Source organism: Sulfurovum sp. AR (assembly GCF_000296775.1).
GTDB lineage: Bacteria > Campylobacterota > Campylobacteria > Campylobacterales > Sulfurovaceae > Sulfurovum > Sulfurovum xiamenensis.
Genome location: NZ_AJLE01000010.1, coordinates 1 through 230686 on the forward strand (window position 1 = coordinate 1; position 230686 = coordinate 230686).

The window sequence follows — 230686 nt, forward strand, 5'->3', positions numbered from 1 at the left end:
GGAATTATAGACAAAAATGAATCCCTTGTCAAGGGTTTTTTGCGTTTTATTTGAAATTTGTTAAAAAAAATTTTTTTATCCATTTTTACTTACATTATATATGCAAAAATAGCTTAAAAATTGTTTTATTTATTTAAAAAAATATAGACCCCTAGCCATATTATTTTGTTAATTTTGTTGTGCTTATATTTGTAGTATATATAGTGACTGAAAGAGGGTAGATCTCTAATATGAAACAATAAGATATGTTAGAAAATTAAGTGTTTGGTAGTAAATAAAATGTAGAAATTGGCACAACTGTAAAGTTGTGCCTGGTATGCTAAAAAGAAATTAGATCTTTTCTGCCATTGGTACATCATAAAGGATGTCATCCATTGGGTGTCTATACATAGGCATAGCAAGTCTCTTCTCATCAAGAATGTGACCGATGAATCCAATAGATCTACCTACGATGAAGAATGCATTGAGCGTACCTGAAGCGATAAACTCATTGATCTCTTCTTCAGAGTAACCAAGTGCTCTCCACATATCAACCATAAGGATACCGATAGTACCATCAACGTTAAGGATAAGGTTCTCTTTTTTAGATGTTGTCAATGCTTCAACTGTTCTTGCATAGTCAAGAAGTGGTGTTGCAGGGAAATGTGCCGCTGCATAATCCATCAAACCTTTTACTCTTAGGTCAGGGTTTTTAAGAGATTTGATTCTGTGACCGATTCCTGGAATTGGCACACCCTCACCTTTCATGTAGTTCAAGAACTCTTTTGGAGACATGTTGTTGTCATCTGCATGTTTGAAGTACTGTGCTGCACCATCAATCGCACCACCGAATCTTGGTCCGATAGTAAGAAGACCAGTTACCAGTGATTCAACCACTGATTTACCTGCTCTTGCAGTTACTTTAGCATTGTGTGCACCAGATACTGCCGGACCATGATCCGCAACAGTTTTCATTACAGTCTCGATAAAGTCAGTTGCCCATTTCGGATACTGTTTTTTGAACCATAGAAGTGATACAACATCACCGATTCCTTTACCTGTATCAGGTGTTGCCACTGAAGAGATAGGGAATCCAGCGTAAGTAGCTTCGTCACCTCTGTCATCAGAGATAGTACAAATGAACTGCTTGCTTCTTCTTACTTTAGGTACGATATTGATCTCTGGCTCAGGGATCGCTGGGATGTTAAGAGATTCAAATACTTCTCTGATCTTTGCAGGAAGGTCATTGAATGTTGCCGGTACATGAATACCTGCTTCAGCCATCGCTTTGTTTTTCGCTTCAGCTGTTTCACGTTCAGCATTTGCAGATGCACCTGCGTGACCGAATTGAACACCTGAATCATAGTATTTAGCGATCGTACCGATACACCATGCGATGATCGGTTTTGTGATCTTACCTGCTTTAACCGCATCGATCACTTTGTACTCTTCTGTACCACCTACTTCACCAAGAAGGATCATATATTTTACATCCGGGTTCTCTTCCATTCTAAGAAGGTTGTCGATAAATACAGAACCAACGAATCTGTCTCCACCGATCGCAACACCTTCTGCGATACCATCAGCATTGATAGCGATGATGTTAGAAAGTTCGTTGAAAAGACCACCTGATCTTGTTACAAGACCACATGAACCTGCTCTGTGAAGTTTAGAGTTCACGATGTTCTCGATCGTACCACCAACGTTAGCGATCTTGAATGCACCAGGAGCGATACCACCAACTGTAGCAGGCCCGATAACAACAACACCTGCATCACGTGCAGCTTGGTTCATACCACGCGCAAGTCTCTCAGGGATACCTTCTGCTGTGATCATGATCGTTTTAAATCCACCGATCTCCAATGCTTCCATTGTTACATCATAAGCAGTTCTGAATGATGCAAAGTTCAAAAGAACGTCAGCTTGAGGCTGAGCAGCTTTTGCTTCTGCAGTCGTTTTAAATGTAGGGATCATCACCTCGTCAGCACCATAGAAGAATTTCTCAAATTTTCCAGATGCAGTTGGAGCAACGATCGCTGCTACTGAAGGTTTTTCTCTTTTAATTGTGTAATCATAGTCTAACATTCTTTGGATCGCTGTTTTGTTGTTGTTCCAAAAAATAGCCTGTGTATCTCTAGTAAATAATTGTGCCATCTTCTCTCCTTATGCCTCTACTGCCATTCTAACGATATCAGTTACGTGTGTCTCTGGTCCGTATACATCGATCCATAGACCAAGTCTATCTGCTGCTTCTTTAATATCTTTAAGACCTTTTTCGTAGTTTGGTCCACCACGTCTCACATAGATCTTTATACCAATTTCTTTCATCTTGTCTGCATACTCTTCAAATGCCTGGATGATACCTGTAAATGTTTTAGCAACATCTGTAAAGTTAGCGATCGCACCACCAATGATAAGGATCTTGTCTCTACCCTGTGCATCTTTTTCTCTTGTCATAAGATCAAGAAGTGTCTCTGCATAGAATTTAGTCTCACCTGTTGTTGGTCCACCTGAGTACTCACCATAGTTAGCAAGGTCATCGATACCAGCAAGATCGGCAATAGTATCAGCATAAACAACTGAAGCACCACCACCGGCAACCATTGTCCAGATTCTAGCTTCTGGCTTTAAGAGTGTCAATTTAAGTGATGCACCTGTTTTAGCATCTGCTTCTTCAACAGCCAATACTTCTGGGGATTTCTCTTCCATACCGAATGCAGTTGGGTACTCAACATCACCCCACTGATCTACCATCATGAATCCAGCAGTGTCATCTAGTTTTGCAACCATGTCAAGAAGCTCGATCTTATTACCTTGCATTACAAACGGGTTGATCTCAAGGTATGCGAAGTTTAACTCTCTGTATGCTTTGAAGAAACCGATAGCAAATTCTGCGAATGCTGCTTTATCTTTGTCAGCAACATCTGCAGGTACATTTGCTCTGATTCTCTCAGCGATCTGCTCTTCAGTGTCAGTGATCTTGAATGCAACTTCAGTTACTTTCTCTTCCCAACCCTCTTCAACTTCCATTCCACCTTCAGCAGACATATAAAGCATATCATCATCACCTACACATGTCGCAGAGATATAATACTCTTCTTCTTGTGAGTGTGGAGTAAACGGTTCAACAATAAAGTGTGTCAATTTATCAACTGATGGTTCACCTGTTGGTGTGTCACCGTCAAATGAGAAATATACTGATTGCTCACCGCTTGACTTTTCATCGATCCAGCTGATAGCTTTTGCTAATGAAACATCACCTGGTTTAGCATCTTTGAAAAGTACTAAATCGTTTTTACCTCTTTTACCGAAAAGCATATCCGGTTTTGCAACCAATGCTTTTTCATTTAACCATGTGTTCTCTTTTGCAGCTTCTGCTAGTTCCGATCCATTTTGAACCATTACTGTTTGGTATGCATAAGTAAAATCTGGGAAATACTTATCCCAATGTTTTGCTAGAATTGACTTTGCGTCATACTCTCTAATCGCCTTTTGAGCCATCGAGTTCTCCTTTAATTTAGTTCTTGATAGTCTAGCATTAGATAAATTTAAATTTCGTAAAAGTAATATAAACTATAAGTATAAAAAAAATATTGTGTAGTATAGAAACAGTTCTTAGGGGTCTTGAGCAGTTATTGGTGAACAGGGTAGTATGCCATAATATCTTAACTGATAACGTTCTCTTCCATGTGCCCCATCGTAACACTTGATACCCTGAGACTTTAAATTCTCTGCCAAAAGATACGGTCTGTAGATACGATCTGCAAAATGATGTTTGGGATCCTTCAAGACCAAATAGAGCATTTTATGCCCTACAATGAAAATGACACTTAAGAGAAGAAATGACACTACCACGATAAAACCTTGTTTATATCGTTTCTGAAACTGGGGTAAACGTACACCTATCGCATGGTTAAAAACATCCAACATAAGTACAATGGCGATCATTACATAGGGAGCGAAATCAGTGATATATACACGCTGTCTGATAGAAAGAAGTAAAGAGAAAACCAAGGCAGTAAAAGAGATGTACCAAATAAGAGTTTTTTCCCCTCTTAGCAAAATTCTGTACATGGCAAAGAAAAAATAGAGAAACAGTAAAGGTGAAAAAACGGTAGCATATAACCCGAAGATCTCCACAAAGTGCCCAGAGGGTCTTCCGCTTACCTCTATACCTTTAGCCAAATAAATAAAAGCCAAAAGAAAACTCAGGGAAAAAATAGCCAAGTGTTTCTCTTTATGCATCACGGCATAAAATAAAACGGCAACAAAGAAAATGATAGAGGCTTCATGAATAAAAAAGAGGGCCAGCATGATCGGTGGAAGTAAAAGATAATAGCCCTTTTCATAAAGTAATACAAAAAGTAACACTAGCGACAATACAATAATTGCGACGTTAGCCAAGGTGGTTGCAGTGAGGATACCAGGCAGTAGCATAAAGATCAATGTCGAGAGATAGACATCTTTACTTTTTTGAAAATGCTGTCGGCTGAGTGCAAAAAAAAGCCCAATGGTCAAAAATCCAAAAAAAAGGAAAAAAGCCCTTAAGCCTAAAAAGCCTGCATCAAGACTTTCACCCCACCTCATCAAATGACCGACAATATCATTTGAAGTATAGAGTATCTTTGCCTCATGCGGGCTAATAGGTGTGGTTGAAGCAAGATAAAAAACAGCGATAGCATAAAAGAAGAATGCTAAAAAGAAATGCTGTCTTTTCATTCTGGGATCTTAGAGTTTCAAAAAGTTATCTAACATTTCATGCCCATATTCACTCATTATAGACTCAGGATGGAACTGTACACCATAAATAGGTTTGTCTTTGATCTGCAGTGACATGATCTCTCCATCATCTTTGCTGTGGGATGTTGCGATAACGTTCTCTGGAAGCGTCTCTTTTTTCACGGTTAAAGAGTGATAACGTGTAGCCCTGAATTCAGATGGAAGATCTTTAAAAATAGGTGTTTGGGCATCCACAACAATTTGGGACGTTTTACCATGCATCATATTTTTGGCTCTGATCACATCTCCGCCAAATGCCTGAGCAATACTCTGATGGCCTAGACAGATACCAAAAATAGGCGTAGTGTCTGCAAATTCTTTGATCACATCCAGTGTCACTCCTGCATCATCAGGGGTGGAAGGACCTGGTGAAAGAATGATCTTGTCTGGATGTAATGCTTTGATCTCATCAATCGTCATTTCATCATTACGTATGACCTTCAAGTCTGCACCCAGTTCTCTACAGTACTGCACGACATTGTAAGTAAAGCTGTCGTAATTGTCTATCATTAATACCATTTATTTCTTCCTAGTTAAATCTACAGACCAAAAGAATTCAATCCATCTGTCTGCTTCTTGTACAGACCAATCTGGAGCTATTTTAGCACTTTTCTTATAAAAAAGCGAAGCTGTTTTAAAGTTCACGGCAGGATACGCTTTGTGCAAGACCTTCAACACTTCTATCATCGTATCACCGCTATCTACAATATCATCCACAACGAGTACATTTTTGGCCTCCGTCAATTCCGGGATATTAAACACCTTCACACTATCCAGTTTTAGCGTATCTTCGTACCCAATGGTATTGATACTGTAGACTTCCCGGATATCATAAAATTCACCAAGCAGGTGGCCTAAAGAGAGACCTCCTCTGGCAATAGGAATAATCGTGTCAAATTCCCAGTCGATCATTTGAGCCAAAGATCTTGTATCAGCTAAAAAATCTTCATAAGGATAATAGCGCTTTTCCATACTAATAGGCTTTTAATTCATGATAAAGACTGTCACGTTCTATGGGTTGGAAGCCGGAGTTCTTGATCAAGGCTACAAAATCATTCAGGTCCATTCCATGACTGCTCTGTGCACCTGCTGCAGATTGAATGGACTCTTTTTCTATCGTGCCATCCAGGTCGTCACAGCCAAACTCCTGAGCGATCAGTGCGAGATTGACCGATGCCGTGACCCAATAGGCTTTGATATGAGGAATGTTATCCAGCATAATGCGGCTGATGGCATAGGTTTTGAGTATCTCCTGCCCTGTAGGGAAATCTTTCACTTTGAGAAAGTTGTTGTCTCTTTGGTAGACCAAGGGGATAAAGGCATTAAATCCGCCTGTCTTGTCTTGAAGATCACGTAGTCTTATCATATGGTCTATACGGTGTGCACGTGTCTCTACATGTCCAAAAAGCATGGTAGCATTGCTTTCTTTACCTCTTTCATGCCATTTTTGGTGTATCTCTATCCACTGGTCTGAAGTGACTTTCCCTTTACACAGATATTCACGTACCTCTTCATCAAAGATCTCAGCCCCACCGCCGGGCATGGAATCTACACCATTTTCGATCATCATATCCAACACTTCATCGTAGCTGTATCCATACTCTCTTGTCAGAAAATCTACTTCCGCTGCTGTCATCGCCTTCACATGTAACTCGGGAAATGCTTCTTTGATCTTTCTGAATGCACCCATATACCACTCGACACCATCATTAGGGTTATGTGCTGAGACGATATGCATCTCTTTTGCACCATTTTGAACGGATTTTTTTACAATATCCAGGATCTCTTCGTGGGTCATAGTATATTGGTTGGGATTTTTTCTACTTGCAGAATATGCACAGAATTTACAGATATCTGCACAGACATTGGTAGGGTTGATGTGCCGGTTGATATTAAAGTAGCTTTTGTTGCCGTATTTCTCTCTACGAATTTCATCGGCGAGTTCACCGAGCGTATAGAGATCTAAGTCATAGAGTGCTTCACCCTCTTCTTGAGTGAGTCTCTCTTTGTTGCGTACCTTTTGTATCAAATCCATTCTGAGAACATCCATAGTTATTTTTGGGTATTATACCAATATAACATTATGGAGAGAATAATTGAATACGCTTGAAACCCAAATAGAGGAATTACTTTATACTAAAGCAGCAGATTTCGAGATCGCCAAAGTGCTTAAAAAGGATATAAAAAGCTACTTTGATACACTTGAAGAGACTTTTGTAAATTCAGGGGGTAAAGACTTTCTTGTGAAGCATACAAAAAAAATAGACAGTATCCTAAAGATTGTCTACAAGGTTGCTACCAGGGATATGTTCGGTGATTATCTTCCTATGAAAAACTCCATCCCTCTGGGTCTCGTCGCATTGGGAAGTTACGGCAGAGAGCAACTCTGCGTACATTCCGATATAGATCTCATGCTTGTCTATAAGGATATTCCTGCGTACAACGTAAAAGGGATCATTGAAAAAATACTCTATATACTTTGGGATACAGGTTTAAAACTGGGACACAGGGTACACACTATTGATGAACTCTATGACGTATCTAAAACCGATATCACGATCAAAACAGCATTGATCGAATCACGTATGATCGAAGGCTCTATTTTCATTTGGACAGAGACACAAAATGCGATCTCCCAAATTCGTCATGACCATATAAAAGAGTTCATACAGCTTAAACTGGAAGAACGAGAACTACAACACCGTAGGTTCCCCCTTACCATGGAACCGAATCTTAAAGACGGATCAGGTGGTTTTCGTGATGCCAACCTCGTTTTTTGGATAGGAAAGATACTCTATAACGTGGATAATATTAAAAATCTGCCTGACAGTGTAGTAGATGAGAAAGAGTATCGTGCCTTCCGTATCGCCCTGGAATTCCTCTTCCGTGTACGTTCCGCTTTACACTTAACTGCAGGGAAAAAAGAAGATAAGTTACGTCTTGAACTTATCCCGGACATTGCCCATTTTCTTGGTTACAAAGAGGGTAAGAAAGGTCAAATGAAATGTGCTAAAAAAGTGACTGAAAGTTTAAAGATCATCAGACTTTACAGTACGATCTGGCTCAATATTCTGACCCAGGACTACATCACTGACAACCCTGAAAAAAACTATCTTTATCCAAAAAAAGGTAAGCAAAACTTTAATGGGCTCCTTCAACAGCTCACTGCACATGCAAAAAAACCTTTTTATGCCCACCCTACTTTTATACAAAAGTTAATTAGCTCAGAAAAACCTGAACGTCCTGATGGAGCACTCTATCAGACGATCAAGAGTATATTCCACCAGCCGGAAAGTCACTCCATTCTCAAGGTGCTATCCTATGCAAGACTCCTGGGCTATACGATTCCACCCATTAAAAAAGTGATCGATCTTCCTCAATTTGACGGATACCATCAATTTGCAGTCGATATGCATTCGATACGTTGTATGTACCACTTGGAACATATAGAGGATCCTTTTATTAAAAAACTTTTTGACGCACTGAATGATGAAGAGAAGGTCATGCTAAAAATTGTCACTTTTTTACATGATGCAGGAAAAGGACGGGAAAGGGACCATCACGCTGTAGGTACATCGCTCTTTAAAGTTTTTGCAGAGAAGCTACATTTGGATCCGGCACATATAGCCATAGGTGAGACACTCATTTTATATCATACATTGATGAGTAAAGTAGCCCAACGTGAAGATATTTATAATGAAAAAACAATTATACATTTTGCCTCACATTTTCAAACCAAGAAACTTTTGGATCTCATCTATATCCTGACATATGCTGATATGAATGGTGTGGGTAAAGACATCTACAACTCATTTAATGCAAAATTGATCCGAACACTTTATGAGCAATCAATCGAAATTTTGGATAACAAAAGCATGCTCGACGAAGCGGCCAAACGGCTTAAAAAAGAACAGACACTCAAACGGAATGCAGCATTCAAACTATTTACCCCAATACAGCAGAAAAAAGTATTACAGATTCCTTCAGATCTACTTTTTTTACGTTATAGTCCACAAAAAATCGTTTCCATTACACAAAAAGCGTTTCACACCGAGGATTATACATTTAAAATAAGCAACATAAACTACTTGACGATTGAAGTAACGCGTAGAAAACCATTTAATATCTCTTATCTTTTAGGGAAACTCTCCACATTGGGTGTGGTGCATATGGATATATGTAAACTGTTTGATGATCTTAAATATTTTAAAATCGACTTTTCTACCAAAGTGAATGCTGAAGAGATACCACGTATTAAAGAAATTCTTCATGATTCATTTGATGAGACAAAAAAGAGCACCCTTACGTTACCTGATATAGAAGAAGATGAACTTCAGATCGATTGTGAACACTCTAAAACCTATGCAGTAATGTACCTAAACTGTAAAGATCAAAAAGGTTTACTTGCCTATATCATCCATATCTTTGATGAGATGGGTATTGACATTGCCACTGCAAAAATTCATACACTGAAAAGCCGTGTAAGAGACATGTTCCTCATCGAAAAGAATGGAAAGTTTTGTCATAATGTCGATACGATAATAGATAAACTTACAGGAAATAGATAAGATGTGTGGAATTGTTGGATATATAGGACCCAAAGAGAAAAAAGAGATCTTGCTTGAAGGCCTACAGGAGCTTGAATACAGAGGATATGACTCTGCAGGTATCGCTGTCATTGAAGGAGATAAACTTTCTGAGTATAAAGCTATAGGTAAATTGGACAATTTGCGTGAAAAGACCAAAAAGTATGAAAGTGAAGGTTTTGGTATCTCTATAGGCCATACCAGATGGGCTACCCATGGTAAACCAACGGAACTCAATGCACATCCACACTTAGGTGCCTACTCGTATGTGGTACATAATGGGATCATCGAAAATTATCAAGAGTTGAAAAATGAACTGCAAAATGAAGGTGTAAAATTTCTTAGTCAAACCGATACTGAAACGATCGTACATCTTTTTGAAAAATATTATAATGCAAGCAATGAAGCTTTTAGCGCTTTTGAAAAAATGATCAAAAGACTGGAAGGTGCCTATGCAACACTGCTTATCACCAAGGCAGCCCCTGATACTATTTTCTTTGCAAAGAATGGTTCTCCTATGCTGATAGGATTTGATGATAAGGAGATCTATTTTGCTTCTTCTGATACCCCTGTGATAGGTAAAGCCAAAGAGGTCTATTATCTTGAAGATGGTGAGTATGGGTATGTCCAGGATGGTAAGGTACATCTATTTGACAAGGATGGAAGTACGAGTTTCACTACACAAGCACTGAGTGCGGATAAGATACTTGCCCAAAAAGACGGGTACCGTTTCTTCATGGAAAAAGAGATCTATGAACAGAGTCGTGTGATGAGCGAAACGATGATGGGACGTGTACTGGATGAAGCCATTGCTTTTGATGAACTGGATGAAAACTTCTTCGAAGGGATATCTTCTATCAAGATCTGTGCTTGCGGTACCAGCTACCACTCTGCCCTGGCTTCAGCCTATCTTTTTGAACGTATCGCCAAAGTAAGATGTGATGTAGAGATCGCTTCTGAATTCAGATATAAAGAGCCCTTACTGACAAAAGATACACTCTTCATTACGATTTCACAAAGCGGTGAGACTGCAGATACACTCGAAGCCCTCAAAATGGCAAAACGTGCAGGATTGAAGAGTCTGAGTATCTGTAACGTGGATAACTCTTCTATCGTTCGTGAAAGTGACACTGCCATCCTCACAAGGGCCGGTATAGAAAAAGGGGTGGCAAGTACTAAAGCATTTGCAACACAGACCATGGTACTGTGGATGCTGGCACTATATGCAGGTCAAGAAAAAAGCACCATTTCAAAAGAGACACTTAAGAATGAGATCACTGCGATGCTGCAGACCCCAAAAGCATTGATCGTCACTGATACCTTGCATGCCAAACTCAATAGACTCTCCAAACGTTATTTGCATGGACACGGTTTCTTCTTCATAGGTCGAGATATATTCTACCCTCTTGCACTAGAAGGTGCATTGAAACTCAAAGAGATAAGTTATAGACATGCTGAAGGATATCCTGCAGGTGAGATGAAGCATGGGCCTATCGCACTGGCGGACAGTGAACTTTTCACCATTGCACTGATGCCAAAAACGATGCACTATGATAAGATCAAATCAAATGTTGAAGAGCTCAGTGCCAGAGATGCAACGATCTGTGCCATCTCTCCAATACCTTTTGATCTCGCAGATGACTTCATACAAACAACCTACGATGCTCATCCGATGTTAGAATTTTTTGAAATGATGGTGGTGACACAACTGCTTGCATTGGAAATTTCTGTAAGACTTGGAAATGATGTAGATATGCCTAGAAACCTGGCTAAATCTGTGACAGTGGAATAGAAAACCTATGCTTATAGAGTATGATGAGATACCACAGGTAGCAATGGACTTTATGAATGAGGTCCATAAAGAAGATGTTGATCTCATCAACGCTATTTTTGAACATATACTTGCCTATGACGGAAGTGAAAAGAGTGCTGCCACTATAGATAATCTCTATACTCAATGGATAGATCACACGGTTATTCATTTTCAAAATGAAGAGATTAAAATGCAGGAGATGCATTTCCCTCCTTACCTTGCACATAAAGGGGAACATGACAGGGCACTTCAAGAGATGCGCGATCTGTTTACCCACTGGCAGCAGTATAGAGATATCAAGGTACTTAAGATCTATTTTATAGAGACATTACCAGCCTGGCTTCACAATCATATCTCAACGATGGATACCGTAACTGCCCGATTTTTTGCGACAGGTCAGTCAGCATGCGGAGGATGAGACTGCTAAACTGGTCTTTGACGTTCTAAATTCTCAAACCATTGTGTACATAAGGCTTTGTAGATGATCTTATACGCCTTGAGCTTTTGCACATTGATTTCATTTTCTTCGGTGAAATAACGTCTTAAAAAATAGGCTTCGTTTTCTTGATCCAGGTTGAATTCAACACATACCGATGCCAGATCAAAATACCTGTCGTTTATCGCTGCATCTTCCCAGTCTATCAAGTGGATCGTTTCTGAAAAAAGTACATTACGAGGATTGAGGTCATTGTGACACAATACCCATTCAGAGGGAGAATCTTTTAGAGTTTCAAATGCATCCTGTACTGCTTTTGATTTTGTCTGAAGCAGTGGTTCTAACAGTAGAGGTTTCCTTTCTATTGTTAAAGTATGGACTTTTTTCAACACTTCTGCAAACTGAAACAGATCATTTTTTTCTAGACTCTCTTTATGTCTGCCCTCTACATATGCTGAGAGTGCCAATGCATTCTCTTCATCCAGAAGTAAAGGCTCTGATGCCACACCTTTTTCAAATGCCAATTTTTGTACTTCAAATTCAAATTTTCTGTCTACATCTGTTCGAATGAACTTTCGTAAAATATATTTTTTTTCTTCGCTATGGATCAGATAGTTTTCATTGTTGTAGCCCTGCTTTTCCAAAAGCTGATAGGAGTCGATTTCTTTGTTTTCAAAAAGTGTGTATTGTTTCAGTCGATCTATCATTGTTCCACAAGCTTTTGATTCTCTACTTTATACACCCTGTTAGCAATACGTTCACTATCTTCTATCTCATGTGTGATCATAATGGTATGCAGGTTATTTTCAACTGTGATCTGTTTGACCAGATCAAGCATCTGCATTCTTGTATCGGCATCCAATCCTGTAAAGGGTTCATCCAGAAGCAATATAGGCTCACGTCGTAATAATACCCGTGCAAGTGCAACACGCTGCTGTTGTCCACCTGAAAGAGATGAAACGATAGTATGTTCATATTTTTCAAGACCTACTTCTTTGAGTATGGTTTTTACTTTTTTCAACTCTTCATGTGTGCTTTTCAGTGTTTTACTTATACCTAAAAGTATATTCTTTTGTACGGATAAGTGTTCAAAGAGGTTATGATGTTGAAATAAAATGCTGATAGGGCGTGCTTCAACCGTCTCATCTATCAACTCATCTTCATCTAACTTGATACTACCGCTTGTTGCAGGCAGGAAACCTGCCAGAAGATCAAGAAGTGTGGATTTCCCACTTCCGCTTTGACCAACTATCGCTACGATCTCTTTAGGTTTTACCACCATCGTATATGTATACATATCTTCTGCATTTTTATGCTGGTACTTTACATCAGTTATCTTTAGCAACGCTACTCCTAAACAGTCGTGGTAATAAAATAAATACACATAATGTGATGGCCAAGAGTATCAAAGCAACTCCAGCAGCATCACTTGTTCGGTACGATCCCATGAGCTGATACAAATACCAGGGCAAGGTTAAAAAGTCGTCCGATCCAAACAATGCAATAATACCCAAATCTCCCAGTGAAAAACAAAAAGACAAGGCAAAAACATAACCGATAGATGACTTTAAGTACGGGTATTCACAATAAACCCATCTTTGCAATGAACTCAAGTTCAACGAAAAGACAAGTTTGTCATATCTTTGACCGGTCTTTTGCATCACAGGAGCTAAAATGGCCAAGGCAAACGGTAATGACATCAGTACGTTTGCGGTGAGAAGTGCGATGGTTGACCATACTGCTATCGGGGCTTCATAGGTTTGGGACAGAAGAAAAAATCCTAGACCCATGATCAATGAAGGCACAGCAAGATAGAGGTTTCCGGAAAAGGAAACGATAGTATTTAGTATTTTTGAGAGAGTGCTATCCTCTAAACGATATTTCAGTGTAAAATTTCTTTTTGTATCACTTAAGAAGAGTGCGAAGAGTACCGTCACTACACTTGACACTGTAGCAAGGCCCATACTGGTAAAAAAAGATTTTATAAACAGAGGTTCTGTAACTATCCGCGTAAATTCTGCACCCGATCCGTCAACAATGATCGCACCCAGAGGTAAGATAAAAAACAGGGAAAACAGACTGATTATGGCTACCTGCAATCGCTTGATATATTTTGACTCAGCCCAGGGAATATAGAGTGCACTTGTTCTTACATTGCCAACACTGGTTCTGAAGTTCGATGAAAAGAGTACCAGAAACGTCGTCATTACAATTTGTATCAATGCAAGTTTTAAAGCCATAGCAATATCAAATTCAAGTTTCACTGCCTCATAGATAGCCACTTCCAAGGTATTATAGGCAGGTGAACCACCCAATACAAGTACGATGGCAAAGGAAGTAAAACATAAAAGAAATATGGTTGATGCGATGCTTAAAAGTGTCGTTCTTAAAGCCGGCCACTCGACATAGATAAACCGTTGAAACGCAGTAAAGTTCAAACTTTTTGCAAGTTTGTATTTCTCTTTGGGAATAGATTCAAACACATGCAGCAAAGACCGTGAAGCAAAAGAAGCATTCAGATAGACATGTGCTACCAAGATACCTGTCAGTCCATATAGGTAAGAACTAAAAGAGTGATCAAAAAGGTAGAGGCTCAGTTGGTTTACCCATCCGTTACGTCCAAGGACAGATATGAGTCCAAAGACAACGATCAGCGTCGGAAGGACCAAAGAGGAGGAGAAGAGTGCCACCAGTAGAGAACGCCCTTTAAAGTTTGACTGGTGAGACAGGCTCCAGGCTAAAGCCAAACCTACCAATAGAGATAAAAGTGTCGATAAAAAAGCTTGGTAGAGCGTAAACTTCAGAAGTGAAAAGACTCTACTGTCAAGTTGTGCTACAGAGGCATCGTCTTGTGAGAGGAATAGTGTAAAAAACAGCACAAAAGCAAACCCTAACAATAACAGAGAGACTAACCCTCCTGGCAGTAATGAATGTTTCAGTCTTTTTACATCTTGTAGCATCTTTATCTTTCCAATGCTCTCAGCCATTCATTGATAATTTCTTTTCTATGGCCTTCAACTATTTTACCATCCAGTAAGATCATTTTGGATGGCTGAGTCAGTGTCTCAAATACCTCAGGTAAACCCTGTTTTGTTTTTACAACAGGATAGGCCCAGTTTGCTGTAGGTATGATCTCTGCAAATGTTTCACTATGCATAAATTGTAAAAACTTTTTCGCCAGATCTTTATGTTTGGAAGAGTTGAGCATCGCTGCAACTTCTATCTGTCCGTAATGTCCCTCATTAAAACGTGCACTTTTAAAGTTTGTTCTGTTCTCTTCTATGATGTGATAGGCAGGTGAAGTCGTATAGGACAATACCATATCTGCCTCCCCTTTTAGAAACAGACCATAAGACTCGGACCAGCCTTTCGTAATGGTCAATATATGAGGTGCAAGTCTTTTCCAATACTCTCCTGCTTTCTCTTTATAGACTTCTTTAACCCATAAAAGCAAACTAAGCCCAGGTGTGGATGAACGGGGATCCTGAATAACGATCTTAAAATCTTCGGGCATAGCAACAAGTGCTTCAAAAGAAGTAGGTGGATTTTTCACCTTATTTTCATCATAGACAAAAGCCACGTAACTGTAATCATACGGTACAAAATACTCATCTGTATAGGGAACAGGCAAGTCTAAACTGGAAGTATCCAGATCATGTTTTGCAAACAGTCCCGTTTTGGTTGCAGCTTGTGCTATGTTAGTATCAAGACCTAGTACAATATCTGCTTTGGTGTTTTTACCTTCAAGCTGTATCTTTCTTAACGCACCTATGGAACTGGACATGCCTACAAACTTTACATTACAGTCATATTCTTTCTCAAATGCTTCTTTTATTTTAGGTCCAGGACCCCAGGAGACAGCGAATGCATCATAGGTATAGATAGTGAGTGTGGGTTTTTCATTACTGAGTATAATGACTGTAAGGAGCAAAAATGTGTATAGTATTTTAATCATAAAGGATTATACCCCATATATCCCCTGTCTATTATTACCCACAAACTTTATGACAAAAATAGAATCCGGAATCTCTGTAAAAACCGAGAACATCTCTTTTTCCAGAAGTGCCATGATCACCTTATAGTCACCATGCACCTGAGTGCTGAGTTCATTACGAACGACTTCAACACTCTGCTCTTTTTCAAGTTCAGCTATAAAGGCTAAAATAGGCGCTTCAAATTCTTTTTGAAGCGGGTACATACTGATGTCTACAGAGATTTCCATCTATCAGTCCTCATTAGAAATCATATGATACTGTTAAACCAAATGTTCTTGGTGAACCATATTGAACATATACTTGAGGATCATCCCAACCATCTGCACTGGTATTATCCCAATAAAATGCCTTGATTGGATAATCTTCATCTGTGATATTCTTTACCCATATGTTTGCTGACCAATTTCCTCTAGTATATAGAAGAGAAGCATTTACTATATCATAACCATTAATTTTTTGATTCGTACTATTTGTAAAGTAGTAGCTGTCTTTTCCTTCTATATTTGTATTAAATGCCCAGTTTTCTGCAAAATTATAGTTTAATCCTATATTGTATTGATAATTAGGAGCCTGAGGTTGTCCTCTCCCTTCTAAAGAAGGATCGGTAGGAAATTCATCATATTCAGTTTGTAATAGTCCTATACGTGAGTATAAATGTAGTGAATCCTTAGGATAGTAATCTATTTCTGACTCTAAACCATAATTATAACTTTTACCAGCGTTGACAAGATATTCAACATAATCTGCACCAATTTGATCACTTGTATCAACTTGTTGATCTCTTCTTTTTGCATAAAAAACATTTAATCTACTGTATAATTTATTATCAAAATGACTAGAATTAATTCCTGCCTCAAGATTCCATAGCTCTTCTGTTTCATATGTTTTTAAATCATCAGTTACTGATGGATCAACATTTACCCCACCAGGCTTATAACCTTTTGAAAGTGCTGTATAAATAAGTGTGTTTTTATCAACTTGATAATTAAGACCTATTTTACCTCCATAGAGTGTATCGTCGTAATCTCTACTTACTTCAGTAATTGTATCTGGTGAATAGTCAGCTACATATAATTTATGATCAGAATATTGTGCATCCCATTTTTCAACTCTTAATCCAGTAATAAGTGTCAGTTTATCTGTTAATACTGTGTCAAGTTGACCATAGAGTGCAGTTGCTTTTGTATCATATTTAGTCGATAATTCTTTGTATTCTGCATATCCAGGTTCACTATAGTAATAAAAATTATCTAAAGTATGTTTTCTATCTTGATAATATGCTCCGATTGTCCAGTCTGTTGTATTATTAAATATTTTTCCTTTTTCATCTGAAACAAATCTAACATCAATACTTAGATTTTTTCTGTTTCTATCAAATGAATCATAACCATCATATTGCTCACCACCATTGATATTGTACCCAGGATATGCCCAATCGTAATCCGTAACATATAGTGTATCATTATCACTCCAATTAATTGAACTGATTAATTTTGATTTTCCGAAGTCATAAGTAGATTTCAACAATAATGCATTTGTTTTTTGTTCATCATTTCCTGGTACATCAGCAATTGATTTTCTTGAGTTATCAAGAGTAAATGCATTGTATCCATTGTCAATATCTAGATGCATGAATTTAAAATCAATTGTATGGTTATCTGCAGCGAACCAACGTAACTGCATCTTTGCCGCTAATTCATCAATATTATTTGTATCATCTCGTCCTAAATAAATATTTTCCATAAATCCATCACTTGTGTTTTTATGGATAGAGAATCTACCAAGAAGATTTTCACTTATTTCCCCACCAACTGCCAAACCAAAAGCTTTAGTATTGTAATTACCCACAGTTGCTTCAACATGCCCCTCTGTTTCTCTTGTTGGTTCATTACTTTGTACATTAATAACCCCAGCCATACCATTTGAACCAAATGTTGTACCTTGTGGACCTTTTAAAACTTCAATTTGGTTAACATCAAATAGTGTAACTGCAAGTGTTGTATCACTAAAATCCATTCCGTCAATAGTAATACCCACTGAAGGATTCAATGGATATTTGAATTGTGATCTTTCTCCAATACCACGGATTTGAATATGGTGTGCTCTTGAACCTACACCTGTGAAGTTAACATTTGGAGCTTTTCCAATTACTTCCTCAAATGGAGCTGATGCCTTATCGTATATTTCTTCCTCACCAATAACCGTTACACTATTAGTCGTTTCTGAAAGTTTTTCTTCCCTAAAATCAGCACTTACAACAATCGGATCAAGTGTTACTTCTTCTGCAAATGCAGGTGTATTCAATAATGCATATACTGTGATCATCGAACCAGTTAAAATTTTTGTTTTCATTGTATTCCCCTTAAAATATGTATATGAAAAAAAGGGAGAAAAAGTAGATAAAAAGTGATACATGAGGTATCGAAGGAGTTTATATACGATTCTCTTCCCTACGCTGGTATTACCCAGTTCAAGTTCAACGGGTCAAGCTTTTGAGCTATCTCAGCTTAGATCTTACAAGACCTAGCACCCCGAGAGATTGATGACTACTTATACTGGAAATAAGCTATCATAATGCTTAAATCAGCGTAGAGAAATCGTATATTAATTAAACTGATGCCAAAAAGGTGTACCAACAGTAGGTGTGGAAGGTGAAGCAAATTCACGCTCTTTCATTACCCCTGCTTCGTACCCAAAACGCCCAGCCTCAACAGCCAATCTAAAGGCATCTGCCATTTTTACAGGATCCTGTGCCAAGGCAATGGCTGAATTCAGCAGTACTCCATCATACCCTAGTTCCATCGCCTGTGCTGCATGAGAAGGCTTTCCTATACCTGCATCAACGACCAACTGTAGGTCTGGGAACTGCTTACGAATGGCTATAAGGTTATCCGGATTCATCAGTCCTTTGCCTGAACCTATCATAGATCCCCACGGCATAATGATCTTACAGCCTACATCTGCCAAACGCTTTGCAACAACCAGATCATCTGTAGTATAAGGAAATACTTCAAATCCTTCTTTGATGAGGACTTCGGCTGCCTTTACCGTCTCAAACGGGTCTGGCTGTAAATTGTACTGATCTCCTATAACTTCGAGTTTTACCCAGTTTGTACCAAAAACTTCTCTAGCCATCTGTGCCGTGGTAATGGCCTCTTTGGCAGAGTGTGAACCTGCTGTATTGGGCAGAACTTCTATACCTAAAGATTTGATGATATCCCAAAACGGGTTACCATTTCCCTCACCGGCTGCCTGACGTCTCAACGAAACTGTGACGATCTGGGCACCTGAAATTTTAATGGCATCTTCCATATTTGCCGGACTCGGATAGAGTGCAGAACCTATGAGCAGTCTACTGTTTAATGTTTTCCCGCCTATCTGCCATGTATTGTTGGTTTCCAACTGTTTAGTCATTTCATCCACCTTGTACGGGAGCCAAAATATCTATGGTATCTCCCTCTTTTATCATTGTTTCATCATATTTGGCAATGGGAACAAACGTCGTATTGACAGCGACAGCAAAACCTTTGACTTTATATTCAAGTGCTTCTATCATCTGACTTACATTTAAATTGTTTTCAAGCTCTTTTACTTCACCGTTCACTGATACTTTTATCATTGATATACCCCTCCATTTAATGCTTCTTCCACAACTGCAGGTGCCAATAGATAGCCATGTCTGTACAAACCGTTAATGCGTGTCATCTTTGAAGCATGCTCGATCTTTGGCAAATTATCTCTGAGTGCCGGACGACAATTTGTCAGCATATTGACGATACGTGCTTCCGCAAACCCTGAGTGCATACTGTAGACTGCTGAGAGCAGTTCCAGACTTGAACGTACAGACATTGGGCTTTTATCTTCACTCTCTATCTCTGTTGCACCGATAACATACCTATGATTAGGTCGTGGAACGATATAGATCTTATAGCGTGGGTGTAACATACGTGTAGGTCTGCTTATATTTACCTCAGGTGCATCCAGCCAAAACACCTCTCCGCGTACACCACGTAGATCACTGATGTCATCCTGGGCACCCAGTCCTCGTGAATCAAATACCCAATCAAATGTTTTACTCTCATCCCCAACTGTAATCGTACCCTCTGAGATGTGAGTCACTTTCGTCTCTTGGTGCCATGTCACATCTGGGTGTGCAAGCAAATAATCACTTGATGCTTTCATAAAGCGCTGTGCATCCACCTGCCCTTCATGTGGTATAAAGAACGCTTTAGCATGTTGTTCCAGATCTGGTTCAAGCTGTGTCAATGCCTGTCTGTCCAGAAGCTTGATTTCCGATGCTTTCTCTACTTTTGACTTTAATGTATCGATAAAATGATCCAGCTCATTATAATCTTGAGGATGTGCAGTGATGATACTGCCTTCCCGCTGATACGCATCTGAAATACCGATCTGTTCCAACAGAGCAGGCCAAAGTGCAATAGAGCGATTTCCATGATCAAAAATCACAGACTCTGCACTCTCCAATTCTGCAAAGACAGCGAGCATACCCGCAGCAGTGATACCTGCTGCCTTATCGCCATAGGCTGTGTCTTCATCAAAAAGTGTTACTGTGTGGCCACGTTGTAGTAGGTTAAGTGCCAGCACTCTACCTACTAAACCAGCACCTGCAATACCTATATTCATGTTTTTACTTTTCTTCTATCTTAGCTGCTTCAACATAGACTTCTGAACCCATCTCTTTAAATTTCATGGACATTTCATTCATTCCCTGTTGTTTTGCACTCTCTACATCTGTTCCCAGTGAATCTGCATATTCACGTACATCTGCAGAAATTTTCATAGAACAGAACTTTGGTCCACACATAGAACAGAAGTGAGCCACTTTAGCTGCTTCCATTGGAAGTGTTTCATCATGGTAGTCTCTTGCACGCTCAGGATCAAGACCGATATTGAACTGATCTACCCATCTAAACTCAAATCTTGCTTTACTCATCGCATCGTCTCTTGCACGTGCTCCAGGGTGTCCTTTAGCTACATCTGCCGCATGCGCAGCGATCTTATAAGTGATAAGTCCCTCTTTTACATCTTCTCTGTCTGGAAGTCCCAAGTGCTCTTTAGGTGTTACATAACAAAGCATCGCACATCCGTACCAACCGATCATTGCTGCACCGATCCCTGATGTGAAGTGGTCATACCCTGGTGCGATATCTGTTGTTAACGGCCCAAGTGTATAGAATGGCGCTTCATGACACCACTCAAGCTGCTTATCCATGTTCTCTTTGATCATGTGCATTGGCACGTGCCCTGGACCTTCGATGATCGTTTGTACATCATGTTTCCATGCAATTTGTGTCAAACGCCCTAACTCTTTAAGTTCAGCGAACTGTGCTTCATCATTTGCATCGGCTGTACTTCCCGGACGCAGACCATCACCAAGTGAGAATGTGACATCATACGTTTTCATAATTTCACAGATCTCTTCAAAGTGCGTGTTCAAAAAGTTCTCTTGGTGGTGATGTATCATCCATTTTGCCATGATCGCTCCACCACGAGAAACAATACCCGTCACACGTTTTGTTGTCATTGGTACATGGTGCAGTAAAAGTCCAGCATGAATTGTAAAGTAGTCTACCCCTTGTTCTGCCTGCTCGATAAGCGTATCACGGAATACTTCCCACGTAAGATCCTCAGCGATACCATTTACTTTTTCAAGTGCCTGATAGATAGGTACTGTCCCGATAGGCACTGGAGAGTTACGGAGGATCCAGTCACGTGTCGTGTGAATGTTTTTACCTGTTGAGAGATCCATCACTGTATCTCCACCCCAGCGTGTTGACCATACCATCTTCTCTACCTCTTCAGCGATACTTGATGTCGTTGCTGAGTTACCGATGTTTGCATTTACTTTTACAAGGAAATTACGCCCGATGATCATCGGCTCAACTTCCGGGTGGTTAATGTTACATGGGATAACTGCACGACCCGCAGCAACTTCCTGACGTACAAATTCTGGTGTGATCACCTCTGGCAGGTTCGCACCGAAATTTTCACCCTTCAGTCTTGCTTCTCTCTCTTCGTCTTGAAGATACGCTTCGTTCATCGCTCTATCTTGGTTTTCACGAATTGCAATGAACTCCATCTCAGGCGTAATGATCCCCTGTCTTGCATACCAAAGCTGAGAAACATTTTTCCCTTTTTTAGCACGAAGTGGTGTACGTACAAGTCCTTTTGCACCTGCTGTGACGAACTCAAGTTGTTCATCTGTGTTGTAACCATTGTCTTCAGGCGCCATAATGCGTCCCTCATACTCTTCTACATCACCACGCGCTAAGATCCACTCTTTACGGATCGCAGGAATACCCTGACCTACATCAATATCTACAGTTGGGTCTGTATAGGGACCAGATGTATCGTAAACTCTGAGTTTTGATTCATCACCCAAAGTGATCTCACGTACTGGTACTCTTATATCTTTATGTATTTCACCCTTGAGATACACTTTTTTAGACGCAGGAAATGGGTCTCTGGTTAAAAGTTCATTGGATGTTGTTAATGTGTCTTTGTATGCTTTTGTCATAATATTCCCTTAAAATGTTATATTTAGGGAAGAGGTGTAGAAATTAATGAAGTTATAAATAAAAAAGCTCTTTATGCATAATATTTATAGTTAATAATTAGATACAAGTCTCTTCCTTACGCTGGTATTGTCCAGTTCAAGTTCGACGGGTCAAGCAATTGCTATCTCAGCTATGCATCAGATATGTTCCCATAAATGATCAAAGCTCCCCGAGAGGTTGAAGCCGTACTATAGTGTAAAAATGATAAAAATAAGCTTAATTAAATAGGTAATATAGTAAGAAGGAAAAGATATATAAAAGAATTAAAAATAGTTTTAGAATGTACCCTTTAGTGTGTCAGAAAAGATCTGACCCACCGACGGATATCTAGTTACTTAGAAAGTATACGTTACACCTACGTTGATAGTATCAACAGTAACATCTTCTCTCACGGCAACATTATCAAATCCTGTATCATCATACAGGTTTGTATAGTCTGCAAAGACACCGATATTTTCAGTCACTGCATAGTTTGCACCTAGGCCCCATTGGAAACCACTTTCTGAAAATGAAGGACCCTTGTCAAATGTAGTTTCTCCGTATCCAAGTAATGCGTATACTTTAGCATCACCGATCGGGTACATTGGCTTCACATAGATCGCAGTATTTTCAAGACAGTCCGTTAAACCGGCATATCTAGCCTCTACACCGATATATGGGTTGAAGTTGTAACCTGCCAGTAAAAGTGTTGCATCACCGTCGTGCTCACCGAAGTTCCCTGAAGCATCTAAATTTATATATGTATACCCTGCACCTACATAAAAAGATCCCGTTGATTCATCAACTTCTGGTATAGTGACTTGCGGTTCTACCGGAGTAGTGAAATCCCCACCTGCAAATGCGAATGTATTCATTGCCAACAGGGCAACGATTGATAGTGAAACTTTTTTCATTTTTTCTTCCTTATATTTTAAATTCTTAGAAAAGTGGTGATATTATATCAATTAATATTAAAATGTCAATAGAGAAATGCGATTTTTATCATTTTCTGGCTACAAGCCGATCTCCGTTCCTTTTGAAAAAGGTAATGACTGCCTATTCTTCCGTCTTCATATCGACCAGTTCAGCCAGGAGCTCTTCTATCTCTTCTTCTTCAAGTTCATTACGACCAAGCTCTTCTATGATAGCAAAACATTCTGTTCGCATCTCTCTCATCTCTTCGAGATCTTCTTTTTGTTCCTTAGAAGCAGATTTTGCTTTGTCTATGGCTGCAAAAAGTTCGTCAATAGCGACTTCCAGATCCGGAATGATCTCAAGTTCTAATAGGTTTTTGAGTTTTTCTGCTGGTGTCATTGTCTGTTCCCTATGTTTATTTTTATGTATTGTAGCGAAATAAATGTCTAATCGCTCAAAAAAATGATCAGATTGATCATTTTTTCTTTTCACTCCTGGATGCCATCATGACGATGGCCACAGTAAGAAGCGCACCCATAAAAACAATGCTGTAACCTGTAGGTAAGTCATAGAAATAAGAGATAACAATGGCTCCGATACTAAAAAACCATCCAAAGAGGAAACTGACAAGCAATGGTCTTTTTGCATTGAGAGACATCGAAACAAAAGGTGGTGCGATCAAAAGTACAAAGACGACGAAAACACCTGCAAGTGAAACGGAAGAAGTAACCGTGATCGCAAGAAGCGAAAAGAAAAAGAGTTCTCTGAAAAAACCGTTTAATTTCGGATAGACAAAGTAAAGTGCCATGGCGATGAAAGCATAGATAATTGTACTTTGCAACACATCATGAAGGGGCGTGAAAAGTATATCGCTTGCAAGAAGCGATTTGAAATGCTCCATACCTTCGGAGGAGTGTGAAAGCACCATCATGATCCCACTCGCACCCAAGATATAAAGGATCCCTATAAAGGCTTCCAGATGAAGTTTCCTCGTCGAAGCGAAAGCGATCAAAAAAGCACACAGCAATGCAAAGCTCAGGGTCAGAGGGTAAAAATACTCCTCATGAAAATACCCAAGGCTGATCGATGATCCTAGCGCTGCGAACTGAGCGATAGCAAGGTCAGTAAAGATGATCCCCCGTTTTAGGATCTCTATACCAAAGTAAGCGTGAAGCATCACAAGCACCACAACCAGAGCAATCGGAATAAGTAAAATATCTATCATTTGATCGCACTCGTAAGATAGTCAAAAAGGGCGCTCAAGTTATCAATATCTTCAAGTGCCTCTATATCATGCGGCATAAGTATGATCTTGATACCCGTTTTTTGGCTGATAAAATCAGCGGTTTTTGTTGAGTGATAGACATCATGCAAAATACAGCACGGCTGCTCTTTTTTAATCAGTTCAATGATCTCGATCGTATGTTTTGAAGAGGGCGGTATCCCCGGAAGCGGTTCGATCGTTCCGATATTCACAAGACCGTACTCTTTATTAAAATACGCAAGGTTATCATGAAACTGAATGACCTTCAACCCTTTTTTATCTTTCATTTTCTTCTTCCAAACAGCCATTTTCTGCTGCCAAGATTTAGAAAATTCATAATAGTTTTTTTGATACGTATCTTTGTTTTCTGTATCTATGCTACTAAGAAACTCCTCTATGACCTTTGCCAAGCTCAGGATATTTTTCGGACTGATATGAAAATGTGGATTCCCGTCAGGATGGATATCGCCATGTTTTCTGTCGACACTTTTTGGCTTGTTGATAAGCTTGATGTGGTGCGAAAGATTTAAAAATGTTTTCGTATTGGGCATGGTTTTTGGATTACCGGCACGATTGATGATCGGCGGGAGCCAACCTATCTCAAGCTGTCCGCCATTCATGATCATCGCGTCTGCATTTCTCATTTTACTGATAAGCGAAGGACGGGGAATAATAAAGTGAGGGTCCCACTTTCCTTTTGCCAAAACCGTTACCTTGACATCGTCTCCACCGATCGTTTTGGTCAATGCACCAATAAAAGGATAACTCACCGCAATATTAAGCTGTGCTAGCAAAGTTAACGGTAAAAGTGTCAATAAAACAAATATCTTTTTCATATTAGAAAGCATGTGCCGCGTGCGCACCGATAGCAATATTTGCCTGTAACATGATCGTATCGAGGTTCTGTCTTAAACCAGCTTCGTCATACATGGCTTCATTACGGTTATACTGAAGTCTAAAACGTGCAAATTCACTCGTGTGGTATTCGACCATGGCTGAGTACTTGTTGAAATCATCAACTTCATTCATATCGACACCATCCTTTGTAATATCATTTTGATATATTGTATCATACCGCACACCCATTCTCCAATTTTTATCATGGGTATAGATGAGCTGAGAATAGAGACCGCTCTGTTCTTTATTGATATCTGCAGAGGCAGTTGGAGTATATTGTACCCCATCAAGCTCTCTGTTTAGCCACTCCGTTTGCCATTTAAAAGAGCGGTAAGAGTCAAACGCATGCAACACTACCAGATCAGCCCCGTAAAGCTTTCCATCACCTTTAAATACATGAGCTTCATCACCCTCATCCTCACTATGGTCTATGAGAGAATCACCCTGTGCATAAGAGAGTCCACCAAAGATCGTCGTATCACCGATATCAAAAGAGGATTTCACGTAACCTACATAAAGAGATGGCGCATCCGTACCCTCAATGTGATCTTCTCCCACACTTGTCCATACATTTTCTAATTCTACTGAACCATTGCCAAACATTTGTTCATTTTCACCTTGAAGTACTTCAAGTCCTGCCATAAGATAAAACGGCGTTGGGGCTGTCCATTGGACCTGAACACCCAACTCATTGATACCGTGTGTTCCCAAAAATGATTCATAGACGAGTGGCATATCTCCAAAATCCCAATAGTGATGGTGTTGTGCATTGATATATCCGAAATTTGAGAGAAGTTTACCACCTCTTAATCTTAGTCCATTTCCCAGCGCAGTCGAGGTAAAATAAGCCTCTTCAACTTCTACACCTTCTTGACTGAAGTGAAATGTAGCATCCATACTGAAAAACGGATCCACACTGCTTGAAAGGATCAGCTCCGCATAGTTAAAATTAAATCCCTGGTTTGCATTATAGGTAGCCTCATTACTGCCACCGTGTGCATGTTCTGCGTAGAGACCATGTGCAATACCAGGAAGTCCAAGATGAGAGAGCTCATCGTCGTTTATACTACGATTTACATAAGAGACGTCAGTAATGAGAGAGATATCCGGAATATATTTTGAACTGTCAAACGTTCTTTTTTCTTCATCTAAAAGTTGTGCTATATCACCGTAAGCCAAGCCGGCACAAAGCATACTTGTTAATACTATTTTTTTCATAGTGTATATCCTTAATTATTAATATTTTTGTTTTTTAAATGGTTTTGGTTGAATTATTTTTTGATTATGCAAAATATATCGGAGGTGCAGTCGCATTAAACCCTAGTGCTAAAAATCTGTCGGTATATTGAGAATGTTTGACAATATCAATCTGCTTGAATTGTGGTACCTCTGTATAGTCAAAGCTTGCATTAACAACAACCTTTTCCACTTCTCTTCTTATTGTTATTGAAGGATTCTCATTGATCACAACCACATCTTTAGTATGTTGATAAAGCTTGATCTTGTGAGATGTATCACAGACGTTACATTCTGAGATCTCATCCTGATCATAATGCTGAAAGTGAATGATTGTACTCTGGGATGTCCAAACAAAAAGAGCAATAAGTAGTAACTTCACAGAGTGTTGTAGTTTCATAAAAATTGCCCCCTTTTGTATGATTAAATTAAATAAATTGTTTCACTATTTATAGATTACACTGACGCCAAACATGATGGACATGTACCATTGATAATCACATTATTAATTTCATAATTTGGCAATGTGATATCAATATTTTTAATACACTCTACACTATTGCACTTTACACAAACAAAATGTGCATGTGGATTTAGTCGGACCTCAAAATATCTTTTTTTATCATTGGATTCAAAGGCATTCAAGATACCCTCTTCCTCAAATTTAGAAATATTTCTATAAAAAGTCGCTTTATCCATAGAAATATCATTTTTGATCTCTTCATAACATAGAGGCCTGTCTGCTTCTTTTAATATCTCTAAAAGTTTTACTCTTGCAGTGGTAAGCTTGATATTTTTATCTTTGATCAGTTCTTCTATTTTCATGGTGGAATTATAACTGAAAACTTATTAAATGCGACTAAGTTGCAAATGGGTTATATTAAATAGTGTTTATTATAGATTTAATTGAATTGTATGGATAATTGAGAGAGTATAATTGAAGACATATGACCGAATGCAACAAAGCGATTCGGTCAAAGATGTGATAATATGCAAGGATTTAGTGGCAGCCGCAGCCTGTTCCGCAACTTTCACCTTCAGTTTTTGCAGGTGCCGAAGCTGCTCCTGCACCTGTACTACACGCACTTACACCTGGAGGTGTCGTTGGTTGTACAGCTGAGTTGTCTGCTCCACCCTCAGCATTTACTTTATCGATAAATGCAAGAAGATTCGATGCAGCTTCCTGGTAACGCTTAGCCGTTTCAGAATCTGGCTTATGGTATGTTACCGGCATACCAGTATCTCCACCGACTCTGATCGCTGGTTCTATTGGGATACGAGCGATCACATTTGTATCGTACTCTTTAGCGACCGGTTCTGTTGTACCCATACCAAAGATATCAGACTCAGTATCACATGAAGGACAGATGAATCCACTCATATTCTCAATGATACCCGCAGTTGGGATATGGAGTTTTTGGAACATGTCTAATGAACGTCTACTGTCATCAAGAGAAACCTCTTGTGGTGTCGTTACTGTGATACCCGCAGTGATAGGTACAGCTTGTGCAAGTGAAAGCTGTGCATCACCAGTTCCTGGAGGCATATCGATCACAAGTACATCCAGTTCAGACCAGAGAATATCTCTCAAGAATTGCTCGATCGCTTTCATGATCATAGAACCTCTCCAGATAAGAGACGTTCCTGGTTCCATTAATGAACCCATAGACATAATTTCAACACCATAGGCTTTTAATGGTACTGCTTTGTTCCCTTGGATCTCTGGTTTTTGATCTTCAACACCCATCATACGAGGAATGTTCGGTCCATAAATATCTGCATCAAGAAGACCTACTTTTTTACCTTGCATTGCCATAGCAACTGCAATGTTTACAGAAGTGGTAGATTTACCAACACCACCTTTACCTGAACTTACCATTACAAAGTTCTTAATATGTGGTGCGATATTCTTACCGCTTACTGAGTTAGACATTTGTTTTGGTGCTTCCGGCGCAGTGATATTAATATTCACGTCTTTGAACCCAAGTTTATTGAGTTCATTGGTTGCTTCAAGTCTAAGTTGTGCTTTTACCTCATCAGCCGATGAAGTAATATCTATTGTCAAACCTATAGTATCACCATTGATAACTATATCTTTGACAAAACCGAATGTGACGATATCTTTCGTAAAGCCCGGATATGTAACGTTCTTCAACGCTTCTAATACATTTTCTTGTGTCATGTTCTTTATTCCTAACTTAATTTTATTTCGTTAAATGATATACGAGTTATACCACTTGAATCTTAAATTAGATTGAAAAAATAGACCAATATCGTAAATAAGAGTAAATTTGTCCGATAAAGTATGACTAAAGGGTTCTGTGAGTATAATTCGTTACAATTTGATACACACTATACTTGGTATAGATTTTTTAGGAATAAACTTGTCAAACACTACTTTGATACTTTTAGGAGCAGGAAGCTCCTCAAGATTTAAAATGAAGATGAAAAAACAGTGGCTCTATACTGGAGAGATCCCTTTATGGTTACACGTTGCTGAACACTTTGAAAAAAATGCCAATTTTGATCAGATCATCATCGTATCCACAAAAGACGAAATAAGTCTGATGAAAAATTTTGCTTCCTATACCTATATTGAAGGGGGCGAAAGTAGACAAGCATCACTCACCAATGCGCTTCAGAAAGTAACTTCAGAGTATGTACTTGTCAGTGATATCGCTAGGTGCTGTGTCCCTTCAGATATGATACAACGTATCATGGAGTCTAAAGAAAAAGGGGCCTGCATCGTACCTGTACTCCCTGTCGCAGATACGCTCTATCTTGATGACAGACCTATAGATAGAGACAAAGTAAAGATCATTCAAACCCCTCAACTCTCTGTTACTAAAATGCTCAAGAAAGCACTTGAAACTGAAACGATATTCACAGATGACAGTTCTGCGATCGCTTCTCTTGGGGAAAAGGTACATTTTGTGGAAGGCTCAGTGGATGCGCATAAACTCACCACCATTGAAGATCTGAAAAAACTCTCGTGCATTCAGGCACCTTCAACAAAAACACTCACGGGCTTTGGAATAGATATACATCCTTTTGAAAACAACAAAGAGATGTTCTTATGCGGTGTCAAGATAGATGTCGACTACGGCTTTAAAGCACACAGTGATGGGGATGTTGCCATCCATGCTCTGATAGATGCACTTTTAGGTGCTGCAGGCATGGGGGATATTGGTGAACTTTACCCAGATACGGATGAGTCCTATGCCGGAGCAGACTCTAAAGTATTACTTCAGGACACCGTAAAAAAGATAACCTCTTTTGGGTATACCATAGGCAATGTAGACCTTACTATCATGGCTGAGGCACCAAAACTACTACCTTATAAGGAAGAAATGAGAACCACACTTGCTTCCATACTCGGTATTAGGAAAAACTTTGTCAATATCAAAGCTACAACAGCTGAAAAACTTGGCTTTGTAGGACGAAAAGAAGGTGTGACAGTACATGCCGTAGCAAACTTAACTTATTTGAATTGGAAAAACATATGAAAATAATCATTGTAGAAAATGAACTCTATTTGGCACAAAGTATCGCCTCTAAACTAAATGAAAATGGCTATGTGACTGAGATATTCAGTTCCATTAAAGAGGCCATGAACAGTCAGGGTGATGTCTATCTGCTTTCGACAAATTTACCAGGACAGAACACTTCACCGCTTATCAAACAGTTTAAAGACAAGATCATCATTTTGATGGTGAACTATATCAATAATGATACGGTGGGAGAACCACTGAAACTGGGTGCAAAAGACTATATCGTTAAACCATTTATGTTAGAAGACCTCATGCGTAAGATAGAGCATTATAAAGAGTACCAGTCACTGAAACGACAAACCTCTTTATACCAAGAGTATATGGAAAATCTTCTTCAGGATATTGAGACAAGTTTTGATATAGAGCAGATCACTACACCGCTTGTCATAGAGACAAACTATCAAAGACTTGTAGATAAGATCGTGTTTGAACATGCAAGACAAACAAACACCCTGCTTAGATTTATCCCTTTAAGTGATAAGAACTGGAAGGAGAAGATACAAAGCAGCAGTCATTCTTCTCTCCTTTATATTACTGAGATCCATCAACTCAAGAAGACAGACAAAGAAGCGCTGCTGGAGATGTTGAAGGATTATGATTTCATTTTATGCAGTACCACAGAATTGGAGTCTGATTTCGAGACCATTACGCTTAACACAGACTCTAAACTCTATGACCAAAATGAGATCTTGACCATTGATGACTATGTCAAATTCATTGTAAACAGTTTTCAATACAAATTTCCGGATACAGAACTCTCTAAAAAATTGGGGATCTCAAGAAAAAGTTTATGGGAGAAAAGGAAGAAATATGGTCTATTCAAAAAGAAATAAATCACTCTATATAGATACTGAGGCCCTTTCTACTCTGGCCTTGGTGAAGGCAGGACTTATCTCTCCGGTAGAAAGGCTGATGAACAAAGCAGAAGCGCAGAATGTCGATGAGACCAAAATGTACAAAGGGGTACCTTTCCCATTTTCTTTTATCCTTGCACCACAAGGTAAAAAAAACCATCAAACCCTGCAGACTCTGAAAAAAGATGAGATCGTTTCACTCATCAATGATGGGAATATAGTAGGTGAACTGATAGTGGAAGAGACATTTGAAGTCGATCCTGTACAGCGTCTACAAAATATCTATGGTACTGCAGATACGACACACCCAGGTGTAAGAAATACCATATCCAGACTAGGTAAAATAGCTGTATCCGGGGAGTATACTGTCACCTACCCACTGATAGAAGACAATATGAAGCGTATCAGAAACATGATCACAAAGACAGGTGCTAAGCATATCTCATCTATGATGCTTGCAGCGAACCCTTTAAACCGTGCGCACGAAAGAATGATCCGTGAGGCTATCACTAATTCCGATCTCCTTGTGATCTTCTTACGTAAACCTTTTACCTCTGAAGGTCTTCGTTATGACATACGCCATAATGCCCTCACTACGTTTGTGGATAACTTTTTACCACGCAATAAAGTTATCATCATTCCATTTGAAAACACTTATATCTTTGCAGGGTATAATGAGCTCATTTTAGATGCACTTTTAGCGAAGAATTATGGATGTAACCAGCTGGTCATGGGTAAAAACCATGGTGGACTGGGTCTGTATTATGATAAAAACCGTCTCAGCTCTGTCTTTGACCGTTGCCAGGATATCAATATAGAGATCAAAACCATCGATGAGCTTGTTTATTGTGACACATGTAAAACACTCGTCAGTACACGAACCTGTCCTCATGGGCAACATCACCATGTACATTATGACTCTGCATCCATCATGAAGCTCATACAGGCAGGACTCATTCCTCCTTCTATCCTGGTCAGAAAAGAGGTCTCTGCAAATATCCTTGCAGCGCTTTTACCTGACAGATTTGAGAACCTGCAAGAGATGCATTACTCTTTGATGCCTGGTTCAGGTCTCTTGGAACAGCAGAGTGAGGAACAGTTTTATCTGAAACTCATCGAACTCTATCAGACATCATCATTGACATAAAACAGGGGATCTCATGACAATACAAAAGCTTTTTCTCACATTCTTTGGTGCAGGACTTAGCCCCAAAGCACCTGGTACAGTAGGTTCATTGGCTTCGCTTCCTGTAGGCCTAGCACTGCTTTACTACTTTGGGTTGGAAACACTTTTTATGTTGACACTCGCCATTACCATTATAGGTATCTTTGAAGTGAATAAATATGAACAAAAAACAGGTATCCATGACCACCAACAGATCGTTATAGATGAAACAGCAGGTATGTGGCTTAGCCTTATGATCGCCTATTCAACGGCTGTGACAATGCACTATCCTTATGCAGTACTCTTAGCCATTGTATTCAGTTTTGCGGCATTTCGTCTTTTTGACATCTGGAAACCCTCAACGATAGGCTGGATAGACAGAGAGCTTAAAGGTGGTCTGGGAGTGATGCTTGATGATGTATTGGCGGGGATCGCCGGTGGATTTTTAAGTGCTGCAATACTGATGGCGATTGAGAAACTGATTTAAACGTCTCTTTTCCCTCTGCGCCATCCCCTCTTTACGCGTTTCTTCTGCGTATTTGGAAATGCTTCAAAGAACATCCCTATTACCGCTGAGATCATGATCAAGTAGGCTATAAACCTTGTCAAACTCGCGATCAAAGACTCATAGGCCAAAAGTCCCATAGTACTGAGCATATAATGAAAATCATGAATCGCATCTACACCTAAAAAAGATTTATATGCCGGAAGTATACGGCCTTCATGTGCTGTAGAGAGATACAAGGCTGTATATTGAAGAGAGAAACCCACAAAGAAGAGTGCTATCAGTGCGGCAAAGAGGTTACCTCTTCTATAGTAATAATAGGCGATCAATCCAGGGAAAAGCAACTGGAATATCGTTCCATTGGCCATAGTAAGAAACTCTGGACAAGGCAAGATGTAGCAGACACCATGTCCCGCTTCATGCACAATACCCAAAGTCTGATTGGCTACAAAAAAGTAAAGGGTAAATATCCTCTGTGCCCAAGAGTCACTCTGTGCATAACCAGGTTCCCATGGTGCATAATGGGGGAAGAGCAGAAGAAATGCAACAAAAATCCCTAATGTGACCCTCTTTGCCACTGTTTTGGAGTGCAAAGAAGATGCTGACTGCTCTCGCTCATCATGATCGTAATGTAAATGTTTAAAAGGATTTTTGTCAGGCATCGATCAAACGCTTTAATATCTGCTTGATGAGCGTTTCATACGCTTTGAGTTCTTCTGCTTCCAAAGCACTTCCTGAACGGAATTTTTTATGGTATTTCTCTAAAGCGTTCCTTGATGTGTCATCCAACCATCTCTCTTTAAATGTCTGATCCATTTCCATATCGAACACTTCTCTTTTGGCATGGGAAGTCTGTGCAACCTTCATGGTGTGGTAGATCGCACGTCCCAGTAAGATATAAGGGAAATTCCTATTTTCCATAGGCCCCATCTCTAAGTAGTGTTTACCCATTGTTTGACCCAGAACTTTTACTTCGGAAAGTTCATTAAAACCCAAATACGCACCTGCACCACCTATCAATGCCCCTATGGCTCCACCCAAAAGAAGTGTATGCCCCGCAAAAAGCAGGTCGATACCTGCACCCGTGATGGCACCTGAGGTCATACCTGTAATGAGAAGCTCTTTACGTGTCAAACCAAACACAGAAGCTGTCTCTTCAGAAAAAAGGTCCAACCCTTCAAATGTTAACACTTTCTCTTTTTTTTGAAGGTGACCATGGTTCCAGATATCTTCGATATCCTTTTGTGCTGCAACTTCTAGCTCCCGTAACCGGTCTTTATAGTTACTTTCTATCTTATATCTCTCTTGTTCACTGGCCTCAGGGGCATAAAAAGGGAGTTTCTCTACAGCAGTGACAGATTCATACACCAATCTCGCAATGAGTGTTGCACTACGTTCAAGCATTTGTTCCTGGTACTGTTTAAAAAGTTTGATCGATGTTTTGAGTGGAGCTATCCACTCTTCTTTAAGCTGAGCCATACTCTCAAGTATACTCATATGCTGTTCAAAGTTGGTCTGCATAGGATTAAAGGTACGTACCATCTTGAAATAGTGTTCCAGTGCCTTCTTCCACTCTTCACTATAATCCATCTCATCAATATGGTTGATCAGTGCCATAGATGGTTGTCCTGTCCAGCGAAGAATTTCCATTTCGGTTTCGTACTCTTCACCATAGGGTTGTGAACCATCCACCACATAAATGATACCTGCACCGTCCATAATAGGTTCAAGAAGTTCTATTTCATCATGGAAATGTTCATTTTCTCTATGTGTATCGATAAATGCCTGTACCACTTCATGTTTCTTATTTGCAGGCACATCATGTTGCTTTAACCATGCCAGTACTCTTCGTGCTCTTTGAAAACCTGGTGTATCAAAAAGTTCATAGAGAACCTTTCCATCTACCGTTAAAGGGAAGGAGCGTTTTTTTGTGGTGGTCCCAGGTGTATCAGATATCTGTACTGTGTCATCCAGTGCCAAAGCTGAAACGATGGAGCTCTTACCCTTGTTCGGGTGTCCAACGACCGCAAATTTAGGGTGAGAAAAATCGATCTCTCTACGACCCGGCATGAAGCACCTCCACACCCTGTACTTGAGTATCAGATCTTTTTAACCACACTTTCGTCTCTCCGAGCATAGAGAGTTTATTTTCCCATATATCTATCTCTTTCGTAGATGCATCATAATGATGCTCTGCAGTACCTATAGGTACCACTACGACTTTATCAACTTTTCGGGTCAATTCACTAAGATAGTCTACAAAATCCAGTGTTGGGGGCTCCCAAGCTTTCACAAACAAAAGTATTTCACCATGACTTTTAAAAACGATCTCCATATCTTCTTCAAGACTATTTGTTCCTCCAACTTCATCATGTGCAGGTGCGATGATCTTCAATCTTTCACCCAACACCAAAAGTGTATTATGCGGTATAGCCCATCCTTGGATCCCATCATAAGAGGCATCTAATCTATTGACGATCTGACTATAGTGTCCCTCCTCTGTAATGAATACTTTTTCACTTTGATCTGCATGTGTAGAGATGATAGGTTCATTGATCTCTCTGAGTAGTTTTGACGTTCCATGTAATGTTAAAAGCGATTGTTTGATTGCAGCGTTCAATCCAAAAGAAGCAAGGATTAAAATCCCAAAACGTAGAAAAACAGCATAAAAGAGGGTAGAAAAAGCCAAAAACTTCCACCACTCTCCAAGCTGTGATGCATGTGAGATCATCTCTTCATTCAGCGTAGCACCCAGTCTGAAATATTGACTCTGCTCTAGGAGTTCAAGTGACGGCACGGCTGATGGTACCAACTCTCTCCATGGAAATGCTATAGTATGTAAAAAATCATGAAATTCCTCTGAAGAGATATGTAAAGTTGTACTCCACGCAAAGGCGATATCCTTGGTCACGATCACACCCAACAGTGCCAAGAGTAACCCAAGTGAAAAAAACAGAATGATGATCTGTGAACGTTTAATGATAATCCAGTTTGCAAGCAAAGGATTGATCTTTAAATTTTTGATCTGCCCTTGTACCCTGCCAGGTAAAAAGCCCAAAATCTTTTCCATCCAAAAAGCAGGTGAAAGATGTATCAGAACATTCTCAGCTTTCCTGGCCCTAAGCATTGCAAAAATTGTTAGCGACATACTAAAGAGAGGAAGGAAAACAGCTACAGCCATAAAATAGATGACATTGACCGGTGCATCACCATTGTAGGAGAGCAGAGCCACACCCGTTAATAAACCCAAAACAAATACGATCACTACAAGCGTAAAGGTAATCCTGTACAAATAAGAAGAAAAAATGTCAGACAAAAGCGGTTTTTTCAACCTCTCTTGATGCTTCTCACTCCATGTTAAAAGTTGTTCAATAGGTTTATGTTTCAACATCACATGGGTTAACCCAAAAGCACGGTTCTCTTCTTGTGTAGCAGGTTCTAAAACCAATAGTTCATAAAGATTTACATACGATTTTATATTCATCTATTGCTAATTCTCAGGACAACCATAAATAAGGCATCTCAATTGCTCTTTGTATTGCTCATGGTCATAATGCTCTACCCTCGCAACACCCTCTTCAAAGGCAGCTTTTGCTACGGCTGAAGCCACCCATACCAAAGCTTCCTTATTAAAAGGCAAAGGGATAATATGCTCTTTCCCGTAAGTGATACTGTCATTATGATAGGCAGTCTTAACATAGTCAGGCACAGGCTCTTTTGCTAAAGTAGCCAGTGCTTTAGCTGCTGCCATTTTCATCCCTTCCGTGATCTTCTTCGCATGTACATCCAATGCACCTCTGAAGATAAAAGGGAACCCCAATACATTGTTGATCTGATTTGGATAATCAGAACGTCCTGTTCCCATGATCACATCATCACGTGCCTCCATCACCTCGGACGGCAAAATTTCAGGTACGGGATTTGCCAAAGCGAAGATAATAGGTTCAGGTGCCATTTTGGCTACCATCTCCTTGCTCAATGCCCCTGCGACACTCAAACCTAAAAACATATCAGCGTTCTCTATCGCATCATCAAGTGTCTTAGCTTCTGTATCTATGGCAAAAGGTGCTTTATAGTCATTCAAGTCCGTTCTTTCCTTGCTAAGAACCCCTCTACTGTCACACATAACAATATTTTTGACACCTAGACGTTTATACATTTTTGCACATGAGATACCTGCAGCACCTGCACCGTTGACTACGATTTTGATCTCTTCGACTTTTTTACCTGTCAACTCAAGTACATTCATTAAACCTGCAGTTGTGATGATAGCAGTCCCGTGTTGGTCATCATGGAACACTGGAATATCAAGTACTTCTTGTAACTTTTTTTCTATCTCAAAACATTGAGGGGCTTTAATGTCTTCAAGGTTGATCCCTCCAAAAGTAGGAGAGATCGCTTTACAGGTTGTGACGATCTCATCTACGGTATGTACATCCAGTTCTATATCAAACGCATCTACATTCGCAAATTTTTTAAAAAGTACTGATTTCCCTTCCATGACAGGTTTGGATGCGAGAGGTCCAATATTCCCTAATCCAAGTACTGCTGTACCATCAGAGATCACTGCCACTAGATTGGAGCGATTGGTATATTCAAAAGAGAGATTTTCATCTTTTGCGATTTCAAGACAGGGTATCGCTACACCAGGGGTGTAGGCAAGTGAGAGTTCATGTTGGGTATCACAAGGTTTCGTAAGGTCTATACTTATCTTCCCTTTCTTATGATATGCTAATACTTCTTCTTTTTTGAGTTCAGACATAGTGTACCTTACAATTTCAAGATAATCTATTATACTCAAAGTATGATAAGGGCAACTCTAATTATTCCGGGAAATACTCTTCTATGATTTGAGGGAAAAGTTTCATTGTTTTTCTGGCCTTGTCTATCTTAGGCTGAAATACTTCTGCAGAGTTTGGAAATTTTGTCATACATTCTGTATAGATAGCAATTTTATCTTCCATATGTGCTTCAAGTGCATCAAGTACAGCTTGCATATTCTCTCTGCTTGTTGCAAACTTCATGAGTAACTCAAACATACGCTTACGTGGATGGATCGCCATAGAATCGCCCGCAGCAAGTGCGATATCTTTAATATCCCATCTTGAGATATAAATACCACTTACATGCGGAGCGATAAGCTTTGCATAAAGGGCTTCTGTATAGGAAGGATAGTCTTTAAGGTCTACTTCTTCATCCGCAGCGCATTGTCCATCAGGACCAAATGCCGGGTTCCCGTTAAAATTTTTCTCATTAAAGTTTTCAAATTCTTTTCTTAAATCGTCTATATCTCTCATTCTTTCTCTCCTATTAATAGCGGAATATCATCCACATTTATTTCTGCATCAAACCATCTATGGGCAATCAGCATCATCTTTGTCACAAAAATGATCTGGTCATCCAAAAACTCCGGTCTGTCATAAAGTGCTTTTGCCTCATCGTCCAGACAAAAGCCTTGGACCTTGCCATCTTTCACTTCAATAAAGTCTACACGCCCTTCTCTCTGGGCACATTCATTCAGACTTTCACAATAGTGTACAGCCTTAGCACCAAACTCTTTCTCTATCATCATTTGTGTGACTTTAGACTCTCCTACATTCGTCATGGTAAAATCAAAATGTTCATCTTTAATATTCAGGGCAATGGCTGTTGCATTGATCCCATTACGTTTCATGATCTTGTTAAAGTACTTTCTCATATACCCTGTTTGGGCATTATAACCAAGGATGGTACAGAGTCCTGTGTCAGGTTTGATCTCATGGGGTTCCATGACTATTCCTCCCCTCTCATACGCTTAGCATTTGCATGTAGGAACATCGCTTCTTCTTCCTCCACTGCACAACGCGGACACATCTGTTCTCCGCCTGTATAGGTGAAGTTGTTACCGCACTCGTTACACCGCTTGATATTGAACGTTGCCAGGGTTCTTTGAGTAGGTTCAAAGAACTCTTTGATCTCAAATCCGCTTTGGAGCTGTATCGCATCAGGCTCACATACATTATGGCACAAGCGACACTTTACACAAAGCATGGCATCAAAATGTATCAGTGAGAACTTATTGTCAGATGAAAGTGCCCCGGTAGGACAGATACGATAACAGATCTGACAGTTAGTACAACTTTCATCTACGAACTTTTGAGACGTAAAGCTCACCTCTTCTTCCGGAAGTATTTCAAACACATCCGGTACTTCTGCACGTTTCAATGTGGTAAAGAGTATCTTGCGTTTATTTGGCAGATTTTTATCTTTTATTTTGGCAATAACAGAAGCATCTATTTCAAAATGCTGCAGTTCATCTTCATCTACTGCATCATCAAATGCTTTTTTATGTTTTACCACACCTTCAAGTGAAGCATTTCCTAAAAAAGAACGTCTTGAAGTGACTTCATCTTCATTCTCTGTCTTATTTTCTGTTTGAGGTTCTTTAGCTGCAACATGGTTCGTAATGAGCTGTTTATCAGAAAAACTTGATAAGACAAAATTTGCCTCATCAATACGCTCTTCGATATGTTCAAAAAGTAATGAATCCTCATCATAGGAGCTCATATCTATGGTGATCGTCTCTTCGCTTGCCAAAGCCAGAGAGATCAAGTGTTCCACGCTCAACACTGAGATACAAGGGACATTGAACTTTGGTGAAATGAGCCTTACTTTCGATTCTAAAAAAGTAAAGAAAAACTCAGTGGTAGAAAAGTCTGAAAGTGCAAAAGCCTCTGTAGGACAGATACCCACACACGCTGCGGCTTCCACACCAGTAGCTGCACTGAAACTAGGAAGATTGTCTACCAAACTTATAGAATCCGGACAAATATCTACACACTTGGTACATTGAGAAAATTTACTTGTTGCTCTTACACACGCACCCACATCAAAATGTAAACTCATAAACTACGCTTCATCCCCACAATATGTTGTTAATTTATCTGTCACATATTCAAAATCACTCAACAGGAACTCTAGAGCCAATTCAGCACCATCATGATAGAGAGGTGTGCGTGATTCACGTTTTGCATTGATCAGGAAAAGCGGTGCCCATTCCAAAAGGTGCTCTTTTAAAAATGCACGTTGTACTTGCAGCAATTCACAAATACCATCTTTGTCCTCTGCTGCTAAAGCTTTTTGCAGTGCAACACATAACATATACATGAATTCCAATTCCACACCTATATGGTCTGCACTGACAACCCTTGCAGTATCCAGTTCAACACGGAAATCCAGATCATTATAAAGTTGAACGATAGGATTGTCTCCACCACTTTCTATCATTTGGTCATCCCTAGTATAAAAACTTTCATACGGTACCAGGTGCATTAAAAAGAGGTTAGTAAAGTCCACATTATAATATTGATCTATAAGCTCTTTACGTGAAAGTTCCTTGCGCTTAGACCAGTCTCTATAGTTAGGGAAAAATGATAAAAGTCTCTCATCTTTTTCAATATTCTCCAAAAATGTTTCGTCTACCTCTACAAGCATCAATCGTGAGATCAAGGCATAAATTGCGATACGGTTTTCTATCTCTTGTTTCATTAATTCCATCTTCTATACATCTGCTTTCATGTTAAATATTTTGGCACTATACCACTTTCAAGATAAATAAGTAATAAGAAAATTAATTATCTGGGAAATTGTATAATGTAGATACTCCCAAGCAGGTGCCTGGAAGTATGTCAGTAAGTATTAACTTACTTGATTTTTACTGCGTATGCTTTGTCAGACAAAGGTACACAAGGACGTTTGATATGTTGAGGACGTCTAAGTGTATCTGTACTGTCAAGAGGACGTGTCAATTTGTCTCTCCATGCTTGATACACTTTCATGTTGTTCTCATAGTTCACATAGATATCACCGATCTGGTCATCTTTACCTGCAAGTTCCATCACAACTTTTTGGTGCCATGCATGGTTACCAGCAATTGGATCCGGATGTGAAGGTGCCACGGCATTTTGCCATGAACCAGAAAGACCATCCCACCAAATGTTGTCGATATCTCTGTTGTACTCTTTAAACTGCCAAGAGTTTTTGTTTTCATTCATACCATCTACGATACCTTGAGTTGGTTTGAGTGTACCCTCTTTACCATCCATTGTCATCTCATACAATGGTGCACCCAGACCCATCACACCTAACTTGTGCTCAAATCCTGGGATCTCAACAGCATTTTTAAGTTTCCATCTACCTGCATGGTGTGAACATGCTAGTACACCAGGCATTGTAGCTTCAGTCGGTACAGCCATCGCGATGAAGTAACCTGATTCAAGACCAGATACAGTATCTTGGATCGTTACCTTCACTGCATCACCTCTTTTAATACCAAGTCTCTTCGCATCTTCAGTATAGATCCATACTGGGTTATGGTTTTGTGAAATCTCCATAAGGTGCTTAGAGTTTACTGAACGTGTATGAATATTGTATGGTAATCTGAATACTGTATTCAATGCAAATTCATTCTCTTTTTGCATGAAGTCATGGTGTACTTGTGTTACAACATGCGTCATTTTCTTTCTCTCTTCAGCATTTTTTGGATAGATAGGTATAGCGTACTCAGGCCATTTCCATTCTTTGAACCACTCACAATAGAAGTCAAGTTTTTTAGTCAATGTATGGAAACCTTGTACCAACTCACCGTCTACTTCTACACCGATTGCAGTCTCTTTACCATCATGTCCTGTTGCAAGAAGTACACCAAACTCATCTTTAGTCACTTCACTTTCATGATACTCGTGACCATGCGCGATATATGTATCACCTACTTTTTTCAGTGGTCTCTCTTGTGGTTTATAGATATTAGCCTCTTCTAACCATGTACCTCTGTCTCTCATCATCTCATAGTTCGGATACTTTGAGTCAGGATATGCTGCTTTTGCTGCTTTTCTAAGGTTTGGCAGGTTATCAAATGCTGCTTGATACCACTCAGCAATTGTCACACATCTGCTTGGATCTTCTTTTGAAGCCCAGTGCTTTCTGATACCCAATGAACCATCTGGATCTACATAATGTGTCATGATGTTTGCCCAGAACTCTACCTCTTCCCATACTTCACCAAGACCGGCTTTAATATGTGCTTCAAGCGTAGCTCTAGTTGGATCTTTTGGCTTCCAACCCATTTTTTCTAGTGCAACTCTAAGTGCCGGGTTACGGAAACTTAACCATCTTTTTGGTTCAGTTGCTTCAGAGTGTTGGTCATGTCTTTCACCAGCAAGCCCTACAGGCAAGATATAGTCACAGTACCAGTTTGTCTCAGACCAGGTCGGAGAAAGGTTGAATGACATTTCGATCTTATCTTCTCTTTTAAGCGCTTCGATCCATCTGAATCCATCCGGGTTGATCCAAACCGGGTTATACATACGAGGGATCCAAACAGCCAATTTTTCAGGGACATTCAATCCTTTGGCATTCCACTTGTTTCTCCACTCATCGTCCATAAGAAGGTGAGGCATGATATGACTCATTTCATAAGAACTTAACGGATACTCAGGCGGCCATGCGATCTCATTCCATACGTCAACTTTTGCAGGTGCTGAACCATCCACAGTTGCAGCATTTCCTTTACCGTTAACAGAGATAACATGCCAGTGGTGAAGTCCAACACCACCTTTGTCACCTGCCATTGCACCACGAAGAACAAATGGTAAAAATGCCGATCTAGCGATCATCCATCCACCTTTGTGACCAATCGGTCCTGCTCTCCAGATATATGTTGCAACTCTTGCACCTGCATCAATGAACATATCGTAAAGTTTTTCTACGATACGCTTTTCGATACGACACTCTTCAGCTACAAAGTCAAGTGTATAAGGGCTATACATCTCAGCGATCATCTCAATGAACTCTTCATAAGAGTTACCCGCAGGTACAGACTTGATGTATCCTTTTTCAACAAGTACATTCAAGTAGTCTCTGTCTTTCATTAGGTGATCCCAGTTTACCCAGTTTTTCACAAAATTGTGGTTGACTAGGTCTTCGCCATTGATACCTTTTTCATTCAAAATTCTATTTGCAAGGTAGAGATAAAGTGCTGTCTCTGTTCCTGGCCAACATGGAACCCAAAGATCCGCCATACCAGCAGAGTTTGACAAACGAGGATCCATAACAACAAGTTTTGCACCTTTTTTACGTGCTTCAGCGATACGTCCTGCTGCCTGTTGGAAGTAGTGTCCCGCATCTGCAGCGTGAGATGACTGAAGGAAGATCAACTTTGCATTCGACCAATCCGGAGAGTTTCTGTCATCATTCGTCCATTGGATCGTACCTTGTCTTGCACCTGCAGAACAGATGTTTGTATGAGAATCATATCCATCGATTCCCATAGAGTGTGGTACACGGTGACCAAAACCATTTTCATTTGGACGACCAACGTGGTACATGATCGATTTTTTAGAGATCTCATCACCTGTTTTGAGTGTATCGTGCATTTTTTGCCCGATCTCTTTCATCGCTTCATCCCAAGTTGTTCTTACCCATTTACCTTCACCTCTTTTAGAACCTGGAGCTCTTTTAAGTGGGAAAGGAATTCTATCTGGATCATACATTTGTGACTGAGTCGCATACCCTTTTGCACAGTTTCTACCACGAGATCCTGAGTGAAGCGGGTTACCCATATATTTACGTACTGCCAGTTGTCCACCAGCTTTGTAAGTAGAAAGGTCAACCCATGCAGTTAGACCACATGATGCTTCACAGTTTGAACATGCTGTAGGAACAAGCATGTACTCAGTTGCTTTGATCCCATCTGGGTTATCTTCGCTCTGAACACCATTTCTACTTGTACCACCTCTTTTCCAATCATCACCATCTAACTCGGTAAAACTATCCCACTCTTCTAACGGTGGATAGAATGAAAGTGTCTTTGGTGTAGGTGTGAACTTCGTTTCTGCCATTGCAGGCGTGTCTGCTACAGTTTTAAATACACCTGCAGCAAGTGTTGCACCTGCTACAGAGTAAGCTGTACCTTTAAGGAAACTTCTTCTACCTTCGATAAAATTTTTATCTTCTGTATTCATTGATTTTGTCATAGATATCTTCTCCTTAACTTAATGGTAACATTTGTGGGATCTTAAGCCATACATCTTTTACCAAGAATAACCCTACCAATGCTAAAATAGCTGCAAATCTAAGCAGCGTCATGTTTTCTGATTTCATGTAACTCATTCCTAAGAAGAATGGGATAATAAATCCAAGTGTCATACCAAACCAGAATTCAACACTATATGCTCCGCCTGAATGTACATAGGCTAAAACGGCTTCTGCCTCTGAAGATTTGAATGAGAAGAAATACTCACCCATATACATCATGAAACTAAAGAATACAGCGAATGTAAGTACAAGTGCTAAATCTTTTCTTGCTTCTTTACTCCATGAACCAGAAATAAAGATAAGTGCTGCAGAACCGGCCATAAGTGCTGCCCACATCATTTGCATCACTTCAGTTGGTGCTTGCCATAACTCTCTTGCACTAGATTGTGCCATAATGATCGCTGTATATGTTGTTACAGGAATCGCCAGGAATACCATGAATGGCATGATCTTTTCATAAAATCCAGAGTTGTTTCTAGCTATTGCAGTAAGTTTACACTTCTTACCACCAAGACCTGGAAATGCATCTGCTACACCGATAACCATAAGGATCGTAATAATAGCTAGGAAAAGTGATGCCATCCATGCACCCACAGTAATTGATGAAGTCCAATGAGGATGCGTGAATATATGTATCATTCTGTATGGCTGATGTAGATCTATCAATGTAAACAATAAAAATACGTTCAGTGATACGAATGCAAGTACAGGCATAAGCCATCTTAAGTTAGGCATTTCATCTTTTTTATGTCTAAACCATAGGAATGCCGCTAAAAAGACAACACCTGTACCGATACTTTTCGCCCACATGTTTACAGTAATAATACTACCCCAAACAAGTCCCTGAATTGGTACATCGAGTGTAACTACTGCTTGAGTTGCGTTAATTGTACTTTCTACCATCTTAGTGACCTCCCTCTTGTTCATGTGATTCAGTATCTGTCGCTGATTCAATAAAACTTGCGTTATCTGTTGGACCATGGTGCCCAGTAAACGGTGCTAAGAATCTATCAAGGATACCGTGATTTTTATCACCTACATGCTCTAGGTGAGTAATGTCATTAAAGAGACTGAATCCTTCAATTCTCTGATGTGCAAGTGGGTTCAATGTTGCATTACCACCACCTACATAAAAGTGCGTTGGGCTTGTATGCTTTTCTGGTTTACGTACTTGAACAGCACCTTTGTGTTCCATAATATAAAGTGAAATATGACTGTGGTCATCTTCAATATCACCAAAGATATTTGCTTCAACCGGACATGCAACCACACATGCTGGCATCATACCACTCTCAATACGGTGTGCACAGTAAGTACATTTATCTGCTGTATTTGTTTCAGGATCCATATAGATCGCTCCATAAGGACATGCCATCATACAACCAGCACAACCGATACATCTATCACTGTCAATGTTTACAATACCATTCTCTAGATAATGTAATGCCGATACTGGACAGATACGCTCACATGGTGCACTCTCACAGTGATTACAACGTAATGGTGTAAATGATCTTCTAGTGTCAGGGAATGTTCCCAAATCTATATATTTAACACGTAAACGCCAAGTACTCAATGGAACTTCATTTTCCACTTTACAAGCAATCTCACAACCTTTACAACCCATACATAGGTTAAGGTCAACTAAGAAACCTAATTTCATGCTTCCTCCTTAAATTTAGCTAATCTTATAATAATTATAAGTACCCATTAATCCGATGAGACCATAGGGAAATGCTTAGATTAATACTATTAAAGTTTGCTTTAAAAATTGGTTATTTGCTCAAAGAAACTTTACCTTTTTAATCCAGTGTAGCAAATAGAACATTTTTGTTAAAAAAAAATGATAGGTACCATCTGCTATTTATATTTCATTAAATTTGTCTGTATCACTGTCAAATATAGATACTATTCAGTAAGTCCACTTAATATTTTTCTCATACCCGCCTGTGCAGCTTCCAAGACTTCGATATCTTCTTTGCCCTCTATAGCCATGGAGCTCATCCAATTATAGACAGAAGGGAATCCAAGCAGCATCTCCTCTTCATCTTTCTTTTTACTTAGATAGAGTGAACATGGTGCATAGGCGCCTGCTTCCGGTCTTGTTTTCGCGATAGTGTAGATCACCGGTAGTTTACAGATGGAGTAGACTTCATAAAAATCAAATGCTTCGTAGTTTGACTCTTCAAATTCATCACCCAAATTGTTGTGCCCTGCGATAACAAAACCATTCGGTGCAAGCTCGCCTTCAAAGCCCATTTTGAACTCTTCTAATTGATCTTCCCACTCATCTGGGTCCATCTCCATACTGTAATTCGTAACGAGTTCACCTTTTGGCTCTGTTTGCACATATGGTAATGTTTCAAATGAACCATTTGGCATGGCTTTTTTTAATGTCTGCTTGACCAGTGCTCTTAGGTCATGAAGCGTTTTGTCATCTGCCGGAGTTTTCATGATCTTTGCCATCGCTTCGACTGTTAGAGAAGAGACAGAGATCTTTTTTTCACCTTTTTTCGTATAGATCGACATACTCATAGGTGCGAAAAGACCTACATTTGGGTATTTCTTTACCAGTTCCAGAACGGCATCCGGTTTATACAACGTGAAAAGATTATAGATATCAAAACCTGATTCTTTAAACTGCTTCACAAAAGGGCCATTCATATCCCTATTCGCAGAGATAACAAAACCTGCATCTTTAAATGCCTGTTCTATACTTGCTGGAGTGATCTTACCATCTGCGTTCTCTGAAGTGAAGACTTCTATATCCGGAGCGGTACTTTTCATAGCAGCAGGTGCTTGAGCTGCACCCTTTACAGTTTCTTGAGCTATTACACCCGAGACGATCAATGATGCACAAAGCATCCCTTTAACTAACAATTTCATATTTTATTTCCTTTTGATTTTTATACCGTAATATAACAATCTTCTGTAAATAATATGTAAATGTTTCAAGCTAGATCATGGTTGGGCATAGGTATAGCCCCGAAGTTGCCTTTCTATGATCTCAACGATCCCTGCGGTTGCAAACCCAATGTCATCAAGCAGGTCTTTTTTCTCGATATGCAGTGTCCTCATGGTGTTTCCGCACGCAATGAACTCTACATCATAGGTCATAAGTGCTTCTATACGTTTCCGTACATCGGCATCTCCCTTTTTCAGTAAAGACTTTAATCCCTGTCCATAGGCCACGATAACCACTTCGGTGTTTTCCGGTCTATAGAATTTCATCACATTGTTCACCGTACTTAAAATACGGTTTATCTCTTTTACATCACCGCTAGGTATACCAAATACAAGCTGTCTAGGATTATCAATGGCAGGCTTTGGTTCTGCAAACTCTGTCTCTGCTACAGTAAAACTCAATACGCATACGAGTAATATCAATATTTTTTTCATTTTGTCTCCTTTTCCATCTGTTTCGTTTTAGCTTCTCTTAAAATATCCAGAAAATCCATTTTATTCCATGCACCAGGAAGATTCATTAATACTTTAGAATTTTCATCTATAAAAATAAAACTTGGAGTAAATTCAGCTTTTAATCCTAAAGGAAGCTCAGTTTTAGAAATATCGATCGCAACAGAGATAAAATCCTTTTCCAGCATATCGACCACTTCTTTTTCCACCATTACATCTCTATCCATTTTTCTACAGTAGTAGCAATCTTTCGTCATTACTTTAAGCATAATGATTTTATGCTCCCTCTTTGCCTTTTGCAATGCTTTTTCAAATCCTTCATATTGTACACTATTTTTTTCTACGACCTTCTCGTCAAAATCATAAATATAGGTACTGACTGCTTCAAGTTCCTCTTCACTCACCTTTCCTTTAAGACTAGGCATGGTTTCAAAAGACTGCATCACTTCGTCTAAACAAAGACTTTTTTGTCTATCTGGATCCAGCACATACTCACTGATAAATGCAGCCACTTCCATACGATGTATCTCATTATCTCCTTTAGGGTCCCCAATGCTCTTTTTTAATCTATAAGAGAGCTGGTTTAACGTGGGTGCAGTAAGCTTTAGCAGAGTATTGTTATAGTCTTGGAAGTTCTCTTTGAGTTTAGACATAGGGATATAGCCTTGATGACAAGAAGCACATTTTTTTTCATACACTTCCTTGCCTTCCATCGCAAAAAGAGTACTTATATATAACAATATAGCCAACGCTATTCTCATTCTTCATCCTCATCATACATTTCAAGTTCTCGATACGCTTCAAATACATTACGGCTGTGCAATACATCATAAAGTTTCATATCTTTATATTTTGGCATAGTGACTTTTTTAGTGACCTGTTCTATAGAAACATCATTATCCAACGCATCAAGTACCGCTTCTTTCATTTCAAGAAGGTAGGATTTGAGTGCCTGTGTAGAATTCGCATCTGTTTTATATCCATGACCTCCGATGATCACTTTAGGATGTCGTACCTCTATTTTTGCCAGTGCCTTAATAGAACCTATGATCGAACCGTCACGTATGGAAGTGACTCTGCCGTTAAACACTAGATCTCCCGCGAACAGTACTTTTTCATCCGGTTCAGAGACCTTTACAGGCGTTAAATCATATTCGTACGCCTGTGCCGTCCATAAAAACAGACACAGTGCTATGATGCTTTTCACTCTTAATCCTAGAACAGGTAGTTAAACTCTAAACGATATTCGTTATAAGATACATCAGTTTTAAATCCACCAAGATTTGTTCTAGCAATATCATCATCCGCAGTGACAATGCCGATACGTGTTCTCATCTGAAGTCTTTTTGTGATGTTCGTCCAAGTATCCAAATGCCACACTGTGCTGTCTGCTTGTACATTCTCTTTTGCATCATCAAAATCTTGTACCGCGTATCTTAAACTCGCAGTCCATGTTGAGTTGAACTTATAGTGCACTCTTGCCATGAGTGTTTCAGTATTTGCAGCCCAGTTATACTGTGCCATTGCTCTTGTAAATCCACCTGTAGGGAATCCTCTCCATGGAGCCAAAATATCTGCCTCATCTGCCACTTTTGAGTAACCAAGTCTAAAGTAACCTTTTTTGTTTGGCATTTCAAGGTCAACTCTTCCACAGAAAAGACTACTGTCAAGTGAAGTAGCTACACCTGCATCATAACCATATGCATACTTACCACTAAGGTCTGTATATCCCGCAACATCACCACCACCATCATCCATTTGATGGAAATATCTCACACCAGGTCTTACTGCCCAACCGTTATCCAGGTTGAATCTGTAGTGTCCTTCAGCCACAACATCTGTCACAACACCAGGCACTGTTAAAGCACTTAAAGTAAAATCTAGATTGTCTATAGCTTTTGTCTTGATATCCCCTAAGAACATATCATGCTGTGGGTCGTCACCTTGAAGTGCAAAATTAGCGTAAGTAAGTCCTTTGTGAACAGCTGCATCATCATTATTTGCCCATTTGTCTTCGTTAGCTGTACTACCATTAGCTGTACCAAATGTAACAACATCATGCGCATCTTCATGATCTCTTAATTTTTGTTTTCCGAACCAAGCTACTCTCGCTGTTGTCTTTGGTGCTACTTTTGCACTCACAGATACACCATCAAAGGTATTTGGTATCATTTTTGTGTCATTTGAAGCCGTAAAGACTGATTCAAAGAGTTGGCGTCCAGCTTTCACATCAACTGTACCGTTATTGTACTCTAAATACGCTTGTCCAAGTACTCCCATACCGTAAGCACCTGTTGTAAGAACTTTTCTTCTACTGAATGTATCTTTACCCGCTTTTACGATTCCTACATCCGCATCATCCTCTCTGAAGAATTCTGGGTTTAAAGAACCATAATAGCCCATTGTAAAGCTGAACCCATCTAATACAGCTGATTTATAGATAAGGCTTCCACCTAGACCCCACGCTTTATTGTCTTGATTCTTTGCAGTTTCTGTATCCCAATCCCAATAGAATGTATTTGATCTGAGTCTTCCATAAAAGACACCTTCACCAAACATATCACGTATATTGTCTACGCTACCTGGTAACACATTATATTCAACTACCATATTACCTTTGAGTTTGCGTTTAGGTGTATCTGCCTTTGCAGCTTTAACTACTGGCTCTACCGGTGCAATATCACCACCTGCCATTGCAGATGTACCCATACATAACAACGCTGACGCTGCTAAACTGATTTTTATTTTCCCTTGTTCATTTTTTACCCCTTTTAGTATTTTTAGTCGTAATGACTTAATTAACGATGTGTTATAATATGGCTGTGATTATATCACAACCTCCAATGCCTCGTCTTTCAAAAGGAGACTACAACATTTCTAATAGAAAGACGAGGCACGGTGTTATCTTATGAACACTTCGCACCTTCGACCGGACATCCACAATCCATATCCAATATTTTCACATTAGACTCCATTGGAATATCGATCACTTTTTGTCTACGAATATAATCACTGACCACTTCATAGACTGGACGTATCGCTTTTTTATCAAGGTTTTCACCTACATTCTGCAAGTTTCCTCCCCATGATGAGACCCTATATGTTTTTTCCATATCGATTGGCTTACCACCGATCATAAAGTCTGAGATACGCTTACCAGATGGAGCAGAGATAGTGATACTGTAACTTGCACCCGTGATTCTACTCATGTCACCACCCTGTTGTAAAAGCGGGTTAGCATTAAATACATTATCTGCTATATCTTCCATCAATTTTGCTATCACTTTACCTTTGAGGTCAAATGTATAAACCTCAGGGTATGTGATCGCTGTCATCTCATAGACATTGTCTTTTAAGATGTCATCACCTGGAAGTACTGTTGTCCCCCATCTATATCCTGGGTTAAAGTTGATATCACATTTCATCTCATCTTGAATTGCCATACCTATAAGCGAATCAAACGTTGAGTAGAACGTATCTCTTTTATAAAGAAGTCCTTTGGTTGTACCTAGCACTTCATTGAGCTCTTTGTTGTAAGGTTTATACCATTTTTCAATCAGCTCTTCACCCGCTTTATCTGCAGGGATAAGATTTGAAGCTACAGGTATCAGTTTATAACTGTAACCCGCTACTTTTTTATCTTTGATATCCAGATCAAGTCTAGAAATATATTTACCATGGCTTCCTGAGATGATAATGACCGTGTCATTGACAATAATTGGCTCCGGACTAGGATCATGTGTATGTCCACTTAAGATAAAGTCAACACCTGTCACTTTTTTAGCCAGTTCCTGGTCTACAGAGAATCCATCATGACTCAGTACAACGACTGCATCTACTTTTTTCTCATTACGAAGTTCATTCACGTACTCTTGAAGTGTTTCATGACGTAGTGCAAAACTCCATCCTTCTGTAAACTTTTTAGGGTTTGCCGTAGAAGTGAACGGGAATGACTGACCGATAATACCGATCTTTGCTCCGCCTATCTCCTGGATAGAGTATGGTGGGAATATCAGCTCTTCAAACTCATCCGAGAATGGATCATTATCGATCACGTTTTGAGAGATAAAATCTCCCTTTAGCATACCGATAAGTTCTTGCACACGTTCCTTACCATAGGTAAATTCCCAGTGTCCAACCATCACATCTACACCCAAGTAGTTTTGTGCATCGACGATCGCTTCACCGTCAGTTTTAAGTGCAACTGCTGTACCTTGCCATGTATCACCACTGTCTACAAGAATGACGTTTTCTTCACCTCTTTCTTTTTTGACATGATCAATGATTGGCTTCATATGTGCAATACCACCCATCTTACCGAACTTCTTAGCAAGTTCGGTAAAATCATTATGCGTATCAAAATATGCATCTAATGAACCTGGCTGGATACCATAATATTTTTGAAAACTCTCACCACAGATGAATCCTGGTGTACCCACCAGGTTCTTAGCTGAGATCAGTGTAGATGGTTCTCTCCAGTAAAGCGGTTTAAGGTGCGCATGCAAATCACAAATATGTAAAATCGTTGCTTTACCTTTTGCCTTGAAATCTACGATATCTGAAAAACTCAATTTTTTAATACGCTCTTTACCAGCTTCACCGGCAAAAAGATTTGTTCCTCCAGTTGCACCCAGCAAACCTAATGTTGCTGCGATCTGGAGGAAGTCTCGTCTATCTATTTCCATTTTATCCCCTTATCTCTTCAATCCAGGGATGGCCATAGTTTTTTGCTTATCCGCTGCAAGTTTATTTACGTATACTTCCAAAGCATTCATCTCTTTAGATCCTAAAGGAATCACTGCAAGCAATGCATTGTTCATACATCCTTGAAATCTTCTTTGTGTGGTTCTAAGACTTGACTTTGTCATACGGTATGCCGGCCATGTACCAGCAACATTATTCTCACCAAGATCCGGAAGTGGTTGTGTTCGAAGTACTTGTCCAATGATATCTGCACTGTGACAAGAGTTACAAGCAAGTCCTCTTCCTCCTCTTGGTGTCATATATACTTCTTCACCTAATGCATAAGCTGCTTTAATGTGTTCATCTGCATTGACATCGATATTGATCACTTCATCATTTGCCAATGATTTCACATAAGCAAGCATAGAGAACATTTTCCCTGATTTGAGTGGTGTTTTCTCTTTACCCTGCTCTACCTGCATTACTTGCATGACTTGGTCAAGTCCTACAACATTACCAAGCTTTTTGATATATCTTGGGAAACCAGCAACGTATTTTGGCAACTCTTTTTCAGAAATACCTAAAAATTTTGCTAAAGCTGCTTCTCCACCTATCTCTTCTTCAAAAATCTCTCCACCTTCTTCTACAAAGATATCAGCGGGATTATTTTCTAACATTTCTGAATACATAGCTCTATCAGCATCACTCATAGCGAACTGCTCACTAGCACTTACCGTTACAGTCCCCATAGCCGTCAAAAGAGCTAATGGTAATATGACTCTTTTCATTGCTTATCCTTTTGGTTTAAGTTTTTTACTCTTAGAGTTTTTCTCACCCGTATTGTCTGTATAATCAACTGTGATCGTACCTTTACCAGGTACTTTTAGGTTCACTGAAAAATAAGGGTTTGTTGAAACAGTTTCCCACACTTTCATAGTCGTAAATGGCTTACCATCTAATGAGAAAGTAATATTATCTATAAAGTGTGCTGGGATGATCTCTCCAGTTTTTTTATCTTTTTGTAATCCTGTATCCATCGGGTGAATTACAATAAAATCAACCTTTACTGTATCTCCCACCTTAAACTTTTTAGGTTTAATTTTTATCATTGACTTTCTTTCTGCCATCTGTTTTCCTTTGTAATAATTATCATACTTTCAAAGAAAGGTCATGCCCTTCTTTCATGCCTCAAGCTAAAAATTTCTATGTTCAAAATATCTCTTTATGAGATCAACCACATCCACCGATTGTTACTTTAACACTTTTCGCTGACTTTATAAATGTACCATTGCTAAGCTCTACCAAGGCAACTACATCTTGTGTTCCACCCAATTTGATTCTTGTTGCAAAATATCCTTTTCCATTTAACGGTGTAAGCATGACATCTGCACATCTTGCATTACCATTTTTGGTACTCAATACATGGATCGCTTTTACATAATTGTTTTCTTCCATAGGATGATCTACATCAACTTTTACAGGTACAACCGCACCATTTTCTGCAATTTCAGGTACTGTCAAATTCACTTTATCGCTGTCTGCTACAGCTTTTCCACCTGTGATAGCTGCTACAGCTGCATCATAACTCAAAACATTTCCACCTTTTGGTGCTTCTTTTGCAAATAATGCCGAAGGTGTCACTGTTGCTGCTACAGCTGATGCTGCACAGATACTTTTTATAAAATTTCTTCTTTCCATTCTTTAGTTCCTTTTATTTTTTCTTTTTTTCTGATACGACGTACGCAGTATAATCACAAATCTCTTGCTCAGTAAAGAGTCCTGTAGTAAGATTCACTGTCATATGTGTATTTGGATTATCCACTCTAGGATCAGCAATTTTCTGATAGACAAATTGTGCATCTCTTACTTTTGTATCTAGGAACATTTCCTTATACCCTGTAAGACTAGGACCAATGTTTCCTGCACCCTTCGCCCCTTCAATGTCATGACATGCTACACAGTTACCATACTGTTTAGGCTCTTTTTTCACTTTGCCATCTTTACCTTTTTTCTCAACAGTCTTAGCCAAACCTTCTGGTAGTTTTCCCTTTGCTTTTGCACCATTGAGATTATGGAACATAAATTCCCCTCTTGCGATTGCCTTAGCATCTGTAAGATCGCAGCTTTTTGGCATTGTGTACGTTTTAGCCGCTGGGAATAGATCTTTCTCTATTATCTTTGTTGCATCTGGCATATCATATGCTTTTGTCAAATCCACAGCACATAGTGATGCTGAAGCTGATAAAAACAATGTTGCATAAGCAAAACATTTGATCTTTGTATGCATTCATACTCCTTTTTATTTGTTTTCAAGAAGCATCATAACAAAGGAATGTAAAGAAAGTGTAAAAATGTAAATGACCCTGCATAAAATTTAATTATTGATAGATATGTGTGTATATTTTATGGAGTATTAGAAGATATATTTAAAGGTAGTACCCTCTCCAAATTTTGAATCGACCTCTAAAAGAATATCTTCTTCATCGATAATTTTCTTTACGATATTCAACCCTATACCAAAGCCACCTTTGGCTTCATTCTCTCTGTAATATCGTGAAAATATTTTACTCGTATCCTTTATACCGACACCATGATCTTGTACTTCAAATACTATATGGTCATCCACCCTATATACACTGATCTCAACATTACTATTGTCATTGCTGTATTTGATAGCATTCGAGATCGTGTTATCAACGATACGCTGCAGTTTCGTTTTTGAAAAAATATGTCTAAGTCCCGAAAGGATATTCGTATGGAGTTGTATCTGCTTAAGATTTGCTATTTCTTGAAAATAATCTACTCTATTTTGGATAAATTCACCAAAGTCCAAGTCGCTTTTTTTATACTTGACCCTTCCTTCTTTGACAAGATAATCCATATCATTGTAAATCGTCGCAAGTGTTTTAGCAGCAGACTTCATTCGCAACAAATATTTATTTTCACCATATTTACTCGCAAAAAGGTCAGAATTGAGGTTAATGATACTTAAAGGCGTATTGATCTCATGCATAGAATCTTTGATGAAGTTATCAAGCTGCGTATTGAGTTTTTCAAAAGGCCTTGAAAAATTTCTAAGCAATAAAAATGAAAATATAAATAGCGCGATCACAATAGCGATCATGACCATTGCAGCAAAAAAATAAATATTATTGGCCGTATGCACAGTAGAAACCAATAAATAGTTCGCACCAAAATAATAACCGTTCGGAAGGGAATAAACATAATAATAACGGTTTCTATTTTGATGAAATCCTTCCGTAAAAGAGAGAGGTTCAAACTCTAAATTTGAAAATATCACTTCATACTGATCCGTATAGAGTGCTGCTTTATACTCTTTATAGCGTGGGAAATAGTAGACTTGATCTTCGTTTTGATAGTGCTGCATCGAGGTGATGATCTTCTTTGCCTGTGCTTCAAGGGAGAGTTTCACTTTTGCCTCATCTATCTGTAAAAGTAGCTGAACATAGACCACCAGCGGTGCTATCAACAGAACAGCCAATATCCCCGTGTAGATAAACGCATATTTACGGGCAAAATCATCGGTATTAAAAATCAATACTATATCCTACGCCACGCACATTTTTAATAAAATCTTTTTCAAGTTTTTTACGTAAACTACCTACTTGTACACGAATATTGGCAGGATCCACCCACTCTCCCCATACCTCTTCCCAAAACATTTCACAACTTACCACAGACCCTCTCTTTTTAATCAGAAGTTCCAATATCTTTGCCTCTGTTTTGGCTAGTTGCACCGTTTCACCATTAAACGTAAGTTTCATCTTTTTGAGGTCATAACTATACCCTGATGGCAGTTCTATGCTCTCATCGGATGAAGCAAAACATTGTACTTTCATCACCTGTTCTACCCGTAATTTCAGTTCTGCCAGGTCAAAAGGTTTCCGTATATAATCACATGCACCGCATTCATACCCTCGACTCAGATCATCTATATCTGTCAAAGAAGTAATGAAGATAGCCGGTGTCATATTGCCATCTTCCCGTAACTCCTCTAGCATTTCAAAACCATTCTTCTCACCAGGTACTTTCACATCCAAAAGCAGTAGATCATAAACGTTCTCATAAATCGCATCATACGCTGCATCAGCATCGGTGAAACATTCAACTTCATACCCGCTCTCTTCTAAAAATTCCCTCATACTGAGTGCAAGTATACTTTCATCTTCTAAAATTAGTATTTTCATTTTATCGTCCCTAACTTTTTCTCATTATGCTTATTTTCAACAATGATATCAATAAGCTCATCCTTGCTATAACCATACAGGATACGTTTCGCTTCTACTTCAAGTTCTTTTTTATCTTCTTCATTTAATTTTGGTAAGACTCCTATGAGCTCTTTGTCATAGGCGTTACGGAAACTGTCATGTGGCGTCTGCCAGGCTTCAACGACATTTTTGATATCTTCATCTGAAAACTGAGTGAAGACCGACACACGTTGATCTGCTTTTTCATGTTGTTTCAGTGCATCCTTCGAGATACATAACAGATAGATACCGATCTGTTTCCCGACCCCATTGACCATAGGCTCATAGAGATAAAGCATACCATCTTCATACTCATAATTATTCAGCAACAAAGCGTCCCAGTCCAACATTTCTATTTTATCCATGTATTGTTGGTTATAGTTTTGATTGGAGATCACATATCCGTTCAAGAGAGGGAAATTCCGCATCAGTTCGGCTTGTTCCAGATATTTCTCATCCATCAGTGCAAAAAGTTCGATACCTTTTTTACGTAGTTTGAGTGTAAAATCATCGATAAATTTGATCACTTCGAGATAACCAAGTACCCTATCTCCACTGCGCACAGGGATCGTAGCTTTCAACGTCAGTAATCTACCCGTTTCCATCCCTACTTTTGGATGGCTGTTCTTATCCAGTGAGGCAAGATCCTCCCTGAACCACCAAATGGGCATTCCTTGATACCCTTCATCCCAACTACGTGCAAAAATGAAAAAATCCGGAGTCAATACCTGGATACGCAGGGTTTTTACATGTGTATATTTTTTAAACCTTTCTGTTATCCTACTGAGTATTCGATACCCTTGAGACTCATTATCTGCTGTCAATGCATTTTTTAGTTCACCATCTTCAGAGAGTGCCAAAGACAATGAGAGAAGATCGGCCATCTCATAGTCAAGTCCTGCTCTAAAATCACTGACTATCTGATCCCCTAGACTTATAAGTCTGTCTTCTTTACTTTGTTGTACAAAGAAAAAAACCGAGATAAAAAGGATCATCAATACACCAAAAGTAATATAGGCTGCTATTTTACTGATGTACTTTGAAGGTGTACATGATTTCATTTTTACACGCATAAAATGGGATCCTATTCCTAACTATTTATATTTTTTTTATATTATAACGCTATCCTATCTTAAACTTACTAAAAGGAACATACATGAAAAAAATTCTCTTGAGCCTACTCTTCACTTTAGGCATATTATACGCACAAGAAGCGCCTGCCAAAGTTGTGTACGATCTGACCACCAAAGATCTGAAGAATTTTGAACTGCGTATTTTAAGTGCCGTGGTATCCAATAAAGCACATTATGAAAGTACCTTGCGAGAGCTTGATGTTTCGGTGGTCATTCATGGCGGTGCCTACAAGTTCTTTCTAAAAGACCCTGCAGCAAGTAAATTTAAAGATGACAAAGCCTTACTTTCTAGCTATCAAACGCTTGGAAAACGTATACAAACACTGGCCGACACCTATGAGGTTGAATTTTTGGTATGCGGGGTCGGTTTACGGAAACACGGTCTAGAAAAAAATGATGTCTATGACTTTGTAAAGGTCATCCCGAATGCATCCATAGGTTTGATAGACAAACAGAATGCAGGGTATGCCTTTATACCTATCGGAGATTAATGGATGAAAAGTGGTATGGATGAACGAGAAAGTTTAAAGTGTAAAAGAAAAAGTGGAACCCTTTTCTTCTTCACTCTGAATCTCTAATTCTGTACCATGTAACTCAAGGATACGCTTGACGATAGAAAGCCCCAGCCCCATAGAGTTATCCCAGCTATGTGTACCCGAACGATAAAACTTTTTGGTGACTTTGTTAATATCCGAGGAGGAGATACCTAAACCTTTATCTATCACAGATATATGCCCTTTATCCATCGTGACCACGACTTCATCTTTGGAATATTTCAGTGCATTTTCTATCAGGTTTTTGAGTACGATCTCCAGAAGTGTACGATCCGCTTCGACCATATGACTACTTCCTTGTAGTACGATCTCTCTTTGAGGGTACTTCTCTTCTAAAGATGTTTTAACTTCCTGTGCCAGAGTATAGAGGTCAAACTGACTTGGATGCAGTGTTGCTTCACCACTCTCAAACTTATTCCATAGAACAAGTCTGCTGAGGAGTGCTTCAATTTTGACACCATTGTTATAGATCTTATTTAAAAATTTTTCCTGCAGTGCCTGAGGGATCTCTTTATCTTCTTCCAAAGTCTGTGCGTATCCCATGATAGAAGCGATAGGGTTACGAAACTCATGTGCAATCGCTGAGATCATATCTGCACGCTGACGATTTTTAAGTTTAAGCTTTGCATTATAACGTTGCTTGATCTCTTCACGTTTTTTGGCACTGTCAAGTACTTTAATAAGGTTCTGGTTGATATCTTCAAACTCTTGGGTAAAAAAATGTGCTTTGTAGTCTATCTTCTCTGTTTTTTCAAGATTTTCCAAATATTTATTGATAAGCCTGAGTTCATTTTGCATACGTCTAGCCCCACGATTTATGGCATAGATAAATATGGTGAAGCCTGCTATCAAAAGCGCTATAGCTGAAAAAGCAATATCAGTTTCAGGGATAAAAATATACAAAAGCGTACTAAAAACAAAACCTGTAAAAACGCCCAAGGTGACAAGTCTTGCCATAATATATTCTGTAAAGTGAGGACGTCTGAAGATCATAGATCAAATACCTCATTCTCTTCTTCGAGCACCTTGAGAAAATCTAAAAAATCTTCTGTAGCAAAATAGCCCACAACAGACTCAAACACTTCTTGGTCTGGCTGCATAAAATAAAAACTCGGGATGGCTCCAGTGAAATCCTCAATACGGTTAGCATTTTTCTTATCTGATCTTTGCACTTTTAACAAAATATAAGACTGAAGTTTATCCTGTACCTTTGGATCAGACAAGGCACCTTTTTTTATGTTTTTACACCATTTGCACCGTGTGTCTTCTACCATGATCATGACATTTTTATGCTCTTTTTTGGCACGTTCAAACGCATGATCCATATCGGTTTCCCAACTCAGTTTCTCATAGGCAGGAGGTGTGCCCACTTGTTGATGCACGACCTGGATCGTTTCTTCACCATATACGTAAGAAAAGAGCAGCCCGATCCATATAATAGCTGTGATGATTCCTTGACTCTTTAACACTGATCTCTACTTTTTTTCTATATCATTGATATAATAGATCATATCCTCTACATCCACATAACCCAGAATTTCATCTGAAATCACCTTGTCTTCATTCATAAAAAAAATCGTAGGGACACCTTTTACTTCCGGCAATTCAGACATCGAAAACGCATCTTCTCTCATCACCTTGACAGTCACGAACTTTTCTAGCCTCTTCTCTACTGCTTCATCAGCAAGTGTTCGGTGTTTCAGTTTTTTGCACCATCTGCAGTTTTCACCTTCAACCAAGACCATGATGTTTTTATGTTCTTTTTTTGCTGTGGCAAATGCTGTCTCCAGATCTTTGCTCCATTCTACAGAAAAGAGCAGACTTGAGAAAAGTAAAACGCCTAATACTATTTTGTTCATTTTGATCCTTCATTAAAATGTTTCACTGTATCTTTAAACACAGCACAAAGTGCTTCAACTTCTTTGATGGATGTTCTTTCATTTGGTGCATGAATGGTGTCATTGATCACACCGAACTCTACAACATCTATGCCATAGGCCCCCATGAATCTAGCATCACTGGTACCACCGGCCGTAGAAAACTTGGTTTCCACTCCCGTAATATTCTTGATACTGGAAGTGAGCTTCTGTACGATCTTTGAATCTCTTTTCGTTACAAATGGGTACGAACCCTGCGTTAATTCCAAACTGTAATCCAAGCCGCCAAAACATTTGTCTATGTGCAGTTTAACCTCTTGTTGTGTAGTTTTAGTGGAGTTACGCACATTGAACATCATTTTTAATGATCCTGGTGTAACATTCGTAACTTCCATACCTGCACGGATGTCCGTGATCACCATTTTACTTGGTGCGAAATCATCATCCCCTTGGTCCAGGTCTACCCCTGCGATCTTATCTAAAATAGGTGCTATCTGATGGACCGGGTTGATCGCTTTCTCCGGATAGGCAGCATGTCCCTGTTTACCATTCAACGTTAAATATCCATTGATCGAACCTCGTCTTCCTATCTTGATAGCATCACCAAAGACACGTTCACACGTCGGTTCTGCAACGATACAGTAATCGGGTAAAAAATCTATCTCTTTGAGGTATTCAAGCATCACAGCCGTACCATATTTGCCTTCACCCTCCTCATCAGAGGTAAGCAGTACGGAGAGTGTACCCTCAAAGTGTTCACTCTCTTTACAAGCTTGTACAAAAGCGGCTACACCACTTTTCATATCTTGTGCACCACGGGCATAGATATTGTCCTCTTTGATCACAGGAACAAAAGGATTTGTGTCCCAATTATCTCCCGCAGGCACTACATCTACGTGTCCGGCAAAACAAAGATGTGGTCCCTCTGAGAACTTTTTACTTAACATCAGGTTTTTGACACCCTCTTTGTTCACATAGATCGCCTCATACTCATCAAGGTACTCTTCTATGAATTTTAACGATCCTGCATCATCAGGTGTCAAAGATTCAAAACTCAACAATTTAAGCAATAGGTCAACTACATTCATTCAGACTCATTTATTTATAAATTTTTCTACCATTGAGAGATACTCATCCAAATTTTCAAAACGGTGATTTCCACCATACTCAACGATAACTTTGTGTGTATTATAGAGTGATTGTGCTTTAGCATAATCCAACACTTCATCCCCGCTTTGCAAAAGCAGAAGATATCTCCCTTTATCCGGGGCTGTTTGCAACATTTTGAGTTGTTCGAGATAGACAGGCTTGAACTCAAATACCTCTTCATCGCAAAAACGCTTTTGCCACCCCGTATAGGCAGCCAAGGTTTCCCATGGCCGGGTCGACGGATTAAGCAGTATGGCTTTCATTCGGTATTTTTCAGCCAAAATAGTTGCATAGTACCCGCCTAAGGATGAACCTACCAAACAATCAATTTTTGTAGACGATAAGATCTCTTCGAGCAATGCCAGAGCATCAATAGGGGAAGGTGGAAGATCCGGTGCTATGACATTGTCTGCACCAAAATAGGATTTAAGGAGTAACGATTTATTCCCTTCTCCGCAAGATGCGAAACCGTGAAGATAGAGGATCTTAGACATTTATTGTTCTATTTCTCCATGATAGGTCACAATACCGCCAAAATGGTTCAATACACCTGTATGCCCATGTTGCTGAAATACATGTTGTACCTGCCCGCTTCTACTACCTGTGCGGCAGGTAAAGATAACTTTCTTCTCTTTGGTCTCATCAAAGAGCTCTTGTGCCCATTGTTGAAAAGCAGTCGTAGGTTTAAGCATGTCCACACCTTTAATATGGCCCATGTTATACTCCATCTCTTCCCGTACATCGACCAAAAGGAAATCTACTTTCCCTTCATCACGTGCTTCCAATAAAAGCTCTAATTCTTCTGAATTAATATCATCTTTTTCAAGTAACTCTTGCATACTATGCTCTCCTGACTAAAATAATCAAGTATTATAGTCAATCAAAATTATAACTTGCTGTTAAGTTAAAAATATTATTTTCTTAACTATTTGCTTCGCGGTACTCAGGTGTACAAAAGATTTGACAATGGCATATACCATCTTCAGGGAGCTCTTTCTCTATCGCAGGTTTACATGGGCAGATCCTGTCATCGACACTTTTGAATTTACCCGGCTTTGACTCATCTGGTTCAACCATAAAACATGGACAGAATCTTTTTCCATACAGTAATTTATGACGTGAAAGCCCCATAATGATCGCTTCATTGACCTCTTCATTACTGTTATAGACCCAGCCTTTACTTTCACAGACTTTATCTGTAAACACTTTTGTCTTTTCCATTTCTGCTTTAAATTCTTCTGAATTCATATCCAGTTTCTGCATCGTTTATACCCTTTATCTGTTATTTTACCTGTAGTTATATCTTAAACTAAATTAATATATAATAAGAGCCATTATAAAAATTGACCAGAAATAAGGGATATCATGCAAATAGATCACACTGTTTTAGAGAAACTTGAAAAACTTTCACACCTAAGGATCGACGATTCTAAAAAAGAAGCGGTGATCGAACAACTCTCAGGTATCCTCACTTATGTAGATAATCTCAATGAACTGGATACGGAAGCCTTGGATGCTTCTTTCTCAACGCTTGAAGGGGGAACTCCTTTAAGAGCTGATAGTCCTAGAGAAGCCGATGATATTGCAAAAGATATCCTCTCTCATGCACCTCAAGCGAATGATGACTTTTTCATCGTGCCAGCGATCATCGAATAAGTGTAGCACATGTTAAAGATCTATGGTATAAAAAATTGTGACAGTGTCAGAAAAGCGATAAAATATCTTAAATCCCATGAGATAGCCTATGAGTTTATAGATTTCCGTGAAACACCTGTGGGCGAGGAGACTATCGCTTCATGGCTAAAGCATACCGATATCAAAACCCTCTTCAATACTAGAGGCACAACCTACCGCACCTTAAAACTGAAAGAACTTGATCTTTCTGACGAAGAAAAACAACAGTGGCTCGCAAAAGAGAATATGCTCATCAAACGGCCCGTTATTGAGCTTGATAACAAGGTGATAGTTGGGTATAATGAGTCTCAATATCTAAAAACCATACATTAAAAAAGGATAATCATGGCTGCTTTTGATATCAAAAAACTGCTTCAAAGTGTTGTTACACACGGTGCATCGGACCTACACCTCGTAAGTCGTACCGAACCACAGATCAGACTCGACGGTGTACTTAAACCCGTTAATCTACCTGTACTGACAGGGGATGATATCGAGGAGATGTGTTACTCTCTTATCACAGAGAAACAAAAACAACAATTTGAAGAGCATGATGAACTTGACTTCGCACTCTTGCTTCCTGGCATCGGACGGTTCAGGGCAAACTACTATCGTACATTGGGGGATACCGCTGCTGCATTCAGGATCATTCCTATTGATGTGCCTTCTTTGGATGACCTGGGTGCGCCTGAAGTCTATAAAAGTCTTATCAAAAGAGAAAAAGGGCTTATTCTGGTCACTGGACCGACAGGTTCTGGTAAATCAACCACACTGGCAGCGATGCTTAATGAGATCAACCTTCATGAACAAAAACACATCGTTACCGTGGAAGATCCTGTGGAATTTATTCACCAGAATAAAAAATCCGTCTTCTCTCACAGAGGTGTAGGTGAAGATACTTCCTCTTTTGCCACAGCACTCAAATATGCCATGCGTCAAGACCCGGACATCATACTGATCGGGGAGATGAGGGATAAAGAGACCATAGAAGCCGGACTGACTGCCGCTGAAACAGGTCACCTTGTATTTGGTACCCTGCATACTTCTTCAGCACCGGGAACCATTAACCGTATTATCGATGTATTTACAGGGGATGAACAACCACAGATAAGAGCGATGATCGCCTCTTCACTGGTAGCAGTTATCGCACAGGCGCTTCTCCCTAAGTTGGGAGGAGGCCGTGTCGCTGCTTCAGAGATCCTGGTCACCAATCATGCGATCTCGAACCTCATTCGTGAAGATAAAGTACACCAGATCTATTCACAAATGCAATTAGGACAAGGCGATACGGGTATGCAAACGCAAACACAGGCACTGCTTAAATTCCTCAAAGACGGGAAGATAAGCCGCGACGTTGCTATGCAGTATGCTAACAGACCAGCTGAACTTTCTGGAAAAGTATGATCATCACCAAAACCTCTCTCAAAACATTTTTAGAGAGATATAGATACAATACGCAAAAACTATAAGTAGAAACAGGGGATAAAATGGATTTTTCAATGGAAGGCTTTTCAATGATGGACTTTAACTACTTTGATGTCACGATCTCAGCCATAGTACTGATATTGGGGATCAAAGGTTTTATGCAGGGATTTATCAAAGAAATATTTGGTCTTTTAGGTCTGGTAGGCGGAGTCTACTTTGCTTCTAGACTTTCTGATAAAGCTGCAACATTTATTGATACGAACTTTTTGCCTTTAGAGAATGCATCCCTACTTAAACTGATTGGTTTCCTCGCTATTTTGATCATTATTTGGGTCAGTGCTACCATCCTTGGTACGATATTTTCTAAACTTACCAGCGAAAGTGGTTTAGGTTTTCTCAATCGTCTTTTTGGTTTCATCGCAGGAGGGGGGAAGTACTTCCTCATTTTTGCCTTGATCGTAACTGCGTTATCTAATGTCACACTGATCAAAGATAATTTAGAAAAGTATATCAATGATTCTATACTTTATCCATATCTCAGAGCGACAGGTTCATACCTTATCAACCTTGACACCTCTGATTTGGGGCTGACTGTTTCAGATACAAAAGAAGTCACTGCTCCGGCTGAAACAAATGTTTCAGTGGAGACAAATACTTCAATTGAAACCAATAACACGATAGAAAAACAAGGTTCAGTATGATTGAATACCCTCTCCTTCTAGAAAAGTTCCAGACACTTCTAAAAGAAAACGCACTGAAGTTCACAAAACAACGAGAGCTTGTTTTAAAGTTTCTTTATGAAAACAATGGACACTTTACGCCTGAGGATATCTATACCTTACTGAAAGAGCAACACCCGGATGTCAATATCGGTATTGCAACTGTCTATCGTACGCTTGCTCTACTTGAAACATCAGAGATCGCCAGCTCCATCTCTTTTGGTGTACAAGGTAAAAAATATGAACTTGGACTTAAGAAACATCATGATCACCTGATCTGTACAAAGTGTGGTAATATTATAGAATTCTACGACGAGATCATTGAAGAGAGACAAGAAGAGATAGCAAAAAAGTTCAACTTTCAAATGACAGACCATACGATGAAGATCACCGGTCTTTGTGAGAAGTGCCAATAAACAGACGTAACCCGCTCATACAATAATAAATCGTTGGGATTGCTTGAGAAGCAGCTTCCCATCAAAATAGTCCATAGGGCCTGACCCTATAGAGATGTAATAACTAGATCAACAACAGGAGAGAGCTTGATATTTGACAATCAATATATCCAAGAACGAATCAAAAAAACAGAAAAACTCAGAGAAGAAGGGATCAATCCTTACCCGAACCAGATACAAAAAGGAACCCCTTCAACACAGTTTTTAGAAGAGTGTGCTTATATCAAAGAGCAAGAGAGTGATGAGAAAAAAGATGAGAACAAAACCTATTCACTAACAGGACGAATCAAGTTTATTCGTATCATGGGAAAAGCGGCTTTTGCAAAGATAGCAGATGCAGAAGGTTTGGTTCAGATCTATTATAATAGAGATGAACTTCCGGAAGGTTTTTATAACAATGTGGCAAAGAAACTCTTTGAGGTCGGTGATATCATCGAAGCAACTGGATACCCTTTTGTGACACAAACAGGTGAACTCACACTGCATTGTAAAGATATGAAAATCGTTTCTAAAGCGATCTCTCCACTTCCTGAAAAGTTCCATGGACTGCAAGACCAGGAACTGAGATACAGACAACGTTACCTTGACATGATTATGAATCCTGATGTCAAAAAGAACTTTGTCATGAGATCCAAAATTGTTTCCATGGTAAGAAGATTTTTTGAAAATAAAGAGTTCCTGGAAGTAGAAACACCTATGATGCATCCTATTCCTGGCGGTGCAAATGCAAAACCATTTATCACACACCACAATGCGCTGGATGTAGAGCGTTATCTGCGTATTGCACCTGAACTTTACCTCAAACGTCTTATTGTGGGTGGTATGGAAGCGGTTTTTGAGATCAATAGAAACTTTAGAAATGAAGGAATGGACCATACCCATAACCCTGAATTTACGATGATAGAGTTTTATTGGGCCTATAAAACCTATATCGAACTGATGGAGATCACCGAAGAGTTATTTGATTATCTTTTTGATAATCTTGATCTTGAAAGAAAGTTGCCATATGGTGAGGTTGAGATAGACTTTGCGACACCGTTTGCAAAAATACCGTATATCGAGTCGCTTACAAGCATAGGTGGCGTGCCTGTAGAGGTTGCCACAGATAAGGAAAAAGCATTGGCATATCTCCAGGAGCATAATGTCAAAGTGGATCCTAACCTTACATTGGGTTATCTACAGGCTGAACTCTTTGATGAATTTGTTGAGGGAAAACTCATTAACCCTACGTTTATTACAGACTTCCCTGTCGATATCTCGCCACTGGCTAGAAGAAGTGATGAGAACCCAGACATTGCAGAGCGTTTTGAACTATTCATGGCAGGGAAAGAGATCGCCAATGGTTTCTCTGAGCTGAATGATCCTATCGACCAGTATGAGAGATTTAAGGGACAAGTGGATGCCAAAGAGGCAACGGGTGATGACGAAGCCATGCATATGGATACAGACTATGTAAAGGCACTCAGCTACGGTATGACACCAACTGCCGGTGAGGGTATAGGTATCGACAGACTGGTGATGATGTTGACCAACCAGCACAGCATCCGTGATGTACTTCTATTCCCAGCGATGAAACCAGAAGTCCCAAGAGAAGAACTTGCACCGATCTGTGCTGTTGAGAACAAATGTAAAAAATGCGGTAATGAAAATATAGATGAACTGAAACCTGCCAAAAAAGGCAAGGGTATGTTCTGTATAGATGTAGCGGCCTGTAAACAAAGAATGCAAGAGAAGCAAAAGTAAAATTTGGATATAAATCCACTAATAAACCTAACAAAGGACACCTTATGAGTTATGCCATAGAAACATTTGACCCAGAGATTTTTGAAGCGATTGAGAATGAGAGAGAAAGACAAACGGATCACTTAGAGATGATTGCCAGTGAGAACTTTACTATTCCTGCTGTAATGGAAGCGATGGGTTCTGTGTTTACGAACAAGTATGCTGAAGGATACCCGTATAAAAGATATTATGGTGGATGTGAATTTGCTGATACAGTAGAACAACTTGCCATTGACAGAGCATGTGAACTATTTAACTGTAACTATGCCAATGTTCAACCGCATTCAGGTTCACAGGCGAACGGCGCTGTCTATGCAGCACTGCTTAAGGCTGGAGAGAAGATACTCGGAATGGATTTGAGCCACGGTGGTCACTTGACACATGGTTCCAAGCCAAGTTTTTCTGGTAAAAACTACTCTTCTTTCACTTACGGTGTAGAGCTTGACGGTCGTATCAACTATGACAGAGTCCTAGAGATTGCCAAGATCGTACAGCCTAAGATCATCGTATGTGGTGCATCTGCGTATGCAAGAGAGATAGACTTTAAAAAGTTCAGAGAGATCGCTGATGAAGTTGGTGCTATCCTTTTTGCAGATATCGCTCACATTGCAGGTTTGGTCTGTGCAGGTGAACACCCTAGTCCATTCCCGTATGCGGATGTGGTTACTACGACCACACACAAAACACTTGCAGGACCTCGTGGTGGTATGATCATGACAAATGATGAGGATATCGCTAAAAAGATCAATTCAGCGATCTTCCCTGGACTACAGGGTGGTCCACTTGTACATGTAGTAGCTGCAAAAGCGGTTGGATTCAAGCACAACCTCAGTGATGCATGGAAGGTCTATGCAAAACAAGTAAAAGCAAATGCAGCTGTACTTGCCGATGTACTTATGAAAAGAGGGTATGATGTCGTATCAGGCGGTACAGACAACCACCTTGTACTGGTTTCTTTCCTAAACAAGGATTTCTCTGGTAAAGATGCGGATGCGGCACTGGGTGCAGCAGGTATTACCGTGAACAAAAACACTGTCCCTGGTGAGACAAGAAGTCCATTTGTGACTTCAGGCGTACGTATTGGGTCTCCTGCACTTACAAGCAGAGGGATGAAAGAGAAAGAGTTTGAACTTATCGCAAACAAGATTGCTGATGTACTTGACAATATCAATGACACTGCATTGCATGCAACGATCAAAGAAGAGATGAGAGTACTGGCACAAGATTTTGTGATCTATGACAAGCCTATCTACTAAGGTACAACCATAAAAGTTTTTGATTTAGATCTTTTTGATGACCATTATTACATTAAAAGGAATACGATCGTTGAACAGATACAGTTCAGCAATCGTACCTTTTATGCCAAATTTGAACGTATTAATGAACCGCTGACACCACTGCTGTTAGAACAACACCAAAATAGGCAATTTACAATTGCAGCCCCCCTGCTGAAAGAGAACCATACCAACTATCTTGTGATCGAATACAAAGGTGATGAGCACAAAAGGTTTCAGCATCTTATCAAGCACCTCTTTAAGACACTCAATATCACCGACTATCATATCTATCAGGGTAAAGATATTGAACGACTGCAGGTCTTTATAAGAGTAGACCACTTACCATTGGAAGAGGCAGATGCACAACTTCAAAAACTTTCAAATACGCTTAAAGAAAAAATAACGAAAAAATGGAAATGTCTGCCTTCATTGGCACTGCCAGAAGCATACAATATCGTCACACTTCCCTATAATAGACTCTAACATTTAAATAATATATATAAATATGATATAATCAATACAAATTTATATCTGGAGACACTCCCCCTATGCATGATCACAATCTTGATGACTTGATTATCGATAATATCGAACCTAAAAACAGTAAAACCAAAAGCTTTTTAACCATTATCGCATTACTGATCGTTGTATTGATAGTGGCTATTATCCTCACTAAGATCTTACTGAAAACGCCCGATGAGAATAGGCTTGCGTTTGAAGAAGATACCACAGAATTGATAGCGCCAGAGCTCCAGTTAAAAGAGACCCCTGAGCCAAAAAAGGTAAAAGAAGAGCCATCACTTTCAAACATTGTAGAAAGTAAACCTCAAACACCTTTGGTTGAAACAAAAAAAGAGAGCATTGAACCATCGACCGTAGTGGTCCAAAAAGAACCTGTGCTTTCAAATATAGAGGATCAAGAGATTCAAGCACCTGTTTCTCAAATAGGCAAGGAAAATATGGTTCAAGAGTCTTCAGAAAAAGCAGAAAAAGATGCTGCTGACATAGCCTATTGGAAAAAAATGCAAGAGAAGAGGAAGGCTGAACAATTAGCTTACGCATCCATGAAACAGAGTAAGCCAATCGTAACGATCAAAGAAGAAAAAACAGTCAAGCCTAAAACAATAAAAACACCTACACCGGTAGTTACTTCTGTGAAAAAACCGGTAAAGAGACCTGTAGCTTCCAAGCCTGTCCCTAAAACCGTCTCTACAGGAAGATATTATGTACAAGTGGGGGCCTATAGACAAGAACCAAGTCAACGTTTTATATCGGTCATTCAAAACAATGGGTACAAATATATCATGACAAAACCTAATAGAAGCGGTATCAAAAGATTACTCATAGGTCCTTATAGTGATAAAGAGTCCGTAAAACGTGTTCTCCTTGATGTGAGAGACCGTATACATAAACAAGCTTTTGTAACAACAAGGTAGACAACTATGCACAAAACAATACTTTTTGATCAACTTACTCCTGTTGCACTCTATGGGAAAATAAAAGAGATTTTTCCCAATGAAGTCACCATGCTTTTTGAGAGTGTCGTCAATACCAGTGACGGTAACTTCTCTTTTATCACAGTAGGTGCACAAGAGCGTCTCAGCTATAAAGATAAAACAACTGTCTATACGGATAAAAGCGGTCATAAAAAAACCTTAAAAGAAGACCCCTTTAGTTTTTTAAAAACATATTATAAGAGTATTGATCAGGCTGCCTATAAAGAAAAAGCATCAGAACTTGGTTTCTCTTTTGTAGATGGCTTTATAGGTTTTATCGCCTATGATATGGTCAAAGTATTTGAACCTGTGCTCGAAGAGAGTATGGATGCACTGCTCGACCCGCTTGATACACCTGATCTTGATCTGGTACGTCCAAAGATCATCATTGCCTACTCACACAAAAATGCAACACTCACCATACTCCTGAATGATGACTCTATGAAAGAGGGAGTGAGTGCTATCGAAGCTATCTTGACAAACGCATGCACACCAATGCCTCTTAAGCCGGTAGAACTTGAGGGTGAAGGCAGTTTCAGTATCGATGAAGAACGTTTTAAAGCACTGGTTGTAGAGTCTAAAGAGAATATACGTTCCGGCGATATTTTCCAAATACTTTTGGCCAACCGATATACACAAAAAGGAAAAATAGACCCGCTTAGTTTTTACAGAATTCTTCGTTCTAAAAACCCTTCCCCTTATCTTTTCTTGCTGGACTATGAAGATTTCTCTATCTGTGGTTCTTCACCGGAAGTCATGGTACGTCTGACAGACGGTGAGATACTTCTACGTCCGATCGCAGGTACGCGTAAACGGGGTAAAAATAAAGCACGTGACAAAGAGTTGGAGCTTGAGATGCTCAATGATCCTAAAGAGTGTGCAGAGCACCTTATGCTCATAGACCTGGGACGTAATGATGTAGGACGTGTAGCACAGACTGGTACGGTAAAAGTCACAGATATGATGCGTGTAGAGAAGTACTCTCACGTGATGCATATGGTATCGGATGTCGAAGCGATGTTACAAGAGGATAAAGATATGTTTGACCTCTTCGCTGCCACTTTTACAGCGGGAACCATGACAGGTGCCCCTAAAATAGAAGCCATGAAGCTCATCGCACAATATGAAGGGTTAAAACGTGGATTCTACTCTGGTTCTGTAGGATACTTCTCTTTTGATGGGAACATGGATTCAGCCATCGCCATACGTACTTCACTTATCAAACCAGACTCTATCACCCTACAGGCTGGTGCCGGAGTGGTTGCCGATTCAAAACCGGAACTGGAATATCTGGAAGTGAAAAATAAACTAGGTGCACTGCTCTCCACACTCAAAGAGATGGAGACACTCTAAAGATGGGTAAAAACTCCCTATGAAACAGCTCTTTGCCATCTTTGGAAATCCAGTTTCCCACTCCAAATCCCCACTGATGCACAACCTCTCGTTTCAAGGGCTGAAGTTTGACGGATGTTATACCCGCTATCTACTTGAAGAGGGGAGCAGGCTCAAAGAAACCTTCTTTTCACTTGGCCTCAAAGGTATCAACATCACTGTACCTCATAAAGAGCATGCCTATGCTGCGTGTGATGTACTGGATCCTTTTGCCCAAAAAGTGGGTGCGGTCAATACCATCGTTGAAAAAGAGGGAAAACTCTATGGATACAATACAGATGCTCCAGGTTTTTTAAAAGCCATATCTGAATTCGAAAATGTCAAAACCGTCCTTTTTTTAGGTGCGGGAGGTACAGCCAAGTCTACTTCTATCATCCTCAAAGAAGCTGGCTATGAGGTAACCATTCTTAATCGCAGTGGAGATAGGCTCACCTATTTCAAAGAAAATGGATTTGAAACCTATACCTTTGAGGATTTCCGGCCAAAGCCCTATGACCTAGTGATCAATATGACTTCTGCCGGGCTTGAAGATGATGCACTACCGGCTCCATCTGACATACTTGAAAAAGTGGTACCTACCGCAAAAGCCTGTGTAGATGTGATCTATGGGAAAGAGACACCCTTTTTAAAACTTGCAAAAAACCAGAATAAACCGACAAAAGACGGTTCTGATATGCTGCTCTATCAGGGAATCATAGCTTTTGAGTATTTTACAGACCATACTTTTAGCTTTGAAGAGATCAAACCATATATGCAAAAAGCATTTATACTCTAACAAGCCATTTGACTTTAATTAACCTTTAGTCATTAAAATAAGAATATATAGAGACACTATGAGGTAACCATGATAAATATTTTAATGATTGAAGATGATACAGAGTTTGCAGAACTACTCACGGAGTATCTTGCACAATATGATATCAAGGTCACGAACTATGAAGATCCTTATCTTGGTCTGAGTGCCGGTGTGAAGAAATACGACCTACTCATCTTGGACCTTACACTTCCAGGGATGGATGGCCTTGAAGTCTGTAAAGAGGTGGTGGAAAAATATGATATTCCTATTATTATCTCATCCGCACGTTCGGACATCAATGACAAAGTGGAGGGTTTTGCACTGGGTGCCGATGACTACCTGCCTAAACCCTATGACCCCAAAGAGATGTATGCACGTATCACTTCACTGCTTAGACGTTACTCGAAATCAGAACATAACAAAATTGCCACACCTAAAAGTGATTTTGAACTGAAAGGGGATACCATCTATTTTAAAGGAGAAGCACTCTCTTTGACACCTGCTGAATTTGAAGTCCTCTCCCTACTGGTAAAACATCAAGGCATTACACAATCCCGTGAACAGATCATCAATACTTCCAGGGCTATGAGTATGGATTCACAAGGGAAAAGTCTGGATGTCATTATCTCAAAGATACGTACAAAACTGGGTGATAACAAACGTATACAGGCCGTGCGTGGTGTAGGATATAAACTCGTATGATCATCACATCATTACGCAGTAAAATAAGACTAGTATTTTCTGTTACTTTACTTCTGTTGGGTGCACTGTTTATCTTTTCTATCAAATATGACCATGCGATGATAGAAGAGAGGAATATTGCACAAGAACAGGCCATTTCCCATTATCTTTATACCTATTATCTAAAATACGGGAAGATCGATGAAGCCTATCTTGAGGCACAGAATGTGTCACTCATTACAGATAAAGGCATGGTCGTTCAGATAGAACGTTTTTTCAAAGAGAAAGGTGAACTTAAACGTTATGCCGTAGACACCTTCCATTTAAAGCGTATCATCATCATCAACAATGATCGATTTAAACTGATACTTGAAAACAAGAATAAACCACAGTTCCCGATTAAACGTGTCCTCATTTTCTCCACTGTCTTTCTTCTCATTATCTTTTTATATCTGTGGATCATGAAAAGTTTACAACCGCTTTCCGCACTCAAAAGCCAGATCAAGACCTTCTCTAAAGGTAACCTGGATATAGAGTGTAAAAGTGATAAGAAAGATGAGATAGCCGAGGTAGCGAATGAATTTGATCATGCCGTTACCATGATACGTGAACTTCTGCATTCCCGCCAACTCTTTTTACGTGCCATCATGCATGAGCTTAAAACACCTATCGCCAAAGGGCGTCTTGTCAGTGAAATGCTTGAGGATGAGAAAAATAAAGCCCGTATGCACAGTATCTTTGAAAGACTGAACCTTCTTATCGATGAATTTGCAAAGATCGAGCAGATCACTTCCAAGAACTTTGAACTGACGATCAAACCTTACAAGATGAGCGACCTGCTTGAAGCCAGTGAAGATATGCTGATGATAGAGAACCCAAAACGTCTTATCACAACGAACATTGAAAAAGATTATAGTCTATCGGTTGATTTTGAACTTTTTACACTTGTGATCAAGAACCTTCTTGATAACGGTATAAAATACAGTACGGACAAATATATTACCGTGACCATAAATGACAACAAACTGACAATCAGGAATAAAGGTGAAGCGTTGCCAGAGCCGTTAGAAAATTATTTCAAACCTTTCCATGCCTCTAAAAAAGGATTAGGGTTAGGACTCTATATTGTAAAGAGTATTTTGGATATTCATCAAATGGAGTTACACTATCAGCATGAAGATGGAGAAAACATCTTCACACTGGTATAGCCTATTCAGAGTCGTCATCTTTATGTGAAAGCATAAATGCAAGCTCCAAGGCTTGAGATGCATTCAGTCTAGGGTCACACTGGGTATGGTAACGGCTTGCAAGTCCTTCATCCGTAATGGCACACGATGTACTACCTGTACACTCAGTCACATCATTTCCCGTCATCTCCAAGTGTATACCTGCAGCGACAGTACCCATCTCTTTATGAATAGCCACGAACTGTTCTACTTCGGAAAGAATGTTATCAAAATCCCTGGTTTTGAACCCAGTTGAACTCTTTTCAACATTTCCATGCATAGGATCGCAAGACCATACAACATTTTTCCCTTCATCTCTTACACGCTTAAGTAATTTAGGGAAATACTCTCTGATCTTACTGGCACCCATACGTACGATAAGGTTCAATCTTCCCTCTTCGTTATCCGGGTTCAATGCATCAATAAGCTCAATAAGTTCATCTTCTCCCATCGTTGGACCAACTTTACAGCCGATAGGGTTTTTGATCCCTCTAAAGTATTCGATATGTGCTTCATTGAGATCTCTTGTTCTATCACCTATCCATAGCATATGGGCTGAACAGTCATACCATTCACCGGTCTCAGAGTCTTGTCTGGTCAATGCCTCTTCATAGTTAAGAAGCAATGCTTCATGTGATGTATAGAGTGTGGTTTGGTGTAGTTGTGGCATTGTATCACTATTCAGTCCACAGGCTGCCATAAACTTCATTGCATGGTCGATTTTAGTACTGAGCGCATCATAACGCTTTCCAAGCGGATTGTCTCTAATAAACTCAAGGTTCCATTGGTGTACTTTAGTAAGATCTGCCAAACCGCCTCTTGCAAACGCACGCACAAGATTCAGTGTCGCAGCAGACTGATTATAGGCTTTGAGCATATTTTTAGGATTCGGTACCCTTGCTGCTTCAGTAAACTCGATACTATTAATGATATCCCCACGGTAGCTTGGTAACTTAACACCATCAATCTCTTCAAAATCAGAGGATCTCGGTTTTGCAAATTGTCCGGCAATACGTCCTACTTTGACCACTGGCTTACCTGTACCATACATCAAAACCATGTTCATCTGAAGCATCAGCCTAAAAAGATTTTTAATATTTTTTGCATTAAAGTCAGAAAAGCTCTCTGCACAATCTCCGCCTTGGAGCAAAAATGCTTCCCCGCGTCCAGCTTTTGCCAGTTTCTCTTTCAAGTCTCTTGCCTCACCTGCAAAAATAAGTGGTGGATAAGAACTTAATTCAGCTTCTACTTTTTTAAGAAGTTCTTGGTCTTGATATGTTGGTTGTTGCTTTATGGGAAAATTTCTCCAACTGCCTGGTGTCCAACTCATAGTATATCCTTAAAAATAAATTGGACGATTATAGCTAAAAAAAATGAAAAAAAGGAATCAAGTTATTCACAGGGGTGAAAGAAGAGTGAATAACTTTACTTTATGATCAGAATAAGATTTACTTTTTTGCAACAAAGGTCACAAAATTTGCCCATTGAAAGATCGTTTCAATACGCTTAAATCCTGCATCCCTGCACATCTGGATATTCTCTTTGATGGTGAAAGGGATCAGTACATTCTCCAGCGCTTCGCGCTTTTGTGCGATCTCATAGTCACTGTATCCCTGCCCTTTTTTATACTCATAATAGATATCGATGAGCTCCTTGTCAAGCTTTTTATCTTCAAAAACCACTTTCTCAGAAAAAATGAACATCCCATCTTCGTTTAATCCTTGATACAACTTCTTTATAAGTTCAACACGCTGCATAGGCCGGATGAACTGTAACGTATAGTTTGCCACTATGATATCTTCTTCTTGGTAGTCATAGGTCAGCATATCAGCCAATTCCAACTCTATGTTTGCACCGAAAGCCTGACATTTTTGCTCTGCCCTATCCAACATCGCCTGTGAATTATCCAAACCTTTGAGTTGCATCTTGACATCCATTTTACTGTGAAGATCAAGTAGGAACTTCGCGGTAGAAGAACCAAGATCAAGCACTTTTTTACCCTCTTTTTGTTCTGCAAGTATCAAAGAGATGATCAACTTGCGTACTTCATCATAAAAAGGCACGGAACGGCTCAACATATCATCGAACACAGACGCGACTGCTTCATCAAATTCAAATTTTTTTTCTATAGGCTTATTAAACACTTTATCTTGCATTACTTTTTCTTTACAATTTATTTTTATCATTATATTCAAAGAGTAGTCTAAATCAGTTGAAGCATAAAATTTACTTTCTCATGTTTTTTTATCAAAATCAAAGCTTTTTCTATTAGAATTAGAAACAAGGGATTAGAATTAAAAATATGGAAAAATTAACTATACTTATTGTAGATGATGACAAAACTACTACCTCTATACTTAACCACATGTTATATGGGTATACAGATCATATACTCACGGCATCCAATGGACTAGAGGGACTTGAACTCTATCAGACACATCAACCGGATATTATTCTCTCTGATATCAACATGCCGCATATGAATGGCCTGGAGATGGTTGAAGAGATAAGAAAAGAAGATGAACATGTGAAGATAGCCATCTTTACAGACTTTGAAAAACGTGATATTCTCCTTAAAGCGATCGAGCTTGGAGTGAATCAGTTCCTTTCCAAGCCGTTTGCCTCTAAAAGCTTTTCCAAGACCATACAAAGCCTTTATGATGATGTCATAGAGAAAAGACGTAGTAACCGAGAGATTCAGAGACAACAAAATATACTTCATGCCATCAATGAGATGTCACATAACTTTTTACAACAATCAGATTGGATGCAAGCACTCAAAAAAGAGATGCAGAATCTTAAAGAAGCTTCTGACATGTCATCCATATTTATCTACCAAAATGAGGAGGATGAAAATAACCTTTCAGCACAAAAACTTCTCTATATCAATGATAACCCTGAAGCAAAAAGTAAAAAACGTATCCACTACCGTAAACACTATTTCATGCGTTGGAAGAACCAATTAGAGAAAAATCTCTCTATCAATGGAAGCAGAGAGGATTATGACAAGTCAAAAAAGAAACTCTTGGACCTCTTTAAGATCAATTCTCTGCTCATATTGCCTATCTTTGTACAAGATAAATGGTGGGGTTTTCTTGGTATTGGAGATGAGCACAAGGAAACACTCGAATCCACCAATGTTGAAATGCTCAGTACTGCTGCATCCATCATCGGCGCGGCTATCAATAACAGAAACAACCTTAAATCACTTGAAATGTCTTCCGCAGTCTATGAACACACCATGGATGGTGTCTTGATCACAGACAGCAATAACCGTATTCTACATGTGAATGATGCATTTGTCGATATAACAGGTTATTCACTGGAGAATGTGCTGGGTAAAGATCCCAAGATCCTCAAATCCGGGAAACACGATAATCACTTTTACCAGAAAATATGGAACCAATTGTCTGAGAATGGATACTGGCAAGGAGAGATCACCAATCGTAAAAAAAACGGTGAGATCTATATTGAGTGGCTCAGTATCAATACGATCAAAAATGCTCAGGGTAAGATCGAAAATTTTATCGGTATCTTTTCCGATGTCACACACCAGCGAAAAGATGCACATGACCATGCCTACTTAGCCACACATGATCCCCTTACCGGTCTATCCAACCGACTCTTATTCAATGATAGATTGGAACATGCGATCAACCACGCAGACCGGTTCAAGAAATGTATCAGTCTTATATTTTGTGACTTGGATAATTTTAAACCGATCAATGATACTTTTGGTCATACTATAGGTGATGAGATACTCAAAAGAGTAGGAAGTGCGCTCCAAGGGATCTTAAGAAAAGAGGATACCATATGTCGTTTCGGCGGGGATGAATTTGTCATCCTTGTTGAAGAGTTACATAGTTTTGAATATCTGAACGAAATTTTAAGTAGGATCAATGCACTGACACATACACCTTGTGTCATCGAAGGAAATACGATCTCCATAGGGATGAGTATCGGTGCATCCATCTATCCCGATGACGGTGTCACACCAGAAGACTTGATAAAATCTGCTGATTCAGCAATGTACAAAGCAAAGAACAGTGGTAAAAATCGTATAGAGTATTCTCAGCCAGATCCGGATCTTTATTGTCTTAAAAAATATAACAACATGGATGAGGCAGACATACACTACACTACGTAGGCAATTTTAAAAAAGATTATCGGTCAAACCTCTCTAGATCTCATTTGATGATAATCTCTTTTTTGCTGCCGTGATATCATCAAGAATTTGTTCCCTCAGGGCATCTAAACTATCAAACTTTTGATTCATACGGATAAAGTCTACAAATTCCAGTGCAACTTCTCCACTTACTTCACCGATCTCTTGTTCTAAGATATGTGTCTCTACGGCATAGGAGTCATCTGTTGTCACACGATGCCCCAAAAAGCTTACAGAGTCCAACCATTGACCATCAATACAGGTACGTGTGGCATAGACACCTTCCATTGGGAGTTGATACTCTTGTACATGCAAATTGATCGTGGGAACCAACTCTTTTTTACCCAGTCCCTGTCCTGGCACCACCCTGCCTTCTATATAATAGGTTCTACCCAGTAATTGATTTGCCAGTTCGATCTTTCCTTCACGCAGATACGTTTTGATGATACGGGAGTGTACCGGTGTCTCCCCAAGAGTGACCTGTTTAACGATGGAGATATCTTTATTCGTCAGTGTTTTCATCATCTGCGCATTCCCTGCTTTATCTTTGCCAAAATGAAAATCATACCCCACTACGATCGTTTCGAGTGCAGGAAAATCAGCTTCCAGTTTATGGACAAATGCTTCAGGTGTCAATGATTTTATCTTGTCAAAATGGTAAAAGCAGCATGCTTTAGAAGTAAAAAGTGAACGTTTGTATCCCGGTGTCAAGTAACCGGTATTTCTCTCTATGATCACCAGTGCATCTACCTTATCTATAAGCGCCTGATGTCCAAGATGTATACCGTCAAATGAGCCTATGGCGATATGCTTGATCTGATTTCGCAAAGACAACGCTACTTCTCCTTCTTTCTAAAATGATACAGATACTCTTGATTACCCTCTTTACCCTGGACCTGCGAACGTGCCTGGTAGCAAAGCTCCCATCCCAGCTTTTCAGCCTGGGCTTCAAATGCCTCTTTGCGTCTGGCTATCGCATCAATATCCTGTACTACACCTCTGCTGTCACGCTTTACATCCTTCCCCACTTCGAACTGTGGTTTATAGAGTATAATGATATCTGTACCGTTGTGAGCAAGTCTGTCTATGTCCTCAATGATCTGCAGTATGGAGATGAACGAAACATCACAAGTGATCAGTTCAAAACCAACATCACTTTGAAATTCTCGGATATCAGTCTCTTCATACAATGAAAGTTTTGCATTGTTGCGAAGTGAGACATGCAGTTGGTCTTTACCTACATCCACGCAGGAGAGGCTTGTCACACCATTCTCAAGCATGATCTGAGCAAAGCCACCCGTACTGGAACCTATATCCAATGCTCTTTTCCCTTTCAAGTCCATGGGATACTCAGCCAAAAAGTTCTCCAGCTTGCGCGCTGCACGGCTCACATAAAATTTCGTATCTTCCACTTCGACGATGCTGTTCTCATCTACTTTGGCTGAAGCTTTGGCCTTCTTGCCGTCTACCAGGACCTGTCCGGCTTTGATCGCATCATTTGCACGGTTACGACTCTCAAAATAACCCTCTTCTACCAAATATTTATCCAGTCTCACAGCATTTGCCTCATCTCATCTTCCGTCAGTGTTTTCACTCCCAGACTCTCAGCCTTGGTCAACTTGGATCCTGCATCCTCACCATAGACCACATAGTCTGTTTTTTTACTGACAGAGCCACTGACCTTAGCCCCCAGTTTTTCAAGCATCTCTTTGATGATACCGCGGCTTACAGACATAGACCCTGTCAGTACCACTGTTTTACTTTTGAAAGGGTTCTCTTCTGCTTCCACTTTCTCTTCTACGGTAGGTTCTATCGTTTCAAAAAGCTGCAAAACAAAATCATGGTTTACCCGCATAAATTCAAGCAGTGAGTTTGCCATCTCTTCACCGATACCATCCAGGGCTACCACAGTATCAAATGTTGCATCCACGATACCCAGACCAAACTCCAATGCCAGTGCCTTGCTGGCTACCTCTCCGATATGCTCTATACCCATCGCATTCAGAAGACGATACAACGGTACACCCTTGGTCGCCTGGATCGCACCTATGAGATTGTTGATACGTTTCTCTTTAAAGCCTTCAAGGTGTTCAAGATCTTCATACTTGATGAAATAAAGATCAAGGATATCTTTGATGATCCCTTCTTTGACCAGCAGTTCAACGATCTTGCTTCCCAACCCGTCGATATTCATACACCCTTTTCTCGCGAAGTGGATGATCGAGTTAATCACACGATCAGGGCAGTGAAGGTTCTGGCATTTGATCAAGGTGCCTTCATCAAGCAGTTCACTGTTACAGGTAGGGCACACTGTAGGACGTTTAACGATCATTTCACTTCCGTCTCTACGTTCTTCTAAAACTTTGATGATCTTTGGTATCACATCCCCGCTTCGTATGATGATGACAGAGTCACCGATATGGATATCCTTACGCTCGATCTCATCGAAGTTGTGTAGTGTGGCACGGCTGACCATCGCACCTTCAATGTTCACAGGTTCGATCTCGGCTACCGGTGTTACCACACCCGTTCTTCCTACCTGTAGTGTAATCGCATTGATTTGAGTGACTTTTTCGACTGCAGGGAACTTATAGGCACACATCCACTTGGGAAACTTCACCGTGTATCCTAGCTCCTCCTGTTTCGCCACCTCATCGACCTTAAGTACCATCCCGTCCATCATCATAGGTATCTCATCACGCTTCTCAATAAGCATACGGTAAAAAGCTTCTATCTCATCGATACCCTTACAATCCTGTGCAAACGGCGGTTCCAAAAAGCCTAAAGTATAGACATAGTCCATCTTCTCGGAAAGTTTTCGATGTTCAAGCGTGTTTTCTCCAAGTCCCCAAGGATAAAAAACCAGCCTTCTTTTAGCCGTAATGGAACTGTCAAGCTGTCTAAGACTCCCAGCTGCTGCATTACGAGGATTCGCGAAGAGGCTCTCTCCTGCTTCGAGTCTCTCTTCATTGATCTGCTCAAAGTCATCCTTTCGGATAACCACTTCACCGCGTATCTCAATCAGCCCCTTATAATCGATACTGAGTGGTACAGAACGTATCGTCCGTACATTATCCGTCACCTCTTCACCTACGACACCATCCCCACGTGTTATGGCACGTACCAGCTTCCCATCCTCATAGAGTAAGTTCATACTCGCACCGTCAAATTTTGGCTCACAGAAATACTCACACTCCCCTATATTCTTCTCTACACGCTCCAACCACTCTACGACCTCATTTCGGTCAAACACATCTTCCATACTCCACATACGTTTGATGTGCTTCGCCTTGGAAAACTCATCACGCACGATACCTCCGACACGCTTTGTAGGAGAATCTTCTGCCACCTCTGCAGGGTTCTCTGTTTCATAGTCCAACACTTCATGGTAAAGCCTGTCATACTCTTCATCACTGGCAATGGGATTATCTTCCACATAATAAGCATGTGCCCATTTTTTAAGGAGTTTGATCTTCTCTTGGTATTGTTCGTTTGTCATTGTTTATAGTTTACTTTCTCTTTTTTTCCATCATATTTCGGCATAGTATGCAAGATATACACATCCAAAAAAGCTTTTGCCCTCGCAAAATACTCTCTGGCTTTCATCCTGTACGCAGCTGCTGTACCCGGTATATCTTTTGCTATAAAACCTATGGCTTTATGTCCTTTGGATTTGGCGATGAACAGTGCTCTTTCAAGGTGAAATTTCTGGGAGACGATTATATAGTCTTTTAGGTCAAAAATCGCTTCAGCTCTTACCACAGAATCAAGGGTTCTTAACCCGAAAGGATCAATGGTAATATAGCGGTTTGGAACCCCCGCTTTTATCAGATCTTTTTGCATCTTGCTTGTCTCATTATAATACTTGGTACTATTATCCCCGGAAACCACTATAGCTTTCACTTTACCTGCCTTAAAAAGATCGACTGCAGCACGAATACGATAGGTATAAAAGTAGTTCTGCCCGCCACCTACCCTATATTTGGCTGTACCCAATACCAAAGCAGCTTTTTTCGCCGGGACTTTGTCAATAATGTGATACAGATCCGCTTCTGCCTGTTTTGAGATAGAGATATAGATCACAACCAGTGCCATCACTGTGAGCAAAACAGAACCGAGGATCCACTTTAGTATACGTACCACGATTTACAGCATCGCTCTCAAAACTGCTAAAGCTTGTTGATGTTCGGCAACATCATGACAACGCACGATAGAAGCCCCGTTCTCAACCGCTTTCAAATGGATCGCTAAGGTACCTGGCAAACGCTCTTCAGTAGTAGAAGTACTTATTTTGTTGATCATTGATTTTCTGCTTGCACCTACAAGCACTTCACAGCCGAATACTTTAAAATGCGCCATGTTCTTGATCAGGGTCAGATTATGTTCCAAGGCCTTACCAAAGCCTATCCCTACATCCAGGATGATATTTTCTCTGACAAGCCCTAAACCTTCACATTTCGCGATACGCGCCTCAAAAAAATCACTGACCTCCACCATGACATCATCATAATATGGGTCTTTTTGCATGGTCTTTGGTGTGCCTTTCATGTGCATGATGCATAGTCTGGCATCATACTTCACTGCAAGATCGATGATAGCATCATCACTTGCTCCTGTAATATCGTTGATAATCGTAAATCCACTATCCAGTGCATACGCTACAACATCAGGTGTATAACTGTCCACAGAAAACGTTGCTTTTTTATACAGCTTTTCAGCTTTGATGATATCACAAACAGGTTTGATACGTGCCAACTCTTCTTCTGCACTTACCTCATCTGCCCCCGGGCGGGAAGATACAGCACCTATATCAATGATATCTGCACCACTCTCTATCATCTCTTTGATCTGCTTTATGGCATCTTCAGCCTTGAACCTGCTTCCAGAAAAGAAACTGTCATCATTGGCATTGATCACACCCATGATCTGTGTGGGATAGGTTTTTACAGCAAGAAATTTCTTCAGTTCCATAGCGATCGTTTTAAGTCCAAAAGGCTGTGCCAACTCTTTTTTAGAGAGGAGTTCCATATGTTTTCTCGTTCCCATAAGAATACAGTCATAGGTAGGTTTTTCACAGAGTATGACCCCACCAGGTACAGCAAGCTCTGCACCTATGCTAAGGGCATCCTGTTTGAGTATATTTGCAGCGGGTGTTTTAAGGTCTTTGATAAAGAAATGGAGCAGTTCCATCTTCTTTGCCATGATACTGATACCACCGCTCTCTACATTCAATGCTTTAAGGGCTGCTTTTTTATCTGTGATATGTCCAAGTTGATATATTTTCATAGAAGCCCCTTTAGAGTCTTAGTATATTTTACCGTTTTTTTCGAGCCAGAAGTTTCAAAAGCAGGGTATTAAGTACAAATGGTGGCGGTGATCCTACATCCAAAGCAATAAAGGCATTCGAAAAAAGATTTAACGTTTTTTCATCCAGGTTATATGCCTGTGAATAGATAGCATCTTTGCTGATACGTTCCACAAGCGATTTCATTGCCTTGGCATCTGTACGTTTATGGGTTTGTACAAAATCATATACCGTAGCCAAAGAGAGGTGAGATAGATCCAACTCCAGCGCTTCCTCTTCTGTATACGAAGAATGCATCGTAATAGGTAAACGTGAACGAATGGTATCCAGGATCGTAGCTTTGTTCGGTGTAATAAGAATAAACTCTTTTTTGGGTGGGGGTTCTTCTATCACTTTTAAAAGTTTGTTCTGTACCACAGGGGAAAATGTTTTGGCACCAAGGATAATGACGGTGGTCTCATCACTGGCCATATACGCCTTTTCTATCGCAAGTTTTGCATCTTCGACTAAAAAATTATCCTCTTTGATGATCTTCACAAAACGTTCATTTTGTTGTAGCCCTTCGAGCTGGATCACCGTGTCATTGATATTACTGCTGATGATCACTTGGCTCACTAGTCTCATGACTCTAAATCTAAATCCCCGAAAAGTGCTGCTGAGAGTGTGTTATCAAAAAGCTTAAAAAGCTGTAACAGTTTAATATCCAATAAAGCATCCGAACTACGGAAGGCAAAACTATCTTGGACCTCTTCATCCATGACCCATAAAAAGCTGTTTTCATTTCTATAGGCGAGTTTTGTGTAAGGATGATCTCCTTTACCAATATACCAAATATAATAACCGTTAGGATAAGAGATATCCAACATATCTTCAAGAAGTTGCAAGTCCTGTGTCGATTTCATCTCTTGAAAATGAGGGAAACAGCTCGATAGACAGAAGAAAGGAAGCAGTGGTCTGTTTTTTTTCATATCATTGATATTCTTTAAAATATATTGAGAAAACCACTCATATGATTCATCCGTAATGATAAGCGCTGTTTTTCCCTCAATACTTTGAGAAACAGCACTTTTGGCTAAAGGTGCCCATTCATAACGGTACTCTTCCATCCATGAAAAAGAAGACTCTTCTTCACGAATGGTCTCCAGTGTCCACTTTAAAAGCTGCTGCATTTACCCTACTTGTCTAATTCGTAAGCTTCATGAAGTGTACGGATGGCAAGTTCACCATACTTCTCATCTATCACCATAGAGACCTTTATCTCAGATGTAGAGATCATTTGTATGTTGATGTTACTTTGCGCCAGTACAGTAAATGCTGTCGCAGCCACACCTGAGTGGGATTTCATACCTACACCCACAACAGAGACTTTGCATACATGCTCATCAAAATCCATCCCTTGGATATCATGGTCAAAGCTTTCCATCAATCTTTTGGCATTTTCATGTTCACTTTGCGGTACAGTAAATCCAAGATTGGTTGAACCGTCCGTCCCCATATTTTGAATGATCATGTCCACATTGATGTTCGCCTTTGCCAGCATTGTGAAGATCTCTGCTGCGATCCCCGGTCTGTCTGAAACACCTCTAAGTGTCACTCTTGCTTGGTTTTTGTCAAGGACAACACCACTTACTAATACTTCTTCCATACTATTGCTCTCCTTTGTGATAAGCGTACCTTCATTGTCGCTAAAACTACTTTTAGCGTATAGTTTTACATTAAGTTTTTTTGCCAATTCTACTGAACGGTTCTGTAACACCTTCGCACCCAGTGACGAAAGCTCTAACATCTCATCATAAGAGATCGTGTCAAGCTTCTTTGCATTAGGTTCGATACGTGGATCTGTGGTGTAAATACCATCTACATCTGAATAGATCTCACACTGGTCCGCCTTCAATGCTCCGGCCAATGCAACAGCAGATAGATCTGAACCGCCACGTCCCAGTGTGGTCACTGAACCATCTTTATTGATCCCTTGGAAACCTGCTACAATAACGATCTTCCCCTCACCTATAGCCGCTTGCATTGCAGTCGGGTCTATGGACTCTATGCGTGCATAGGTATGTGTATTATCTGTCACGATGCCCGCTTGACGTCCGGTCATTGCTACTGCATCATACCCTTTTGACTGCAAAGCGATAGATAGCAGTGCAGCTGTCACGCGTTCTCCTGAACTGAGCAGCATATCCATCTCTTTTTTTGCCGGACTCTTCGTAAAGTGTTCTGCATACCCTATGAGTTTATTGGTTTCACCGCTCATCGCAGAGACAACAACTACAATGTCATTACCAGCTTCTTTTGCTTTTGCTACACGGTTGGCCACATTTTCGATACGATCTAAATCTCCAACGCTTGTACCGCCATATTTATGTACAACTAACATCTATATCAAACCCTCTTCTATAAAATAATCGATCACTCTACGATACACTTTGCGTTTAAAGTAGGTCACCTTTTTAAATAACTGTTCATACTCTACAAACTCATACTCTTCAAATTCAGGAATATCATATGCCTGTAAATTGATGGTTGCACTCTCTTTCAGGCGTACCAAAAAATATTTTTGTGTCTGCCCGTCAAAAGGGTATGTTTTACCTCGTGACCTTTTAGGAAAGTCATAGGTGATCCATTCAGGAAACTCCCCTAGTACTTCTACATTATCACAGCCTATCTCTTCCAACAATTCCCGTTTCAATGCTTCTCGAGGTGTTTCACCTTCATCGATACCTCCCTGAGGAAATTGCCACGCGTTCTTGATATCACTTCGATGTGCTACAAAGAACTCACACTTGTCCGGATATTTGGAAGAGAGTATGACAGCTGCAACATTAGGCCTATAGCTCTTTTTCTTTTGCATGCTTTTACTCATTTCACATTCTAATTCAATAGGACACAACAAAACTCAAAGTCTTTTATCGCGTTAGTACTGTGCTTCTTTCAAAGAAAGCAAAAGAGACAGGTCTCTTTTGGTAATCAGTACCAAATGGTATTTTTACTTTAGATCTACTAAAATTTATCGATACATTCCTAATTTTCTGATATTATTCTATCTAAACTGCGGTTACAAACATTTGAAAAGTGAGAAAACTATTTGCTAATTTATCTTCATATTCCTTACTGTGATTCAAAGTGTCACTACTGTAGCTTCAATACCTATGTCGACAAATTTGAAACCCAGTCCAACTATATGAAGGCCCTCTATCAGCAACTTTCGTTTGAACTGCAACGTTTTGATGCTAAACCGCAAAGTGTTGAAACACTTTTTATAGGGGGAGGTACACCTTCAACGGTAGACCCAGCACTCTATGCTCCCATTTTCGAACTGCTTCACCCCTACCTGAAAAAAAATGCAGAGATCACTACAGAAGCAAACCCGAACTCTGCAAGCAAAGTATGGCTTGAGGGTATGAAAAAACTTGGTGTGAACCGTATCAGTTTCGGGGTACAAAGTTTTCATGCACAAAAACTCAAAGCACTCAACCGGGCACATAACCCACAACAGGCAAAAGAAGCCATACACACTGCTAAAACACTGGGATATGAACATCTCTCTTTAGATTTGATCTACAACTACCAGGGTGACACAAAAGAGCTGCTTTTGAATGATATAAAGGAAGCCTTTTCTCTTCCTATTGATCATATATCCGCCTATGAACTGACCATCGAGGACGGTACAAAGTTTTCAATGACACCTGAGGTAAGACAGGAGAATGAGGATCTTGCTTTTTTTGTCACGAATGAGATAGAAAAACGGGGCTTTAAAGCCTATGAGATCTCAAACTTCGGTACCTACCAGAGCAGACATAACAGAGGGTATTGGGAACTCAAGAATTATATAGGTGCAGGAGCTGGTGCCGTAGGATTTTTTAAAAACAAACGTTTTTATCCCCAAACCGATATTGAAGCCTATGTTGCAGACCCGCTTAGTATCATAGAAGAAGTACTCACTCCGGATGAGCTACTGACAGAAAAGATCTTTTTAGGCCTGCGCAGCAATGTAGGTGTAGAGAAAGCCCTACTTACAGAAGCGATGATACAAAAAGCAGATACCCTTTGTGAAAAAGAGAAACTTCGTTGCGATGAGACACATTACTATAATGATAATTTCTTCTTGAGTGATGAACTCGCACTCTACATTTTAGGATAATTCGATAAAATACAGCAATTAAATTACAAGGTATATTATGTTTGGTATCGGCTTTACTGAGTTACTTCTCATTTCCATTGTTGCGATACTCTTTTTGGGGCCAGATAAGCTACCTCAAGCGATGATAGAGGTTGCCAAATTTATCAAAGGTGTCAAAAAGACTGTAAGTGAAGCAAAAAGTTCTCTTGAAGAGGAGATGAAAATTGCAGATCTTAAAGAAGAAGCACTGAATTATAAAAAACAACTGGATGAGGCAACGAACGAACTTAGAAATTTTAAAAACATAGATTTTGATGAGTTTGAGGAGGAGATCTCAACAGAGTCTTCTAAAGCAGTTTCAAAAGAGACAACTTCTGACAGTAAAGAGACAGCCCAAGAGGAGACCATTGCCACACAGGTTGAGGCAAAAAATGACACGATAACCTTTACAAAGCCAAAAAAGCAAAAGAAAAAAGAAGCGACGGATGAAACAACAGACAAACCTGAAGGTGATGCGTAATGTTTAGTGAACTCAGACCCCACCTCGTTGAGCTACGAAAAAGACTCGGACTCTCTGTACTCTCGGTATTTATTGCATTTATCATTGCATTTTTCTTTCATGAGGCGATATTGGCATGGATCACAGCACCTTTGAATGAGGCTTTGGACCAAGTGGCACACCTTTCGAAAAAGGCTGCTGATGGGATGGTAACCACCCACCAGGTCGGTGGTGCATTTTTTGTCGCACTGAAAGTTTCGTTTTTTGCAGGTCTGCTCGGTGCACTGCCGTTCATACTCTATCAGATCTGGCTTTTTGTGGCACCCGGCCTGTACAGTAATGAAAAAAAGATGATCCTTCCATTTGTCATAGGCGGTTCGATCATGTTCTTTGTAGGTGTGCTTTTTGCCTACTATGTCGTGACGCCATTTGGGTTTCAGTTCCTTATTACTTTTGGTTCTTTTCTCTATACACCGCTGATCAATATCGAAGACTATGTCGGCTTTTTTACCAAGATTATGATGGGATTTGGTATCGCATTTGAACTACCGGTATTTGCCTATTTCTTGGCACTTCTTGGCCTTGTTACAGATAAAACTCTCAAAGACTTTTTCAAATATGCCGTACTGATCATCTTTGTGGTGGCTGCACTACTTACCCCGCCTGATGTACTGACACAGCTTCTTATGGCTGCACCGCTTGTCCTCCTTTATGGTCTCTCTATTCTCATCGTACGTGTGGTCAACCCACACGTTGAAGATGAAGGTGAAGAGGCAGATGAAGATGAAAAAACTGCCCAAAGCACACACTAATCCTTTATATGAATGAAGAGCTTCTGACAAAAAATTATGACTATGAACTCCCCGAAGGGTTCATAGCTACGGCACCTGTGCAACCCAGAGACCATGCAAAACTGCTGGTGTATGACAGAAAAACCGACACAGTGACCCATACTACGTTTAAACACTTACTCGAGTATCTTCCAAAAGAGTGTGATGTATTTCTCAATGATACCCGTGTGATAAAAGCACGTATTTTCGGTCATAAAAGATCTCTCAACAATCAAGGTGGAGGTCAGGTAGAGCTCCTCTTTAACAAACCTATTGATGCACACCATTATCTTGTACTCATCCGGGGTAAAGTGAAGATAGGTACGGAACTCCTATTTGACGATGAACTTGTCGCTATGGTAACAGAGTTAAATGATGACGGTTCACGCATCGTTACATTTACACATCATGGTAAAGAGATACGTTTTGAGGAGTTGGTACTGGTGCTTGATGCCATAGGGCATATCCCTTTGCCACCTTATATGCAAAGAGAAGACAAGAAAGAAGATGAAACAGATTATCAAACACTCTTTGCCAAAAATGCCGGTGCTGTAGCTGCCCCTACTGCCTCCCTTCATTTTACCCCTGAACTTTTCGCGGAATTAGAAAAAAGACATAAAACACATACCGTGACACTCCATGTAGGTGCGGGGACCTTTAAACCTGTCGAGGCCGAAGAGATACTCGACCACCCTATGCACTCTGAGTATTTTGAAATCCCGGAAAGCTCTGCAAAAGTGCTTGACAGTGATACCCCTGTGTTGGCCATAGGGACCACTGTGACCAGAACGATCGAGTATTATGCACGAACGAAAAAAACACACGGGGAGTGTGACCTCTTCTTAAATCCTTCCAATCCACCCCAAAGAGTCACCTATCTACTCACCAATTTTCATTTACCTAAAAGCACACTTATCATGCTTGTCTCTTCTTTTATCGGAAGAAAAAAAACGTTAGACTTATATAAAGAAGCCATAGAGAAAAAGTACAGATTTTTCTCCTATGGGGATGCGATGTTAATACTTTAGAAAGGATACCTATGAAAGTGAGAGGGGAATATATTTTATTGTTCATTTCAACCCTGTTTCTTTTGAACGGGTGTGCACAGAAGAAACCCTACAACTACCCAAACTATGACATCATCAAACCTGAAAAAATCTGTAATCCCAACAGAAACAACATCCAAGAGCTACTCTACTCTTATCTTGGTAAACCTTACGTCTGGGCCGAAGAGGGGCCCTATGCCTTTGATTGTTCAGGGCTGACCTATAATATTTACGGATCTATGGGGATAGAGATCCCCCGTGTAGCAAGGGAACAGGCAAAAATGGGCAAAGAGGTGAAGTTTAAGAACCTCTATTACGGTGATCTCATCTTCTTTGGTTCTCCGAACAAAAGAAGTAAAAAGATCAATCATGTGGGTATCTATCTTGGTGACGGGTGGTTCGCACATGCAAGCAGTAAAGATAGGAAGGTCATAGTTAGTCACTTTGAGAAGGAACCCATCTATGTTAAACGTATGAAAGTGTGTAAACGTTATTTGAGTGAAGATGAACGCGCCAAATACATGAATTGTGATGTCCCCTTACAAAAGATGGAAATTACTACTTCACGCTATACAACACCCTGGCAGCCAGGCATGAAACTACCTAAAAAAGCTGTACCGAGCTAACACGTTGATCAAATGAACGCATCTATCCTTCATATCAAAGCAGCCATCATGCTGCAGTAATATACTTCTGGATAGAACGATTTAAGGTTTGTATCTCAAATTTATACTTCTCATTATAATTGGCAAGTAATTCATATTTCTTGTAGAGGATCTTATGCAGTATATCATTGATCAACGCATGCATATCCTCTGCACCGATAGCTCCTGTCAACCCTCTCATATCTATACATAACATCTTCACCTGTTCATATCGGTGTTCTTTGATCAATTTGGTGAAGATCTCATCACTGGTACCATATGCAGTAGCAAACTCTTTTAATATTTCGCGATAGAGGGCTTCACTGTTATTGGCATGGGTGATACCCTCATTAATATTGATCCCTTGATAGCTAATGGCCTTTTGTGATTCAACTTCTTTTTTCTTGGCTGCCACTTTGGATGTATCATCAAGGTATGTAGAAAATGCCGTATAGAGTTTACCTATATTGAGCGGTTTTGCCAAAAATGCATTGATGCCACAGTTGAACATCTTTTGTATTTCACTGTCCAGAACCAATGCTGTGAATGCAACGATAGGCATTCCATCATACTGACTCTCGAGACGTATCATTTGTGTAGCCGTAAACCCATCCATGATAGGCATATTGATATCCATAAGCACGAGGTCAAATGGAAACTGACTCTTCTTAACCATATCAACCGCTTCTTGTCCATTATTTGCAACGCTGATATTTATTCCAGAAAGATGCAGCAAGTTAAGCAGTACTTTCTGGTTAATGAGGTTGTCTTCTACTATAAGAATATTTTTACCGGAAAAATCTTGAAAAGAGTGTTGCGTCACACCTTTGGTTTCAGTGAAATCTCTTCTGTATGTTTGTATCTGTTTCGCTTCATCTTTCTGTTCTTCTTCAACTGCAGGTACTTTAATATTATACATATTCACGATCATTTCAAAAACACGTTCTTGATTGAGTGGTTTAAAGAGTTGTGCATCGATCACTTCATCATTAACATTATTTTGATTGGAATGGAGCAGTGAATTCAGGGCAATCACTTTCAGTTCTTTACCCATCTTGATTTGATTGAGATACTGGATCAATCTGATATCGAAGAGACTTTCATCTAAAATAACGATATCAAAAGAGTTTAAGTTAGGCATGGTTTTCATGAATTCTTTTTTAGAAAGCACCGTCACCTCATGTCTGAAATAGGTGAACATTCTTTTGACAGCCAGCGCTGAATTATAATTACTGTCAACAATAAACACCTTTTTCTCTATCAGTGCCTTTTCAGGCAAGCGGTATCTTCGCTGATCAGACTTGTTCACTATGTCAAAAGGCAGGGTCAGTGTAAAGGTACTTCCTTTCTCTTCTCGACTCTCAACAGTAAGTTTTCCCTTCATCATATCCACCAATGCATTGGCGACAAAAAGGCCTAAACCTACGTATTTACCTGTATCGACATCATAATAAGGTACAAATAGATTTTCGAGTGTTTTAGGATCGATCCCTCTTCCTTTATCAGAGAATTGGAACTGTAACTCCACATTTTCTTCAAATGTATCAAACATAGAAACTTCCAACTTCACTTCATCCAGTTCCTCTTGTACCATCAGGTATTCAAGTATACTTTTGAGTGCTTGTCCTAAATGCAGCGAGTCACCTATTAAGTGTCGTGGAACATTTTTATGTATATCAAAAATAAGTTCGGCTTTACTACCCAAAAATTGTGAGCATATGGATCCTGACACTTCATTCAATACGTTATTAATATTAAATGCTTCATTGACGATCTCAACCTGTTTTGATTTTAACCTGAGAAAATCCAAAAGATCATGTGTCACATCTAAAAGTCTGCTTTCAGTGTTTCCTAAAACTGTATCTTTATTTGTAGATGTTTTGGAGAGTTGTTGCGTTTCTTCAAGTGTCTGCTTCGCAATATTATGAACATTTTCACTCATATTGGCAAGTAGGAGATTTTGATTTCTTTCCATCTCCAACTGTTTCTCGAACATGGACTTATAAAACTGTTTCAACTTCTGTGTTTGATAAGATGTAACAAATAATATAGCTATACCCACTATTCCCAAAGCGAAGAGAGCGATCCATAGCCAGAAAGTTTCCGATCCTGCACCTTGGTCTGCTTGTGCATACCCTATACTGCTTAAGCCTATAATGGCCATACTTATTTTGTTCAAATACATACGATATTACCTTATTCTGATAATTTCATACTCTCCATACTGACATTTCCCTACTACAATTCTATCGAAGGATTTTATTTTTTTACTTATTTAGAAGTATAATATTTTATATTCTGACAAACCCGAACAAGATAGTACACTTATGATACATTAAAGATGAAACCACCTATTATTGAAGATGAGTAAAGTTTGGGTACAATTTCACTATGAAATTAGCTAGTATAGATGTAGGACTTAAACGTATAGGTGTGGCGATCTGCCTCGATGGAAAGATCGTCATGCCTCAAAATGCCATTTTACGAAAAAACCGTAATCAGGCGGCAAAGGATCTCAAGACATTTTTAGAAGAGTGGGAAATAGAAAAACTCATCGTAGGCCTGCCAAAAGATGCTGAAAGCTCTGAAGAGATGGAAAGACGTATCAAACATTTTGTGTCGCTGCTTGATCTAGATATAGAAGTCGCCTATCAGGATGAACAGAGTTCCAGTATTGAAGCCAAAGAACTTACCATGGGCCAGTTCAAACACAAAAAAGATGGGAAGCTCGATTCCATCGCTGCAAAGATCATCTTGGAACGATGGCTTGGAAAGTAATACACTAAAGTTTCTTCTTTAATCCTTGAATTCTCTTGTATGCTCTGTTGATATGCTCCTCTTTCACCTCTCCATTTTGAACCAATGTGACTATAGTATCGACCAGTTTTTTTGTACTGACGGTTTTTTTAGGATCCAGCTGGTTTCCTATCAGTAAGATATCATCTCCTGCATTGATCGCCAATTTAAGTGTATTTTTCAACCCATATTTTTGACTGATCGCACCCATTTGAAGGTCATCTGTGATCACCACACCATGATAGCCCAGTTTCCAGCGTAACAACTTTGTAATCGTATTATACGAGAGACTTGCAGGGTATTTGGCATCTATATTTTGGTTAAAGACATGGGCAACCATGACTGTATCTGCTTTGTCTTTTAAAAGTCTATAAGGTTCCAATTCAATATCATCCCAAAGGTTCGTAATATCGACAAACCCTTTATGTGTGTCACCCACCGAAGAGCCATGTCCGGGAAAATGCTTGATGGAGGTAAGTACACCATTGCTATGCATAGCATCGATAAAGGTAGATGCATAGGTAGCAACCACTTTTGGGTCTTTACCAAAGGAACGTCCCAAACCATGAATCACATGGTTTTTCCTATTGATATCAAGGTCCACCACCGGTGCAAGATCGTAATTGATACCTACACTGCTGAGTTCTTCACTCATTTTTGTATAGGTTTCTTTGATCTTACCTTGATCCATTTTGATCACATCTGATGCTTTGGGAAACTTACCGTAAAAGCCGTATTTGCTTTTAAGTCTTTGTACCTTTCCTCCCTCTTGATCTACCGCAATCAGTAATTTCCCATCACTGCTGCATGCCTGAAGTTCTTTGGTCAGAGTGGCCAATTGTTCTTTTGTGGCAATATTCTTTGGCTTATTTTTATTCACCGGGTTATAATCAAATAAGATCACTGCCCCGAGGTTATAGTTTTCTATATCTTTACATATCTGACTCTCTTTAGATGCATGTGTACCATGAAAACCGACCATAAGTATTTGGCCGATTCTTTTTTCCAGTGACAACTCTTGTGCCCATGCATACGTACAAACAAACAATCCCAGACATAAAACTTTTTTTATCATTAAAAATATCCTTTATTTCATCTCACTATTATAGTGTAACTACTCTTTATTTGCATACGGTTAACCTTCCTGTATTACACTACACTTACAAGAGCATCGAGGGACACCTAAAATATTACCCCTCCCTTTTATAAAGTATTTTAGGACTCCTTTTAAAAACATTTTCTCCTTGTCCCAAAGATGCTCTTAGAAAATACTTGATCCATTATTACCCTCCCTGATTTATAATGTGTTCTTCTATTAGTATTCAGTTAACCTTATATGACTATAATACTTTTACAAGAGCATCATCAAGAGATAGACCTCTCTCCCTAATATTTTTAGGTCTATTTCTCATATCATTTTTTCCCCTCCCCCTTTTACATACGATGATGCTCTTTGAAAAAATCTTTTACAGAATTCGAACCAATTACACGATTTTTACATCTTCATAGTGTATAATCTGTTAAATCATCTATAAAGGCCCATTTTATGAAAAAACTATTCACCATATCCCTTCTACTTTTATCACTCTTCAGCTATACGCACGCAGCAGAAGATAAAAGATATTTAGCAGAAATGACCATGACCGACATCACAGGAAAAACCTATGACGTAAGAGGTACAGAACAAGGTCTTAACATTCAAGGTCTTGAGGGGAAAGTCATATTTTTAGAATTTTTCGGACATAAATGTCCTCCTTGCCTCGCTTCAATTCCACATTTAATTAAGCTTCAGGAAAAATATAAAGACACTTTAGCCATTGTCTCTATAGAAGTACAAGGTTATACCCATGAAGAGGTCAAGAAGTTTGCGGAAGAAAAAGGTATGAACTACATTGTAGTCTCCGAAGAGAGAGCAACTGAATTGGTAAATTATATTCAGCAAAGAGCACAATGGAGGGGAAGTATTCCTTTCTTGGTAGCCATGGACACAAAAGGTGATGTACAATTTGTACAAGCAGGTATGCTTCCAGAAGCATCATTGGAAGAACTTCTCTCACAACTTTCCAAAACAGCCAAATAATCTATCTCCCTCTATACAGGGAGATAGATTTTACTAAGAGAGCCTTACAATACCATTTTGTATCGTAATGATCCCCTCAAGCTCTGCTTCATACACCCTGTCACCAAACTTTTTAATACTCTCATCAAATGTAGGTGAGTTTTGGCAAAAATAAAAAAAATCATCTTTTGCTACTCCATCCTCTGCGATCTGCCCAAAAGTAGAAGCAAATGACTCTATGTCATGTATGGCTGTGGCGTTCATCGTGTGCAACAGCTGGTTCGTACCCAAACTTTCGTCAAGTCTTTGAGGAAGCACAAAGATCTTTTTACCCATTTTGAACGCATACTCTACAGAACACATGGAACCACTATTGAGATCCGCCTCAGTAACAATAAGCATATCCCCGAGTGCAACGACCAGTTCATTTCGTACCACGAAACTCCATCCTGTGGCCCTGAAACCATCATTGAACTGGCTCAATACAAGTCCCTTAGTCTCTATACTTTCTATGAGATCTTGATTCACTGCCGGGTATCGTATATCCAATCCGTTGGCTACCACTGCTATGGTATTCTCTTCCCCCGCTCCTGCATGTGCGATCGTATCGACTCCCATCGCTGCTCCGCTGACCACACACACTCCTCTTTTGGCTAAAGCTTTGGCAAGTATATAGGTAGAGTGTCGTGTATAATTTGAGGGTCTTCTTGTTCCCACTATAGAAACTTTGGGTCGTTGCAGAAGATCCAGGTTACCCTTATAAAAAAGAGAGGAAGGATATTTCTTCATTGCATTCAAAGCGGGTATATGTTGAGTAACTGTTTGACTCATGGGGTGCCTTTTTACACCCATGATATCATAGAGGCATATCCAGTATTAAAAATATTACATATTGTCATACTTTTAAAAAGAGTATGGTAATTCAAATTGTGCCCTGACTAAAAGGAGGAAATACCCTTGAGGTGCAGATTATTGATAAAGTTCATCTATATAGATCAGTTTTACATCGTTGAAAATCACAGCTGCACTTGAGAGCGCTTTCATTGTTGTTTGATGAGGATGTCCTATAGCGATGGCATACCCTTTTTTCTTTGCCATTTTGACTGCTTTTTGAAGCTGCAGATGAATATACGGGACCGTATGTATATTATCGATAAAGACATCTCTTGCCACATACGCATCACCAAAATCTTCTACTATCATAGGCACCTTGGTCGAAGCGATCGTTCGACTATCCACAAAGAGAAAACCTTCCTTACGAAGTGTTTTATAGAGTGTTCGCATCGCCGCATAGTTATCAGTAAACACAGAACCTGTATGGTTGTTGATATAGCGTGCCGTAGGGAAAAGTGTTCTAAGCTCTTTTACTCTGGCTTCTATCTCTTCTTTGCTGAAATTTGTCATCAGTGTTTTCGTCTGTTGGTTAAATTGTGCAGTCCCAGACTCCATAGGTAAGTGGATCATATAATGTTCCAAACCTTCAGCTAATTTATGTGAAGTCATCGAACGCTGTGATGGGGGAAATATGGATGGGGTGAGTTTGATACCCGTAGCCTGTATACTCTTGAGCTGACTTCTTGTTGTGACATCATCTATAATGATCACGAGTTTTGGCTGTTCGATCGTATCTGAAGTGATTGTTTTTTGAATGTTCTTGCTCTTTGGTCTCTCTTCTTTTGTAACGACCTTCTCTTCATTTATTTCTTTTTGAGTTAATGGTTTCACAAACGTATTCTTTTCCGTCTTTAGAGCTTTCCTAACAGCAATCTCCTGTTTTTCACGAGGTTTTTCTGTTTTGATCTTTGAAAGTTCCTCTAAAAGTTTCTTTGGACTCTCTGTGCTATCTGACTTATGGCTCTGTGTGAATGTTCTGTGACCATTCATCCTATCCTGCTGAGCCAGAAAATATCCAAAAATCACCATAGAGATCATCAACAAAACACCTAGAACGATCAAAAAACTTTTTTTGAAAGTAGAAGAACCTTTTGCAGGTTTTCTAGCTCTTCGTTTTTGTACTGGCTTTTTTCTGGAAGAAGATCTCGTATTAGTTTTTTTGGGTTGGTTTGCCATGAAGTCCACTGGTTGTTAAATTTCAGCTATTGTAACAAAGTAGCATTAAGAATGAGATATAAAATTTGACAGGATTAAAAAAAGTCCATAGACAATAAAACTAACTAAAGATTTTTAGTGATTTGTATTTAGATTTGAATGTTTGGGAAAGAGAAGCTACAAGTTGTAGCTGACCGCACCCATCATTCAAAGATGGATGCAAAGAACTAAAAAAAATTAGTTAGTTTCTTGGTCTACGATTTTGTTCGCTGAAATCCATGGCATCATTGCACGAAGCTTGTTACCTGTTTGCGTAATGAGTTTATCTTTGTCATTGTTACGCTCAGCATTCATTCTTGGGTATCCTGCTTGACCTTCAAGGATAAAGTCCTTGGCAAATCTACCATCTTGGATCTCTTTTAAGATATCTTTCATCGCTTGTTTTGACTCAGCGTTGATCACTCTTTTACCAGAAACATAATCACCATACTCAGCTGTGTTAGAGATAGAGTATCTCATGTCAGCGATCCCACCTTCGAACATAAGGTCAACAATAAGCTTAAGCTCGTGAAGACATTCAAAGTATGCAAGTTCTGGAGCATAACCCGCTTCAGTCAATGTTTCAAAACCAGCTTGTACCAATGCTGCTGTTCCACCACAAAGTACTGCCTGCTCACCGAAAAGGTCCGTTTCAGTTTCATCTTTAAACGTTGTTTCGATGATCGCTGTTCTACCGCCACCGATAGCTGATGCATATGAAAGTGCCAACTCTCTAGTCGTACCGCTTGGGTTTTGACCCACAGCGATAAGATCCGGGATACCACCACCTCTTACAAATTCAGAACGTACAGTGTGACCTGGTGCTTTTGGTGCGATCATAGTAACGTTAATATCTGCTCTTGGGATGATTCTTCCGTAGTGAATGTTAAACCCGTGTCCAAATGCGATAGTCGCACCCTCTTTAAGGTTTGGCTCGATCTCGTTTTTATAGATCTCAGCTTGGTTTTCATCCGGAAGAAGGATCATAACTACATCTGCTTTTGCTGTAGCATCTGCAACAGAAAGTACTTCAAAGTTTTTAGCTGCAGCTTTTTTCCAAGAAGAACCACCTTCTCTTACACCAATCACAACATTTACACCTGAATCTCTAAGGTTTTCTGCATGCGCATGCCCTTGTGAACCGAAACCGATCATTGCTACTGTTTTTGACTTGATGATGTTGATATCACAATCTTTGTCATAATATACATTTAAAGTTGACATTTATTATCCTTGATGTACGAAGTACGAAAATTTTGGGGATTATATCCAAATAATACTTATTATCGTAAATTTTATCCACAATTGTCTTTTATGATATAATAAATCTTCATATTGGAAAGGAGTGAATTTGATCGAATTTCTCAACGAAACTGTTTTATGGTGGCACTGGATCGTTTTTGGTATAGCATTGCTTATTTTGGATATGAGTATGGGGACCTTTTTTATCCTTGGACTGGGTATCGCTGCGATTATCGTAGGTATACTAGACATATTTTTAGATACCTCTTTTACCCTCGAACTCACCATCTGGATGATACTCTCCATTCTTGTCATTGCTGTATGGTTCAAGTGGTTCAGAGAAGAGCCTGTGACAGAGAGCGGACAGTCAAACTACAGACTCGATACCTTAGGTGTGGTGATGGAAGATATACAACCCCATAGCAGAGGAAAGGTCACATTTGATACACCTGTGCTTGGGAATACCTCCTGGCATGCGATATCAAAAGTAGATATAGCCAAAGGGACACGTGTGAAGATCGTACAGATCAGTGGACAGCTCATAGAAGTTGCACCTATCACTCAAAACTAACTCAAGGAAAAAAAATGGAAATGTTAAATATCGTTATTATACTCGTCATTGCGGTGATCGTTACGCTCTACAAAGGGATCAATATCGTTCCTCAGGGAGAAGAATGGGTAGTAGAAAGACTAGGTAAATTTACGCGAACACTTACTCCGGGTCTCAACATTATCATCCCTTATCTTGAATCCATAAGAGAGCGTGTCTCTACGAGAGACCTTATTTTGGACATTCCTGAACAAGAGGTCATCACTAAAGACAATGCGGTCATCCACACCAATGCCGTTACTTTTGCACGTGTGACCAATCCTAGAGATGCCATCTATGGTATAGAGGATTTTAGAGTTGCCATACAGCAGCTTGTCATGACCACGTTACGTTCTATACTTGGAGAGATGAGCCTTGATGATGCACTTTCAAACCGTGAACACATTAAAGCTAAACTCAAAGACTCCATTATTGATGACGTTGCCGACTGGGGTGTCACAGTCAAATCTGTTGAGATACAAGACATCAATCCCAGTGCTTCTATGCAAGCCTCCATGGAGAGACAGGCAGCCGCAGAGAGAGAAAGACGTGCCATAGAGACCACCGCTGAAGGTAACAAAAATGCTGCCATCTTAGAAGCAGACGGTAAACTAGAAGCAGCTAAAAGAGAAGCACAAGCGCAGGTTGCACTGGCAAATGCTTCAGCAGAAGCTATCCGTATGATAAGCGAAAACATAAAAGATCAGGAACTTCCTGCCATGTTCTTACTGGGTGACAGATATATCAGTTCTTTAGAACAGATCAGTAAAAGTGAAAATTCAAAATTTGTGATTTACCCTGCCGATTTACAAGGTGCGATCAAAGGTATGTTGGGGAATGTCTTTAAAAAGTAACTGACTTGTGCCAGATAACATAAAAAGCTTATGTCAATGATATATTTATGGGGCTTAACATAGTATCTTTTGCTAGCTCTTGTACATTATTCTAAAATTTGTTACTCTAACACTGATACTGAGACTAATGCAAGTCTTCGTGTTAGAGAGTGAGCGTGCTACTTCATCTACTCACACGGCATCACGATCCCTATCAAACCAATACATTATATTTTAAATTTCATTTTCTTTCTTTATTTTGTCTCTATGCATAAATAAATATAACTCTACAGAAGTCTAGGTTTTTATAGGTTACTGGCTTTTCATATCATTGTATAACCTTATAAAGTAATATATTTGATACGTTTGTCTCTGCCTGTCAGCTGCTTCTTCGCTTTAAATGATTATTTTTTATACAATACAATGAATATTATTAAGACAATATTACCTTATACTTTGCATAAGGAAAATACATAACTGTCATAAACGTTATATCCTGCTGGACAACGGAGTGATGATTATCCATATCATCAAAAGGCGATCAAGTTATAGGGTGATCATTTTGCCTGTAACACTATTATGAATTAAAAAAAGGAATGAAAATGTCAAAACTACTTATCAAAACATGGAGTGCATCATGTCTTATTTAGCACCTACAGAATTTGTAAAAAAAATGGTGGATTCGGGAGAATCTAAAGTATATATGTCTACAAAAGATACACTGATACGTGCTTACATGGCAGGAGCAATTTTAGCATTGGCTGCTGTTTTTGCAATTACTGTTGCGATGAAAACAGGTTCAGGTCTTGTGGGTGCAGCGTTCTTCCCGGTTGGATTTATTATGCTCTATTTAATGAGCTTTGATCTCTTGACAGGTGTATTTGTACTGGTGCCATTGGCATGGATCGATAAACGACCGGGAGTTACTGTAGGTCAGATACTTAGAAACTGGGGTCTAGTGGGACTTGGTAACCTTGGAGGTGCGTTAACTGTCGCGGTTATGATGGCGTTCATCTTTACCTATGGTTTTGATACGGATGGTGGTGCTATTGCCCAAAAAGTTGCAGGTATTGGTGAAGCCAGAACACTGGGGTATCAGGAACACGGTATTTCTGGTTGGTTTACTGTATTCATCCGTGGAATGCTTTGTAACTGGATGGTAGCAATGGGTGTTGTGGGTGCGATGATCTCTACAACAGTGAGTGGTAAAGCGATCGCTATGTGGATGCCGATCATGCTGTTCTTCTTCATGGGCTTTGAACACTCGATCGTTAACATGTTCCTTTTTCCATTCTCTTTGATCATGGGTGGTGACTTTACAGTTGTAGACTATCTTCTTTGGAATGAGGTTCCGGTTGCACTGGGTAACTTAACAGGTGGTCTTCTCTTTACAGGTCTGACACTCTATGCAACACACGTAAAAACCGGAGCAAAACGTGAATTGAGAATCAAATCAAAAGACGCTTCAGCTGCATAAGCTGGAGTCTATCAAACATTAGCAAAAAGGATATATTAAATGAAAAAAATTGAGATGACGGAAGCCATCGTTCTGGCAAAAAAAAGTGCCAAGATGAGCTGGGAAGCGTTGGCCGAGAAGGTTGGTCTGTCGGCTACTTTCCTCACTTCGGCTTGTTTGGGAATGAACAGCCTGAAACAGGAACCTGCAGAAAAACTGTGTGAAGTACTTGGTTTAGACGAAGAAGTAGCGATCACTTTACAAGAGTATCCCAACAAAACCTGGGACTTTACGATACCTCAGGATCCATTGGTCTATCGTCTGTACGAAGTCGTCGGTGTGTATGGTGAAACGATCAAAGAGATCGTGGGTGAAAAGTTCGGAGATGGTATCATGAGTGCCATTGATTTCTCTTTGGATATCGACAAAGAAGAGAACCCACTGGGTGACAGGGTGGTGATCACTATGAACGGTAAATTCCTGCCTTACAAATCATGGTAGTGTAGTGCTCAAAGATTAATGCCGGCAGGTCTTAATCTTTCACTACAATCAAAAATGAAATAGAAAAGTTTTGAATTAAGGGCATTTTCTCACACAAAAGCTTTTAATTAAACACTTTTAAAACCTAAGCTCTCAAGAGTATAGATCCAGATACTATAAGGTGACAAAACACAATGGAAAAACAATTAAAGATCTCTATTGGCGAATACTCCACTAAAGGCCGAAAAGAGGTCAATCAGGATTTTCATGATATTTGTGTACCTCAAGAACCCCAATTAACCAACAAAGGGATCGCCATTGCTCTGGCTGATGGGATCAGCAGCAGTGAAGTCAGTCAAACAGCAAGTAAAACAGCAGTCACCTCATTTTTAATGGATTACTTCAGTACACCTGAATCCTGGTCCGTGCGAAAGTCTGCACAACGTGTGATCACGGCAACGAACTCTTGGCTCTATGCACAGACTAGACAAAGCCAATACTGCTATGATGCCAATAAAGGCTATGTCTGTACCTTCAGTACAATGGTGATCAGGTCAACAACAGCCCATATTTTCCATGTGGGTGATGCCCGTATCTATCGATTGAGAGATGACAAGATGGTACAGTTGACCGAAGACCACCGTATGTGGGTGACACAGGAAAAAAGTTATCTTGGTCGTGCCTTGGGTGTGGATTCAGATCTGAAGATCGATTACGATACACTGCCCGTAGAGGTCAATGATATTTTTTTATTTATGACAGACGGTGTGTATGAGTATGTCAGTTCTGCTCTTATCATCAGTATCATAGAGTCATGCAGTGGTGACCTGAATGCTGCAGCAAAACGCATTATCGAAACAGCCTATGAAAATGAGAGCGATGACAATTTGACCATTCAGCTTGTCAAAGTGGAGACACTGCCCGATAAAGATGCCAATGAGATCCAAAAACAACTGAGTGAAAAGCCCCTGCCTCCCCTACTTGAAGCACGAATGCTCTTTGATGGCTACAAGATCATCCGTGAGCTGAGTGCCAGCCATAGAAGCCATGTCTATTTGGCTGTGGATACCGAAACGGATACCTCTGTGGTTCTCAAAACACCTTCCATTGACCTCAGTGGAGACAAGGCGTATCTCGAACGGTTCTTACTTGAAGAGTGGATTGCGATACGTATGAACAATGCCCATCTGGTCAAGTCATATCTGCAGACGCGTCAACGTAACTATATTTATAATGTGACAGAATTTATTGATGGTCAAACCCTGACACAGTGGATGATCGACCATCCCAATCCGACCATAGAAACCGTCCGTGAAATTGCAGAACAGATAGCCAAAGGCTTGCTTTCTCTTCATCGCCAGGAGATGATACATCAAGATCTGAGACCTGATAATATTATGATCGACAGTACAGGAACAGTGAAGATCATTGATTTTGGTTCAACCAGAATTCAAGGAATTGTGGAGAGCAATGCCTATATGGAACAAGAAAATATACTAGGAACGGCACCATACACCGCACCGGAATATTTTCTGGGCGAGGTAGGCACAACAAGATCAGATCTTTTTTCACTGGCAGTGATCATCTATCAGATGATCTCAGGTGAACTTCCTTATGGTACGCAGGTAGCTAAATCTACAACTAAAAAGGCCCAAAAAAAACTGAAATACAAACATTTACATACTGAGACCCATGAGGTTCCCATGTGGATCGATGACGCACTTAAAAAAGCATTGGAACCGAATCCATACAAACGTTATGGAGAATTGTCTGAATTTTTATATGACCTGCGTCATCCCAATAAAGTCTTTTTAAATAAATCAAGACCACCACTCTTGGAACGCAATCCGGTACTTTTCTGGAAGATGGTCTCTTTGGTGTTATCGATCATCATTGTGATATTGTTAAATCAATGATATTCAAATCATTTGCAAACAAAATAGATGAGATTAAAAATGATTATTTTTTATACAGGTTTTTGAATAAAGCTGTGTAAATTAAGATTATACTAATGATATGAAAACTATGAAGGAACCTTGTCCTCCTTTTTTATACTTCTGGTTTTCTAGTAACTTTTATTTTAGATTGTATCATTCATACTTGTCTGCATACTTCCTTTAATCTTGTCCAAAGTGTTAAAAGTTACTCTCCTTTACATAAATATCTACTAAAAACCTAATAAAGTTATATATTTTATAAGGTTTTGAAAAGAAGACAATTTAGGGGTCAATCTTATCATTATCACCTGAGAGGTATAATTTATGCTATTACTGTCATACCTTTAACCAATCACCAAGTAACACATTAACCACTGTTTCTGTTCTTAATATCCTTTGTCCTAAACTAACTGATGTACAACCTTGTTGGCAAAGTAAATCAACTTCATAGTCTATCCAACCGCCTTCAGCCCCGATACATAGTACCTTTGGCATATAATCTTTATTGCTAGTCTTACGCTTTGTAACATCAAGATATGATTTCCAAGATTGTGAAGCATAAGGATGAGCGATCACTGCATTACCTTGCTCTTTATACCCCTTTTTATCTAGTAATAAAGCAGAAAATTCATCTTCAACAAATGGCTTAAAACGTTTTTTAAACTCAATAACTGGTGGCACTGTATCTATGGCTTGTTGTAACCCTTCAAAAACAAACTCATCTATACGGTTTAGTAATGGGCTTTGCCAATAACTTTTTTGAGTACGGTAACTATTTACAATAATAAGTTTATTAACACCAAGAGATGTCATATCCATAATCAATCTACGTAGCACTTTTGGACGTGGCAAAGCAAGAATAACTGTTAAATCAAGTTTAGCTGGTGGTTTTTTATCCAGTGTAACATCAGTAAGAAGTACTTCATTGTTATTGATTTGAGCAATCGTAGCCTTACCTATGTTACCACCAATCTCAGCAATAGTTAAACTATCCCCTACCCTAGACTTTAGTACCTCTTTAATATGAGTAACTTGCTTTGGATCACTAATGCTTTTGGCATTTTTGGGTAATAAAATACAGTTCAAATTATGAAAATAGGGGTCAGTTGATAACGATAACTCATTGCCTATTCCTCTTAATAACCCCATAAGTAGTAGGTTGTTATATTTTTGATACTTTAGCAATCATATACTGAGAATAGCCTTCTTTATCTGATTTAAGTATCTATTTATTACGTATTTTCCTCGTTCCACATCTCCTGATGTGGAATGCAGACTACACTATTAAACTACAATTAGAATATGGGTTACATATCAGGAGAGATAGAACCAGTAAAACCTATTAATTTCAAATGGCAAAAATAAAATTTGTAAGCCTTATAAAGTTATATATTTTATAAGGTTTCTATTTTCAAAGAATTAATATGAATACTCATAAAAAGTATAAAGACATATAACCTTAGTTATACTTTGTTGCTATGAAGTTTAAAAAAGGCTGCCCTATGGATATTGTATTTTATATAGCAATTATGATTCTTTTCACCAGTATCACATTTCTTATGAGAAGGCATGGTTGGGTAGTCTTATGGAATGGTTTTTTCATTTTTATCCTTCTTTTTGTATTAGTATTGGCTCAAAAACATATTGGTAATATTGAAGGATTATTAATAGCAGTAGGACCCTTTGTTGCAGGACAAATGCTTATCAGAAAAAATCGGAAAGTAAATGTCTTCTATTTTGCAAAGCAGACTAAATTTATTAACTGGTGCAACAACAATATTTATCATATTGTTTATACAGAAAATTATCCACAAGAAAAGAGTGCAAGAGCTAAAAGAAGAAAAAATGAAAATAGATAAGAATTATGTTATGGTTTTTGTTTCATATATTGTAATGGCAGTTAGCATACATATATATACAATGAATCACGTCTTTAATTATCTTTCAGATCCAAATTGGTTTGCATTATCGCTTATTACACTGAGCGGTATAACTGCAAGAAAATATAATTTATTAATTCGAGCGAAAGAGGGAAAGAATATTTTATTTTCAATTTTTACTTTTTTTATAATTGTATTACTATATTTTATGCTATTTCGAATTTATAATTATAACTTTATAAATGCGAAAAAAGGGCAGTGGTATTATGTATTATTTTTTTCATTTTTTTTCATTTTTGAAAGTAGGTATTATTTTATGTCATATGAAAATTTAAAAAAAGAACATATGAATATCCAAAATGACTAAAGAAAAAAAATCAATCAAAACCCTATAAAGTTATATATTTTATAAGGTTTTACAATCAACACATTTCTGATATACTTTTTATACTAAAATATTTTTGATAGGGATTCTTCTATGTTGGGTGTTTTATTGGTTTCCACGTTAAACATGGGACGAGAATATAGCTATAAAAGGAGTATGGGTCTATGAAAGTTTCGTTATACGGCGCGCTGTTGAGCGCGGTACTGTTGTTATCGGGGTGCAATAGCTCAGGCTCGTCTGAGCAAATAGATGCCCTCGTACCCATCAAGCCATGGCAATCTTGGGCTGAGTCACTCGGTACACGTGACTACAATGTCACACAGGGAAGCCTCTATATGGTAGATAATGCCGAATGCGTGAAACTGATCGAGGTTTTCGGTACCTGTTTTGCCAACAATCCGGCCGCCCCATACCTGATTCCGCAACTTCCTGTTGAGCAGACGTATCTGGACCCGTATTACGCGTATGAGTTTAATGCCACAGGACCAAACGGCGACAAAACCAATATGTTCTTTCGACTTGGCAAAAACGATGCACTGATGACCATTGTCAATCTTCCTCCCAAAGCGGCCTACATGGGGTATCAAACTTATATGTTCAGCCGTGATACTTCCCATTATGACACATATATGAAAGCCACGCCCAATCCTGAGCGGGCAGAAGTATTTGGCAGTCTAGGCAACGATATCAACAACGTTGTCGTAGAAGAAGGTGCAAATATCGAATGGAGCGGCAATGCAGTGGTTTATATCACGACGGCGAACCAGTCGCTTGCCGATGCACTTGTTGCAGATGCTACTTCCGTAGGATTACAAAGCCAGGTCATTTTCACAGAACCTGTCGGTGACAACACCATACTTGGGAAACAGAGCGCTGCTGATGACTTCGTCACCCTGATACGTTACGCAATGCCTGAAGACGATGCAGCTGCAGATCAATGGAAAGCATCCAGAGACGATAATATCCTCGTATACAGAGTTTCAAAAAACACTCTACCCTTCACTGCATTTCCAACACCGGAGTATACACAAAAAATAACCGTCGACGAATCAGACTACAACGCTTCACTGGTAGAACTGACGACACTGCTGGAAACGCATCTGCAGACGACAACGGGACTTCCTGTGGAAAGCAAGAAGATGCTTACCAGCGAAACCGATATGGAGACCGGAGAATTGGCAGGTCTTGTTGGGCAAGAGTGTATTGAAGAAGGTTCCATATGCCTGGCAGATAACCAGGATACGGATGCGTACCGATTCGGGTTTGTCGGCCTGCTTAGGAATAACCAACCCGTTATCGTGACTGGCGTTAACCATACACTCAATGATGCGGCTACCTATATCAGTCTGGGCGTTTACAGCATGATAGGTTTCTACGGTATAGACAGCATTTCACAAAGCAATGTCGATGTTACCGGATTTGACAAGGGAAATTTGACAGGCTCTGCCGAAGCTGTTCTACGGTCATACAATTTGTATGAGAAAGTCTCACAACGTCTCAAGGATCAGCTACCGATGCTTTATACTGCGGTTGTATCTAGAACTTGCGAAGCATCTTTAGCCAACTATTGTGTAGAGGTCAATACGACCGAGTTACCGCTGCTACATCCTCTGGGCATCACACAGCGTGCCTACGTAAAACCCGGATCAACATCTGGCGCCAACCCGAATGCACTTCTTTCACCATATGTCATCAAAGTCAACGAATAAATAAGGGAAGCCTCATACCTCTTTTCGCTCCAACTTTAAAGGTTGGAGTGTATACTCACCATATCATTGTTAATGAATTTATTCTTTTAAATAAAATATCAACTATGAATAAACCTCTAAATATACAAGAAGTGTTTGAACTAATCCAAAACATTATAATCTAACATATTTTATAAGATTATTCGCTATAACGACGTTTACGAGCCATGAATTTATACCCTTCGATAGAAAACCTTATAAAAAGTGCTATATAGAAGATTTTATAATGAAAGCATCTTATTTCGAAAAGTGCTGATAGTCTTTCACACCTGACCAGTCACCACCCCACAGCCAATCATATTTTTTAAATATTTGAACGGCTTTATCATCTTTCAGTAATACCGCTTTATCAGCATAAGTAGAGTTTTGATGTACTCTTTTTCTATAGGGTGCCGATGCTTTATGGGAGATATATCCTTTTCTGGAAATATAGGGATTTTCTATCGGATTGATATCTATGGCTTTTCCGTAAGAGTGTTTGGACCACTTTTTACTGCCTGTAGCTTTACGGCAGTTAAATGCAGACGTATTGTCCGACTCTATGGATTGCCAGTCACTGCCTTTATAGTCACTCACCAGTCTCATTTTTTTGATAGGATACCCTATTTTATACAGTGTTTCGAAGACCTTTGTCACCTCAGCAGAAACCTCTTTATGCACGATCATCTCACCTATCTGCTCTTCACCGTTGAAATTGATATATTTGATACGTAAATAATGCAGATCTTTTAAGGATACAGGGCAGCCTTTTCTCCATGAGTTTCCTTTAACCATTCTTTGTTTGATCTGAGGTGTGATCTCCGTAATATGAGATTCAAATCCGGCGAAAATCACTACTGTTACTGTGATGAATATATAAACTATTTTTACCATACTTTTATTATAACGTATCGTATGATTTACCTTCCGTTTGTATCTATATGGTATATTTATAATAAAAATAACTATTTTAAGGATAGCACAAATGGAACAATTGAAAACCTATGCTCTAATGACGGGACTTACCCTGTTATTTATCTGGTTTGGGGGTATGATAGCAGGGAAGACGGGAATGATCATCGCTTTTCTTGCCGCAGCAGGTATGAACTTTTATGCCTACTATTACAGTGATACACAGGTATTGAAACATTACCATGCCATACCTGTAGACCACAACTCTGCCACAGGGCTCTATACCATCGTAGAAAGACTCACACATCGTGCCAATCTGCCGATGCCTGCACTCTACATCATTCCCGAAGCACAGCCTAATGCATTTGCTACAGGTAGGGATTATGAACATGCTGCCGTAGCAGTTACTGAGGGTCTTTTAGACCTGATGACAGAAGAAGAAGTGGAAGCCGTTATCGCCCATGAACTGAGCCACATCAAACACTACGATATGCTCATAGGAACCGTAACAGCGACTATCGCAGGAGCTATAGCGATGTTGGCACAGTTTGGTATGTTCTTTGGCGGAGACCGTGATAGACCGACAAACCCGCTTGTCATGATAGCATTGATGATCATCATGCCGCTTGCTGCAACAGTGATACAGATGACTGTAAGCCGTAACCGTGAATTTATGGCGGATGAAGGTGCGGCAAGAATGACAGGCCATCCTGAATGGCTGCAGAGTGCCTTGGCTAAACTTGATAACTATGCCCGAGGCATGATGATGCACGATGCGGACCCGCAAACCGCACATATGTTCATCATCAATCCATTTACGGGTAAAGATATGTCACTCAAACAACTCTTTAGTACACATCCAAGTACAGAACAAAGAATAGAGAGACTTGAAGCGTTAAAGTAATATAATAACTCTTCATGAAAGTGACACTACCGTTTACTTTACAGACCATTGAAGAGAGTTTTTGACCATGTCCCCATTTGCCATACAACTTATCAACGGGTGTCTCATTTCAGACATCGAACAAGAAGACCAGAACAGTTTTCAGGCACTACAGCAATTGGGTGCCATTGAAGAAGTAGACGGGCTTTGGAAACTTAAATCCATCTATCGTGTCGGTAGACTCTACATAGGTAAAGATGGCAAAGGGTATGTGGAAGCAGAGTTCAAAGAGCAAAGAGACCTGCTGATTGAACCCGATGATCTTCGGGGCGCAAAGCATGGAGATGTGGTCGTTGCCAAACGGGTCATAGCCAGACGTGGACGTGCCAGTGGCAAAGTACAGCTTGTCATAGAAAAAGCCCATCTCTTTACGATCGCTTATACACACAGGGATGAATCAAATAATTTTCTTATTCTAGACATCCGTACAGGATTACCAACCCATGCTGTCATGAAAGGCATGGACCTTAAGGCATTCAAACTAGGTACGGTACTCAAAGTAGATATTGATACAGATAAAGTACTTGAAGTGATGGGAACCCTGGATGACCCTATGGTCGATGAGAAGATCTCACTGGCCCTTTATGAGCGTGAAGATGAATTCCCGCCAGCATGTGTCACTGATGCACTGGAGGTTGAAGTGGAAGTCACCAAAGCAGAACATTCTGACCGTGTGGATCTCACACATTTGGATTTCTGTACGATTGACCCGGTGACTGCAAAAGATTTTGATGATGCTATCTATTTTGATATGGAAGAGTATACCCTTTATGTAGCGATCGCTGATGTCAGTCACTATGTGCCTTTCTTTACCCATATAGACAAAGAGGCCAAAAAAAGAGGTTTCACCACCTACCTGCCGCACAAATCTTTTCCTATGCTCCCCCGTGAGCTCAGTGAGAACATCTGTTCACTCAAACCTAAAGTAGACAGGCTTGCCTTCGTATCGAAGATAGCTTTGGACAGGACTACCCTAAAACCGATCAAAGAAGAGTTCTTTGAAGCGATCATCCACTCAAAGCACCGTTTTAACTATGACAATATCGATGCTATATTGGAAAATGGAACAGAAGGAGTTACCGATACCGTAGCCCAGATCCTCACATGGCTGCTTCCTTTACAGAAAATCACCGTCAAATTGCGTAATGAAAGGCTCAAGCACGGCTTTGATTTTAGGTCTGAAGAGACCAAGCTCACGATCGATGCTTCACATTTGCTGGTCAGTACAGAGATAGAAACAGGCACACCGTCACATTCGCTCATAGAAGAATGTATGCTTTTAGCCAACCAGGCTGCAGCGAAACGTTTTACAGGTGAAGGTGACAGTATCTTCCGTATCCATGAACCACCGCAGCTTGCCAAGATGGAAGCGTTACTGACTGAACTTGCGGCCATTGGTCTTTATGTGGAAGAGTATGAAGATGCACCTTCTCTTATACGTGCCATACAAAAAGAAGCAGCAAAAATGAATCTTTCCTCCGAAGTAGATGCTATGGTCATTAAAGCGTTACGGCGTGCAAGCTACTCGGCACAAAATGTGGGGCACTTTGGACTGGGATTCAGTCACTACAGCCACTTTACCTCACCCATACGTAGATATGCCGACCTGATACTGCATCGTCTTATCAAGACACAACTGCGTGATGAACCCGAAGAGGCAAGTTATCTGCTAAGAAATATCGAACCGCTCTGTGCAAGGGTCAGTGAACTTGAGAGAGATGCAACCAAAGCAGAATGGGACTTTAGAGACCGTAAATTCGCACGTTGGGCAGCCACACACTTGGGTGAAACTTTCGAAGCGGAGATCGTTGAAGTAGAAGAGAGTGCTAAAGCCGTACTCTTAGGCGAGATCAAAGGTGTTACGGTGCATCTTAAAGGGGACAATGTGATGCTTTTTGACAGAGTCAGGGTCAGGATCAATGAAGTCAATATCCCTCAAGCCATCATCATGGTTGAATTCGTTGAAAAATTGAGTAAAGATGCCATGGAGTTAGCCTAATGTACCAAAGAGAATTTGACCAGAAACTCAAACAGGCTTTCCCCAAAGCTGTATTGTTTTATGGTGAAAATGACTATCTTGTGGACCATTACATCGATACCTATATCAAAAAAACCGATGCAAAAGAGAGTATGCTCACTCTCTACCACGACGAATGGGATTTTGAACAGGCTAAGAATTTTCTTTCCCAAACCTCTCTGTTTGGTGGTACAAATCTTGTAGTGGTCAAACACGATAAGAAAATACCCAAAAAAGAGCTCGATATACTCATAGAACTTGCCAACAAAAGTGAAGACAACTACTTTCTTTACGGTTATGCAGGTGCTACCAAAGATGCAAAGAGTATGCAAGCGGCTTTCAGTGAGAAAAAAGGCGGAGTATGGGTACGGTTTTTCGAACCGAACATACGTGACGGTATAGCGATGCTACAACAAAAAGCACAGCAGATACAGCTTGACATCGATCACTATGCCCTCCAGCATCTGATGCTCATACTCAATAACAACCTGGCACTCTGTGCCAACGAACTGGATAAACTTGCCATACTGGGTATGAAAGTGACCAGTAAAGATATCGATAGACTTGTCTACTCGACCGCACCTCTGGCAACAGAACAACTGCTCATAGACCTTTTTAACAAAAAGCCTATCACGGCAACCATTACCAAACTGCTTGAACTGGGAGAAGATGAAGCGTCACTGCTTCGCTCCACACAATATTTTGTCAATCAGATTTTCCTCTTTCATGCCTATATCAAACTCCATGGACATGTCGATTCAGCGGCTATTCTTGGATATAAGCTGCCTAAACAGATAGAAGAACAAAAAGCACAGTTGGCTTTACGTGTAAAATCCGCGGCATTGCTGAAAATATTTGAACATTTACTGGAGAGTGAGATACTCATCAAAAAGGCGCCGGGTACGCAAAAAGAGGTATTGGTCTACAGTATGCTGATCAAGCTGCAGGGCTATCTGTAAAACATAATTTTTATTTTATTTTTGGAAAATTTAATAGGTTAAGGTTTTTAATAAGTTGTATTTTGATTTGAGGGTTTGAGTAAAGGAGGCTACTCTAGTAGCTGATTACACTCATCCCTCAAAGATGAGTGCAAATCATTAAAAAGATGACCTATTAAGAGAAGAGTTCTCTCATTACTCCACCAAACCACTCTCTAGTCGCTTTTGCAGTACCTTTGGATCTGAACTTACCGCCACCGTCTTTTGGTTTAGGCACATTGCCTTTACCTACTAGCTTACCGCTTGGATCTGCTGTAAAGGTATGTGTCACCATGATCGCCTCTTCTGGTTTTCCACTTACCATAGAATAACATACATTTGCCGCTTTAGCCGGAAGACCTGCTTTAGGATCATTTGCTTTGGCGTTTAATTGATCAGTGATCTGTCCTGCTGCTCTGTGTGCTGCCCATATCGCTGTCTGTCCACTTGGTGGTATGGCATGTGTCACCGCATCCCCGATCACATAAATATTTGAATCTGTCTTGGATCTGAAGCTATACCCGTCCATCATTGCATACCCTGCACCATCGACTTCAATACCGGCCATAGCCACAACAGGCGAACACTTGTTGATAGGTATAAGGTTACACACTTCATACTTCTCTGTCTTCAATACACCTTCATCATCCGCTTCATCTTCAAACACTTTATAGGTAACGACTTTTTTCTCCGTATCGATATCCACGACCTCGGTCAAACCGTGATACTCAATGATATCCGGGAAGATATCTTTCCAAGATTCTTGAAACGCTGCCCCTTTAGCAAATTTACCGTTTCTTGTATCCAGTGCGATCACTTTTCCTTCGATACCTTCCTTCTTGAGATAATTCGCTACCATAGCTATTCTCTCATACGGTGCAGGAGGACATCTATACTTTCCTGTTGCTGGTGGTATGATGATCACGTTACCGTCATCCATATTCTCAAGTTGCCGTTTCAGCGCAATGTGTTCATTTCCTGGCATCAATGCAGCGGGACAAGCTTGTGAAACTTCTGCGATCTTTTCGGAAGACCAAGTAGGGAATTGTTTTTCATAATCATAAGCGATACCAGGAGAAAGGACAAGAATATCATAAGCGATATCTCCCGCAGTGGTTGTCACCGTCTTAGCTTTTCTATCGATAGACGTCACTGTCGCATGTACAAAATCATAACCATACTTTCCAGCAGGCTGGAAATAGTCACCTACAAACGTGTCTAAACTGACACCATCAAGACCGCCAAGCAGTGTGTTGGAAAAAGGACAAGCCATGAAGATATTGTTTTTCTCGATCACGGTTACTTCAATGTTTTTATCTTTTTTTCTAAGTGCCTTAGCTATGGTCAACCCACCAAAACCACCACCTACAATTACAACTGATTTGCCACTTGTCTTCTTTGCGGTTGATTTTTTCTCGCTAGCTGTCGCAATACTCGGCATTGCTGCAGCTGCTGCAGCAACACCGACAAGTTTAAATGTGTCTCTCCTATTCATTGCCATAATGTCTCCTCCTAAAATGGTATATTGTTGATCACTTTACATCATATAAAGTAACTCTATTATGACAAAAGTTTTCTTTGAATCAACTATTCTGAAGAGTGTAATGAATAATTTTGAAGATATAACAAAAAGCTACATGCAGATGTGGATACCACACCTAATAAGATGTTGATGTGCTACATCATCATCTTATAGCTTACTTTTATAGTCGAATGATATCAGCAGAAAAATTTTTAAGTGTCTGCACTTTTGTCTCTTCTTTCGTAAGTTTTTTAGCCTTTCTTCTGTTCCCATAGAACTTTTTAAACTCATCTTTAAAGGCATCAAAGTAATCCTGGAACTTCACCGGACCCAATACGGCAACTGCCCAGATGTTATCTTCTGCATCCACTTCCAAAATAATAGAAGCCAAACCTTGAGTAGCCGGTCCGCCTACTACTTTCCCGCCTTGTTTAGGTTCAAATCTTGACAGATGGGACATACATACAAATGCGCCACCACTGTAAGCTTTCGTTGTACCTTTTTCATCTATATAATGGAACATACTCATCTCAGGCTGAGGGTGTGTGAGCTGATGTGGACAGATAGCAGAATAGGCAACGATCGTATCCTTTACACCTACGCCTCCCCTATAGATATATTTTGTACCATCTTCAGCTGTAAGTTCAATATCTTTTTCTGCCGGTGAAGTAAGATTGACCATGATAGCCGGTGTACCCACATACGGGTAATTGAATACATAATTTTCCTCAACGGCTAACGCAGAAGCTTTGATAGGATTTCCTTCAGCGTCTTTCAGTTGTACCTTCTCAAAAGGTTGAAACAAACTTCCATCTTCGGCATAAAGTCTTTGAGTGATCAATGACGGAGCAATAGCTACTGCCATGGCTGACGTAGCGGATAACCGTAAAAAATTTCTTCTTTCCATACTGTAATACCTTCTGTAATAAATTAACTTTATTAAATCATACAAAAATATTTATTAATTTTAAGTTTAGGACCGAAAAAAGATGTAGATCCCTCTCTAATGTGCAGCTAAGAAATAATATAGTAAACTATCGCTTCCAAAATTCTTGCTCATTTTTGGACAGCTAATGACAGCTGTATACATGGGCTATTAAACCAAAAGGAAACAATATGACTTGTTATGAAACACTGTTTGTAGTTAAACCTACACTTACAGAAGAAGAGATTGCAGCACAAATTGCGAAAGTAAAAGATGTTCTTGCTAAAGAAGGTGCCGAGCTAGTTGGTACAAATGACATGGGTATGAGAAAACTTGCATACCAAGTAGAAAAACATAACAGAGGTTACTATACTGTTCTTTTCTATAAAGCAGAAGGTGCAACGATCCAAGAACTTGAGAGAAATCTTAAGATCAACGAAGATATCATTAAGTTTTTAACTGTGAAATATACTAAAAACAAAGAGATCGCACAGTTTGATAAACTTGTTGCAGAAGCAAACAAAGGTACGACAGAGACAAAAGCACCTGAAGCAGAAGCGACAGAAGCATAATCAACCATAGATTAGGAGCCACCTTATGTACAACAAGATCATTTTAGCCGGAAACCTCACTAGAGATATTGAGATTAAATATACACAAAGTGGAAGTGCCATTGGTAATACTGCCATTGCAACTTCACGTAAATTCAAATCTGCAACTGGTGAACAAAAAGAAGAAGTTCTCTTTATCGATCTTACTTTTTTTGGAAGAACGGCTGAAATTGCAAATCAGTACTTACGTAAAGGTAGCAAAGTTTTAGTAGACGGAAGATTGAAGCTAGATCAGTGGACAGCACAAGACGGAAGCAAAAGAAGTAGACACTCAGTTACAGTAGAAAACCTTCAAATGCTAGGAGGAAAAGACGAAGCAGCACCTATGGGTGATAACGGATATAGCCAAGGTGGACCATCAGGGTATGATGCTCCATCGCATGACAGCTATAGCCAACCTGCACCGTCTGCTCCAAAAGCTGCACCGCAACCTACGTCAAACATTCCAGAAATTGACATCAATGAAGATGAAATACCGTTTTAGGAGAACACCATGGCAGAAAGAAGAAAATTTAAAAAAAGATTTTGTAAATATTGTGAATCAAAAGTAGACTATATAGACTACAAAGACTTGGGATTACTTAAATTCTCACTTAGCGAGAGATTTAAGATCATGCCAAGAAGACTCACTGGTAACTGTAAAAGACACCAAGAGCTTGTAACAGGGGCAATCAAAAGAGCTAGACAAACAGCACTTATTCCGTATATCGTAGATAGAAAGAATGTTGTTGAAAATCCATTTGAAAACCTTAAATAGACTATAACCATATTCTATATCTAAGCGTTGTCCTCAACATGTTGAGGACAACCACCACTTAATATCTTATTTAACATTCCCCCTCTAACTCAAATAATACATATACTATCGTTTTACCAAAAGTTGTACTAAGCATCACTTATACTTTCTATCATAACTGCATTATGATTATAGTCAGGCTGCAGGGATTCTCTGTCAAGAAGATCATTCGTCAGATAGTTAATCTCACGGTTACTTATCGGTATGAAGATAGATTTTTCATGCACATCCTTTGTGATCAGCGCTTTTGTAATGAGCTCTCCTCTTTTAGAGATCACTTTGATCGTATCTTCATTCTGAATACCTAATTTTTGGGCATCATGAGGATGGATCTCACAAAAGTTCAGCGGTTTATGTGTAAGCAATGTCTGAGGAAGATTTGTTTTGGTACCACTATGCCATTGATCTCTTGTTCTCCCTGTCAAAAGTAAAAAAGGAAACTCCAAACTTGTCTTTTCGCTCTTTAACTTGTTTTCTACAAAGAACAGGTTTCCCTTTTTGTCCGGCGTTAGAAAATGTTTGATCTTTTCACCCCACACAAACGGTTTGTAGGTAAGTGCATCATAGTCTGCTTCAGAGATATCCATATAGTCATTAAGTTTGGTCATCTTTTGATACTCTTCAAAGATCTCTTTTGGAGTCTCAAAATCAAATGCCTTACCAAAACCTAACGATTGTGCCAATAACTGAAATATTTCCCAATCAGGTTTACAGTCAATAGATGTACGGGTCAGACGTTCTTGTTTGGTTATGGTACGATCGAGATTGGTCTGTGTCCCCTCCTTTTCTCCCCAAGGGGCTGCAGGGAGCCTGATATGTGCATATTTGGCTGTTTCTGAATTATCATAGGCATTGATCTCAACGACCAAGGGGATCTTGGATAGTTGTTGTTCCACCCTTTTTCTATGAGGCAGATGATAGACAGGGTCCGTATGACAGATGATCAGGACATCCAGGTCTGCATCCAGCATCTGCGTTGCAGTCAGTCCAGGTTTGTTGTCTATCTTATCGGTTTTCCAAAACGTAGATACCTTTTGAATACTCTCTTCATCAAAACCAAGATGTACCGCTAACATGGTAGAGAGCCCTCCTACTTCCCTTCCACCCATAGCGTTAGGCTGCCCGGTAAGGCTAAGGGGTCCATTCCCTTCTTTAAATATCTTTCCTGTAAGAAGATGGGTATTGAGCAGTGCCAGATTCTTGTCTACACCTTGTACAGACTGATTGAGTCCCATGGTCCATGCTGTAATGATGTTGTCACTCTCACTATAGAGTTCCCAGAATGCATCAAACGCTTCTTGTGTCAATCCTGTACGTTTGAGCATCTTGGTCACCGGTGCACGTTTGAACTTGTTCTTAAGCAGTTCAAAATTGTTAATATGATCTGACACAAACGCTTTATCGTATTTTTCTTCATCGATCAGGCGTTTGGATAGGAGATTGAAAAAGTCAATATCACTTCCCGGTCTGATCGGGAGATAGAGGTCCGCTATTTTCGCCGTATCTGTCCTTCTTGGGTCTATGACCACGACTTTCAAACCATTTTTCTTCGCTTTTTTTATACTATTATGAAAAACCACATGCGCTTCGGCCGTGTTTGCACCGGTTAATATAAGCAGATCAGACTTGAAAATATCATTCATTCTTACGGGTACAAAGTCTGCTCCTATCGCCTTTTTGTATGCAACCACCGCACTTGCCATACAGGTACGGCTATTGGTATCTACATTATTGGTACCGAGAAAACCTTTTGCAAGTTTATTGGCAATATAATAATCCTCTGTTAAAAGTTGTCCGGACAGATAAAAACCTATCTTATCTTTAGAAGTTCTTTTGATACGATCCGTGATCAATGAGATCGTTTCTTTCCAGTCAGAAAGCACAAATGGCTCATCCAGTGCCTCTCTCATATGTGGTCTTAATAACCTTGTAGGTGTCTGCATACTTACCAGTTCCGAGATGCCCTTGGAACAGAGGTTTCCCTGATTGGTAGGATAGGCTAGATTCCCTATGAGATGTTTCTCATCATATTCCAAACCACAACCTACACCACAATATCCGCATACTGATTTGATCATTTTACTTACCTCAAATTACTTTTTCTTTTCCCTATTCTAACCATACTTTAATGTAAAGTTAAGTTTAAATTGATTAAAAATTAACCATTTAATTGATTAAATAATATATATTTATATGATACTATTTTCATACAAAAACATTTTAATGAAAATTTAAGGAGTACAAAATGTTAAAAAAAGCTTTGAAGCTCGGATTAAGTCTCTCGTTGGTCACTACTGCTCTACTCGCAGATATAGAAAAGAAAAAATTGAAGATAGGATTTATTGCACTGACTGACTGTGCACCTATCGTTATCGCAAAAGAAAAAGGATTCTTTGAAAAATATGGTTTGGATGTGCATGTAGCCAAAGAGGGTGGAGGATGGCCCGGGATCCAACAAAAAGTGATCAGCGGAGAGTATGACTTTTCTCACGCACTTGCAGGTATGCCGATCGCTGCGACACTTGGCATCAATGGAAATGCGCACTTGCAAGCCCTGCTCTCTTTAGATTTTAATGGCAATGGTATCACCTATGGAAATAATATCATTAAAGAGATGGAAAAGTATGGTATGGATCAGACAAAAAGACCCTTAGGTTCAGAGTCACTGAAAAAATATATCGATGCCAAACATCAAGCGGAAGGTGCCAACTATCAACCACTGAACTTTGGAATGGTACACCCGGTTTCCACACACAACTATGAACTGAGATACTGGATGGCGAGTTCGGGGATCAAACCTGATGAGGATACAACGATCAAACCTTTCCCTCCTCCTACCATGCCTTCCAATCTGATCGCAGGCAATATCGAGGGGTATTGTGTTGGAGAACCTTGGAACGAACGTATCGTACTCAAGAAAAAAGGTTCCACACTGGTAACCAACTATGATATCTGGAACAATAACCCTGAAAAAGTACTTCAAGCCAGAGCAGATTTTGTTGAGAAATACCCCGAGACGACGAAAGCAGTGATGAAAGCGGTCATTGAAGCACAAATGTGGCTGGATGAGAGCTGGGAACACAGAAAAGAAGCAGCGAAAATACTTAGTAAACCAAACTACGTAAAAGCACCGGTCAAAGTCCTAGAGAAATCTATGACCGGTACCTTCCAGTATCTCAAAGGACAAGATTCCGAGCCAAACCCTATGTTTAACGTTTTTGCCAATTACTATGCGGCCTACCCTTTTTACAGCCATGGCATGTGGTTCATCACACAGATGTATCGCTGGGGACAGCTGGATAAAGCGGTCGATATGAAAGAAGTGATCGAAAAAGTCTACAGACCTGATCTTTTTGCCGAGGCTGCAAAAGAAGTCAACTACTCTCTACCGCCTAGTCCATGGAAAATAGATGGTGTGGATGAATATAACAAATTCATGGATGGCAAGGTCTATGATCCCAATAAAGCTGTGGAGTATATCTATAGTTTCGATGTAACCAATCCAACAGTAAGCAAAGAGGAGCTTATGAAGGCAAATACATGGACGGTGACGACCAAACAACCTGATTATGTTTGCCCCTACGGTCCTGCAGGATGTGCGGATCCTAAGTATGTGCAATAGATACGTCAAAAATTCACGAAGAATACAAAGCTGAATGCTTTGTATTTATACGTGCCTGAAGTGAAAGTACGTCCAGTTATTTCCTTGAATAATATTCATGCTTCAGGTACCTATAAATATAAAATAGAACGAAGTGTCCGGAACAAACAGGACATACAATAAAAGGAAAAAAATGAAAAACGAACTTGCTAAAAAGATCATCTTGCCCATGATGGTGTTTTTTGCCATCATCATGGTCTGGTCATTGATTGCAAACAACGTTGAGGACTTCCCTACACCGAGTGATACCTATATATCTGCTTTTGGCGGGGTGAATGCTGACGGGGATGAGATTGTAGGAGTACTTTCCGATCCGCTCTATATCGCAAACGAGGATGACAAAGGGATCCTCTGGCAGATATTTGCTTCCTTACAGAGGGTATTTGCAGGGTTTTCGCTTGCTATCATCGTTGGTGTACCTTTGGGATTATTTATCGGTATGAGTAAAAATGCACAGTATGCCTTTGATCCGTTCATTCAGATCTTTAAACCTGTTTCACCTCTGGCCTGGCTACCGCTGTTGCTTTTTATCTTCCAAGATATCAATTTGACAGCGATCTCGACGATCTTTGTCACCTCTATCTGGCCGATCATTATCAACACTGCTTTGGGGGTACGCAATGTAAGCGAGGATTATATGAATGTGGCAAAAGTCTTACAGTTCAGTCCGATAAAAAAGATAACAAAGATTATTTTACCCGTAGCCGTACCCTTTATCTTTACAGGTATGAGACTTTCTTTGGGAATTGCATGGCTGGTGATCGTAGCAGCAGAGATGCTTACAGGTGGTATAGGTATCGGTTTCTGGATCTGGGATGAATATAATAATCTGAATTATCATAATATCATCATCGGTATCATCATCGTAGGTATTGTCGGTTTTATACTGGATCTTGTGATGGGGATCATCGCAGATTTTTTTGACTATAGAAAAAAAGGAAGAGCATAATGGGTGAACAAAAGTTTTTACAGTTAGAAAATATTGAAAAAAGATTTCCAATCCCGGGAAAAGAGGATTATATTGCTGTGACCGATGTCGATATGGTGATCAAGAAAAATGAGATCATCTCTATCATAGGACACAGCGGGTGCGGTAAATCTACATTGCTCAATATGATCTCTGGTCTCGATGGCCAGACAGAAGGCCATATATTTTTACAGGGTAAAGAGGTCAAAGGTCCAGGACCTGATCGTGCAGTAGTGTTTCAAAACCATTCATTACTTCCATGGCTCAGTGTCTATAAAAACATAGAAATGGCAGTCAAACAGGTCATGCCCGATCTCAATAAGCAAGAGCTCCAACATAGGGTAGAAAAATTTATCACCATGGTCAACCTTGATCATGCCAAAGATAAACTTCCTGATGAGATCAGTGGAGGTATGAAACAACGTGTCGGTATAGCAAGAGCACTTGCAATTAAACCTAAAGTACTTTTGATGGATGAACCTTTCGGTGCATTGGATTCATTGACCCGTGCCAACTTGCAGGAGCATCTCATGAGGATACAACAGAATGTACAGAACACGGTCATCATCATTACACATGATGTGGATGAAGCCGTACTGCTAAGTGACAGGGTCATTATGATGACCAATGGTCCTGCAGCCACGATCGGAGAAATCCTCGAAGTCGATCTTCCTCGTCCCAGAAACAGGGTAGAACTTCAACATGATCCTGAATATATCAGATGTAGGGAAGCCATCCTCAGCTTTCTTTATGAAAAATTTGCCAAGGAGGATGAGTAACATAGAAAAAATTATTTGCCTAGGGCATCGTATGACCATCATGCAGTTTTAAACATCATGTTTATTCAATCCATCATATATAAAAGGGAAAAAAATGAAAAAAACCGTACTACTCTCACTCGTAACATCTACACTTATCATGGCAGGCGGATCTATCGCACCGGTTGAACCGACCGTTGAGACAACAACAGAAACAGAAATAGGGATCTTCAACGACGTAAAATTCAGCGGTGAACTTCGACCGCGTTATGAATTTGCCGATGACAGTGTGAAGGATGAAGCCAATGCGTTTACCACACGTTTTGCACTTGGTGTAAAGACCGGACTTGCAGGTATTGAGGGGCTGAGTGCTTTTGGACAGATCATGGCAGTGACGAATTTCGGATATGACGAATATGCTCCGGAGCAGCCGGGATATGCATTGATCGCTGATCCACAAAATTCACGTGTGACACAGGCGTATCTTGATTATAAAATGGGTGATACCACCCTACGTGCAGGACGCCAGATGGTGAACCTGGATGACCAGAGATTCATAGGTGCCGTAGGATGGAGACAAATGCCTCAAACCTATATGGGCTATACCTTAACCAATAGCTCCATAGAAAACCTGGATCTTATGGCAATGTATGTGACAGATCGTTATGGGGTGACGGATGCACTCACGACAGGAACAGAATCTGTATTTCTTCATGCCGACTACAAGGCAATGCCTGAACTGAAACTTTCTGCGTATGGGTACCTCTTAGGTCACCAAGCATTTGGAAGTGATACCTATGGGTTAATGGCTTCAGGAAAAGTAGGGATGTTCAACTATATTGCAGAGGCTGCTACACAGCAAGATGCAAGCATGGAATATGAAAGTATGGGGAAGCCTGATGTAGATGCAATGTATTTCAGAGGGGATATCAGTACGAACTACAACGGATTCATTATTGGAGCAGCCTATGAATCACTCGGAGATGCAGACGGAAATACACATGGATTCACCACACCGCTTGCAACACTGCACAAATGGCAAGGGTTTGCTGATGTCTTTCTTGGATATTCTGCTGTAAGTAATACATATGGATTGGATGATATTTATGGAAAGGTAGGATATGTGAGTCCTAAATTTGGTAAACTACTTGCGATCTACCATACTTTCACTACACAGGAGACAGACGGTATACTAAGTGATGATGCAGGAAGTGAACTGGATCTACTTTATACTTATAACTTCTCTAATGGTCTGAACTTTCTGGCAAAAGCAGCTTTCTTCTCTGGAGAAACAGACTCTGTCATCGGTGCAGCACAAAATGATGTGACCAAGTATTGGGTACAGTTAGACTATAAATTTTAATCTCTCTCAGACAAAGTCCGTCTTATAGAACGGACTTTGTGATAAAAACACTCTCCCTTACACTTTTCTCAATACAAGAAACGCTTTATCCGCTTCATTAAGATCATACAGCGTCACACTGTCACTCTGAAGCAGCTTCAAACCACTTAACCTCACTATCTCATCTATCGTATGATAGTATTGCCTAATGGTCTCCTGAGATTTTTTAAAATAGGTTCCCTCTTTTTCAAAAAGCGTGAACTCGGCATGGTACTCACCCTCTTCAAAGTCACTGTCCACCGTTAAAAATCTCTCTTCATCATCCACGATATAAGAGCCTACGGCGACATTCTCAAAACCATGCAGCGTGTTGATATCACACAAAAAATACCCACCATCGTTTAGATGCGCTTTGACACACCCCAGAAATCGTTCCAACTCTGCTTTATCCAGATAGTTCACCATATCAAACACCGCTGTCACTACATCATATTGGCCATCTAGATCGCATAGGTCCACACACTGGGCATCATACCCTTGTTCAAGTGTTCTTGAAACCATAAGGGGACTGAGGTCTATCCCTTTGACCTCTGGTATCTCTAAGGCACCCTGTATCTGACGCAAGAAATCTCCAGAGCCACATCCCACATCCAAAAGGGTCTCAAAATCTATCGTGTTTAAAAAAAGAAGGTAATGGGCATAGAGACTCGGAGCAGCCTCTTTGACACCAAGAAGATCCTCTACTTTTGCATAGAGGTCAAGAGAGTCTGAAGTAGAATTAGCCACGGCTCTCTACAACAGCTTTGATCTTTTCATATAAAGAGAGAATCTCTTCTTTCTTTCCATAAAAACTGTTCTTGTTTGAGATCAAATGTGCAGAAGAGTCCATGATATCTTCAGCCACTTTCAATCCGTTCTCTCTCATCGTTGAACCTGTTTCAACAATGTCCACGATAGCATCAGCCAAACCGACAAGCGGTGCCAATTCTATAGATCCGTAAAGCTTCACCACTTCCACACCTACGGCTTTTTGTGCAAAGTAGTTTTTAGTGATATTGACCATCTTTGTTGCCACTTTGATGTTAGGCCGGGACCAGTCCAGTTCATCTTCATTTTTGATACCGATCGCCACTTTACATTTCCCTAACTGCATATCCAGAAGCTGAATAATATCCAACTCTTTTTCGGTAATGACATCAAGTCCGACCACACCGATATCTGCTGCACCGTGTTCTACATACGTCGGTACATCCTGGTTACGTACATTTAAAAAACGGAACTCTCCCCTATCCAAGATGAGTTCTCTCCCTTCGAACTTAAATTCTCCACCGAAAATTTCAGCAAATATCTCAAGTGTCTGTTCTGCGATTCTTCCCTTTGGAAGTGCTACTGTTAACATATCTCTGATTCCTTCATCACTTTCCGCATCCCGTTAAATACCAACATTTCATCATACGTGGCTTCTTCAAAAAAACTTGATAAAAATTTTCCGTCTCCACCGGTAAAATAAAGCGTTTTACCATCACTATGCTTATCTATGAGTGCTTTTATAGACGCGATTATACCATAGCTTATCCCATCTTTAGTTGTAGAGGGTAATTGCTCTAAGGATATCGTTTCATTCAGCTCTGTCTCTAAGACCGGAGAGATAGAAGCATATGCCTGCAACATAGCTTTTAACCCGGGGAATATAAATCCGCCCCTATACTTTCCCTCTTGCATTACATCAACTGTGATTGCGGAACCTGCATCCACAAAAATACCGTTTTCATGACTCAAACAGAGTGCTCTTCGATCAACACCCATCGTCTCATAAGCACCATCCAAGTGGATCTGTGGTGAGATATTTTTCCATATGGAAATATTTTCTATAGTACTGTTCAAGTGTTGTTTGACCGAAATATAACAGAGTCTCTCTTGGCTATATTTGGCAATTGCCTCATCATAAGACAAATGCTCTACTTTAGAGCCATTATAGATATGAAAATGGGTATTCCCAATATCTGCAAGTAATACCTTACCCTTCATGCCATACCTTCCAGCCGTTCTCTTCAAGTATCGCTTTAGCATGTGAACATAAGGGTGCTTTGATCACTATGTATTTTTTAGTGATCTTGCTGCCGATATATTTTTCAGATTTTTCATGCAGTTCTATGAGGTCAACTGCTTCTTTCCGAAGTACCCTGCTCTTCTTTTCAAGTTCTATCACCAATGCATAATACCCCTTCAGATCAACACCTAAATGAAGTGTAACCTTTTTACGGGAACCTAGCTCTTTTGGCAGGATCTCTTTGAGTGATTTAAAAATAATATCTTTCTGGTTCAGATATTCAACCAATGCTTTCATGATACTCCTTTTAAGGGATGATAACTCTTCATGGTCTCGGACAGATTCTGTTTTTGGATATGTGTATAGATCTGTGTCGTCTCTAGAGAACTGTGACCTAACAACTCCTGCACCACACGCAAGTCTGCCCCACCGATGATCAGCGATGAAGCAAAAGAGTGCCGTAATACGTGAGGTGAGACACCCAAATACTTTTTGACAATTTTATATGCAGAGATACGGCTGAGGGTATCTCCTTTGTAATTCAGCCAAATATAACTGCTTCCCATGTCTTGTTCTTTCATATACTTCTCCAATGCCTGCACAGCGATAGGTGCAAGAGGCACGATACGTTCTTTTTCCCCTTTGGCAAAACGTATCTTCAGCCACCCGTCCACGATATCACTTCGCTGCACATTCAATGCTTCGGAAATACGACAGCCGCTGGCATACAAAAAGAGTATCAGTGCATAATCACGCAGTCCCATGAGCTTACTTCTGTCAATGTGCTTTAAACCTTCTAATATCTCTTCACTGCTCATATACTTGGGTAGATTTTGGGGTACTTTTGCCATAGGGATCTTGATCTTTTCATGTTTGAAATCCTGTTTATGGCAAAAATCGAAAAAAGCATTGATAGAGGAGAGTTTTCTGTTGAGTGTTCTTTTGTTCTCAAAGGTAGATAAAAATTTCAGTATATCCGTAGTATCGAGGTTCGTTAGTGTTGTTTGAGTGACCTCTTCAAGTTGGGAAAGGTCGCCTAAATAAGAAGAGATCGTAAGGGTATCCAGCGCCTTTGTGACACTGAGATACTCTTCGAAAGCTGTCAGAAGATCACTCATAACCTAGTTTAGAGAGTTCAATAATATCACCGTCTTTATAGAGCTTTGTTCCACTGATGAATGCCGGTTCACCCACTTCTCCAAGATCATAGATCTTGTGCTTTGTCAAAGCACTGTCCATTACTATCAAGGATCCTCCCTGGTCTAAACCATACACCCTGCCATCAAACGCTGTTGCTACAGAGTAGTGTGCGAATTTGTACTTTGCTTCTCCCACTTTCTCAAGATCATGATTCAGAGCAAGTATCTCTCCCTCTTTGGTAAAGAGATAGATGGTATCGTTATCATATGCCACTTCAGAGATATTTGCACTATACTCCATTTGCCCGCCACTTCCTAAGGTAAGCAGCCTTTTTGGCGTTGCAGCGATCATTGTATTGCCTTTACGAGACAGATAGATAATATTGTTAAATGCTTTTTCCGTACTGAGATAGACCACTTTGGCATTCTCACTGTCTTCAATGTTGACAATAATGAGTTTCCCGTCAAGCATAGGCATGACGACCAAACCATCGATAAAGATCGGACTTGCAGCTCTTGTATCAATGGCAAATGTGGCCTCAGATCGACTCTCAACCACTTTTCTATTGTCTGCCATGTTATAAATACCAAAGGTATTGCTGTTGAGAATATATGCGATCACACCATTGTGGATCGTTGCAGAAACCACAGGAACTTTGAGAGATACAGCACGTACCGTCTCTTTTGTTTTTTTATCAATGATCTTTAAAATACCCTCAGTATTTGTAGCCAGTATATAGCTATCATTTTCATTTAAAAATCTATACCCTTCACCAAGGTTGATAGTGCTTAACCCTTCTTTACTGATATATTGGCCGCTTTTAAGTGTCCCTCCCTCACGACTGAGATCACTCATACTTCCACCGTACGAAGTGGATGCATTGGATGCGGAGAATGTCTCTTCAGGTTCAAAATATTTTTTGCTACTGCATCCTGAAAAGAGTAATGCTGCTACTGCAAATGTAAGTAGTGACAACCCCTTCATTAGTTTGCCTTTATGGTAGAGTGCATAAGGAACTCTCTGATCACTGAAAGAGAGGAACGATCATCTATAAGCTCCAATTTATTTTGAGCTTTTTTTACATCACCTGCAAGGATTGACAAATAGGCTTCTTCAAACAGTGCCATCTCTTTATAGAGCTTTGACTCCACAGGCTTTTTATTCAGTACTCCTGCTGTATAACCACTTGCGTCAGCGATCACACTGTTTGTACTTGTACTCAAAGACTCTAACCCTTTGATATCTTCTTTTTTCACTGCTTGCGCATAAGTGTAAAGCTCTAAAAGTGCCGGATTGTTCTCTTGAAGCACCTTAAGAGCATTGGCATCCTCACTGTTATTCTGCAGTGTCAAGAAAGCTTCGTTTGCTTTTTCAAGCTTTGCTTCATGCAGCGCACCCATCACAGCTTGTCCACCAAAAAAGAGAATAAGTACGACAATCACACCCCACAAATGAAACTTGTATCTTTTATACAGTGATTCCAGCTTAAAAGCACTCTCAAGGACCTTTTCATCACCACTTAACTCTCTCTTTACATAATTCACATCATCTTTAATGCCCACGTAGCTCTCCTGCAACATTTTTATGCATATATTATACCTTCTGGAGTTAAAAGAGGGGTTATAGTTCTACAGTTCGACGACTGTAATGCCTAAGTTTCCGGGAAGTCTATAGAATTTCTGTATCTTGGGATGTTTTTTAAGATACTCTGTTACCAATTTGGCTAACACACCCCCGCCCGTACCGTGAATGATCTGTACTTCATGCAGTCCGTTCACCAGGGCATCAGAGAGAAATTTATCCACGGTGTCTATAGCTTCATCTGCATACATACCGAGCAGTTTGACTGAAACAGATGCCCCTGACTTTTCAACATTGACATTGACCTCTTTGGCTTTAGGTTTAACTTTTATCTGAGGGGTATCTCCTCTTCTTTTGAGTTGCCCCAAAGGTACTCTCATCTTCAATCCGTCTACGATGATCGTCGCATCTTTACCACGGATAGCCACGATCTCTCCTTTGTGAGAACGGTACTTCACCTTATCACCCTCTTTGAGCGGTACTTCATCTTTGAGTTTCACCTCTTTTTGCTTGAATTCTTTGCGCTGATGTGCCACGTTCAAAAGTCGTCTTCCTTCTGCTGACTCTTGTGCCCTCAACGCTTCTCTTGCTTTTTTTGTCGCTGCATTATAACGGTTTTCAAGGGTTGCAAGGGCTTTTCTATGACTCTCCTGAAGCTTCAGCTCTTCATCCTGGAGTCTCTGTTTTTGTCTCTCTACAGATTTTAACTCATCATCTATTGTTGCGATCTTCATACGCATTTCACGCTCAAGTGAGGTAGATTTTTCTATGAGTTCATTAAGGTTTTCTTTATCCTCTCCATAGACTTTTTTTGCTTTGTTCACAATAGCTGCAGGTACACCGTAACGTTGCGCTGTCTCAAAAGCATAACTCTTTCCTATACTTCCCTGTAAAAAAGTATAGGTAGGTACCCTTTTCTCTTCATCATACAGTGCTGCGATGAGTTCCACCTCATCATCACCTGCCATCAGTGAAGCCAAACGTTTATGGTGTGTCGTCACGATGAAAGTGATACCTTTTTTTCGTAATTCATCTAACATCACGCGAAACAGACTGGCTGCCTCGTCACTGTCTGTACCCAGCTCTATCTCATCAACCCCTACGATGGCATCCTCTTTGCTGAAGAGTTTTGCAAACTCCTGCATACGTCCCGCAAACGTGGAGATATCATTTTTAACCGATTGGGGATCATCAATGACCGCTTCTATGCTTTTATAATGTCCGACCTCTGTCTGTGCTGCATTGCACTTGAAAGGTAGCAGATACTTGCTCATGTAGACTGCCGAGAGCATGGACTTGAGAAGCATCGTTTTACCACCGGCATTGACCCCTGTGACAAGCATGATCTGTTTGGAGAAATCCATCGTGATGGGTACAGGGTTCTCTATGGCAGGGTGTGCAAAATCCTGCAATTTAATACGTTTGTGCTTGCTTGGTAGAACAAATTCATACTCTTTGGATCGTGCAAAACTGACACGTGCTTGATAGTGGTCAAATCTGTCATACTCTTTGTTGATGAATCCCAAGAAACGTTCCCACTTGAAAAAAACCGCTGAAATGTTTTTACAATAGGTGTAGATCATCTCCTCTTTTTTACTGAGCAGGGCAGACTCTTTCTCTTTTAAATGGGTGATACTCTGCGGAATGATATAAAAAAAACCGCCGGGGCTACGTGCAGCTACGGTAGCCTTGATCGCATTGTTAAACCCTCCACGTACCAGTAGAGTCTCTTCTCCCCCGTTAAAGTGTACCTGGGTGTCCACAAGATAATCTCTGAGCTTGCTGGAGTGTGCCAGCTTATAAAGTGTCTCTTTGATCTCTATCTTGTTTTGCTTGATAGCACGTTCCAGTTTAAAAAGTTCCTGATCACGCTCAGCATTGATCTCACCTTCAGCTGTGAAGTAGCCTATGATCTCGATGATCTCTTCAGGAATCTCTATCCCTTGTATCCAGGAGATAAGAGGTTCTGTAAAACCTACCGTCTTTAAGGTATTGAAGTAAGAGATCATAGTGATAAAGGCATAGATCTCATCCAGTGAGAGGACCCCTTGCTTTTTGATCAGATTGAGTTCTCTCTCTAGATTCGGTACGGGGTTTGGTGTAGGAAATTGTACTTTGGAAAGTGCCTGTATATAACGATAATGCTGGTTGATATCTCCCATCATCGCTACAGGTTTTTCTCTGGCTAAAAACTTTTGGAACTGCTGAATATACCCATCCAGGTCCAGTTTTTGTATGATCGTTTTTTCGCTTGATTTTTCTATTGGCACGTCTAAAGTTCCTCAATTTGCTAAATATCCGAATTATAGCGAATTTTATGTAGGTTGAAAAAAGTGTATCTCCCCCCCCCTTCAGATGAACGCACTATAAAAAATTAAAAATTGTATCCCACTTTGATGATCGTTTTGGTATCTGTCGTTTCAAATCCTATAGGAGGAAGATTGTCATAGCGTATTTCTTCTTCCAGATTGACATTGATATCCTCAGCGACTGCAAAAGTTAAGCCTGCTACAGCCAAGACTTCATAGTCATCTGAAAAGTTTTCGAAGTTTTCAAGCGCACCTAGTTTGACATAGAGTGCACTTACTTTATTAAGCTGATTGGTATACTCTAGATACTGGTTGAATGAAAAGAAGTTTTCATCTGGCTGATCATTACTGTATTCTTCTATGTTGTAAGCAATACCTGCTCTGAGTTTGAAAATATGCTGACCGTCATCAAAAAGCTTTTTCCCCACACCTGCAGCTATAGAAGACTTATTATCATAGTCTCTAAATTTATTTCTTAACCAATGTACAGAACTATAGACCAACCATTTTTCAACAACAAACTGTTCGAGTGCAAGATTTGCAGTATACTCTTCATTATCTTTTACATTATTGTTCTCTGTCACAAATGCACTGGTATCAAACATGACTTGAAGTGGATTGTCGTTATATCCTGACATTGTAACAGAAAAGGTATATTTACCATTCAGGCTATATGTCTCTGTATTCCCTGTAACATTTGAAAAACCGATATTGATACTCTGCTTTAACACTTTACTCGCATTGAGCTTTTTATAGTTTGAGAAGGCTGATGCTACATTGGAGACCTTTACTTCACCTGCCATCACAACGACAGAAAGCAGTAAAGTCAATACTGAAAACATCTTTTTGTTCTTCATTTTATCCCTTATACGATTTAATTTTTAAATTGGGACTATAGCAAAATAAAGGTCAGAAGATGGTATTTTGCAGTAAAGTGAGTACAAGAGAAGCGTTATGCCTCTCCACGTATCTGGTACGTGATGTCCCCGGCACCGAAGGCTGTTACAAGTCCATCACTGTACTCTCGTATAATATGTCCGTCTTTAAAGACTTTAACAATCCCATCTTCTTTAGTCACAGAGTCTGCCATGAGAAGTTTATAGCGGCTGAATGCCCCTTTTAGGTCTATATCCACCTTTAATTCCCCGGCAGCCCAGATAGGGAGGATGACCAGTTCATCCACACCTTCAAAACACTCTACAAATCCTTGCAGGTTATCCATAGTTCGGCTGTACTTGTGGGGTTGCCAAATAACATTGAGTTTAGAGAATTGACGCAATCCTTTATAGGTTTGCAGGGATTCCATCGTCACCTTTATCTCTGTAGGATGGTGACCATAGTCATCTATCACCACACACTCTTCTCTATTTTGTACAATGTCAAAACGTTTTTTGATCCCTTTGTAGTGTAAAAGATTTGCTCTTATATCTTCTACCTCTTCACCCAACTCTAAAGCACCCAATATCGCTAATGATGCATCTAACGCAATGTGATTTCCAAAACCGAAGACTTCAAATGCCCCCAGGTCCAAAAGTTCGAATTTTGTATGGGGTTCCCCATCAACCAATACAAACTCTATGTTCTTGATGTCTTTAGAAGGATAAAGTTTAATGCTCTCCATCTCTAAAGAAGAGAGAAACGTATCTTCTGCATTGATGACTCGTATTTGCGCCAGTGACAAGAAGTTTCCATAGGCATTGTAAAAACGCTCTTCGTCATACCCGTAGTACTCCATATGTTCTGGTTCAACATTGGTCACGATCGCAAGATAAGGATTGGAGTTCAAAAAACTCTCATCACTCTCATCGGCTTCAAATACCACTTTGTTGTTCGGGTAATTCCGTACGTTTGAACCAAACTCTTTACTGATCGCTCCAATGAGCGCATTGGATTCAGGTATGATCGATGCGAGCATGGCAGAAGTCGTACTCTTACCGTGTGCACCACCCACCGCATAGACCTCTTTTTCACCCAGTATACTCTTGAGAGCTTCTTTGCGTGAAAGCAGTTCTATACCCAACTCTTTGGCTCTTTGATACTCAGGATTGTTGGGACGTACCGCCGCAGAGTAGATCACCCTGTCGACACCCTCAACCGCATCTGCATGGTGAGGGATAGTGATCTTCGCATTAAAGTTGGTTGCCAGATCATTGGTGATCTCTGTCTGTTTGATATCCGAACCGGAGATCTTATGTCCGTCATTAAAGAGAAACTTGGCCAAAGCAGAGAGTCCGATACCCCCGATACCGATAAAATGGATCTTTTTCATCACTATTGTTCCTTGCTTTCATCAAGCACTCTAAGCTCATCTTGCGCCTGTTTAACATGTGTGTCAAATTTTGCAAGCAAGGCCTCAGTGGGCTCTGTAAATGTCTGTATGAAAAATGCCAGAGGATCATGTGCATCTACCCCTTCTACATCGACAAGATTTTCGATGAAATCTTCAAAACTCTTTCCTTCCATGACTGCAGCCACATGCACCATCATCGCATCTTTCAGCGCTGCATGGTCGATCGTATAGTGCAATACAAGAAAGATCTCTTTGGCACCCTTTTTGTCATTTTCACTGTAGCGTTGGATACCATGTTCATAGATCGCTCTTGCCGTAGCTAAATCCTCAGCATCATTCATATCAAATGACTGAGAAGTCGTGAGCTTTTCAGCCAGTCTGTCAAAGGCTGTGTTGACGATAAATGTAAATATCTCGTTGATCTCATCTTCCGGAGCTTCGATGATAAGCTGTGCATCCAAAAGCTGATACCCTTTTGCAATGCTCTCTTCTTCTTTGCACTCTTTTTCAAGTCTTTGAATATTTGCCAAAAACTCTTGGTCTTTTTTTAACTCTTCTACATGTATTTCCGGTGTTTCCATCATGCTTGCTCCAATGCTAATTTTCTGGCACTAAATGCCGATACCCTCGTCGGTAAAGCGTAAGTGGGGTGTCTTCTACTCTTCCAAGCAACGTGCTATACGTTGCAATGCTTCTCTTGTTTGCTTTTCTTCATAGACAAGGGCCAGTCTTACATACCCTTGACCTTCCCCTTCACGTCCTAAAAATGAACCTGGGAGAACTTTAAGATTATACTCTTGATAAAGTTTGGTCGTAAAGGCTATCTCATCTTCCACTTTGAGCCAAATATAAAATGTCGCTTCAGGTGCTTCAGTACCCAGAATCTCTTTGGCGACTTCAAAATTTTTTTTGTATTTTGCTCTGAATGTGTCTACATGCTCTTGATCGGCCCATGCAGCAGCAGCGGCATATTGAAGTGGGAGGGGAGAAGCACATCCCACATAAGTTCTGTACACCATGTATTCTTTAAGTATCTCTGCATCACCGGCAATGAAGCCTGAACGAAGTCCCGGTGCAGAGGAACGTTTGGAGATAGAGTTGATGACTAGCACATTTTTAAAACTTTCGTTCCCCACTTCCATACTTGCATTGAGCAGTGAAGGAAGTGCTGCATCCAGATAGAGGTCCACATAACACTCATCATTCAGAAGCACGAAATCATGTTTAAGTGCGAGCTCCACCCAATGTTTTAAATCATCCATAGACATTACAGATGATGTAGGGTTGTTAGGTGAATTGAGTATCACAAGATCTGCTTTTGCCAATGCTTCTTCATCCACTACGGGTTGAAAGTGATTGGCTTCATTCAAATTGAGGTAGATCACTTCAGCCCTGGATACTTTGGCAGCACCTTCATAGATCTGATAAAAAGGGTTAGGAAAGACCATAACCGGATTTTCTACATCATGCAGTAAAAACTGTGGAAAATTAAAAAGTACTTCTCTGGTTCCAAATGTCGGAATGATCTGATCATTTGTCAGGGAAAGATCAAAACGTTTTTTGTTATACGTCAACATCCCCTCTCTAAGTTCTGTTTCACCAGCCGTTTTTGGATACTTGTTGAGCAGTTCAGAGGCATCCTTCAGTGCATCCAGTATAAATGCCGGTGTCTCAAACTGGGGTTCCCCGATCGTCAGGCTAAGTGCAGAGTAATCAGGGTTTGGTGTGACATTTTCAAGTAATTGATTGAGTTTCTCAAAAGGGTAAGTTTCGAAGTTCATTGTTGCCCTAAATTTTTAAAGGATTATAACGTATTTGGGGTAAACTATAACTTTACGATGAACGCCCCGCCATTGATAGCTCTACGTACTTTTTTCAACACTTCTCTTGCACTTTTTTCATCTCTATAGCCACCTATGAGTACTTTATAATTCTCTGTATGGCGTACCTTGTAAGGTAATCCTAACGCGCTTATCTTTACTAAATACGCTTTGTGGGGCATGCTCGAAAAAGCGCCCACCTGAATATAATACTCAACAGCACTCTCTTTGGTTTTCCGCTTCATTACAGGTACTGTTTTTGTTTTGACGTTACTGAACAGTGTTTCGGATACAGGCTTCTTGGGCTGCACTTTTGTTTTGGAAGAAGCGGGTACGGTAGATGATCTACCAGGTTCCACTGTACTTTTTGCCAACCACTTCATGATCTCATCTTGCAGTTTGGCACCGCGGTATTTAGCCTTGGAACTGTTAATGATGATGACAACGGTATAGTATTTTCCTGCTTTGTTCTTGACATACCCGCCTATATTTTTCACGCGTCTCAGTGTCCCTGTCTTCATCCATGCACGTTTTTTTACGACGGTGTTTCTAAAGCGGCGTTTGATAGTACCATCCACGCCTGCTATAGAGAGTGTCTCCATCCATCTTGAACCATAACGGTCATACGCATCATCATACATCACAGCCAATAGTTTTGCATTCATTTTTGAAGTACGTGAAAGGCCGCTTCCGTTATCGATCTTTAATTCACCATCACCTAATGCACCTCTTGAATCCAAAATATATTTGATGGCATCTCTTCCTTTTTCCATCGTGGCAGGAGCACCATAGAGTTTCGCACCCAAAAGAAGCAGAAGATGTCTTGCATAAAGGTTATTACTCTCTTTTGCAGTTTCAGAGATGATCTCTTCCAGAGGATCTGAGTAATGGGTAAACAATGCTTTTGCTTCTTTAGGTACCTTACGTAATTTCATACCTCCACTTACAGCTATCCCCTCTTTTATCAATCTATCTTTCAATGCATAATAGAATGACTTATACGGTTTGGTAATGACTTGACAAATATTCCGTGTGCCACATCGTTTGGAGATCTTTCCTTGAAGAAACACCGTAGGCACCACTTCGCTCTTATCAATTTTCACTCTCGGCCAGGAGTATTTTCCTCTACAGGGTTTGTTGACGTGTTCCAATTGGTCAACAACTTTATAACTTTCATCTACATGTTTTTTATGTACTTTCTTTTCTTTGGGGTTCACGCAGACGGTCACCACTCGTTCATTGAACATCATGGCATCCGGCATGGCATTATAGGCACTGTAAAGATTTTCATCAAAACCTGAACTGTCTTGGCTTCCCACCTTGAAATAGCTTCTGTCTATGACAATATCACCTCTGATCTGACGTATACCTGCGGCACGTAACTCAGAGACGATCTGCTCAAGGTCCTCGGCATTTAAGGTCGGGTCACCGAACCCTTGAACCCATAGATCACCGTGAAGCACACCATTTTTCAATCTTCCTATAGTGTAAAACTTCGTAGGCCAACGGTAATCAAATCCCAGTTTCAGGACCGAAGCATATGTGGTTAACACTTTGATCACAGATGCAGGGGTCCTGCTCTTCGAAGCATTGAGTGAAGCCACGACCCTTCCATGTTTACCGGCTTCTTTGATATAGATACTGATATCTTTTTTTGAGATGCCCGATTTGCGTATCTCTTCATTGATGACCTGGGGTAATGCATAGAGCCATAGGGACAGTATCAGATAGATAAATAAACTTCTCACTACCCTGCCTCATATGCATCACGAAGTCGCTGCATCGCTTCTTGAAGTACTTCTTTGGATGTACCCACATTTAACCGCATGAAACCTTCCCCTGCCTCACCAAAACTTTTACCGTCATTAAGCCCAAGTTTGGCTTTATGTAAAAAGAAATCAACCACTTTTTCATGGGTCAGGCCCATACCTCTACAGTCAAGCCACATGAGAAAAGTTGCTTCTGTAGGGACTGCCTTTATAGGGAGTTGATGCTCTGTGAGAAATTGATTCACATAGTTAATATTTGAGCGTAAGTGCTCTTTCAACTCTTCTAACCATGGAGCACCTTCTTTGTAGGCACTCATCAATGCTTCAATACCAAAAGGGTTCCCGTTGGTAATACCCGACCTGTCCTGTTCTACTCTGTAAGCTTGGCGCAATCTGGTATCGGGAATGATCGCATAAGAGGTATTCAGCCCTGCGATATTGAATGTTTTGGAAGGTGCATTTAAAACAACACAATGATGCATGATCTTCTCAAAACTGCCAATGCTGTGGTGTGTTTTTTCATAGACAATATCCGCATGTATCTCATCAGAGATGATCAGTACATCATTTACTATACAGATCTCAATGAGCTTCTCCAATTCCTCTTCAGACCATACCCGTCCGGTTGGGTTATGAGGAGAGCAGAGTAAAAAGAGTTTGGCTTCCTTGGCTTTACGCTCAAAATCCTCAAAATCTATCTGATATCTGCCGTTTTCATAGACCAGTCTATTGTCAAGTACCCTTCTCTTTTGATGCTTGACAGAACTTACAAACGGAGGGTATATAGGTGTTTGTATTAGTATTCCATCTCCCTTTTGACTGTATACAGTGATGATAAAGTTCAAAGAAGGTACTACCCCGTAACAAGGAATGATCCACTCTCTTTCTATCTCCCAGGAAAAACGATCTCGCATCCAATTCTGTATTGATGCGTAATAGGCATCCGGATAGATCGTATACCCGTACATAGGGTGTGAAGCCCTTCTGAGCATTGCCTCTTGTACACATGCCGGTGAAGCCAGGTCCATATCTGCGACCCAAAGAGGAAGCAGATCCTCTCTACCAAACTTTTTCTTTGCTTCATCCCACTTCATACTATGTGTACCTTGACGGCTGATCGCTTCAAACATCTTTACCTCTCCTTTCCCATATGCTCATCTGTGCTATCGTATGCTGGTGCTTCCGTGCAGTCTCTTGTATCACAAACGGGATATCTTTCGTACCGATAAGTCTGAACGCTTTCCCCAGTATCTCTTTAAGCCCATCGAGTGTCGTGATAGTTTCACCATCTCTTTTGTATCCGCCTATCCATTTCTCTTTGGGGGTAGACGCTTCCTGCCAGGTATACGGAGAGGTCAAAATGAGTAGTCCCCCCTCATTGATACGTGATCCCATAGCATCTAAAAACTTTTTAGGATCATAGAGCCTGTCTAACAGGTTACCACCAAAGATCAGGTCAAAATCCTTGTAAACAGGTTTTAAATTACAGGCATCTGCCTGCCAAAATGAGACCTTGTTTCGTACATCATCCAAGTCAAGATCTGAAAGTTTTATCTCATGAAGATTTTCCAGTTCCCCCTCGGTCGGCATAGTGTAACGTAATACACCATCATCTTTGAGCTTCTGTGCTTCCTGTATGAAACGTGCAGAAAAATCCACACCTATGACTTCATCAAAACCGCGTGCCATTTCAAAGGTACTTCGCCCTATGGCACATCCAATGTCCAAAGCTCTGCGTCTAGGTTTATCTTTCATGGTCTCTAAAACGATCCCTGCACACGCTGCCGGATAATTTTCCACACCCAATGCATTTTCACCCCAGCCAAAATGACAGTACTGAGAAATCAGGCTGTCTGTATTATAGATATTGGTTGTGATCGTCTCTTCATAGGTACTCTGAATATACCTAAATCCCGCATGTTGATAAAAATGTCTTCTAAATCCATAACGGCTTTTCTGTGTAGCAAGGTTCCCGCAACTTATCCATGAACCACCCTTGATAATGGTATGTTTACCATCAAAGGTAGGGACTGAAAAATCATCATAGATCGGATGGACCTTAAAGCCTTCAAAAGGGTATATCGGTGTTCGTGACCACTGCCATACATTCCCTATCACATCATAAAATTCACCGTGTTTATAAGTATCCACGGGAACACACGAAGCAAAAGCTTCAAGATTGATATTGGCGATAGTCTTGTCTCTGTCGGTCCATTCAAAGTAGGAAAGTACTTTGCTTTCATCACGCAATCGGATATATTCATCCTCGGTAGGCAGAGTGATGTTGACACCCTCTTTTTGGCTCTTCCACTTACAAAAGGCAGAGGCCTCCAGATGATTGACCTCTACTGGCCAATTTAAAGGAAGGTCTATCTCTTTGCTTAGAGTACGAAGTCTGTACCCATCTTTATCTTTACGCCAAAACATGGGATGTTCTGCCTTTGTATAGGCTTTCCATGCTTTACCCTCTTCACACCAAAACCTATCATTGCTATATCCAGAATCTTTTACAAACTCCATATATTCAGCATTTGACGTAAGATATTTGGCTGCTTTGAATGCTGGTATATGTGCCTGATGATCTCCATATTCATTGTCCCAGCCAAAAAACTGTGCATTGTTGTTTTTCCCCAGATTCACTCTACCTTGGTTTACATCCAGCAGTATATTTTGAGGTGCAGCAGCGACCATTTCACACTCTCTCCATTCTCTGTTTTCTTCTATGGATTCAAATGGAAGTTGGCGTATCAATACCGAAGAAGTTTCAAGATGGATATTTTCATGTTCAATTCCCATCAAAATCACCCACCAGGGTGAATCTTGCATGATAGGAAGTTCTAAAGGAAGTACATCGATAAGCGAAGAGACTTTCGCATAGACTTTGTCACGGTAAGCTTGGGTTTCTTTTAACGTAGGCCAGTCATAATGTTTTTCATTCAAATCATCCCAGCTCATTTCATCTACACCCACGGCAAAAAGTGATTCAAGTCTGGGATCTACACGTTCATTAATGATCTTGGCAAGTATGAATTTGTTAATGAAAAATGTAGCTGTATGGCCATAGTAAAATATGATGGGATGACGAAGAGGATCCGCTTTTTTAAAATAAGCACTTTCATCTGCAACGAGATGAAAAAGAGATTCATATCGCTTATAACAATATTGAAAATAATCTTTGATCTCTTTTCGTTTCTCTTCGGGGTCTGTTCCATGAAGTGTAGGCATCTTTATCACGTCTCATTCCTTGGAATTACTGTACATGTAAGATACCGAACAACGCTTAAAAATCTGCCTTCTCTTTTGCACTCTCGATCATAGAGATAAAAATCGTATAAAGGTTCGCGATCACAGCACCGATCACTAATCCTGTTGCCAATGCATCGTTCCCATAAAACTGCAGAGCAAAAAATGCAGGGAGAAGATGTAGGTCAGCAACCAATGAACCTGCCAAAAGCTCAGCTGAAAGTAGATTTCTTACCCCTATCTTCAACAGTGTTGAGATCACATTCACAGACCCTGCTATAAACAGTGCTACGATAGAGTGATCATACAAAAATGCTGCTGATGTCGTAAGTGACATCAACGTAAAAAACATATAAAAAACTTTACCCCAATTCATCCAAACTCCTTAAACTTTAACTATAGTGTACCATTTTCATACATAGCACGCATTTTTTCTTTCTCTTTTTCTCTTTTGAGTTTTTCTGCTTCCTTTTCTCTGAAGCCCCCTACGGAGAAACCAAGCCACATCAAGATTGGTGATGCAACAAAAATAGAAGAGTATGTACCCACTATCACACCTACAAGCAGCGTGAAACTGAACCCGTTAATGATCTCTCCACCAAACAGATAGAGTGTAAGAACCACAAAGAATGTGGTGAGTGATGTCAACGTTGTACGGGAAAGTGTACGGGTGACAGACTCATCAATGATAGCCCCAAGGTCCGGATCTTTGATCGTTCTGATACCCTCACGAATACGGTCAAAGACAATGATCGTATCGTTCAATGAATATCCGAGTATGGTCAATAGTGCCGCAAGAATGTCAAGGTTTACCTCAACATTGAACAGTACGATCATACCCATAGCAATGGTCACATCATGCATGAGTGCCATTACAGAGGCAACGGCAAAACGCCACTCAAATCTAAAGGATACATAAATAAGGATACCGATGATCGCAAGCACCATCGCCATCAATCCCTTTTCACGTAGCTCTGATCCAACCTTTGCCCCTACCATATCCACACGTCTTACTTCAAAGTTACCCGTATCTTGAAGCAGTGCTCTGATCTGATCACCGACATCCACACCCAAGGCTTTTGAACTTGTCTTCGTACGTATGACCACTTCATCTTCACCACCGAAGAAAGTCACGGTTGCACCTTCATAGGATCTATCAGAGTCTATTGCTTCTCTCACCTTCTCTATCGGTGCTTTACCGTTGTATTGTACCTGTATAAGTGTACCACCTGCAAAGTCTATACCGTAGTTAAATCCCTTCCCAATGATCAACCCCAGAGACAGTATCAACAGAGTGACCGAAAGTAATCCAAAACGTTTACTCTTGCTCATCAATGAGAGAGGTTTTTTATATTTAAAGATTTCCATTATTTTACTCCCTCTGTTCTGATACCAAACCATAATCTCAGTTTGTTCTTATCGATCTTCGGTAGAAGCCACTGGTAGATACCATGTGTTCCTACAATCGCAGTCAACATGGATGCCATAATACCGATACTCATCGTCAGTGCAAATCCTTTGATCGCACCTGTACCATAGGCATAGAGTACTGTAGCGGCGATCAGTGTGGTCACGTTGGCATCCCAGATCGCAGTAAAGGCATTGCTGTACCCATTCTCTATCGATTTAGCTACAGATTTACCTTCATAAAGCAGCTCCCTGATACGTTCAGAGATGATGACGTTCGCGTCCACGGCCATACCAACCGTAAGAACGATACCTGCCATACCAGGCAGTGTCAGTGTGGCACCAAAGAGTGACATGATCGCAAGTATCAAAAAGAGATTCCCTATCAGTGCGACATTTGCGATAATTCCTGCCATACCATAGTAAACCACCATAAAAATGACGACCAAGATGAATCCTAGAACCAAAGCGATAGAACTCGCCTTGATGCTATCCGCACCCAGGCTTGGGCCCACCGAACGTTTTTCCATCACATAGACAGGTGCAAGCAATGCACCCGATCGAAGTGCAATGGCAAGGTCATGGGCTTCAGAAATTTCAAATCTTCCTGATATCTGTACACGTCCCCCACCGATACGTTCATTGATGACTGGCGCCGAGTAGACCTTGTTATCCAAAACAACCGCCATACGTTTCCCAACACTCACACCTGTAAAGTCACCAAAGATCTTGGCACCCTGTCCGTTCAGTGTAAAGTTGATGACCGGTTGATTGCTTTCATCAAAACCTACTTTTGCATCTGTCAGCATAGAACCGTCCAATACCGGAATCGCACGAAGCAAATATTTTTCACCGGTATTAACATCGGGTAGTATGACATCACCATAACTTTTTGCTTCAGCCAGACTCATCGTGTTGACTCTTATGTTTCTGTCTTCATCTACAGCCATAAGCTGCAGATGTGCTGCACGGGCGATAAGTTCACGGATACGCTGTTCATCCTCCTGTGTTTTGATACCAGGTACTTCTACAAGGATCTTATCTTCACCCTGTTTTGCAACCGTAGGTTCTGCAAGTCCGAACTCATTGAGTCTGTTTCTGATCGTATCTACTGCCTGTTGAATGGCATTTTGTTTGGTACGCTCCACTTCAGCTTCGGTCATAGTGACTGAAAATTTCATTCCATTGTTGATCACTACCGTGCCTTCAAGCTCTTTTTTAAGCAGTGCCTGGGCTTTGGTTACCTCATCTGTATCAAGCAATTCAAATGTGATTTTTTCACCATCGATCATACGAAGGTCATCGAAAATGATCTCTTCGTCATCAAAAATATACTTGATCGATGCTGCCATAGACTTAATACGTGATTCAATGGCAATTTCACTTTTAATACCAAGAAGCATATGCAAACCACCTTGAAGGTCAAGCCCCAAAGTGATCTTCTTCCCGCTTTCACTTTGCGTCAAAGAGGGAATAGAAAACACAACACCGAAGATCAGTGCAAAAGCAAAAAGGATTACCCTAAAATTAAGCGTCTTCACCAGCCTCAACCTTTTGAGCTACAAATGCTCTATCAAGTTTGACGATCGTGTCATCATTTAATTTGATTTTGATAAAATCTTCTTCAGTTTTAACGATCACAGCTATAAGGCCGCCTGTCGTAATGATGTTGTCACCTTTAGTAAGACCGTCAAGCATTGCTTTATGTGCTTTTTGATGTTTTTGCTGCGGTCTGATAATTAAAAAATAAAAAATTGCGAATAAAATGATGAGGGGTAAAAATGAACCGATCATACTGCCTTGTTCTGCTCCCATAGGAATCCTTTTGTATAAAATTAGCCAATATTCTAGCACCTTTGAACTAACAAAAGGCTTTTTCATAGCACTTTTAAGCTCGGGGTTTATTTACCTTAATTATTGGGGATTTTCTCATCCTCTGATGAACACCATTTTAGGTATTATAACACTCTATCTGCTCCTGCAGGAAGAGAAAAAAGTCTGGTTTTTTTCCGGTGCTTTTATAGGACTTTTTTGGTTTTGGTGGATCGCTTTAAGCCTTCAACATTATGGTATGGTTTGGGCTGTACCAATAGAGATAGTTATCATTATGCTAAGCTACGGGGTACTCTTTTGGTTTCTTGCATGGATCAGTGAGAAGATCACTGCATTACTGAGTGTTTCGGGCACTTTACTCCCTCTACTGCTCAAAGCTTTAGGCCTCTTCATCTTAAGCTATATCCACCCTTTCTCTTTTGATTGGCTCAAACTTGAGCTCATGTTCGTAGAGAGTTATCTGGGCATAGAAAAATGGCAGTATGCCATCATCTTGGGGGCTATTGTTTTAAGTATTTGGAAGCAGCACTTCCTCTATCTGTTTCTTATTCTCTTTGCCTATCAGTCAAATCTTTCAACACCTATCGAAATGGATGATAAGGTAAAACTCGTTACTACCTCTACATCTGTCCAGGACAAATGGAATGAAACACTTCATGCTGCACAGTTTGAGACTCTTTTCGAACAGATAGACCAGGCCATCAAAGAGCATAAAAGTCTTGTCATACTCCCTGAATCTGTCTTTCCTATCTTTCTAAATCATTCAAAAACTCTGGACAGATTACAAGAAAAGGCCAAACAGATCTCCATTGTCACCGGAGGGCTCTACTGGGATGGGAAAACACCACGGAACTCAACCTATATCTTTACAGATAACAAGGTCTCTGTAGCCAATAAAGTCGTACTGGTTCCCTTTGGAGAGAGCAATCCCCTACCGGATTTTTTAAGTGACTGGGTCAATAAAATATTTTATGATGGTGCCATAGATTACGTAGCCAGCCCCACTGTCGTAGACTATAAAATTGATGGGAAAATCTATCGAAATGCCATCTGTTTTGAAGCGACTAGTGAGAAACTCTACGAGGGTGAACCAAAAAACATGATCGTACTCAGCAACAACGGCTGGTTCACTCCCTCCATTGAACCTACGTTACAAAAACTCCTGTTGCAGTACTACAGCAAGAAGTACGGAACTACTATCTATCACTCGGTGAATATGTCGGATTCTTATGTGGTGAAAAATGGGAGAGTGGATCACTAGAAAACCCTATCATACTTTATTTGAGAAGGTATACACTCTGTGTATGAATCTCCTGTGACATTTTTTATAGTATGTTACTTAGCGTACTATTCTGCTAAACAGTATTCGTTATATTTGCAATAGTATTTATTAATTAAAACTTATAATGCTACAATTGTATATATCATTCTGGGGAGAGTGTCAATGGATTTAAATGAAGAGACTATAGAAGATACCTTTAACATTAACAAAGTGCTGGAAACTCTGTTTTCTTCTGTCAAAAGTATTGCGCATGAAAAGCGTATCGAACTTATCTATGAAATGGATGCTACCATACCAAGAAGGTTACGGGGTGATTCTGATACCTTGTTGCTAGTGCTTAGCAAAATACTCACCTTTGTTTTTCAAAAAAGTGATAGAAAGGAGATCGTATTATCTCTTTCCTCTGTGGAAGACTTTTTGTATGAAGAGTTTATCTCTTTTAAGATCCAAGAGACCCATATTGACAAAGAAAAACTTCTATCCTTTTTAAAGATCCATGTGAGTAAAGAAATTGAAATGCTCGGTGGTAACATTGTCGATGACCATGAAAATATTTCAGACATACATCTAAGCATACCTTTTAAAAATGTTGAATTGGGTTTCAGACGTCATTATAGACTTCCTGATAAAAAGATAGTAGGGAAAAAGATCTTACTGCTCTGTTCAAATGAGAAAACGGCACAAAGCCTGAAAAAGATGTTTCAATATTTTCTTTATGATGTGCATGTAGGAATGGATGAATTAAAGAAACACGGTAATGATCTGGCTCTCTATGATATCTTGATTATCAGTGAACAAATGATCACTGAAAAAACCAAAGAAACCATTGCCAACATCCAAGAACTCGCTCCCCTTAAATATGTGGTGCTTAGAGATCCCGATGGTTTAAAGGATGATATGAAAACAGACTCTGAACATTTCATCAAACCAATTACACAAGAAAAGATCTTTGACCTGATCATCTCACTTTATGATGAAAAATCCGGTACAGAAAAAAGTGATACAACTCAGATGGAAAAGGTATGATCTTAAAATAAAACCTTTACAAAAAATGCTATATGAAAGGTTTTACTTTGTAAGTAGATTGTAGGACTTCATAAAGGATCACGTACAATTACACATAGAATTTAGAAGATCTCAATAACTTCAAAGCATGCGCTATTTTATCTTTTAACATCTTTTCATGCTCGCATAAAAGAGGACCGATATCTAAAGTTTTGGTTTCAGACTTCGCTTTAATGGTGTTTAGTATCGCTGCACGCTCTTTGCAGTTTCTGTATTCACGCAGAGGCTTGAACAGAATGTTCAGTTCTTCGACGATCATTCTTGACTCCTTTTCTCCGATGATATGGAAAAAATCTTCTATCAAAGTTTGAAGTGCATCTATAAAGATATAGAGCGTTTCAAGCACCTCATCATCATACCCCTCTTTTGTTTTCTCTAAAAGCATTTCAAATTTTCCTAAACGCTCTTTGAGCTGCTGTTTCACCTCTTGCTCTAAAGAGATATACTTTTGGTTTTCCTGAACTCCTATCTCCCTTGTAAGGATCGTTAACATTTGTCTAAAAGGTTTAGAGGTGAGCATTTGAGTCACAGCTTCCTCTTCCTGGGTGATGAGGCTTTTTAACTCACTGTAGAGCGTTAACTTCACATTTTCACGTGTGGCACTCAGTTCATTTAAAAAGTAAAGATAGCGCAATAGCGTTGTCTCTTCATAGTAACGTTGAAACAACTCTGTACAAAAATGCTGTACATTGGGACTGAACAGATCCGGAAAAATCTCCAGCAGTGTAGCTGTACGGCGTAAAAGTACACGTAAACGGTGCAGTGTTGCACTAAAATGTTTCTTCTGAAAATTCATTTTATAGTAGTTTATCAGACGAATGTTCCTGTAAAGTACCAAAGAGACACCGTCACGCACATAGAGACGTTGCGGTACTTGCCAAAAAAAAAGATTGGGTGATTCAAAAGCATCTATCTTTTCGAAAAACTTTTGCAGATCGTACTCCATAGGTTTTACATAGAGGGCAAGAGAATGATCACTGTATTTATTATCCTGGTCGATCTCTTTGAACACAAAAGGTTGTAATTCCTGAATGATTTTTGAGCTTCTCAGGACTTTTTCATCTTGAAAATAGGCGATCAGTATATAGATTCCGTCAAGCTTTTTCAAGTATCTCTCAACAACAAATGTATTCTCATCTATAGTAACCGTATACACATTTTTAACGATGATCCTGCCCAAATACTTTTTACGTTGAAAAGCATACTCCTCTTCACTGACAGAGGTGAGAGTTTCGTTTACATGATTATCGACGGTTACTTTTGTATAGGTATCTGGATATTCTTTGCGATAGTAACAGAACTCCTGATCATTAGAAACCGTGTAGAACTGTTCTGTTTTCTCAGTTTTTGGCAATTGTTTTTTCAGCCAGCGCCGGATATCTGCCGAGACTAAAAACTTGCGTTGTATATGATTCATGTTAGGGATTATAGCACAAAATAAAAAATTGACTCTACATTCCTTTTTAACTATAATACGCCATGAAAAACTTCTTTTTAGCACCGATCAAAGGCTATCAATATATCTCCAAAATGTTACCTGCAAGCTGCCGCTATTATCCCTCTTGTTCAGAATATGCCAAATGGCAGTTTGAATTCAATGCAGCCCATAAAGCATTCACGGCAAGTTCTTTGCGTATTTTACGCTGTAATCAGCTCTTTAAGGGAGGTATTGACTACCCTTTGGTTGACTTCAAACCTCCAAAACCTACAGCTTTACTCAAACTTAATGCATTTTGTGGCAAAATTGATATCATCTATTGGCTCGTACCCAAAAGTATGGCCCCAAACAATACACACTATTATGTTTTAAAGGACTTTGATGCAATTAACCGCACCACTTGACATGCATTTACATCTCAGAGACGGAGAGATGTTAGAAAATATCGCTAAAAGCTCAGCGAGCACTTTTTCAGGTGCGATCATCATGCCTAACCTTGTACCTCCAGTGAGCAGTAAAGAAGAGGTTATCGCCTATAAAGAGCGTATCATGGCTGCCATAGGTGATGAAAAATTCACACCCTATATGACACTTTTTTTCAAACCTTCTTATGACAAAGCATTTTTAGAATCAGTCAAAGAGGTGATCACAGCGATCAAACTCTATCCTGCTGGTATCACCACGAACTCCGAAGGCGGCGTAAGCGGGTTTGATGTAGAAGAGTTGCGTCCCGCACTTGAAGCAATGAGTGAACTGAATATCCCGCTGTGTGTCCATGGGGAGACCAACGGTTTTGTGATGGACAGAGAAGCTGAGTTCGTCAGTATCTATGAAAGGTTGGCCACTGCCTTTCCGAAACTCAAGATCATTATGGAGCATATCACCACCAAAGAGAGTGTCGAAGCGTTAGATAAATTTGAAAATCTTTATGCGACCATTACCCTGCACCATCTGATCATCACCCTGGATGATGTAGCCGGAGGCATGCTTAAACCGCACCTCTTCTGTAAGCCCATAGCCAAACGACCAGAGGACAGAAGTGCGCTGCTCAAGGTTGCTCTGGAAGCGCATCCTAAAGTGATGTTCGGATCAGATTCTGCACCGCATCCGAAACATGCGAAAGAGTCTTGCGGGTGTGCAGCAGGTGTCTTTACTGCACCTATCGCCCTGCAGGTCTTGGCTGAACTGTTTGAAAATGAAAAGGCACCCCTGGAAAATCTCCAGGCCTTTATTTCAGGCAATGCCCAGAAGATCTACGGAGTTACACCTTTAAGTAAAACCGTTACTCTTGAGAAAAAAGCGTTTACTGTACCTTCCGACTACAATGGCGTGGTCCCTATGTATGCAGATGAGACCCTGGCCTACAGTATCAAAGAAGTAAGAGAGTGATAACCGATACATAGAATAAGAAATGCATAAATGTTTCATAGAGTGTACAAGTTGACCACAATGAGGTTGAAAATAGTGACCTTAAAGCACGTACTCAAAAATAACCTGCTAACATTAAACAAATGAACAAGGATGGGAAATGATTGCAAATAATATTGAAGAGCTGATAGGCAATACGCCTTTAGTCAAGATCAATACACTTTCGGAAGAGACAGGCACGACTATCTTAGGTAAATGTGAATTTATGAATCCTACCTCTTCGGTAAAGGACAGAATCGCTTTCAACATGATCAATGAAGCACTCAAATTAGGTGAAATTGATCAGAATACTACCATCATTGAGCCGACAAGTGGGAACACAGGTATCGGTCTCGCAGCTATTTGTGCATCCAAAGGCCTTAAACTTATCTTGACCATGCCGGAGTCTATGAGCATAGAACGTCGTAAAATTCTTATGCACTTAGGTGCTGAACTTGTACTGACACCGGCGTCTGAAGGTATGGGTGGGGCTATCTCGAAAGCATCAGCATTGGAAAAAGAATTAGACAATGCAAAAGTACTTCAACAATTCAACAATCCAAATAATCCGGATATTCACCGAAAAACCACTGCCTTTGAAATCCTGAATGACACGGCAGGCAATCTGGATATCTTTGTAGCTGCTGTCGGTACGGGTGGAACGCTTACCGGTACGGGAGAGATACTAAAAACTAAAATACCTTCACTTGAAGTCATCGCAGTTGAACCTTCAGATTCTCCTGTATTGGAAGGTGGACAGCCTGGGCCGCATAAGATCCAGGGTATCGGTGCAGGGTTTGTACCTGAGATCCTCAATACAGAAATTTATGATGACATCCTTGCAGTGAGCAATGAAGCCGCTTTCTCCATGGCACAAAAGATTGCTAGAGAAGAAGGCCTGCTTATCGGTATTTCAGCAGGAGCAAACCTGCATGCAGCCTATACCATCGCAAGCAGACCTGAAAACAAAGGTAAAACCATCGTCACGATACTCTGTGATACAGCCGAACGTTACCTCTCTACAGAACTCTTTGACACCTAATGCCACAAGAACAGTCAAAAACACCTCTTTTACTTGAGACGATCAAGATAGAAGAGGGAAAGATACATAACCTTGTCTACCATCAGCATCGATGCAACAAAAGCCGTCAGCTACTCTTTAATTCCCATGACATACTCGACCTCTCTTCCTGTATAGATGCACCTAAATCAGGTCTATATCGTTGTCGTATCCTCTACGCAGAATGCTTATACTCTATAGAATATATACCCTACACACCAAAAGAGATACATAGCCTGAAGATCGTTTCCTCCAATATTGAATACAGTCTGAAATATGCCAACAGAGATGCGTTAAATGCCTTGCTGGCATCCAACAAAGATGTCGATGAAGTGATCATAGAAAAAAAGGGCTATCTGACCGATACGACCATATCCAATATTGCTTTTTTTGACGGAGAACAGTGGGTCACACCGGAAAAACCTCTACTTGAGGGTACGATGAGGGCCAAACTGATCGATGAGGGCTTTCTCCATCCAAAGCAGATCAGCAAAGAAGACCTCAAAAACTACTCACAAGTAGCTTTAATGAATGCTATGATAGGATTTAAAATTCTAAATATCGAACCATACAAAATCTCATAAAGGGTACAATCATGACAATTAACCTTTTACAAACGCCTGAATATCGTACACTTATGCAGTCTCACATCTATCAAACCATTCAATACTTATTTGACAAAAATCAGGAATTTGCATTGGCATGTGAAGTGAAATACATTACGTTTACACCCGAACTTCCTGCGGATATCAAAGGGTCATTTGACGATACGGTTCTGTTTATATTGAGTGGTTTTACTTTTGAAAGTGCGCAACTCAATGAGGAGTATTTCTCTTTTGAAGCAGGGTTTGGAAGTGATAACTTTGGGTCAACGGTATCCTTACCTCTACTGGCGATCAAACAGCTCTTTGTAGGGGATAACCCTATCGTCATTAATTTTGCGAATCCGGTGATAGAGAGTGAAAAGAAAAAAGAAGCAAGTGCCTCCAAAAAATCTTCAATGGAAGCACTTTTAAAGAATCCTGAGAATAAAAAACTTCTCAAGAAAAAAAAATAGATTTGCTCTTAGCAGCGACCTGCTAAGATATAATTCACGACATTATCTACATAGGCATTGTGTTTATTCTCTTTAGAATACACAATAAAGAATTTACGGGACATGGTATACCCTCTAAGTCTTGCTTCAAAAAGCTCTCCATTGGCCACTTCATCCATGATCGCATATTTCGATATGATAGATACTACTGGCTTCTCTGGATTTTTCTCGCTTTTCTTGATCGTTTGAAGTACAGTAGCAGAGTTGTTTACTTCGCTGAGTACGTTAAAGCTTTTACATGAAACACCTAACTCTTCAAACACTTCAGACACAACGCGTCTTGTATGAGAACCCTCATCACGACAGATCCAATCAAAGTCATAGAGCTCTTCTGTTTTCAATGTTTTGTTGATAGGCACATTACTCACTACGACAAGTTCATCTTCCAACCACTCTCTGTAAATAAGGTCATTATCCATAACAGGTGATTCGATCAGACCTACGTCTAATTTTCTATCTTTAAGTTTTTCGATGATGTTATCACTTTGGTCTATATCTAAACTTACACTGTTGTTGATCGCTTCACCGATCGTGTTAAGACATTGGCCTGGGATGATATATGCACCTATCGTATAGGAAGCACCCAGTCTGAAAGTGATCTCTTTGTTGATGATCTTCAGTACATCCTGTTCTGCAGAGAGTATCTCTTTTTCAAGTCTTGTGGCTATCTTATAGAGCTCTTCACCCTCATTGGTGAGTTTGATACCGTTCTTTTTACGTTCGATCACCTTACACCCAAGATATTTTTCAATAAATTTGATCTGCTGTGTCACAGCAGGCTGTGAGATCCCTAACTTTGCAGAAGCCTTAGAAAAACTTCTTTCACGTGCTACAGTTAAAAATGTTTCTAACTTTACAAAATCTTTTAACATTAAAGTATATCCTTCATTCTAAATTAAATTTTTAAATAAATAAATTAATAAAGTTATTATATCTTATTATACTTAATAAAACATAAGTTGTTCTTATTAGAATGATTTTATTCTCTATCAAGTTACTAGATAATTTCTTTATGGCACTTCTAATCAATTAAAAGGTATAATTAATACTATATAGGAGCACAATCATTTTCATGGAAACAATTTTAAATGCATTAAACCCATCACAGCGTGAGGCGGTTGAACATATTGACGGACCGATGCTTATCCTTGCAGGAGCAGGTAGTGGAAAGACCAAAACACTGACGACCAGACTGGCTTACCTTGTAGGCGAAGTAGGTATTGATCCTGCAAACACTTTAACACTTACTTTTACCAATAAAGCTGCTGCAGAAATGCGTGAACGTGCCCTTAAATTGATGCCGGAAAAAGTCTCTTATCCTCCACTTTTATGTACCTTTCATAAATTCGGCTTGCTCTTTTTAAAATTCCATATCGAAAAGCTGGGTAGAAGCAATGCCTTTGTGATCATAGACAGTGACGATAAAAAACGTCTTTTACGTTCCATAGCCAAAGAGTTGAAAGTAGATCTCAACATCTCATTTATCGCTTCTGAGATCTCAAAATATAAAAACTCACTTCTCTCACCTGAAGTGGTTCTTGAAAAAGCTGAACTGCCTGACTACAAACAAATAGCCAATATCTATGTCAAGTACCAAGAGAATATCGAAGAGAACAACCTTGTAGACTTTGATGATCTTCTCATGCTCACCTATAAGATACTCAGTGAAAATGATGCACTCAGAAAAGAGACAAGCCAGCGGTACCAGTACATCATGGTAGATGAATACCAGGATACCAATGAACTGCAGTTCCAACTGCTTGAACTGCTCTCTTCTGAGCATAACAATCTCTGCGTGGTAGGAGATGATGATCAGAGTATTTACGGATGGAGAGGTGCGAACATTCGTAATATCCTGGAGTTCGCCAATAACTTTGAAACATGTAAAACAGTCAAACTTGAAACGAATTACCGTTCCACTGAACCCATCCTCAATGCTGCCAATACACTCATCGAGCATAATTCTACACGTCTGGGTAAAAAACTCACTTCACATAAAGGGGCGGGACAAGAGGTGAAACTCCTTCACTCGCTCGACGAGTCTATGGAAGCGAAAGCCATCGCACATGAGGTACAAAAACTCCTGGATGAAGGTGTAGATCCGAACGAGATAGCCGTACTCTACCGTATCAATGCACTCTCTCGTTCACTTGAAGAAGGTTTTACAAAAGCCGGTTTAGGTTTCAAACTCATAGGGGGTATGCGCTTTTATGAACGTGCAGAGATCAAAGACCTTATCTCTTACTTAAGAGTACTCTCCAATCCACATGATGATTTTTCTCTCATACGTATTATCAATAAACCTAAAAGGGGTATCGGTAAAGCATCCATAGAAAAGTTACAGAAGGCTGCTTTTGATGCCAAAATATCACTGTTTGAATATATCAAAAAGTCGGTACACGGAGAATTCCCTGCGGTCGTCAGTAAAAAAATCACCACAGCATTGGAAAAACTTGTCGAAGATATCACACTCTTACAAGAAGCATTGGAAAATGAGCTGGGTAACTTCATTACACTTTTTGAAGAACGTATCAAGCTCAAAGACCATTATGCCGGTATGGTGGACGGTTTTGACCGTATCTTGAACATCGATGAGTTTTACGGCTACTTCAGAGATGCAGTGCTTAAAAACCCTGACCTTACACTCGATGAGTTCCTGAATGACATTTCACTGCAAAGTGACCAAGACCAGGTGGAAGAGGATACCATTACCATTATGAGTATCCATGCAGCCAAGGGGCTGGAGTTCGAACACCTTTTTGTCATCGGGCTGGAAGAAGAGTTCTTCCCTCTACTAGGTGAAGGTTCCAACATGGAAGAGGAACGCCGTCTGGGCTACGTAGCGATCACCAGAGCAAAGTCGGATCTTACCCTCTGTTATGTCGACAGCCGTTTTTACAAAGGCCGGCGTAAAATGATAGACAAGAGCCGTTTTTTGGGTGAAGCTGGGCTCATTCAAGATACAAGCCTCAAGATCACTAAAAGTTCCGCTTTCAAAAAAGGTGACCTGGTCAAACATAAGATCTTTGGCATCGGACGTGTACAGGCTGCGAACAAATCAGGTAAAGAGTACAAACTGCTTATTAACTTTGGCGGGAACAAAAAAGAGATACTCAGTTCATTTGTTCAAAGTATTTAATCTGATATATCTGTAATGTTTTTTAATTACCCTATATTTGCATTGTGGTAGTGTTTCCCCTTCATTTTTTAAAAAAACGAAGCAAAAATCGTCGTTTCTCTCGAATCGCTTCGCTTGCAAGGGCGTTCAAAACGACAAGGCACACTACGTGTGATAAAAAGTAAATCCTAAAGGAAATCAACTATGAATAGATTATTTGTAGTCAATAAACCTATCTTTCGCTCTTCGAATGGATATATGGGCTATGTCAAACGTAAATACGGAACAAAAAAAGTGGGGTTTTCCGGTACGCTTGACCCCTTTGCCACAGGATGTCTCATTGTTGCTACAGGACAATACACCAAACTCTTCCAATACCTCAATAAAACGCCTAAAAGCTACAAGGCTACCCTATGGCTAGGGGCAAACTCCCCAAGTCTTGATATAGAGAAGATAGATAGCATTAAAGAGGTATCTCCTTTCACACAACAGCAAATAGAAGAGGTACTGCATTCGCTCAAAGGTGAACTAACTTATTATCCGCCAAAATTCTGTGCCAAGAAGATCAACGGTAAACGTGCCTATGAACTTGCACGTGAAGGTGAGGAGGTAGCACTGAAGACCATTACATCTACGATCTACGACATCAAACTGATTAACTACAACCATCCTTTTGTACACTTCGAGGCCACAGTGAGTGAAGGGACCTATATACGCAGTCTTGGTGCCCTTGTTGCAAATAAACTTGGGGTAGACGGTACGCTCTCTAGTCTGCATCGCATCCATGAAGGGGCATTCTACTATGACGATGAAAAAGCCCTGGACCCCTTTACACATTTGGCCATTCCTTCCAATGTCTACAGAGGTGATGAAGCGCATCTTGAACTGGGGAAAAAACTCTCACGAGAGTCTTTTGAAACAAAAGAAGATGGTCTCTACCTCATCGAAACTTCGAACTTTTTTTCCATTATCGAGATCCTGGGTGAAGAGGTCAAATACAGATTTAACCGTATCCCTAAATTTGAAGTGTGTTGATCCTTAAGGTTTTACTACCGATCTTTTTTATAGTATAATGCCCATCTAATTTCTATAAAAAAGGTTTCGTGATATGGGTGGTTTTGAAGGCGGTGATGAAGGTGGATACTGGGATATCGATACGCTTCCCGCATCAACGAATCATGTAAATACATCTAAGTCCGATAGAAGACAATCGACTATAGAAAAAACTGATGCAGGATACAGTATCAAAGCCCATGCCAAAGTCAATATCTTTTTAAAGATCACTGGACATGAAAACGGCTATCATACCCTGCTCTCCCGCTTCATGTACGTAGAGGATCTCTATGATACCATTACCTTTGTACCCTGTGAATGTGACACTTTTACCATAGAAGGGTGCGAGGGTGTACCACTCGAAACCAATACTATCTACAAAGCCTATAAAGCACTGAATGACCATACGGGTGACCTTGAGATACTCGATTTCTTTTACAAACATAAGGTCGTTGTCACCAAACGTATCCCAAGTCAGGCAGGCTTAGGTGGGGGCAGTTCGGATGCTGCGGCCTTCATGCGTTTGGTGAAAGAGGTTTGTAATCTCCTGATCAGTACTGAAGAACTGGCAAAACTGGGAAGTACGATTGGTGCAGACCTCCCCTTTTTCATCTATAACTATACTTCGGCAAATGTCAGCGGTTTCGGGGAGATTGTTGAGCCTTTTGAGGAAGATCCCCTTTCTTTGGAACTCTATACACCCCAGATAGGCTGCGATACGACATTGGTCTATAAAACCTTTAAAGAACACCTTTTGAATGGCATTTCACTTGCATCTTTCATTGGGTGGGATCAACTGGACTCAAAAACATTGCTCGAACGCATTGCGGATCCTATCATGTTAAATGATCTTTACAAGGCTGCACTCATTGCCTATCCTGAACTAAAGAACGAAGCGAAAGAGGGATGGTTCTTTTCGGGCAGTGGAAGTACATTTTTTCGTCTCCGCTAAAAATAGACAAAATTTCTAACCCTCTTTTGCTTTCTTCTTTCGCATCAGCAGATACAAGGCTTCCACTTTGTCTCTTGCCCAGGGTGTTTTTCTCAAGAATTTTAAAGAGGAGTTGATACTGGGATCATACTTGAAACATCGTATGTTCACAAACTCTCCCAGTAGTTCCCAACCGTACTCTTCTTGTAATTCTTCCAGTATCTGCTTGAGTTTGATACCGTGCAAAGGATTGTTTTTATGTGCATCACTCATACTTCTGTTTATCCTTTACATTTCTTTCATCATCATTGAATCTTCACCTGTTTTCATACCAAAATGCTCCATAGAGAACTTTACTCTCTGTGCCACATCCAAATTGGCTTGTTGCGTGTCAATGACATCATAGCGTTTTACTGCACCCATTCTATTGGCAATTTGTATGGCCAATCCGGGACGGGCATTAAGCTCCAAGATCAAAGGGCCTAAATTTTTGTCCAGTACGATATCTACACCCAGGTATCCCAAATGGGTCACTTCATAACACGATGCTGCCAAGGTCAGTATCTTTTCCCAATGCGGTATTTCAAGCTCAGAGAAATCGTACCCTGTATCAGGATGGTGTGTAACCGGAGAGCCATGCTGTACAGCATAGAGTGCCTTGCCTGTTGCGATATTAAGTCCTACACCCACTGCACCTTGATGTAGGTTGGCCTTACCGTCACTCTCCCTGGTTGAACACCGCAACATTGCCATAGCAGGGTATCCCCTATAGGTGATCACCCTGATATCCGGCACCCCCTCATAACTGTAGCGATCAAAAATAGGGTCAAACTCTACGAGTGTTTCAAGCATAGCAACATCGGGTTTCCCCCCGAGTGAATAGAGACCACTGAGAATATTTGAGATATCCCGTTGAATATCCCTTAGTTCCAATCTCTGTCCGTTTGCTTTGATGAATTCATCACCTTCACGCTTGACGATGACCAAAATACCTTTTCCTCCGCTTCCCTGAGAAGGCTTAAGCACAAACCCGTCAATTCCCTCCAATATCTCTTTCAAATATCGAAGTTGGGACTGACGTTCAATAGTTTTGATCAACTTCGGTACTGCAATACCCGCACTTTGTGCAATGATCTTGGTTTTCAGTTTATTATCCACTAAAGGGTAATATTTACGATCGTTATGTGCTCCGATATAATGTATATTTCGTTTGTTCATCCCCAATATACCCAATTTTTTAAGCTTAAAAGGATTGGCAAACATCGATTACTCCACCATCGATCTAAAGCGAATGAGTTCACTCAAACGATAGCCACTGTAACGTCCGATCATAATGATCACAGCCAATACAACTAAAAGAAGTTCGGGGAAATTGAAAGCCATATGTGAAACAAAAGGATCGCTCATGACAAAATACGCACACACAGCCACGATCAATGAACCTCCCCCTTGTATGAAGACTTCTTTTGCACCCTCTTCCTCCCATAATATCGACATTCTTTCAATCGTCCATGCCAAAATGATCATAGGGAAGAATGTGACCGTAAGCACTTCTTTGATCCCCAGTTTAAAACTTAAGATACTCATAAAGGACATAATAAGGATTACTACGATCATCACTGCAGAGATCCTTGCGACCAGTAACAGGTTCAGACTGCTTAAATAAGAACGAATGATCAGTCCCATCCCTACGATCATAATAAACATGACAAGCCCGGCAGAAAGTGTCGTCTCCATAAAGGCCAATGCGATCAACACAGGCATAAAGGTTCCTGATGTTCTCAACCCTATCATGATCCTTAACAATACCACAACCAACGCGCCAAACGGTACCAATAATATATGCCTATAGGTATTCTGTTCAGATATAGGCAAGGTAAAAAGTGAAAAGTCCAAGATCGCCGCCTTTTTGACCAGTTCTTTTTTGTCAAGCAGGTATTGTACGGGAACCTGACGTTCATTCAATGAAAAACTGATGTTGGATTTTTTTGCTCCTGTGACCTCTATTAGAGAATTATTGCCTTGCTGCCAAACAAAAAAGTTCTTATCACGGACCACTTTGCCTTTGTTCAGATCATACAGTTGCCACTCTTTTCCATCATAAACATCCAGCATAGGTGTCAATGCAATATTACGACGTGCACTTTCCAGATAAAGTCCATGGATCTTGCGTACCGATATTTTTCTGTATCTTAAAAGACGGTAAAGCAGATCGATTTTACTTTCTCCTGCTTGTGCAAGCAGTATCTTCACTGCCTGTGAAGGCTCTTTTGCACTAAAATCCTTGATCAGCTGTGCTGTAAATGAATGTGTATCTGCTGATCTGGAACGTACATCATGTAAAAGGTTTTTTGCAGTATCCTGTAACATATTTGGAAGGTCGCTGAGCGTCTCGGTTTCTTGTTCTGACAGGGCGATAGGCGGTTTAGGCTTATGTTCTCCCGGTTCTATCAAAACTTCTAGAGAGTAGTAAAGCATCTGCGGTCCTACCACATTACGCTTACTCCATTCAGCCCTTTTTCCGTTGACTGTTTCCCCCTCGGCATAACCAAAACCGGAGGATGCAACATCTTCAGAGAGTATCTGTATCCCCTCCTGAGGTTCTGGAAGTGCCATAGAGACCAAGACTGATTTCTTTTGTCCTACAAATGAGATCTCTGCACCTATAGTATAGACAGAACGTTTTTCATGAGGTAAAAACGGTATGCCAAGTACACCGACCTTATACCAGACGATAAAAAATCCTGTAAATGCCAAAGTGAAAGTGATCAACAGTACTTGAAATCTTCTAGACATGTATTTTCCTTCTTATTTGGGTAAAGACATAGGTTTAAATTGATATTTTTTTGCAACATCAACCATAAAAAAATCGCGTAAGAAATTACGTCCTATAAGGACAGGGTATTTATACTCATCTCTATCATTCAAGTTCACAGAGATGAGCTGGGATACATCACCAAGTATAATACGCATCTTGACAACATAACGATCTTGTGACTCTGCCCCATGACGCTTGATCTGTACTGTTTTGATGACTTTTCTCTCGATCGTGTACTCTTTTTCCCCCGACACACAGACAAACCGTACCCACTGTTTTCCATCACGTTCAAAAGGTGTAATGTTACGTGCATCGATAGATGTTGTTTTTGCACCTGTGTCAATACGTGCTTTGAGTACCAGGTTTGGAGGTACCAGTCGAACATACTCCAATGCTCCGATAATGATTTTAGAGTCTGGTTTTTCGGTATTGAGATTGACATAAGTACTCTTTTCTTCTACTGCAATTGCTGTATCCTCTTGTGCTTCAATAAAAGATACACTACTAAACAAAAATAAAAATAGTACAGTGTAATACCATCTTCTTGGTAAAATCATTCTATGCTCCACATATGAAATATTCATATCATTATACCATAGAAGAAGCTACAATGGTGATATTTTCATATGAGTAAAAGTGCCCACGACCACCTTATAATCCATGGGTATATACAGACCCTAATAAACAATCTTCTCCCAGTCAAATGCTTTGAATAGTTTCTGCCAAGTATCATCCAGTGAGGCATTGATGACTAATTTTTCTTGATGTATGGGATGGATAAAAGAGATCCTGTATGCATGCAACAGAAGCCTATGACATGTATATTTTTCACGAAAAAGTGTATTGTGCTCTCCTCTCCCATGTTTGGTGTCTCCGATAATAGGGTGAAATATATGTTTCATATGGCGTCGGAGCTGGTGTTTTCTTCCCGTTTTGGGAAGAAGTTTTACCAAAGAGTAACGGGCAACAGGGTAACGGCTTACAGCAAAAGGCAACTCTATTGTAGCCAAACGTTCATACGCTGTTTTCGCCTCCTGTGTCTCTTTAGTGATCCCCTGTTTCTTCTGCGCTTTGGTATCTAACATTTGTTTGAGCGGATAATCTATCAGTGATGTCTCTTCGGTAAAACCGCGTACGACAGCCAAGTACTCTTTATCTACCTGAGAGGCGCGAAAAAGCAGAGACATCGTCTGGGCTATTTGAGGGTCCAGTGCAAAAAGCAATACCCCCGAGGTCGGTTTATCCAAACGATGGACAGGATAGACATACTGCCCTATCTGGTCACGCACCAGTTGCAGTGCGAACTGCGTTTCATGTTTGTCTATGGGTGACTTGTGTACAAGCAGACCCGATGGTTTATTGATCGCAACCAAATATTCATCTTGATAGAGTATTTCCAAGGGGTGTGTTTCTACATTATCCATAGTGAATTATATGATATAATTCTACAAAGTATAGATAGAACCCTCTACACAAAGGACCGATTTGGCTATCAACATCATCGCACAAAACAAAAAAGCTCGGCACGATTATGAGATACTTGAGAAGTTTGAAGCTGGCATTGTACTCTCAGGTGCTGAAGTCAAAGCACTGCGTGCCAAACGTGCGAACCTTGCAGATGCTTTTTGCCGATTCATCCAGGGTGAACTGCATCTTATGAATGCCCACATCGCCCACCTTGAAACAGCAAGCAAATATTTTACCCCGGATACACGTGCACCACGAAAACTGCTTTTACATAAAAAAGAGTTGGAAAAACTCTATGTCAAAGTACATAAAGACGGCCTGACCATCGTACCGCTTATGATCTATTTCAATGAACGTAACATTGCCAAAGTGAGCATCGCGATAGCCAAAGGTAAAAAACTGCATGACAAACGTGCCGACATGAAAGAAAAAACACTCAAACGTGAAGCCCAGCAGGCGATGAAAAACAGGAGTTACTGACCCCGGTATGAAAACCCTGACAGAACTATTGGCCGGATTTCAGAGTGTGGTCCTGGGAACACTGGGCAGCAATGGCTACCCTTTCTCCTCTTATGCACCTTTTTACTATGATGGGGAGGAGGTCTATATCTTCATATCAAACCTTGCCACACATGCAAAAAATATACAGTCCACACCCCGGGCTTCTACACTCTTTGTCGAAGATGAGAGCAAGAGTGAAAATATCTTTGCAAGAAAACGTATCTCGCTGCAGTGCGATGTCACATCTGTCTCCAGGGAGGATGAAAGATTTAACACGATTATGGAAAATTTTAAAGATAAATTCGATGCCCCTATCGTCACCATGCTGATGGGAATGAAAGACTTTAACCTTTATGCCCTTAAGCCCATTTACGGAGAAGCAACCTTTGGCTTCGGGGAAGCCTATCATATAGGTGGAGAGAAGATGAATACACTTGTGATACGAAGAGGGGACAAAGGTCACAAATAGTTACCTCTTTTTCTTTTTTCGTCCTTGCAGAATGATCTCACGAGCAGAAAGATAACTTTTCTTCTTCTTTTGCACTCTTTTTTGGCGTGTATCCAAAAGTTTGGTATGCAAATTTGGATGAAGTGTCCTATTTTGTTTTATCTTGCACCAGACTGATATCTGTTCTACACTTATAAAATGATCTATATACTCTTGTATCTTTTTCACCAACCATTTTAAAAAACCTTTGATAGGTATATGAAATACCTTTTCTATAGTATGCTCCAGCCAACCAAATAAAAATATAAAAAATGTATAGACTCTGCGTACCCCCTTGGCTAAAAATGGTACCTTTTCCATCCAAGCGAGCAGCCACGAGAATAGTATGACTTCAACAATGGGAGCAAGCCAGCTTCCCCATAAGTAATCTGTAAAAAAATAGGTAATGGCTGTACCAACTTTTAAAGATAATGCCAGTAAAAAGCTCCATACTTTGGCTAAAAAGACTTTTAGTGCCAGCATTACACCCATGGACTTGGCTATGAAACCCAAAGATCCAAGAAAAGCAAAAATAGTTATCATTTTTTTCACTAAAGGAAAGTTCTGAAAATTCTTTTTTGCATGTCTCACAAACCTATTGATATCATCAGAAATATGATCCCAAAAATGTGTTTTGACATTACCCATGATCACTTTTTCCACCACATAGCGTTTACCTAATCCAGTAGCTGAGAGTATGGCAAGTTTCTTAAGAAAAAGTTTCAGAATGAATTTTCCCTTTACAAGAAAAAATGCAGCCAACAACGCAATAAAATTTTTCTTTACAAATAATACGATCCTCAAAAATAACGCTATAAGAAAGGTACGACTCTCCTCCATGCCTAATAATACAATGACAGTGACAATAGTTAAGGGGATCACCCATAAAAGAAGCCGTTTTTGCATCTTCGAACTATTTTCTCAATAACGCTTTAAGTGTTTTGTAAAGCTGTTTTATCTTCTCTATAAAAAGGCTTTTACCTGAAAAATATTTTTCTTTGAATGCTTTTATACGCATCTTGATCTGTAGCAAATATTCCATGGTTTTCTGATGCATTTCACTAGACTTTATCCAGTCGATCACTTTCATGATCCACTCATACACCCATTTAAACCATCCAAACTGCATAAGCTTATCTTCTGTGATCCTAAAGAGCCAAAAGGTAAATGCTGCAATAGGGATTTTGGAGATATACAGCACCAATCCCAAAAGCATCTGTCCACTCACAAATAACATTCCTGCATAAATACCAAATGCTTCCACTATGGCAAATAAGAGTATAAAAATAACAAGGATCATGGAAGGGTTTAAATGTTCCAATTTCACTTCTATCCGCTGAAGTATTTTAAGCGCGTGGATCGCTTCATAGATAGGCTTTGCAATTCCCTCCCAGATCAACTCTTCAAAGATAATATATGTAACGACAAGTAAGAGCTGTAAAAGTAAAATAAGTTTGTGTTGTATGGCTGATAACATTATGGGATATCCCTCAATAAATTTTAAAATATTATAGCGATTAAAGATGATTTTTGTATTTGTATAAGAAAGTTTGGATTTATTTTTAATTGATTGTAGATTTGTAGGTTGTGATGAAGGAGCTTACGTCAGTAAGTGACTGAGTCAGCCCCTGCAAAGATGCAATGAAGCAGAAAGAAAGATTACTTTCTTCTAAGCTCTTTAATTCTTGCTGCTTTACCTTTAAGCTCTCTAAGATAGAACAACTTAGCTCTTCTAACTCTACCTCTTCTAAGTACTTCGATACTCTCAATAGAGTCTGAGTAAATTGGGAAGATTCTCTCAACACCCACAGAGTTCGCACCCATTTTTCTTACGTTGAACGTTCTACCAGTTCCTTGACCTCTGATCGCGATACAAAGACCTTCGTAGTTCTGTACTCTTGTCTTTTCACCTTCCTTAATTCTTACAGCTACTCTTACTGTATCACCTGCTCTGAATTCTGGAATATTTTTGTTTTCAACTTGTGCTTGCTCGAAGCTTTCAATGTATTTATTTCTCATGTGTTATACCTTTTTTGTATAAGTCTGGCCTAAAATACTTTGTTTTACACAAAGCAAGCCCTCTTTTTAAGTCCGTGATTTTACTATGATTACCCTTTAGGAATTCTGAAACTACTTCATTGTTTTCATAATTCTTGGGTTTCGTAAAAGAAGGCGCTTCCAAAAGTGATGCTTCAAAACTCTCTACACTTAAAGAGTCACTGTTACCTAATACACCTTCAACATTACGACTCACCGCATCACAAACCACCATACTTGCCAGTTCTCCGCCTGTCAGGATAAAGTCTCCTATGGAAAAGAGTTCATCTGCCTGCACTTCTATCACACGTTCATCGATGCCTTCATAACGTCCGCTCACCAGTACCACATGCTCTTTCTTTGCTAAACGCCTTGCATCGTTTTGTGTAAAAGGTTTTGCCACCGGGGAGACAAACACTACATGTGCTTTTGGGGATACCTCTTTGATCTTATTAAGCGTATCCATCAAGGGTTGAGGTGTCATAAGCATCCCTGCACCTCCACCTATCATGGGTGCATCGACGCGTTTATGTTTATCTGTGGTGAAATCACGCGGATTGTAAAAATCGATAGAGATCTTTTCATCTTCAATCGCACGCTTCAAGATGCTTTCAGAGAAATACCCTTTGATAAGCTCCGGGAAAAGTGTGACAAAAGAGAAATGCATCGTGTCAACTCGCCTCTAAAATGTCTTTGGCATCTTTCGTATAGACGATCTTCTCTTCTGTATCGACTTTAATAATGTAACGTTCTATGTACGGAAGTAAGAAGTGTTTAGATAACCCTGCTTCCACCAAAACAGTATCCGTTTTTACAGAAAAGTAGTCTGTCTCAGCCATACGTTGGATATCCTCTACCACACCCAACACTTCATCATCCTGTTTGACGCTGCATCCGATCACATCAAACCAAAAGTATTGACCTTCATCCAGTTCACAATTCTCTTTCGTTTGTGCTTCATTAGTATAGAGTTTTGCATTGGTCAGTTTTTTGGCAGAATCCACACTTTCGTATCCTCTGAAACGGATCGTACCGCGTTTGTGATTGATATCAGAAATCGTAAGCTCTCCACGATCACTTTTATAGGTCTGGCCTACTTTAAATTGTTCTGGAAAATCTGTATGAAGATGAAATTTAAGGTCACCCCAAAGTCCGATGGTCCGCCCTATTTGAGCGATAAAAAAGTTGTCATTGGACATGGATTGTTACTTTGAAGCTTTAACATTTACGCGATAGTTTTTACCGCCTTTTGCTTTACAGCCGGAGATGACTGTCTTAATAGCATTGATCATTCTTCCCTCTTTACCGATAAGTTTACCTATATCTTCACTGTTCGCAAAGATAGTGATCTCATCGAAACCCTCATCAACCTCTGATATCTCTATAGAGATATCTTCAGGGTTGTTTACCAAAAGCTTGGTATATGAGAGCAGGAAATCTTTAACCATTCAGACTATTTTTTACCTGCTAGTCTTTTTACTGTTGGGCTCATTTGTGCACCAACACTTAACCAGTAGTTCAATCTCTCTTCGTCAAGTGTAAGATCTTTGTTTACACTTACCGGGTTATAGTGACCGATTGATTCGATCCAACCACCGTCTCTTCTTTTTCTGCTGTCTGTTACTACGATTCTGTAAAATGGCTTTTTCTTTCTACCCATTCTTGTCATTCTGATCACTGTCATTTTGTATCCTTTGTTTTTTTCATTTGTTGTAATGCCTATCTCGAGGAAAAGGTATGCATTCTCGTTACAAGTACTGACAACTGTTTTTTAATGACTAAAACACTCATCAACACTTCGTAAATTCTTTTTGGAACGCGATTCTACCATAAAAATTATAAATATTTTATTAAACGTTATGGTATGCTCACGTATAAAGGTAGGCATTGTAGTTGATTCATACAGAAGCCTAGTATACCTTAGCGTGGGCCACCTGGGAAACCGCCGCCCTGCATTTTTGCCATCATGTCCTGCATCTGCTTCATACCCCCTTTCCCGGATAACTTTTTCGCCATCTTTGCTGCATTTTTAAACTGCTTCAGTACACGGTTCACCTGTACCTGATCAAGTCCGGCACCTGCTGCCAAACGTCTCTTACGCGTATTGGTAAGAAGATCCGGATCTTCTCTCTCTTTAGGTGTCATAGAAGAGACCATTGCTTTGATCATTTTGATCTCATCAGAGTTCTCCAGGTCCATATCACCTATCTGTTTTGCCATATTCCCCATACCAGGGATCATTCCCATAATGGACTTCATGCTTCCAAGCTTTTTCATCTGTTCCATTTGTGCGAGGAAATCATTGAAATTGAACTGACCTTTTTTGATCTTCTGTGTGAATCTTTTTGCCTCTTTAGGGTCGATGGCAGCTGCTGCTTTTTCTGCCAATGATTCCACATCTCCTGCACCCATCAGACGGCTTACGATCCTGTCTGAAATGAACTGCTCAAGATCCGGCATCTTTTCACCTGCACCGATGAAACGAAGCGGAACACCTACCTGCTCTGTAAGCCCAAGTGCAACACCACCTTTAGAGTCACCATCAAACTTGGAAAGTACCACACCGGTGATCCCTATCTTCTCTTTAAACGTTTGTGCTGTTCTGACCGCATCCTGACCTGTCATCGCATCAGCCACATAGAAAAGTTCATCTGGTTCTGCTACCTTCTTCACCTCTGCCAGCTCATCCATCAGCTCTTCATCGATAGCCAAACGTCCCGCGGTATCTATAAGCACCACATCATAAAGCTCTTTCTCTGCCTTTGCAAGACCCTGTTTAACGATCTCGACAGGTGTGGCATTCTCATCCGCTACCAGTTCTACTTCGATCTGTGAAGTGATCTGTCTGAGTTGTTCAACCGCTGCAAGTCTCTGAAGGTCGGCTGCAATGACCATCACCTTTTTCTTTTTCTGTTCTTTAAGGAAATAGGCCAATTTACCCGTCGTCGTTGTTTTACCAGACCCTTGTAGACCTATCATCAGAACCACAGTTGGCGGTTTAGAAGCAAAAGTGAAACCTTTAGGTGCACCCTCTATCGTTAAAATATCGGTAAGTTTAGTTTGCAGTGCTTTGAGGAAGTTGTCTTTACCTACACCGTTTTGCTTGGTCTCAAGCTCTACGCTCGAAATGAGCTCTTTCACTACTTTATGGTGAACATCTGCTTTTAACAGTGATTTCTTAAGTTCAGCAGTAGCTTTTTTAAGTGCTTTTTCATCATCATGAAAACGAATTTTGCCTATGGCATTTTTAAAACTGTCGGTTAAAGTATCAAACATTTCTTACCTTATTTTTTCTCTTTTTTCTCTATATAATGTTGCGATTTTATCGAAGATTTACTTATATCTCGCGATGTCTTTGGGCTCTGCAGCATTGAACTCATAGTCCAGTAATTTCATTTTAGCAGAGTGTAAAAGGATACGTTTTGATTGCGTACGGCTCCCATACTGCTCATCCCCTACAATAGGATGTCCTATATGTGCAAGATGTACACGGATCTGGTGTGTTCTTCCCGTCGTGATCTCTATATGGACTTTGGATTTTTTACCCTGGATCTCTTCGGGTTTGACCACAGTATGTGCTTTTTTACCGCGTACCGGGTCTATCATAGAGAAGGCTTTCCCTTTTTTTACCGTAAAGATAGGTTCGTCTATCTCCACCTTTTCATACAGTACACCCTCGACCCATGCCACATAATGTTTTTCCACTTTACGGTTCTTGAACTCTTTAATGGCACGTTCTATGAATTCCCTGTTCTTTCCTAAGAGCAGTACACCCGATGTATCTCTGTCAAGTCTGTGAAGAAGTTCCGCACCTGCTATGGAATCCTGGATCTCATAGCTGTCCACCTGTGCCGGTTTGTTCACGGCAATGATATCTTCATCTTCGTAGAGTATCTCTATATCCTCAGGATACTCTATACGGAAGACCGTATCTGTGCGTATCTCCGCTCTGGCGATCTTTACTTTTTTATCTTCCACATAGACCAGTCCTCTGTCTATCAGTTCTTTTGCTTTGTTGTTTGAAATACCCTTTGCCATTGCAAGGACTTTATATGCTTTATCTGTAGCCATTTTCTTCTATCCAATCTTTAAATTTATCATTCAGTGGGAATGCCACTATTTTGATCTTGCTATGTTGCCCTGTTTTAAAAAGTATATCACTTTTTGAAACTTTAAAACTTTTTGCAAGAAATTTTACTAACTCTTTGTTTGCTGCACCTTCTACTGCTGGTGCTTTGATCCGTATCTTGATGGCATCATTATCGTACACTTCACAAAATTCGTTCTTACTGGCATTGGGTTGTGCCTTGATCCGTAAACTGACGGTGTCATCTTCTATATTATAAAACACGCTCTAAGCTCTCAGTGATACGTGTGATGTCACTCTTGCTTTTTATCTTGGTGGGTTTAAGCAATCCATGCTGCAGCAATCTTCTTGAAAGATTGGATGCCTCTACAACTGCGATACCCTCAATGGCATCAAAAATATCTTTTTGGTTGAAGTAGTGTTCTCCTGAGATGATCTTACAACCAAACTGTGCTGCCTCTGCCGCATTATGCCCGCCTATAGGTTCAAATGCCCCGCCAAGTATCACAATGTCACTGACAGCATACAGATTAACCAGTTCTCCCAGAACATCGACTAAGATCATATCAGAGCCCAGCACTTCATTTTGGGAATAACGCTGTGCCGTGAACTGATACCTGTCAGCATACGCTTCCATCATTTTAGCCACTTTGTCAAAACGTTCCGGATGGCGCGGTACCAAAAGCATAACGGCTTCGGGATGTTCCTTTTTCAATGTGACAAAGGCATCCATGATCAGTGCCTCTTCCCCCTCATGTGTACTCGCCCCACAGACAACCAGACTGGAAGGTTTTTTGATCTCTTTGGTGACAACAGGCAAATGTGCCAGCTTAATATTACCCGTAACCACTACATTCTTTGCGCCTAGAGACTCCAAACGCTCTTTATCTTTGGCTGTTTGTGCGTACACTTCATCGATGTGCTTAAAGATCTCTCTGTAGAGCCACCCTATCTTTTTGTACCTGGGGAAAGACCTGTCACTCATACGTGCATTGATCAGTAAGGTTTTAGCCCCTCTACGCTGCGCCAGTGTAAAAAGAAGATACCAAAACTCCGCTTCCATCACTACTAATGCCTTTTGCGGTTTCAGCCAGCGAAAAAGCAGAGGTTCAAAAGGCAGATATCTGCTCTCTTTCGTATACTCCTCTATCACTTTAAAGCCCGTATGCGTGGTTGTACTCATACGCAGACTCTCTTGAGGTAGACTCTCCACTAAAGATCTGATGGCTTTTGCTTCTCCGAAACTGCAAGAGTGAAACCAGATACCGTCAGGTTTTAAAGGCTTGTTGTTCCGTAAGAAAAATCTTGCGGGCAGCGAATCTTTATACTTGGTTTTAAAAGAGAATAATGCTAAAAGAGGAAGGGCAAGTAGATAGAGGAAAAAAGAGAGAACACTATAGAGAAAAAAGAAAAGTTTCTCCATAGTACATCGCTTATGCTTCTTCCGTAACACTCTCTATATAGAGAATTCTACCACAGTGTGGACAATTACAGATCTCCTCTGCTTTGATCACTTCTGAATACGTTTTGTCATTGAGCTTCATATAACATCCGTAACATGCCTGTTTCTTCACAGGAACCACTGCGGTGTTCCCTGCCCAAATACGGATCTTCTCATAAAATGCAAGTACTTTCTGTTCAAGATCTCTACTGAGTTTTTCTCTCTCAACAAAAAGTTCACCCTTGTTTTTTTCGATCTCTGCTTTTTCTACAGACACCACTTCATTGACCGCTTCTGCTTCTGCAGCCAATGCTTCTACTTTTGCCTTCGCTTCTTCTACAAGCAATGCTGTCGTTTCATTGATCTTCTGGAGTCTTTCGATCTCTTCATTGGCAAAAGTCATCTTCTCTTTGGCGATATCTTCTTCCAAAGAGAGTGCTTTCATCTCTTTTTCTGTAGTGATATCTTTAGATTTTTTAGCATTTGAAGCCAATTGTTCATTCAGCATGGTAAGCTGCTCTTCAAATGTTTTTACTTTTGCATCATTTTCAACGATACTTGCATTGAGTGTATCAAGTTCTTCCTGTGCAGCATTGATCTTCTTTTCTACTTTTGCAACTTTTTTATTTGCTGCTTCAAGCTGCGGAGTATAACTGTCTATAGCCTTGTCAATTTTTGAAAGCTCGATGAGCTCTTTTAGATGTTTGTTCAATCTCTGTCCTTTTGGCGTTTAACGGTTCTCAATGATTATTTTGAGAGGTTTGTCCCATACTTTATATTGTTTCAATATGAAATGGGTTTTTTGAATTTGAAATTATAGCTAAAAGAGGTAAAACTTTCAACTCATCCAAAATGATCTCTGCAAAAAACTTTTCACTCTCATAGTGTCCGATGTCTACCATCATCAAATCTTCACTCATGGCTTTCATCGCATCATGATATTTTATATCTCCAGTCAAAAAACAGTCAGCTTCAACCTCATCCATAAGTGAAGCCCCTGCCCCTGTGGTCAAAGCGATAGAGCTTATCTTCTCTTTTTTCCCTATGACTTTGAGTGTAGGAAGGTTCAGTTTCTCTTTTAAAAGAGTTAAGAGTTCTTTATAGTGCCACTCACCTTTTGCCACACAAACAAATGGATCTTGTGACGCGACTTGAAACCCTAAGATCTGTTCAAACACATATCTGTTCAAATGTGTCTGATCAAAATTGGTATGTAAAGCTATAAGAGAGTGCCTCTTCAGTATCATCTTTTCAATAAGGTTCGAAGGGTACTTGGCAAAATCAAGCTGTGTCATTTTACCAAAGATCAGCGGATGATGTACCACAAAAAGTGTATCGACCTCTGCACTTTCTATCATCTCTTCATCGATGTCCAGTGCCACCACTATCTGAGATACTTCTCTGGACATATCACCAACGATCAGTCCGGAGTTATCCCACTTTTCCTGAAGTTCAAAGGGACTGATCCTATCTAGATGGTTATATATCTCTTGCAGTTTCATACTAAACTCTCTGGGATTGTACTCTTTTTGACTTCTCCATCACTTGCTCTGCAAGACCTTGTTTATAGGCGATGATCTCTTCTCTGGTCTCTTCACAGGCCGTTGAGACGATCTGCGCAGCCAGGATACCCGCATTCTTGGCACCATTGAGTGCCACAGTAGCCACGGGTACTCCTCCAGGCATCTGCAGTATGGAAAGCACGGAATCCCATCCGTCAATGGAGTTGCTTGATTTTACAGGTACACCGATGACCGGTAACGGCGACATAGAAGCTATCATACCCGGCAGGTGTGCAGCACCCCCTGCTCCGGCAATGATGACTTGTATCCCACGCTTATGTGCATTGGCAGAAAACTCAAAAAGTTTTTCCGGTGTTCTATGTGCCGAAACGATGTCCAGCTCATATCCGACATTAAACTGCTCTAACATATTGGCAGCCTCTTGCATAATAGGAAGATCAGAATCTGATCCCATAACGATACTCACCACTACTTTTCCCATGATTTCACCTTTAGTATATTTTTTACTTGATCTGCTTTTTTGAATGCATTTTCAACACTGTCCGATAAGACAGTGACATGCCCCATCTTCCTAGAAGGTCTTGTACTTTTCTTACCATAAAGATGGATCTTGACCCCATCTATCGCTAAACACTCACTAAAACCTTCATAATAGACCGGACCTTCATACCCTGCTTCCCCCAAAAGATTCAGCATCACGGATGCACTGGTCAGTTTTGTACTTCCCAAAGGCAGATCAAGTATCGCACGGAGTAGCTGTTCTAGTTGGGAGGTTACCACACTGTCTATCGTATGGTGTCCACTGTTGTGTGGTCGTGGCGCCACTTCATTAATGAGTATCTGGCCTTGTTTGTCTATAAAAAACTCGATCGCCAACAATCCGACCATATCCAGCTTTTCAATAATATCTATGGCTAACGCCTCTGCTGTTTGTGCCTCTTCTTGCGTAATATTTGCAGGACAAAAGATCTCTTCAACCAGGTTTGTCTCATCGTTGAACGTCATCTCTACAGCAGGAAAACAACGTACCTCTCCTGCACTGTTTCTTGCAGCGATCACAGCAATTTCTTTATCGATATCCACTTTTTGCTCTATCACTGAAGTACCATCTAAAAGTGTTTTTTCACTACTATGGATGAGTGATACACCGCGTCCGTCATATCCGCCTTTCCGTAACTTTTGCACAAAAGGATAGGCAAGTTTTCCTGTTTGTAGAGCTTCAGTTATCTCCTCTTCATTTTCACAACAGATAAAAGAAGAGGTTGGCAGTGCATGCTTTGCATAGAACTCTTTTTGGAGCCCTTTATCTTGAATAAGTGCCAAGATATCAGGATCCGGAACGATCTTCAGTCCTTCAGATTTAAGCTTTTGCAGTGCTTCAATATTGACATTTTCAAGTTCAAAAGTCAGGATATCTACACGCTTTCCGAATTCATAGACGGTGTCAAAATCGTTAAAGTCACCTTTCACATAGACTGAAGCTACATTACGTGCGGAACATCCTTCATCCGGGTCAAGTACATAGGTGGAAATATCCCATTTGCTAGCCTCTTGAATCAGCATCTTGCCAAGCTGTCCGCCGGCAATGACTCCCATTTTTAAACTTGAAGTTACCAGTTTTTCGATCACTGCTTAGCCTCTCATACGTGCATTACGTTCTTGCTCTTGCGCTTTATAAAGCTTTGCACACCCTATGGAGAGTTCTCTTACTTTTAAAATATAGTTCTGTCTCTGTGCCTGGGAGATCGCTTTTCTTGCATCGAGGACATTAAAAGCATGTGAAGCGATCATACATTGATCATAGGCTGGCAAAGGCAAACCTGCCTCAAGGCATACTTCACACTCATTGGAGGCATCTTCAAAATGTTGGAACAGCTTCTCTACATTGGCGACTTCAAAGTGGTACTTGGAAAACTCATACTCTGTCTCTTTATGGACATCACCATACGTGGTGACACTCTCTCCCATACGGTTCCACACCAGATCATACACAGAGTCCACCCCTTGCAGATACATAGCAAGTCTCTCTGTCCCATAGGTGATCTCTACCGCTACAGGGTCACAAGCGATACCCCCAACCTGTTGAAAGTAGGTAAACTGTGTGACTTCCATACCATCAAGCCATACTTCCCAACCAAGACCCCAAGCCCCTAAGGTCGGAGACTCCCAGTTGTCTTCTACAAAGCGGATATCATGCTCTTTCAGATTCAACCCCAGGTACTCCAAAGACTTCAGATAAAGCTCTTGAATATTGTCAGGGCTGGGCTTGATCAGTGCTTGAAACTGATAATAGGCACCAAGACGGTTTGGATTTTCCCCGTAACGTCCATCTGTCGGACGGCGTGAAGGGGCCACATACGCAGCCGACCAAGGCTGCGAGTCCAGACTTCTCAGCAGTGTAGCAGGGTGGAATGTCCCTGCACCTGAAGGAATGTCATAGGGCTGTACAATATTACACCCCTGATCTGCCCAGAATTGTTGTAATTTGAGGAGGAGTTCGCTAAATGTAATGGCGTTGTTGTTCATCTATATTTCTACCTAGTTTTAATTTTACAGTATCGTTTCAATCTCTGAAGAATCAAGTTCTACTTTTTTTGCTTTGCTGATGCGGTCTTCTTGGAGTTTCACTCTAAGTTCATCATCTTGCAGGGCCATGATCTGTATAGCCAGATACGCAGCATTGACCGCACCTGATTTACCTATGGCAAGTGTACCTACCGGCATTCCTGCTGTCATCATCACTGTCGAAAGGAGTGCATCCTCGCCTTTCAGAGCCCCACTTTCCATAGGTACACCAAGTACCGGCTTACTTGTAGCTGCTGCCAATGCACCTGCAAGGTGTGCTGCCATACCTGAAGCTGCTATGTAGACCTGCGCACCTTTGGCTTCTGATTCTTTGACATATTGCATAGTTCTCTCAAGGCTTCTGTGTGCTGAAGAGATGATAAGCTCATACGGTACACCAAATTTTTTCAGTGTCTCAGAACACTCAGACATCACACTGTAGTCACTTTTACTTTCCATTACGATCGATACAAATTTCATTTTATATCCTTACTTGTTGGTTTGACTGCTTGTTCCTGCTTCATAGGTGTTGAGCTCTCCGTTAAGCCCTTGTTCTCCAATGCTTCCGCGATCTCACGTCTTAATATAGTATACCCAGGCAATTTAGTAGGTAAAAGAATATTGTTCAAATCACCCGAGTGAATACACTCAAACTCCTTGCCTGATTCAGAGAGCATTTTTTTGAATGTCAGCCAATACTTTCCGTCGATCTCTTCTATCTTGCCTATATCATTGTCTACCATCTCAACAGTCGCATCCAAAGGCAGGACGATCTCTACACTGTCACCTACACACGTTTTATCTTTACACTTCCATGTCAATCCATCTTCCAAGACAAGTCCTGCTACCTGATGGGTACCGTACTGTATCGAAAACTCGTTCGATTCTGTCTCCGTTCTATCAAAAGGTCGTGAAAGCAGATAAGCATCTGTAAACCCGCGATTCTGTGTAGTATTGAGTTCCGCTTGATAGCGTGCCGCATCAAAGTCATTGGCATAAAAATCATCGATCGCATGACGATAGGCTTTGGTGACCACAGCCGCGTAGTAAGGAGATTTCGTACGTCCTTCTATCTTCAGTGAGTCAATGACACCTGACTTGAGTATCTCATCGATATGTGATGCCATATTCATATCTTTGGCATTCATAATATAGGTACCGATCCCCTCTTCTTCATCCAGCCTGAATGTCGTTCCCGATTCCGGATTATGTGCATACACTTCATAAGGGAAACGGCAGTCATTGGCACAAGATCCACGGTTTGGCACACGCCCTGTCTGCAGTGAAGAGATGAGACAGCGTCCCGAGTAGGCAAAACACATCGAACCATGCACAAATATCTCTAACTCCAGGTCAGGCAGATGATGTTTAATGGCTTCACAGTCTTTCAGACTGATTTCACGTGCGACAATGATACGCTTCACCCCAAGGTCATAATAGACCTCAGCATCCATGGCATTCATCACATTGGCCTGTGTAGAGAGATGAATAGGAATGTCCGGTGCAATCCGATTTGCTATCTTTACCACACCAGGGCTAGAGACGATCAGTGCATCAGGTTTCAGCTCAGCGATCTTGGCAATGTGATTTTCATAGAGCTTCATTTGTGAATTAAAAGGAAACGAGTTCACCGTAGAGTAGACTTTTTTGCCACGGGCATGGGCATAGGCTATCCCCTCTGCGTAAGATTCCATGTCGAACTCTTTGCCTGAACGGATACGCAGTGAAAAGGTACTGGTACCCCCATATACAGCATCTGCCCCATAGTTCAGAGCGATCTTCATCTTCTCTAGGTTACCTGCTGGTGCTAAAAGTTCTACTTTATTTTGATCTGTCATTTTATTCCTGAAATACAATCCCCGCCATTCTCCGGTTGTATAGAAAAATGACGAATACCATGAAAATATGTCTCTTATTCTACCCTATTAGTGGTAAAAAACAGTTTTTATGCTAAAATCCGCCTATGAGAATAGATATACATAATCACACAACACGTTGTAACCATGCTGAAGGTACAGTGGATGAATACATCCAAAAAGCTATTGAATTGGGCATAGATATTTATGGGTTTTCTGAACATGCACCTATGGATTTTGATCCCCACTATCGTCTCGCTTTTGAAGAGATGCAAGCATATACAGATGACATCTTAAGTGCCAAAGAGCGCTATAAAGATGATATCAAGATACTATTCGGTTATGAAGTGGATTACCTTCCAGGACACATGGACGATCGTGTTTTACATGCAAAAGTAGACTATCTGATAGGCTCTGTACACTTCATAGATAAGTGGAGTTTTGACAACCCCGAATTCATCGCAGGATGGAAAAACAAAGATATAGATGAGATATGGCAGGCCTATTTTGAAGCCACGGAAGCCATGGCAAGATCCGGGAAGTTTGACATCGTAGGGCACCTTGATCTTATCAAGGTCTTTAAATTCCTTCCAAAAAAAGATGTCAGACTCTTGGCAAAAGATGCCCTTCATGCGATCAAGAGATCAAACATGGTGTTAGAAGTGAATACTGCAGGTCTTCGCAAACCTATAGGTGAACTTTACCCTTCAAGAGAATTACTCGAAGAAGCGTATGCACATGATATCCCTATTACTTTCTCTTCAGATGCCCATTCAGTTGAGCAAGTAGGGTTCGGTTATGATCTGGCAACAACACTTGTAAAAGAAGTCGGATATACAAAAGCTGCTACTTTTGAAGGGCGAGATCGACAATTGGTTATTTTTTAAGCACAAACACTGATATAACTAATTGATTTATGGATACAATATAGAAAATTTTTATTTAGGAGTAGTTACATGGGTAAATTTGTTAACAACACAGATGAGTTTTACAAATATTGCGAAGAGAATGAGGTAGAGTTTGTAGACTTTAGATTTACAGACATTAAAGGTGCATGGCATCATATTACATATAGAATGAGTGCTGTTGAAGCTTCTATGATTGATTCAGGTCTTCCGTTTGATGGTTCATCGATCGACGCTTGGCAGCCGATTGAAAAATCAGATATGATACTTAAACCAGATGTGGAGACTGCATTTTTAGATCCATTTACTGCTGACAGTACGATCATTGTTATCTGTGATGTTTATGATATTTACAAAAATGAGCTTTACGCTAAATGTCCAAGATCTATCGCGAAGAAGACACTTGCTCACATGGAAGAAATTGGTGTAGGTGATGCAGCATACTTCGGTCCTGAGAATGAATTCTTCATCTTCGATGATGTAAAATTTAGAGATGATGTAAACTCTTCTTATTTCAGAGTAGATTCTCAAGAAGGTGCTTGGAGTAGAGATACAGAGTATGAAGGTGGTAACATGGGTCACAGACCAGGTACCAAAGGTGGATATTTCCCTGTAATGCCTACAGACTCTATGGTAGACCTAAGAGCTGAAATGATGTTACTTCTTGAAGAAGTAGGTCTTGAAGTAATGCTTGGACACCACGAAGTTGCACAGGCACAGGGTGAGATCGGTATCAAATTCGGTACACTGATCGAAGCTGCAGATAACGTTCAAAAGTATAAGTATGTTGTAAAAATGGTTGCACACCTTAACGGTAAAACAGCAACATTCATGCCTAAACCACTTGTAGGTGACAACGGTAACGGTATGCACGTACACCAATCTATCTGGAAAAACGGTAAAAACCTCTTCTACAAAGAAGGTGAATATGGAAACCTCTCTGAGACAGCACTTCACTACCTTGGTGGTATCTTCAAGCATGCTAGAGCAGTATCTGCATTTACAAACCCAAGTACAAACTCTTACAAGAGACTACTTCCAGGATTTGAAGCACCATCTATCTTGACTTACTCAAGCCAAAACAGATCAGCAGCTTGTCGTATCCCTTATGGTGCGGGTGAGATGGCAACAAGAATCGAGACTAGATTCCCAGATTCTACAGCTTGCCCTTACCTTGCATTCTCTGCATTGATGTTGGCAGGACTTGACGGGATCAAGAACAAAGATATTCCAGCTGGTCCAATGGATATCGACCTGTTTGAACTTAGCCTTGATGAGATCAGAGAGAAGAATATTGCTCAAATGCCTCACACACTCAGAGAAGCACTTGAAGGTCTTATCGCTGATAATGACTTCTTGAAGCCAGTATTTACTCAAGAGTTTATCGACACATACCAACACTACCAGTTTGAAAGACAAGTTTGGCCAGATGAAGGTAGACCAACAGCATACGAGTTCATCTCAACTTACTCTTGCTAATTTTTCCTTTCGGGCTTCTGCCCGAGAGACACCTCTTTTTCTTCAAAGCCTATCTAGACATTTCATTTTTTAAACCCTTTTGAGTTTATAGTTTTCATTATAAAATCTTCCATTATAGAATATATTTTATAAGGTTTTTAATCGAAGGTATATTTTTTGTATCAAGAGACTTTTGTGATATACTCTTAAGATGGATATACCCAATAGGTGAGTACTTTATGCCTCTGATAAGCACATGTTTACCATAAGCCACTCAATGAAATTTTAGCTTGTTTTGGAGTAAAAAAATGACATCGAACACTGTTGATCCAACCACAAATCAAGCCCCAAGCCCTCGCCTATGGTTTGCTTTGATATTCATGTACCTCTTCATTCCATTGATTCTCCTGATTTTCGGAGGAGATTTTAGCTGGTGGCAGGCCTGGATCTATGCCGTTCTGATTTTTCTTTCCGGTATTGGCGGTCGATTTTTGGCAGAAAAGCGGCATCCGGGAATTCTGGTAGAACGGGCTACCTCTGAAAGGACTCTGAATGCAAAACCATGGGATAAAGTACTTTCCCCACTGATGGCGATAAGTCTCACATTCCCCATTGTCATCGTTGCAGGACTTGATCACCGCTATGGATGGACACCTCTGTTTTCCATATGGCTTCACATCCTCGGTCTCATTCTCATTGCACTTGGGTACACATTCGCCGCATGGGCTTTAATAGAGAACCGTTTTTTCTCTAGTACGGTACATATCCAAAAGGATCGTGGACATTCGGTCTGCGACAGCGGTCCTTACCGTATCGTACGTCATCCAGGCTATGCCGGAAACCTTCTGGCACTCCCAGGTATCATCATGGCCTTGAACTCCATATGGACCCTTATCCCTGTAGTGGTGGCATTGATCATAGCTGTCATACGAACCACACTTGAGGATAACACTCTTCAGAAAGAGCTACCGGGGTATCAAGATTATACAAAACGTGTACACTATCGCTTATTTCCAGGAATCTACTGAGAATATCTAATAGATCATTAAGAGAAACCTATTAATATTAACGCAATCTTTAATTCAAAACCTTATAAACTATATAATTTTATGGAATTATTACTGCAAACTTTAATCAATAATTTTTGCTATACTCTTCATAAAAAATATCAAATATTAAAGGTTGAAAATGAGAGATGTTCGTATATGCTATGTTGGAGACTCTTTTGTTAATGGTACAGGAGATCCCACTAAACTTGGATGGACAGGAAGACTAAGTCAAAATTCTCAAAACAACAATCTAGATATTACACATTATAATCTTGGTATTCGAAGAGAGACATCAGGAGATATATTAAAAAGATGGGAAGCAGAATGTCACGCTAGATTCCCAGAAGTTTCAGAGAATAAAGTTGTTTTTTCGTTTGGTGTGAATGATACAGTGATGGAAAATGGACAAAAAAGAGTTTCATTGGAAAATAGTATTGAAAACGCTAAAACTATATTAGTACATGCCTCAAAAAAATATGATGTCATCATGATAGGTATGCCTCCAATTGATGATGAAGAACAAAACAAGATGATTAAAGAGTTAGATATTGAATATCAAGCTTTGTGTAATGCATTAGAAATCCCATATCTTTCCGTATTTGAAAAATTAGCCAATGATCAAATATGGAAAAATGAAGTTTTATCCAATGATGGTGCCCACCCAAGAGATAAAGGTTATGAAATATTGGCAAATCATATCAAAAATTGGAGTGGTTGGTGGTTTAAAACATAACAAATGCATCAATCCCTTATTACATATAACTTTATAAAGGATTCCACATTGTTCTTTATCTAGAAAAGTATATAGAACTAGTGCGTAAACAACTTCTTCTCTTCCGCTTTCCTAAAGAAAGTAAAATAGGCCCAAAGTGTTGTACCATAGCCAAAGATAGAGAGCATAACGACACCTGTAGTTACCACTTCAAAAAGTTCTTTATACGCAAATGATGCAGGGATCATATGTACAAGGATGATAGAAAGAGCCCCTTTCATTCCAGAGAAGGTCAATATGAACCATCCCTCAAACCCCACAGGCTTGATCTGTTCCAGTTTACTGCCCCAAAACGCAAATTTTGCCATAGATATCGCACGGATCAATGTGGTAATGATGAACATGGCGAATATCTCTACTTTATACTCCCAGAACTTCTCAAGACTTACCATCTCTGCCAGTACAAAGAAGATCATGACTGCCGCGATATATCCAAACTCTTTGGCCATCTCATAGATATACTCCATGCGTTCAGAAGTCGTCGAGTCAATCCCATGCAGACGAAGCTTCTGTAAAAATGTTTTGCTCTTTTTGGCTTCCTCTTCATCCAATATTTTCATATCCATATCGATCCAAGCCTTGGTAGCAATGATAGCCGTGATCAACGTCAAGATACCACTGACATGAAAATGCTCAGCTACCACATAGGCAAGATACGCTTCGATGATAAAAACAAAAAGCTCTCCTCGCTTATCCTCTATCAGTTTCATCATCATATAGAAGAGATATCCAAAACCTATCCCGATCCCTATACTCACAGCGAACACACGAAGTGCATCCATGGTCGCTTCTCCTGCATCTATTGTACCGCTCATCATCCAGGGAAGTCCTATGAAGAAGAAAGCGATGACTGCAGTGGCATCGTTACCCAAAGATTCACCCTCGATCAACACTTTGATATCATGCCCGATCCCTTTAAATCGGGAAAGCACCGACTGCACACTCACCGCATCGGTAGCCATATTGATCGCAAAAAGCGAGACATAGGCACCAAGGGTAAGCCCCTCAAAGATCCCGAAGTAGTACATGCTCGCTCCGGCTGTAATAGAGAGAGCCACTGCAACCACTGCCAGATAGAAGATACTCCAGCCGTGTTTTTTAATGTCACTAAAATGCAGATGCAAAGCATCCCCCATAAAGATAAGAGGGATACAAAATAGAATGATCGTATCAAAATAGTGTGGAAGGTCTATCGGTACAGCTATGGGTACATACATATAGATCAAATATGAACCTATAAGCAGTAAAAATACTGAAGGTATTTTCAATCTGTTGGCCAAGGCATCTGAAAAAACGACAAGCCCCAGTATAGTGATAAGTATGATCTCCGGTGCGAAACTATGCATATGAATCCTCCAATAACTTTTTCATCTCTTGTAAACTTCTATAACCTTTTTGACATACCATATGTCCCTCTTCATCTATAACAACCACCGAAGGAAATGCATTGGCTCCCATAGAACGTGCTTTTGCGAAATCGTGCTCCATAAGAAGCTGTGCTCTGTCACTTTCAAAGAACGTTCGAAATGCACTTTCATCTGACTTTGACCCATGCAATAAACGCAGTAAGACCTCTGAATTTGTAATATCTTCAGTTCTGGTATAAAATGCTTCTTGTATCGTATGCAGATAGTCAAAAGCACTTTGCATACCAAATAATTCTCTTACGGCTATCACTGCCTTACATGCAGGATAGGTATCGTAGTCAAAATACTCTTTTTCAAATAAACCCTCTGAAAACACTTGTCCTGTTCTTTGTGAGACTTGTTTCCAGTGTCCCTTGAGATACTCCTTTGAACTCTCATTCCAAGGCATTTCACCTTGAGTACGTAAGCCACCTAAGACCAATGAGAACAGATACTTGTCATTCAATGTTGTACGTAACTCCTCTATCACAGGTGCAAATCCCCAACACCATGAGCACATGGGGTCAAGCACAAAGATCAGCTCTTTTTGCATGCTAGAACAAGGTACCACTATCGTTAGAAACAGGGGTCAAAGGTACTTTTCGTTTAGGATGTAAAGGATCCTCTTCTTCAGCCATCTCTTCTTGAGAAACCGGATCCTCATCGATATTGATCATAGGGGCAAGGCCTATCTCTCCCTCATCAGGATTGTTATCTTCTGTGATCTCTATCTCTTCTGCTAAAAGTTGATCATACCCATCATAGTTTTCCACTCTCTTTTTGTGACTGTTAGGTAGCGGAGAATTTTGTGTATAAAGTTCTGACTTACCTTGATACTCACCTCTAAATACCCCTTCAGGTATATCAAATGTTCGTTTCGTCTCCGGATATAACTCCAACAGTTTTTTATAATAAAAAGAGAATGCAGGTGCAGCCAGTGCACCTCCTGTCGCTCCGCGTCCTATACGTGTATTGTCATCTCGACCGAACCAGACAATCGTTTCAATGGTCGGCGAATATCCACAGAACCATGCATCGATATTGTTATTGGTCGTTCCCGTTTTCCCTGCAAGTTCTATGCCATCTACTCTTGCATTCCTACCCGTACCTCTTTTCACAACATCCATCAAGACGTCGGTCATCAAGTATGCCTGTTCAGGCGTGGTGAAGTCTTCTATCTCTTTAGGACGTGTTTCATAGATCACTGCACCCTCTTTAGAGATGATCTTGCTTACAAGTCTCGGCTCTATCATATGGCCTTCATTGGCAAATACTGAAAAGATCTGCGCCATTTTCAACGGACTTAACCCAAGGTTACCCAAGGCAATGGACATATCTCTAGGGATATGCGGCACATCTAAAAATGCCAATCTTTTACGGATCGTACTCACACCCAGATCGGCTACCAGATTGATCGTCGCAAGATTACGTGAATGCACCAATGCTTCTCTAAAAGGTATGAACCCTTTAAAGTCACGTTCATAATTTTTAGGTGCCCAAATCTTAGGTTTCCCCTGATAATAATACTGAAAAGTTCTTGCAAGGTCTGTCAAGGGACTTGCAGGATTGTACCCCATATCTAAAGCCGTTTGGTAAATAAACGGTTTAAATGCAGAACCGGGCTGACGCTTTGACTGTGTCACACGGTTATAGGCAGACTTCTCATAATCTGCCCCACCGACCATCGCTAAAATATCACCTGTTTTACTCTCTACCGCTACAAATGCAGTATTCAATGTAGAGGTTTCTGCTTTCTCATTATATTTTTTGAGTGCTTTCTTATAGGCAAAATCAACTGCCTCTTTTGCAATGGCTTGCTGTTTCATATCTACCGTTGTATAGATCTCATACCCACCGGTACGTATATCACCCAATTTCCCTTTAAAGCGTCTCAATACTTCATCTACAATACCTGGTGCTATATTCTGTGTCAATGAAGTTTTATGTACCACTGGAGATTCTTTTACCGCTTTAAGATAATCACTTTGCGTGATCCACCCTATACTTTTCATACGATAGAGTACATTATTGGCACGGTCCAAAGCACGTTTGTAATGTTTCAAAGGATTATAATAACTTGGTGCATTGGGTAAACCTACCAAAATTGCCGCTTCTTTGAGCGTCAACTCATGAAGCTCCTTATGAAAATATCCGTTTGCCGCGGTTTTGACACCAAAATAATTATTTCCATAGGATATCTCATTGAGGTATCGTTCAATGATATCCTCTTTACTTAGCTCATGTTCGATCTTCAGTGCCAAAATGGCCTCTTTGATCTTGCGTGCCAGTTTCTTTTCATTTGAGAGTATTTTGTTCTTAATAAGCTGTTGGGTCAGTGTACTTCCACCCTCAACAAAAGCACCCGCCTGTATGTCTTTGACTATCGCTCTGAGGATCGCATCTGGGTTCACCCCGTTGTGTTCAAAGAACTGCGTATCTTCCATGGCTACGAGTCCTTCTACAAGGACTCCCGGGATTTCATCATAGCGTGCATAAAGACGGTGCTGGTCTTTGAAGACATAGGCAAGTTTTTCACCGTTTCTGTCATAAATGACAGAAGAGGTTTCTGGCTTATAATTGATGAGTTTATCTGCATCCAAAGATATCTCTTCATAGGCATAAATAAACGCTGCAGTCAATGCCACGCCAAATAGCATGGCTAAGATAATAGAACCTTTTACTAAACTATTGAACACGCAGACCCTTTATGAAAAATATATACATTTTTTATTTTGAATGGTTATTGTACCGTGTTATGGCTAATGAGTGCTAACGCATGTCTGATCTTCTGGACAGAGACACCCAGATTCAGTATTACCCTGATGATCGGCTTTTCCACTGTAGGCTGACGGATTGCCCCTACCAGATACCCCTGGGCCATCAACCCTTTCTGCACGAACAATGCATGTTCATTACTTGGCATCTCTATAGGTACGATGAGACTCTGACACTCAATACCCAGCTGTTTTCTTACCGCCGTCTGCCGTTCGAGGATCTTCTTTCTATATTTTTCTGCTTTTTTACGTATATGTTCAACATTGACCAATGCCAATGCCGTATCGAACACAGAGGGTGCCGTAGAGTAGATGATCGGTTTTGCTCTGTTTTCCAGGAAACTGATCACGTTTTTGGAAGCCAGGATATAGGCACCATAAGAACCGTAAGCTTTCCCCAGTGTCCCCATCTTGATATGTCTTTCGTTGATCCTAACACCATAATACTCAAAAATCCCCAAGAGTTTGGTTCCAAGGACTCCCGCGCTGTGTGCCTCATCAACGATAAGCAGTGCTTGGGCTTCATCAGCAAGGTCAAAGATCTCTTTCTTACAAAGATCTCCCCCCATAGAGTAGACACCTTCCACTGCAATGATCTGTCTTTTAGCCGGATATGCCGCTAACTTTTCTCTCAGATCCTCCGCATCATTATGTGCAAATGTGACCACCCGGTCTCCCAAAAGCTGTGAAGCCATCACACCTGAAGCATGATACTCTTCATCCATGAAAAGCATATCTCCTTTACGTACCAGTGCTTCTATGAGTGCCATATTCGCCAGAAATCCCGAACCTACCACTAACCCCTCTTCAAAACCGTTATATTCTGCCATGGTCATTTCAAAGATCCTGTGTATAGGGTGATAGCCGTTCACCAGCATACTAGCCTTGGAGCTGATCGTTTCATATTCATTGACCAGTTTTACTGCTTTTTTAAACTGTTTTTTATTGAGTGACAACCCCAGATAATCATTAGAAGCCAGATCATCCAACCTGTCATCATAGAGTTTGCGTTCTCTGAACCGTCCTGCTTTTTTAAGGGCTTTTAATTCATTTTCATACATATTAATTTTTCACCTTTATCCATGGCAATAGTGTTTCCACTTGTAATCCCATCGCCGTGCTTTCATAGCCATCTACAGACTGAATGTATTTTTTACAAAAACCTTCAACCATACATCCCCCTGCTTTACCCTGCCACAATCCGCTCTCAAGATAGCTTTCCAGATCCTCTTCCTCAAACCTAGAAAAATGATAATGCGTTGCAGAGATATCTGAAAAAGCCAAACGCTTTGACTTGTAGTGGGCAGAGGAGATGATAGAGATGGTCGAACCGCTTTGGATGTTCAGGATGCGTCTTGCATCTTCTCTGTTTTTGGGTTTTCGTAAGATCGTTCCATCCGAAGCTGCGATGACCGTATCGGCACACAGCAGAGGTGTCTCCACTCCAAACGCACGAATAGCTGCATTGAGTTTACCTTTACTTGCGGTGTAGACAAAATCTTTTGCAATGGATGTAGTGATCTGCTCTTCATCATACGCTACCGACATTTGTATAAAGTCAATGCCAAAGTTATTGAGAAGCAACGCCCTGCTTTCAGAAGATGAACACAAATAGATCATTACAATCCTCTAAGAGATACACCTAACCATAATGCTACGATTCCTAACACAATATTGATCGGTAGAAGTAAATTGGGGATAAAACTCATCTGTGCTTTAGCAAGTGCAACCTCACCTTGAGAGAACAGTTGCCATGCTTTTGCACGTTTGATATACATATAGGTGTAATTGACTGCCATGATCGTCCAAATGATCTCTTTAGAAAGAAAAAGCGATTTTAGATCACCATGGTGTCCACCGGTCGCTATCGCCATGATCAAACCTGTAACAAATAACAGTGCAATAAAAAGCATCACAAGATTAAAAAGTCTTCCTGTGATCTGTAGAGTGATACCTAATCTCTGTTTGGGTACCAACATAGAAGCCTTGACATCATTTTCCAACATCTCAGCTGCAGTCACACCGCCTCGCTGAATGACAGGATGGACTGCCACACGGATCGCGATCATACCGCCTACCCAGATAAAGGCAGAAAGTACATGTAAAAAAACGATCAAATGTCCATAGTTGCTAAAGAGTTCTGTCATCTTAGTTTCCGCCTTCCAATACTTCACTCAAATAGACTTTTGCTTCTTCCAAGGCTGTAGTGATCTTGCTTGGGTCTTTTCCGCCAGCCTGTGCGAAGTCAGGACGTCCACCGCCACCGCCGCCAACGATCGGTGCGATCGACTTGATCCAGTCACCTGCTTTGATCGGTGTATTTTTAGAACCGGCTGCAAGCATAACCTTGTCACCTTTTTTCATAAAGAGCATCACCGCAATGTTCTCATATTTGTTTTTGATCTCATCGATCATGGTTTTAATATCACCATTTTCAACTTCTTCTACAATGACATTTACGCCATTAACCTCAACAGCACTCAACTCTTTTTGAGAACTGCTCATAGCTGAAGCCAACTCTCCTTTCAGTGTTTTCACCTGCTCTTTGAGTTTAGCAATACCTGCCATCGGATTTTGGTTCTTGAGCTCTGCTTTGATCTCATTAAGTTCATCTCTGAGTCCATTGACCATTTCTCTTGCAGCATTTCCACACACAGCCTCTATACGTCTTACACCCGCACTTACACCGCTCTCTTTAGTGATCATAAAGAGACCTATCTGCGCAGCATTCCCTACATGTGTACCACCACATAATTCTATAGAATCATCTGCAAAACTGACAACACGTACTTCATCACCATACTTTTCACCAAAGAGGGCCATAGCACCAGAGTTCTTCGCTTCTTCTATAGACATTACTTCCGTTTTACCCGGGATGGCTCTGGAAATTTTATCGTTCACCCATGCTTCCACTTTGACGATCTCTTCTGCCGTCATGGCTTGTGGATGAGAGAAGTCAAAACGCAGTCTTTTGTCGTCATTGAGTGAACCCGCCTGGGCGATATGATCTCCCAAAATGGCTCTAAGTGCCGCATGAAGCAAGTGTGTTGCAGAGTGGTGTTTTTCTATCTCGGCACGACTGGTATCTACCACAGCCTCTACCTCATCACCCACACTCAACTTACCTTTAACTTCTGAAAGGTTCATCTCTAAGAATTTTCTTGTATCGAGTACTTTGACATCACTATTGAGTGTTCCGGTGTCACCTGTCTGTCCACCTGATTCTGCATAGAAAGGTGTTTTGTCAAGCAGGACCCAACCTTTACCGTCAATGCGCTCTACCTGATTAAAATCCGCATCCAACAGAGCCAATACTTTTGCGCTGGCAGTTGTACTCTCATATCCCACAAACTCATTGACATCAAACGCTTCTTTCAGTGCTTTAAAGTCACCTGTCTCTGAAGCATCACCTGTACCTTTCCAGTTGGCTTTGGATTGCGCTTTCTGTGCTTCCATCTTTGCATCGAATGCATCGATATCCAGCTTGATATTTTTCTCACGAAGCATATCCTCCGTAAGATCAAGCGGGAAACCATAGGTATCATAGAGTTTAAAGGCTACTTCACCATTGAACACATCAGAGGTATTTTTCAACTCTTCATTGAAGAGTTTGATCCCTGCTTCGATCGTATCAAAGAAACGCTCTTCCTCCATCTTCATGGATGTTTTGATCGCTTCTGCTCTATCCGGAAGATACTCATACTGTTCACCCATCTGCTCGATCAGAGTATCTACCAGTTTATACATGAATGGTTCACGTAATCCTAGTAAATATCCATGACGGATAGCACGACGCATGATACGACGAAGTACATATCCACGTCCCTCTTTGTCAAAGTTCACACCCTGAGCAAGCAGGAATGAACAAGAACGTAAATGATCAGCGATCACACGGTAAGAAGCAGAGTTAGGTGCTTCGTAATCATAAGGTGCACCTACAAGTTCACCGATCTTCTCCAAGAAAGGCATGAAGAGTGAAGAGTGGTAGTTGTTAAGTTTACCCTCTTTGATGGCAACCACTCTCTCCAGTCCCATACCTGTATCGATACTAGGTTTTGGAAGCGGGGTCAGTGTACCTGTTTCATCACGGTAATACTGCATGAATACCAGGTTCCATATCTCTAAGAATCTATCCCCTTCTCCACCCATTTTGTCTTCCGGACCATTAAAGTTCTCTTCCCCCTGGTCATAGAAGATCTCAGAAGAAGGACCGCAAGGACCTGTATCTCCCATCTGCCAGAAGTTATCAGCATCACCAAAACGCAAGATACGGTCTGCTGCTATATGTTCCTTCCATAGCTCTTCCGCTTCATCATCACTCGTATGTACAGTCACCCAAAGCTTGTCTACAGGAAGGTTCAAATACTTCTCACTTGTTACAAACTCCCATGCATAAGCGATGGCTTCTTTTTTGAAATAATCCGCAAAAGAGAAATTCCCAAGCATTTCAAAAAGTGTATGGTGACGTGCAGTATAACCTACATTGTCAAGGTCATTGTGCTTTCCACCCGCTCTTAAACAGGTTTGTGAAGAGGTAGCACGCGGTATCTCAGGAATAGGTGCTTCACCCGTAAAGATGTTCTTGAACTGTACCATCCCCGCGTTAGTGAACATAAGTGTCGCATCGTCCGGTACGAGTGGTGAAGATGGGATGAGCTGGTGCCCTTTACTTTGAAAAAAGTCTAGAAATTCTTTTCTGATATCCATGATAAAATGATCCTAAAATTGTGTTGTATAAATTGGTGACATTTTAGCTAAATTGTGGTTACTTAGAGGTAAAGAGTTGAATTTAGTAGGACTATACATTCTATTTCAGTACATATAGCCTTACTGTGGATAGGTTCAAACATATACTACACAAAAATTGTGTCAAATTTGTGTCAAAATCTATTTCTACTCAAGTAGTCTATAAAATAGGTGCTTCAATAAGGCAATAATCATCTATGTCATAATTAAATCCACCAGCACCCATAAAATCTCCTGTAATACCTGATATTTCAGATGGAGAACAGTCATAATTTAAACCATTGACACCACCTATCTCGTCCATGATATAAAGATCATCAACAAGTCCAAATAAGTCAAACTCACAACTATAGTTATCTGGATTAAATTCATAAGCTCCATCAACATCTGTTTCTCCAACAAAATCAATACAATCGTATGGAACACCTACTATACCATCACCTAAAACATCAGTTAAATAATGTACATCAACTGGAACATATTCATCCGATGAACTTCCACCACCACATGCACTCAATACTAAAACAGAGACTCCAGACAATATCAACATCATCAATTTTTTCATTCTAATTCCCTTTTACTTGTTACTTAAAAATTTAAGAAATAATACTGGACAATACTTAATAATCGTGTCAGATTTGTGTCAATAACGTAGCGATCTTCTCGCTACCGTTTTTTTCAACGATCTCCATCAGTCCTTTGCTTTTCGCCGCCAGATCCTCATCCAACAGTGCAAGGACTTTTTGAGTATCTATCTCATTTTCTCTCATGATCCATGCAAGATCTTTTTCTACCAGGAACTGTGCATTATGGAACTGATGGTCACTCGCAGCATGTGGGTAAGGGATAAACAAGGAAGGCAAAGCGGTAGCCGAGAGTTCCCAGAGTGTCGAAGCACCTGAACGTGCTATGGCAAGATCAGCTTCTTTCATATACTCTGCCAGTTTAGTCGTAAACCCGAACACTTCTGCCTCAATACCCAGATCATCATAGGCTTTTTGTACCTCATCAATGTTGTTCTGGCCCGCCTGATGGATGATCCTGATTCCTCTTTCCTTGAGTTCGGGTGCTAACTCTAACGCCAGTTTGTTGATAGCTTTTGCTCCTTGGGATCCGCCAAGAAATATGATTGTTCCCACTTTATCCCGTATGCGGGCATTATCGAAAAATATCTGCTTGATAGGGTAGGCTTTGATAGGGCTCTCTTCAAGATATGAAGAGATGAATGCTGCAGAGTGGGATTTGAGCAGTTTGTTGAGTGAACCCAGTGCGGCATTTTGTTCATGGATGATCAATGGTACACGTAAGATCTTGGCCGCAAAGGCAGTGGCTGCAGCTGAGAAACCGCCCACGGAAAAGACCACTTTGGCCTTGTGTTTTCTTAAAAGTTTAATGGCTTGTATCGTTGCTTTGAACAGCATCAACAGTGATTTGACCTTACCTAAAGCACCCTGGTTTACCACGCCGCGTGTCTCAAAAAAGTATGTGTATGCAAATTCATCATCCTCTTCAAACCACTGTTTGTCTTGTCCTTTGGTCGAACCGATATAGATCAGTTCTTCCTCTTTAAGATGCTCTTTCACAGCCTTAATGATGGCCAAGTGTCCGCCTGTACCACCACCTGTCATTACAATACTCATCGCATTCTTCCTTTAGCATCCCTTGGTACCTTTTTAGATACCATCAAGACCATACCTATGGCGATACAAGAAGCCCATATATGCGAACCACCATAACTTAAGAACGGTACCGCGATCCCTTTAATAGGTGTGATCCCTGAAATACCGTAAGAGTTAAGGATAAATGCCAACGAGATCAGCAACCCTACCCCTATGGAGAAGAGGTAATACATAGGATTTTTTACTTTGGAAGCGATCTTAAAGATACGGAAGACTATGAACAAGATGGTCAGTGTCACCAAGAACAGTCCTAAAAATCCTAACTCTTCCGTGATACCTGCCAAAATAAAATCTGTATGGACTTCACTGAGGTAGCCCAGTTTAAACTGACCGTTGCCCAGACCTTGTCCCCAAAAACCGCCATTATAAATGGCATTAAGTGAATTGGATATCTGATAGGGTTCTTTGCCTGCTTCTATACGAAGGTTCTGAACCGATTCAAAAGGAAAAAGAGAGAGGATACTGTCTTGTACCGTTCCCCACCAGCTTTTGATCCGTGCCATACGGTGAGGGGCCAGGATAATGAGCCCTACAAAGGCGAACAAACCAACGGAAAGCAGGCTGAGAAAGAACTTCCATGAGCTCCCGATAAACAAGAACAATACCATGAGTGTCGCTCCCAATACCACCACTTGACCCAGATCTTTTTGAAATACAGCGATGATAACAACGGCCACCATGAACACAAAGAGATACGGCGTAAAAGTACGTACCTCTTCCCAAAACTGCATTTTTGTTTTGTTGAGTAGTTTACGAGAAAAACTCCAGGCTAAAAAGAAGACGAACCCTACTTTAAAGAATTCAACAGGCGCAATGGACATAGGCCCTACATGTATCCATCGTTTGGCCCCTCCTACCGCTGTTACAAGAGAAGAAGGTAAAAACTGCATACCTATCATCAGAATAAAAAAGAGGATAAACAGTGACAATCCTATACGTGAGAACCATTTATCAGGGTCCATTCTACTTAAAAGAACCATCGTTCCGAACCCTATAAAAACAGCCATACATTGTCGTATAAAAAAGTGAAAATCCGCATAATTAAAATGCAGTACAGTATAAGTAGAGAGAGAATAACTCATCACTAATGAAAGTGTCAAAAGTGTCATGACACCTGCTAAAAGGGGTTTGTCTACCATATCATATTCTCTTTCTTTTATTCATTAGTATTTTATCAGATTTAACAGATAACTTTGATAAAATGACACTCTATAAGAGGGAAATATGAATAAAGACATACAAAACAGAGCAATACATCAAAGAAAGACCAAAATTTCTTTCCTTTTTTTACTCTTATTGCTTGCCATGGGTATGTTCTTATTTTCCGTACTGAAAACCATCTCATCAGACAGACATATCCCCAGCCATACGACTACAATTTATGACCGTTCATTTCGCGGGTCTATCATCTCTGAAGACGGATATACCCTTAGCAGTTCAGAAAAAACCTATCAGGCAGTGGTTCGTGGAGCGAGTATAGACCCTGACAAAAAAGCACTGTTTGTCAAACTCTTCAGTATCTATAGCGGTATTCCTGAGAAAGAGATCCTTAAAAGATTTAAAAACCGTAAAGGGAAAGAGATCAAAGGCAATATCATCCTCTCTAAAACCATTAATGCACGTTCAGCGATGCAGCTTAAATCCCTTGCGTATAAATTACGAAAACTGGATGTATTTCAGTCTATCAAACTCCGTAATGGCATAGAAGTGCTCTATGGTCTGGATATCATAGAAAATGGTGAGAGCAGACGTTTCCCTCTAGGTGATGTTTTAAGTCCGATATTAGGCTATGTAGGAGATGAAAGTGATGGACGTTACACACGTCCGGCAGGAAAAAAAGGGCTTGAACGTGCGTATGAAAAGCACATTACCTCTAAGAAAAATGGATATTTCCAAGGTAAGCGTGATGTGGTCGGCGCGGTCATTCATGACAAGAACAGTATTAAGATGCAGCGTGTAGATGGATTAGACCTTCATCTCAACATTCCTCTTGCCCTGCAGAGACGTGTTGAACTGATGATAGACCAAATGAAACACAGTATTGATGCCGATGAGATCCTGGTCGGCATCATGGAGAGTGAAACGGGTAAGGTACTAAGCATGGCAAGTTCTGAACGTTATGACCCGTCGCACATTACACGAAACGATATTGCTTCACTTGTACCAAAATTTACAGAATACCCTTATGAAGCAGGTTCAGTCCTTAAACCGATCACGATTGCCATGGCACTTGACAAAAAAAGGATCACCCCTGACACATGGTTTAAGACCGGCTATAAAAGATTTGATATTACAGGGGGACAGCATGTGAGTGATGATGATTATTTTGAGTCTCTCTCCGTCACGGATATCGTGGTACACTCTTCCAATATCGGTACCTCTCAAATCTCATGGCTGCTTACAGGTAAAGAGTTCAGAGAAGGTCTGCTCAAGTTTGGACTCGCCCAAAAAACCGGAATAGACCTCTCACGTGATCTTCCGGGTTCTCTCAAGTCGCTTAGACTACTCGATCATAAAATGCATAGAGCGAACTCTTCGTTTGGCTATGGTATGATGGTGACATTCACTCAGCTGCTTAAAGCCTACTCCGCTTTCAACAATGATGGTTTAGCTGTGACACCTCATTTAGTGGATTATCTGCAAGATGCACAGGGCAACCACTATACCCTTCCTCCTGAAGTGGGTAATATGCAAGCTGTCAGTAAAAAAGCGGCAAACCAGATACATAATATCCTTTTAGAAGTAGTCAAACGCGGTACAGGTGTCAAAGCACAGTACCCAGGCTTAGAAGTAGGCGGGAAAACAGGAACAGCACACATCGCTAAACATGGACGCTATGTGAGAGAATACCACAGCAGCTTTTATGGTTTTGCCAACGACAACGAAGGACATAAATATACCATCGGTGCGTTGGTCATACGTGCTAAAAAACCCTATAAATACTTTGCATCACAATCAGCAGTCCCTACCTTTAGAAGAGTATTGGACATACTTGTAGAGCTCGATTATCTGAAACCAGAAGGTGGTCTCGAAGTGACCAGTCCGGAGATCAAAGTAGAACCAAAAACACCACCTGTAGTCATACAGGAACCTTCAGTAGCACAAAAAGAAGAAAAGAAAAAAGTGACTGTAGAACCGGAGATAAAATCCAAACCTTCTGTGAAAGAGCTTTTTAAACTAGAACCAAAACCTGAACCTAAACCGGTCAACACAAAGCCTGCAAAAGAGAAGTCAACCAAAGAACTTTTTGAAGATCTATTTTAGAGGTACATTTAGATCCACAAATTATCGATCAGTCTAGGTTTACCTACCCATGCAGCCACTAGAATGATCGTATTACCTATCTCCACCGTGTCAAGTTCATTGAATGCTCTATCAACAATAGCCACATACTCCACCTGGTCCGTCTCTTCAAGCACGATCAACATCTCTTTTTTGATCACTTCGACATTGAGTTCTCCTGCCATAACCATTTTGGTTGCGCGTTTGAGTGAACGGGCAAGAGAGAGTGCACGCGTTTTTTCATCACCCTGCAAATACACATTACGACTGCTTAAAGCCAATCCATTCTCATCTCTGACAATGTCACAAGGAATAATATTCACATCCATAAAATAATTTTTGACCATCTGTGTGATGAGAGCTAACTGTTGTGCATCTTTTTTCCCAAAATAGGCATTTGTTGCACCGCTGAGATTAAGCAATTTCATGACCACTTGAAGCATACCGTCAAAATGGCCTGGACGCTTTTCTCCTTCTAAAATGTACCCACGGATCGCAGGTGCACCTATACTCAGTTCATCCTTCTCGTACATTGCATCGATCCTCGGCATAAACAAGATATCCACACCTGCCAATTTACATATCTTTATGTCCGCTTCCTCTTTACGGGGATACGCATCCAGATCTTCCCCTTCCAAAAACTGTGTAGGGTTGACAAAAATAGAAACGATGAGATGATCATTCTCGTTCTTTGCTTGCTGTATGAGGGAAAGATGTCCTTTATGTAGTGCTCCCATAGTTGGAACAAAACCTATAGAACCCGATAATGCTTTTTTTGCTTCCTGTAAAGCCTCTATTGTCTGAACGATAATCATTTCTAACCTCATATTTCGCTATATTTAGATAAAATCATATCAAAATTACACTAGGTTTTTACTATGGATGCATACGAATACAGCGAATTACTCAAATCACTTACCATTAAAATGGACAATATTAAAAACATTGTCAAACCTGACCTCTTACAAGAAAGACTCAAAGAGATCGAAGAGATGCAGCAAGATCCTAATTTTTGGAACGATGCAGCAAATGCTGGTAAGATCTCTCAGGAAAAAACCAAAGCTGAACGTATTTTAGCCACCTATAACAGTGCTTATGATGCAGTCCATGATGCCAGTGAATATTTTGAACTCTCTAAAGCAGAGAATGACGAAGAGACCCTGGAGATGCTCTATGAAGATGCAGAGAACCTACAGGAAAGTACCAATGCACTGGAAGTGCAGATGATGCTCAGTGGTGAACATGACGGGGCGAATGCCATCGTTTCCATACACCCCGGGGCCGGTGGAACAGAATCACAGGACTGGGCCAGCATACTCTACCGTATGTATCTGCGTTGGGCAGAAAGACATGACTTTAAGGTGGAAGTACTAGACTATCAAGCCGGAGAAGAAGCGGGAATCAAAGATGTCTCTTTCATTATCAAGGGTGAAAATGCCTATGGCTACCTCAAAGTAGAGAACGGTATCCACAGGCTTGTACGTATCTCCCCTTTTGATTCCAATGCCAAACGACACACTTCATTCTCTTCTGTGATGGTCTCACCGGAAATAGATGATGACATAGACATCACCATCGAAGACAAAGACTTGCGTGTCGATACCTACCGTGCCTCAGGTGCAGGTGGGCAACATGTCAACAAAACAGAATCAGCTATCCGTCTGACACATATACCGACAAACATCATTGTCCAGTGTCAAAATGACAGAAGCCAGCATAAAAATAAAGCGGCAGCCATGAAGATGCTCAAATCCCGTCTTTATGAGTATGAGATGGCAAAAAAACAAGCGGCTTTAGATGGCATAGAAAAATCAGATATTGGATGGGGACATCAGATACGCTCTTATGTCATGCAACCCTACCAGCAGGTAAAGGATACAAGGTCCAATCAAGCCTTTACCAATGTCGATGCCATACTTGATGGGGATATAGACAAAATGTTAGAAGGTGTACTTATCACACAAGCAAGATAGAGATACAACTTCTTGCTACTTTTGTTTCCCATCCTTTTTTTCCGTATATTTAGAGATCGTTTTAGTGATCACTAAGGCTGCAACAAAAGCCAAAAGCACCATAGAAGTAGTATAGAGTGCATTCATTAAATCTATTTTCATATTTTCTCCTTAAGTTCCTTGAGTATTTTATCTTCGATCTTATACGTCACATCACAGCGTGCTTCCATACTGTCATCATGGGTGACCAGTAAGAGCCCTGCGCCTGTCTCTTTAATGTAATGTAACAGTACATCCATCACCATTTCGGCTGTCTCTTTATCTAAATTTCCTGTAGGTTCATCAGCAAAAATAATACGAGGCTTTTTACTCAATACCCTGGCAATGGAAACACGCTGTTGTTGTCCTCCTGAGAGTTCACCTATCTTTTGTTTCATCAGTTCTTTGATCTCTAGTTTTTCAAGTATAGCATCATCAATACTCTCAGCACTTAACATGCTGGCGACTTCGACATTCTCCATGGCTGTCATACCTTTGAAGAGGTAATGGAACTGAAAGATGATCCCTATATCATAACGGCGCAATGTTTCAATAGCCTTGTCATCGAGCGTATAAAGATCTTTTCCTAACAATGTGACACTGCCCTTATCAGGTTTGATAAACGTTGAAAATATATGTAACAGTGTAGACTTTCCGCAGCCGCTTCGACCGATGATCGCCGCACTTTGTGATGGTTTTAAAGAAAAGTTTACATCATGAAATAAAAGGGTATCAAACCCGTGGGAAATATTTTGTGCTTCCAATAAAAATTGGGACATCTGCTGCCTTTAAACTATTTTACAAGTGTGGACTTTGTTCCACTTACTGGTATATTTTAACATAAAAATGTGATGGATAGTTTGAGAAAAAGAGGAAAATACGTAAGAGTCTGTCCAAGCGATCAGCCTGGACAGGAAAAAAAGAGTAAGGGTAGACCCTTATCCCATTTGTGCAGCAACTTCAGCAGCAAAATCTTCTTCTGCTACTTCAATTCCTTCACCAACTTCCAATCTTACAAAATGTACGATATCAGCTGAACCGCCAGCCGCTTTTGCTTTTTCTTGAACATATTCAAGAACTGTTTTGCTGTCATCCATTACAAATTTCTGATCAAGAAGACATAGTTCTTGGTCAAGTGTAGTGTTGTCTGAGATAAATCTTTCAATTTTACCTGGAAGAATTCTGTCCCAGATCTTTTCTGGTTTACCTTCAGCTTGAAGCTCTTCTTTAAGAAGTGCTTCAGCTGCAGCCATAACTTCTTCAGTCAATTGGCTCATAGAGATATACTGAGGAATGTTCTTAAGTGTTTTACCAAGTCTAGAAAGTTCTTCATTCTCTTTTTCAATAGCAATGATTCTACCTTTAGTCTCTTCTTCTACGAATGCAGGATCAAAATCTTTAAAAGAAAGTGTTTTCGGTGACATTGCAGCTGCATGCATTGCTACTTCTTTAAGTACAGGAGTCATTGCTTCAGCTGTTTGTGCAGAGTCACATTTTGCTTCGATGATTACACCATTTTGACCGTTCGAGTGAACATAACCATTTACCGCAGTCGTTTCATCTCCCTCGATGAGTGCTGCTCTTCTTACATCAAGCTTTTCACCGATGATCGCAATTTGCTGAGAAAGATAATCCGAGAATGGTTCACCATTGATCGTAGAAGCATTGATCGCCTCTGCATCTTTAAGGTTATTGTCAAATGCATGATTTACAACCGTATTCATCAGTGCTTTAAATTTGTCATTTTGTGCAACAAAGTCAGTTTGAGAGTTAATCTCAACGATCACTGCTTTTTTACCTTCAACTTTTACAGAGATAGCACCTTCAGCAGCTACTTTACCGGCTTTTTTAGCCGCAGCACCCATACCTTGGTCTCTAAGCCATGCAACTGCTTTGTCCATATCTCCATCAGCTTCAGTCAATGCTTTTTTACAGTCCATCATCCCTGCATCAGTCATCTCTCTGAGTTTTTTGATATCTTTAGGTCCAAAGTTTGCCATGATTACGCTCCTGCCAATTCTTTTGCTTCAGCGATCGCTTCAGCTTTCACTTTAAAATCTGCAGCTTCTTCTTCACTCATCTTAGCAATTTGTGCATATGTAGTGATCCCTGCTTCAATCAACTTTTCGTTACCTACTTTACCGATACCTGTAAGTTTTGTTAGATCATCAGCTTCAGATGCTTCAACTTCTTCAGATGCTGCTTCAGCCATCACTTCTGCTACTTCTTCGCTTGTTGCTACTTCTTCAACATCTTGACCAGTAGCTTCAGCATATGCCGCTTTACCTTCGATGATCGCTTCAGCCATTTCTTGACAGAAAAGGTTGATTGAACGGATAGCATCATCATTTCCAGGGATTGGATAATCAACCATATCAGGATCACAGTTCGTATCAAGTGGTGCAACAACTTTCATACCAAGTCTTCTTGCTTCTTTAACAGCGATGTGTTCTTTTACAGAATCGATAACGAACATCATGTCTGGAAGTTTTTTCATATGTCTGAAACCTTCAAGGTAAGAGCTTAATTTCTCTTTCTTTCTCTTAAGCATCAATGCTTCTTTTTTAGTCAAAAGATTAATTTGACCAGTCTCTTCCATTTGCTCGATGATCTCAAGTTTTCTGATTGATTTTTTCATTGTTGGGTAGTTTGTTAACATACCACCTAACCATCTAGTTGAAACGTAAGGCATACCACATCTCTCAGCATGCTCTTTGATCGCTTGTCTAGCTTGTTTTTTAGTACCTACGAAAAGTACTGTTTGCCCTTCAGCTGCTGCATCTCTTACTACATTGTACGTATATTTGAAGTATCTAAGTGTTTTTTGAAGGTCGATGATATAGATGTTCTTTCTTGCACCGAAAATGAATTTCTTCATTTTTGGATTCCATCTTCTTGTTTGGTGTCCGAAGTGTACACCACATTCGAGTAAGTCTTTCATTGTTACCATAAGTTTCTCCTTGGTATATAATCATAATAGAACTTTCATTTGTAAAAGCTCAGTTAAAAGCATATGCTTCATCACTAGGTTTGATCCGCTGTAGTCCTCAATGTCAATTCTAATGCTTAGAATCACACAACCGTGCAAGGAATAACTACATGTGTATTTCCATTATCCTCTCGAATAAGGAACGCGATTATACCGAAATGATCTTTAAAATTTTATAAAATAGGGAGGGGTAGAAACAAGAACAAGGAAAAACCTTGTCCCAAGAGATATTAAGCGTTTTGAAGCTCTTGAAGTTTAGCCTTTACAGCATCCACATGTTCTTTGACTTTCACTTTTGTCCAAGTCGCAGCTACTTTGCCGTCAGGATCTATGATGAAAGTAGAACGTACCACACCCATATACTCTTTACCCATGAACTTTTTAAGTTGCCAGATTCCAAAAAGATTACAAAGTTCTTTCTCTTCATCTGCAAGTAGTGTGATCTTTAAGTCTTTTTTCTCTATGAAGTTTCTGTGTTTTTTAGGAGAATCCGGGCTTACCCCTAAAACAATCGCATCCAAATCGGTAAAATCCGGAAGTGCTGCCGTGAAATCACAGGCTTCTGTTGTACATCCAGGCGTATTGTCTTTTGGATAAAAATAGAGTACGATCCACTTTCCTTTAATGTCTCTCAAACAGATCTCCTCTTCATCCTGGTTGGGTAAACAAAAATCCGGTACTTGTGTGCCTACTTCTAACATAGCTGTATCCTTTATAATTTCTTTTTGGGTAGTATAACAAATAAATGTAAAAAACTCTTGCCAAAGGCAAAGCTTCAGTGAGAGGAATTTTTAAGTAGCTTTGCTTCTTCAAAAGGAGAAATTATGGTAGACAAACAAACCAAAGAAGAATTACTGGCAGATATAGAAAAACTGATCGCGTATGGCAGAGAAGAAACAACGATCAATCCAGACCTACTGGCATACCTGGAGATCAATGACCTGATCTCTACAAAGAAAAAACTCCTCGAAAGAGTAGGCACACTCAGTGAAGAAGACAAAGAGTGGCTACAGCAGTTTAAAAAGTACGAATAACTACTCTCTTAAATCTATCGACCTGTCAAACTCGATATTATATTTTTTAAGTATGGCACTCTGTTTTTCTTGTGCTTCCTTTCTGTCAATGATCACTTTAGCCCCATCATTATCCTCTAGAACGATATAGTCACTTTTTGCAGCTTTTACCTTTTCATAAAACTCTTTAAAGTCCTTAAAGGTCTCTCCATTCACCTTATCTATAGGCCACATGGCGAAATCATTGTCTCCCCTGCTCATATCTGAAGCCAATACTTTAAGTAGAACCACCACTTCGTTTTTATCTTCTTCCTGCCATTTACCTGCCAGATAACTTAATGGTAAACGGTTTCGGTTTGTCGATACAATGAGGTTTCTGGTAAGTGGGGAAAAAACATACCCCCCATAAACAAAATACCTTGGCATGGTATCATAACGCGTTGTCTTGACCAGATACATGTCATCAGCGACGTACTTTAAAGGTACCTCAACCTGTATATGTTTCTTATCTCGGATGATATCGAGTTTTACTTTCTCACCCATTTGATACGCATCTACAAAGTGCTGATAATGGGTAAACTCATGTTTTCTAAACTCTACCGTACCGTCGTTTTCAACATTATGCCCGTCCACTGCCGTTAAGATATCGCCCTCTTTGAGTAATCCTGAAAGAGAAGAATTATGTACCACTTTAACGATCAGTACTCCACTGGTATCATCATCAAGCCCATAATAGCGTCTAATGGCAGGATTTTCCAGTTTCTGTGTATTCAATCCCAGGTCTGAGAAGCCATCATACTTTCCATCTTTCATATCTTCTATGAAATGTTTGACGATATTCACAGGTACGAGATATCCGATATTCTGAGACTTACTGATGAGCTGCATCACCACACCGACGATCTTTCCATTCGAGAGTGCCGGACCGCCGGAGTTTCCGGGATTCACAGCAGCATCAACCTGAATGGCTAAGAAAGACTCCCCGCTGTGCGCATAAGTATGATGTTCTATCCTTGAAACTACCCCGATCGTTGCAGAAAGCGTGCTTCCTCCCATAGGATATCCGTAGACAACAATTTTTTGTTCCACTTTTGGAAGTGAACCGAACGTCAGTGGTTTCACCCCTTCAAAAAATGCTTTCTCATCAACTTTCAAGAGTGCAAGGTCTGCTTGATGGGACACCGCATGGACTTTGGCAATATAGCGTTTACGCTGTCCATAACGCTGCACCTCTATAAAGGATTGATTGGCTACTACATGTGCATTTGTCAGAATATACCCATCTTCTATAATAGCACCAGAACCTGTACTGCTGCGTGTTGAACTGCTCCAGGGCTCCTGGTAGTTGGGTACTTTGGCCACAGTGTAGATCTTAACGATCGCTTCTTTGGTACCATTCAGCTGTTGTGCACTTGCAGCTAAAAAAAGTGTACTTAGCAACATTGTCCATAATATTCTCATACTGATCCCCTAAAATCTTCTGCATCTATACAGTGTATCTTTCGTTTGATTGCCTCTTTAGCCATAAGACCCGGCTCTTTTGAAGAAAGCAGGTTTTTCTCTTCATCATACACTCTTGCAGAACATACACCACAACTTGGGCTTCTGTCTTTACCAATGAAGAGATCCAGTTCTGGATGACTCTCAAAAAACGCTGTTGCATATGTAATGACAGGTGCAGAAAGATCTTCTCCGCTTACATTGGAGAATGCTCTGTCACCCTCTTTTGTTCTGACAAGATCCATGGTAGGGCGAGGTGTCCCAAAAGCAGCATCTTCCGGACAAAAAGGGATAATATCCATGTCCTGAAGCTTTTTTAAAAGCGCTTCATCTCTATTGTCCGTAGCATCATATCGACATTTTTCACCTAAAAGACAAGCGGAAATTGCGACCTTTTTCATCATTAAAATACAAAGAGCAAAGCATAGACCCATGCACCTGTCAACATGGTCAATATTATACCTATAAAAGTGCGTTGTCCATCTTGTTTATGTGATTGAGAATAGAGTCCCGGAAGTGTAGCTTGTCTTTTATAACGATTTCCACGATAGAGTGTAATGATCCATAAAAACAATGTGATGACTGAGATAATGATATGAAAGATAAGCACATACAAAAGATAATCATGGGATACAGAAGTGCCTTCCATCAGATTTTTATAACCACCCTCCATACGGACACCATACTCAAAAAACCCTACGACGAGTACAGAAACGATAAAAAGAAGTTTCTGCACCTTCTCATGTGCAGTGTAATTCTTTTTCTTTGCAAGCATGATCGCGCCGTATATAAGAAAAGGCAACAATGCCACAATGACGGATACAATATCCATAAATAACGGTGCTCTCGTTCCTAAAAAGCCTGGTTGAAACATAACATCCATAAAGATCCTTTTTTAATTTTCTCTTGTTTAATTGATTATGAAGAGTATCACATTCAAACTAAATGTTGTAAGGTAAAAATTACCACTTATACCTAACAAATGACAACTGATTTGATTTCAGTGAATTCTTCAAGTGCCCACTTCGGACCTTCTCTTCCTACACCCGAGAGCTTGGCACCTCCATAAGGCTGTACATCAAAACGGAGTGTTGGAATGTCATTGACCACTACACCCCCGCACTCTGCATCTTCTATGAATTGCTGTGTCATTTTCAGATCATTCGTAAAGATAGAAAACTGCAGACCGTATGGTGAGTCATTCATCTTTTCTACAGCAGTGTCATAATCTGCTACAGCTACCAAACTGACGATAGGAGCAAAAACTTCCTCACAAATGATCTTCATATCATCTGTCACATCTGCCATCACTGTCGGAGGGAATATCCCCTCTACTTCTTCACCGCCTGCAATGACTTTTGCCCCTTCATCTTTAGCCGATGCGATCCATGATTTTGCTCTCTCTCTGGACTCTTCATCTATCAGTGGTCCCATAAATGTATCTTCTTCGTAAGGTGAACCCACTTTCAGTTTTTTTGTCTCTTGTGCGATCAGTTCTGCAAATGCATCATACACCTCTTCATTCACATAGATACGCTGAAGAGAGATACACACTTGTCCGGAGTTGTAAAAAGCACCAAATGCACAACGTGCTGCTGCAAGCGCCAAGTCTGCACTTTTATCGATGTAGGTTGCGGCATTACCGCCTAGTTCAAGGCTTACCTTCTTGATCCCCGCCTGTTTGGTAATAATGTTTCCTACAGGTACTGAACCTGTAAAACTAATCACTCTTGGAATATTACTTTGCACCAGTGCCGAACCTACTTCAGCATCACCATATACCACAGAGAGTGCATCTTTAATAGCATATGGGGAATCTACAAAAAGCTTTGCAAACATATAGGCTGTCATGGGTGCTTCAGGTGTTGGTTTGAGTACCACTGCATTTCCTGCTCCCAATGCCGGTGCTATCTTATGTGCCACGAGGTTCAGAGGAAAATTAAACGGTGTAATGCACGCAACGACCCCTACAGGCTCTCGCTTAAAATACGCCAATGTTTTCTTCCCGCTGGGCATTATATCTGTAGGGAGTGTTTCACCTGCAAGATTTGCAAGTTCCATAGCTGTGATCTTGATCGTTTCTACACATCGCTCTACCTCAATGCGTGAAAATGCGATGGGTTTTGCTACTTCTTTAGCCAACATCAAAGCAAAGGCTTCTTTCTCTTCCATCAGTCTTTTAGCCACATCCTCCAACCACAAGATACGCTGAGACAATGGAGATCTTGCTGCTGCTTTACTTGCAGCCTTGGCAATATCAAGCGCTTTAAGCGTATCCTCTGCATCACAGACCGGTGCTGAACTTACGACCGCACTATCAAAAGGACTCTTTCGTTCCTGCTGTACTTCTTTATTCTCTTCGGCGGAACCAAAAAAGATTTTTGCTTGTGCTATAGTAGACATGAGATATACCTTCTTTCTGAAATTGTTTGATTATAGCAAATTGGGGATAAAAGGTAATGGAATTTTGCTATATTTTATCTTCTGTGATGGAGAGAATCAGCATCACAGTAACGTTTGAGGAATCTATGAAGAAAGCTAATATTCAACGCTTCATACGATTCATCCCATTTTGCATGTAACTCCATGTCAGATTCAATCAAACCGTTTATTTTTTAGATAAAAAACTATAGACTCCCAAAGATATAATAATGAGTGCAATACCCAAGATAAGATAGAGTGCATGTACCATCTGAGAATAATCATGTAAGGCGATCTTAAAGACTACCATCAATGCTTCGATAGAGAGTGCGATTATGATCGCGATAGAAAACTTTGTTAAGACATTTGCATCTTCATCTTCTTTACTATAATTTTTGAAAAAAACCTCTCTCTCCAATATCGTCTTGGCCAGGTCAAAAATAGCAAGCCCCAAAGTGAGTGCAACAATAGGTTTAAAGAGTGAATCAAGAGAGAAATTCCCTTCCACCAATATACTTGAAGCATATCCGACTAATGCATACATAATGGCAAAAAAAGCAAAGGCCATGAGTGAAAAACCTACTGCTTTATAAAAGAACTGGGTAAAACTATTAAACGCCGGATTTAATTCTACAAGACCGAGCCTTCCGAGTAAACCCGAGAGTGTAAAATCAATAAAAATATACTGATCCTCTTCTTTTTTCATCACTGTAATACACGTATGCCCCGTTGCAGAACTGATGTAGGGAGTACTAATGGAAAACTCTTCATCTTTTTGCATCACTTTTGTACTCATATAGGATCTGTTTTTACCTGCTTCCGATTCATCTGTTTTACTTCTGGAAATATTTGGAGAGGTTTGATTAAAGTCTTTATCCGTGATATAGAGTAGTTCCATCGAAGGAAATGTTTGAAAAGTCTTTTTATAATTCTTTGCTTTCTCTGTTAAGATCGATCCATTGTTTCTTAATGTTGTCATAATAAACTTTTCAATATCTTCCTGATTTTCTTGATACACTTCAATAAACTCTTTCATTTTCTATCCTCTTTGTGTCATTGTATATGAATGATACAAGTATACCATGCGAATCATCATATGAGATGTAACTTCTGTATAGTTGTTACACAATATCCTATACTTTTGGGTGGGAAATCATTCAATTTCATGTAGAGATACTCACTCTTTCAGATCAAAATTGTGCCTGTTTATCGTATAAAAATGAATGACTCTCAACATCCCCCATATCTAAACCCACTATTAACAACAATTTGGTTAAAATAATTCATTAATTTTGACTACCCTTAGGTAGGTCTTGGAGCAAATAAGAATGAACAAATCAAAATACATTTGGATGGATGGCGAATTCACACCTTGGGATGATGCCAAAGTACATATACTTACACATACACTACATTATGGAAATGGTGCTATAGAGGGAACTAAAGCCTACAAAACAGTTGATGGAAGATGTGCGATCTTTAAACTGAAAGAACATACAAAAAGACTTCTAAACTCATCAAAAATGACACTGATGGATGTTCCGTTTACAGCAGAAGAATTGAATGATGCACAGGTAGAACTTTTACAAAAAAATGAACTTTTCAATGGTGCCTATATCCGACCGTTGGTGTATCTTGGATATGGCGTTATGGGCCTTTACCATAAGGAGTGCCCTGTAAATGTTGCAATCGCTGCATGGGAATGGGGAGCTTATCTTGGAGAAGAAGGGCTCAAAAAAGGTGTACGTATGAAGATCACTTCTGTTACAAGAACACCGAACACTTCTGGTATGGGAAAAGCAAAAGCTGTGGCAAACTACCTCAATTCACAAATGGCGAAATTTGAAGCAGTAGAAGCAGGATATGATGAAGCATTGCTCAGAGATGACCATGGGTATATCGCTGAAGCATCCGGTGCAGCTTTCTTCATGGTAAGAGATGGTGTACTTATCTCTCCTCCTAGTGACAATTCACTGGAGTCCATTACACAGCAGACGATCATAGACTTGGCACATGACATGGGTATCAAAGTGGAAAGACGCCGTATTACCCGTGAAGAGGTCTATATCGCTGATGAAGCATTTTTAACAGGAACGGCTGCTGAAGTCACACCGATCCGTGAAGTGGATGCACGTCAGATCGGTATAGGTTCAAGAGGGCCTATGACCGAAAAATTACAAACAGCCTACTTTGATGCAGTGGCAGGTAAAAACCCTGACTATATTAAGTATTTAACCTATATCAACTAAACAAGGATCAACATGCCAGCAGACATGAACGACTATTTCAAAAAGAAAAAACCGAGTAATAACTCAATGAATACCAATAATAACAGCGGTGGTGGGGGCAACTTTAATAACCCGCTTAGTGGTATGGGTAAAGGTGCACCTTGGATGTTTATCATCGTTGTGATAGGATTTGCACTTTTTGTACTTAAACCATTTACGATCATCAACTCTGGTGAGGTGGGAATTAAAATTAACACCGGTAAATTTGAACAAGAACCTCTTGGAGCCGGACTACATTTTTTTGTCCCTGTACTTCAAAAGATCATCCCTGTCAATACGCGTATCAGAATGATCACATACTCTGATGTAAGAACCGGTGAACTTGGTGATGCATACAGAAATCTTGAAGGTGGGCTCAAAAGGAACCCGGCGATCACCGTACTTGACAAAAGAGGATTAACGGTCAATATAGATATCGCCGTACAGTACAGACTTAAAGCAGAGACTGCACCGGCTACGATTGAAAAATGGGGTGCGAGTTGGGAAGAGAAGATCATTAACTCTAAAGTACGTGAAGTAGTACGTGACGTAGTCGGACGCTATACGGCTGAGCAACTTCCTGAAATGAGAAATGAAATAGCAGCTGCCATAGAAACAAAAGTTAAAGAGAGTGTTGATTCGCTTGAGAATAGACCTGTTATACTTGCTTCCGTGGAACTTAGAACAATCAATCTTCCTCCAAAGATCAAAGATCAGATTGAAAGAGTACAGATCGCGAAACAAGATGTTACTATCGCTGAACAAGAAAAAGAGAAAGCTAAACAACAGGCACAAAGAGCTGCAGAAGTAGCGCGAGGTGAGGCTGAGAGAAACCGTATCGAAGCACAGGGTGAAGCTGACAAAATTCGTATCGAAGCAGAAGAACAGGCTAAGGCCAACAGATTAATCTCTGACTCATTAAGTCCTGAGCTTCTCCAACTAGAACAGATCAAAACACAAAATAAATTCAATGAAGCGCTTAAAGTCAACAAAGATGCACAGATATTCCTTACACCTGGTGGTGCTGTACCAAACATCTGGGTAGATGCAAAAGGTAAAGAAAAGCAACGTCTAATGGGACAACAATAACCCATATAGTATGGTGGGAAACTCCACCATATTTCTCTCCCACTTCATTCTCCTCTTTCATCTTCCATCATAGCAATTATACGATATCCTATATCGCATCATGCCACTGTACTAAAGTAAGTCTATACCCCTCTTCAACAGGTAACACTTCATGTGAAAAATATGGGTTACTTGGAAAAATGATCATGTCCCCCGCTTCTGGTTTGATCTTAACAGCTTCTCCACCTTTATCATAAAGATAATTAAACATCAATTCCCCACCAGAAAAACTCTGAACTCTTTCATCTGCATTACTCACATGACTTGTGGCAAACAATACGGTTGAAAGTTTTCTCTGCGGTGCTACCACCTTAAACCCTATCGTTTGTTCATCTTTATCAATAATTTCACTTGAATCATCTGCATGCTTCACATAGAAAAAACCCTTTTTGTATTCCAGTACCTGTACATCTGTTGATAGTGTCAATGCAACAGTAAAGTACTCTTCTATGATCGGTTTATACTTACTGAATTGCTCATCATAGTAGTTTTGATAAAAGGTATCCAACTTATAAATATTGGTCTTTCTATACTCTTCCACAATATCCGCTTGAACAATACCCGTGATCACCTCTTTTTTTACCTTTGCTTTTCGCTTTGTTTTCTCATCCTCTTGTACTAAAAAAGCCAGTTCTTCACATGCTTCTTTGGAAAAAAATTTTTTAATAATGAGATAGGGATAATCTTTATATTGACTGGGTAAAAGTTTATTTTCTATCTCTATATTCTCGAATAAAGGATCACAAGATATATGTGTACTGATCTGTATCATAGAGTATAAAATGGGTTGAAAAAAATGTGCATAAAAGCTCCTTGGCTTTTCTTATTTGGAGTGACATTATAATTCAAAAATCAGACATTTATCCTAAAAGATTTCTTAATTTAATGATCTGTTTCTGCTGACCCATAGAGGTAAAAAAGCTCTCCCAATGTATACTATAGTTATAATACGACCAAATATTTTCCTGATGGAGATTCTCATATGCAAATAGATTGGAATAAAAACCCCCTCATCCCTGCTATAGCTCAAGATCATGAGAGCAATGAAGTGCTTATGCTCGCATACATGAATGAAGAAGCGTACAAGCTTACTCTCTCTACAGGATATGCCCACTACTTCAGCCGAAGTAAACAACGTATATGGAAAAAAGGTGAAAGCTCTAACCATACCCAGGAAGTCAAAGATGTGCTTCTTGATTGTGATGCAGACACTGTGATACTAAAGATCAAACAAAATGGTGTAGCCTGTCATACAGGACGTAAGAGCTGTTTCTTTACTTCTGTGATGCAAGATAAAATCGTTTTGGACCAAGAGGTAGATACGGACGCTATCTACGGTGTCGTAGATACCCTCTACCATACGATATTAGAACGTAAAAATGCTCCTGAAGAAGCTAAGTCATGGACAAAAAAACTTTTAGATGATAAAGCACTCATGCTCTCCAAGATCCGTGAAGAGGCAGACGAAGTCTGTGTTGCTATTAACGAAGAGAGTGATGAACAAGTCATCTATGAATCTGCTGACCTTCTCTACCATACACTGGTAGGGTTAGGATATAGAGAAATCTCTCCGGACAGAGTCAAACAAGAGTTGGCCAGAAGATTTGGTATGAGTGGGATCGTTGAAAAAGAGGGACGAAAGAAGTAGAGTGCAAATATCTTAATGCACTCTTTCTAAATAGATCTAACAGCCTCCGGCACACCCTGGGCTATCTGCATTACCCCCTGCAAAATAGTTTCCATCAAAGCTTACCAAAGAGTAGTGTCTTTCCGTTCCAAGCGACTCTTTTAACCCTTCAATAGAGAGAAAACCTAGTGAGTCCGCATCAATTTTATCGGCGATCTCTTCTGGTGTGTATTTTGTAGAGATCAACTCGACTTTTGTTGGAGTATCGATACCATAACGGCATGGATATTTGATCTCAGGTGCAGCAATACGCATATGTACCTCTTTTGCACCTGCCTCTTTAAGCATACGTACGATCTGTTTAGACGTCGTACCACGTACCAGAGAGTCATCAATGATGGCTACTCTTTTCCCTTCTATCAGATGTTTGACCGGAGAGAGCTTCAGTTTGACCTTCAGGTCACGTATCTCCTGTGTCGGTTCAATAAAGGTACGTCCTACATAGTGGTTACGTACGATACCCATCTCAAAAGGGACACCCAGACCATCTGCATAGCCCTTGGCAGCAGCTACACCCGAATCAGGGACAGGAAGCACAAGATCCACATCCGCAGGAGTCTCTTGAGCGAGTCTTTTTCCCATTTCTAAACGCATTTCATACACATTTTTCCCATCGATGATAGAGTCTGGTCTGGCAAAGTAGATATATTCAAAAGCACAAGGGTGGAAATCCGGTTCGAAAACCTGTTCTGAAACAGGTTCTTTCCCCTCTTCAAAGATAAGCATTTCTCCAGGTTCTACATCACGTATAAACTCTGCCCCTACCAGATCGAAGGCACAGGTTTCAGACGCGACAATATATCCACCGTCACTTAGTTTACCCAGGCTGAGAGGACGGATACCAAAACGGTCACGGATCACAAACATTTTAGAGCGGCTTTGGATGGCTAAACAATATGCCCCTTCTATCTTTGTCAGCATATCCTTGATACGGTCCACCAAAGAATCTTTTTGGGATTTTGCTATCAGGTGAATAATATTTTCAGTATCCATATCGGTTTGAAAAATAGCACCTCTATCTATCAGTTCATTTCTTACTTCATGTTTATTGACAAGATTACCATTATGTACGACGGATATCTCTCCGAGCTTATACTTGGCAAATACAGGCTGTGCATCTCCGGCAGATTCACTTCCTGCTGTTGAATAACGGTTATGTCCTACAGCACATCTACCATCCAAACTATCTAATATATCCTGAGAGAAAACATCTGATACCATACCACGCTTTTTATACGTAGCGATACGCTTCCCATTGGCTGCGGAAATACCCGTAGCTTCTTGTCCACGATGTTGCATTGAAAAGAGCGAATAATACGCTACTGTAGAAGCTTTTTTTGCACCGAACACACCAACTATTGCACACATATTAAATTCCTAAACAATCATTTATAGAGTAAAGACCACTCTTTTGATTTACGAGCCATGTTGCTGCACGGATCGCACCTTTTGAAAAAGTCTCTCTACTGGTGGCTGTATGGTTGAGTTCTAAAAACTCACCATCATTGTAAAAACCAACCGTATGTCGACCTACGATATCTCCTCCGCGGAGTGCCATCACAGCGATCTCATCTTTAGATCTTGCTCCGATCTGACCATCTCTTCCTGATACCCGTACAGCATCAAGATCCAGGCCTCTTCCTTTTGCAGCAAACTCACCCAATGTTAAAGCAGTACCACTTGGTGCATCCACTTTATGTCTATGGTGCTGTTCCACGATTTCGATATCAAAATCTTCCAGTGTCGCTGCTACCTGCTCGACCAATTGTTTAAGCAAAGCAATCCCTGCTGACATATTTGAAGCATAAAGGACCGGCATTTCTTTTGAAGCTTCTTTGAGGAGATTTTGCTGATGTGCAGTGAATCCTGTGGTTGCAATCACCAATGGTGTAGGATTTTTCAAAGCCTCTTCACAAAGTTCCTGTGTTGCTTCAGGTGCGGAAAAGTCAATCACTACATCACAATTTTCAAGCACAGCTTTCATACTGTTGGTGACCAATACATCAGACGGAACATCTCTTGTTAGTTCACCAAATACATGTAATACACTCAGTTCCAATGCTTCATTTTCTAAAATATTTTTAATCAGGTGCTCACCCATTCTACCTGTACTGCCTACTATTCCGATCTTTGCCATCTATTGTTGCTCCTGAATATATGAAATTACTTGAAGTGCGGCCACTGAACCGTCACCTGCTGCTGAAACTACTTGTTTTGGTGCTTCTATACGTATATCTCCTGCCGCATAAAGCCCTTCGACCGATGTTCTCATACATAGATCTACGATCACTTGCCCTCGCTGATTCATCTCACAGATAAAATCACCGTTTTGATCTTTAAGGACTTCGTTGTTTACATTGTGTCCTACAAACACAAAAAGTCCGGTATTATCCATATGTGTCATTGTACCGTCATTGTGTTTGATATTGACACCCGTCACACCCATTGTGTCTCCAACTATTTCATCGATCACAGCGTTGGTAACAAAATGTATATTCTCTTTTCTCATCGCTCTGTCTATAGTTGCGGGCGCCGCTCTGAATGTATCTCTTCGATGTACCACATAAACATCCGAACAGATATTGGAAAGGTAAAATGCTTCCTCAAGTGCGGTATCACCCCCACCAAGTACGGTAACGGGTTTGTCTTTATAAAAGAATCCGTCACACGTAGCACAGGTGCTTACACCTTTTCCAAAGTATTCATCTTCCCCTTTAATACCAGCTCTTTTCGGTGTAGAACCTGTACAGACGATCACGGTCAGTGCTTCAACACTCTCTCCACCTTCAAGTGTCACAGTAAAGTGTTCACCTGTTTTTGCCACACGCTCTACTTTTTTCATCTCATGTCTAAGACCAAAGTGGAAACACTGCTTTTGCCAGGTATCCATGAAGTCCATACCTGTTTTATCATGTTCAAAGAATCCGGGGTAGTTCTCTATCTCAGAACTCTGTGTGATCTGCCCGCCAGGCATACCCGTCTCAAACAGTGTAACATTTTTAAGCCCACCACGTGTCGTATATAATCCTGCTGTAAGTCCAGCCGGACCGCCACCGATGATTGCGCAGTCTAACATTATGAATCCTTGAACTAAGTAAAATACTTAAGCAAATACTATCTATTATACAATGAAAATACTTGGTTAAAAATTTTAGAAGATTTTATCTAAATATAGATATGAAAGAAGTTTTAAGAGAGGAAGACCCCCTCTTAAATGTATCATTTAGAGTTGTGCGTTAAGTTTTTCAGCGAATGCGTCTTTAGAAGCTGCACCTACCATTTGGTCTACCAATTCACCGTCTTTAAAGAAAAGGATCGCTGGAATAGATCTGATACCATATTTTACTGCGATATCTTGCTGCTCGTCTGTATTCACTTTACAGATAGTCGCTTTCCCTTCAAAATCTTCTGCAAGCTCTTCGATCACTGGAGCGATCATTCTACAAGGTCCACACCATGGAGCCCAAAAATCTACCATTGTTACACCTTCAGCGATAGTCGCATCAAAATTTTCAGCTGTTAAATCTACATATTTTCCCATATTTAATTCCTTTAAATTTGTATACAAATAGTATAACCTAATTTCTTATAAAAACTATTGTTATAGCTTATATTTTTTTAAATTATCTATCTTTTGTCCTAATTATATACAACTAGGATAAAACTTCTCTTATTCAACTTCTTCCAACATGATCTCTGGATATTGGGAAGAGCGTGATCCTTCTATGGCCATCGTCCTCTCCCCTTTGACCGTATAGACAAATGATATTTTAGCTTGATCTGTACTGTTCTTATTGGCTCTATGCAGCAGTAAAGAATGGAAGATGATCACATCGCCTTTTTTGAGTGGGGTAGAGACTTTTTTCGCTATCAGTTCGGCATTCTCTTGCGTATCTTCCCTAAAATACTCTTTTACATCAAACTGTTCAGGCTTGAATTGCATCAAATGGCTTCCAGGTATGAATTCAAGCACACCATTCTCACTGTACTCATCATCCAAAGCCAGCCATACACTCACCAGATTATTATCTGAATAACGCCAATACCTTCTGTCCTGATGCCAAGCTGTTGCTCTGCTATAATGAGGCATTTTTGTCATGATAGAGTTATGATGGGCGGTCGTGATGACCACTCTGTCATCCAGTATCTGCTGTAAAACAGGACGGATATCGACATCTTCCATCCACTCTTTGAAAAGAATATCTCTCTCATACACCTGCCGTAACCTGCGGACGATCATATGCGTTTCATTGGATCCACTGCTGTAATCCACCACCTCGGTACGATACTCTTTGGATCTCTCATCATACCCTATCTCTGTTTCAATCGGTTCAATTTTATGTTCTAAATGTGCTTTGGCGACATCCAGTATCGCGTCACATTTTTCTTGGGGTAAAAAATTTCGTAAGACAATAAAACCATTTTGATGAAATTGTTGAAGCTGCACATTGGAGAGTCTCATATAGGTGCCTTTAAAGTATCATTGAGCAGATTATAGCGTAACATTCTCTATAAATTCTACCTCATCATACCGAATGATCAGTGCATCGATACTAAATGCACTGTCAATGTTTTTTGCTTTCATATAGTAATGTGCAGAGTTGATGATCTTTCGGAGTTTAGAAGGTGTCACATTATAGACAGGATCAAACTCTGTTTTTCCGCTCTTCACGTCTATAAAATGCAAGCTATCATTACAACTGGCGATGATATCTATCTCACCAAGTTTTCTTGCGAAATAATTACGCTCCAAGATCATGAAACCTTTCTGTTCTAAAAAACGTGTGGCCAAGGTCTCGCTCTGATTACCGAATTTTTTAGGGTCTTCTCTTGTCATGTTATAAAACCTTATCACTTGTTCGTCTGTGTTGCTTTAAATTTGATGATTAAGTATAGACCAAAAGAAAAAAGGGAAGAGAAAAGTATGTCATATTGACATTCTTTTAGCAGAACTTTCTTGTTCTTACTCTCTGTAGGTGAAGTGAAAAAAGGTATAAAGTCCAAAAAAGAGATACAAAAAATAACTCTATTGGTAGAAAAAAGACAAATCAGATAAAATTTATCCTATTTAAAGCTATCTTTGATATAAGAGTGAATAAACAACATACTAAAGGACATAATCATGACAAACAATGAAGTAACGTCTCAAAAAGAAGATAAAGCGTATGCTACCATATCCTTCACGGATACGGTAGCATTTAACTATACCTTACCCGGTGATAAAGAACCACAAACCATAGAACATGAGCTAACCTTCATTTGGGAAGATACGATCGATAAGTTTATAGAAGAACATGGTACCGACAAACCTTACAAAGTACATACCTTTAAACGGGAAAGAGAACAAAAATTTTTCATAGAACAGATAGAAGGCAGAACGGATGACCTCATAGACGAGGTACAAGAAGAAATAGCCAACAAAATGAAGTTTGGCTTTGACTTTAGTGGACAACTACATAATGACGACTAAATAAAAATTGTAGTGTACACTACAATTATGGATTGCTTATTTGTTGTGTGCATCCTCATCAAGACGATGGAGATGAGTTAAAACCTTATAAAGTTATATATTTTATAAGGTTTTGATAACTTCATTATTTTGTACACTTTACATAGTTGGTTAATACATCTTCCCATGCTTTGTCAGAATCAAAATTATTAACCAAAGCACTTTTTGACTGCTCCTCTAAAAAAGCACCCATACCATGCTGAATCATATAATTTGGATAATAGGCTGGTTTGCCTAATTCTTTTAATGCACTGCATATTGTATTTAGCTCACCATTGACTCTTTTTAGTGCTAATTGAAACTCATTCGTATCAGTTTCATTTAAATTGCCTAAATAATTCATTCGTAAAACAGGAATTGCTTGATGTGCAGTCTGGTCTTTGACTCTATGTGCATCGAAACGCCCATATGCCAATGCAGCAAAATAGAGTTCACCGGCTTTTTGATAATCTGATTTCTCTAGACACTTTGCAATACCAACAAAAATATCTGCAGGAGTGTTTGTATTACTAAGTTCTTTTACTTCAATACAATTAGTTGGGTATTTTGATTCTAAATTTCCTTTTGTCTCAATCTTATAAATTTCTGCATTTACAGTAACAATGCATAGTGTAGTAAATACGAATAAGAATTTTTTCATGTGTCATGCTCTCCTAAAGTTTTTATTGTAACTGTCATATTTCAGCGTAGAAATATAAATGACTTAGAGAACTTCAACACTTTTATTTAATGCAGGAAGCCACTCTATTGATATAAAAGGTTTACCATCCTTTTCTTTACACGTTTCTAAAGGTTTTATCGTCATTCTAGTTGCTTTATGACTATGTATGTTGCGTTTCTTGATTTCAACATCATACATATCATCTTCATAGACGGCATTCATGGAATATATGTAGTTACTCTTTGGTGTAACATATGCACCTAATGTTATATTTTGTGATCCGGACAATAATGACACTGTCTTAAAATTAATTCGAAGATAATAGTGTTTATTATTCATAAGTGCAAACTTGTTTATCCCGTTCTGGAGTTTCACTTCCCCTTTCATCTTCTGATTACACGGTCCATCCAATTCATACACTTCTAAATATGTACTACTGTCAGCCTTGACATTCACGGTAAGATTTTTCTTGCCCTGCTGCTGATAAGCTCCTGGTGAAGAAGAGCAGCCATTCAGCAGTAGTACTACACTAGTGAGGGTATAAAATAATAATTTACGTAACATAATTATGGTGCAATATTTGGGCATGATCTAGATCCAGTTTTTGCCCAATTCTTTATAGCGTTAACAATATCTTCTTGAACCCCCATTAACATTGATCCGCGATAAATATCAACTTGTGTTTTATTACCTTTATTATGTAAATCTACAACTGCAATAAAATAACCATCTTTGAAAGCCTCACCATAAATAGCAGATGTCATACCTGATTGTAGACTATCTGAATCACCTTTTACTTCTAAAGTTGATAATGTACGGCCTCTTTTAAACTTTGTTTTATAGTACATGGTGTCCGTACTTGTTTGCATGTAGTATCCATTATGTGTTGTACTTGTATGTTTAAATGCTTTATTTAGACATTTATTCGAATTCCTTTGAAGTAAACTAGCAACTTTATAATATGGACGATTGACAACAAAGCTATCTTTTTTGGTACTGAACATACCACTGCCTACTGAATCACGAACCTCTTGAGGAGTAGTCGGTGATGATGAACTTGCACATCCACTAAAGATACCTGTTAGTAATAGAGCACTGGAGATTATTATAATTTTTTTCATTAAACATCCTAAATTTTGAAGTTTAAGATTGTATCAAGGTTAAGATTTAATTAAGCTTCTATATATCCTAATTTTATATAATAACTTATATTAATATATAAAGAGGGAGAAGGGTACATGAAGTATTTTGGAGTAATTTTTACATTCATTATGTTGTTTTCAAATCAACTGATGGCTGAAAATGAGACAAATTTAACGGCAGAGCAAGAGCAATATATTACTGAAGCTAACAAAATTTTGGATTCACTGAATCCTCAACAAGGTGAGATAAAATTACCTAATGGTGTGGCAACACTACAAGTGCCAGAAAACTTTTATTATCTTAGTCCGGAAGATACAGAAACTGTGTTGGTAAAAATATGGGGGAACCCTCCTGGAGGAGAAAAAACACTGGGTATGATTTTCCCTACCAGGGTAACACCGTATGACAATACCGCTTGGGGTGTGACAGTTGAATATGTGGAAGATGGTTATGTCTCTGATGAGGATGCCGATAAAATAAATTATGATGAACTTCTCTCTGACATGAAAGAGAGTACTGCTAATGCGAGTCAAGAACGTATAAAACAAGGGTATGATGCCATTAGCTTGATTGGATGGGCTGCTAAACCATACTACGATGAAAAAACACATAAGCTGCATTGGGCGAAAGAGATCAAGTTCGGTTCACAAGAGATCAATACGCTCAATTACAATATTCGAGTGTTAGGACGAAAAGGTGTTTTGGTCTTAAACTTTATTGCAGGTATGGATCAGCTGGATATGATAAATTCTAAAATTGATACAGTCTTGAAAATAGCAGACTTCAATGAGGGTTCACGCTATGCAGATTTCAACCCTGATATCGATACGGTCGCAGCATATGGAATTGGTGCATTAGTTGCTGGTAAGGTTGCAGCAAAGGTCGGTATTTTAGCAACAATATTACTGTTTTTGAAAAAATTATGGATTTTCCTTCTTATCGGTGCTGGTGCTTTTGTGAAGAAACTCTTTAGTCGTAAGAAAAATGATGAAATTATAGAAGAAACAGTAGTAAATGAGAATATAGATAAAGATGATACTGAGATTAAACAATAATTAGGATTCTTATGGCGTATATCTTAGATCAGAATAAAAAAAGACATAACAGATAAATAGCCTATATAAGCTATGCGGTACAAATATAAAGAAACTTAACATGGGGAGAACATGAAAGATAAAGATAATTTAAAAGGCTTGGGTGGATGGTTGATACTGGTTGGTATTGGGGTTGTAGTTGCCCCCATCAGATTAATATATGAATACGGTCCAATGTACTATTCTATCTTTACAGATGGATCATTTGAGGTATTGACAACTCCGGGTACAGAAGCTTACAATTCACTCTGGGGTCCACTACTGATCGGTGAAGCACTTGGTAATACATTTTTAGTGCTTGCATCTATCTATCTTGTTTATCTATTTTTTACTAAACATTATCTATTCCCTAAGATTTATATTGCCATTATTCTATTCTCTCTTGTCTTTATCACTTTGGATGCATGGGTCGGTTCACTTGTTATTACGGATGAACCTATGTTTGATCCAGCAACAACTAAAGAGTTCACACGAAGTTTAGTAGGAGCAGTAATATGGATTCCGTATATGCTTGTTTCTAAAAGAGTAAAAGCAACATTCATCGAGCATAAGCCTGAAAAAATACTTTGAGTGCTATAAAGATCTTTCTGAGATATGTTTAAAAGAGTATATAGATGAATATTGAATTAGTAAAAAAGATAGCATAAGAAAATCACTAAAATCTGCAACTATAGGTGTAATTCTAATCTATATTATATTTGTTATAGGGGCAGATAAGGAAGGCTTCATATATTCTCTTGTGTGGGTTTTTACAGATCAATATAGAATTAATATTTTACTTCTTTGCCTATATTGTTGGAGGGAAAGCAGGATATGAAATTTTAATAGAAAAGAAACGTTGGTATAAACTCATTGGAGTCAAATATGCAATGATTGTACTGTTGATAACAGCATTCTTATTTGGATGGACTGGATATTTTCAGGAAGGATTATCTGTACCTGAAATTTTTTCAGATGCATCACCTGAATTTATTGAAGCGTATAAAGCACAGCAAGAACCATTTTATGATTATGTGTTTAAATCATTCTTTTGGATAACACTTGCAGGAAGCATTCCTGCTGTTATTGTAGGTATGTTATTTGGAAGATCAATCAAAAAATCATTATAAATCTATTTCAGGTTTTGAGTAGTTAGAAATAATAAGGTTACAATGAAATATTTAGTATATATAGTTTTATTTTATAGTTCATATGCACCGGCTTTAGAAAGTATATGCTATGGCAGTACATCAAACGGTAGACTGGAAAATGGCGTACAACTTCCAAGTAAAGGGAATAACTTCGTAAGTTACAGTAAAACAGCAGAGATATTAGGCAGAACATATGTGCATTCAAAAGTAAAGGAGATTATATTAGCCTCATATAAATCTCTAGAAACAGAAATGCCTACAAAAGTTTATAAATATGCCGAAACAGGTTTTAAAGAAGGAGGTAAATTCTCTCCTCATAAAACACATCAAAATGGTTTATCAGTAGACTTCATGGTTCCTGTAGTGAATAATAAAGGTAAATCAGAACATCTGCCTACACACATATTCAATAAGTTTGGATATGCCATAGAGTTTGATAAAAAAGGTCACTACAAAGCGTACAGTATTGATTATGAAGCTATGGGAGCACATATTGTTAGCCTACATAAAAGTGTAAAAGAGAGAGGTGCAAAGATATGGAGAGTAATCTTTGATCCGGAACTACAACCTTACCTTTTTCGAACCAAATATGGAAAATATCTTAAAACACATATCAATTTCTCCAAGAAAAGATCTTGGGTAAGGCATGATGAACATTATCATGTTGATTTTATAGTGAAATGTCTTAAGTAGTAAATCATATGGAAACAAAGAAATTACGTATATACTTGACATATATTACAGTATCACTGTATTTATTTTTACTGCTTCCCACGTTTTACGTGGTAACCCATACATCAATTAATAATGAACAACAAAAGTCAGTTTTAAACTCAAACCACTATATGCATTCCCACAAACATCGTGGGAACGAAGAAAAAACACAACGACAAATAGAAAGACTGTCTCAAAGGTATAAAGAAGTAAAAGGGCAAATTAAAAAAAGAATCTTAACAACATATACTACGTATAGTTTTCCCACAACTCTATTTGGTCCACACATAATTTGTAGTATTCTTTTGTTTTGTTTTAAATAAATCTTCTTCAAAATTATTTTTTTCATAAAATATATTCAAACTTTTGCTAATTGATAGCAATGTTATAGTATTAAATTCTTTTTTTAAACAGTTTATTAAATATGTCCCCAAACCACTCTTCTGATAATATGCATCTATTGATATTTGATTTATATAAATCTTTTTTAAAAATTCGTCTTTTATCTTATAGTCTATAAATCCAACTCTATCGATATCTATATATAAATCCAATCTACTATTATTTTTAGTTTGATGTTTATACGCTGTTGTTATATTCTTTGGGTTTTTATTTTCATTAATTATGTTAAATGACTTCTGCTTTGTTGTATTGATATCTATTGTAATAGGGGCTTCCTTAGGGTGAGCACATCCGTTATGGATAAAAGTGCATCGTGAAAAAAGCCTAACAAAAATCTGTTTAATGTTAATTTGAGTAGATCTAAGCTTTAAATATGGTTATAGAATTTTTAAAGGATTATAAAAACGAAGTCAAATACAGATCGAATATTTGAAATTACATTCAGTATATCATAATAATAAGTATTAATGATAAAAAGGACATGACTGCATCAAAAGTTTCGAAATAATGTGATAGGAAATTAAAACCTTATAAAATGTTCTATATAAGGAAGTTTTATAATAAAATTGTTAAAAAAATATAATGGAGTCAAAGAAGAATAGGCGAGTCTCTAAGGTCGCAAATCGCGACCTCAAAATCTAACCCAAAACCCTCTACGCACTTACAGGAATAATGTCGACCTGAATCGATTTAAATGCAGCTGTCATGATCAGTTCATCACTCTTATCACCGAAAATCTTATTGAGTTTTGAATCCACATGGTGAAACGTGGTATAGAGTGTTTTAGGACGTACTTTATCTGTGAATTTTACCTTTAATGGATTTGTTTGACCATACTCGGTTTTGAGGATCACCCTCTCCGTTGGGAAATCTGCACTATCGCTTTCATGTACTAAAAGAATATCCTCTGTATGTTTTTTCATGAGGTTCTCTGTATATTTGGTTTGCGCGGAGTTATTATAGTGGGCCATGATTCTTCCAGTCGTCAAGTGGTAGCCCTTAAGTGCTTTATTTAGAATCTCTTCGATCATCCCTGAGAGTTTATACCCATGGTATCTGAATGCTCCGATACCATCTTTGGTTCTAAAATCTTCTCTATGCAGTACCGGTGTACCACCCTCTTCAGTGATCGGCCAGGAAATTCCCTGCTTTTCATTGGCTCTAAGCATCTCATAAGAGGCACCACTGAATCTATTTGTTGCAGTTTTTCTCACATCATTCCAGATATCTTCAGAGGTTTCAAAACCGAACTCCCCTCCCATTTTCTCATCAAGAAGTTTGATCACTTCCCAGTCATCCGGAAGATCAGAGTGTACCAGTGGCGTTGAGAGGTGGACTTTTCTCATGGCATTGATATAGATACCTGTTTTTTCATAGGCTGATTTAACACCCACTACGATGTCTGCACGTTCTGCAATATCTGTCATGAACAGCTCTTGTACAAAGATAAGCTCGAGGTTTTCAAATGCTTTTGTGATCTTATTGATATTCGGATGAATATGCGTGAGATCTTCACCGATATTCAACACACCTTTAATGGTTCCGTCAAGCATGCCATCCACCAACTGAGGTGTCATAAGTCCCACCTCTTTTGGTGCAGTGTAGTCCGGTGCATAGTAAGGAAGCATACCCATATCACAGGCACCTTGTACGTTCGTTTGACCTCTTAAAGGCATTACACCCGCACCATCTTTACCGATGTTCCCGGTCATCAGTGCCAAATGGACGATAGCCATGACCGCGTAAGAGCCATCGACATGTTCAGTGATCCCGAGTCCCCATAAAATAAGAGATTTCTTCGTTGCATACTCACGGGCGATCTCCGGGAGCATATCTGCCAGATACTCATACCCTTCCACTTCTCTGAAAAATTCAGGATTCGCATAAGGATCATTTAAAATGTTCTCTTTAAAGTGTTCAAAGTTCTTTGTTCTGTTCTTGATAAAATCTTTATGGTACAGCTCTTCAGTGATGATCGTATATGCCAACATATTGAGTACAAGCAGATTCGCTTCATGTGGTGTGACTGCTTTATATTTTGAGAATTTATGCAATTTGATCTCACGTACATCAAAACATGCGATAGGTGTACCCTTTTGTGCCGCTTTGATCATACGGTTACCGACAATCGGGTGTGCTTCAGTCGTATTGGAACCCATTACGATCATAAATTCTGTTTTGTAAATATCATCAAACGGGTTACTTGCAGCCCCCTCACCGATGGTCAGTCTCATTCCCTTGAGTGATGGAGAGTGACAGACTCTGGCACAGTTGTCTACGTGTGGAGAGTTCAGTGTATAACGCGTGAACTTTTGGAAATAGTAAGCTGATTCGCATGAAGTTCTAGCCCCTCCAAGCGAACAGACAGATTTTTCACCATATTGTGATTGAATATCTTTGAGCTTCATTGCCCCTGCAGTGGTAGCAGCATCCAGATCAGTCTCATACCAGGTATCATCAAGATCAGTAAGCGAACTGGAAATCGCTTCTTTAATCTCAGGGTTCTTCTCTAAAAAGCTTTTGCGGATACGTGGCGTTCTTAATCTCTCTTTTGCATCAACAAAGTCATATCCATGTGTCCCTTTAATACAAAGTTTTCCTTCAGATGTAGCGCCATCCGGATGTGCAAAAATCTTCTTGATTTTATTCTCTTTTGTGTCAACCTCAGCTGCAATATCACAACCCACACCACAATACGCACAAACACTGTCTATTATTTCAAAATTGTTATCAGCTTTTTTTGTCATCATGTACCCTTTTGTACTTAAATAGGAGTAATTTTATCCTATTTTAATTAAAATTATGTTTTTTTAAGTAAGTGTTGTTACTATCTGCCAAATTATATCAAAAAAGGACACTAATATTTACATTTAGTGTAGAGTACAGATATATATGATCCCTGTAATTCAAACATTAAGGAAAATTCAATGACTACACAAGTTAAAAACCGCTGGTTCATGGCCCTGGCTGCGATGGCAATTCACATATCTATAGGCTCTGTCTATGCATGGAGCGTCTATGTAAAACCTATACAGTCCACCATGAACTGGACACTGACGGATGTCACTATCACTTTTTCTATCGCTATCTTCTTCTTGGGTCTCTCTGCCGCGCTTATGGGTAAATTCGTAGAGCGTAAAGGACCAAGGGTTGCTGCGACACTTGCAGCTGTTCTATTTGGACTGGGGACTGTTGGTTCCGGTCTGGCTATCCACCTGGAGTCAAAGCTGCTGCTTTACGTTACCTATGGTATTTTAGGAGGAGCCGGACTTGGTATAGGGTACATTTCTCCTGTTTCTATGCTTGTCAAATGGTTCCCGGACAGACGGGGTATGGCAACGGGACTTGCTATCATGGGCTTTGGTTTTGCCTCTGCCATCTCAGGGCCTGCCATAAAAGTCCTGATCGATGCTGTAGGTGTCTCTTCAACTTTTTATATTTTGGGTTCTATCTACTTCATTGTAATGTTTACTGCAGCACAATATCTTGCCAATCCTCCAGAAGGGTATATGCCTGCACATTTCACTGCTGCCATCAATGCAGGGAAAAAGAAGCTCAAAGAGGACCTGGTAAACATTACACGTGATGAAGCCGTCAAAACTGCCAGATTTTACGGACTTTGGATCATGCTTTTCATCAATGTGACCTGCGGTATCGCGATCATCTCTGTCGCTTCTCCGCTCTTACAGGAAGTCATAGGTATCTCTGCTTTGGCTGCCGCCTCAGCCGTAGGACTTATGGGTATATTCAACGGTGCAGGTAGAATTGCATGGGCAAGTATCTCGGATTACTTGACAAGACCTGTCGTCTTTATCCTTTTCTTTATCACGCAGATCATTGCATTTTATATGCTTACTACCGTGACAAGTATACTGCTCTTCCAGATCCTCCTTTACTATATCATGACCTGTTACGGCGGTGCATTTGCTTCTGTTCCTGCCTACATCGGTGATATATTCGGTACGAAAGAGCTTGGTGCTATTCATGGGTATATTCTTACTGCCTGGGCGTTAGCCGGTCTTGTAGGTCCTATCATCATCGCCTATGTCAAAGACACAACGGGGAGTTATACGGGTACCTTGTATGTCTTTGTCGCTCTTTTCGTTGTGGCTCTCATTACCTCACTGCTCATGCTTGTAAACATCAAAAAAATAAAAAATAAGCAGATAATGGCATAGTTTTCTATACTTAATTGAGCCCTATAAAGATAAATAAGAGTAAAATTCTCTTATTTATCCTAAAATTAAAGTTTGTATTAATCTTACTCTGTTATTATCACGAAAAATTAAAACCAAAGGATGACTATGTCAACTATAAATATAGCCCAAGAATGTGGATGCTTCAGAAGAAGTGAATTAGAAAACAATGTTACGTTTGATAACAAAGATGATGCGATGATGAAAGCACAAGATATGGTAAGCCATATGAATGAAAAGTTCTGTGGTAAACATGGATTTGAACTAAGAGAAAGTGGCGATAACTTTAGCATCTCTATGAAAGCACCTCAAGCAGCTGCTTCAGGTGGATGCTGTGGTGGTGGACACTGTTCATAAGAACAGTTCTTCCAATCAATAATGTCGTGGCGAACACCCTCGTAAGCGAAGCGATTCGAGAGCCACGACGATTTTTTGCTTCGTTTTTTCTAAAAAAATGAAGAGAGAAACAATGCCTCGATCAAGCAAAGAGGCAATCATATAAAATTAACAAAACGTTAAACTATTATTTAAAATTTCCAAACACCAACGGTGCCTTAAGATCCAACTTCTTCACTTCAGCTATCACAGCCTGAAGATCATCTATCTTCTTCCCTGATACACGTACTTCATCACCCTGTATAGATGGTGTGACCTTTATTTTCATATCTTTGATTGCTTTAACGATCTTTTTGGCTTCATCTTTATCGATCGTGTCAACGATACGGTAGATCACTTTTGTGTTACCGCCGGATATACCCTCCGTTTTCACCTCTTCAAGTGACTTCCCTGCAATACCTCTTTTGATCAGTTTGGAGATAAGTATGTCTTTCAGTGCATCGATCTTGGCATCTGTGGAAGAGCTGAGACTCAAAGTCTTCCCGGCTTCATTAAGGTTTATCTCAGCGATCAATCCTTTAAAATCAAAACGTGTAGTAACCTCTTTTTGGGCCATGACGATCGCATTCTTTAGCTCCATCATGTCCAGTTTTGCTGATATATCAAAATAGTGGTCTTTGGCCATCGCAGCTCCTTTACTTCTCTATCCTCATCATAGCGATCTTACCATGTACCACATCCAATTTTTCTAAAGCGATCATGGCATCTTGCATTTTACTCTCTTTACAGGTATGTGTCGTAAATAGCAGTTTGGCTATCTCGTCATTTTTTGTAGGCTTTTGAAGCATTGCCTCTATAGAGATATCAAATTCTCCAAGTGTTGAAGTGATTGCTGCAAGCACACCGCTTTTATCATCCACTTCCAGTCTCAGGTAGTACTGGGTCACAATGTCTTCTTTAGGCAGAAGCTTAAGCCCGCTCTCTAAACCTTTTTTGTAGCCTAGCATAGGCCCCTGATTTCCACGGACGATATCAACGATGTCCGCGATCACAGCCGAAGCAGTCGCATCACCGCCTGCACCAGGTCCATAATACATCGTTTCACCTACACGGTCACCTACGACAGTGACTGCATTCATCACACCGTCCACTTTGGCGATCATAGACTCTTGCGGTATCATAGTTGCATGCACTCTAAGCTCTACCCCCTGACCCACTTTTTTGGCGATACCAAGCAGCTTGATCTCATAACCGAACTCTTTTGCAAAAGAGACATCTGTTTGCGTAATATTCTCTATACCTTCAATGAGGATATCTTCAGGTTTTGCATCCAACCCATAGGCGATACTTGCCAAAATGAGCAGTTTGTGCGAAGCATCAAACCCACCCACATCAAACGTAGGATCAGCCTCTGCATACCCAAGTTCTTGAGACTCTTTCAGGATCTCATCATACTGTGCACCTTCATTGATCATCTTGGTGAGCATATAGTTACATGTACCGTTCATGATCCCCTGAATAGACTCTATGTGGTTTGCTGAAAGCCCGTTACGCAATGCACCGATCACAGGTATACCACCAGCGGTACTTGCTTCATACATCAAAGGGATGTCACCGGCTATCTCTTGCAGTTCATAACGATGGTACGCAAGCAGTGCTTTATTCGCAGTCACAACGGCTTTACCGTTCTCAAGCGCTTTTTTAACGAGTCTGTAAGGCTCATCCACACCGCCCATCAACTCTATCACGATGTCGATCTCTGGATCATCAACCACATCATATGGATTATCACTTAGTGTAATGCTTACCCCTCTATCTTTCGAAAGATTTTTCACCACACCCGATTTTACAACGATCTTTTCTCCGGCTCTGGCTTCGATGATGTCACCGTTCTCTTCAAGTATCCTTGCAACACTTGCACCGACAGTACCTACACCTAAGATTCCTACTTTAACCATTCTTTTTCGCCTCTTCCAGTTCTTTGAGGAACTTCTTGATATTTCTCGCAGCTTGACGGATACGGTTTTCATTTTCTATCAGTGCGATACGTACATATTCATCCCCGTATTTACCAAATCCTATACCAGGACTTACAGCAACCCCTGCATGAAGAAGAAGTTGTTTTGAAAACTCTAAAGAACCCATATCTCTTGCTACTTCAGGTATCTTACCCCAGATGAACATGGATGCACTTGGTTTTGCCAATGGCCAGCCTGCATTAGTAAATGCTTCTATCATCACATCACGTCTTTTCTCATAACGAGGAATGATCTGCTCATCAGGGATATATCCATGCTCATCGAGTGCTACGGTCGCAGCCACTTGGATAGGAGTAAACATTCCATAATCCAGCCATGATTTGATACTCTGGAGTGCCCCTATAAGCTTTTTATTTCCTACGATGAAACCTACTCTCCAACCTGCCATGTTATAAGACTTTGAAAGTGTATATGACTCAACAGCCACATCTTTTGCACCCTCCACACTCATGATAGATGGTGTCGTGTATCCATCAAATGTGATATCTGCATACGCAATATCTGAAATAATATAAAAACGTTTCTTTTTCGCTAGTGCAACCAGTCTCTCGTAAAACTGTGGTGTCACTGTCGCTGTCGTTGGATTGTGTGGGAAGTTCACCACCAAGAATTTTGCCTGAGGTACTGAATTGTCCAGTGATTCTTCTACATCTGCCAAAAATCTGTCTTCATCTACCTCAAATGTGTTTTCATCAAAAATAAGCTGCATCTTCTCAACATTGGCTCCAGCCAAAATAAATGCCTGAGAGTGAATAGGATAAGTAGGGTCTGGGACAATAGCAACATCACCCGGGTTGGAAATCGCTTGTACAAGGTGTACATACCCCTCTTTACTCCCCATTGTTGCAACGATCTCTGTATCCGGATCGAGATCTGCATTATACTTACGCTTATACCACTTGCTCATTGCCAAACGGAGTTTATATATCCCTTTACTTGCACTGTACCCATGTGTTTTTGGTTTTTGAGCCGTTTCACATAGTTTATCGATGATAGGTTGTGGCGTAGAGGCATCAGGGTTCCCCATAGAGAAATCTATGATATCCACCCCTTTTCTTCTGAGGTCCATTTTAATCTCATTGATCTCTGCAAAAAGATACTTTGGCAACCGGTTTATTTTTTCAAATTGAATTTCATCAAACATGCTTTACTCACTTTACATTTTTTTTCATTTTTATCATTAGCCCCATCCAGACAGTACTAAAATTGGCTTACGGGTTCAGCCGAAACATTTCCCTCTTCCACCATGGCTTTACCACTCTCTATACGCTCTTTAGGAACAACATCTTCTACTTTTTCTTCTGTCACTGTATTTGTATCCATATTGCTGACAACTACATTGGCAATACTTAAATCTTCTATACTCATCTCTACTTTATTTTCTTCATTATCCGTGACAGTATTTTCTATCTTTTGTTCATCGATAAAGGGGATGAGCCCACTCAAATGGTTTTTATCGAACTGTGTAAAAAAATACCAAGAAGCATACGCCAAAAGAGCCAGGACAAGAAATAAAAACAATTTTGATTTCCCTTTTTTCTCTTCATCCATAGGATGCACTACAGTAAAACCTTTCTCTTCTTTTTCATTCGAGTAATAGGCCAATGCTTCTTCTTTTAACTGACTTAGATCTGCTTTATACTCTCGTTCTAGAATAGAGATGAAACCTAAGGCTTTGATCTTTTTTAGCGCATCAAAATTTGCAGCCAAAAGATTTTCAAGATTCTCTTCAGCTATCTTTGTCTTTTGACTGATACTTTTTATCGTATTTTCTTCAAGTATCTCATTTAATTGCATAACCCATCCTATGTATTAAAATCGCTGCAGCTGCACTCACATTCAATGAGTCAAATGCATGTTTCATCTCTATCGATACCCTATGATCAAGTTTAGCTATAACCTTCTTGGAAAGTCCTTTGCCTTCACTCCCCAACACAAGTACACGTTTGGTGTCAAATGTCATCTCTTGTACATTTTCTCCATCCATCGAGGCACCATAGAAAGTAAATCCAAGTTGCTGAAGTTCATTAAATGTATCTAAAATATTTGCTGAGATCATAAAGGGCATATCCAGCATAGCACCGGAACTTGTACGTGCTATGGCAGCAAAATTAAGTTGCTTAACCCCTGCCGCAATGACAGCATCCGCACCAAGTGCATAAGCAGACCTTACAATGGCCCCTATATTCCCCACATCCGTTAAACCATCCAGTACGACGATAAAATCATTTTTTTTGATCTCTGCCAGAGTACTTTGTTCAAACGCTTCCATCTCAACAAGTATTCCCTGGTGATTTCCACCCTTACTCATGGATTGGGCCCACTTCTCTTCTAAAAACTTGATACTATCATGGTATTTATGGAACAGCTCTTTAGGGAGTATCCCCTTCTTAGCAACATAGACAGTTTTTATTTTCTCCGAATGCTGCTCCAGGGCATGCAAACAGACTTGTTTTCCATATATAATCATAAAAATGATAACCCTTTTTATCCTAGTTACTAATTGAGTGATTTTACCTTTTTTTTGCTTTTACAGTGTTAATTCGTTTGAGTGAGTTCACTATACCACTCTTTGACACTTTTATCACTCAGTTGCGCAAGCAGTTTTGCTTTAGGTTTTGGGGGTAGATCCAAACTTAAAACTTCAGTAAAACTCAGGCTTTTTTCTATACTTTTTTGGGCTTTGATGATCACTACCCATTCACCGCGTATATTCAACTCTTTGAACTCTTCATTGAGTGATTTAGCTGTACCTCGATAGTATCTCTGATATTTTTTACTGATCTCTTTTGCCAGAAAAAGTTCTCTATCCTCATCGAGTATCACGATCTCATTTAAAAGTTTTTCCAGACGGTGAGGGGCTTCATACAGTACTGTGTTGTAACCATTGCTCATCGCTTCACTCAGTGCTGTACTTCTCTCTTTGCCTTTGTGCGGTAAAAATGCATAAAAAAGAAATTTTCCCTCTTCAAAACCGCTTGCTGCATACGCTGTGGTCACTGCAGATGCCCCAGGAAGAACATCATAGGGTATGTTGTTTTCTTGTGCATAGGCAACAAGGATCTGTCCGGGATCAGAGATGATCGGCATACCTGCATCACTAACATATACTACTTCTTTGTCCCCTAAAATGCTGCCAAACTCCTCAAGTCTCTCTTCTCCATTATGTTCATTAAAAGAGTAGAACGATGCATCAGGATACACCATATCAAACCGCTCTTCGAGTAGACGTAAAAGCCGTTTGGTCTGACGTGTATCTTCACATAAAAAGAGTTCCGCTTTTTCAAAAAGCTTCATCGCTCTGATCGTAATATCTTGGGGGTTTCCAATAGGTGTGGGAATAAATGTTAACATAGTAAATACTTTAATGTTGAAGAGAATAAGTGTCAGCTTAAAGAGAAAGCGGACGCAGCATGACTGCAAGCATAGAGAGCAAGACTCTCTATGTCATCAAGATTAACTTAATTTATATTTGTTCTTGAACTTCTCTACTCTACCAGCAGCATCAAGAATTTTTTCAGAACCTGTAAAGAATGGGTGACATTCGTTACAAATATCAATACTTAACGCTTCTTTATTAGTTTTTGTTTGAAACGTGTTACCACAAGCACATGTAACTTTACACTCAACATAATCTGGGTGAATTTCTTTTCTCATTTTCTAACCTTTTAGTTTATTTTGTGTGTCAGGCAACTAACCTGCTCTAGCCGATGACTCTTCCTTTTTCAGAAAAAAGGGGCATTGCAACGCTCTCAGGCGAGACAATATAGGGCGAAATTATACCCAAATAGTTTTAAAAAATTATAAAACGCCGCTCTGCCCATCAGGAGCATACAAGCCTCTACCAATCCTCAGCATCATCTCCGAAAGCAGCAGCGGCTTCTCTTTCATACGCTTCATCTTTCTCCTGCTGCAACTGTGCATCGGTCAATATCGCTTCATGCAGGAATTCACCAAAGAAGGTTTGAGGCTCTGAATTCGCTATGAAAAGATAGGTTCCCGCAACAAGTCCGATCATCGTTAAAGCAGTGATCACTTTTTGAACAGGGTTGAACATCTGTATCGGCTCTTTTGCTCGTACTTCACACACACCTCCGGGACAATGTACCGGATCTAGTTTGGTAAAAATTTTATAGAATTTACACCCTACACAGATCGAAAAAGCACTCTCCAAAAATGTAAAAAGAAGGCAAAGTACACAGATCAATACTTTGTAAAAAGAGATGTCCCAGTGTATCACAAACCACCATACCATAGGAAGGGCGATAAACCATCCCATCGTCCATGCAAAACGTTTTTGTAATGCACTCACATATTCCGGTTTTTGATTTTGTACAAAAAATTTTCCCATAAGCAAAGAGGGAGAGTAGCTAGGGTTTATGACCCTGACGGTAAAATCAAGAAATAAAAATGCCAGATAGACCCTTGCCACTATCGTGTGGTTAAAACCAATACCGACAAAAATAACGATCATTCCCAGCATACCGAGTATACCTGCACCAGCCCGTGCCTCTCGTTCATTGATCACGCCAACATCATATCCTGGGACTTTTTCACCATAATCCCATAAAAAATTTGGTAACTTCAAACCATTTCCTTTGTTTTTATATCGTCTCATCTACTCATAGGATCGAAACCCAGATGAGCGAATCTAAAAATAGAGTGATGAGTATATCCAAGAAGTATTAATCAAAACATAATATGCCAAAATGTTTCAACAAGATACTAGCCAAGTGCCAAAAATCTACAACAGCACTTTGGCCGCAACTGCACATGCCGCACTCTCACTTTTTAATACAAGCGGGGTGTCAAAACCTACAATATCACTCTTTTTGAACAGTGCGACTTCCTCTTCATGAAAGCCTCCTTCACACCCAATGACTATCGTATCGATACCTTCATTTGAAACACAATGATTCTCAGAAAAGTTCAACATCTTGCTATGAGGGTTTTTCTCTAAAAACGTCTCCAGGTCATCCGCCATTTCCAATTGCATCAATTCGGATCTTCCTGACTGCTGAGAAGAGTTCAAAAGTATTTTTTCCAGTCGTTTAAAATCGACTTTAAAACTTTTTTGAGAACGTTTACAGTAGATAAAAGTGATCTTTGCTACACCCATTTCATTCAAAGAGGGAAGGACCTTTTCTATATTTTTAGGATCGATCACACACCAGCCTATATGCAGCGTTGTTTTCGCTTTGACCTCAAGTACCTGACTCTCTTGCAATTCAAGTATCACGGAACGTTTATCCATGTAAGTGATCAAATAACGATGTAGTAGTCCATCTTCAAGTTTACGAAGATACAAGGTATCCTCTACTTTATGTCTTCGTACTTTGAAAATGTAACGATGCTCATCTCCAACCAGGGTAAGCTGAGGCTGACCTGCCTCTTTCTGATAAAGATATAACATGTTTACAGTGCTATGACACCTTTGGCTTTAAGGACCATCAGTACGATCATCACAACAACCAACAGGATCTGCACGAAAGATATTTTCAGAAATGCACCTTTGAGCAACTTGTGTGCCTCAGCATTGTCTAGATTGGCTATTTTGATCAGCTTATACTTCTTGATCTCGATATACATCAATACCGCCCAGACCACGACCATGATGATCGTCGTTACCGACCAACCCAGATCACCTGTAAACACAGCAACGATACCAGCAAATGCTATCATGGTAGCAAGCGCTTGAAAGATCATTGTATAGATAAAACTTGCTTTTCTGAATCCCAACGGATTGTTTGCTGTCATCATAGGAATCAATAATCCTCCAACCAAAAAGCCTAAAAAGACTTTCACTAAAATACTATGTGCGGCTAACATCTCTTCTACCATACGAATTTCCTGTAATTTTGATTTGTTTAAAAGTGGATTATACCCTATTTAGTTATAATCAACCTAACTTAATTTTAAAGGTTCAATATGCCGGTTTCCATCACCCAAGCACTTGATATTATTGATAAAAATACCCCTGTGGTAAACTCTGAGGTCATACCTATAGAGATGGCATTAGGACGTGTGATGAGTGAAGACTCCATCGCTACATTTGATCTCCCGCGTTTTGACAACTCTGCCATGGATGGCTATGCCGTGAAATGTGCCGATGCGAACAGTACTGTGGAGTGTACAGATGTGATCTATGCCGGAGATGACCCCCAAATGACACTTCAGCATACAAAGGCCATCAAGATCATGACGGGTGCACCTATTCCAAAAGGGTGTGAAGCGATCATCCCCATAGAGCATACCACGGTCAATGGCACACAGGTCACCCTACCAGAAGAGATCAAAAAAGATGGTCATATCAGACGTGCGGGTGAAGATATTAAGAGTGGTTCTGTCTACTTACATAAGGGAGAGAAGGTCACGTCATACAGCATCGCATTGCTTGCCAGCCAGGGAATGACCCATCTGCGTGTAACACGCAAGATCAAAGTGGCGGTATTTGGTACAGGAGATGAACTACGTCCACACTACGAAAAAATAGCTCCACACCAACTCTACAACTCCAATACCCCTATGTTCCTGGCACGTGCCAAAGAACTGGGATGTGAAGTAGAATACATAGGAAGTTCTGGTGACACGTTAGAG

Annotated in this window: 240 protein-coding genes, 2 pseudogenes and 2 riboswitches (1 of these 244 cut by a window edge); of the genes and pseudogenes, 78 read left to right on the plus strand and 164 right to left on the minus strand. The window is 40.0% G+C overall.

The features are described 5' to 3' along the window. Positions 1–330: 330 nt before the first annotated feature. From SULAR_RS08765 to mqnE, 6 genes are all read right to left on the minus strand, one after another. Positions 331–2133 carry a citrate/2-methylcitrate synthase gene (locus SULAR_RS08765; RefSeq protein WP_008245177.1) on the minus strand — a complete coding sequence of 601 codons (1803 nt, stop codon included), beginning with the start codon at positions 2131–2133 and terminating at the stop codon, positions 331–333. Between the two features lie 9 nt (positions 2134–2142). Then, a complete protein-coding gene (locus tag SULAR_RS08770; protein WP_008245184.1) occupies positions 2143–3480 on the minus strand; it encodes an ATP citrate lyase citrate-binding domain-containing protein in 1338 nt (445 codons plus the stop codon). 114 nt (positions 3481–3594) lie between these two features. Beyond that, the gene (locus SULAR_RS08775; protein ID WP_008245185.1) at positions 3595–4698 is read right to left on the minus strand and encodes a hypothetical protein; all 1104 of its coding nucleotides are present in this window, start codon (positions 4696–4698) and stop codon (positions 3595–3597) included. 9 nt (positions 4699–4707) lie between these two features. Then, positions 4708–5277: an aminodeoxychorismate/anthranilate synthase component II gene (locus tag SULAR_RS08780; RefSeq protein WP_008245186.1), complete on the minus strand. Its 570-nt coding sequence runs from the start codon at positions 5275–5277 to the stop codon at positions 4708–4710. Then, entirely contained in the window at positions 5278–5730 is a 453-nt protein-coding gene (locus SULAR_RS08785; RefSeq protein WP_008245187.1) for a phosphoribosyltransferase, read from the minus strand. Between the two features lies 1 nt (position 5731). Then, complete coding sequence (gene mqnE, locus SULAR_RS08790; RefSeq protein WP_008245189.1) at positions 5732–6793, minus strand: aminofutalosine synthase MqnE; 1062 nt, start codon at positions 6791–6793, stop codon at positions 5732–5734. Between the two features lie 61 nt (positions 6794–6854). Between mqnE and SULAR_RS08795 the strand changes: the two genes are divergently transcribed. From SULAR_RS08795 to SULAR_RS08805, 3 genes are read left to right on the plus strand one after another with little or no spacing between them, the layout of a single operon-like run. Then, a complete protein-coding gene (locus tag SULAR_RS08795) occupies positions 6855–9326 on the plus strand; it encodes a nucleotidyltransferase (RefSeq protein ID WP_008245191.1) in 2472 nt (823 codons plus the stop codon). A gap of 1 nt (position 9327) precedes the next feature. Continuing rightward, positions 9328–11136, plus strand: a complete 1809-nt coding sequence (gene glmS, locus SULAR_RS08800) for a glutamine--fructose-6-phosphate transaminase (isomerizing) (RefSeq protein WP_008245193.1) — start codon at positions 9328–9330, stop codon at positions 11134–11136. Positions 11137–11143: 7 nt separating this feature from the next. Further along, positions 11144–11575 (plus strand): hemerythrin family protein, encoded by a 432-nt coding sequence (locus SULAR_RS08805; RefSeq protein ID WP_008245195.1) that lies wholly within the window; start codon positions 11144–11146, stop codon positions 11573–11575. A 5-nt stretch (positions 11576–11580) separates the two neighbouring features. Here SULAR_RS08805 and SULAR_RS11055 read toward each other — a convergent pair whose 3' ends face one another. The 18 genes from SULAR_RS11055 to SULAR_RS08895 form a co-directional block, all read right to left on the minus strand. Then, entirely contained in the window at positions 11581–12300 is a 720-nt protein-coding gene (locus SULAR_RS11055) for a choline/ethanolamine kinase family protein (protein ID WP_008245198.1), read from the minus strand. After that, positions 12297–12938 (minus strand): ATP-binding cassette domain-containing protein, encoded by a 642-nt coding sequence (locus tag SULAR_RS08815; RefSeq protein ID WP_008245200.1) that lies wholly within the window; start codon positions 12936–12938, stop codon positions 12297–12299. Before SULAR_RS08815 ends, SULAR_RS11055 begins: the two co-directional genes overlap by 4 nt. Further along, complete coding sequence (locus tag SULAR_RS08820; RefSeq protein ID WP_038000520.1) at positions 12922–14553, minus strand: ABC transporter permease subunit; 1632 nt, start codon at positions 14551–14553, stop codon at positions 12922–12924. Before SULAR_RS08820 ends, SULAR_RS08815 begins: the two co-directional genes overlap by 17 nt. Positions 14554–14555: 2 nt before the next feature. Beyond that, on the minus strand, positions 14556–15548 hold the full coding sequence (gene thiB / locus SULAR_RS08825; protein ID WP_008245208.1) for a thiamine ABC transporter substrate binding subunit: 993 nt from the start codon (positions 15546–15548) through the stop codon (positions 14556–14558). 6 nt (positions 15549–15554) lie between these two features. Next, positions 15555–15815, minus strand: coding sequence for a hypothetical protein (locus SULAR_RS08830; RefSeq protein ID WP_008245209.1), 261 nt, complete (start codon positions 15813–15815; stop codon positions 15555–15557). A gap of 13 nt (positions 15816–15828) precedes the next feature. Continuing rightward, entirely contained in the window at positions 15829–17940 is a 2112-nt protein-coding gene (locus SULAR_RS08835; RefSeq protein ID WP_008245210.1) for a TonB-dependent receptor, read from the minus strand. 78 nt (positions 17941–18018) lie between these two features. Continuing rightward, positions 18019–18132: riboswitch (TPP riboswitch) on the minus strand. Between the two features lie 60 nt (positions 18133–18192). Next, positions 18193–19002 carry a thiazole synthase gene (locus tag SULAR_RS08840; RefSeq protein WP_008245211.1) on the minus strand — a complete coding sequence of 270 codons (810 nt, stop codon included), beginning with the start codon at positions 19000–19002 and terminating at the stop codon, positions 18193–18195. A gap of 1 nt (position 19003) precedes the next feature. After that, on the minus strand, positions 19004–19207 hold the full coding sequence (gene thiS, locus SULAR_RS08845; RefSeq protein WP_008245212.1) for a sulfur carrier protein ThiS: 204 nt from the start codon (positions 19205–19207) through the stop codon (positions 19004–19006). Next, on the minus strand, positions 19204–20232 hold the full coding sequence (locus tag SULAR_RS08850; RefSeq protein WP_008245215.1) for an FAD-dependent oxidoreductase: 1029 nt from the start codon (positions 20230–20232) through the stop codon (positions 19204–19206). The genes thiS and SULAR_RS08850 overlap by 4 nt, the downstream gene beginning before the upstream one ends. Positions 20233–20236: 4 nt before the next feature. Further along, entirely contained in the window at positions 20237–22126 is a 1890-nt protein-coding gene (gene thiC, locus SULAR_RS08855; protein WP_008245217.1) for a phosphomethylpyrimidine synthase ThiC, read from the minus strand. Positions 22127–22222: 96 nt separating this feature from the next. Further along, positions 22223–22348: riboswitch (TPP riboswitch) on the minus strand. Between the two features lie 153 nt (positions 22349–22501). Next, positions 22502–23059 carry a porin family protein gene (locus tag SULAR_RS08860; protein ID WP_008245219.1) on the minus strand — a complete coding sequence of 186 codons (558 nt, stop codon included), beginning with the start codon at positions 23057–23059 and terminating at the stop codon, positions 22502–22504. 142 nt (positions 23060–23201) lie between these two features. After that, a complete protein-coding gene (locus SULAR_RS08865; RefSeq protein WP_008245221.1) occupies positions 23202–23459 on the minus strand; it encodes a hypothetical protein in 258 nt (85 codons plus the stop codon). Positions 23460–23535: 76 nt separating this feature from the next. Beyond that, entirely contained in the window at positions 23536–24285 is a 750-nt protein-coding gene (locus SULAR_RS08870) for a metal ABC transporter permease (RefSeq protein WP_008245222.1), read from the minus strand. Further along, the gene (locus SULAR_RS08875) at positions 24282–25160 is read right to left on the minus strand and encodes a metal ABC transporter solute-binding protein, Zn/Mn family (protein ID WP_038000544.1); all 879 of its coding nucleotides are present in this window, start codon (positions 25158–25160) and stop codon (positions 24282–24284) included. Before SULAR_RS08875 ends, SULAR_RS08870 begins: the two co-directional genes overlap by 4 nt. 1 nt (position 25161) lies before the next feature. Next, positions 25162–26439: a hypothetical protein gene (locus SULAR_RS08880; RefSeq protein ID WP_008245224.1), complete on the minus strand. Its 1278-nt coding sequence runs from the start codon at positions 26437–26439 to the stop codon at positions 25162–25164. A 64-nt stretch (positions 26440–26503) separates the two neighbouring features. Then, positions 26504–26857, minus strand: coding sequence for a hypothetical protein (locus tag SULAR_RS08885; RefSeq protein ID WP_008245225.1), 354 nt, complete (start codon positions 26855–26857; stop codon positions 26504–26506). Positions 26858–26913: 56 nt separating this feature from the next. Continuing rightward, the gene (locus SULAR_RS08890) at positions 26914–27282 is read right to left on the minus strand and encodes a Fur family transcriptional regulator (protein ID WP_008245226.1); all 369 of its coding nucleotides are present in this window, start codon (positions 27280–27282) and stop codon (positions 26914–26916) included. Between the two features lie 175 nt (positions 27283–27457). Further along, on the minus strand, positions 27458–28639 hold the full coding sequence (locus SULAR_RS08895) for an Mrp/NBP35 family ATP-binding protein (protein WP_008245228.1): 1182 nt from the start codon (positions 28637–28639) through the stop codon (positions 27458–27460). Positions 28640–28841: 202 nt separating this feature from the next. Here SULAR_RS08895 and SULAR_RS08900 point away from each other — a divergent pair, with 202 nt between their 5' ends. The 4 genes from SULAR_RS08900 to SULAR_RS08915 are packed head-to-tail and all read left to right on the plus strand — an operon-like array spanning position 28842 to position 32514. Further along, positions 28842–29963 carry a bifunctional 2-C-methyl-D-erythritol 4-phosphate cytidylyltransferase/2-C-methyl-D-erythritol 2,4-cyclodiphosphate synthase gene (locus SULAR_RS08900; RefSeq protein ID WP_008245230.1) on the plus strand — a complete coding sequence of 374 codons (1122 nt, stop codon included), beginning with the start codon at positions 28842–28844 and terminating at the stop codon, positions 29961–29963. After that, entirely contained in the window at positions 29960–30841 is an 882-nt protein-coding gene (locus SULAR_RS08905) for a response regulator (protein WP_008245231.1), read from the plus strand. The genes SULAR_RS08900 and SULAR_RS08905 overlap by 4 nt, the downstream gene beginning before the upstream one ends. Continuing rightward, a complete protein-coding gene (locus tag SULAR_RS08910; protein WP_008245232.1) occupies positions 30819–32009 on the plus strand; it encodes a sulfate adenylyltransferase in 1191 nt (396 codons plus the stop codon). The genes SULAR_RS08905 and SULAR_RS08910 overlap by 23 nt, the downstream gene beginning before the upstream one ends. 13 nt (positions 32010–32022) lie before the next feature. Further along, positions 32023–32514 carry a phosphatidylglycerophosphatase A gene (locus SULAR_RS08915; protein ID WP_008245233.1) on the plus strand — a complete coding sequence of 164 codons (492 nt, stop codon included), beginning with the start codon at positions 32023–32025 and terminating at the stop codon, positions 32512–32514. On the opposite strand, the gene SULAR_RS08920 is transcribed toward SULAR_RS08915, so the two are convergent. The 24 genes from SULAR_RS08920 to SULAR_RS09035 all read right to left on the minus strand — a co-directional run bounded on the left by SULAR_RS08920 (position 32511) and on the right by SULAR_RS09035 (position 57046). Continuing rightward, positions 32511–33194, minus strand: coding sequence for a hypothetical protein (locus tag SULAR_RS08920; RefSeq protein ID WP_008245234.1), 684 nt, complete (start codon positions 33192–33194; stop codon positions 32511–32513). The two genes, SULAR_RS08915 and SULAR_RS08920, sit on opposite strands and share 4 nt — an antisense overlap. Continuing rightward, positions 33187–34602 carry a DUF3482 domain-containing protein gene (locus tag SULAR_RS08925; RefSeq protein WP_008245235.1) on the minus strand — a complete coding sequence of 472 codons (1416 nt, stop codon included), beginning with the start codon at positions 34600–34602 and terminating at the stop codon, positions 33187–33189. The genes SULAR_RS08920 and SULAR_RS08925 overlap by 8 nt, the downstream gene beginning before the upstream one ends. Next, positions 34589–36016 carry a DUF2868 domain-containing protein gene (locus tag SULAR_RS08930; protein ID WP_008245236.1) on the minus strand — a complete coding sequence of 476 codons (1428 nt, stop codon included), beginning with the start codon at positions 36014–36016 and terminating at the stop codon, positions 34589–34591. The genes SULAR_RS08925 and SULAR_RS08930 overlap by 14 nt, the downstream gene beginning before the upstream one ends. A gap of 6 nt (positions 36017–36022) precedes the next feature. Further along, positions 36023–37294 carry a malic enzyme-like NAD(P)-binding protein gene (locus tag SULAR_RS08935; RefSeq protein WP_008245237.1) on the minus strand — a complete coding sequence of 424 codons (1272 nt, stop codon included), beginning with the start codon at positions 37292–37294 and terminating at the stop codon, positions 36023–36025. Between the two features lie 61 nt (positions 37295–37355). Then, positions 37356–37829, minus strand: coding sequence for a hypothetical protein (locus SULAR_RS08940; protein WP_008245238.1), 474 nt, complete (start codon positions 37827–37829; stop codon positions 37356–37358). Beyond that, entirely contained in the window at positions 37826–38302 is a 477-nt protein-coding gene (locus SULAR_RS08945) for a hypothetical protein (RefSeq protein ID WP_008245240.1), read from the minus strand. The genes SULAR_RS08940 and SULAR_RS08945 overlap by 4 nt, the downstream gene beginning before the upstream one ends. Before the next feature lie 2 nt (positions 38303–38304). Beyond that, the gene (locus SULAR_RS08950; RefSeq protein ID WP_008245248.1) at positions 38305–39417 is read right to left on the minus strand and encodes a 4Fe-4S dicluster domain-containing protein; all 1113 of its coding nucleotides are present in this window, start codon (positions 39415–39417) and stop codon (positions 38305–38307) included. Positions 39418–39420: 3 nt separating this feature from the next. After that, complete coding sequence (locus SULAR_RS08955) at positions 39421–40068, minus strand: molecular chaperone (protein WP_038000523.1); 648 nt, start codon at positions 40066–40068, stop codon at positions 39421–39423. Between the two features lie 146 nt (positions 40069–40214). Continuing rightward, positions 40215–43544, minus strand: coding sequence for a molybdopterin-dependent oxidoreductase (locus SULAR_RS08960; RefSeq protein WP_008245252.1), 3330 nt, complete (start codon positions 43542–43544; stop codon positions 40215–40217). A gap of 13 nt (positions 43545–43557) precedes the next feature. Continuing rightward, entirely contained in the window at positions 43558–44508 is a 951-nt protein-coding gene (gene nrfD, locus SULAR_RS08965) for an NrfD/PsrC family molybdoenzyme membrane anchor subunit (RefSeq protein ID WP_008245254.1), read from the minus strand. Position 44509: 1 nt separating this feature from the next. Continuing rightward, positions 44510–45268, minus strand: coding sequence for a 4Fe-4S dicluster domain-containing protein (locus SULAR_RS08970; protein ID WP_008245256.1), 759 nt, complete (start codon positions 45266–45268; stop codon positions 44510–44512). A gap of 245 nt (positions 45269–45513) precedes the next feature. Beyond that, complete coding sequence (locus SULAR_RS08975) at positions 45514–46491, minus strand: hypothetical protein (RefSeq protein WP_008245258.1); 978 nt, start codon at positions 46489–46491, stop codon at positions 45514–45516. Between the two features lie 75 nt (positions 46492–46566). Then, positions 46567–47004, minus strand: coding sequence for a DsrE family protein (locus SULAR_RS08980; protein ID WP_008245260.1), 438 nt, complete (start codon positions 47002–47004; stop codon positions 46567–46569). Continuing rightward, positions 47001–47783: a thioredoxin fold domain-containing protein gene (locus SULAR_RS08985; protein ID WP_008245262.1), complete on the minus strand. Its 783-nt coding sequence runs from the start codon at positions 47781–47783 to the stop codon at positions 47001–47003. The genes SULAR_RS08980 and SULAR_RS08985 overlap by 4 nt, the downstream gene beginning before the upstream one ends. Further along, entirely contained in the window at positions 47780–48229 is a 450-nt protein-coding gene (locus tag SULAR_RS08990; RefSeq protein ID WP_008245264.1) for an MBL fold metallo-hydrolase, read from the minus strand. Before SULAR_RS08990 ends, SULAR_RS08985 begins: the two co-directional genes overlap by 4 nt. 8 nt (positions 48230–48237) lie before the next feature. Further along, complete coding sequence (locus SULAR_RS08995) at positions 48238–49731, minus strand: hypothetical protein (protein ID WP_051002506.1); 1494 nt, start codon at positions 49729–49731, stop codon at positions 48238–48240. 197 nt (positions 49732–49928) lie between these two features. Beyond that, positions 49929–51707 carry a thiosulfohydrolase SoxB gene (gene soxB / locus SULAR_RS09000; RefSeq protein WP_008245272.1) on the minus strand — a complete coding sequence of 593 codons (1779 nt, stop codon included), beginning with the start codon at positions 51705–51707 and terminating at the stop codon, positions 49929–49931. Positions 51708–51716: 9 nt separating this feature from the next. Continuing rightward, complete coding sequence (gene soxA / locus SULAR_RS09005) at positions 51717–52493, minus strand: sulfur oxidation c-type cytochrome SoxA (protein ID WP_008245277.1); 777 nt, start codon at positions 52491–52493, stop codon at positions 51717–51719. 3 nt (positions 52494–52496) lie between these two features. Continuing rightward, positions 52497–52832 carry a thiosulfate oxidation carrier complex protein SoxZ gene (soxZ, locus tag SULAR_RS09010; RefSeq protein WP_008245280.1) on the minus strand — a complete coding sequence of 112 codons (336 nt, stop codon included), beginning with the start codon at positions 52830–52832 and terminating at the stop codon, positions 52497–52499. Positions 52833–52935: 103 nt separating this feature from the next. Next, the gene (gene soxY / locus SULAR_RS09015; protein WP_008245281.1) at positions 52936–53403 is read right to left on the minus strand and encodes a thiosulfate oxidation carrier protein SoxY; all 468 of its coding nucleotides are present in this window, start codon (positions 53401–53403) and stop codon (positions 52936–52938) included. Between the two features lie 13 nt (positions 53404–53416). Next, positions 53417–53992, minus strand: coding sequence for a sulfur oxidation c-type cytochrome SoxX (soxX, locus tag SULAR_RS09020; protein ID WP_008245283.1), 576 nt, complete (start codon positions 53990–53992; stop codon positions 53417–53419). Between the two features lie 126 nt (positions 53993–54118). Further along, positions 54119–55264, minus strand: coding sequence for a HAMP domain-containing sensor histidine kinase (locus SULAR_RS09025; RefSeq protein WP_008245285.1), 1146 nt, complete (start codon positions 55262–55264; stop codon positions 54119–54121). Next, positions 55254–55913 carry a response regulator transcription factor gene (locus SULAR_RS09030; protein ID WP_008245287.1) on the minus strand — a complete coding sequence of 220 codons (660 nt, stop codon included), beginning with the start codon at positions 55911–55913 and terminating at the stop codon, positions 55254–55256. Before SULAR_RS09030 ends, SULAR_RS09025 begins: the two co-directional genes overlap by 11 nt. Then, on the minus strand, positions 55910–57046 hold the full coding sequence (locus SULAR_RS09035) for a hypothetical protein (RefSeq protein ID WP_008245288.1): 1137 nt from the start codon (positions 57044–57046) through the stop codon (positions 55910–55912). Before SULAR_RS09035 ends, SULAR_RS09030 begins: the two co-directional genes overlap by 4 nt. An 83-nt stretch (positions 57047–57129) precedes the next feature. On the opposite strand from SULAR_RS09035, the gene SULAR_RS09040 reads away from it, so the two are divergent. Next, positions 57130–57597: a DsrE family protein gene (locus tag SULAR_RS09040; protein ID WP_008245291.1), complete on the plus strand. Its 468-nt coding sequence runs from the start codon at positions 57130–57132 to the stop codon at positions 57595–57597. 33 nt (positions 57598–57630) lie between these two features. On the opposite strand, the gene SULAR_RS09045 is transcribed toward SULAR_RS09040, so the two are convergent. The 7 genes from SULAR_RS09045 to SULAR_RS09075 all read right to left on the minus strand — a co-directional run bounded on the left by SULAR_RS09045 (position 57631) and on the right by SULAR_RS09075 (position 61949). Next, positions 57631–58653: a sensor histidine kinase KdpD gene (locus SULAR_RS09045; protein WP_008245292.1), complete on the minus strand. Its 1023-nt coding sequence runs from the start codon at positions 58651–58653 to the stop codon at positions 57631–57633. Further along, positions 58650–59129, minus strand: a complete 480-nt coding sequence (locus SULAR_RS09050; RefSeq protein WP_008245294.1) for a DUF255 domain-containing protein — start codon at positions 59127–59129, stop codon at positions 58650–58652. The genes SULAR_RS09045 and SULAR_RS09050 overlap by 4 nt, the downstream gene beginning before the upstream one ends. Before the next feature lie 6 nt (positions 59130–59135). Beyond that, entirely contained in the window at positions 59136–59519 is a 384-nt protein-coding gene (locus SULAR_RS09055) for a thioredoxin family protein (RefSeq protein WP_008245296.1), read from the minus strand. Then, entirely contained in the window at positions 59516–60625 is a 1110-nt protein-coding gene (dapE, locus tag SULAR_RS09060; protein WP_008245297.1) for a succinyl-diaminopimelate desuccinylase, read from the minus strand. The genes SULAR_RS09055 and dapE overlap by 4 nt, the downstream gene beginning before the upstream one ends. A gap of 6 nt (positions 60626–60631) precedes the next feature. After that, positions 60632–61180, minus strand: coding sequence for a YqiA/YcfP family alpha/beta fold hydrolase (locus SULAR_RS09065; protein WP_008245299.1), 549 nt, complete (start codon positions 61178–61180; stop codon positions 60632–60634). Next, positions 61181–61525 carry a rhodanese-like domain-containing protein gene (locus SULAR_RS09070; protein WP_008245301.1) on the minus strand — a complete coding sequence of 115 codons (345 nt, stop codon included), beginning with the start codon at positions 61523–61525 and terminating at the stop codon, positions 61181–61183. It lies immediately after the preceding gene. Positions 61526–61607: 82 nt separating this feature from the next. After that, positions 61608–61949 carry a ferredoxin-thioredoxin reductase catalytic domain-containing protein gene (locus tag SULAR_RS09075; RefSeq protein WP_008245303.1) on the minus strand — a complete coding sequence of 114 codons (342 nt, stop codon included), beginning with the start codon at positions 61947–61949 and terminating at the stop codon, positions 61608–61610. 102 nt (positions 61950–62051) lie between these two features. Between SULAR_RS09075 and gatC the strand changes: the two genes are divergently transcribed. From gatC to SULAR_RS09140, 14 genes and pseudogenes are all read left to right on the plus strand, one after another. Then, complete coding sequence (gene gatC, locus SULAR_RS09080; protein WP_008245310.1) at positions 62052–62342, plus strand: Asp-tRNA(Asn)/Glu-tRNA(Gln) amidotransferase subunit GatC; 291 nt, start codon at positions 62052–62054, stop codon at positions 62340–62342. 9 nt (positions 62343–62351) lie between these two features. Further along, the gene (locus SULAR_RS09085) at positions 62352–62693 is read left to right on the plus strand and encodes an arsenate reductase family protein (protein WP_008245318.1); all 342 of its coding nucleotides are present in this window, start codon (positions 62352–62354) and stop codon (positions 62691–62693) included. 12 nt (positions 62694–62705) lie between these two features. Next, positions 62706–63764, plus strand: a complete 1059-nt coding sequence (locus SULAR_RS09090; protein ID WP_008245319.1) for a type IV pilus twitching motility protein PilT — start codon at positions 62706–62708, stop codon at positions 63762–63764. A gap of 83 nt (positions 63765–63847) precedes the next feature. Next, on the plus strand, positions 63848–64486 hold the full coding sequence (locus tag SULAR_RS09095) for a CvpA family protein (RefSeq protein WP_238536377.1): 639 nt from the start codon (positions 63848–63850) through the stop codon (positions 64484–64486). Next, positions 64483–64920, plus strand: coding sequence for a Fur family transcriptional regulator (locus SULAR_RS09100; protein WP_008245321.1), 438 nt, complete (start codon positions 64483–64485; stop codon positions 64918–64920). The genes SULAR_RS09095 and SULAR_RS09100 overlap by 4 nt, the downstream gene beginning before the upstream one ends. A 126-nt stretch (positions 64921–65046) precedes the next feature. Beyond that, the gene (gene lysS / locus SULAR_RS09105) at positions 65047–66702 is read left to right on the plus strand and encodes a lysine--tRNA ligase (protein ID WP_008245322.1); all 1656 of its coding nucleotides are present in this window, start codon (positions 65047–65049) and stop codon (positions 66700–66702) included. 44 nt (positions 66703–66746) lie between these two features. Continuing rightward, positions 66747–67997, plus strand: coding sequence for a serine hydroxymethyltransferase (locus SULAR_RS09110; protein ID WP_008245323.1), 1251 nt, complete (start codon positions 66747–66749; stop codon positions 67995–67997). Positions 67998–68006: 9 nt separating this feature from the next. Further along, positions 68007–68189 (plus strand): annotated as a pseudogene (locus tag SULAR_RS11485) (DUF1882 domain-containing protein); the annotation flags it as partial. Positions 68190–68216: 27 nt separating this feature from the next. Beyond that, on the plus strand, positions 68217–68501 hold the full coding sequence (locus SULAR_RS11375; RefSeq protein WP_008245326.1) for a hypothetical protein: 285 nt from the start codon (positions 68217–68219) through the stop codon (positions 68499–68501). 65 nt (positions 68502–68566) lie between these two features. Then, a complete protein-coding gene (locus SULAR_RS09120; RefSeq protein WP_008245328.1) occupies positions 68567–69454 on the plus strand; it encodes an SPOR domain-containing protein in 888 nt (295 codons plus the stop codon). A 6-nt stretch (positions 69455–69460) separates the two neighbouring features. Then, positions 69461–70867 (plus strand): anthranilate synthase component I family protein, encoded by a 1407-nt coding sequence (locus SULAR_RS09125; protein ID WP_008245333.1) that lies wholly within the window; start codon positions 69461–69463, stop codon positions 70865–70867. A 19-nt stretch (positions 70868–70886) separates the two neighbouring features. Beyond that, complete coding sequence (locus SULAR_RS09130) at positions 70887–71681, plus strand: shikimate dehydrogenase (RefSeq protein WP_008245339.1); 795 nt, start codon at positions 70887–70889, stop codon at positions 71679–71681. A gap of 69 nt (positions 71682–71750) precedes the next feature. Further along, positions 71751–72404 carry a response regulator transcription factor gene (locus SULAR_RS09135; RefSeq protein WP_008245340.1) on the plus strand — a complete coding sequence of 218 codons (654 nt, stop codon included), beginning with the start codon at positions 71751–71753 and terminating at the stop codon, positions 72402–72404. Then, a complete protein-coding gene (locus SULAR_RS09140; protein ID WP_008245341.1) occupies positions 72401–73591 on the plus strand; it encodes an ArsS family sensor histidine kinase in 1191 nt (396 codons plus the stop codon). Before SULAR_RS09135 ends, SULAR_RS09140 begins: the two co-directional genes overlap by 4 nt. 1 nt (position 73592) lies before the next feature. Here the strand turns inward: SULAR_RS09140 and SULAR_RS09145 are convergent, their stop codons facing one another. Together SULAR_RS09145 and cmoA are read right to left on the minus strand one after the other, a co-directional pair. Next, complete coding sequence (locus tag SULAR_RS09145; RefSeq protein ID WP_008245342.1) at positions 73593–74939, minus strand: class II 3-deoxy-7-phosphoheptulonate synthase; 1347 nt, start codon at positions 74937–74939, stop codon at positions 73593–73595. Between the two features lie 118 nt (positions 74940–75057). Then, complete coding sequence (gene cmoA / locus SULAR_RS09150) at positions 75058–75765, minus strand: carboxy-S-adenosyl-L-methionine synthase CmoA (RefSeq protein WP_008245343.1); 708 nt, start codon at positions 75763–75765, stop codon at positions 75058–75060. A 146-nt stretch (positions 75766–75911) separates the two neighbouring features. On the opposite strand from cmoA, the gene SULAR_RS09155 reads away from it, so the two are divergent. Beyond that, positions 75912–77756: a diguanylate cyclase domain-containing protein gene (locus tag SULAR_RS09155; RefSeq protein WP_008245344.1), complete on the plus strand. Its 1845-nt coding sequence runs from the start codon at positions 75912–75914 to the stop codon at positions 77754–77756. 33 nt (positions 77757–77789) lie between these two features. Here the strand turns inward: SULAR_RS09155 and SULAR_RS09160 are convergent, their stop codons facing one another. Genes SULAR_RS09160 through SULAR_RS09200 form a run of 9 tightly spaced genes read right to left on the minus strand, consistent with a single transcriptional unit; the run spans position 77790 to position 85933 of the window. Next, on the minus strand, positions 77790–78608 hold the full coding sequence (locus SULAR_RS09160) for a bifunctional riboflavin kinase/FAD synthetase (RefSeq protein WP_008245345.1): 819 nt from the start codon (positions 78606–78608) through the stop codon (positions 77790–77792). A 2-nt stretch (positions 78609–78610) separates the two neighbouring features. Beyond that, on the minus strand, positions 78611–79330 hold the full coding sequence (locus SULAR_RS09165) for a TlyA family RNA methyltransferase (protein WP_008245346.1): 720 nt from the start codon (positions 79328–79330) through the stop codon (positions 78611–78613). After that, positions 79327–81273 carry an NAD-dependent DNA ligase LigA gene (ligA, locus tag SULAR_RS09170; RefSeq protein WP_008245347.1) on the minus strand — a complete coding sequence of 649 codons (1947 nt, stop codon included), beginning with the start codon at positions 81271–81273 and terminating at the stop codon, positions 79327–79329. Before ligA ends, SULAR_RS09165 begins: the two co-directional genes overlap by 4 nt. Then, positions 81270–81917 (minus strand): vancomycin high temperature exclusion protein, encoded by a 648-nt coding sequence (locus SULAR_RS09175; RefSeq protein ID WP_008245348.1) that lies wholly within the window; start codon positions 81915–81917, stop codon positions 81270–81272. The genes ligA and SULAR_RS09175 overlap by 4 nt, the downstream gene beginning before the upstream one ends. A gap of 3 nt (positions 81918–81920) precedes the next feature. Next, complete coding sequence (folP, locus tag SULAR_RS09180; RefSeq protein ID WP_008245349.1) at positions 81921–83060, minus strand: dihydropteroate synthase; 1140 nt, start codon at positions 83058–83060, stop codon at positions 81921–81923. 28 nt (positions 83061–83088) lie between these two features. Next, positions 83089–83703, minus strand: coding sequence for a DNA polymerase III subunit delta' (locus SULAR_RS09185; RefSeq protein ID WP_008245350.1), 615 nt, complete (start codon positions 83701–83703; stop codon positions 83089–83091). Further along, positions 83700–84248, minus strand: coding sequence for a HobA family DNA replication regulator (locus SULAR_RS09190; RefSeq protein ID WP_008245351.1), 549 nt, complete (start codon positions 84246–84248; stop codon positions 83700–83702). Before SULAR_RS09190 ends, SULAR_RS09185 begins: the two co-directional genes overlap by 4 nt. A 5-nt stretch (positions 84249–84253) precedes the next feature. Beyond that, positions 84254–85459 carry an aspartate kinase gene (locus SULAR_RS09195; RefSeq protein ID WP_008245352.1) on the minus strand — a complete coding sequence of 402 codons (1206 nt, stop codon included), beginning with the start codon at positions 85457–85459 and terminating at the stop codon, positions 84254–84256. Then, positions 85460–85933, minus strand: a complete 474-nt coding sequence (locus SULAR_RS09200; RefSeq protein WP_008245353.1) for an RNA pyrophosphohydrolase — start codon at positions 85931–85933, stop codon at positions 85460–85462. A 234-nt stretch (positions 85934–86167) separates the two neighbouring features. Here SULAR_RS09200 and hemW point away from each other — a divergent pair, with 234 nt between their 5' ends. Genes hemW through SULAR_RS09225 form a run of 5 tightly spaced genes read left to right on the plus strand, consistent with a single transcriptional unit; the run spans position 86168 to position 90203 of the window. Beyond that, positions 86168–87223, plus strand: a complete 1056-nt coding sequence (gene hemW, locus SULAR_RS09205) for a radical SAM family heme chaperone HemW (RefSeq protein ID WP_038000528.1) — start codon at positions 86168–86170, stop codon at positions 87221–87223. Positions 87224–87260: 37 nt separating this feature from the next. Then, positions 87261–87722, plus strand: coding sequence for a Sec-independent protein translocase protein TatB (gene tatB / locus SULAR_RS09210; protein WP_008245355.1), 462 nt, complete (start codon positions 87261–87263; stop codon positions 87720–87722). Next, positions 87722–88513, plus strand: a complete 792-nt coding sequence (tatC, locus tag SULAR_RS09215) for a twin-arginine translocase subunit TatC (protein ID WP_008245356.1) — start codon at positions 87722–87724, stop codon at positions 88511–88513. The genes tatB and tatC overlap by 1 nt, the downstream gene beginning before the upstream one ends. 8 nt (positions 88514–88521) lie before the next feature. Next, on the plus strand, positions 88522–89559 hold the full coding sequence (gene queA, locus SULAR_RS09220) for a tRNA preQ1(34) S-adenosylmethionine ribosyltransferase-isomerase QueA (RefSeq protein WP_008245357.1): 1038 nt from the start codon (positions 88522–88524) through the stop codon (positions 89557–89559). A gap of 11 nt (positions 89560–89570) precedes the next feature. Then, entirely contained in the window at positions 89571–90203 is a 633-nt protein-coding gene (locus SULAR_RS09225) for a C40 family peptidase (RefSeq protein WP_008245358.1), read from the plus strand. A 46-nt stretch (positions 90204–90249) separates the two neighbouring features. Here the strand turns inward: SULAR_RS09225 and SULAR_RS09230 are convergent, their stop codons facing one another. Continuing rightward, positions 90250–92406 carry a response regulator gene (locus tag SULAR_RS09230; protein ID WP_008245359.1) on the minus strand — a complete coding sequence of 719 codons (2157 nt, stop codon included), beginning with the start codon at positions 92404–92406 and terminating at the stop codon, positions 90250–90252. Between the two features lie 206 nt (positions 92407–92612). Between SULAR_RS09230 and ruvX the strand changes: the two genes are divergently transcribed. Next, entirely contained in the window at positions 92613–92999 is a 387-nt protein-coding gene (gene ruvX, locus SULAR_RS09235; protein WP_008245360.1) for a Holliday junction resolvase RuvX, read from the plus strand. A 4-nt stretch (positions 93000–93003) separates the two neighbouring features. On the opposite strand, the gene SULAR_RS09240 is transcribed toward ruvX, so the two are convergent. Next, positions 93004–94092 (minus strand): glycoside hydrolase family 3 protein, encoded by a 1089-nt coding sequence (locus SULAR_RS09240; protein WP_008245361.1) that lies wholly within the window; start codon positions 94090–94092, stop codon positions 93004–93006. Between the two features lie 471 nt (positions 94093–94563). On the opposite strand from SULAR_RS09240, the gene SULAR_RS09245 reads away from it, so the two are divergent. Further along, positions 94564–95097 carry a TlpA disulfide reductase family protein gene (locus SULAR_RS09245; RefSeq protein ID WP_008245362.1) on the plus strand — a complete coding sequence of 178 codons (534 nt, stop codon included), beginning with the start codon at positions 94564–94566 and terminating at the stop codon, positions 95095–95097. Between the two features lie 33 nt (positions 95098–95130). Here SULAR_RS09245 and SULAR_RS09250 read toward each other — a convergent pair whose 3' ends face one another. The 3 genes from SULAR_RS09250 to ilvC form a co-directional block, all read right to left on the minus strand. Then, a complete protein-coding gene (locus SULAR_RS09250) occupies positions 95131–95907 on the minus strand; it encodes a DNA-processing protein DprA (protein WP_008245363.1) in 777 nt (258 codons plus the stop codon). Between the two features lie 138 nt (positions 95908–96045). Further along, positions 96046–97146 carry a divergent polysaccharide deacetylase family protein gene (locus tag SULAR_RS09255; protein WP_008245364.1) on the minus strand — a complete coding sequence of 367 codons (1101 nt, stop codon included), beginning with the start codon at positions 97144–97146 and terminating at the stop codon, positions 96046–96048. Positions 97147–97362: 216 nt separating this feature from the next. Further along, entirely contained in the window at positions 97363–98388 is a 1026-nt protein-coding gene (gene ilvC / locus SULAR_RS09260; protein ID WP_008245366.1) for a ketol-acid reductoisomerase, read from the minus strand. A gap of 121 nt (positions 98389–98509) precedes the next feature. On the opposite strand from ilvC, the gene SULAR_RS09265 reads away from it, so the two are divergent. The 5 genes from SULAR_RS09265 (at position 98510) to SULAR_RS09285 (ending at position 103680) form a co-directional block, all read left to right on the plus strand. Further along, entirely contained in the window at positions 98510–98977 is a 468-nt protein-coding gene (locus SULAR_RS09265; RefSeq protein ID WP_369791780.1) for an NfeD family protein, read from the plus strand. Positions 98978–98991: 14 nt separating this feature from the next. Continuing rightward, positions 98992–99849 (plus strand): SPFH domain-containing protein, encoded by an 858-nt coding sequence (locus tag SULAR_RS09270; RefSeq protein ID WP_008245368.1) that lies wholly within the window; start codon positions 98992–98994, stop codon positions 99847–99849. 616 nt (positions 99850–100465) lie between these two features. Then, positions 100466–101305, plus strand: coding sequence for a formate/nitrite transporter family protein (locus tag SULAR_RS09275; RefSeq protein ID WP_008245369.1), 840 nt, complete (start codon positions 100466–100468; stop codon positions 101303–101305). 39 nt (positions 101306–101344) lie between these two features. Then, the gene (cynS, locus tag SULAR_RS09280) at positions 101345–101785 is read left to right on the plus strand and encodes a cyanase (RefSeq protein ID WP_008245370.1); all 441 of its coding nucleotides are present in this window, start codon (positions 101345–101347) and stop codon (positions 101783–101785) included. 173 nt (positions 101786–101958) lie between these two features. Further along, positions 101959–103680 (plus strand): bifunctional protein-serine/threonine kinase/phosphatase, encoded by a 1722-nt coding sequence (locus tag SULAR_RS09285; RefSeq protein WP_008245371.1) that lies wholly within the window; start codon positions 101959–101961, stop codon positions 103678–103680. Between the two features lie 357 nt (positions 103681–104037). Here the strand turns inward: SULAR_RS09285 and SULAR_RS09290 are convergent, their stop codons facing one another. Next, positions 104038–104886 carry a 16S rRNA (uracil(1498)-N(3))-methyltransferase gene (locus SULAR_RS09290; RefSeq protein WP_008245372.1) on the minus strand — a complete coding sequence of 283 codons (849 nt, stop codon included), beginning with the start codon at positions 104884–104886 and terminating at the stop codon, positions 104038–104040. Positions 104887–105203: 317 nt separating this feature from the next. Between SULAR_RS09290 and SULAR_RS09295 the strand changes: the two genes are divergently transcribed. Both SULAR_RS09295 and SULAR_RS11380 read left to right on the plus strand, forming a co-directional pair. Further along, positions 105204–105560 (plus strand): hypothetical protein, encoded by a 357-nt coding sequence (locus SULAR_RS09295; RefSeq protein ID WP_008245374.1) that lies wholly within the window; start codon positions 105204–105206, stop codon positions 105558–105560. After that, positions 105547–105948, plus strand: coding sequence for a hypothetical protein (locus SULAR_RS11380; RefSeq protein ID WP_008245376.1), 402 nt, complete (start codon positions 105547–105549; stop codon positions 105946–105948). Before SULAR_RS09295 ends, SULAR_RS11380 begins: the two co-directional genes overlap by 14 nt. 763 nt (positions 105949–106711) lie before the next feature. On the opposite strand, the gene SULAR_RS11185 is transcribed toward SULAR_RS11380, so the two are convergent. After that, a complete protein-coding gene (locus SULAR_RS11185; protein WP_155993869.1) occupies positions 106712–106858 on the minus strand; it encodes a hypothetical protein in 147 nt (48 codons plus the stop codon). A gap of 16 nt (positions 106859–106874) precedes the next feature. On the opposite strand from SULAR_RS11185, the gene SULAR_RS11190 reads away from it, so the two are divergent. After that, positions 106875–107675 carry a hypothetical protein gene (locus SULAR_RS11190; RefSeq protein ID WP_155993871.1) on the plus strand — a complete coding sequence of 267 codons (801 nt, stop codon included), beginning with the start codon at positions 106875–106877 and terminating at the stop codon, positions 107673–107675. Positions 107676–107951: 276 nt separating this feature from the next. Here SULAR_RS11190 and SULAR_RS09310 read toward each other — a convergent pair whose 3' ends face one another. Beyond that, entirely contained in the window at positions 107952–108587 is a 636-nt protein-coding gene (locus SULAR_RS09310; protein ID WP_051002505.1) for a M15 family metallopeptidase, read from the minus strand. Positions 108588–108678: 91 nt separating this feature from the next. On the opposite strand from SULAR_RS09310, the gene htpX reads away from it, so the two are divergent. The 3 genes from htpX to holA all read left to right on the plus strand — a co-directional run bounded on the left by htpX (position 108679) and on the right by holA (position 112524). Continuing rightward, positions 108679–109509 (plus strand): zinc metalloprotease HtpX, encoded by an 831-nt coding sequence (gene htpX, locus SULAR_RS09315; RefSeq protein ID WP_008245381.1) that lies wholly within the window; start codon positions 108679–108681, stop codon positions 109507–109509. Positions 109510–109576: 67 nt separating this feature from the next. After that, positions 109577–111547, plus strand: coding sequence for a ribonuclease R family protein (locus SULAR_RS09320; protein WP_008245384.1), 1971 nt, complete (start codon positions 109577–109579; stop codon positions 111545–111547). Continuing rightward, complete coding sequence (holA, locus tag SULAR_RS09325; protein ID WP_008245387.1) at positions 111547–112524, plus strand: DNA polymerase III subunit delta; 978 nt, start codon at positions 111547–111549, stop codon at positions 112522–112524. The genes SULAR_RS09320 and holA overlap by 1 nt, the downstream gene beginning before the upstream one ends. Positions 112525–112678: 154 nt before the next feature. On the opposite strand, the gene SULAR_RS09330 is transcribed toward holA, so the two are convergent. Both SULAR_RS09330 and SULAR_RS09335 read right to left on the minus strand, forming a co-directional pair. Beyond that, positions 112679–114043 (minus strand): FAD-dependent oxidoreductase, encoded by a 1365-nt coding sequence (locus tag SULAR_RS09330; protein WP_008245388.1) that lies wholly within the window; start codon positions 114041–114043, stop codon positions 112679–112681. Positions 114044–114245: 202 nt separating this feature from the next. Continuing rightward, positions 114246–114971, minus strand: a complete 726-nt coding sequence (locus SULAR_RS09335) for a Rieske 2Fe-2S domain-containing protein (protein WP_008245390.1) — start codon at positions 114969–114971, stop codon at positions 114246–114248. A gap of 209 nt (positions 114972–115180) precedes the next feature. On the opposite strand from SULAR_RS09335, the gene rpsF reads away from it, so the two are divergent. The 3 genes from rpsF to rpsR are packed head-to-tail and all read left to right on the plus strand — an operon-like array spanning position 115181 to position 116357. Then, complete coding sequence (rpsF, locus tag SULAR_RS09340) at positions 115181–115561, plus strand: 30S ribosomal protein S6 (protein ID WP_008245392.1); 381 nt, start codon at positions 115181–115183, stop codon at positions 115559–115561. Positions 115562–115586: 25 nt separating this feature from the next. After that, positions 115587–116084, plus strand: a complete 498-nt coding sequence (locus tag SULAR_RS09345) for a single-stranded DNA-binding protein (protein WP_008245394.1) — start codon at positions 115587–115589, stop codon at positions 116082–116084. A 9-nt stretch (positions 116085–116093) separates the two neighbouring features. Then, a complete protein-coding gene (rpsR, locus tag SULAR_RS09350; RefSeq protein WP_008245396.1) occupies positions 116094–116357 on the plus strand; it encodes a 30S ribosomal protein S18 in 264 nt (87 codons plus the stop codon). 128 nt (positions 116358–116485) lie between these two features. Here rpsR and SULAR_RS09355 read toward each other — a convergent pair whose 3' ends face one another. Then, positions 116486–118474, minus strand: coding sequence for a molybdopterin oxidoreductase family protein (locus tag SULAR_RS09355; RefSeq protein WP_008245397.1), 1989 nt, complete (start codon positions 118472–118474; stop codon positions 116486–116488). Positions 118475–118641: 167 nt separating this feature from the next. Here SULAR_RS09355 and SULAR_RS09360 point away from each other — a divergent pair, with 167 nt between their 5' ends. From SULAR_RS09360 to SULAR_RS09375, 4 genes are all read left to right on the plus strand, one after another. Next, a complete protein-coding gene (locus SULAR_RS09360) occupies positions 118642–120018 on the plus strand; it encodes a CmpA/NrtA family ABC transporter substrate-binding protein (protein ID WP_008245399.1) in 1377 nt (458 codons plus the stop codon). A gap of 172 nt (positions 120019–120190) precedes the next feature. After that, complete coding sequence (gene ntrB, locus SULAR_RS09365; protein ID WP_008245401.1) at positions 120191–121006, plus strand: nitrate ABC transporter permease; 816 nt, start codon at positions 120191–120193, stop codon at positions 121004–121006. Further along, positions 121006–121803, plus strand: a complete 798-nt coding sequence (locus SULAR_RS09370; RefSeq protein ID WP_008245403.1) for an ABC transporter ATP-binding protein — start codon at positions 121006–121008, stop codon at positions 121801–121803. The genes ntrB and SULAR_RS09370 overlap by 1 nt, the downstream gene beginning before the upstream one ends. A gap of 94 nt (positions 121804–121897) precedes the next feature. Next, positions 121898–123145 carry an alginate export family protein gene (locus tag SULAR_RS09375; protein WP_008245405.1) on the plus strand — a complete coding sequence of 416 codons (1248 nt, stop codon included), beginning with the start codon at positions 121898–121900 and terminating at the stop codon, positions 123143–123145. 57 nt (positions 123146–123202) lie between these two features. On the opposite strand, the gene SULAR_RS09380 is transcribed toward SULAR_RS09375, so the two are convergent. The 19 genes from SULAR_RS09380 to yajC all read right to left on the minus strand — a co-directional run bounded on the left by SULAR_RS09380 (position 123203) and on the right by yajC (position 142548). Beyond that, positions 123203–123910, minus strand: a complete 708-nt coding sequence (locus tag SULAR_RS09380) for a class I SAM-dependent methyltransferase (RefSeq protein ID WP_008245407.1) — start codon at positions 123908–123910, stop codon at positions 123203–123205. Continuing rightward, positions 123903–124523, minus strand: a complete 621-nt coding sequence (gene hisG, locus SULAR_RS09385) for an ATP phosphoribosyltransferase (RefSeq protein ID WP_008245410.1) — start codon at positions 124521–124523, stop codon at positions 123903–123905. The genes SULAR_RS09380 and hisG overlap by 8 nt, the downstream gene beginning before the upstream one ends. Next, the gene (locus tag SULAR_RS09390) at positions 124517–125152 is read right to left on the minus strand and encodes a type III pantothenate kinase (protein WP_008245411.1); all 636 of its coding nucleotides are present in this window, start codon (positions 125150–125152) and stop codon (positions 124517–124519) included. The genes hisG and SULAR_RS09390 overlap by 7 nt, the downstream gene beginning before the upstream one ends. Further along, positions 125142–125471 carry a hypothetical protein gene (locus tag SULAR_RS09395; RefSeq protein WP_008245412.1) on the minus strand — a complete coding sequence of 110 codons (330 nt, stop codon included), beginning with the start codon at positions 125469–125471 and terminating at the stop codon, positions 125142–125144. The genes SULAR_RS09390 and SULAR_RS09395 overlap by 11 nt, the downstream gene beginning before the upstream one ends. Then, positions 125468–126292 (minus strand): tyrosine-type recombinase/integrase, encoded by an 825-nt coding sequence (locus tag SULAR_RS09400; protein ID WP_008245413.1) that lies wholly within the window; start codon positions 126290–126292, stop codon positions 125468–125470. Before SULAR_RS09400 ends, SULAR_RS09395 begins: the two co-directional genes overlap by 4 nt. Continuing rightward, entirely contained in the window at positions 126285–127298 is a 1014-nt protein-coding gene (locus tag SULAR_RS09405; protein WP_008245414.1) for a hypothetical protein, read from the minus strand. The genes SULAR_RS09400 and SULAR_RS09405 overlap by 8 nt, the downstream gene beginning before the upstream one ends. Then, complete coding sequence (locus SULAR_RS09410; RefSeq protein ID WP_008245415.1) at positions 127298–127876, minus strand: hypothetical protein; 579 nt, start codon at positions 127874–127876, stop codon at positions 127298–127300. Before SULAR_RS09410 ends, SULAR_RS09405 begins: the two co-directional genes overlap by 1 nt. 66 nt (positions 127877–127942) lie before the next feature. Continuing rightward, positions 127943–130165 carry an endonuclease MutS2 gene (locus SULAR_RS09415; protein WP_008245416.1) on the minus strand — a complete coding sequence of 741 codons (2223 nt, stop codon included), beginning with the start codon at positions 130163–130165 and terminating at the stop codon, positions 127943–127945. Positions 130166–130269: 104 nt separating this feature from the next. Further along, positions 130270–131061 carry a YdiY family protein gene (locus SULAR_RS09420; RefSeq protein WP_008245417.1) on the minus strand — a complete coding sequence of 264 codons (792 nt, stop codon included), beginning with the start codon at positions 131059–131061 and terminating at the stop codon, positions 130270–130272. A 95-nt stretch (positions 131062–131156) separates the two neighbouring features. Then, the gene (gene murC, locus SULAR_RS09425) at positions 131157–132473 is read right to left on the minus strand and encodes a UDP-N-acetylmuramate--L-alanine ligase (protein WP_008245419.1); all 1317 of its coding nucleotides are present in this window, start codon (positions 132471–132473) and stop codon (positions 131157–131159) included. Positions 132474–132475: 2 nt separating this feature from the next. Further along, positions 132476–133078: a hypothetical protein gene (locus SULAR_RS09430; RefSeq protein ID WP_008245420.1), complete on the minus strand. Its 603-nt coding sequence runs from the start codon at positions 133076–133078 to the stop codon at positions 132476–132478. A gap of 72 nt (positions 133079–133150) precedes the next feature. Further along, positions 133151–134275, minus strand: coding sequence for a succinyldiaminopimelate transaminase (locus SULAR_RS09435; protein WP_008245421.1), 1125 nt, complete (start codon positions 134273–134275; stop codon positions 133151–133153). Positions 134276–134319: 44 nt separating this feature from the next. Then, complete coding sequence (gene dacB, locus SULAR_RS09440) at positions 134320–136062, minus strand: D-alanyl-D-alanine carboxypeptidase/D-alanyl-D-alanine-endopeptidase (protein WP_008245422.1); 1743 nt, start codon at positions 136060–136062, stop codon at positions 134320–134322. Then, a complete protein-coding gene (locus tag SULAR_RS09445) occupies positions 136062–137213 on the minus strand; it encodes a MalY/PatB family protein (RefSeq protein ID WP_008245423.1) in 1152 nt (383 codons plus the stop codon). Before SULAR_RS09445 ends, dacB begins: the two co-directional genes overlap by 1 nt. Next, positions 137206–139308: a 5-histidylcysteine sulfoxide synthase gene (gene ovoA, locus SULAR_RS09450; protein ID WP_038000572.1), complete on the minus strand. Its 2103-nt coding sequence runs from the start codon at positions 139306–139308 to the stop codon at positions 137206–137208. Before ovoA ends, SULAR_RS09445 begins: the two co-directional genes overlap by 8 nt. 55 nt (positions 139309–139363) lie before the next feature. Then, positions 139364–139702, minus strand: a complete 339-nt coding sequence (locus SULAR_RS09455; RefSeq protein WP_008245425.1) for a DUF6394 family protein — start codon at positions 139700–139702, stop codon at positions 139364–139366. 20 nt (positions 139703–139722) lie between these two features. Next, positions 139723–140694 carry a protein translocase subunit SecF gene (gene secF, locus SULAR_RS09460; protein ID WP_008245426.1) on the minus strand — a complete coding sequence of 324 codons (972 nt, stop codon included), beginning with the start codon at positions 140692–140694 and terminating at the stop codon, positions 139723–139725. After that, positions 140694–142274 carry a protein translocase subunit SecD gene (gene secD, locus SULAR_RS09465; RefSeq protein WP_008245428.1) on the minus strand — a complete coding sequence of 527 codons (1581 nt, stop codon included), beginning with the start codon at positions 142272–142274 and terminating at the stop codon, positions 140694–140696. Before secD ends, secF begins: the two co-directional genes overlap by 1 nt. Continuing rightward, the gene (yajC, locus tag SULAR_RS09470) at positions 142261–142548 is read right to left on the minus strand and encodes a preprotein translocase subunit YajC (protein ID WP_008245430.1); all 288 of its coding nucleotides are present in this window, start codon (positions 142546–142548) and stop codon (positions 142261–142263) included. Before yajC ends, secD begins: the two co-directional genes overlap by 14 nt. Between yajC and SULAR_RS09475 the strand changes: the two genes are divergently transcribed. Together SULAR_RS09475 and SULAR_RS09480 are read left to right on the plus strand one after the other, a co-directional pair. Next, positions 142502–143827, plus strand: coding sequence for an apolipoprotein N-acyltransferase (locus SULAR_RS09475; RefSeq protein ID WP_081501853.1), 1326 nt, complete (start codon positions 142502–142504; stop codon positions 143825–143827). The genes yajC and SULAR_RS09475 overlap by 47 nt on opposite strands. Before the next feature lie 183 nt (positions 143828–144010). After that, positions 144011–144874, plus strand: coding sequence for a hypothetical protein (locus tag SULAR_RS09480; RefSeq protein ID WP_008245433.1), 864 nt, complete (start codon positions 144011–144013; stop codon positions 144872–144874). Positions 144875–144962: 88 nt separating this feature from the next. Here SULAR_RS09480 and SULAR_RS09485 read toward each other — a convergent pair whose 3' ends face one another. Then, complete coding sequence (locus SULAR_RS09485; RefSeq protein WP_008245434.1) at positions 144963–146330, minus strand: hypothetical protein; 1368 nt, start codon at positions 146328–146330, stop codon at positions 144963–144965. Positions 146331–146392: 62 nt separating this feature from the next. Between SULAR_RS09485 and yidD the strand changes: the two genes are divergently transcribed. From yidD to SULAR_RS09510, 5 genes are all read left to right on the plus strand, one after another. Then, positions 146393–146755 carry a membrane protein insertion efficiency factor YidD gene (gene yidD, locus SULAR_RS09490; protein WP_008245452.1) on the plus strand — a complete coding sequence of 121 codons (363 nt, stop codon included), beginning with the start codon at positions 146393–146395 and terminating at the stop codon, positions 146753–146755. Further along, entirely contained in the window at positions 146733–147740 is a 1008-nt protein-coding gene (gene pyrC / locus SULAR_RS09495; RefSeq protein ID WP_008245458.1) for a dihydroorotase, read from the plus strand. The genes yidD and pyrC overlap by 23 nt, the downstream gene beginning before the upstream one ends. A gap of 139 nt (positions 147741–147879) precedes the next feature. Further along, positions 147880–148800 carry a cysteine synthase A gene (gene cysK, locus SULAR_RS09500; RefSeq protein WP_008245459.1) on the plus strand — a complete coding sequence of 307 codons (921 nt, stop codon included), beginning with the start codon at positions 147880–147882 and terminating at the stop codon, positions 148798–148800. Beyond that, positions 148800–149402, plus strand: a complete 603-nt coding sequence (locus SULAR_RS09505; protein WP_008245461.1) for an aminotransferase class IV family protein — start codon at positions 148800–148802, stop codon at positions 149400–149402. Before cysK ends, SULAR_RS09505 begins: the two co-directional genes overlap by 1 nt. 11 nt (positions 149403–149413) lie before the next feature. Then, on the plus strand, positions 149414–149875 hold the full coding sequence (locus tag SULAR_RS09510; protein WP_008245463.1) for a hypothetical protein: 462 nt from the start codon (positions 149414–149416) through the stop codon (positions 149873–149875). Between the two features lie 8 nt (positions 149876–149883). On the opposite strand, the gene SULAR_RS09515 is transcribed toward SULAR_RS09510, so the two are convergent. Beyond that, a complete protein-coding gene (locus SULAR_RS09515) occupies positions 149884–150786 on the minus strand; it encodes a LysR family transcriptional regulator (protein WP_008245464.1) in 903 nt (300 codons plus the stop codon). Positions 150787–150986: 200 nt separating this feature from the next. Between SULAR_RS09515 and SULAR_RS09520 the strand changes: the two genes are divergently transcribed. The 3 genes from SULAR_RS09520 to SULAR_RS09530 all read left to right on the plus strand — a co-directional run bounded on the left by SULAR_RS09520 (position 150987) and on the right by SULAR_RS09530 (position 155037). After that, the gene (locus SULAR_RS09520; RefSeq protein ID WP_008245465.1) at positions 150987–153053 is read left to right on the plus strand and encodes an ATP-dependent helicase; all 2067 of its coding nucleotides are present in this window, start codon (positions 150987–150989) and stop codon (positions 153051–153053) included. Positions 153054–153236: 183 nt separating this feature from the next. Continuing rightward, positions 153237–154067, plus strand: coding sequence for a tRNA pseudouridine(55) synthase TruB (gene truB / locus SULAR_RS09525; protein ID WP_008245466.1), 831 nt, complete (start codon positions 153237–153239; stop codon positions 154065–154067). A 73-nt stretch (positions 154068–154140) separates the two neighbouring features. Then, positions 154141–155037 carry a 4-(cytidine 5'-diphospho)-2-C-methyl-D-erythritol kinase gene (locus SULAR_RS09530; RefSeq protein ID WP_008245467.1) on the plus strand — a complete coding sequence of 299 codons (897 nt, stop codon included), beginning with the start codon at positions 154141–154143 and terminating at the stop codon, positions 155035–155037. A 15-nt stretch (positions 155038–155052) separates the two neighbouring features. Here SULAR_RS09530 and SULAR_RS09535 read toward each other — a convergent pair whose 3' ends face one another. The 5 genes from SULAR_RS09535 to truC form a co-directional block, all read right to left on the minus strand. Then, the gene (locus tag SULAR_RS09535) at positions 155053–155289 is read right to left on the minus strand and encodes a VF530 family DNA-binding protein (RefSeq protein WP_008245468.1); all 237 of its coding nucleotides are present in this window, start codon (positions 155287–155289) and stop codon (positions 155053–155055) included. A 15-nt stretch (positions 155290–155304) separates the two neighbouring features. Continuing rightward, positions 155305–156279, minus strand: a complete 975-nt coding sequence (locus tag SULAR_RS09540; protein ID WP_008245469.1) for an alpha-L-glutamate ligase-like protein — start codon at positions 156277–156279, stop codon at positions 155305–155307. 3 nt (positions 156280–156282) lie between these two features. Next, positions 156283–157812 carry an inactive transglutaminase family protein gene (locus tag SULAR_RS09545; protein WP_008245471.1) on the minus strand — a complete coding sequence of 510 codons (1530 nt, stop codon included), beginning with the start codon at positions 157810–157812 and terminating at the stop codon, positions 156283–156285. A gap of 12 nt (positions 157813–157824) precedes the next feature. Continuing rightward, positions 157825–158418 (minus strand): RimK/LysX family protein, encoded by a 594-nt coding sequence (locus SULAR_RS09550; protein WP_081501850.1) that lies wholly within the window; start codon positions 158416–158418, stop codon positions 157825–157827. A 93-nt stretch (positions 158419–158511) separates the two neighbouring features. After that, complete coding sequence (gene truC / locus SULAR_RS09555) at positions 158512–159258, minus strand: tRNA pseudouridine(65) synthase TruC (RefSeq protein ID WP_008245475.1); 747 nt, start codon at positions 159256–159258, stop codon at positions 158512–158514. Positions 159259–159319: 61 nt separating this feature from the next. Here truC and smpB point away from each other — a divergent pair, with 61 nt between their 5' ends. Continuing rightward, positions 159320–159781, plus strand: a complete 462-nt coding sequence (gene smpB, locus SULAR_RS09560; protein ID WP_008245476.1) for an SsrA-binding protein SmpB — start codon at positions 159320–159322, stop codon at positions 159779–159781. 7 nt (positions 159782–159788) lie between these two features. Then, on the plus strand, positions 159789–160271 hold the full coding sequence (locus SULAR_RS09565; protein WP_008245477.1) for a HugZ family protein: 483 nt from the start codon (positions 159789–159791) through the stop codon (positions 160269–160271). On the opposite strand, the gene SULAR_RS09570 is transcribed toward SULAR_RS09565, so the two are convergent. From SULAR_RS09570 to SULAR_RS09655, 18 genes are all read right to left on the minus strand, one after another. Beyond that, positions 160272–161195 (minus strand): hypothetical protein, encoded by a 924-nt coding sequence (locus SULAR_RS09570; protein ID WP_008245478.1) that lies wholly within the window; start codon positions 161193–161195, stop codon positions 160272–160274. It lies immediately after the preceding gene. A gap of 7 nt (positions 161196–161202) precedes the next feature. Next, entirely contained in the window at positions 161203–161766 is a 564-nt protein-coding gene (locus SULAR_RS09575; protein ID WP_008245479.1) for a hypothetical protein, read from the minus strand. Positions 161767–161948: 182 nt separating this feature from the next. After that, on the minus strand, positions 161949–162308 hold the full coding sequence (rplS, locus tag SULAR_RS09580) for a 50S ribosomal protein L19 (protein WP_008245481.1): 360 nt from the start codon (positions 162306–162308) through the stop codon (positions 161949–161951). Then, a complete protein-coding gene (trmD, locus tag SULAR_RS09585; RefSeq protein WP_008245483.1) occupies positions 162298–162993 on the minus strand; it encodes a tRNA (guanosine(37)-N1)-methyltransferase TrmD in 696 nt (231 codons plus the stop codon). Before trmD ends, rplS begins: the two co-directional genes overlap by 11 nt. Before the next feature lie 4 nt (positions 162994–162997). After that, on the minus strand, positions 162998–163525 hold the full coding sequence (rimM, locus tag SULAR_RS09590; protein WP_008245484.1) for a ribosome maturation factor RimM: 528 nt from the start codon (positions 163523–163525) through the stop codon (positions 162998–163000). Between the two features lie 6 nt (positions 163526–163531). Continuing rightward, entirely contained in the window at positions 163532–163774 is a 243-nt protein-coding gene (locus tag SULAR_RS09595; protein WP_008245486.1) for a KH domain-containing protein, read from the minus strand. A gap of 5 nt (positions 163775–163779) precedes the next feature. Then, the gene (gene rpsP, locus SULAR_RS09600; RefSeq protein ID WP_008245488.1) at positions 163780–164010 is read right to left on the minus strand and encodes a 30S ribosomal protein S16; all 231 of its coding nucleotides are present in this window, start codon (positions 164008–164010) and stop codon (positions 163780–163782) included. 236 nt (positions 164011–164246) lie between these two features. Next, positions 164247–165602, minus strand: a complete 1356-nt coding sequence (ffh, locus tag SULAR_RS09605) for a signal recognition particle protein (protein WP_008245490.1) — start codon at positions 165600–165602, stop codon at positions 164247–164249. A 57-nt stretch (positions 165603–165659) separates the two neighbouring features. Then, entirely contained in the window at positions 165660–166397 is a 738-nt protein-coding gene (locus SULAR_RS09610) for an RluA family pseudouridine synthase (protein WP_008245491.1), read from the minus strand. Next, positions 166384–166677 (minus strand): DUF167 domain-containing protein, encoded by a 294-nt coding sequence (locus tag SULAR_RS09615; RefSeq protein ID WP_008245492.1) that lies wholly within the window; start codon positions 166675–166677, stop codon positions 166384–166386. Before SULAR_RS09615 ends, SULAR_RS09610 begins: the two co-directional genes overlap by 14 nt. Then, complete coding sequence (gene waaA, locus SULAR_RS09620) at positions 166667–167836, minus strand: lipid IV(A) 3-deoxy-D-manno-octulosonic acid transferase (protein WP_008245493.1); 1170 nt, start codon at positions 167834–167836, stop codon at positions 166667–166669. The genes SULAR_RS09615 and waaA overlap by 11 nt, the downstream gene beginning before the upstream one ends. Positions 167837–167846: 10 nt before the next feature. After that, complete coding sequence (locus SULAR_RS09625) at positions 167847–168566, minus strand: zinc ribbon domain-containing protein (protein ID WP_008245494.1); 720 nt, start codon at positions 168564–168566, stop codon at positions 167847–167849. 61 nt (positions 168567–168627) lie between these two features. Further along, positions 168628–169356 (minus strand): Nif3-like dinuclear metal center hexameric protein, encoded by a 729-nt coding sequence (locus tag SULAR_RS09630; RefSeq protein WP_008245502.1) that lies wholly within the window; start codon positions 169354–169356, stop codon positions 168628–168630. Between the two features lies 1 nt (position 169357). Further along, the gene (gene purE, locus SULAR_RS09635; protein ID WP_008245503.1) at positions 169358–169858 is read right to left on the minus strand and encodes a 5-(carboxyamino)imidazole ribonucleotide mutase; all 501 of its coding nucleotides are present in this window, start codon (positions 169856–169858) and stop codon (positions 169358–169360) included. Continuing rightward, a complete protein-coding gene (locus SULAR_RS09640; protein WP_008245504.1) occupies positions 169846–171006 on the minus strand; it encodes a 5-(carboxyamino)imidazole ribonucleotide synthase in 1161 nt (386 codons plus the stop codon). Before SULAR_RS09640 ends, purE (SULAR_RS09635) begins: the two co-directional genes overlap by 13 nt. 3 nt (positions 171007–171009) lie before the next feature. Continuing rightward, positions 171010–171903 carry a glycine--tRNA ligase subunit alpha gene (gene glyQ / locus SULAR_RS09645; RefSeq protein WP_008245506.1) on the minus strand — a complete coding sequence of 298 codons (894 nt, stop codon included), beginning with the start codon at positions 171901–171903 and terminating at the stop codon, positions 171010–171012. 24 nt (positions 171904–171927) lie between these two features. Further along, positions 171928–172422 (minus strand): 5-(carboxyamino)imidazole ribonucleotide mutase, encoded by a 495-nt coding sequence (gene purE, locus SULAR_RS09650; protein ID WP_008245508.1) that lies wholly within the window; start codon positions 172420–172422, stop codon positions 171928–171930. Beyond that, the gene (locus tag SULAR_RS09655) at positions 172419–173780 is read right to left on the minus strand and encodes a peptidase U32 family protein (protein ID WP_008245510.1); all 1362 of its coding nucleotides are present in this window, start codon (positions 173778–173780) and stop codon (positions 172419–172421) included. The genes purE (SULAR_RS09650) and SULAR_RS09655 overlap by 4 nt, the downstream gene beginning before the upstream one ends. A gap of 125 nt (positions 173781–173905) precedes the next feature. Here SULAR_RS09655 and SULAR_RS09660 point away from each other — a divergent pair, with 125 nt between their 5' ends. The 4 genes from SULAR_RS09660 to SULAR_RS09675 all read left to right on the plus strand — a co-directional run bounded on the left by SULAR_RS09660 (position 173906) and on the right by SULAR_RS09675 (position 177943). Continuing rightward, a complete protein-coding gene (locus tag SULAR_RS09660; RefSeq protein WP_008245512.1) occupies positions 173906–174685 on the plus strand; it encodes a histidinol-phosphatase in 780 nt (259 codons plus the stop codon). A gap of 69 nt (positions 174686–174754) precedes the next feature. After that, positions 174755–176182 carry a type I glutamate--ammonia ligase gene (gene glnA / locus SULAR_RS09665; RefSeq protein ID WP_008245513.1) on the plus strand — a complete coding sequence of 476 codons (1428 nt, stop codon included), beginning with the start codon at positions 174755–174757 and terminating at the stop codon, positions 176180–176182. A 287-nt stretch (positions 176183–176469) separates the two neighbouring features. Continuing rightward, positions 176470–177189, plus strand: coding sequence for an isoprenylcysteine carboxylmethyltransferase family protein (locus tag SULAR_RS09670; protein ID WP_008245514.1), 720 nt, complete (start codon positions 176470–176472; stop codon positions 177187–177189). Positions 177190–177349: 160 nt separating this feature from the next. Further along, entirely contained in the window at positions 177350–177943 is a 594-nt protein-coding gene (locus SULAR_RS09675; RefSeq protein ID WP_008245515.1) for a GDSL-type esterase/lipase family protein, read from the plus strand. Between the two features lie 77 nt (positions 177944–178020). On the opposite strand, the gene SULAR_RS09680 is transcribed toward SULAR_RS09675, so the two are convergent. From SULAR_RS09680 to SULAR_RS09725, 10 genes are all read right to left on the minus strand, one after another. Beyond that, positions 178021–179328 (minus strand): sodium:proton antiporter, encoded by a 1308-nt coding sequence (locus SULAR_RS09680; protein ID WP_008245517.1) that lies wholly within the window; start codon positions 179326–179328, stop codon positions 178021–178023. Further along, entirely contained in the window at positions 179321–179941 is a 621-nt protein-coding gene (locus SULAR_RS09685; RefSeq protein ID WP_008245518.1) for a DsbA family protein, read from the minus strand. The genes SULAR_RS09680 and SULAR_RS09685 overlap by 8 nt, the downstream gene beginning before the upstream one ends. A gap of 1 nt (position 179942) precedes the next feature. Next, positions 179943–182084, minus strand: coding sequence for a transglycosylase domain-containing protein (locus tag SULAR_RS09690; protein ID WP_008245519.1), 2142 nt, complete (start codon positions 182082–182084; stop codon positions 179943–179945). A 44-nt stretch (positions 182085–182128) separates the two neighbouring features. Beyond that, positions 182129–183223: a pyridoxal phosphate-dependent aminotransferase family protein gene (locus SULAR_RS09695; protein ID WP_008245520.1), complete on the minus strand. Its 1095-nt coding sequence runs from the start codon at positions 183221–183223 to the stop codon at positions 182129–182131. A 1-nt stretch (position 183224) separates the two neighbouring features. Then, the gene (gene maf / locus SULAR_RS09700; RefSeq protein ID WP_008245521.1) at positions 183225–183782 is read right to left on the minus strand and encodes a septum formation inhibitor Maf; all 558 of its coding nucleotides are present in this window, start codon (positions 183780–183782) and stop codon (positions 183225–183227) included. Then, complete coding sequence (locus tag SULAR_RS09705) at positions 183782–184309, minus strand: hypothetical protein (RefSeq protein WP_008245527.1); 528 nt, start codon at positions 184307–184309, stop codon at positions 183782–183784. Before SULAR_RS09705 ends, maf begins: the two co-directional genes overlap by 1 nt. Position 184310: 1 nt before the next feature. After that, entirely contained in the window at positions 184311–186869 is a 2559-nt protein-coding gene (gene alaS / locus SULAR_RS09710; protein WP_008245529.1) for an alanine--tRNA ligase, read from the minus strand. Between the two features lie 199 nt (positions 186870–187068). Beyond that, on the minus strand, positions 187069–187473 hold the full coding sequence (locus SULAR_RS09715; RefSeq protein ID WP_008245531.1) for a hypothetical protein: 405 nt from the start codon (positions 187471–187473) through the stop codon (positions 187069–187071). Between the two features lie 67 nt (positions 187474–187540). Then, positions 187541–188548: an undecaprenyldiphospho-muramoylpentapeptide beta-N-acetylglucosaminyltransferase gene (gene murG, locus SULAR_RS09720; RefSeq protein ID WP_008245534.1), complete on the minus strand. Its 1008-nt coding sequence runs from the start codon at positions 188546–188548 to the stop codon at positions 187541–187543. Continuing rightward, positions 188545–189726 carry an FtsW/RodA/SpoVE family cell cycle protein gene (locus SULAR_RS09725; RefSeq protein WP_008245536.1) on the minus strand — a complete coding sequence of 394 codons (1182 nt, stop codon included), beginning with the start codon at positions 189724–189726 and terminating at the stop codon, positions 188545–188547. The genes murG and SULAR_RS09725 overlap by 4 nt, the downstream gene beginning before the upstream one ends. Before the next feature lie 85 nt (positions 189727–189811). Between SULAR_RS09725 and SULAR_RS09730 the strand changes: the two genes are divergently transcribed. After that, complete coding sequence (locus SULAR_RS09730) at positions 189812–191851, plus strand: penicillin-binding protein 2 (RefSeq protein WP_008245544.1); 2040 nt, start codon at positions 189812–189814, stop codon at positions 191849–191851. 8 nt (positions 191852–191859) lie between these two features. On the opposite strand, the gene panC is transcribed toward SULAR_RS09730, so the two are convergent. Then, entirely contained in the window at positions 191860–192684 is an 825-nt protein-coding gene (gene panC, locus SULAR_RS09735; RefSeq protein WP_008245547.1) for a pantoate--beta-alanine ligase, read from the minus strand. Positions 192685–192747: 63 nt separating this feature from the next. Between panC and prfB the strand changes: the two genes are divergently transcribed. Beyond that, a complete protein-coding gene (prfB, locus tag SULAR_RS09740) occupies positions 192748–193842 on the plus strand; it encodes a peptide chain release factor 2 (RefSeq protein WP_008245549.1) in 1095 nt (364 codons plus the stop codon). Positions 193843–193857: 15 nt separating this feature from the next. Here prfB and SULAR_RS11435 read toward each other — a convergent pair whose 3' ends face one another. The 5 genes and pseudogenes from SULAR_RS11435 to bcp form a co-directional block, all read right to left on the minus strand. Further along, a complete protein-coding gene (locus tag SULAR_RS11435) occupies positions 193858–193983 on the minus strand; it encodes a hypothetical protein (RefSeq protein ID WP_255344741.1) in 126 nt (41 codons plus the stop codon). Beyond that, positions 193980–194639: an ABC transporter ATP-binding protein gene (locus SULAR_RS09745; RefSeq protein WP_008245552.1), complete on the minus strand. Its 660-nt coding sequence runs from the start codon at positions 194637–194639 to the stop codon at positions 193980–193982. The genes SULAR_RS11435 and SULAR_RS09745 overlap by 4 nt, the downstream gene beginning before the upstream one ends. Positions 194640–194798: 159 nt before the next feature. Further along, entirely contained in the window at positions 194799–195860 is a 1062-nt protein-coding gene (gene tsf / locus SULAR_RS09750) for a translation elongation factor Ts (protein WP_008245554.1), read from the minus strand. A gap of 164 nt (positions 195861–196024) precedes the next feature. Then, positions 196025–196810 (minus strand): annotated as a pseudogene (gene rpsB / locus SULAR_RS09755) (30S ribosomal protein S2); the annotation flags it as partial. A 269-nt stretch (positions 196811–197079) separates the two neighbouring features. After that, on the minus strand, positions 197080–197550 hold the full coding sequence (gene bcp / locus SULAR_RS09760; protein ID WP_008245559.1) for a thioredoxin-dependent thiol peroxidase: 471 nt from the start codon (positions 197548–197550) through the stop codon (positions 197080–197082). A gap of 123 nt (positions 197551–197673) precedes the next feature. On the opposite strand from bcp, the gene SULAR_RS09765 reads away from it, so the two are divergent. Continuing rightward, complete coding sequence (locus tag SULAR_RS09765; protein ID WP_008245560.1) at positions 197674–197883, plus strand: hypothetical protein; 210 nt, start codon at positions 197674–197676, stop codon at positions 197881–197883. Here SULAR_RS09765 and SULAR_RS09770 read toward each other — a convergent pair whose 3' ends face one another. The 5 genes from SULAR_RS09770 to SULAR_RS09790 all read right to left on the minus strand — a co-directional run bounded on the left by SULAR_RS09770 (position 197884) and on the right by SULAR_RS09790 (position 202819). After that, positions 197884–199323 (minus strand): serine protease, encoded by a 1440-nt coding sequence (locus SULAR_RS09770; protein ID WP_008245561.1) that lies wholly within the window; start codon positions 199321–199323, stop codon positions 197884–197886. After that, on the minus strand, positions 199320–199763 hold the full coding sequence (locus SULAR_RS09775; RefSeq protein ID WP_051002507.1) for a DUF523 domain-containing protein: 444 nt from the start codon (positions 199761–199763) through the stop codon (positions 199320–199322). Before SULAR_RS09775 ends, SULAR_RS09770 begins: the two co-directional genes overlap by 4 nt. 2 nt (positions 199764–199765) lie before the next feature. Then, on the minus strand, positions 199766–200245 hold the full coding sequence (locus SULAR_RS09780; protein WP_008245563.1) for a DUF420 domain-containing protein: 480 nt from the start codon (positions 200243–200245) through the stop codon (positions 199766–199768). 92 nt (positions 200246–200337) lie between these two features. Next, complete coding sequence (locus SULAR_RS09785) at positions 200338–201765, minus strand: aldehyde dehydrogenase family protein (protein ID WP_008245564.1); 1428 nt, start codon at positions 201763–201765, stop codon at positions 200338–200340. Positions 201766–201970: 205 nt separating this feature from the next. Further along, positions 201971–202819: a hypothetical protein gene (locus tag SULAR_RS09790; RefSeq protein WP_008245565.1), complete on the minus strand. Its 849-nt coding sequence runs from the start codon at positions 202817–202819 to the stop codon at positions 201971–201973. 292 nt (positions 202820–203111) lie between these two features. Between SULAR_RS09790 and SULAR_RS09795 the strand changes: the two genes are divergently transcribed. After that, positions 203112–204032: a branched-chain amino acid transaminase gene (locus SULAR_RS09795; RefSeq protein WP_008245569.1), complete on the plus strand. Its 921-nt coding sequence runs from the start codon at positions 203112–203114 to the stop codon at positions 204030–204032. Positions 204033–204044: 12 nt separating this feature from the next. Further along, positions 204045–205139 carry a prohibitin family protein gene (locus tag SULAR_RS09800; RefSeq protein WP_008245570.1) on the plus strand — a complete coding sequence of 365 codons (1095 nt, stop codon included), beginning with the start codon at positions 204045–204047 and terminating at the stop codon, positions 205137–205139. Between the two features lie 88 nt (positions 205140–205227). On the opposite strand, the gene SULAR_RS09805 is transcribed toward SULAR_RS09800, so the two are convergent. Continuing rightward, entirely contained in the window at positions 205228–205950 is a 723-nt protein-coding gene (locus SULAR_RS09805; RefSeq protein WP_008245572.1) for a 2OG-Fe(II) oxygenase, read from the minus strand. A gap of 210 nt (positions 205951–206160) precedes the next feature. Between SULAR_RS09805 and hisIE the strand changes: the two genes are divergently transcribed. Beyond that, positions 206161–206826, plus strand: coding sequence for a bifunctional phosphoribosyl-AMP cyclohydrolase/phosphoribosyl-ATP diphosphatase HisIE (hisIE, locus tag SULAR_RS09810; protein ID WP_008245573.1), 666 nt, complete (start codon positions 206161–206163; stop codon positions 206824–206826). A gap of 36 nt (positions 206827–206862) precedes the next feature. On the opposite strand, the gene purF is transcribed toward hisIE, so the two are convergent. The 6 genes from purF to SULAR_RS09840 form a co-directional block, all read right to left on the minus strand. Continuing rightward, positions 206863–208233 carry an amidophosphoribosyltransferase gene (purF, locus tag SULAR_RS09815; RefSeq protein ID WP_008245574.1) on the minus strand — a complete coding sequence of 457 codons (1371 nt, stop codon included), beginning with the start codon at positions 208231–208233 and terminating at the stop codon, positions 206863–206865. Position 208234: 1 nt separating this feature from the next. Beyond that, positions 208235–209002 (minus strand): 4-hydroxy-tetrahydrodipicolinate reductase, encoded by a 768-nt coding sequence (gene dapB / locus SULAR_RS09820; RefSeq protein ID WP_008245575.1) that lies wholly within the window; start codon positions 209000–209002, stop codon positions 208235–208237. Beyond that, positions 209003–209941, minus strand: coding sequence for a thioredoxin-disulfide reductase (trxB, locus tag SULAR_RS09825; RefSeq protein WP_008245576.1), 939 nt, complete (start codon positions 209939–209941; stop codon positions 209003–209005). Positions 209942–210088: 147 nt separating this feature from the next. Next, entirely contained in the window at positions 210089–210406 is a 318-nt protein-coding gene (gene trxA / locus SULAR_RS09830) for a thioredoxin (RefSeq protein ID WP_008245577.1), read from the minus strand. 129 nt (positions 210407–210535) lie between these two features. Beyond that, positions 210536–211327, minus strand: coding sequence for a phytanoyl-CoA dioxygenase family protein (locus SULAR_RS09835; RefSeq protein WP_008245578.1), 792 nt, complete (start codon positions 211325–211327; stop codon positions 210536–210538). A gap of 30 nt (positions 211328–211357) precedes the next feature. Beyond that, complete coding sequence (locus SULAR_RS09840) at positions 211358–211702, minus strand: YraN family protein (protein ID WP_008245580.1); 345 nt, start codon at positions 211700–211702, stop codon at positions 211358–211360. Positions 211703–211987: 285 nt separating this feature from the next. Here SULAR_RS09840 and SULAR_RS09845 point away from each other — a divergent pair, with 285 nt between their 5' ends. Continuing rightward, positions 211988–212335, plus strand: a complete 348-nt coding sequence (locus SULAR_RS09845) for a hypothetical protein (RefSeq protein WP_008245582.1) — start codon at positions 211988–211990, stop codon at positions 212333–212335. Positions 212336–212459: 124 nt separating this feature from the next. Here the strand turns inward: SULAR_RS09845 and SULAR_RS09850 are convergent, their stop codons facing one another. The 3 genes from SULAR_RS09850 to SULAR_RS09860 form a co-directional block, all read right to left on the minus strand. Next, positions 212460–213014, minus strand: coding sequence for a hypothetical protein (locus SULAR_RS09850; RefSeq protein ID WP_008245583.1), 555 nt, complete (start codon positions 213012–213014; stop codon positions 212460–212462). 63 nt (positions 213015–213077) lie between these two features. Then, positions 213078–213599 (minus strand): hypothetical protein, encoded by a 522-nt coding sequence (locus tag SULAR_RS09855; protein WP_155993873.1) that lies wholly within the window; start codon positions 213597–213599, stop codon positions 213078–213080. 2 nt (positions 213600–213601) lie between these two features. Continuing rightward, entirely contained in the window at positions 213602–214156 is a 555-nt protein-coding gene (locus SULAR_RS09860; protein WP_008245587.1) for a hypothetical protein, read from the minus strand. Between the two features lie 117 nt (positions 214157–214273). On the opposite strand from SULAR_RS09860, the gene SULAR_RS09865 reads away from it, so the two are divergent. The 4 genes from SULAR_RS09865 (at position 214274) to SULAR_RS09880 (ending at position 217095) form a co-directional block, all read left to right on the plus strand. After that, positions 214274–215233, plus strand: a complete 960-nt coding sequence (locus tag SULAR_RS09865) for a DUF2167 domain-containing protein (RefSeq protein WP_008245589.1) — start codon at positions 214274–214276, stop codon at positions 215231–215233. A gap of 111 nt (positions 215234–215344) precedes the next feature. Then, positions 215345–215842 (plus strand): DUF2569 domain-containing protein, encoded by a 498-nt coding sequence (locus SULAR_RS09870; RefSeq protein ID WP_008245590.1) that lies wholly within the window; start codon positions 215345–215347, stop codon positions 215840–215842. Between the two features lie 167 nt (positions 215843–216009). Then, positions 216010–216381, plus strand: coding sequence for a hypothetical protein (locus SULAR_RS09875; protein ID WP_008245591.1), 372 nt, complete (start codon positions 216010–216012; stop codon positions 216379–216381). Between the two features lie 42 nt (positions 216382–216423). Further along, positions 216424–217095 (plus strand): penicillin-insensitive murein endopeptidase, encoded by a 672-nt coding sequence (locus SULAR_RS09880; RefSeq protein WP_008245592.1) that lies wholly within the window; start codon positions 216424–216426, stop codon positions 217093–217095. Between the two features lie 293 nt (positions 217096–217388). Here the strand turns inward: SULAR_RS09880 and SULAR_RS11490 are convergent, their stop codons facing one another. Both SULAR_RS11490 and SULAR_RS09890 read right to left on the minus strand, forming a co-directional pair. Further along, on the minus strand, positions 217389–217670 hold the full coding sequence (locus SULAR_RS11490) for a GNAT family N-acetyltransferase (RefSeq protein ID WP_008245593.1): 282 nt from the start codon (positions 217668–217670) through the stop codon (positions 217389–217391). Between the two features lie 501 nt (positions 217671–218171). Further along, positions 218172–220265: a molybdopterin oxidoreductase family protein gene (locus SULAR_RS09890; RefSeq protein WP_008245594.1), complete on the minus strand. Its 2094-nt coding sequence runs from the start codon at positions 220263–220265 to the stop codon at positions 218172–218174. Positions 220266–220445: 180 nt separating this feature from the next. On the opposite strand from SULAR_RS09890, the gene SULAR_RS09895 reads away from it, so the two are divergent. Both SULAR_RS09895 and SULAR_RS09900 read left to right on the plus strand, forming a co-directional pair. Next, a complete protein-coding gene (locus tag SULAR_RS09895; RefSeq protein WP_008245595.1) occupies positions 220446–221696 on the plus strand; it encodes an OFA family MFS transporter in 1251 nt (416 codons plus the stop codon). 126 nt (positions 221697–221822) lie between these two features. Next, the gene (locus tag SULAR_RS09900) at positions 221823–222071 is read left to right on the plus strand and encodes a hypothetical protein (protein ID WP_008245596.1); all 249 of its coding nucleotides are present in this window, start codon (positions 221823–221825) and stop codon (positions 222069–222071) included. Between the two features lie 166 nt (positions 222072–222237). Here SULAR_RS09900 and SULAR_RS09905 read toward each other — a convergent pair whose 3' ends face one another. The 10 genes from SULAR_RS09905 to SULAR_RS09950 all read right to left on the minus strand — a co-directional run bounded on the left by SULAR_RS09905 (position 222238) and on the right by SULAR_RS09950 (position 229930). Beyond that, positions 222238–222735 carry a YajQ family cyclic di-GMP-binding protein gene (locus SULAR_RS09905; RefSeq protein WP_008245597.1) on the minus strand — a complete coding sequence of 166 codons (498 nt, stop codon included), beginning with the start codon at positions 222733–222735 and terminating at the stop codon, positions 222238–222240. 10 nt (positions 222736–222745) lie between these two features. Beyond that, positions 222746–224008, minus strand: coding sequence for a homoserine dehydrogenase (locus tag SULAR_RS09910; protein WP_008245598.1), 1263 nt, complete (start codon positions 224006–224008; stop codon positions 222746–222748). Next, positions 224001–225233: an LL-diaminopimelate aminotransferase gene (locus tag SULAR_RS09915; RefSeq protein ID WP_008245599.1), complete on the minus strand. Its 1233-nt coding sequence runs from the start codon at positions 225231–225233 to the stop codon at positions 224001–224003. Before SULAR_RS09915 ends, SULAR_RS09910 begins: the two co-directional genes overlap by 8 nt. 56 nt (positions 225234–225289) lie before the next feature. Then, positions 225290–225886: a hypothetical protein gene (locus SULAR_RS09920; protein WP_008245600.1), complete on the minus strand. Its 597-nt coding sequence runs from the start codon at positions 225884–225886 to the stop codon at positions 225290–225292. Then, the gene (gene rlmB, locus SULAR_RS09925; RefSeq protein ID WP_008245601.1) at positions 225873–226559 is read right to left on the minus strand and encodes a 23S rRNA (guanosine(2251)-2'-O)-methyltransferase RlmB; all 687 of its coding nucleotides are present in this window, start codon (positions 226557–226559) and stop codon (positions 225873–225875) included. The genes SULAR_RS09920 and rlmB overlap by 14 nt, the downstream gene beginning before the upstream one ends. A 68-nt stretch (positions 226560–226627) precedes the next feature. After that, a complete protein-coding gene (gene rsmI, locus SULAR_RS09930) occupies positions 226628–227443 on the minus strand; it encodes a 16S rRNA (cytidine(1402)-2'-O)-methyltransferase (RefSeq protein WP_008245602.1) in 816 nt (271 codons plus the stop codon). A gap of 102 nt (positions 227444–227545) precedes the next feature. Then, complete coding sequence (gene rpmE / locus SULAR_RS09935; RefSeq protein WP_008245603.1) at positions 227546–227746, minus strand: 50S ribosomal protein L31; 201 nt, start codon at positions 227744–227746, stop codon at positions 227546–227548. 184 nt (positions 227747–227930) lie between these two features. Next, positions 227931–228677, minus strand: a complete 747-nt coding sequence (locus SULAR_RS09940) for a DUF4395 domain-containing protein (protein ID WP_008245604.1) — start codon at positions 228675–228677, stop codon at positions 227931–227933. Between the two features lie 156 nt (positions 228678–228833). Further along, on the minus strand, positions 228834–229502 hold the full coding sequence (locus tag SULAR_RS09945; RefSeq protein ID WP_008245605.1) for a 16S rRNA (uracil(1498)-N(3))-methyltransferase: 669 nt from the start codon (positions 229500–229502) through the stop codon (positions 228834–228836). Between the two features lie 2 nt (positions 229503–229504). Next, complete coding sequence (locus SULAR_RS09950) at positions 229505–229930, minus strand: hypothetical protein (protein ID WP_008245615.1); 426 nt, start codon at positions 229928–229930, stop codon at positions 229505–229507. Positions 229931–230017: 87 nt separating this feature from the next. On the opposite strand from SULAR_RS09950, the gene glp reads away from it, so the two are divergent. Beyond that, positions 230018–230686, plus strand: partial view of a gephyrin-like molybdotransferase Glp gene (gene glp, locus SULAR_RS09955; protein ID WP_008245628.1) — the 5' portion only. The gene runs 549 nt beyond the window's last position; 669 of the gene's 1218 nt are visible here — the first part of the coding sequence; it begins with the start codon at positions 230018–230020; its stop codon lies beyond the right edge, outside the window.

Excerpts from the sequence above, each read along its gene's own strand:
- SULAR_RS08765 (WP_008245177.1), bottom strand. The coding sequence starts at position 2,133 with ATGGCACAATTATTTACTAGAGATACACAGGCTATTTTTTGGAACAAC.
- SULAR_RS08770 (WP_008245184.1), bottom strand. The coding sequence starts at position 3,480 with ATGGCTCAAAAGGCGATTAGAGAGTATGACGCAAAGTCAATTCTAGCA.
- SULAR_RS08775 (WP_008245185.1), bottom strand. The coding sequence starts at position 4,698 with ATGAAAAGACAGCATTTCTTTTTAGCATTCTTCTTTTATGCTATCGCT.
- SULAR_RS08780 (WP_008245186.1), bottom strand. The coding sequence starts at position 5,277 with ATGGTATTAATGATAGACAATTACGACAGCTTTACTTACAATGTCGTG.
- SULAR_RS08785 (WP_008245187.1), bottom strand. The coding sequence starts at position 5,730 with ATGGAAAAGCGCTATTATCCTTATGAAGATTTTTTAGCTGATACAAGA.
- mqnE (WP_008245189.1), bottom strand. The coding sequence starts at position 6,793 with ATGGATTTGATACAAAAGGTACGCAACAAAGAGAGACTCACTCAAGAA.
- glmS (WP_008245193.1), top strand. The coding sequence starts at position 9,328 with ATGTGTGGAATTGTTGGATATATAGGACCCAAAGAGAAAAAAGAGATC.
- SULAR_RS08805 (WP_008245195.1), top strand. The coding sequence starts at position 11,144 with ATGCTTATAGAGTATGATGAGATACCACAGGTAGCAATGGACTTTATG.
- SULAR_RS11055 (WP_008245198.1), bottom strand. The coding sequence starts at position 12,300 with ATGATAGATCGACTGAAACAATACACACTTTTTGAAAACAAAGAAATC.
- SULAR_RS08820 (WP_038000520.1), bottom strand. The coding sequence starts at position 14,553 with ATGCTACAAGATGTAAAAAGACTGAAACATTCATTACTGCCAGGAGGG.
- thiB (WP_008245208.1), bottom strand. The coding sequence starts at position 15,548 with ATGATTAAAATACTATACACATTTTTGCTCCTTACAGTCATTATACTC.
- SULAR_RS08830 (WP_008245209.1), bottom strand. The coding sequence starts at position 15,815 with ATGGAAATCTCTGTAGACATCAGTATGTACCCGCTTCAAAAAGAATTT.
- SULAR_RS08835 (WP_008245210.1), bottom strand. The coding sequence starts at position 17,940 with ATGAAAACAAAAATTTTAACTGGTTCGATGATCACAGTATATGCATTA.
- SULAR_RS08840 (WP_008245211.1), bottom strand. The coding sequence starts at position 19,002 with ATGACTAAACAGTTGGAAACCAACAATACATGGCAGATAGGCGGGAAA.
- thiS (WP_008245212.1), bottom strand. The coding sequence starts at position 19,207 with ATGATAAAAGTATCAGTGAACGGTGAAGTAAAAGAGCTTGAAAACAAT.
- SULAR_RS08850 (WP_008245215.1), bottom strand. The coding sequence starts at position 20,232 with ATGAATATAGGTATTGCAGGTGCTGGTTTAGTAGGTAGAGTGCTGGCA.
- thiC (WP_008245217.1), bottom strand. The coding sequence starts at position 22,126 with ATGACAAAAGCATACAAAGACACATTAACAACATCCAATGAACTTTTA.
- SULAR_RS08860 (WP_008245219.1), bottom strand. The coding sequence starts at position 23,059 with ATGAAAAAAGTTTCACTATCAATCGTTGCCCTGTTGGCAATGAATACA.
- SULAR_RS08865 (WP_008245221.1), bottom strand. The coding sequence starts at position 23,459 with ATGACACCAGCAGAAAAACTCAAAAACCTATTAGAACTTGAGATCATT.
- SULAR_RS08870 (WP_008245222.1), bottom strand. The coding sequence starts at position 24,285 with ATGATAGATATTTTACTTATTCCGATTGCTCTGGTTGTGGTGCTTGTG.
- SULAR_RS08875 (WP_038000544.1), bottom strand. The coding sequence starts at position 25,160 with ATGAAAAAGATATTTGTTTTATTGACACTTTTACCGTTAACTTTGCTA.
- SULAR_RS08880 (WP_008245224.1), bottom strand. The coding sequence starts at position 26,439 with ATGAAAAAAATAGTATTAACAAGTATGCTTTGTGCCGGCTTGGCTTAC.
- SULAR_RS08885 (WP_008245225.1), bottom strand. The coding sequence starts at position 26,857 with ATGAAACTACAACACTCTGTGAAGTTACTACTTATTGCTCTTTTTGTT.
- SULAR_RS08890 (WP_008245226.1), bottom strand. The coding sequence starts at position 27,282 with ATGAAAATAGAAGAACTGATCAAAGATAAAAATATCAAGCTTACCACT.
- SULAR_RS08895 (WP_008245228.1), bottom strand. The coding sequence starts at position 28,639 with ATGACACAAGAAAATGTATTAGAAGCGTTGAAGAACGTTACATATCCG.
- SULAR_RS08905 (WP_008245231.1), top strand. The coding sequence starts at position 29,960 with ATGAAAATAATCATTGTAGAAAATGAACTCTATTTGGCACAAAGTATC.
- SULAR_RS08910 (WP_008245232.1), top strand. The coding sequence starts at position 30,819 with ATGGTCTATTCAAAAAGAAATAAATCACTCTATATAGATACTGAGGCC.
- SULAR_RS08915 (WP_008245233.1), top strand. The coding sequence starts at position 32,023 with ATGACAATACAAAAGCTTTTTCTCACATTCTTTGGTGCAGGACTTAGC.
- SULAR_RS08920 (WP_008245234.1), bottom strand. The coding sequence starts at position 33,194 with ATGCCTGACAAAAATCCTTTTAAACATTTACATTACGATCATGATGAG.
- SULAR_RS08925 (WP_008245235.1), bottom strand. The coding sequence starts at position 34,602 with ATGCCGGGTCGTAGAGAGATCGATTTTTCTCACCCTAAATTTGCGGTC.
- SULAR_RS08930 (WP_008245236.1), bottom strand. The coding sequence starts at position 36,016 with ATGAATATAAAATCGTATGTAAATCTTTATGAACTATTGGTTTTAGAA.
- SULAR_RS08935 (WP_008245237.1), bottom strand. The coding sequence starts at position 37,294 with ATGTCTGAACTCAAAAAAGAAGAAGTATTAGCATATCATAAGAAAGGG.
- SULAR_RS08940 (WP_008245238.1), bottom strand. The coding sequence starts at position 37,829 with ATGAGAGATATAGACGATTTAAGAAAAGAATTTGAAAACTTTAATGAG.
- SULAR_RS08945 (WP_008245240.1), bottom strand. The coding sequence starts at position 38,302 with ATGGAACCCCATGAGATCAAACCTGACACAGGACTCTGTACCATCCTT.
- SULAR_RS08950 (WP_008245248.1), bottom strand. The coding sequence starts at position 39,417 with ATGAGTTTACATTTTGATGTGGGTGCGTGTGTAAGAGCAACAAGTAAA.
- SULAR_RS08955 (WP_038000523.1), bottom strand. The coding sequence starts at position 40,068 with ATGGAATTAATGAAACAAGAGATAGAAAACCGTATCGCAATTTATGCC.
- SULAR_RS08960 (WP_008245252.1), bottom strand. The coding sequence starts at position 43,544 with ATGACAAAATCAATGAATACAGAAGATAAAAATTTTATCGAAGGTAGA.
- nrfD (WP_008245254.1), bottom strand. The coding sequence starts at position 44,508 with ATGGTAGAAAGTACAATTAACGCAACTCAAGCAGTAGTTACACTCGAT.
- SULAR_RS08970 (WP_008245256.1), bottom strand. The coding sequence starts at position 45,268 with ATGAAATTAGGTTTCTTAGTTGACCTTAACCTATGTATGGGTTGTAAA.
- SULAR_RS08975 (WP_008245258.1), bottom strand. The coding sequence starts at position 46,491 with ATGAAATTGTTAGTTAAAGGGATGCTTTGTGCATCATTGATCGTCTCG.
- SULAR_RS08980 (WP_008245260.1), bottom strand. The coding sequence starts at position 47,004 with ATGAAAAAAATATTGATATTACTCGTATGCGTATTGAGTTTTACTGTA.
- SULAR_RS08985 (WP_008245262.1), bottom strand. The coding sequence starts at position 47,783 with ATGAGAATAGCGTTGGCTATATTGTTATATATAAGTACTCTTTTTGCG.
- SULAR_RS08995 (WP_051002506.1), bottom strand. The coding sequence starts at position 49,731 with ATGGGTACATCTGCAATGGCAGGTGGTGATATTGCACCGGTAGAGCCA.
- soxB (WP_008245272.1), bottom strand. The coding sequence starts at position 51,707 with ATGGAAATAGATAGACGAGACTTCCTCCAGATCGCAGCAACATTAGGT.
- soxA (WP_008245277.1), bottom strand. The coding sequence starts at position 52,493 with ATGAAAAGAGTCATATTACCATTAGCTCTTTTGACGGCTATGGGGACT.
- soxZ (WP_008245280.1), bottom strand. The coding sequence starts at position 52,832 with ATGGCAGAAAGAAAGTCAATGATAAAAATTAAACCTAAAAAGTTTAAG.
- soxY (WP_008245281.1), bottom strand. The coding sequence starts at position 53,403 with ATGGAAAGAAGAAATTTTATAAAAAGTATCTGTGCAGCATCAGCTGTA.
- soxX (WP_008245283.1), bottom strand. The coding sequence starts at position 53,992 with ATGCATACAAAGATCAAATGTTTTGCTTATGCAACATTGTTTTTATCA.
- SULAR_RS09030 (WP_008245287.1), bottom strand. The coding sequence starts at position 55,913 with ATGAAAATACTAATTTTAGAAGATGAAAGTATACTTGCACTCAGTATG.
- SULAR_RS09035 (WP_008245288.1), bottom strand. The coding sequence starts at position 57,046 with ATGCGTGTAAAAATGAAATCATGTACACCTTCAAAGTACATCAGTAAA.
- SULAR_RS09040 (WP_008245291.1), top strand. The coding sequence starts at position 57,130 with ATGAAAAAAATTCTCTTGAGCCTACTCTTCACTTTAGGCATATTATAC.
- SULAR_RS09045 (WP_008245292.1), bottom strand. The coding sequence starts at position 58,653 with ATGATCTTCAGACGTCCTCACTTTACAGAATATATTATGGCAAGACTT.
- SULAR_RS09055 (WP_008245296.1), bottom strand. The coding sequence starts at position 59,519 with ATGAACAAAATAGTATTAGGCGTTTTACTTTTCTCAAGTCTGCTCTTT.
- dapE (WP_008245297.1), bottom strand. The coding sequence starts at position 60,625 with ATGAATGTAGTTGACCTATTGCTTAAATTGTTGAGTTTTGAATCTTTG.
- SULAR_RS09065 (WP_008245299.1), bottom strand. The coding sequence starts at position 61,180 with ATGTCTAAGATCCTCTATCTTCACGGTTTCGCATCTTGCGGAGAAGGG.
- SULAR_RS09070 (WP_008245301.1), bottom strand. The coding sequence starts at position 61,525 with ATGCAAGAGTTACTTGAAAAAGATGATATTAATTCAGAAGAATTAGAG.
- SULAR_RS09075 (WP_008245303.1), bottom strand. The coding sequence starts at position 61,949 with ATGCAGAAACTGGATATGAATTCAGAAGAATTTAAAGCAGAAATGGAA.
- gatC (WP_008245310.1), top strand. The coding sequence starts at position 62,052 with ATGCAAATAGATCACACTGTTTTAGAGAAACTTGAAAAACTTTCACAC.
- SULAR_RS09085 (WP_008245318.1), top strand. The coding sequence starts at position 62,352 with ATGTTAAAGATCTATGGTATAAAAAATTGTGACAGTGTCAGAAAAGCG.
- SULAR_RS09090 (WP_008245319.1), top strand. The coding sequence starts at position 62,706 with ATGGCTGCTTTTGATATCAAAAAACTGCTTCAAAGTGTTGTTACACAC.
- SULAR_RS09095 (WP_238536377.1), top strand. The coding sequence starts at position 63,848 with ATGGATTTTTCAATGGAAGGCTTTTCAATGATGGACTTTAACTACTTT.
- SULAR_RS09100 (WP_008245321.1), top strand. The coding sequence starts at position 64,483 with ATGATTGAATACCCTCTCCTTCTAGAAAAGTTCCAGACACTTCTAAAA.
- SULAR_RS09110 (WP_008245323.1), top strand. The coding sequence starts at position 66,747 with ATGAGTTATGCCATAGAAACATTTGACCCAGAGATTTTTGAAGCGATT.
- SULAR_RS09120 (WP_008245328.1), top strand. The coding sequence starts at position 68,567 with ATGCATGATCACAATCTTGATGACTTGATTATCGATAATATCGAACCT.
- SULAR_RS09125 (WP_008245333.1), top strand. The coding sequence starts at position 69,461 with ATGCACAAAACAATACTTTTTGATCAACTTACTCCTGTTGCACTCTAT.
- SULAR_RS09130 (WP_008245339.1), top strand. The coding sequence starts at position 70,887 with ATGAAACAGCTCTTTGCCATCTTTGGAAATCCAGTTTCCCACTCCAAA.
- SULAR_RS09135 (WP_008245340.1), top strand. The coding sequence starts at position 71,751 with ATGATAAATATTTTAATGATTGAAGATGATACAGAGTTTGCAGAACTA.
- SULAR_RS09140 (WP_008245341.1), top strand. The coding sequence starts at position 72,401 with ATGATCATCACATCATTACGCAGTAAAATAAGACTAGTATTTTCTGTT.
- SULAR_RS09145 (WP_008245342.1), bottom strand. The coding sequence starts at position 74,939 with ATGAGTTGGACACCAGGCAGTTGGAGAAATTTTCCCATAAAGCAACAA.
- cmoA (WP_008245343.1), bottom strand. The coding sequence starts at position 75,765 with ATGCAAGATAAAGTGTTTAATAAGCCTATAGAAAAAAAATTTGAATTT.
- SULAR_RS09155 (WP_008245344.1), top strand. The coding sequence starts at position 75,912 with ATGGAAAAATTAACTATACTTATTGTAGATGATGACAAAACTACTACC.
- ligA (WP_008245347.1), bottom strand. The coding sequence starts at position 81,273 with ATGACAAACGAACAATACCAAGAGAAGATCAAACTCCTTAAAAAATGG.
- folP (WP_008245349.1), bottom strand. The coding sequence starts at position 83,060 with ATGAAAATATATCAACTTGGACATATCACAGATAAAAAAGCAGCCCTT.
- SULAR_RS09185 (WP_008245350.1), bottom strand. The coding sequence starts at position 83,703 with ATGAGACTAGTGAGCCAAGTGATCATCAGCAGTAATATCAATGACACG.
- SULAR_RS09190 (WP_008245351.1), bottom strand. The coding sequence starts at position 84,248 with ATGCAGCAGCTTTTAAAGTGGACACTGGAGACCATTCGTGAAGAAGAG.
- SULAR_RS09195 (WP_008245352.1), bottom strand. The coding sequence starts at position 85,459 with ATGTTAGTTGTACATAAATATGGCGGTACAAGCGTTGGAGATTTAGAT.
- SULAR_RS09200 (WP_008245353.1), bottom strand. The coding sequence starts at position 85,933 with ATGCAAAAGAAAAAGAGCTATAGGCCTAATGTTGCAGCTGTCATACTC.
- tatB (WP_008245355.1), top strand. The coding sequence starts at position 87,261 with ATGTTTGGTATCGGCTTTACTGAGTTACTTCTCATTTCCATTGTTGCG.
- tatC (WP_008245356.1), top strand. The coding sequence starts at position 87,722 with ATGTTTAGTGAACTCAGACCCCACCTCGTTGAGCTACGAAAAAGACTC.
- queA (WP_008245357.1), top strand. The coding sequence starts at position 88,522 with ATGAATGAAGAGCTTCTGACAAAAAATTATGACTATGAACTCCCCGAA.
- SULAR_RS09225 (WP_008245358.1), top strand. The coding sequence starts at position 89,571 with ATGAAAGTGAGAGGGGAATATATTTTATTGTTCATTTCAACCCTGTTT.
- SULAR_RS09230 (WP_008245359.1), bottom strand. The coding sequence starts at position 92,406 with ATGTATTTGAACAAAATAAGTATGGCCATTATAGGCTTAAGCAGTATA.
- ruvX (WP_008245360.1), top strand. The coding sequence starts at position 92,613 with ATGAAATTAGCTAGTATAGATGTAGGACTTAAACGTATAGGTGTGGCG.
- SULAR_RS09240 (WP_008245361.1), bottom strand. The coding sequence starts at position 94,092 with ATGATAAAAAAAGTTTTATGTCTGGGATTGTTTGTTTGTACGTATGCA.
- SULAR_RS09245 (WP_008245362.1), top strand. The coding sequence starts at position 94,564 with ATGAAAAAACTATTCACCATATCCCTTCTACTTTTATCACTCTTCAGC.
- SULAR_RS09250 (WP_008245363.1), bottom strand. The coding sequence starts at position 95,907 with ATGAGTCAAACAGTTACTCAACATATACCCGCTTTGAATGCAATGAAG.
- SULAR_RS09255 (WP_008245364.1), bottom strand. The coding sequence starts at position 97,146 with ATGGCAAACCAACCCAAAAAAACTAATACGAGATCTTCTTCCAGAAAA.
- ilvC (WP_008245366.1), bottom strand. The coding sequence starts at position 98,388 with ATGTCAACTTTAAATGTATATTATGACAAAGATTGTGATATCAACATC.
- SULAR_RS09270 (WP_008245368.1), top strand. The coding sequence starts at position 98,992 with ATGGAAATGTTAAATATCGTTATTATACTCGTCATTGCGGTGATCGTT.
- SULAR_RS09275 (WP_008245369.1), top strand. The coding sequence starts at position 100,466 with ATGTCTTATTTAGCACCTACAGAATTTGTAAAAAAAATGGTGGATTCG.
- cynS (WP_008245370.1), top strand. The coding sequence starts at position 101,345 with ATGAAAAAAATTGAGATGACGGAAGCCATCGTTCTGGCAAAAAAAAGT.
- SULAR_RS09285 (WP_008245371.1), top strand. The coding sequence starts at position 101,959 with ATGGAAAAACAATTAAAGATCTCTATTGGCGAATACTCCACTAAAGGC.
- SULAR_RS09295 (WP_008245374.1), top strand. The coding sequence starts at position 105,204 with ATGGATATTGTATTTTATATAGCAATTATGATTCTTTTCACCAGTATC.
- SULAR_RS11380 (WP_008245376.1), top strand. The coding sequence starts at position 105,547 with ATGAAAATAGATAAGAATTATGTTATGGTTTTTGTTTCATATATTGTA.
- SULAR_RS11190 (WP_155993871.1), top strand. The coding sequence starts at position 106,875 with ATGCCTGAAGACGATGCAGCTGCAGATCAATGGAAAGCATCCAGAGAC.
- SULAR_RS09310 (WP_051002505.1), bottom strand. The coding sequence starts at position 108,587 with ATGGTAAAAATAGTTTATATATTCATCACAGTAACAGTAGTGATTTTC.
- htpX (WP_008245381.1), top strand. The coding sequence starts at position 108,679 with ATGGAACAATTGAAAACCTATGCTCTAATGACGGGACTTACCCTGTTA.
- SULAR_RS09320 (WP_008245384.1), top strand. The coding sequence starts at position 109,577 with ATGTCCCCATTTGCCATACAACTTATCAACGGGTGTCTCATTTCAGAC.
- holA (WP_008245387.1), top strand. The coding sequence starts at position 111,547 with ATGTACCAAAGAGAATTTGACCAGAAACTCAAACAGGCTTTCCCCAAA.
- SULAR_RS09330 (WP_008245388.1), bottom strand. The coding sequence starts at position 114,043 with ATGGCAATGAATAGGAGAGACACATTTAAACTTGTCGGTGTTGCTGCA.
- SULAR_RS09335 (WP_008245390.1), bottom strand. The coding sequence starts at position 114,971 with ATGGAAAGAAGAAATTTTTTACGGTTATCCGCTACGTCAGCCATGGCA.
- rpsF (WP_008245392.1), top strand. The coding sequence starts at position 115,181 with ATGACTTGTTATGAAACACTGTTTGTAGTTAAACCTACACTTACAGAA.
- SULAR_RS09345 (WP_008245394.1), top strand. The coding sequence starts at position 115,587 with ATGTACAACAAGATCATTTTAGCCGGAAACCTCACTAGAGATATTGAG.
- rpsR (WP_008245396.1), top strand. The coding sequence starts at position 116,094 with ATGGCAGAAAGAAGAAAATTTAAAAAAAGATTTTGTAAATATTGTGAA.
- SULAR_RS09355 (WP_008245397.1), bottom strand. The coding sequence starts at position 118,474 with ATGATCAAATCAGTATGCGGATATTGTGGTGTAGGTTGTGGTTTGGAA.
- SULAR_RS09360 (WP_008245399.1), top strand. The coding sequence starts at position 118,642 with ATGTTAAAAAAAGCTTTGAAGCTCGGATTAAGTCTCTCGTTGGTCACT.
- ntrB (WP_008245401.1), top strand. The coding sequence starts at position 120,191 with ATGAAAAACGAACTTGCTAAAAAGATCATCTTGCCCATGATGGTGTTT.
- SULAR_RS09370 (WP_008245403.1), top strand. The coding sequence starts at position 121,006 with ATGGGTGAACAAAAGTTTTTACAGTTAGAAAATATTGAAAAAAGATTT.
- SULAR_RS09375 (WP_008245405.1), top strand. The coding sequence starts at position 121,898 with ATGAAAAAAACCGTACTACTCTCACTCGTAACATCTACACTTATCATG.
- hisG (WP_008245410.1), bottom strand. The coding sequence starts at position 124,523 with ATGTTAACAGTAGCACTTCCAAAGGGAAGAATCGCAGAACAGACACTT.
- SULAR_RS09390 (WP_008245411.1), bottom strand. The coding sequence starts at position 125,152 with ATGAAGGGTAAGGTATTACTTGCAGATATTGGGAATACCCATTTTCAT.
- SULAR_RS09395 (WP_008245412.1), bottom strand. The coding sequence starts at position 125,471 with ATGAAAGCATTGGTTGAATATCTGAACCAGAAAGATATTATTTTTAAA.
- SULAR_RS09400 (WP_008245413.1), bottom strand. The coding sequence starts at position 126,292 with ATGAGTGATCTTCTGACAGCTTTCGAAGAGTATCTCAGTGTCACAAAG.
- SULAR_RS09405 (WP_008245414.1), bottom strand. The coding sequence starts at position 127,298 with ATGAAGGGGTTGTCACTACTTACATTTGCAGTAGCAGCATTACTCTTT.
- SULAR_RS09420 (WP_008245417.1), bottom strand. The coding sequence starts at position 131,061 with ATGAAGAACAAAAAGATGTTTTCAGTATTGACTTTACTGCTTTCTGTC.
- murC (WP_008245419.1), bottom strand. The coding sequence starts at position 132,473 with ATGAAAAAGATCCATTTTATCGGTATCGGGGGTATCGGACTCTCTGCT.
- SULAR_RS09430 (WP_008245420.1), bottom strand. The coding sequence starts at position 133,078 with ATGATGGAAACACCGGAAATACATGTAGAAGAGTTAAAAAAAGACCAA.
- SULAR_RS09435 (WP_008245421.1), bottom strand. The coding sequence starts at position 134,275 with ATGAACTTCGAAACTTACCCTTTTGAGAAACTCAATCAATTACTTGAA.
- SULAR_RS09445 (WP_008245423.1), bottom strand. The coding sequence starts at position 137,213 with ATGTTTGAAGCGATCAGCCGTCAAGGTACACATAGTATGAAGTGGGAT.
- ovoA (WP_038000572.1), bottom strand. The coding sequence starts at position 139,308 with ATGCCTACACTTCATGGAACAGACCCCGAAGAGAAACGAAAAGAGATC.
- SULAR_RS09455 (WP_008245425.1), bottom strand. The coding sequence starts at position 139,702 with ATGAATTGGGGTAAAGTTTTTTATATGTTTTTTACGTTGATGTCACTT.
- secF (WP_008245426.1), bottom strand. The coding sequence starts at position 140,694 with ATGGAAATCTTTAAATATAAAAAACCTCTCTCATTGATGAGCAAGAGT.
- SULAR_RS09475 (WP_081501853.1), top strand. The coding sequence starts at position 142,502 with ATGAGGGGTAAAAATGAACCGATCATACTGCCTTGTTCTGCTCCCATA.
- yajC (WP_008245430.1), bottom strand. The coding sequence starts at position 142,548 with ATGGGAGCAGAACAAGGCAGTATGATCGGTTCATTTTTACCCCTCATC.
- SULAR_RS09480 (WP_008245433.1), top strand. The coding sequence starts at position 144,011 with ATGGATTTAAATGAAGAGACTATAGAAGATACCTTTAACATTAACAAA.
- SULAR_RS09485 (WP_008245434.1), bottom strand. The coding sequence starts at position 146,330 with ATGAATCATATACAACGCAAGTTTTTAGTCTCGGCAGATATCCGGCGC.
- yidD (WP_008245452.1), top strand. The coding sequence starts at position 146,393 with ATGAAAAACTTCTTTTTAGCACCGATCAAAGGCTATCAATATATCTCC.
- pyrC (WP_008245458.1), top strand. The coding sequence starts at position 146,733 with ATGCAATTAACCGCACCACTTGACATGCATTTACATCTCAGAGACGGA.
- cysK (WP_008245459.1), top strand. The coding sequence starts at position 147,880 with ATGATTGCAAATAATATTGAAGAGCTGATAGGCAATACGCCTTTAGTC.
- SULAR_RS09505 (WP_008245461.1), top strand. The coding sequence starts at position 148,800 with ATGCCACAAGAACAGTCAAAAACACCTCTTTTACTTGAGACGATCAAG.
- SULAR_RS09510 (WP_008245463.1), top strand. The coding sequence starts at position 149,414 with ATGACAATTAACCTTTTACAAACGCCTGAATATCGTACACTTATGCAG.
- SULAR_RS09515 (WP_008245464.1), bottom strand. The coding sequence starts at position 150,786 with ATGTTAAAAGATTTTGTAAAGTTAGAAACATTTTTAACTGTAGCACGT.
- SULAR_RS09520 (WP_008245465.1), top strand. The coding sequence starts at position 150,987 with ATGGAAACAATTTTAAATGCATTAAACCCATCACAGCGTGAGGCGGTT.
- truB (WP_008245466.1), top strand. The coding sequence starts at position 153,237 with ATGAATAGATTATTTGTAGTCAATAAACCTATCTTTCGCTCTTCGAAT.
- SULAR_RS09530 (WP_008245467.1), top strand. The coding sequence starts at position 154,141 with ATGGGTGGTTTTGAAGGCGGTGATGAAGGTGGATACTGGGATATCGAT.
- SULAR_RS09535 (WP_008245468.1), bottom strand. The coding sequence starts at position 155,289 with ATGAGTGATGCACATAAAAACAATCCTTTGCACGGTATCAAACTCAAG.
- SULAR_RS09540 (WP_008245469.1), bottom strand. The coding sequence starts at position 156,279 with ATGTTTGCCAATCCTTTTAAGCTTAAAAAATTGGGTATATTGGGGATG.
- SULAR_RS09545 (WP_008245471.1), bottom strand. The coding sequence starts at position 157,812 with ATGTCTAGAAGATTTCAAGTACTGTTGATCACTTTCACTTTGGCATTT.
- SULAR_RS09550 (WP_081501850.1), bottom strand. The coding sequence starts at position 158,418 with ATGAATATTTCATATGTGGAGCATAGAATGATTTTACCAAGAAGATGG.
- truC (WP_008245475.1), bottom strand. The coding sequence starts at position 159,258 with ATGGATAATGTAGAAACACACCCCTTGGAAATACTCTATCAAGATGAA.
- SULAR_RS09565 (WP_008245477.1), top strand. The coding sequence starts at position 159,789 with ATGAAAACCCTGACAGAACTATTGGCCGGATTTCAGAGTGTGGTCCTG.
- SULAR_RS09570 (WP_008245478.1), bottom strand. The coding sequence starts at position 161,195 with ATGCAAAAACGGCTTCTTTTATGGGTGATCCCCTTAACTATTGTCACT.
- SULAR_RS09575 (WP_008245479.1), bottom strand. The coding sequence starts at position 161,766 with ATGTTATCAGCCATACAACACAAACTTATTTTACTTTTACAGCTCTTA.
- rplS (WP_008245481.1), bottom strand. The coding sequence starts at position 162,308 with ATGAGAAATAAATACATTGAAAGCTTCGAGCAAGCACAAGTTGAAAAC.
- trmD (WP_008245483.1), bottom strand. The coding sequence starts at position 162,993 with ATGCATTTCTCTTTTGTCACACTTTTCCCGGAGCTTATCAAAGGGTAT.
- rimM (WP_008245484.1), bottom strand. The coding sequence starts at position 163,525 with ATGTCCAATGACAACTTTTTTATCGCTCAAATAGGGCGGACCATCGGA.
- SULAR_RS09595 (WP_008245486.1), bottom strand. The coding sequence starts at position 163,774 with ATGGTTAAAGATTTCCTGCTCTCATATACCAAGCTTTTGGTAAACAAC.
- rpsP (WP_008245488.1), bottom strand. The coding sequence starts at position 164,010 with ATGACAGTGATCAGAATGACAAGAATGGGTAGAAAGAAAAAGCCATTT.
- ffh (WP_008245490.1), bottom strand. The coding sequence starts at position 165,602 with ATGTTTGATACTTTAACCGACAGTTTTAAAAATGCCATAGGCAAAATT.
- SULAR_RS09610 (WP_008245491.1), bottom strand. The coding sequence starts at position 166,397 with ATGGCTACAGATAAAGCATATAAAGTCCTTGCAATGGCAAAGGGTATT.
- waaA (WP_008245493.1), bottom strand. The coding sequence starts at position 167,836 with ATGGAGAAACTTTTCTTTTTTCTCTATAGTGTTCTCTCTTTTTTCCTC.
- SULAR_RS09630 (WP_008245502.1), bottom strand. The coding sequence starts at position 169,356 with ATGAAACTGCAAGAGATATATAACCATCTAGATAGGATCAGTCCCTTT.
- purE (WP_008245503.1), bottom strand. The coding sequence starts at position 169,858 with ATGGGAAAAGTAGTGGTGAGTATCGTTATGGGATCAGATTCTGATCTT.
- glyQ (WP_008245506.1), bottom strand. The coding sequence starts at position 171,903 with ATGAACAACAACGCCATTACATTTAGCGAACTCCTCCTCAAATTACAA.
- purE (WP_008245508.1), bottom strand. The coding sequence starts at position 172,422 with ATGAAATTTGTATCGATCGTAATGGAAAGTAAAAGTGACTACAGTGTG.
- SULAR_RS09655 (WP_008245510.1), bottom strand. The coding sequence starts at position 173,780 with ATGACAGATCAAAATAAAGTAGAACTTTTAGCACCAGCAGGTAACCTA.
- SULAR_RS09660 (WP_008245512.1), top strand. The coding sequence starts at position 173,906 with ATGAGAATAGATATACATAATCACACAACACGTTGTAACCATGCTGAA.
- glnA (WP_008245513.1), top strand. The coding sequence starts at position 174,755 with ATGGGTAAATTTGTTAACAACACAGATGAGTTTTACAAATATTGCGAA.
- SULAR_RS09670 (WP_008245514.1), top strand. The coding sequence starts at position 176,470 with ATGACATCGAACACTGTTGATCCAACCACAAATCAAGCCCCAAGCCCT.
- SULAR_RS09675 (WP_008245515.1), top strand. The coding sequence starts at position 177,350 with ATGAGAGATGTTCGTATATGCTATGTTGGAGACTCTTTTGTTAATGGT.
- SULAR_RS09680 (WP_008245517.1), bottom strand. The coding sequence starts at position 179,328 with ATGCATAGTTTCGCACCGGAGATCATACTTATCACTATACTGGGGCTT.
- SULAR_RS09685 (WP_008245518.1), bottom strand. The coding sequence starts at position 179,941 with ATGCAAAAAGAGCTGATCTTTGTGCTTGACCCCATGTGCTCATGGTGT.
- SULAR_RS09695 (WP_008245520.1), bottom strand. The coding sequence starts at position 183,223 with ATGTATGAAAATGAATTAAAAGCCCTTAAAAAAGCAGGACGGTTCAGA.
- maf (WP_008245521.1), bottom strand. The coding sequence starts at position 183,782 with ATGATCTATTTGTGTTCATCTTCTGAAAGCAGGGCGTTGCTTCTCAAT.
- SULAR_RS09705 (WP_008245527.1), bottom strand. The coding sequence starts at position 184,309 with ATGACAGAACTCTTTAGCAACTATGGACATTTGATCGTTTTTTTACAT.
- alaS (WP_008245529.1), bottom strand. The coding sequence starts at position 186,869 with ATGGATATCAGAAAAGAATTTCTAGACTTTTTTCAAAGTAAAGGGCAC.
- SULAR_RS09715 (WP_008245531.1), bottom strand. The coding sequence starts at position 187,473 with ATGAAAAAATTGATGATGTTGATATTGTCTGGAGTCTCTGTTTTAGTA.
- murG (WP_008245534.1), bottom strand. The coding sequence starts at position 188,548 with ATGAGTATTGTAATGACAGGTGGTGGTACAGGCGGACACTTGGCCATC.
- SULAR_RS09725 (WP_008245536.1), bottom strand. The coding sequence starts at position 189,726 with ATGGTAGACAAACCCCTTTTAGCAGGTGTCATGACACTTTTGACACTT.
- SULAR_RS09730 (WP_008245544.1), top strand. The coding sequence starts at position 189,812 with ATGAATAAAGACATACAAAACAGAGCAATACATCAAAGAAAGACCAAA.
- panC (WP_008245547.1), bottom strand. The coding sequence starts at position 192,684 with ATGATTATCGTTCAGACAATAGAGGCTTTACAGGAAGCAAAAAAAGCA.
- prfB (WP_008245549.1), top strand. The coding sequence starts at position 192,748 with ATGGATGCATACGAATACAGCGAATTACTCAAATCACTTACCATTAAA.
- SULAR_RS11435 (WP_255344741.1), bottom strand. The coding sequence starts at position 193,983 with ATGAAAATAGATTTAATGAATGCACTCTATACTACTTCTATGGTGCTT.
- SULAR_RS09745 (WP_008245552.1), bottom strand. The coding sequence starts at position 194,639 with ATGTCCCAATTTTTATTGGAAGCACAAAATATTTCCCACGGGTTTGAT.
- tsf (WP_008245554.1), bottom strand. The coding sequence starts at position 195,860 with ATGGCAAACTTTGGACCTAAAGATATCAAAAAACTCAGAGAGATGACT.
- bcp (WP_008245559.1), bottom strand. The coding sequence starts at position 197,550 with ATGTTAGAAGTAGGCACACAAGTACCGGATTTTTGTTTACCCAACCAG.
- SULAR_RS09765 (WP_008245560.1), top strand. The coding sequence starts at position 197,674 with ATGGTAGACAAACAAACCAAAGAAGAATTACTGGCAGATATAGAAAAA.
- SULAR_RS09770 (WP_008245561.1), bottom strand. The coding sequence starts at position 199,323 with ATGAGAATATTATGGACAATGTTGCTAAGTACACTTTTTTTAGCTGCA.
- SULAR_RS09775 (WP_051002507.1), bottom strand. The coding sequence starts at position 199,763 with ATGAAAAAGGTCGCAATTTCCGCTTGTCTTTTAGGTGAAAAATGTCGA.
- SULAR_RS09780 (WP_008245563.1), bottom strand. The coding sequence starts at position 200,245 with ATGGATGTTATGTTTCAACCAGGCTTTTTAGGAACGAGAGCACCGTTA.
- SULAR_RS09785 (WP_008245564.1), bottom strand. The coding sequence starts at position 201,765 with ATGTCTACTATAGCACAAGCAAAAATCTTTTTTGGTTCCGCCGAAGAG.
- SULAR_RS09790 (WP_008245565.1), bottom strand. The coding sequence starts at position 202,819 with ATGAAAGAGTTTATTGAAGTGTATCAAGAAAATCAGGAAGATATTGAA.
- SULAR_RS09795 (WP_008245569.1), top strand. The coding sequence starts at position 203,112 with ATGAACAAATCAAAATACATTTGGATGGATGGCGAATTCACACCTTGG.
- SULAR_RS09800 (WP_008245570.1), top strand. The coding sequence starts at position 204,045 with ATGCCAGCAGACATGAACGACTATTTCAAAAAGAAAAAACCGAGTAAT.
- SULAR_RS09805 (WP_008245572.1), bottom strand. The coding sequence starts at position 205,950 with ATGATACAGATCAGTACACATATATCTTGTGATCCTTTATTCGAGAAT.
- hisIE (WP_008245573.1), top strand. The coding sequence starts at position 206,161 with ATGCAAATAGATTGGAATAAAAACCCCCTCATCCCTGCTATAGCTCAA.
- purF (WP_008245574.1), bottom strand. The coding sequence starts at position 208,233 with ATGTGTGCAATAGTTGGTGTGTTCGGTGCAAAAAAAGCTTCTACAGTA.
- dapB (WP_008245575.1), bottom strand. The coding sequence starts at position 209,002 with ATGGCAAAGATCGGAATAGTAGGCAGTACAGGTAGAATGGGTGAGCAC.
- trxB (WP_008245576.1), bottom strand. The coding sequence starts at position 209,941 with ATGTTAGACTGCGCAATCATCGGTGGCGGTCCGGCTGGACTTACAGCA.
- trxA (WP_008245577.1), bottom strand. The coding sequence starts at position 210,406 with ATGGGAAAATATGTAGATTTAACAGCTGAAAATTTTGATGCGACTATC.
- SULAR_RS09835 (WP_008245578.1), bottom strand. The coding sequence starts at position 211,327 with ATGAGACTCTCCAATGTGCAGCTTCAACAATTTCATCAAAATGGTTTT.
- SULAR_RS09840 (WP_008245580.1), bottom strand. The coding sequence starts at position 211,702 with ATGACAAGAGAAGACCCTAAAAAATTCGGTAATCAGAGCGAGACCTTG.
- SULAR_RS09845 (WP_008245582.1), top strand. The coding sequence starts at position 211,988 with ATGACAAACAATGAAGTAACGTCTCAAAAAGAAGATAAAGCGTATGCT.
- SULAR_RS09850 (WP_008245583.1), bottom strand. The coding sequence starts at position 213,014 with ATGAAAAAATTCTTATTCGTATTTACTACACTATGCATTGTTACTGTA.
- SULAR_RS09855 (WP_155993873.1), bottom strand. The coding sequence starts at position 213,599 with ATGTTACGTAAATTATTATTTTATACCCTCACTAGTGTAGTACTACTG.
- SULAR_RS09860 (WP_008245587.1), bottom strand. The coding sequence starts at position 214,156 with ATGAAAAAAATTATAATAATCTCCAGTGCTCTATTACTAACAGGTATC.
- SULAR_RS09865 (WP_008245589.1), top strand. The coding sequence starts at position 214,274 with ATGAAGTATTTTGGAGTAATTTTTACATTCATTATGTTGTTTTCAAAT.
- SULAR_RS09870 (WP_008245590.1), top strand. The coding sequence starts at position 215,345 with ATGAAAGATAAAGATAATTTAAAAGGCTTGGGTGGATGGTTGATACTG.
- SULAR_RS09880 (WP_008245592.1), top strand. The coding sequence starts at position 216,424 with ATGAAATATTTAGTATATATAGTTTTATTTTATAGTTCATATGCACCG.
- SULAR_RS09890 (WP_008245594.1), bottom strand. The coding sequence starts at position 220,265 with ATGACAAAAAAAGCTGATAACAATTTTGAAATAATAGACAGTGTTTGT.
- SULAR_RS09895 (WP_008245595.1), top strand. The coding sequence starts at position 220,446 with ATGACTACACAAGTTAAAAACCGCTGGTTCATGGCCCTGGCTGCGATG.
- SULAR_RS09900 (WP_008245596.1), top strand. The coding sequence starts at position 221,823 with ATGTCAACTATAAATATAGCCCAAGAATGTGGATGCTTCAGAAGAAGT.
- SULAR_RS09905 (WP_008245597.1), bottom strand. The coding sequence starts at position 222,735 with ATGGCCAAAGACCACTATTTTGATATATCAGCAAAACTGGACATGATG.
- SULAR_RS09910 (WP_008245598.1), bottom strand. The coding sequence starts at position 224,008 with ATGGTTAAAGTAGGAATCTTAGGTGTAGGTACTGTCGGTGCAAGTGTT.
- SULAR_RS09915 (WP_008245599.1), bottom strand. The coding sequence starts at position 225,233 with ATGTTTGATGAAATTCAATTTGAAAAAATAAACCGGTTGCCAAAGTAT.
- SULAR_RS09920 (WP_008245600.1), bottom strand. The coding sequence starts at position 225,886 with ATGCAATTAAATGAGATACTTGAAGAAAATACGATAAAAAGTATCAGT.
- rlmB (WP_008245601.1), bottom strand. The coding sequence starts at position 226,559 with ATGATTATATATGGAAAACAAGTCTGTTTGCATGCCCTGGAGCAGCAT.
- rsmI (WP_008245602.1), bottom strand. The coding sequence starts at position 227,443 with ATGTTAACATTTATTCCCACACCTATTGGAAACCCCCAAGATATTACG.
- rpmE (WP_008245603.1), bottom strand. The coding sequence starts at position 227,746 with ATGAGAAAAGAAATTCACCCAGATTATGTTGAGTGTAAAGTTACATGT.
- SULAR_RS09945 (WP_008245605.1), bottom strand. The coding sequence starts at position 229,502 with ATGTTATATCTTTATCAGAAAGAGGCAGGTCAGCCTCAGCTTACCCTG.
- SULAR_RS09950 (WP_008245615.1), bottom strand. The coding sequence starts at position 229,930 with ATGGTAGAAGAGATGTTAGCCGCACATAGTATTTTAGTGAAAGTCTTT.